At 44.7% G+C, this 230,686-nt stretch carries 181 protein-coding genes and 4 pseudogenes (1 of these 185 cut by a window edge); 56 read left to right on the forward strand and 129 right to left on the reverse strand.

The window, feature by feature from the left end:
* Positions 1-166: 166 nt before the first annotated feature.
* Genes fucU through ACRRU2_RS05330 form a run of 3 tightly spaced genes read right to left on the reverse strand, consistent with a single transcriptional unit; the run spans position 167 to position 3,087 of the window.
* Positions 167-598: an L-fucose mutarotase gene (gene fucU / locus ACRRU2_RS05320; protein ID WP_432500291.1), complete on the reverse strand. Its 432-nt coding sequence runs from the start codon at positions 596-598 to the stop codon at positions 167-169.
* A gap of 23 nt (positions 599-621) precedes the next feature.
* A complete protein-coding gene (locus ACRRU2_RS05325) occupies positions 622-1,281 on the reverse strand; it encodes a class II aldolase/adducin family protein (protein ID WP_432500292.1) in 660 nt (219 codons plus the stop codon).
* 15 nt (positions 1,282-1,296) lie between these two features.
* Positions 1,297-3,087, reverse strand: coding sequence for an L-fucose isomerase (locus ACRRU2_RS05330; protein ID WP_432500293.1), 1,791 nt, complete (start codon positions 3,085-3,087; stop codon positions 1,297-1,299).
* A gap of 124 nt (positions 3,088-3,211) precedes the next feature.
* Here ACRRU2_RS05330 and ACRRU2_RS05335 point away from each other — a divergent pair, with 124 nt between their 5' ends.
* A complete protein-coding gene (locus ACRRU2_RS05335) occupies positions 3,212-4,231 on the forward strand; it encodes a LacI family DNA-binding transcriptional regulator (RefSeq protein ID WP_331701516.1) in 1,020 nt (339 codons plus the stop codon).
* A gap of 151 nt (positions 4,232-4,382) precedes the next feature.
* Here ACRRU2_RS05335 and ACRRU2_RS05340 read toward each other — a convergent pair whose 3' ends face one another.
* Positions 4,383-5,315, reverse strand: a complete 933-nt coding sequence (locus ACRRU2_RS05340; protein ID WP_331701515.1) for an AraC family transcriptional regulator — start codon at positions 5,313-5,315, stop codon at positions 4,383-4,385.
* 184 nt (positions 5,316-5,499) lie between these two features.
* On the opposite strand from ACRRU2_RS05340, the gene ACRRU2_RS05345 reads away from it, so the two are divergent.
* The 4 genes from ACRRU2_RS05345 to ACRRU2_RS05360 all read left to right on the forward strand — a co-directional run bounded on the left by ACRRU2_RS05345 (position 5,500) and on the right by ACRRU2_RS05360 (position 9,710).
* Positions 5,500-6,798 (forward strand): alpha-glucosidase/alpha-galactosidase, encoded by a 1,299-nt coding sequence (locus tag ACRRU2_RS05345; RefSeq protein ID WP_331701514.1) that lies wholly within the window; start codon positions 5,500-5,502, stop codon positions 6,796-6,798.
* Between the two features lie 192 nt (positions 6,799-6,990).
* A complete protein-coding gene (locus tag ACRRU2_RS05350) occupies positions 6,991-7,200 on the forward strand; it encodes an alpha/beta-type small acid-soluble spore protein (RefSeq protein WP_331701513.1) in 210 nt (69 codons plus the stop codon).
* Positions 7,201-7,403: 203 nt separating this feature from the next.
* Positions 7,404-8,594, forward strand: a complete 1,191-nt coding sequence (fabV, locus tag ACRRU2_RS05355) for an enoyl-ACP reductase FabV (protein ID WP_432500296.1) — start codon at positions 7,404-7,406, stop codon at positions 8,592-8,594.
* Positions 8,595-8,777: 183 nt separating this feature from the next.
* Complete coding sequence (locus ACRRU2_RS05360) at positions 8,778-9,710, forward strand: ribose-phosphate diphosphokinase (protein ID WP_331701510.1); 933 nt, start codon at positions 8,778-8,780, stop codon at positions 9,708-9,710.
* Between the two features lie 91 nt (positions 9,711-9,801).
* On the opposite strand, the gene ACRRU2_RS05365 is transcribed toward ACRRU2_RS05360, so the two are convergent.
* Together ACRRU2_RS05365 and ACRRU2_RS05370 are read right to left on the reverse strand one after the other, a co-directional pair.
* Positions 9,802-10,752: an aldo/keto reductase gene (locus tag ACRRU2_RS05365; RefSeq protein ID WP_432500298.1), complete on the reverse strand. Its 951-nt coding sequence runs from the start codon at positions 10,750-10,752 to the stop codon at positions 9,802-9,804.
* A gap of 28 nt (positions 10,753-10,780) precedes the next feature.
* Positions 10,781-11,785, reverse strand: coding sequence for a Gfo/Idh/MocA family protein (locus tag ACRRU2_RS05370; RefSeq protein WP_432500300.1), 1,005 nt, complete (start codon positions 11,783-11,785; stop codon positions 10,781-10,783).
* A 179-nt stretch (positions 11,786-11,964) separates the two neighbouring features.
* On the opposite strand from ACRRU2_RS05370, the gene ACRRU2_RS05375 reads away from it, so the two are divergent.
* Together ACRRU2_RS05375 and nagZ are read left to right on the forward strand one after the other, a co-directional pair.
* Complete coding sequence (locus ACRRU2_RS05375) at positions 11,965-12,750, forward strand: AraC family transcriptional regulator (protein WP_432500463.1); 786 nt, start codon at positions 11,965-11,967, stop codon at positions 12,748-12,750.
* A gap of 117 nt (positions 12,751-12,867) precedes the next feature.
* Entirely contained in the window at positions 12,868-14,175 is a 1,308-nt protein-coding gene (nagZ, locus tag ACRRU2_RS05380; RefSeq protein ID WP_331701507.1) for a beta-N-acetylhexosaminidase, read from the forward strand.
* A gap of 35 nt (positions 14,176-14,210) precedes the next feature.
* On the opposite strand, the gene ACRRU2_RS05385 is transcribed toward nagZ, so the two are convergent.
* The 4 genes from ACRRU2_RS05385 to ACRRU2_RS05400 form a co-directional block, all read right to left on the reverse strand.
* Complete coding sequence (locus ACRRU2_RS05385) at positions 14,211-16,079, reverse strand: ABC transporter ATP-binding protein (protein ID WP_432500303.1); 1,869 nt, start codon at positions 16,077-16,079, stop codon at positions 14,211-14,213.
* The gene (locus ACRRU2_RS05390) at positions 16,076-17,806 is read right to left on the reverse strand and encodes an ABC transporter ATP-binding protein (RefSeq protein ID WP_432500464.1); all 1,731 of its coding nucleotides are present in this window, start codon (positions 17,804-17,806) and stop codon (positions 16,076-16,078) included. Before ACRRU2_RS05390 ends, ACRRU2_RS05385 begins: the two co-directional genes overlap by 4 nt.
* A gap of 149 nt (positions 17,807-17,955) precedes the next feature.
* Entirely contained in the window at positions 17,956-18,321 is a 366-nt protein-coding gene (locus ACRRU2_RS05395) for a hypothetical protein (RefSeq protein ID WP_432500305.1), read from the reverse strand.
* A 123-nt stretch (positions 18,322-18,444) separates the two neighbouring features.
* Positions 18,445-19,131 (reverse strand): PspA/IM30 family protein, encoded by a 687-nt coding sequence (locus ACRRU2_RS05400; protein WP_331701504.1) that lies wholly within the window; start codon positions 19,129-19,131, stop codon positions 18,445-18,447.
* 638 nt (positions 19,132-19,769) lie between these two features.
* Here ACRRU2_RS05400 and ant(6) point away from each other — a divergent pair.
* Complete coding sequence (gene ant(6) / locus ACRRU2_RS05405) at positions 19,770-20,624, forward strand: aminoglycoside 6-adenylyltransferase (RefSeq protein WP_331701503.1); 855 nt, start codon at positions 19,770-19,772, stop codon at positions 20,622-20,624.
* Positions 20,625-20,777: 153 nt separating this feature from the next.
* Here the strand turns inward: ant(6) and ACRRU2_RS05410 are convergent, their stop codons facing one another.
* From ACRRU2_RS05410 to ACRRU2_RS05420, 3 genes are all read right to left on the reverse strand, one after another.
* Complete coding sequence (locus tag ACRRU2_RS05410; RefSeq protein ID WP_331701521.1) at positions 20,778-21,557, reverse strand: squalene/phytoene synthase family protein; 780 nt, start codon at positions 21,555-21,557, stop codon at positions 20,778-20,780.
* A gap of 176 nt (positions 21,558-21,733) precedes the next feature.
* The gene (locus ACRRU2_RS05415; RefSeq protein ID WP_331701502.1) at positions 21,734-23,110 is read right to left on the reverse strand and encodes a (Fe-S)-binding protein; all 1,377 of its coding nucleotides are present in this window, start codon (positions 23,108-23,110) and stop codon (positions 21,734-21,736) included.
* Positions 23,103-24,518, reverse strand: a complete 1,416-nt coding sequence (locus ACRRU2_RS05420; RefSeq protein ID WP_331701501.1) for an FAD-binding oxidoreductase — start codon at positions 24,516-24,518, stop codon at positions 23,103-23,105. The genes ACRRU2_RS05415 and ACRRU2_RS05420 overlap by 8 nt, the downstream gene beginning before the upstream one ends.
* 108 nt (positions 24,519-24,626) lie before the next feature.
* Between ACRRU2_RS05420 and ACRRU2_RS05425 the strand changes: the two genes are divergently transcribed.
* The 4 genes from ACRRU2_RS05425 to ACRRU2_RS05440 all read left to right on the forward strand — a co-directional run bounded on the left by ACRRU2_RS05425 (position 24,627) and on the right by ACRRU2_RS05440 (position 28,159).
* Positions 24,627-25,349, forward strand: coding sequence for a FadR/GntR family transcriptional regulator (locus ACRRU2_RS05425; RefSeq protein ID WP_331701500.1), 723 nt, complete (start codon positions 24,627-24,629; stop codon positions 25,347-25,349).
* A 270-nt stretch (positions 25,350-25,619) separates the two neighbouring features.
* The gene (locus ACRRU2_RS05430; protein WP_432500308.1) at positions 25,620-26,675 is read left to right on the forward strand and encodes an LLM class flavin-dependent oxidoreductase; all 1,056 of its coding nucleotides are present in this window, start codon (positions 25,620-25,622) and stop codon (positions 26,673-26,675) included.
* A gap of 15 nt (positions 26,676-26,690) precedes the next feature.
* Positions 26,691-27,257, forward strand: a complete 567-nt coding sequence (locus ACRRU2_RS05435; protein ID WP_432500310.1) for an NADPH-dependent FMN reductase — start codon at positions 26,691-26,693, stop codon at positions 27,255-27,257.
* Positions 27,258-27,298: 41 nt separating this feature from the next.
* The gene (locus ACRRU2_RS05440; protein ID WP_331701498.1) at positions 27,299-28,159 is read left to right on the forward strand and encodes a pirin family protein; all 861 of its coding nucleotides are present in this window, start codon (positions 27,299-27,301) and stop codon (positions 28,157-28,159) included.
* Here ACRRU2_RS05440 and ACRRU2_RS05445 read toward each other — a convergent pair.
* From ACRRU2_RS05445 to ACRRU2_RS05455, 3 genes are all read right to left on the reverse strand, one after another.
* Positions 28,138-28,488: a winged helix-turn-helix transcriptional regulator gene (locus ACRRU2_RS05445; RefSeq protein WP_331701497.1), complete on the reverse strand. Its 351-nt coding sequence runs from the start codon at positions 28,486-28,488 to the stop codon at positions 28,138-28,140. The genes ACRRU2_RS05440 and ACRRU2_RS05445 overlap by 22 nt on opposite strands.
* Positions 28,489-28,565: 77 nt before the next feature.
* Entirely contained in the window at positions 28,566-28,703 is a 138-nt protein-coding gene (locus ACRRU2_RS05450; RefSeq protein WP_331701495.1) for a hypothetical protein, read from the reverse strand.
* A 121-nt stretch (positions 28,704-28,824) separates the two neighbouring features.
* Positions 28,825-29,988, reverse strand: coding sequence for a response regulator (locus ACRRU2_RS05455; protein ID WP_331701494.1), 1,164 nt, complete (start codon positions 29,986-29,988; stop codon positions 28,825-28,827).
* A 256-nt stretch (positions 29,989-30,244) separates the two neighbouring features.
* Between ACRRU2_RS05455 and ACRRU2_RS05460 the strand changes: the two genes are divergently transcribed.
* The 3 genes from ACRRU2_RS05460 to ACRRU2_RS05470 all read left to right on the forward strand — a co-directional run bounded on the left by ACRRU2_RS05460 (position 30,245) and on the right by ACRRU2_RS05470 (position 31,997).
* Positions 30,245-30,634 (forward strand): hypothetical protein, encoded by a 390-nt coding sequence (locus tag ACRRU2_RS05460; RefSeq protein WP_331701493.1) that lies wholly within the window; start codon positions 30,245-30,247, stop codon positions 30,632-30,634.
* A 31-nt stretch (positions 30,635-30,665) separates the two neighbouring features.
* A complete protein-coding gene (locus ACRRU2_RS05465) occupies positions 30,666-31,160 on the forward strand; it encodes a PCYCGC motif-containing (lipo)protein (protein WP_331701492.1) in 495 nt (164 codons plus the stop codon).
* Positions 31,161-31,244: 84 nt separating this feature from the next.
* The gene (locus tag ACRRU2_RS05470) at positions 31,245-31,997 is read left to right on the forward strand and encodes an HAD-IIB family hydrolase (RefSeq protein ID WP_432500312.1); all 753 of its coding nucleotides are present in this window, start codon (positions 31,245-31,247) and stop codon (positions 31,995-31,997) included.
* Position 31,998: 1 nt separating this feature from the next.
* On the opposite strand, the pseudogene ACRRU2_RS05475 reads toward ACRRU2_RS05470, so the two are convergent.
* A pseudogene (locus ACRRU2_RS05475) lies at positions 31,999-32,094 on the reverse strand (ABC transporter ATP-binding protein); the annotation flags it as partial.
* A 294-nt stretch (positions 32,095-32,388) separates the two neighbouring features.
* On the opposite strand from ACRRU2_RS05475, the gene ACRRU2_RS05480 reads away from it, so the two are divergent.
* Both ACRRU2_RS05480 and ACRRU2_RS05485 read left to right on the forward strand, forming a co-directional pair.
* Complete coding sequence (locus ACRRU2_RS05480; RefSeq protein WP_331701490.1) at positions 32,389-32,733, forward strand: PadR family transcriptional regulator; 345 nt, start codon at positions 32,389-32,391, stop codon at positions 32,731-32,733.
* Between the two features lie 5 nt (positions 32,734-32,738).
* The gene (locus ACRRU2_RS05485; RefSeq protein ID WP_432500313.1) at positions 32,739-33,758 is read left to right on the forward strand and encodes an HAAS signaling domain-containing protein; all 1,020 of its coding nucleotides are present in this window, start codon (positions 32,739-32,741) and stop codon (positions 33,756-33,758) included.
* Between the two features lie 219 nt (positions 33,759-33,977).
* Here ACRRU2_RS05485 and ald read toward each other — a convergent pair whose 3' ends face one another.
* The 15 genes from ald to ACRRU2_RS05560 all read right to left on the reverse strand — a co-directional run bounded on the left by ald (position 33,978) and on the right by ACRRU2_RS05560 (position 50,515).
* Positions 33,978-35,096: an alanine dehydrogenase gene (gene ald / locus ACRRU2_RS05490; RefSeq protein ID WP_432500314.1), complete on the reverse strand. Its 1,119-nt coding sequence runs from the start codon at positions 35,094-35,096 to the stop codon at positions 33,978-33,980.
* A 14-nt stretch (positions 35,097-35,110) separates the two neighbouring features.
* Positions 35,111-35,914, reverse strand: coding sequence for a DeoR/GlpR family DNA-binding transcription regulator (locus ACRRU2_RS05495; protein ID WP_432500316.1), 804 nt, complete (start codon positions 35,912-35,914; stop codon positions 35,111-35,113).
* Positions 35,915-35,931: 17 nt separating this feature from the next.
* On the reverse strand, positions 35,932-37,332 hold the full coding sequence (locus tag ACRRU2_RS05500) for an L-arabinose isomerase family protein (protein ID WP_432500318.1): 1,401 nt from the start codon (positions 37,330-37,332) through the stop codon (positions 35,932-35,934).
* Positions 37,329-38,387: an amidohydrolase family protein gene (locus tag ACRRU2_RS05505; RefSeq protein ID WP_331701485.1), complete on the reverse strand. Its 1,059-nt coding sequence runs from the start codon at positions 38,385-38,387 to the stop codon at positions 37,329-37,331. Before ACRRU2_RS05505 ends, ACRRU2_RS05500 begins: the two co-directional genes overlap by 4 nt.
* A 16-nt stretch (positions 38,388-38,403) precedes the next feature.
* Positions 38,404-39,828 carry a xylulokinase gene (locus tag ACRRU2_RS05510; protein WP_432500319.1) on the reverse strand — a complete coding sequence of 475 codons (1,425 nt, stop codon included), beginning with the start codon at positions 39,826-39,828 and terminating at the stop codon, positions 38,404-38,406.
* A complete protein-coding gene (locus ACRRU2_RS05515; protein ID WP_432500321.1) occupies positions 39,825-41,381 on the reverse strand; it encodes an aminotransferase class III-fold pyridoxal phosphate-dependent enzyme in 1,557 nt (518 codons plus the stop codon). The genes ACRRU2_RS05510 and ACRRU2_RS05515 overlap by 4 nt, the downstream gene beginning before the upstream one ends.
* A gap of 780 nt (positions 41,382-42,161) precedes the next feature.
* Complete coding sequence (locus tag ACRRU2_RS05520) at positions 42,162-42,620, reverse strand: DinB family protein (protein WP_432500322.1); 459 nt, start codon at positions 42,618-42,620, stop codon at positions 42,162-42,164.
* A gap of 12 nt (positions 42,621-42,632) precedes the next feature.
* Entirely contained in the window at positions 42,633-43,139 is a 507-nt protein-coding gene (locus ACRRU2_RS05525; RefSeq protein WP_432500324.1) for a HugZ family protein, read from the reverse strand.
* Positions 43,140-43,191: 52 nt separating this feature from the next.
* Positions 43,192-43,971, reverse strand: coding sequence for an ABC transporter ATP-binding protein (locus ACRRU2_RS05530; protein ID WP_331701480.1), 780 nt, complete (start codon positions 43,969-43,971; stop codon positions 43,192-43,194).
* A gap of 1 nt (position 43,972) precedes the next feature.
* Positions 43,973-44,968 carry a FecCD family ABC transporter permease gene (locus ACRRU2_RS05535; RefSeq protein WP_432500325.1) on the reverse strand — a complete coding sequence of 332 codons (996 nt, stop codon included), beginning with the start codon at positions 44,966-44,968 and terminating at the stop codon, positions 43,973-43,975.
* Between the two features lie 15 nt (positions 44,969-44,983).
* Positions 44,984-46,018 carry an ABC transporter substrate-binding protein gene (locus ACRRU2_RS05540; protein ID WP_432500326.1) on the reverse strand — a complete coding sequence of 345 codons (1,035 nt, stop codon included), beginning with the start codon at positions 46,016-46,018 and terminating at the stop codon, positions 44,984-44,986.
* Positions 46,019-46,739: 721 nt separating this feature from the next.
* Positions 46,740-47,531 (reverse strand): PepSY domain-containing protein, encoded by a 792-nt coding sequence (locus tag ACRRU2_RS05545; protein ID WP_432500327.1) that lies wholly within the window; start codon positions 47,529-47,531, stop codon positions 46,740-46,742.
* A 139-nt stretch (positions 47,532-47,670) separates the two neighbouring features.
* A complete protein-coding gene (locus ACRRU2_RS05550) occupies positions 47,671-48,351 on the reverse strand; it encodes a PepSY domain-containing protein (RefSeq protein WP_432500328.1) in 681 nt (226 codons plus the stop codon).
* 69 nt (positions 48,352-48,420) lie between these two features.
* Positions 48,421-49,815 carry a sensor histidine kinase gene (locus tag ACRRU2_RS05555; RefSeq protein ID WP_432500329.1) on the reverse strand — a complete coding sequence of 465 codons (1,395 nt, stop codon included), beginning with the start codon at positions 49,813-49,815 and terminating at the stop codon, positions 48,421-48,423.
* Between the two features lies 1 nt (position 49,816).
* The gene (locus ACRRU2_RS05560) at positions 49,817-50,515 is read right to left on the reverse strand and encodes a response regulator transcription factor (protein WP_432500330.1); all 699 of its coding nucleotides are present in this window, start codon (positions 50,513-50,515) and stop codon (positions 49,817-49,819) included.
* 178 nt (positions 50,516-50,693) lie between these two features.
* On the opposite strand from ACRRU2_RS05560, the gene ACRRU2_RS05565 reads away from it, so the two are divergent.
* Positions 50,694-51,350 carry an SGNH/GDSL hydrolase family protein gene (locus ACRRU2_RS05565; protein ID WP_331701473.1) on the forward strand — a complete coding sequence of 219 codons (657 nt, stop codon included), beginning with the start codon at positions 50,694-50,696 and terminating at the stop codon, positions 51,348-51,350.
* Positions 51,351-51,394: 44 nt separating this feature from the next.
* On the opposite strand, the gene ACRRU2_RS05570 is transcribed toward ACRRU2_RS05565, so the two are convergent.
* From ACRRU2_RS05570 to ACRRU2_RS05590, 5 genes are read right to left on the reverse strand one after another with little or no spacing between them, the layout of a single operon-like run.
* On the reverse strand, positions 51,395-52,285 hold the full coding sequence (locus ACRRU2_RS05570; RefSeq protein ID WP_331701472.1) for an ABC transporter ATP-binding protein: 891 nt from the start codon (positions 52,283-52,285) through the stop codon (positions 51,395-51,397).
* A 32-nt stretch (positions 52,286-52,317) separates the two neighbouring features.
* Positions 52,318-55,170, reverse strand: a complete 2,853-nt coding sequence (locus ACRRU2_RS05575; protein ID WP_432500331.1) for an ABC transporter permease — start codon at positions 55,168-55,170, stop codon at positions 52,318-52,320.
* Positions 55,171-55,192: 22 nt separating this feature from the next.
* Positions 55,193-56,206 (reverse strand): efflux RND transporter periplasmic adaptor subunit, encoded by a 1,014-nt coding sequence (locus ACRRU2_RS05580; RefSeq protein WP_432500332.1) that lies wholly within the window; start codon positions 56,204-56,206, stop codon positions 55,193-55,195.
* Positions 56,187-56,888: an ABC transporter ATP-binding protein gene (locus tag ACRRU2_RS05585; RefSeq protein ID WP_331701469.1), complete on the reverse strand. Its 702-nt coding sequence runs from the start codon at positions 56,886-56,888 to the stop codon at positions 56,187-56,189. The genes ACRRU2_RS05580 and ACRRU2_RS05585 overlap by 20 nt, the downstream gene beginning before the upstream one ends.
* A gap of 20 nt (positions 56,889-56,908) precedes the next feature.
* Complete coding sequence (locus ACRRU2_RS05590; protein WP_432500333.1) at positions 56,909-57,919, reverse strand: LacI family DNA-binding transcriptional regulator; 1,011 nt, start codon at positions 57,917-57,919, stop codon at positions 56,909-56,911.
* A gap of 180 nt (positions 57,920-58,099) precedes the next feature.
* Here ACRRU2_RS05590 and ACRRU2_RS05595 point away from each other — a divergent pair, with 180 nt between their 5' ends.
* The 5 genes from ACRRU2_RS05595 (at position 58,100) to ACRRU2_RS05615 (ending at position 61,939) form a co-directional block, all read left to right on the forward strand.
* Entirely contained in the window at positions 58,100-58,573 is a 474-nt protein-coding gene (locus ACRRU2_RS05595) for a GNAT family N-acetyltransferase (RefSeq protein ID WP_331701467.1), read from the forward strand.
* Positions 58,574-58,708: 135 nt separating this feature from the next.
* Positions 58,709-59,083 (forward strand): GntR family transcriptional regulator, encoded by a 375-nt coding sequence (locus ACRRU2_RS05600; protein WP_432500334.1) that lies wholly within the window; start codon positions 58,709-58,711, stop codon positions 59,081-59,083.
* Between the two features lie 51 nt (positions 59,084-59,134).
* On the forward strand, positions 59,135-59,893 hold the full coding sequence (locus ACRRU2_RS05605) for a hypothetical protein (protein WP_432500335.1): 759 nt from the start codon (positions 59,135-59,137) through the stop codon (positions 59,891-59,893).
* Complete coding sequence (locus ACRRU2_RS05610) at positions 59,893-61,206, forward strand: hypothetical protein (RefSeq protein ID WP_432500336.1); 1,314 nt, start codon at positions 59,893-59,895, stop codon at positions 61,204-61,206. The genes ACRRU2_RS05605 and ACRRU2_RS05610 overlap by 1 nt, the downstream gene beginning before the upstream one ends.
* Positions 61,207-61,216: 10 nt before the next feature.
* Positions 61,217-61,939, forward strand: a complete 723-nt coding sequence (locus ACRRU2_RS05615; RefSeq protein WP_432500337.1) for an ABC transporter ATP-binding protein — start codon at positions 61,217-61,219, stop codon at positions 61,937-61,939.
* 17 nt (positions 61,940-61,956) lie between these two features.
* On the opposite strand, the gene ACRRU2_RS05620 is transcribed toward ACRRU2_RS05615, so the two are convergent.
* From ACRRU2_RS05620 to ACRRU2_RS05680, 13 genes are all read right to left on the reverse strand, one after another.
* Positions 61,957-62,331: a VOC family protein gene (locus tag ACRRU2_RS05620; protein ID WP_432500338.1), complete on the reverse strand. Its 375-nt coding sequence runs from the start codon at positions 62,329-62,331 to the stop codon at positions 61,957-61,959.
* Between the two features lie 790 nt (positions 62,332-63,121).
* Positions 63,122-64,021: a LysR family transcriptional regulator gene (locus ACRRU2_RS05625; RefSeq protein ID WP_432500339.1), complete on the reverse strand. Its 900-nt coding sequence runs from the start codon at positions 64,019-64,021 to the stop codon at positions 63,122-63,124.
* Positions 64,022-64,194: 173 nt separating this feature from the next.
* The gene (locus ACRRU2_RS05630; RefSeq protein WP_432500340.1) at positions 64,195-65,589 is read right to left on the reverse strand and encodes an MATE family efflux transporter; all 1,395 of its coding nucleotides are present in this window, start codon (positions 65,587-65,589) and stop codon (positions 64,195-64,197) included.
* A 168-nt stretch (positions 65,590-65,757) separates the two neighbouring features.
* A complete protein-coding gene (locus ACRRU2_RS05635; RefSeq protein WP_432500341.1) occupies positions 65,758-66,426 on the reverse strand; it encodes a hypothetical protein in 669 nt (222 codons plus the stop codon).
* 32 nt (positions 66,427-66,458) lie between these two features.
* Entirely contained in the window at positions 66,459-67,175 is a 717-nt protein-coding gene (locus ACRRU2_RS05640; protein ID WP_432500342.1) for a cytochrome c biogenesis CcdA family protein, read from the reverse strand.
* Between the two features lies 1 nt (position 67,176).
* Positions 67,177-68,310, reverse strand: coding sequence for a sensor histidine kinase (locus ACRRU2_RS05645; protein ID WP_432500344.1), 1,134 nt, complete (start codon positions 68,308-68,310; stop codon positions 67,177-67,179).
* Positions 68,297-68,989 carry a response regulator transcription factor gene (locus ACRRU2_RS05650; protein WP_331698362.1) on the reverse strand — a complete coding sequence of 231 codons (693 nt, stop codon included), beginning with the start codon at positions 68,987-68,989 and terminating at the stop codon, positions 68,297-68,299. Before ACRRU2_RS05650 ends, ACRRU2_RS05645 begins: the two co-directional genes overlap by 14 nt.
* Positions 68,990-69,017: 28 nt before the next feature.
* On the reverse strand, positions 69,018-69,671 hold the full coding sequence (locus ACRRU2_RS05655; RefSeq protein ID WP_432500346.1) for a redoxin domain-containing protein: 654 nt from the start codon (positions 69,669-69,671) through the stop codon (positions 69,018-69,020).
* Between the two features lie 195 nt (positions 69,672-69,866).
* Entirely contained in the window at positions 69,867-70,703 is an 837-nt protein-coding gene (locus ACRRU2_RS05660) for an alpha/beta fold hydrolase (protein ID WP_432500347.1), read from the reverse strand.
* A gap of 89 nt (positions 70,704-70,792) precedes the next feature.
* On the reverse strand, positions 70,793-71,449 hold the full coding sequence (bshB2, locus tag ACRRU2_RS05665) for a bacillithiol biosynthesis deacetylase BshB2 (protein WP_432500348.1): 657 nt from the start codon (positions 71,447-71,449) through the stop codon (positions 70,793-70,795).
* A gap of 20 nt (positions 71,450-71,469) precedes the next feature.
* A complete protein-coding gene (locus tag ACRRU2_RS05670; protein WP_331698366.1) occupies positions 71,470-71,814 on the reverse strand; it encodes a YojF family protein in 345 nt (114 codons plus the stop codon).
* Between the two features lie 371 nt (positions 71,815-72,185).
* The gene (locus ACRRU2_RS05675; RefSeq protein ID WP_331698367.1) at positions 72,186-73,466 is read right to left on the reverse strand and encodes an MFS transporter; all 1,281 of its coding nucleotides are present in this window, start codon (positions 73,464-73,466) and stop codon (positions 72,186-72,188) included.
* 181 nt (positions 73,467-73,647) lie between these two features.
* Positions 73,648-77,313 (reverse strand): carbohydrate binding domain-containing protein, encoded by a 3,666-nt coding sequence (locus ACRRU2_RS05680; protein WP_432500350.1) that lies wholly within the window; start codon positions 77,311-77,313, stop codon positions 73,648-73,650.
* Between the two features lie 356 nt (positions 77,314-77,669).
* Between ACRRU2_RS05680 and ACRRU2_RS05685 the strand changes: the two genes are divergently transcribed.
* The 8 genes from ACRRU2_RS05685 (at position 77,670) to ACRRU2_RS05720 (ending at position 88,627) form a co-directional block, all read left to right on the forward strand.
* Positions 77,670-78,551 (forward strand): ABC transporter permease, encoded by an 882-nt coding sequence (locus ACRRU2_RS05685; protein WP_432500465.1) that lies wholly within the window; start codon positions 77,670-77,672, stop codon positions 78,549-78,551.
* Positions 78,552-78,600: 49 nt separating this feature from the next.
* Positions 78,601-79,479 (forward strand): carbohydrate ABC transporter permease, encoded by an 879-nt coding sequence (locus ACRRU2_RS05690; protein WP_331698369.1) that lies wholly within the window; start codon positions 78,601-78,603, stop codon positions 79,477-79,479.
* A 120-nt stretch (positions 79,480-79,599) separates the two neighbouring features.
* The gene (locus tag ACRRU2_RS05695) at positions 79,600-81,210 is read left to right on the forward strand and encodes an extracellular solute-binding protein (RefSeq protein WP_432500352.1); all 1,611 of its coding nucleotides are present in this window, start codon (positions 79,600-79,602) and stop codon (positions 81,208-81,210) included.
* Positions 81,211-81,290: 80 nt separating this feature from the next.
* On the forward strand, positions 81,291-82,985 hold the full coding sequence (locus tag ACRRU2_RS05700; RefSeq protein ID WP_432500354.1) for a hypothetical protein: 1,695 nt from the start codon (positions 81,291-81,293) through the stop codon (positions 82,983-82,985).
* A gap of 41 nt (positions 82,986-83,026) precedes the next feature.
* A complete protein-coding gene (locus tag ACRRU2_RS05705; RefSeq protein WP_432500356.1) occupies positions 83,027-84,268 on the forward strand; it encodes a DegT/DnrJ/EryC1/StrS family aminotransferase in 1,242 nt (413 codons plus the stop codon).
* Positions 84,269-84,288: 20 nt separating this feature from the next.
* Entirely contained in the window at positions 84,289-86,100 is a 1,812-nt protein-coding gene (locus ACRRU2_RS05710) for a hypothetical protein (RefSeq protein ID WP_432500358.1), read from the forward strand.
* A 16-nt stretch (positions 86,101-86,116) separates the two neighbouring features.
* Positions 86,117-87,157: a dienelactone hydrolase family protein gene (locus ACRRU2_RS05715; RefSeq protein WP_432500359.1), complete on the forward strand. Its 1,041-nt coding sequence runs from the start codon at positions 86,117-86,119 to the stop codon at positions 87,155-87,157.
* A gap of 39 nt (positions 87,158-87,196) precedes the next feature.
* Positions 87,197-88,627 carry an extracellular solute-binding protein gene (locus tag ACRRU2_RS05720; protein WP_432500361.1) on the forward strand — a complete coding sequence of 477 codons (1,431 nt, stop codon included), beginning with the start codon at positions 87,197-87,199 and terminating at the stop codon, positions 88,625-88,627.
* A 779-nt stretch (positions 88,628-89,406) separates the two neighbouring features.
* Here ACRRU2_RS05720 and ACRRU2_RS05725 read toward each other — a convergent pair.
* On the reverse strand, positions 89,407-90,660 hold the full coding sequence (locus ACRRU2_RS05725) for an ROK family transcriptional regulator (RefSeq protein ID WP_432500363.1): 1,254 nt from the start codon (positions 90,658-90,660) through the stop codon (positions 89,407-89,409).
* Between the two features lie 183 nt (positions 90,661-90,843).
* Here ACRRU2_RS05725 and ACRRU2_RS05730 point away from each other — a divergent pair, with 183 nt between their 5' ends.
* Together ACRRU2_RS05730 and ACRRU2_RS05735 are read left to right on the forward strand one after the other, a co-directional pair.
* Positions 90,844-91,824, forward strand: coding sequence for a Gfo/Idh/MocA family protein (locus ACRRU2_RS05730; protein WP_432500364.1), 981 nt, complete (start codon positions 90,844-90,846; stop codon positions 91,822-91,824).
* Between the two features lie 83 nt (positions 91,825-91,907).
* Positions 91,908-93,341, forward strand: coding sequence for a PLP-dependent aminotransferase family protein (locus ACRRU2_RS05735; protein WP_432500365.1), 1,434 nt, complete (start codon positions 91,908-91,910; stop codon positions 93,339-93,341).
* A 25-nt stretch (positions 93,342-93,366) separates the two neighbouring features.
* On the opposite strand, the gene pdxS is transcribed toward ACRRU2_RS05735, so the two are convergent.
* The 4 genes from pdxS to ACRRU2_RS05755 all read right to left on the reverse strand — a co-directional run bounded on the left by pdxS (position 93,367) and on the right by ACRRU2_RS05755 (position 97,423).
* Entirely contained in the window at positions 93,367-94,248 is an 882-nt protein-coding gene (gene pdxS, locus ACRRU2_RS05740) for a pyridoxal 5'-phosphate synthase lyase subunit PdxS (protein WP_331698379.1), read from the reverse strand.
* Between the two features lie 47 nt (positions 94,249-94,295).
* Positions 94,296-95,039, reverse strand: a complete 744-nt coding sequence (locus ACRRU2_RS05745) for a YggS family pyridoxal phosphate-dependent enzyme (RefSeq protein WP_331698380.1) — start codon at positions 95,037-95,039, stop codon at positions 94,296-94,298.
* A gap of 16 nt (positions 95,040-95,055) precedes the next feature.
* The gene (hisC, locus tag ACRRU2_RS05750; protein ID WP_432500366.1) at positions 95,056-96,201 is read right to left on the reverse strand and encodes a histidinol-phosphate transaminase; all 1,146 of its coding nucleotides are present in this window, start codon (positions 96,199-96,201) and stop codon (positions 95,056-95,058) included.
* A gap of 226 nt (positions 96,202-96,427) precedes the next feature.
* On the reverse strand, positions 96,428-97,423 hold the full coding sequence (locus tag ACRRU2_RS05755) for a hydroxyacid dehydrogenase (RefSeq protein WP_331698382.1): 996 nt from the start codon (positions 97,421-97,423) through the stop codon (positions 96,428-96,430).
* A 219-nt stretch (positions 97,424-97,642) separates the two neighbouring features.
* On the opposite strand from ACRRU2_RS05755, the gene ACRRU2_RS05760 reads away from it, so the two are divergent.
* Entirely contained in the window at positions 97,643-99,061 is a 1,419-nt protein-coding gene (locus ACRRU2_RS05760; protein ID WP_331698383.1) for an extracellular solute-binding protein, read from the forward strand.
* A 124-nt stretch (positions 99,062-99,185) separates the two neighbouring features.
* Here the strand turns inward: ACRRU2_RS05760 and ACRRU2_RS05765 are convergent, their stop codons facing one another.
* A complete protein-coding gene (locus ACRRU2_RS05765; RefSeq protein WP_331698384.1) occupies positions 99,186-100,184 on the reverse strand; it encodes an ABC transporter substrate-binding protein in 999 nt (332 codons plus the stop codon).
* A 223-nt stretch (positions 100,185-100,407) separates the two neighbouring features.
* Between ACRRU2_RS05765 and ACRRU2_RS05770 the strand changes: the two genes are divergently transcribed.
* The 3 genes from ACRRU2_RS05770 to ACRRU2_RS05780 are packed head-to-tail and all read left to right on the forward strand — an operon-like array spanning position 100,408 to position 103,257.
* Entirely contained in the window at positions 100,408-101,406 is a 999-nt protein-coding gene (locus ACRRU2_RS05770; protein ID WP_432500466.1) for a FecCD family ABC transporter permease, read from the forward strand.
* Positions 101,407-101,440: 34 nt separating this feature from the next.
* The gene (locus tag ACRRU2_RS05775; RefSeq protein WP_432500467.1) at positions 101,441-102,451 is read left to right on the forward strand and encodes a FecCD family ABC transporter permease; all 1,011 of its coding nucleotides are present in this window, start codon (positions 101,441-101,443) and stop codon (positions 102,449-102,451) included.
* 11 nt (positions 102,452-102,462) lie between these two features.
* Positions 102,463-103,257, forward strand: a complete 795-nt coding sequence (locus ACRRU2_RS05780; protein WP_331698385.1) for an ABC transporter ATP-binding protein — start codon at positions 102,463-102,465, stop codon at positions 103,255-103,257.
* A 373-nt stretch (positions 103,258-103,630) separates the two neighbouring features.
* Here ACRRU2_RS05780 and ACRRU2_RS05785 read toward each other — a convergent pair whose 3' ends face one another.
* From ACRRU2_RS05785 to ACRRU2_RS05880, 20 genes and pseudogenes are all read right to left on the reverse strand, one after another.
* Positions 103,631-105,154: a CehA/McbA family metallohydrolase gene (locus ACRRU2_RS05785; protein WP_432500367.1), complete on the reverse strand. Its 1,524-nt coding sequence runs from the start codon at positions 105,152-105,154 to the stop codon at positions 103,631-103,633.
* Positions 105,155-105,166: 12 nt separating this feature from the next.
* The gene (locus ACRRU2_RS05790) at positions 105,167-106,051 is read right to left on the reverse strand and encodes a carbohydrate ABC transporter permease (protein ID WP_331698387.1); all 885 of its coding nucleotides are present in this window, start codon (positions 106,049-106,051) and stop codon (positions 105,167-105,169) included.
* A gap of 32 nt (positions 106,052-106,083) precedes the next feature.
* On the reverse strand, positions 106,084-106,968 hold the full coding sequence (locus tag ACRRU2_RS05795) for an ABC transporter permease (RefSeq protein WP_432500368.1): 885 nt from the start codon (positions 106,966-106,968) through the stop codon (positions 106,084-106,086).
* 78 nt (positions 106,969-107,046) lie between these two features.
* Positions 107,047-108,714 carry an extracellular solute-binding protein gene (locus ACRRU2_RS05800; protein ID WP_432500369.1) on the reverse strand — a complete coding sequence of 556 codons (1,668 nt, stop codon included), beginning with the start codon at positions 108,712-108,714 and terminating at the stop codon, positions 107,047-107,049.
* A 154-nt stretch (positions 108,715-108,868) separates the two neighbouring features.
* Complete coding sequence (locus tag ACRRU2_RS05805) at positions 108,869-110,230, reverse strand: response regulator transcription factor (RefSeq protein WP_331698390.1); 1,362 nt, start codon at positions 110,228-110,230, stop codon at positions 108,869-108,871.
* Positions 110,223-111,959, reverse strand: a complete 1,737-nt coding sequence (locus ACRRU2_RS05810) for a sensor histidine kinase (RefSeq protein WP_432500370.1) — start codon at positions 111,957-111,959, stop codon at positions 110,223-110,225. Before ACRRU2_RS05810 ends, ACRRU2_RS05805 begins: the two co-directional genes overlap by 8 nt.
* A gap of 559 nt (positions 111,960-112,518) precedes the next feature.
* Positions 112,519-114,273: a M56 family metallopeptidase gene (locus tag ACRRU2_RS05815; RefSeq protein WP_432500371.1), complete on the reverse strand. Its 1,755-nt coding sequence runs from the start codon at positions 114,271-114,273 to the stop codon at positions 112,519-112,521.
* Positions 114,270-114,629, reverse strand: coding sequence for a BlaI/MecI/CopY family transcriptional regulator (locus tag ACRRU2_RS05820; protein WP_432500372.1), 360 nt, complete (start codon positions 114,627-114,629; stop codon positions 114,270-114,272). The genes ACRRU2_RS05815 and ACRRU2_RS05820 overlap by 4 nt, the downstream gene beginning before the upstream one ends.
* A gap of 255 nt (positions 114,630-114,884) precedes the next feature.
* Positions 114,885-115,352: an SRPBCC family protein gene (locus tag ACRRU2_RS05825; protein WP_432500373.1), complete on the reverse strand. Its 468-nt coding sequence runs from the start codon at positions 115,350-115,352 to the stop codon at positions 114,885-114,887.
* Positions 115,353-115,449: 97 nt separating this feature from the next.
* Positions 115,450-116,013 (reverse strand): DUF1697 domain-containing protein, encoded by a 564-nt coding sequence (locus ACRRU2_RS05830; RefSeq protein ID WP_432500375.1) that lies wholly within the window; start codon positions 116,011-116,013, stop codon positions 115,450-115,452.
* 192 nt (positions 116,014-116,205) lie between these two features.
* Complete coding sequence (locus tag ACRRU2_RS05835) at positions 116,206-116,886, reverse strand: queuosine precursor transporter (protein WP_331698396.1); 681 nt, start codon at positions 116,884-116,886, stop codon at positions 116,206-116,208.
* A gap of 311 nt (positions 116,887-117,197) precedes the next feature.
* On the reverse strand, positions 117,198-118,151 hold the full coding sequence (locus tag ACRRU2_RS05840) for a carbon-nitrogen hydrolase family protein (RefSeq protein ID WP_432500376.1): 954 nt from the start codon (positions 118,149-118,151) through the stop codon (positions 117,198-117,200).
* 50 nt (positions 118,152-118,201) lie between these two features.
* A pseudogene (locus ACRRU2_RS05845) lies at positions 118,202-118,571 on the reverse strand (NAD(P)-dependent oxidoreductase).
* Positions 118,572-118,708: 137 nt separating this feature from the next.
* The gene (locus tag ACRRU2_RS05850; protein ID WP_432500378.1) at positions 118,709-120,727 is read right to left on the reverse strand and encodes a YhgE/Pip family protein; all 2,019 of its coding nucleotides are present in this window, start codon (positions 120,725-120,727) and stop codon (positions 118,709-118,711) included.
* Between the two features lie 133 nt (positions 120,728-120,860).
* The gene (locus tag ACRRU2_RS05855) at positions 120,861-121,436 is read right to left on the reverse strand and encodes a TetR/AcrR family transcriptional regulator (RefSeq protein ID WP_432500379.1); all 576 of its coding nucleotides are present in this window, start codon (positions 121,434-121,436) and stop codon (positions 120,861-120,863) included.
* A gap of 939 nt (positions 121,437-122,375) precedes the next feature.
* Complete coding sequence (locus tag ACRRU2_RS05860) at positions 122,376-123,995, reverse strand: response regulator transcription factor (protein WP_432500381.1); 1,620 nt, start codon at positions 123,993-123,995, stop codon at positions 122,376-122,378.
* A 9-nt stretch (positions 123,996-124,004) separates the two neighbouring features.
* The gene (locus ACRRU2_RS05865; RefSeq protein WP_432500383.1) at positions 124,005-125,813 is read right to left on the reverse strand and encodes a cache domain-containing sensor histidine kinase; all 1,809 of its coding nucleotides are present in this window, start codon (positions 125,811-125,813) and stop codon (positions 124,005-124,007) included.
* Between the two features lie 33 nt (positions 125,814-125,846).
* A complete protein-coding gene (locus ACRRU2_RS05870; protein ID WP_432500384.1) occupies positions 125,847-126,674 on the reverse strand; it encodes a carbohydrate ABC transporter permease in 828 nt (275 codons plus the stop codon).
* Positions 126,674-127,558, reverse strand: coding sequence for a carbohydrate ABC transporter permease (locus tag ACRRU2_RS05875; RefSeq protein ID WP_432500385.1), 885 nt, complete (start codon positions 127,556-127,558; stop codon positions 126,674-126,676). Before ACRRU2_RS05875 ends, ACRRU2_RS05870 begins: the two co-directional genes overlap by 1 nt.
* 168 nt (positions 127,559-127,726) lie before the next feature.
* Positions 127,727-129,118: an ABC transporter substrate-binding protein gene (locus ACRRU2_RS05880; RefSeq protein WP_432500386.1), complete on the reverse strand. Its 1,392-nt coding sequence runs from the start codon at positions 129,116-129,118 to the stop codon at positions 127,727-127,729.
* A 220-nt stretch (positions 129,119-129,338) separates the two neighbouring features.
* Between ACRRU2_RS05880 and ACRRU2_RS05885 the strand changes: the two genes are divergently transcribed.
* A complete protein-coding gene (locus ACRRU2_RS05885; RefSeq protein WP_432500388.1) occupies positions 129,339-130,157 on the forward strand; it encodes an SPL family radical SAM protein in 819 nt (272 codons plus the stop codon).
* Here the strand turns inward: ACRRU2_RS05885 and ACRRU2_RS05890 are convergent.
* The 3 genes from ACRRU2_RS05890 to ACRRU2_RS05900 form a co-directional block, all read right to left on the reverse strand.
* Complete coding sequence (locus tag ACRRU2_RS05890) at positions 130,154-131,542, reverse strand: GMC family oxidoreductase (protein ID WP_432500390.1); 1,389 nt, start codon at positions 131,540-131,542, stop codon at positions 130,154-130,156. The two genes, ACRRU2_RS05885 and ACRRU2_RS05890, sit on opposite strands and share 4 nt — an antisense overlap.
* Positions 131,543-131,676: 134 nt before the next feature.
* Complete coding sequence (locus ACRRU2_RS05895; RefSeq protein WP_432500392.1) at positions 131,677-132,369, reverse strand: DNA alkylation repair protein; 693 nt, start codon at positions 132,367-132,369, stop codon at positions 131,677-131,679.
* 547 nt (positions 132,370-132,916) lie between these two features.
* Complete coding sequence (locus tag ACRRU2_RS05900) at positions 132,917-133,567, reverse strand: FusB/FusC family EF-G-binding protein (protein ID WP_432500394.1); 651 nt, start codon at positions 133,565-133,567, stop codon at positions 132,917-132,919.
* 399 nt (positions 133,568-133,966) lie between these two features.
* On the opposite strand from ACRRU2_RS05900, the gene ACRRU2_RS05905 reads away from it, so the two are divergent.
* Positions 133,967-135,511, forward strand: a complete 1,545-nt coding sequence (locus ACRRU2_RS05905) for a Ppx/GppA family phosphatase (protein WP_432500395.1) — start codon at positions 133,967-133,969, stop codon at positions 135,509-135,511.
* Here the strand turns inward: ACRRU2_RS05905 and ppk1 are convergent.
* Positions 135,503-137,587 carry a polyphosphate kinase 1 gene (gene ppk1, locus ACRRU2_RS05910; protein ID WP_432500397.1) on the reverse strand — a complete coding sequence of 695 codons (2,085 nt, stop codon included), beginning with the start codon at positions 137,585-137,587 and terminating at the stop codon, positions 135,503-135,505. The two genes, ACRRU2_RS05905 and ppk1, sit on opposite strands and share 9 nt — an antisense overlap.
* A gap of 161 nt (positions 137,588-137,748) precedes the next feature.
* Between ppk1 and ACRRU2_RS05915 the strand changes: the two genes are divergently transcribed.
* Complete coding sequence (locus ACRRU2_RS05915) at positions 137,749-138,198, forward strand: DUF4362 domain-containing protein (RefSeq protein ID WP_331698412.1); 450 nt, start codon at positions 137,749-137,751, stop codon at positions 138,196-138,198.
* Between the two features lie 118 nt (positions 138,199-138,316).
* Here the strand turns inward: ACRRU2_RS05915 and ACRRU2_RS05920 are convergent, their stop codons facing one another.
* The gene (locus tag ACRRU2_RS05920) at positions 138,317-141,115 is read right to left on the reverse strand and encodes a glycoside hydrolase family 10 protein (protein ID WP_432500398.1); all 2,799 of its coding nucleotides are present in this window, start codon (positions 141,113-141,115) and stop codon (positions 138,317-138,319) included.
* Between the two features lie 132 nt (positions 141,116-141,247).
* Between ACRRU2_RS05920 and ACRRU2_RS05925 the strand changes: the two genes are divergently transcribed.
* Positions 141,248-141,820 (forward strand): AraC family ligand binding domain-containing protein, encoded by a 573-nt coding sequence (locus ACRRU2_RS05925; protein ID WP_432500400.1) that lies wholly within the window; start codon positions 141,248-141,250, stop codon positions 141,818-141,820.
* Positions 141,821-141,952: 132 nt separating this feature from the next.
* Here ACRRU2_RS05925 and ACRRU2_RS05930 read toward each other — a convergent pair whose 3' ends face one another.
* From ACRRU2_RS05930 to ACRRU2_RS05950, 5 genes are all read right to left on the reverse strand, one after another.
* The gene (locus ACRRU2_RS05930; protein ID WP_432500401.1) at positions 141,953-142,207 is read right to left on the reverse strand and encodes a hypothetical protein; all 255 of its coding nucleotides are present in this window, start codon (positions 142,205-142,207) and stop codon (positions 141,953-141,955) included.
* Between the two features lie 210 nt (positions 142,208-142,417).
* Complete coding sequence (locus tag ACRRU2_RS05935) at positions 142,418-143,101, reverse strand: YjjG family noncanonical pyrimidine nucleotidase (RefSeq protein ID WP_432500402.1); 684 nt, start codon at positions 143,099-143,101, stop codon at positions 142,418-142,420.
* 560 nt (positions 143,102-143,661) lie between these two features.
* Positions 143,662-144,771 carry an SGNH/GDSL hydrolase family protein gene (locus tag ACRRU2_RS05940; RefSeq protein WP_432500403.1) on the reverse strand — a complete coding sequence of 370 codons (1,110 nt, stop codon included), beginning with the start codon at positions 144,769-144,771 and terminating at the stop codon, positions 143,662-143,664.
* 284 nt (positions 144,772-145,055) lie between these two features.
* Positions 145,056-145,871 carry an ABC transporter permease gene (locus ACRRU2_RS05945; RefSeq protein ID WP_432500404.1) on the reverse strand — a complete coding sequence of 272 codons (816 nt, stop codon included), beginning with the start codon at positions 145,869-145,871 and terminating at the stop codon, positions 145,056-145,058.
* Positions 145,868-146,893, reverse strand: coding sequence for an ATP-binding cassette domain-containing protein (locus ACRRU2_RS05950; protein ID WP_432500405.1), 1,026 nt, complete (start codon positions 146,891-146,893; stop codon positions 145,868-145,870). The genes ACRRU2_RS05945 and ACRRU2_RS05950 overlap by 4 nt, the downstream gene beginning before the upstream one ends.
* A gap of 249 nt (positions 146,894-147,142) precedes the next feature.
* Here ACRRU2_RS05950 and ACRRU2_RS05955 point away from each other — a divergent pair, with 249 nt between their 5' ends.
* On the forward strand, positions 147,143-148,174 hold the full coding sequence (locus tag ACRRU2_RS05955; RefSeq protein ID WP_432500406.1) for a serine hydrolase domain-containing protein: 1,032 nt from the start codon (positions 147,143-147,145) through the stop codon (positions 148,172-148,174).
* 25 nt (positions 148,175-148,199) lie between these two features.
* Here the strand turns inward: ACRRU2_RS05955 and ACRRU2_RS05960 are convergent, their stop codons facing one another.
* Positions 148,200-149,561 (reverse strand): extracellular solute-binding protein, encoded by a 1,362-nt coding sequence (locus ACRRU2_RS05960; protein WP_331698420.1) that lies wholly within the window; start codon positions 149,559-149,561, stop codon positions 148,200-148,202.
* 294 nt (positions 149,562-149,855) lie between these two features.
* Here ACRRU2_RS05960 and ACRRU2_RS05965 point away from each other — a divergent pair, with 294 nt between their 5' ends.
* A complete protein-coding gene (locus tag ACRRU2_RS05965) occupies positions 149,856-155,057 on the forward strand; it encodes an S-layer homology domain-containing protein (RefSeq protein ID WP_432500407.1) in 5,202 nt (1,733 codons plus the stop codon).
* Positions 155,058-155,153: 96 nt separating this feature from the next.
* Here the strand turns inward: ACRRU2_RS05965 and ACRRU2_RS05970 are convergent, their stop codons facing one another.
* From ACRRU2_RS05970 to ACRRU2_RS06070, 21 genes and pseudogenes are all read right to left on the reverse strand, one after another.
* The gene (locus tag ACRRU2_RS05970; protein WP_432500408.1) at positions 155,154-155,393 is read right to left on the reverse strand and encodes a DNA-binding protein; all 240 of its coding nucleotides are present in this window, start codon (positions 155,391-155,393) and stop codon (positions 155,154-155,156) included.
* Between the two features lie 682 nt (positions 155,394-156,075).
* Entirely contained in the window at positions 156,076-156,954 is an 879-nt protein-coding gene (locus ACRRU2_RS05975) for a DUF6612 family protein (protein WP_331698424.1), read from the reverse strand.
* 702 nt (positions 156,955-157,656) lie between these two features.
* A complete protein-coding gene (locus ACRRU2_RS05980) occupies positions 157,657-158,172 on the reverse strand; it encodes a DUF3189 family protein (protein ID WP_432500409.1) in 516 nt (171 codons plus the stop codon).
* A 361-nt stretch (positions 158,173-158,533) separates the two neighbouring features.
* Entirely contained in the window at positions 158,534-159,025 is a 492-nt protein-coding gene (locus ACRRU2_RS05985) for a hypothetical protein (RefSeq protein WP_432500410.1), read from the reverse strand.
* A gap of 190 nt (positions 159,026-159,215) precedes the next feature.
* Positions 159,216-163,055: a TIM-barrel domain-containing protein gene (locus ACRRU2_RS05990; protein ID WP_432500411.1), complete on the reverse strand. Its 3,840-nt coding sequence runs from the start codon at positions 163,053-163,055 to the stop codon at positions 159,216-159,218.
* A 54-nt stretch (positions 163,056-163,109) separates the two neighbouring features.
* Positions 163,110-166,391 carry a TIM-barrel domain-containing protein gene (locus tag ACRRU2_RS05995; protein ID WP_432500412.1) on the reverse strand — a complete coding sequence of 1,094 codons (3,282 nt, stop codon included), beginning with the start codon at positions 166,389-166,391 and terminating at the stop codon, positions 163,110-163,112.
* Between the two features lie 99 nt (positions 166,392-166,490).
* On the reverse strand, positions 166,491-169,898 hold the full coding sequence (locus tag ACRRU2_RS06000) for a TIM-barrel domain-containing protein (protein WP_432500413.1): 3,408 nt from the start codon (positions 169,896-169,898) through the stop codon (positions 166,491-166,493).
* Positions 169,898-170,719: a carbohydrate ABC transporter permease gene (locus ACRRU2_RS06005; RefSeq protein ID WP_331698430.1), complete on the reverse strand. Its 822-nt coding sequence runs from the start codon at positions 170,717-170,719 to the stop codon at positions 169,898-169,900. The genes ACRRU2_RS06000 and ACRRU2_RS06005 overlap by 1 nt, the downstream gene beginning before the upstream one ends.
* Positions 170,712-171,617, reverse strand: coding sequence for a carbohydrate ABC transporter permease (locus ACRRU2_RS06010; RefSeq protein WP_331698431.1), 906 nt, complete (start codon positions 171,615-171,617; stop codon positions 170,712-170,714). The genes ACRRU2_RS06005 and ACRRU2_RS06010 overlap by 8 nt, the downstream gene beginning before the upstream one ends.
* A gap of 66 nt (positions 171,618-171,683) precedes the next feature.
* Positions 171,684-173,012: an ABC transporter substrate-binding protein gene (locus tag ACRRU2_RS06015; RefSeq protein ID WP_432500414.1), complete on the reverse strand. Its 1,329-nt coding sequence runs from the start codon at positions 173,010-173,012 to the stop codon at positions 171,684-171,686.
* A 114-nt stretch (positions 173,013-173,126) separates the two neighbouring features.
* Positions 173,127-174,161, reverse strand: coding sequence for a LacI family DNA-binding transcriptional regulator (locus ACRRU2_RS06020; RefSeq protein ID WP_432500415.1), 1,035 nt, complete (start codon positions 174,159-174,161; stop codon positions 173,127-173,129).
* Between the two features lie 337 nt (positions 174,162-174,498).
* Entirely contained in the window at positions 174,499-175,515 is a 1,017-nt protein-coding gene (locus tag ACRRU2_RS06025) for a MerR family transcriptional regulator (protein ID WP_432500416.1), read from the reverse strand.
* A 75-nt stretch (positions 175,516-175,590) separates the two neighbouring features.
* Positions 175,591-177,981 (reverse strand): hypothetical protein, encoded by a 2,391-nt coding sequence (locus ACRRU2_RS06030; protein WP_432500417.1) that lies wholly within the window; start codon positions 177,979-177,981, stop codon positions 175,591-175,593.
* Positions 177,982-178,156: 175 nt separating this feature from the next.
* Positions 178,157-180,433, reverse strand: coding sequence for a hypothetical protein (locus ACRRU2_RS06035; protein ID WP_432500418.1), 2,277 nt, complete (start codon positions 180,431-180,433; stop codon positions 178,157-178,159).
* A complete protein-coding gene (locus tag ACRRU2_RS06040) occupies positions 180,411-180,758 on the reverse strand; it encodes a hypothetical protein (protein WP_432500419.1) in 348 nt (115 codons plus the stop codon). The genes ACRRU2_RS06035 and ACRRU2_RS06040 overlap by 23 nt, the downstream gene beginning before the upstream one ends.
* Positions 180,759-180,761: 3 nt before the next feature.
* On the reverse strand, positions 180,762-181,280 hold the full coding sequence (locus ACRRU2_RS06045) for a sigma-70 family RNA polymerase sigma factor (RefSeq protein ID WP_432500420.1): 519 nt from the start codon (positions 181,278-181,280) through the stop codon (positions 180,762-180,764).
* Positions 181,281-181,661: 381 nt separating this feature from the next.
* On the reverse strand, positions 181,662-183,470 hold the full coding sequence (locus ACRRU2_RS06050) for a hypothetical protein (protein ID WP_432500421.1): 1,809 nt from the start codon (positions 183,468-183,470) through the stop codon (positions 181,662-181,664).
* Positions 183,471-183,718: 248 nt separating this feature from the next.
* Positions 183,719-184,858: a toxic anion resistance protein gene (locus tag ACRRU2_RS06055; protein WP_432500422.1), complete on the reverse strand. Its 1,140-nt coding sequence runs from the start codon at positions 184,856-184,858 to the stop codon at positions 183,719-183,721.
* A 24-nt stretch (positions 184,859-184,882) separates the two neighbouring features.
* A complete protein-coding gene (locus ACRRU2_RS06060) occupies positions 184,883-186,571 on the reverse strand; it encodes a vWA domain-containing protein (RefSeq protein ID WP_432500423.1) in 1,689 nt (562 codons plus the stop codon).
* 10 nt (positions 186,572-186,581) lie between these two features.
* The gene (locus ACRRU2_RS06065) at positions 186,582-187,319 is read right to left on the reverse strand and encodes a hypothetical protein (protein ID WP_432500424.1); all 738 of its coding nucleotides are present in this window, start codon (positions 187,317-187,319) and stop codon (positions 186,582-186,584) included.
* A 314-nt stretch (positions 187,320-187,633) separates the two neighbouring features.
* Positions 187,634-187,732 (reverse strand): annotated as a pseudogene (locus ACRRU2_RS06070) (winged helix-turn-helix transcriptional regulator); the annotation flags it as partial.
* 84 nt (positions 187,733-187,816) lie between these two features.
* On the opposite strand from ACRRU2_RS06070, the gene solA reads away from it, so the two are divergent.
* Positions 187,817-188,986, forward strand: a complete 1,170-nt coding sequence (gene solA / locus ACRRU2_RS06075) for an N-methyl-L-tryptophan oxidase (protein ID WP_432500468.1) — start codon at positions 187,817-187,819, stop codon at positions 188,984-188,986.
* Positions 188,987-189,137: 151 nt separating this feature from the next.
* Positions 189,138-190,307: an acyl-CoA dehydrogenase family protein gene (locus ACRRU2_RS06080; RefSeq protein ID WP_432500425.1), complete on the forward strand. Its 1,170-nt coding sequence runs from the start codon at positions 189,138-189,140 to the stop codon at positions 190,305-190,307.
* A gap of 422 nt (positions 190,308-190,729) precedes the next feature.
* Here the strand turns inward: ACRRU2_RS06080 and ACRRU2_RS06085 are convergent, their stop codons facing one another.
* Positions 190,730-191,479, reverse strand: coding sequence for an MBL fold metallo-hydrolase (locus ACRRU2_RS06085; protein ID WP_432500426.1), 750 nt, complete (start codon positions 191,477-191,479; stop codon positions 190,730-190,732).
* Positions 191,480-191,864: 385 nt separating this feature from the next.
* Here ACRRU2_RS06085 and ACRRU2_RS06090 point away from each other — a divergent pair, with 385 nt between their 5' ends.
* The 9 genes from ACRRU2_RS06090 (at position 191,865) to ACRRU2_RS06130 (ending at position 199,079) form a co-directional block, all read left to right on the forward strand.
* Entirely contained in the window at positions 191,865-192,944 is a 1,080-nt protein-coding gene (locus ACRRU2_RS06090) for an S-layer homology domain-containing protein (protein WP_432500427.1), read from the forward strand.
* A gap of 388 nt (positions 192,945-193,332) precedes the next feature.
* Entirely contained in the window at positions 193,333-193,635 is a 303-nt protein-coding gene (locus tag ACRRU2_RS06095; RefSeq protein ID WP_432500428.1) for an urease subunit gamma, read from the forward strand.
* A gap of 17 nt (positions 193,636-193,652) precedes the next feature.
* Positions 193,653-193,970, forward strand: coding sequence for an urease subunit beta (locus ACRRU2_RS06100; protein ID WP_432500429.1), 318 nt, complete (start codon positions 193,653-193,655; stop codon positions 193,968-193,970).
* Between the two features lie 2 nt (positions 193,971-193,972).
* Positions 193,973-195,685, forward strand: coding sequence for an urease subunit alpha (ureC, locus tag ACRRU2_RS06105; RefSeq protein ID WP_432500430.1), 1,713 nt, complete (start codon positions 193,973-193,975; stop codon positions 195,683-195,685).
* Between the two features lie 264 nt (positions 195,686-195,949).
* Entirely contained in the window at positions 195,950-196,405 is a 456-nt protein-coding gene (gene ureE, locus ACRRU2_RS06110; protein ID WP_432500431.1) for an urease accessory protein UreE, read from the forward strand.
* A complete protein-coding gene (locus ACRRU2_RS06115; protein ID WP_432500432.1) occupies positions 196,398-197,084 on the forward strand; it encodes an urease accessory protein UreF in 687 nt (228 codons plus the stop codon). Before ureE ends, ACRRU2_RS06115 begins: the two co-directional genes overlap by 8 nt.
* A 34-nt stretch (positions 197,085-197,118) precedes the next feature.
* On the forward strand, positions 197,119-197,727 hold the full coding sequence (ureG, locus tag ACRRU2_RS06120) for an urease accessory protein UreG (RefSeq protein ID WP_432500433.1): 609 nt from the start codon (positions 197,119-197,121) through the stop codon (positions 197,725-197,727).
* A 1-nt stretch (position 197,728) separates the two neighbouring features.
* Positions 197,729-198,556 (forward strand): urease accessory protein UreD, encoded by an 828-nt coding sequence (locus ACRRU2_RS06125; protein ID WP_432500434.1) that lies wholly within the window; start codon positions 197,729-197,731, stop codon positions 198,554-198,556.
* Positions 198,557-198,617: 61 nt separating this feature from the next.
* Positions 198,618-199,079: a hypothetical protein gene (locus ACRRU2_RS06130; RefSeq protein ID WP_432500435.1), complete on the forward strand. Its 462-nt coding sequence runs from the start codon at positions 198,618-198,620 to the stop codon at positions 199,077-199,079.
* Between the two features lie 110 nt (positions 199,080-199,189).
* On the opposite strand, the gene ACRRU2_RS06135 is transcribed toward ACRRU2_RS06130, so the two are convergent.
* The 20 genes and pseudogenes from ACRRU2_RS06135 to ACRRU2_RS06230 all read right to left on the reverse strand — a co-directional run bounded on the left by ACRRU2_RS06135 (position 199,190) and on the right by ACRRU2_RS06230 (position 227,559).
* Positions 199,190-200,215 carry a zinc-dependent alcohol dehydrogenase gene (locus ACRRU2_RS06135; protein WP_432500436.1) on the reverse strand — a complete coding sequence of 342 codons (1,026 nt, stop codon included), beginning with the start codon at positions 200,213-200,215 and terminating at the stop codon, positions 199,190-199,192.
* Positions 200,212-202,896: a hypothetical protein gene (locus ACRRU2_RS06140; protein ID WP_432500437.1), complete on the reverse strand. Its 2,685-nt coding sequence runs from the start codon at positions 202,894-202,896 to the stop codon at positions 200,212-200,214. The genes ACRRU2_RS06135 and ACRRU2_RS06140 overlap by 4 nt, the downstream gene beginning before the upstream one ends.
* An 18-nt stretch (positions 202,897-202,914) precedes the next feature.
* Positions 202,915-203,910, reverse strand: coding sequence for a Gfo/Idh/MocA family protein (locus tag ACRRU2_RS06145; protein ID WP_432500438.1), 996 nt, complete (start codon positions 203,908-203,910; stop codon positions 202,915-202,917).
* A gap of 55 nt (positions 203,911-203,965) precedes the next feature.
* Positions 203,966-204,703, reverse strand: coding sequence for an MBL fold metallo-hydrolase (locus tag ACRRU2_RS06150; RefSeq protein ID WP_432500439.1), 738 nt, complete (start codon positions 204,701-204,703; stop codon positions 203,966-203,968).
* Between the two features lie 44 nt (positions 204,704-204,747).
* On the reverse strand, positions 204,748-205,137 hold the full coding sequence (locus ACRRU2_RS06155; RefSeq protein ID WP_331698478.1) for a RidA family protein: 390 nt from the start codon (positions 205,135-205,137) through the stop codon (positions 204,748-204,750).
* A gap of 249 nt (positions 205,138-205,386) precedes the next feature.
* Positions 205,387-206,553: a M20 family metallopeptidase gene (locus ACRRU2_RS06160; protein WP_432500440.1), complete on the reverse strand. Its 1,167-nt coding sequence runs from the start codon at positions 206,551-206,553 to the stop codon at positions 205,387-205,389.
* 25 nt (positions 206,554-206,578) lie between these two features.
* Positions 206,579-207,700 (reverse strand): aminotransferase class V-fold PLP-dependent enzyme, encoded by a 1,122-nt coding sequence (locus tag ACRRU2_RS06165; RefSeq protein WP_432500441.1) that lies wholly within the window; start codon positions 207,698-207,700, stop codon positions 206,579-206,581.
* A 64-nt stretch (positions 207,701-207,764) separates the two neighbouring features.
* Complete coding sequence (locus ACRRU2_RS06170) at positions 207,765-209,879, reverse strand: beta-galactosidase trimerization domain-containing protein (RefSeq protein ID WP_432500442.1); 2,115 nt, start codon at positions 209,877-209,879, stop codon at positions 207,765-207,767.
* 27 nt (positions 209,880-209,906) lie between these two features.
* Entirely contained in the window at positions 209,907-210,791 is an 885-nt protein-coding gene (locus ACRRU2_RS06175; protein WP_331698482.1) for a carbohydrate ABC transporter permease, read from the reverse strand.
* Positions 210,792-210,831: 40 nt separating this feature from the next.
* Positions 210,832-211,728, reverse strand: a complete 897-nt coding sequence (locus ACRRU2_RS06180) for an ABC transporter permease (RefSeq protein ID WP_432500443.1) — start codon at positions 211,726-211,728, stop codon at positions 210,832-210,834.
* A gap of 111 nt (positions 211,729-211,839) precedes the next feature.
* Positions 211,840-213,510, reverse strand: a complete 1,671-nt coding sequence (locus ACRRU2_RS06185) for an extracellular solute-binding protein (RefSeq protein WP_432500444.1) — start codon at positions 213,508-213,510, stop codon at positions 211,840-211,842.
* 366 nt (positions 213,511-213,876) lie between these two features.
* The gene (locus tag ACRRU2_RS06190) at positions 213,877-216,114 is read right to left on the reverse strand and encodes a hypothetical protein (RefSeq protein ID WP_432500445.1); all 2,238 of its coding nucleotides are present in this window, start codon (positions 216,112-216,114) and stop codon (positions 213,877-213,879) included.
* 72 nt (positions 216,115-216,186) lie between these two features.
* The gene (locus ACRRU2_RS06195; protein ID WP_432500446.1) at positions 216,187-216,882 is read right to left on the reverse strand and encodes a GntR family transcriptional regulator; all 696 of its coding nucleotides are present in this window, start codon (positions 216,880-216,882) and stop codon (positions 216,187-216,189) included.
* 281 nt (positions 216,883-217,163) lie between these two features.
* Positions 217,164-217,487 (reverse strand): annotated as a pseudogene (locus ACRRU2_RS06200) (carbohydrate ABC transporter permease); the annotation flags it as partial.
* 475 nt (positions 217,488-217,962) lie between these two features.
* Positions 217,963-223,269 (reverse strand): sugar-binding protein, encoded by a 5,307-nt coding sequence (locus ACRRU2_RS06205; protein ID WP_432500447.1) that lies wholly within the window; start codon positions 223,267-223,269, stop codon positions 217,963-217,965.
* On the reverse strand, positions 223,247-223,504 hold the full coding sequence (locus ACRRU2_RS06210; RefSeq protein WP_432500448.1) for a hypothetical protein: 258 nt from the start codon (positions 223,502-223,504) through the stop codon (positions 223,247-223,249). Before ACRRU2_RS06210 ends, ACRRU2_RS06205 begins: the two co-directional genes overlap by 23 nt.
* Positions 223,505-223,605: 101 nt before the next feature.
* Positions 223,606-224,481: a carbohydrate ABC transporter permease gene (locus tag ACRRU2_RS06215; RefSeq protein WP_432500449.1), complete on the reverse strand. Its 876-nt coding sequence runs from the start codon at positions 224,479-224,481 to the stop codon at positions 223,606-223,608.
* A gap of 24 nt (positions 224,482-224,505) precedes the next feature.
* Positions 224,506-225,363 carry an ABC transporter permease gene (locus ACRRU2_RS06220; RefSeq protein WP_432500469.1) on the reverse strand — a complete coding sequence of 286 codons (858 nt, stop codon included), beginning with the start codon at positions 225,361-225,363 and terminating at the stop codon, positions 224,506-224,508.
* A gap of 171 nt (positions 225,364-225,534) precedes the next feature.
* A complete protein-coding gene (locus ACRRU2_RS06225; RefSeq protein WP_432500450.1) occupies positions 225,535-227,202 on the reverse strand; it encodes a sugar ABC transporter in 1,668 nt (555 codons plus the stop codon).
* 210 nt (positions 227,203-227,412) lie between these two features.
* The gene (locus tag ACRRU2_RS06230; protein WP_432500470.1) at positions 227,413-227,559 is read right to left on the reverse strand and encodes an S-layer homology domain-containing protein; all 147 of its coding nucleotides are present in this window, start codon (positions 227,557-227,559) and stop codon (positions 227,413-227,415) included.
* A gap of 204 nt (positions 227,560-227,763) precedes the next feature.
* Between ACRRU2_RS06230 and ACRRU2_RS06235 the strand changes: the two genes are divergently transcribed.
* Positions 227,764-229,500: a sensor histidine kinase gene (locus ACRRU2_RS06235; protein WP_432500451.1), complete on the forward strand. Its 1,737-nt coding sequence runs from the start codon at positions 227,764-227,766 to the stop codon at positions 229,498-229,500.
* 6 nt (positions 229,501-229,506) lie between these two features.
* A protein-coding gene (locus ACRRU2_RS06240) for a response regulator transcription factor (RefSeq protein WP_432500452.1) crosses the window boundary here: on the forward strand, positions 229,507-230,686 show its 5' portion. Its footprint extends 506 nt past the window's final position; the window shows 1,180 of its 1,686 coding nt (coding positions 1-1,180); it begins with the start codon at positions 229,507-229,509; the stop codon falls past the right edge of the window.

The following is a 230,686-nucleotide window of genomic DNA, read 5'->3' on the forward strand; positions in this document are numbered from 1 at the left end:
TGTTCATTGTAACTTTTGCCTTCTTCTATTGTTCATTGTAACTTTTGCCTTCTTCTATTGTTCACTGCAACTTTTGCCTTCTTCTATTGTTCATTGTAACTTTTGCCTTCTTCTATTGTTCATTGTAACTTGTGCCTACTATAATATTATTCCCAGCAACTGTTCCTTACTCTACGACTACGCCTTTTTTAATAATCAAATTGGCATAAAGAGCTTTTTCACCCGTTGCAACAATTGCATAGGCGCGCTTAGCCCGCTCATAAAAGGCAAACCTCTCTATTTCCTCAAAGCAATCCGCATTGCCGGCATGCTTATTCACGATCTGCTTGTATTCGTCCCATATCGGCGTTTGCACTGTATCGCCCGGGGTAACTCCCATAAGCGCCGCTGGCTTATCTACGTATTGATCTAGCGGAAACAGCTGAAGCACAGCTTCTAGCAGCTCCGGTATGGAATGGCCATCGCAGCGAATTAATCGGACAGCATGGCTGGCAGCTGGAAAATTGCCGTCTGCAAACACGAGCTCATCGCTATGCCCCATCTCCATCAGCACTTTAAGCAGCTCGGGAGAAATAATACTCGGAATTCCTTTTAGCATATAGTCATCTCCTGCTCTAAAGGTTACTGCATTTTTTGCAGCAGCTGGACGCGGTAAGCCTCGCTTTCCAATGAAGCAATTTCTTCAAATTCAGCATCAGTCAACACTTTCGGCTCCTTGATCGCTTTGGCGATCAAATAAATCTTAGCACTTTCTTCAACAACCTCCGTACGGTAATATGCTTCACGCAAATTCCGCCCGGTCGTTACCAGCCCATGGTTGCCGAGCAAAACAGAGCTCGCTTTATTGACCACTGCCACATAAGCATCCGCAAGCTTATCTGTCGTAGGAAGGACATACGGTACATATAATGTTTTTCCGACGAGCGCCGCTTGGTCCGGGAACATAATCGGCAGCTCCTGCTCAACAAGCGTAAAGGCAATGCAATAAGGAGGATGAGTATGCACGATAGCGCCAATATCAGGATTTACACGATAAGCGTACAGATGCATTAAAACCTCTGAGGAAGGTCTAAAGCCTGTATCCGTAATTTTACCTGACTCAATATGCACCTCTACCCATTGATCAGGTTCAATTTCATCCAGCGCAAAGCCGCTTGGCGACAAGTACATATACCCGTCATGCTTGGCGCTAATATTGCCGCCTGGTCCTACAACTAATTTATTGGCTACTATTTTTTTCGCGTAACGGCACAGTTCTTCTCGAATCGCTTTACTGCCCATCCTAACACCTACATTCTATTTATATAGTGGTCCAAAATTTGTACACGCACGGTAATCAGCCGCTTCTGCATCCGCTGTTCCGAATAAGCCCCATGCTTTTGGACGGAATATTTTTTCCTCTGCAATATTGTGCATGTTCACAGGAATACGCAGCATTGAAGCTAATGTGATCAAATCTGCACCAATATGTCCAAAGCTGATGGAACCGTGGTTGGCGCCCCAATTGTTCATAACATCGTACACGGAACGGAATGCTCCCTCGCCTGTAATAATTGGTGCAAACCAAGTCGTCGGCCAGGTTGGATCCGTCCGGTTATCAAGCGCCTCATGCACATTCTCTGGCAATTCTACAGAATAGCCCTCTGCTATTTGCAGCACTGGCCCGATGCCCTTCACCATGTTGATGCGCGACATCGTCATCGGCATACCGCCTTTTGTCAAGAAATCGGAAGAATAGCCCCCGCCTCTGAAGTACTCTACATTAGCCGGTCTCCAGGAAGTAGCCGCCAGACAGCGCTTTGCTTCCTCCTCTGTAATTTCCCAGAACGGCTTCATCGCCGGCATGCCGTCCTTCGATTGCTCTCCAGTGCCGTCCAGCGTAGCTGAGCCTGAATTGATCAAATGAATAATTCCGTTTGCCGCTGCGCCGCTGAGCTGGTGACCTGTTACACGCTCAACCGATTCTGGGCTCCAATAAGTACGCACATCCGCAAAAATTTGCGCGGTATTCGTCAGCAGACTGCCAAACAACATGACGACCCCGTTAAGGCTGTCATTTTCCGTTGCTACTAAATAAGGCGCACGAACGCCGTTCCAGTCGAAGGACGAATTAAGCATCGATTCAAGAAAGTCGCCATTTGGAAAATGATCTGTCCATTGGCGCTGCCCCTGGAAGCCCGATACGATCGCTTGATGACCCAGCGCTTCTTCGCCAAAGCCAAGCTCGGCAAGACGCGGATTGCCAATCATAAGATCGCGGGTAATTTGCGTCATTTTCACAACCGTTTCCCAATCCTGATCCTTCTTCTCTCTGGACTGCTGAATATCAGCTGCATTGTTGTCAACGCCCTCAACACAATGCTCTTTTACCCATGCCATAGCCTTTTCGAATTCTTCCTGATCATAAATCCCTTCGTCCATACGACGGACAAACTCGGACATATCAATGTATTCATTACGCATTCCAAGATACTCCTGGAAAAAGTTGTCATTCACGATAGAACCGGCAATCCCCATTGAAACTGAACCCATTGACAAATAGGATTTGCCGCGCATGTAAGCAACCGCCAAACCAGCTTTAGCAAAGCCAATCAATTTATCCTTCACATCACCCGGGATGGACGTATCGGAGGAATCCTGAACCTGCTCGCCATAAATTCCGAATGCAGGCAAGCCTTTCTGAGCATAACCGGCCAATACGGCAGCCAAGTATACGGCGCCAGGTCTCTCGGTTCCGTTAAAGCCCCATACCGCCTTCGGGATCGACGGGTCCATATCCATCGTTTCGGTACCATAGCACCAGCAAGGAGTAACAGTAATGGAAACGCCTACACCTTCACGCGCAAATTTGCTCGCACAGGCTGCGGCTTCAGCTACTCCGCCAATTGTCGTGTCGGCAATGACACATTCCACCGGCTCGCCATTAGGATAGCGAAGATGCTCCGATAGTAACGCTGCAGTTGCTTTAGCCATATTCATCGTTTGCTCTTCCAGTGATTCACGTACACCTTTGCGACGGCCGTCAATGGTCGGTCTAATTCCTATTTTCGGAAAACCAGCTGCATATCTGTACTGCTCAAGCGACATTATAACCCCTCCTGCGTAATTAAAAATGTTATCGATAACATCAATCTAACAATTTATTTGCTTGCTGTCAACGTTAACTTTTAGGTATGATAGGATAAGTATTATCTTACAAGGAGCTACTTGCATGGTTACGATTTATGATATTGCTGCAAAAGCGAATGTATCCGCTATGACGGTTTCCAGAGTTATCAATAACACTGGCAAAATTAGCGACAAGACACGCGCCAAAGTAAAAAAAGTGATGGAGGAAATGAACTATGTCCCCAATCAGACAGCGCGAAATTTAGTGCTTCAGCAAACGAAGCTGCTCTTTTTGCTCATTACGGATATTAATAATCCTTTCTATACGACAATTGCCCGCGGCGCAGAGGATGCCGCCAAGAAGTATGGCTACCGCCTTCTATTTGGAAACAGCGACGAGAACCTAGATAAAGAAGCGGATTATATTACGACTATATTAACGACCCGGGTCGACGGCGTGCTGCTTGCGCCGACAGGCGATCCGTCGCTTCCGCATCTGGAATCGCTGCGCAAGCATAATGTTCCGTTCGTGCTGCTTGATCGCGAGGTGCCTGGCGTTGAGTATGATATTGTGCTTGGTGACAGCAAGGAAGGAGCTCGTCAGCTTGTGGAGCATCTGATTGCGAACGGCCACCGCCAGATCGCAATGATTAACGGCGCCGATACGATATCCAGCGCCCGCCTGCGCCTGCAAGGATATTGTGAAGGCCTGCTTCTGAACGGACTGGAGCCTCGAGAAGATTATATTTACCGGACCAGCTTTGGGGCTCAGCATGATCTCCAGGAGCTGGCCGATTGGCTGCTGTCCTTGCAGCCGGCGCCTACCGCTATTGTGGCTGGCAACAACGTGCTTGCAGTGGAAGCGCTGCGCGTCCTGCGCGAGCGTCATATTCAAGTGCCGGAGCAGCTGTCTATCGTTTGCTTTGACGACTTGGGCCCGTATTCTGAGGCAGAGCCATTTCTAACGGTTGCAGCCCAGCAGGCTTATCAATTTGGCTATATGGGCGTTCAAATGCTCGTAGAGCGGATCGCCGAACGTGAAGCTGTGCAGCCTTGGCGCAAGGTCGTACTGCCTGCCGAGCTTGTCGTAAGAAGATCGGTTCGCAATATATTGCCTCAATAAGTCAAAATTGCGCAATGACGTACAAAATAATGAGCCTGCCAATGCAGCTATTGCTGCTTGGGAGACTGTCGATTAATTGCGGATAGGGCAACAATCAATAGAAAGGGGGCCACTGCGATCAAGATTGGGATTCCGACCGCTGTGCCCACAATTAATCGACAGTCTGCTTGGCAGGCTCCTTGTATTGCTGGCGGTATTCGGTGGGCGAATGTCCGCTCCATTTGCGGAATTGTTTAGTGAAAAACAACGGATCATTATAACCTATCGATGCTGCAACCTGGGCGACTGTCAAATCCCCCTGCAGCAGCTCCTCAGCCTTTTTCATCCGTGTTTTGAATAGGAACTGCTGCGGCGACAAGCCGGTCGCTTCTTTGAACAGCTTCGTTAAATGGGCACGGTGGTAGCCCAGTGTTCGAGCGATAGACTCAATTGATAACTGCTGCGAATACTGCAAAGAAAACATGCGTATAGCCTGCTCCACCTGGCGGTAGGTATGTGCATTAGCCGTGTTTGCAATGTCTAGCTGAACGGCCGGATATTGTACCTGCTCTCCCTTGCTTTCAGCCAGCGCCTGCTCATTTTGCGCAGCCTGCAGCCCCAGCTCATAGAAGATCCTGCGCAGCAGGCTAGCAGCTTTCATATTGCCTAATGCCGGATAAAGCTCCTCCTCAAGGCTGGCTCTAATCCCCTGCAATAAACCGGTAATTTTGCTCTCGAAGCAATTTTTAATAATAGCCCGGTCCGGTGTAATCCCAATTGAACGCAGGGCAGTTTCTACTACCTCTCCGCTGAAAGCAACCCAAGCATAGGTCCAGGGATTATGCTCATCCGCTTCGTATTTCACTAGAATATCAGGAAATATGACAAACACATCTCCTCTTTCGCAAGAAACCGATGTTCCCAGTGTTTCAAATTTCCCTGTGCCCGAAAGGACGATATGAATTAAATAGTAATCATGTACCGCAGGACCGATATAATGACCAGCAATCGGACCGCCTTCCCCGCTAAATAATACAGACATTTCCTGCTTGAGCGGGGCTTCATTCAATGAAACCGAAAAATAATGATGCTGTGGTATTGTCATATGCCGCCGCCTCCCTATCAGCTTTACACAAAAATGATGCAACATTCCTCCATATTGCTATGCGATACTTCCATATTCAACAATTATAATCTCAACTATACTAAAAGTGAATTAAGCTTGTTATTCCAATGTTTATAGGATTGCACTCTTTTTATAACACTTATTCTAAAGGAGGAAGTTTATTTTGTCCAAGATTACATTTATCGGTGCTGGAAGCTCTGTATTTGCTAAAAATATTCTAGGTGATGTTATGCAGACGCCTGCCTTGCAGGGCTTTGAACTGGCCTTGTTTGATATTGATGCGGAAAGATTAAAGGATTCAGAGAAAATGCTGCTGAATTTGCAGAAAACAAGCGGCAGCAGCTGCGTCATTAAAGCCTATAGCAATCGCAAGGATGCGCTGCGCGGTGCAAAGTATATCGTGAACGCAATTCAAGTAGGCGGCTATGATCCGTGTACAATTACAGATTTTGAAATACCGAAGAAATACGGCCTGCGCCAAACAATTGCCGATACTGTAGGGATCGGCGGGCTCTTCCGCAATCTTAGAACGATTCCTGTCATGCTTGATATTGCGCAGGATATTAACGAAGTATGTCCAGACGCGTTGTTCCTCAACTATACGAATCCAATGGCAGTACTTACGAATGCGATGAACACTTATGGCGGCGTAAAAACTGTTGGACTTTGTCACAGCGTGCAGGTTTGCGTGCCGGAATTATTCAAGCTGCTTGGCATGGACGCCGAAGGTGTGAAATGGAATATTGCGGGCATTAACCATATGGCCTGGCTGCTCGAAGTTAGCAAGGATGGTGTAGATTTATATCCGGAGATTAAAAGAAGAGCTGCCGAGAAGCAGCTAGAGAAGCATCATGATATGGTTCGCCTTGAAATGATGCTGAAATTCGGATACTACATTACCGAATCTTCAGAGCATAATGCAGAATACCACCCGTATTTTATTAAGCGCAATTATCCTGAGCTTATCGAACGCTTCAATATTCCTTTGGATGAATATCCGCGCCGCTGCATCAATCAAATCGAAGGCTGGAAATCGATGCGCGAATCGCTCGTTAATAATGCTAATTTGGAGCATTGCCGCAGCCATGAATATGCGTCGTACATCTTTGAGGCAATTGAGACGAATAAGCCATTCAAAATCGGCGGTAATGTTATGAATACAGACCTCATTACGAATCTGCCGAAAGAAGCCTGTGTCGAGGTGCCTTGTCTCGTAGACCGCAACGGCATCCAGCCGATCCATATCGGCAATTTGCCGCCGCAGCTTGCAGCTCTTAACCGTACCAATATCAATACACAGCTGCTAACTCTTGAAGCCGCAGTTACACGCAAGCGTGAGCATATTTATCACGCTGCCATGCTTGATCCTCATACAGGTGCTGAGCTGTCCATGGACGATATCGTATCGTTATGCGATGATCTTATTGAAGCGCACGGCAATTGGCTGCCTGAATATAAATAATACATTCAGCAATTTGTACGTTTTCTCATCCCCTCGCTGCAAGAGCTTGCTCCTGCAGCGTTTTTTTCATGGATTAAGCGTGCTTTTTCTTATGCTTAAAAGTTTTTTCACATTTAGGAAAATTAAGGGCTAATTAGCGAATAATACTTTTGGACAAGTTGCATAATAACTTCAGAAGGAGGATGATAATCAATGGCTAGGAACACAAACCAGCTCGTAGTACCTCAAGCGCGAGCAGCACTTGAGCAAATGAAATACGAAGTAGCTCAAGAGCTTGGCATTCAGCTGCCGCAAGATGGTTATTATGGCAACATGACGACTCGCGACATGGGCTCCATCGGCGGTTCCATTACTCGTCGCCTTGTTCAAATGGCTCAGCAGCAGCTTTCTGGACGCCGCTAATCGTTACATCACAAGCAATAACTTGTATAGAACATTGGAAAAAAATGGCGATCAGAGCCTGGCTCTGCACGCCATTTTTCATTTCTGGCAACAACGATATTAATATAGCTTCCATTTGAACTGAAAAATCGGTAAAATGAATAATATGCCTCTTTACTGAACTACATAACTTCTGAATTTTATATGGAAAGGAATATATGTTTATGATTATTCAACCAAAAACCCGTGGCTTTATTTGTACTACAGCCCATCCTGAGGGCTGCGCTAAACAAGTCCAACGTCAAATAGATTATGTTCGATCCCAGCCCAAGCTTGAAGGTCCGCGCAATGTGCTTGTAATCGGCGCTTCGACCGGCTACGGCCTTGCTTCGAGAATTGTGTCTGCTTTTGGAGCTGGCGCAAATACGGTAGGCGTATATTTTGACAAAGAAGCGGAAGGCTCCCGCACTGCAACAGCAGGCTGGTACAATTCAGCTGCATTTGAACAGGTTGCGGCAGAAGCCGGTCTTAAATCCTACAGCATTGTAGGCGACGCATTCTCCGATGAAATTAAAGCAAAAACAATTGATCTTATTAAAACGGAGCTTGGCCAAATCGACTTGCTCGTATACAGTGTAGCTTCACCTCGCCGCACGCATCCAAAAACAGGCGAAACCTTCTCCTCCGTCATTAAGCCGCTTGGCGAAACTTACAGCAACAAAACCGTTAATTTCCATAGCGGCGAGGTTACGGTTGCTACAATCGAGCCTGCAACAGAGGATGAGCTGCGCCAAACGATCGCTGTAATGGGCGGCGAGGACTGGCAAATGTGGATCGACGAGCTCAAAAAGGCTGGCGTGCTCGCTGATCAGGCTACAACAGTTGCTTACTCTTATCTTGGCCCAGAAATTACACATGCTGTTTATTTGGACGGGACGATCGGCGCTGCCAAAATGGACCTTGAAAAAGCGGCCAAAAATATTAACGAGCAGCTAAGCGCTGCAGGCGGACGGGCTTTCGTATCCGTTAATAAAGCGCTTGTTACGCAATCCAGCTCGGCGATCCCTGTTGTTCCGCTTTATATTTCCGCATTGTACAAGGTGATGAAAGAAAAAGGGCTGCATGAAGGCTGTATTGAGCAAATGTACCGTCTTTTCTCGGAAAGACTATACTCTGGCAAAGAAGTGCCTGTAGACAGCAGAGGGCTTATTCGCATTGACGATTGGGAAATGAAAGAAGACATCCAAAGCGAGGTTGCTCAGCTATGGCAGGACCTTACTACTGAAAATGTATATGAGCTGTCCGATCTTGAAGGCTACCGCCGCGAGTTTTTCCAATTGTTCGGCTTTGAAACGGAAGGCATCGATTATGAGAAAGATACAGATCCAGCTGTAGCTGTCATAAATCTTCGCTAATTTATAAAGATAATACTAATAACGGGGTTGTCGGCCGATGTGCTGACAACCCTTTTTTTGACGTTGTCTTGTCAAAATTGATTTTGCAGCCATACCCAAAATTCCATTATTTGATATTAAAAACTCATATAGTATAATGAAATTGTGTAATCTATAGGAAGTCACGCTGGAAGGAGCTCGCTTATGCTCAAAATTTTCGCTGGTTCATCCAATCCGGAGCTGGCTGAGAAACTATGCGACCAATTAGGCGTTTCCCTTGGGGACGTCTCCTTGTCAAAAATGGAAAGCGGAGAGATTTATGTAGCCTATCAAGAAACAGTACGCGGCTATGATGTGTTCATCGTCCAATCTCTATCTCATCCTGTGAATGAGCATTTGGTCGAGCTGCTCATTATGATAGATGCTGCCAGGAGAGCATCAGCTCGAACGATCAATGTTATCATGCCATACTACGGTTATGCTCGTCAGGAACGAAAATCCGCCCCCCGCGAGCCAATATCGGCCAAAATGGTGGCTGACATTTTGACAACAGCAGGCGCGGATCGGATTATAACGATTGATTTGCATGCAGACCCCATTCAAGGATTTTTCAAAATACCGGTCGATCATCTCACAGCTCTGGATTTAATTATTGACTACCTAAGGCTCAAAAACATTCCAAATCCTGTCGTCGTTTCTCCTGATGCCGGGCGTGCCGCCACGGCTGAGAAGCTTGCTGATCTGCTCAACTGGCCTTTTGCGATAATGATCAAAAACAGGCCTGCCCACAATAAAACCGAAATAACACATATTATTGGAGAAGTCGACGGGATGACTCCGATTATTATTGAGGATTTAATCGATACAGGCGGTACGATTGTAAATGTAGTTGAGGCATTGAAAAAGCGGGGAGCAAAGGATGCCTATATTTGCGCTACGCATGGATTATTTTCAGAAAAAGCGATGAAAAAGCTGCAGCATCCAAGCATTGCCGAAGTTGTTATCACCGATACGATAGCAGCGGAGGAAGCGCCGCCGCCAAACTTTCATGTGCTGTCGATTGCCGACCTGCTGGCTACAGCCATCAACATTATTACTCGCGGCGGTTCGATTGCAACTCTATTCAAAACAGAATAACAGCTGTGCAGAATCAAGGATAATAAGGGCTGCCTCCTTTACGCCATTTTGCGATGGTGTAAAGAGAGGCAGCCCCTTGTTGTCATTTGGACTAACTACGAATCAGTTCGGCCCGATTCGTTAAATCCAGCCATTCCATTTCCTCTTTTGTCAATTTAATGGACGCACCCTCATGACAGGAATGAAGCTCCGCTTCCGACTGCGCTCCAATTAATGCACAGGTTGGAAATGGCTGATTCAGCACATATGCCAATGCAATTTGTATAGCAGACGCGCCTTTTTGTTCAGCCAGCAGTGTGGCGCGGCGCAGTCTCTCCCAATTGTCATCGCTATAAAAAACTCGAACCAGATCCGCATTAGTGCGATCCTCTGGCGAGAAACGGCCAGTAAAGAAGCCTCTAGCTTGCGATGACCAGGACAGCAGCGGCAGCTGCTCGCGCTCATGCCAAGCACAGGTCTCCTCATCAGCAGACACACAGCCTGCCCAGAACGGCTCATTCGCCTTAGCCAGGCTCAAATTTGGGCTGCTGAAGGTAAAACCCGTCAGTCCTCTGTCGGCTGCATATTCATTAGCCTCTTTAATACGCTGCCAGGTCCAATTAGAAACGCCAATCGCGCCTACAGTGCCTGCCTTAATATGGGCATTAAGGGCATCGATTATTTCTGCTACCGGCTTGGCAGGGTCATCGCGATGCAGCGCGTACATATCAATATAATCCGTTTGCAGCCGCTTGATGCTGTCTGCAATATCAGCATCAATGGCTTCTTTATTTACTCGAGGACCCGTTTGATCATGATGAGCCCCCTTCGTTAAAATAACCAGCTTGTCTCTGTTTCCCCGTTCTTTCATATATTTCCCAATGACCCCTTCGCTTTGACCGCCGCAATAAATATGTGCAGTATCCAGCGAATTGCCGCCAATAGCAAGAAAAGCATCCATATTCGCTGCAGCCTTCTCATAGCTGGCAGGATAAAAATAGTCCGTGCCCTTCATTAGTCGGCTGACCGGCTTAGCAATACCCGGTATTGTAATATAATCCATCCTTTTGGCCTCCTTTGCTTCTTTTATTTTATGAAATAACAATTCTTGCTCTTTCCTCGGCGGAACGCAAGCAGGCATCAACTACCTTCATATTTCGAATCGAATCAGACATGCCAAATGCCAGCTTTGCCTCTCCCTTAATTGCTTTTGCCAAATGATCGGCCTGCGCCGTGTAAGCGTTAATATGCTCCACAACTACTTCTCTGCGTCCATCACTGGTCTCCACAAAGAAATTGCCGCTGCCTGGCTTAGGAGTTACGTAAGCGGACGGTACCTGGATAATGCCAGTTGAACCGACAATTTCCAGCGGATTGCGAAAAGCCGTCCACATGCCGCAGTCGAAAGTTAATGCGATATCACCTGGAAATTCAATGATACCGGACATCATCATATCAACGCCGCCATGGGCATCTGAGAACATCGCTTGCGTCGTTGCCGCCTCCGGCTCGCGCTCCAGCAGCAGTCTGGCCGCGCTAATTGGATATACGCCTACATCATATAAGGAGCCGCCTCCCCACTCCTTTTTGTAGCGCACATTATTCGTATCAGCGGCATTATTAAAGGTAAAGGTGCTATGAATGCCTCGCAGCTCTCCGATTTCGCCGGAGTCTATTATTTGTTTAATCAGCTCATAACGCGGATGATAGCGATACATAAAAGCTTCCGCAAGCAGCTTGCCAGTCTTTTCGCTGACAGCAGCCATTTCCTCAGCTTCTTCTGCCGTCAATGCGATCGGCTTCTCGCACAGCACATGCTTGCCCGCCTCCAAAGCCTTGATTGCCCATTCTTTATGCAAATGATTAGGCAGCGGAATATATATTACGTCCAGTGATGAATCCTGCAGCAATTCCTCATAGCTGCCATAGGCAACAGGAATATTCAGTTCGGAAGCCGTCTGTTTGGCCTGCTCCATATTTCTGCTTGCTATAGCAGCCACTTCATTCCATTCAGATAAATGCACACCTGGTATGACTGCCCGTTTTGCTATTCCTGCACAGCCCATAATGCCCCATTTTAATTTTTGAGTGCTCATTTCACCATCACCTCAAACAGTTATTTAAGAATATATTGTTATTATAGATTGAGAGTATTAAAATTAAAATGATATTATTTTGAACCGTATTAGCACTAAATTGTCATAGGAGGATGCTTGTGCACACCAATCAGAGACAAAGCCATTTATTAACTCTATTGCAAAATCCTTATTTTTGCATGCCCGAATCAGTAGGATATTATGTCAATTGGCCTAGTCATCACGTATTTCGCAGCGCAGGAGCTTTAAATAATTTCAATATCCACTTTGTTATATCAGGTAAGGGCTATATAGAAATTGATGATCAGAAATACGAGCTTACAGCAGGTGATGCTGTTCTTTATTTTCCTTTGCAAAAACAACATTATTACAGCAGCAAGGACGATCCCTGGAACATTCGCTGGGTTCATTTTTACGGCGAAAGCTTGTCTGACTATTTCATAGCAAGAAATTTGCATCGCAGCCCTTTATGGAAAATACGCCAGCCCGAGCTTTGGTTTGCAGCTCACGAAGAGCTGCTTAAAGAAACAGAAAAAAACCGCATGCTGCATCCTGGCAAGCTGTCTACCCTTACTTATGCGCTCATTACATTGTTTGTAGAGAATGCTATCCCCTTGTCTGAGCATAAATCAAATAATGCCTCTCAGCGCATCCATGAGCTGCTGCCTATCATGCAGCATGAAGCCGCTGAGCCGTTTTCGCTGGAAAGATGGGCGGATGAGGCTGGCGTAAGTACTCATTATTTTTGCAAGCTATTCAAAAGCGTAATGGAAATGACGCCGATAGAATTTATTACACGCTGCCGCTTGCAAATGGCGAAGCAGTGGCTGCTGGAGCGCAAGGAGGTTTCGATCGGGCAGATTGCCAATGATTCAGGCTATCCGAGTGTAAGTTATTTTAACAAACGCTTCATAGAGCATGAAGGTGTTACGCCGAGCGCATATCGTCAATTATTTGATGTATAATAATTCGTGTATAATAGCAAGTATAGAATAATGTCGAATCATTGAGGCAACCATTTGTGAACCAATAACAGAATGAGCAGCTTGCAAGCAGCGGAAACACGGAGGTGTATACCAGAAATGAAACGATATAGACCCATTTCAATGACTAACAGCAAGGTTTTGAGCTGGATACTGCTAATGTTTTCTTGTCTATTTATACTATTTGGCTGCAGCAATTCCTCATCCCATCCGCCGGATGATCAGAAGCCTGGCAAGGAGCCAAGCAAAACGGCCGTGCCTCAGCAGCCGACAGACAAGCCTGTCCCGTCAGCAGCCAGCACAGCCGAGCCGGAGCAAGCTAATCAGCAAGTCAAGCAAACGCTGGAAAGCATGACCGTTTCACAAAAAATCGGCCAATTGATGCTGATAGGTTTGGAAGGCACTGCGGTTAACAGCGATACAGAAGCGATGCTTAATAACAAGATCGGCGGTTTTATTTTATATAAAAACAATATCAAATCCGCAGAGCAAGCCTGGACGCTACTTAACGATTTGAAACAACGCAATCAAGCGTACGAAATTCCGCTTTGGCTGGGCGTAGATCAGGAAGGCGGAAAAGTAAGCCGTATGCCGGAAGAATTCATCAAAATTCCTTCTCCAAATATTGTAGGCAGCAAGGAAAATCCAGATTATGCGTATCGCACCGGACAAGCAATCGGTTTAGAAGTTAGTTCTCTTGGCTTTAATTTTGACTTCGCTCCAGTGCTAGATATTAACAGCAACCCCAAAAATCCAGTTATCGGCAATCGCGCTTACGGTACGACGCCGGAGCAAGCTGCCCGTTACGCCCTTGAAGCGATGAAGGGAATACAGTCGGAGCAGGTTGCAACATCCGTCAAGCATTTTCCCGGCCATGGTGATACAACTGTTGATTCGCATCAGGATCTTCCTGTTATCCAAAAAAGTAAAAGTGAGCTGGAGAGCTTTGAAACCAAGCCTTTCGTTGAAGCTATTGCGGAGGATGCCGATTCCATTATGGTAGGGCATTTGCTCATACCGGCTATTGATGAGGAATTTCCCGCTTCATTATCTGAGAAAATAGTATCGGATTGGCTGCGCAGCGAGCTCGATTATGACGGAGTCATTATTACGGATGATATGACGATGGGAGGCATTACGAAGCATCGTGATATCGCAGAGGCTGCCTTGCAATCTATATTGGCAGGCACAGATATCGTCTTGATCGGCCACGATCCCAAGCTGCAGCTTAAGGTTTGGGATCGCCTGAATCAGGCTGCTGCTGACGGCATTCTGACGGAGGAAAGAATTAATGAGAGTGTAGAAAGAATTTTAACGCTAAAGCAAAAATACGAGCTGAGCGATGAAGCGACGCCAGTCTTGGATGTTGCTGAACTGAATAAAAAAGTAGACAGTCTGCTGAAGTAATCCAGCAGACTGTCTTTTTGCCATGCGAGCTGTCGCTATTGATTGCTGCTTGCCATGTCGAACTCAGCGCCTTCAAACTGGCTGTTGTGCAGCTCAGCATAAAAGCCGTGCTGCTCCATCAGCTGCTCATGCGTACCCTGCTCGATTATCTCGCCTTTATTCATAACAAGAATAAGATCGGCATCACGGATCGTGGAGAGACGGTGGGCAATGACAAAGCTTGTCCTGCCCTTCATAAGCACCTTCATCGCTCGTTGAATATTCATTTCGGTCCGGGTGTCCACGTTGCTCGTCGCCTCGTCCAAAATAAGCACAAGCGGATCAGCCAGCAAGGCGCGAGCAATCGTAATGAGCTGCTTCTGTCCTTGCGATATATTAGAGGCATCCTCACTCAGCTGTGTATTGTAGCCTTCAGGAAGTTTGCGTATAAAATCATCGGCATAAGCACTTCTTGCCGCCTGTATGATCTCTTCCTCCGCAGCATTCTCCTTGCCGTAGGCAATATTATCGTATATCGTGCCTTGAAACAGCCATGTATCCTGGATAACCATTGCAAATCTGCTTCTAACCTGTTCGCGGCTCATTCTGCTGAAATCAACGCCGTCCAGCATAATTTTACCAGCATCCGGTTCATAGAAGCGCATGAGCAGATTAATCATCGTAGTTTTGCCAGCCCCAGTAGGCCCTACAATCGCAATCGTTTGCCCCTGCTCTACCTCAATATTTAAATCTTTGATAATCTGCTTATCTTTCTCATAGCCAAAGCCAATATGGTCAAAAGCGATGCGACCGGCCAATTGGTTTATTCCGTCATAATGCGGCTGCTGCTGAGGCTCCTCCTCCTCATCCAGCAATTCAAATATACGTTCAGCAGCGGCAAGCGCCGTCTGAATCATACCTGACAAGCCTGCAGCCTGCGCCATGGGCTGATTAAGCTGCTGGGTATATTGAATGAAAGCCTGTACGTCACCGATCCGTATATTGCCGTTAATAACTAATAAGCCGCCTATTAAACTGACGAGAACATAGCTTATATTTCCGATAAACATCATAATCGGCATCATAATTCCGGACATAAATTGCGCTTTTCTGCCCGCCTCATACAATTTTTCATTCATCTCATTGAATGTGCCTACCGCCTGCTTCTCATAGCCATAAGCTTTTACAACCTGATGGCCGCTGTACATTTCTTCAATATGACCATTGACCGCCCCCAGCTCGGCTTGCTGTCCGACAAAAAACTTTTGCGAGCGTTTCGCAATAAAAGAAATCGCAAAAGCGCTGAGCGGCAATGTAAGCAAGACAACCAAAGACAGCCAAGGACTAATATAAAGCATCATAATGATAATGCCCAAAATAGTTATAACCGAAGAAACAAGCTGAGTAATCGCTTGCTGCAGCGAGCTGTTAATACTATCTACATCATTTACAGCCCGGCTAAGCACATCGCCATGCGGATGCTTGTCGAAGTAGCGCAGCGGAAGCCGCATCAGCTTGTCAAATACTTCTCTGCGAATTTTGGCAGCTGTTTTTTGTGCAATAGTTGCCATTAAGTATTGCTGGAGAAACGTAAATAAAGCCGAAAATAAATAAAGCGCGCTTAGCCATAGCAATATTTTCGCTAAAAAATTGAAATCTACTGCAATTCCTTTTGTAAAGCTCTCGAACAACGACGAGGTTGCATCACCGAGCAGCTTAGGGCTGATTACGCTAAATACGGTTCCTAGAATGGAAGCCAGTACGATTAACGCTATATTGAACCGCTGCGGCTTTAAGTATCCGGCTAACCGCCTCAACGATTGCTTGAAGTTTTTAGGCTTTTCCACCTTGCGGAAACCGCCGTGACCGCCTCCTGGACCAGGTCCGCGCCGATGGCCTGCAGCTTGTCCTCTGTTCGCACTCATACGCTTTCCTCCTCCAATTGCTGGGACTGCACGATTTCCTGATAAATCAAATTGCTTTCCATCAGCTGCTTGTGCGTGCCGCTTCCAACAATTTCTCCTTCATGCAGTACGATAATCTGGTCGGCATCCATAACGGTGCTTACTCTTTGCGCCACGATAATAACAGTAGCTTTTCCTGTTACTTGCTTAAGCGCTTTTCGCAGCCTGGCATCCGTTTTATAATCAAGCGCCGAGAAGCTGTCGTCAAATAAATAAATGCTCGGCTTTCTTGCTAAAGCTCTCGCTATCGATACCCTCTGCTTCTGCCCACCGGACAGATTTCCGCCGCCCTGGCTTACTTCGTCGAGCACACCATTTTCCTTTGCTTTGACGAAATCCGCTGCCTGGGCAATTTCCAGCACATCCTGCTCCTGCTGGTCCGATACATCGCCATTGCCGAAGCGGATATTATCTCTGATCGTTCCGCGAAATAATGCTGCTTTTTGCGGGACATAACCGAGCTGCGCCCTCAGCTGGTCAAGCTTAATGCGCCTGATATCGATTCCGTTAAACATAATTTTTCCGGACTCCACATCATAAAAACGAGGAATCATACGCAAAAGCGTCGATTTACCGGAACCTGTGCTTCCGATAATTGCGGTTGTCTGGCCAGCTCTCGCAGTAAAGGAGACATTATGGAGCGCGCTTTTCTCAGCGCCTGCGTAGTGAAACGTAACCTTGTCAAAGGCTACATCCACGCCGTCAGCAGCGGGCATATCGATCGCCTGCTCGTTATCTTGAATGGATGAGTTTATGTTCAATACTTCGTTAATTCTTTTCGCTGATGCTTGTGCGCGCGGTATCGATACGAATGCCATGGACAGCATCACTAGCGAAATTAAGATCATCATGGCGTATTGTAAAAATGCCATCAGATTGCCGACCTGCATCTCTCCCTGGTCGATACGAATCCCGCCAAACCATATGATTGCAATACTCGTAAAGTTCATAACCAGCATCATGACCGGAAACAAAAGCGCAAGAATGCGGTTAACGCGAATACCTGTATCGCGATAATCCTCATTCGCCTCATTAAATCTCGTTTGCTCATAGCCGACGCGATTAAACGCTCTTACTACCCGCGTTCCTATTAAAGTCTCGCGCAGCAGCAAATTCAATTTATCCGTCTTTTTTTGAAGCAAGCCAAACAGTGGAATCGCCCTGCGGGATATTAAAAAGATAAGCAGTGATAATACTGGCAACGAGGCAAGAAAGATGTAGGAAAGCTTGGCGTCTCTGGATATGGCCAGTATTATGCCGCCAACGAGCATAATCGGCGCTCTAGTCATCATGCCCAGAATCATGGTAGTAACGTCCTGCACCTGTTTAATATCGTTCGTAGTTCTTGTAATTAAAGAAGCTGTGCCAAAACGGTCAAATTCCTGCAAGGATAAACCTTCTACTTGTACAAATAAAGCTTTTCGCACATCCCGGCTGAAGCCCAGCGTAATTCTGGAGGATAAATAGGATACCAGAATGGTAAGCGCTACAGAAATTACCGCACATAGCAGCATAAGCCCGCCAGTTCGCCATACATAGCCGATATTATTGTCCGCAATACCTTTATCGACCAGATCCGCCATTAACGTGGGCAAATAGAGCTCGAGCATAATGCCGCAAAACATTAGGGTAAGTACGGTAACAATGAATAATCGGTAGGGCTTTAGATACTTGAATAAAGCAATCAATTCCATTCCCTCTCTCTAGTTAAAATAACATTGCTCTAACTGTGAACTCATTATAAGTATTGTTCATCCTTGAAGTCAAACCGATAGAAAACAGCGTAAGAGACAGGCCTCTTACGCTGTTTTGCATGAGCGTTATTATTATAGAATGCTTATTTGAATTTTCCGCCGCCGCCGCGAGAGCTGCCCGAACCAAAGGAACCCCCGCCTCCTCCGGAACTGCCGCTTCTGCTGCCGCCAGAGCCGTCTTTGAATGAGCCGCCGCCGCCGCGAGAAGAGCTTGAGGAGCTGCTGCTGCTTGATGACGAACTGTTAGACCAGCTGCTGCTTGACGAACTGCTGCTTGATGAACCGCTAAACCAGGAGTTGCCGTTATTGCGCGACTTATGCCTATCATTAATAGTAATATTAGTATGAGTATGTATTATGGATGCTTCAGTCATCTTAAGCTTCTGCTCATACTCTCTTCTTGCCCGCTCTTGCTCTTCAAAGTCATTTTTCATTGCAGCAATAAGCATTCGGCCATTCTGGATATAATCTTCCGCATCAGCATAATAGCCTTGGCTAAGTCTCTCTCCTCAAGCGACTTTCTTATGTTTTAAAAAAGCTTGGAATGGGATATTCCAAGCTTCGTGAATCTATTAGCCGTTCTTTTTCTCGTTTAGCTCCGCCTTCAAAGCAGCAAGCTCATCATCGATTTCCGTATCTCTGGTTGTGCGCATCATTTGCTCTAATTTATTGTCCAAATCTCGATTACCCTCTGCAAGAGATTGCGCAGCTTCTGCCTGATCTCGCATTTTCAAAATTTTCTCTTCCATCTTGGCGAAGGATGCAGCTGCATCATCTGTTCCGACGCCTGACATCGTTTGATTGATTCTTTCCTGAGCCTTGGCAGCTTCCGCCTGGGCAATAAGCGTGCCGCGCTGAGATTTCATCTCTTGCACGCGGTCTTTCATTTCTTGAAGCTGTGTGCGAAGTCTATCCGAGCTTTGCTTGGCGCCGTCATAGCTGACCTGGAGCTTAGCAACCTTCTCCTCATGGCGTTTTTTATCACCCAACGCTTCGCGAGCCAAATCTTCATTGCCCATAGAGAGCGCTTGACGCGCTTGGGAATCGCGCTTGGCTACTGCTTCTTTCGCTTCATTAAGCTCGCGCTCAAATCTTTTCTCCACAGCAATTTGCGAAGTGACAGCGGTTGTCACCTTTGCCACGTCTTCATCCAGCTCTCTTAAAATCTGATCAATCATTTTAACCGGGTCTTCCATCTTATCCAATGCCGAATTGACATTTGCTTTTCCTATTCTAAAAATACGATCAAAAATCCCCATTACAATTCCTCCCTTTATTCATAAACTATTATCTATTCAAATACTACGTGAATAAAAGTGTATGGTTTCATCATAAACAACATTACAAAAGTTGACAATATTTGTTGATGTTTTCATTATGAAAAATTTATGGATCATTGCTAATGTGCTGTATTTGCTGGCCACACGTTCCGCTATTCACCTTAAAATTCTCTTTTTTTAAGTTTCGCGGCCACACATTCCGCTATTCGGCCCTAATGCCTGATTTTTCACCACTTTTTTAACGAATAACGGAACGTGTGTCACTTTGATACCTCAAAACTGCGCTTTTTCGCATAATAACGGAACGTCTGACCTACCTGGCGAATCTACCGATTCGGTGAACGACGAATTTCAACACACCAGAAGACCTCGCCTTTGAATTTATACATCGACTCAACATTAACTTGGATAAGTTACTTAGTCAGCAAGGATTACGAGAACACAATGTCGAACAAGGATAAACGGCTATGTCGTCCTTTGGACAGGCGCGTTTACCGATGAAATATAATATAAGAACGGATACAAGGTTACAAAAACTTATACTTTCTTATATTTTAAGAAAAACGAAGGTCATTTTCGCCTGAGTCAAAGGAAAAAGTGGAACGGAGGATACTGTATTGAGAAGTGAACAAGAAATGATGAATATCCTTATCGACTTTGCTAAAAATGATGATAGAATTCGATTGGTAACTTTAGAAGGGTCACGTACAAACAAAAATATCCTTCCTGATTCATTTCAAGATTATGACATATCTTATTTTGTAAAGGATATTAATTCTTTCAAGGAGAATGATCAGTGGATTCAAGTATTTGGAAAATCTGTAATGATACAAAAACCCGAAGATATGGAGCTTTTTCCATCAGAATTAGGTAATTGGTTTTCATATTTAATCCTTTTTGAGGATGGGAATAAATTAGACCTAACACTCATCCCAATTAACGAGGTGGAAGTTTATTTTACCAATAGCGACGGTTTAGTTGGTGTGTTGCTTGATAAGGATAATCTGATCAAACACGAGTTGACCGCAAATGATCGTCAATATTGGATTAAAAAGCCAACTGCAAAAGAATTTGATGATTGCTGTAATGAGTTCTGGATGGTTTCAACTTATGTAGTAAAAGGATTGGCCAGAAAAGAAATACTTTTTGCTATTGATCATTTAAACAACGTATCAAGGCCTAATTTATTGAGAATGATGGCTTGGAGAATCGGATCAAAGCAAGGATACGACTTTAGTGTAGGGAAGAACTATAAGTTTATAAATCGTTACCTATCAGAAGAAGATTGGGGAAAGCTTCTGTCAACCTATTCTGAGAATGGGTACCAGGAAATGTGGCAGTCTTTATTCATTTGTTATGAGTTATTTAGAACCTACTCAAAAGCTGTGTCAGAAAGTCTCGGATATAAGTATCCAGATTATGATAAAGCTATTACTAAGTATACGGAAAGTATCTATGCTTCATTGTCATGAACAATGCAAATGACCGCTCTCTTCGAAAATTAAAGTAGCCAAACAAGAAAAGCGTTCGGGCAGCTATTTCTACAACTGCTCAAACGCCTTTCTTTACGGTATCATTCTCCAGCATATTGCCGCCGAACGAGATCAGCTCCGCCATCGCACACGCTATGTTATGCTGTTGACAAGACGCAGCACGGTATCTCGCGTCAGCTTATTGCCGCCTGCCGAGATCAGCTTCACCGTCGCATGCGCCAAGGTTAGCGGGATTTTGCAAAAGGTGCGCGCTTGCCCATCCTTCAAGTCTTTAACATACTCATCAGCTACGCCAAGATTGCGGCGCGTATATTGCAGCATTTCCTTCATATCCCAGCCTTTCGGAAAGAAATCGACGCCGCGCTCCAAATCCTCTTTACGATTGCGCAAAATATTGACGGCCTGCAGGCCTCTGCCGAAAGCAACCGCTTTCTGCGGATCTGTTACAGTGCCGTCATGCCAGTACCAAATCTCGGACAGCAATTCGCCAACCATCCCGGCGACACTATAAGTATAGTTGTCCAGATCCTGCTCCGTCTCGATGTTCCAGTCCACATGCACCCACTGTGCCATCTGCTTGGACATGCTGGCAGTGTGACGGAATACGATTTCTCTTGCTGATTCAGGACATAGCTCCGCCCATTCATCCATTCGATAAGTAACTTCAGGCAATTGTGCTTTTTGATCAGCAAACAGATGGCGGACGCTTGCAAGCGGTTCGCCAGTCTGCAAAGCATCATGCACCTTGTTGAGCATATCTACTTTATACTCATCGCTAAGCTCATGATGATCTTCAATTTCGTCAATTGCGCGCATACATAAATATGCAGAGGCAACAGCATCCTGCAAGCTGCCTTTCAGCTTGGAGATGGGGATAAAAAAGGTGCGGCTCGTGTTTTTCAACATTTTCATTGCGTCATTCAAAGTAATAGCTCCTTTGTTTCACTAGCTTTCGCAGCAGCTAATTTGAAATGTTATCAAGGATAAACAACTCTGCTGTCCTCGGGACAGATGTGTGTTTACCGTATACCATCTTAAATTCACAAAAGAAGAGGGCCTCTCAGGTCCTCCTCTAAGCTTGGATACTATTATTTTACACTTTCCTCACGCTGCAAGCAATCGTATAAGAAGTCAACAATGTGAACGGCCTCCATTGCTTTGCCTTCCGCATGCTTGTGGATGCCCAGTTTCATTTGCAATAGACAGCCGGGATTGCTCGTTACGATATACTGCGCAGCTGTAGCGCGCGCATCCACCATCTTATTCTGCAATATTTTATTGGACATTTCAGGCTGAGTCAAATTATAGGTGCCTGCCGAGCCGCAGCATGATTCAGCAGCCTTCATTTCGACATACTGCACGCCTTTTATTTGCTTAAGCAGCTTTCTAGGATTGGCTCCACCCTTCATAACATTTCGCAAATGGCAGGAATCCTGGTACGTAATAACTGCACCGGCTTCGTTTTGCTTAAAAGCATACTTAAGCGGCCTTCCATAATCTGCAAGCAGTGTGCTCACATCCTTCACCCGGCCAGCAAACCACTTGGCATCCTCGCGCATATCGTTATTATTTCGCAGCAAATGATCATATTCCACTAATAAAGCGCCGCAGCCGCCAGCATTAGAAACGATGTAATCCGCACCGCTATCCTTGAACACCTTTACATTATTAATCGCTTGAAGCTCCGCCTGCGCTACCTCGCCGCTATGTGCCTGTATCGCACCGCAGCATTGCTGATCGTCTGGAATGACAATCTCAAAGCCTGCCTCAGACAAAAGCGCTATCGTATTTTTGTTGGTTTCAATAAACATGGAGTCCATCATGCAGCCGCGGAACATGGCTACCGTTGCTACTTTTTCGCCCTTTGCCTTTATGCGTGTCCCCATTAGCTCGACAACGCCTTTGCTTGAGCCCTGCGGCATAATGGCCTCCATATTTTTCATGTGCTCACCCAAAATACCAGCCGAACCTGTTTTTCGTACAAATTTTTGCAAGCCAGATTTTTCGTAAATTTCAAGCCCTTTGCCAAGCAGCTTCATGCGCTTTTGATTTGGGAATACTTTCTTAAGCAATACATGACGCACGCCGTTCACCCAAGCGCGATGTGTTGTATGCTTTTCGATTGCATCTCTAGCCTGCTCGATGAGATGGCCGTATTTCACGTCAGCCGGACAAGCAGGCTCGCAGGCGCGGCAGCCAAGACAGTGATTCATTTGGTCTTCAAAAGCGATTCCCGGCTCCATTATGCCGTCCACAGCAGCTTTCATAAGCGATATCCGGCCGCGCGGCGATTCCGCCTCAATGCCTGTTATTTTGAACGTCGGGCACACCGGCAAACAAAAGCCGCAGCGCATGCAGTTAGTTAGCTGATCATAATCTAGCTGCAGCTTCAAGGTTTGGCGCAGTGCCTCTACATTGCCCTTTTGTTTTTTAGGCGCTTCATTGCGCTCTGCAACATTAGCCACGTTCAATCACCACCCTGCGGCGAGATTCCTTGGCGAATATTTTTCCAGGATTAAGCAAGTGCTGAGGATCAAAGGCAGCTTTAATATTTTTCATAACCATAATGCCGCTCTCCCCCATTTTCCACTCCAAAAACGGCGCCTTGACCATGCCTACGCCATGCTCGCCTGTAATTGTACCGCCTAACGAAATAGCGGCCTCAAAAATTTCCGCAAAGGCTTGCTCAACGCGATGCACCTCATCCTTATCTCTTGCATCTGTCGTTGCCGTTGGATGCAAATTGCCGTCGCCAGCATGGCCAAAGGTGCATATTTGCACATTATATTTTTTAGCGATCCGATTAATTTCCATCACCATATCCGCGATTTTGGAGCGAGGCACTGTTGCATCCTCCAAAATAGTCGTAGGGCGAAGGCGGGCAAGCGCCGTGAACGCACTTCTTCTTGCCGTAAGCAGCTTGGTCGCTTCCTCCTCGGTTTCGGCAATCGTAGCTGCATCCGCATTGTGCTTGCGGCAAATCTCCGCAATAAGCGCGATATCGCGCTCAACCATTTGCTCGTCTCCATCCTGCTCAATAATAAGCATCGCTTCTGTATCATGCGGCAGTCCAAGCTTGGCAAAATCATCAACAACGCGGATAGTCGGGTTATCTAAAAATTCAAGTGTCGCTGGAATAATACGATTTTCGATAATGGCAGAAACGGTGCGCGCCGCATCATATAAATCATGGAACATGGCAAGCATCGTCTTTTTATATTTAGGCTTGGGAATAAGCTTGAGCGTCGCTTCCGTAATAATAGCAAGCGTACCTTCCGAACCGACCAGCAGCTTGGTCAAATCGTAGCCTGCAACATCCTTCATCAGCTTGCCGCCTGTACGGAGCACCTCGCCGGAAGCAAGCACACATTCAAGTCCCAGCACATAATCTTTCGTCGTGCCATACTTCAATCCGCGGAGGCCGCCCGAGCATTCTGCGATATTGCCGCCAATTGTCGAGATGGACATGCTGCTCGGATCTGGCGGATAGAACAAGCCCTCTGCTTCAACATGAGCAATAAACTGGCTTGTAATAACGCCCGGCTGAACTGTAGCCGTCAAGTTATTCAGATCCACTTCCAATATGCGATTCATACGGTGCATCACCATTACAATGCCGCCTTGAACAGGGACAGTGCCGCCGCATAGATTGGTGCCTGAGCCGCGCCCTATCAAAGGAATATGATGCTTGCTTAATACGCGCATAATGTTGGAAACTTCCTCAGTCGAAGCTGGATATATGACGCCGTCCGGCAAATGCTGCAGCATTGGGGTTCCGTCAAAGGAATGAGTAACTAATGATTCCATATCATCCTTAAAATAATCTTTACCTACGATTGAGCGCAATTCTTGCTTTACCTGCTCGTTTATCATACTGTCCCTCCGTTGGCAAATATAATTGATCATGTCATCTGATGACTTTTTCTTTAGTATAGCTTATGATTGAATAGATGTATATACTTTTCATCGTGGAGGTTTACTATGACATTGCCTTTTATCAAGCCGCAAAAAGGTTCAGATATCGTTATGGAGCATATACAAAAACAAATTGAGTCAGGTGAGTACGCGCCTGGACAAAGACTGCCGACTGTTGTGCAATATGCCGAGATATTTCAGGTAGGGCGTTCAACGATTAGAGAGGCGCTAAGCGGACTGAAGGCCAAGGGGCTGCTGTCGATCCGCCATGGCGGAGGAACCTTCGTCGTCGATGTGCTTCCAGCGCTGGATAAGCAGGAATCTGCCGCCGTGCAGCTGTTCAATAATGCGGCGGAGCTTAAAGAAGTGATTGAGGTGCGGCAATATATCGAGGCTGGCTGCGCGGCGCTTGCAGCTGCGCGAAGAACAGAGCAAGATCTGGAGAAGCTTGCCCAAGCGCTTCAGCTGATGAGCGAAAGTATAGGCGACGAACAAAAAAGCGAGGAAGCCGATATGTTGTTCCATTTGCGGCTTGCCCATGCATCGCATAATTCGTTATTCATTTCCTTGATGGAATCCATGGCCGAGCGGCTGCAAGCGAGCATGAAGGATTCCCGCAGGTTATGGTATTTCGCCGACCGTACAACGGCCGAAGCGCTGCTCGCAGAGCATCAGCGCATCTATGAGGCTGTACGCGAGCAGCAGACCGAGCTGGCCGCCGACCTGCTCAAGCAGCATGTTCAAAAAGTAAATGAAGTTGCCTTGAAGCTAGCTTCGACAGAACTATGATTGTCAAGTTATACAAATATAGTTAGGACCTCGTCAAAGACGCCGTTATCTTGTCTCACATGATAACGGCGTCTTTTTAATTACAAAAATACAAACTTTTTTATCTCTGCAGTCTTTAAAGTCCAGTAAAATCAAAAGGTTTCTTTTTGGATACTATAGCACTTTTAAGTGCGTACTTACATAAATGAAATCCATATATGATAATAGCAATATAAAGACAATCAATAATTAAAGTTACTAACAAAAATATAGATAGGAGCTGTGCTTCACATGAATAAATATAGAATCGATCAAAGCAAAGGCCTGGAATTTGGCCTCTACTCATTAGGCGATCATACGCCCGATCCGCTGACAGGAAAGCGTATCTCTGCAGAACAGCGTATTTATGAAATTATTGAAGCCGCAAAGCTTGCCGATCAAGCCGGCATTGATGTTTTTGGCGTAGGAGAAAGCCATCAGCCATTTTTTGCTTCACAAGCGCATGCTGTCATTCTTGCTGCAATTGCTCAAGCAACTGAAAAAATCAAAGTGATCAGCTCTTCCACTATTGTCAGCACATCTGATCCTGTGCGCGTCTTTGAAAACTTTGCAACCATCGATCTAATATCTGGCGGAAGGGCTGAGATTGTTGCTGGACGAGCTTCCCGAGTTGGTCTTTTTGAATTGCTAGGATATGATCTGCGCGATTATGAGGAGCTGTACGAAGAAAAATTCGAGCTGCTTAATTTAATAAATGAGCAACAAAAAATAACATGGAGCGGCCAATTCCGCTCTCCCCTTAAAAATGCTGAAGTATTGCCTAGACCAGTGAACGGCTCGCTTCCGATTTGGCGAGCGGTAGGCGGACCGCCTGCCAGCGCCATTAAAGCAGGGCGCGCAGGCGTACCGATGATACTGGCAACGCTTGGAGGCCCCGCAACGACCTTCAAGCAATCGATTGATGCTTATCGCCAGGCTGCGGAGCAGAGCGGCTTCGATCCAAGCATCTTGCCTGTAGGAACTACCGGGCTGTTCTATGCAGCTGAAACCTCGCAGCAGGCGATGAGTGAATATTATCCTTATGTAAACTCTGGCATTACGCTGGTCAACGGGCGGGGATTTCCGAAGCAATTGTTTGCTCAAGCTTCGGACAAACGCGAAGCTCTTGTAGTAGGCAGCCCGCAGGAAATTATCGAAAAAATACTTTATCAGCATGAGCTGTTCGGACATCAGCGTTATTTGGCACAGCTTGATTTCGGAGGAGTCCCATTTAATAAAGTATTAAAAAATATAGAACTTATAGGCACAAAAATATTACCTGAAATCAAAAAATATACGGCGAAATAACAGGGGGCAGCTATAATGAAAATTGTTGGCTTATCAGGCTCAATTGTCGGGTCAAAAACACGTACAGCTATGAACTATACGCTCAAAGCATTAACAGAAAAATATGCTGAGGCGGAAGCAACGCTTATCGATCTTGCAGACTATACGCTGCCTTTTAGCGATGGCCGCAATTACTTGGAATACGAAGGAGATGCGTCCTTTGTCACAAGAACGATCATGGAGGCGGATGCCATCATCATCGGCACTCCAATCTTTCAAGCTTCCATTCCTGCAACATTAAAAAATATTTTTGATTTATTGCCTGTGCATGCGTTCCGCGATAAAGTGGTCAGCTTTCTCGTAACTGCAGGAACAGCCAAGCATTTTCTGGTAGCTGAGCAGCAGTTGAAGCCAATCCTGGCCTATATGAAGGCACAAATTGTACAATCTTATGTATTTATTGAAGAACAGGATTTTCAGCGTAAGGAAATAATAAATGACGATGTAATATTCCGCATTAATCGGCTTGTAGAGGATACATTCGTTTTGACGCAAACCTATGCTTCAATTCGCAAGGCCGCTGATGATAAATATGACTTTTAAATCCGCTAATCATACATTCAAACAAAAGGAGCTGTATCCATATGAAAATAACCAATAGCTTCCAGCGCGGCATTAAAAAAGTATGGACCGTGCAGGGCCGTCAGGTCAGTCCTATTCATTATGCTGCCCCTATACTGCAGCCCGGTTATTGGGACGATTTTGACCCTTTTTTGCTTATGATGGAAGATACGTTTAAAAGAGGAGCTTTCGATATACACCCTCACCGCGGGATCGAAACCGTCACCTACGTAATAGACGGATCAATAACGCATTATGATAATGCGACAGGTGAAGGAGGAACGCTGCAACAAGGAGATTTGCAGTTTATGACAGCTGGCAGAGGTGTCGTCCACAATGAAACGCCAAATGAGGGGGATACGGTTCATCTGCTGCAGCTTTGGGTTAATTTGCCCCGCAAGCATAAAATGACAGCCCCTCGCTACCAAAACCTGAAGGCTAAGGATATGCCTGTCATAAAGGAAGACGGCGCTATTGTACGCGTGTATTCCGGTTCATCTGGTGACTTTGTTTCAAGCACCTTAAACTACGTGCCAGTAACGTTCGTAGAAATTACAGTAGACAGCGGAAAAACGATTAGCCAAGAGCTTCCCGGCAGTTACAACGGCTTTATTTATATTTTGAAGGGCAGCGGTGTGTTCGGATTCAATAAAACAGAAGCTGAGAAAGGACAGGCACTGTGGATAGATACGGCACCAGCTAATAGCCCAAGCAGCATTGTCATATCCGCCAAGGAAAAATTACAGCTGATTTTATTTGCTGGAGAGCCTTTGCGTGAACCTGTTGTTGCTCGCGGTCCGTTCGTAATGAATACGGAAGAAGAAATAGTGCAAGCCTATGATGACTATAGAAACGGTTTTTTTCACAATGGCAAGCTACCCTGATTGTTTTTTTTCAACTTATGCAGTGTATGCCTCGTTCCCCATTCATGCATCGCCTCGAGTATTGGCTTTAAGCTTTTGCCATACTCCGTGATAGAATATTCTACTTTTGGGGGGACTTGAGGATAGACCTTACGGGCAATTATATCTTCCTCCTCGAGCTCCCTAAGCTGCTGCGTCAGCATCTTCTGGGTGATCCCGGGCATATTGCGCTTTAATTCGTTAAATCTCATCTTGTCCGATTGCAGCAAAAACAATAAAATAATCGGTTTCCATTTGCCTACAAGTATTCCTAACGCGTCGTCCACCCGGCATAAATCTGGATGATCCATTATAGCCTCCCGTTTTGAAAAAAACCTATTCTGCACATCGTCAGAATAGGTTTTCTTTTATTTATATTTCAATCGCTTTAAACACCATCAATACGATCATCATGATCTTCCCAGCGCTTAGAATAAGCTTTATTGGTTATCCAAAAGGTCATCCAGGATACAACTATTACTACAATGATTGAAGAAACCCAAACACTTGTTGGTACCCCAAGCATGTTCTCCCTCCTTAATCTTGCGCATACTCCTTTGTATTATACTACTGAATTGTATGTGGTTACACCGCTTGTTTCGTTTTGTCGATGCATTGTCACAATTGCAGCTGTGTCAACCCATCCACTAATCAAATTTCATGACTTGATTTTCCTTCCGGCCCGCTTTCCAGGCTTCATACCATTCCTGCAGCTCTTCCGTAACATCCTCATCCAATTCCTCTTGCAATGTTCTTCTTAGCTGCCTGTAGCATACTTCAATCGCTTCCGACTCGCCAAGCTTGTCATAAAACTTCATAAGCTGCCAATAATTTGTTTCATTTAATGGCTGAATATCGATTATTTTTTGATACACAGCAATCGCTTCTGTAAGCATCGATTGCTTAGAATAATATTCTGCCAATTGTCCCGCATGATTTCGCCATAACCAGCTTAACCGCTGTCGTTCATTCTCGGCCCATACATAATAGTGCTCGCCAAAATAATCGCCGTTATAGTAATCAAGCCATTTTTGATGTTCAAGCACGTTGTCCGCATCGATCGGCTCTAATTTTTGCAGCGCCTCTTCCCAAATATCCACATCGATCTTATAATGGTCAAGCTCCAAGGCATAACCGCTATGTCCGCCTACATTGGATATTGTTACTGGGATCGCTGCTTCGCTTAATGTTTTTCGAATTAAATAAATAGTTGTATACAGTGAAGTCATCGCTTTCTTTGAATCTACATCCGGCCATAAAATATCGCTTAACGCTTCTTTGCTGACAAAGCCTTTGCGATGATGAAGCAAATAAGAAAAAAGCTCCTCCGACTTTGAGGTGCGCCAGCGCAAGCTTTGCGCTTTTTCTCCTGTCTTTTCAAATTGCAGCATATGCAGGCAGCGGATAACAGATTCACTTGATTGCTCATCCTGCGGCGGCAATGTCTGCGTTCGCCTGCGCTGCAAGCGGTCAATCGTTTTTTTTAGGCGGTTTTTTTGAATAGGCTTCAAAACATAATCAAGCGCGCTGATTTCAAAAGCTTCAAGAGCATATTGATTATAAGCCGTTACAAAAACGATCTCGCAATCAGGCAGCTGCTGCTGAATTTGATCTGCAGCCTGCATCCCGTGCATGCCCGGCATATCAATATCTAAAAATATCAGCTCCGGATTCAGCTCTGATACGGACTGTACAGCTTCAATAGGATCAGTAAATGCTGCAACTATTTGTATATTTGCAAATTCCTTCAGTAATTGCTCCAAATATATAAGTGCCAAAGACTCATCATCAACCAGTATCGTTCGTATCATAAATCTCTCACCATCCAAGCTACTCGATTTATTAATATTATTAAAACCGTCCATTCCTTATACATGAGTACATTAAAATTGAAAATTTTTCTATTTATCATAGTATTTTTTCTGATATTCTACAACTATTTCTTTTTCCTGCAGACGTATTTATATATTCATTTTAAACGATTTCACGATTCGTTCAATATCTGTTCATATGATGTTCATATAACTTGTGTATGATTAACAATCATAAATATAGAGGTGAAACAAATTGACCAATTATACAAAATGGCTGATTCGAATAGCTGCGCTCTACTCTTTGATTGGTGCATTTATGGGCTCTGATATTGCAGGAAGAAAAGACTATACTATGGTTCCTGCTCATGCCCATATTCTGGTTGTAGGCTGGCTGACATTGTTTGCATATGGGATATTCTATCAGGTTTTCAAAAAAATCAGCATGGTTAAAACAGCCAAGTGGCAAGTTATTACGAGTTTGATCGGCGGCGGCTTGATGCCGCTGGGAATGTTGTTGTACTATAAAATGGACAATACATTTACTTTACTGGCATTTATTATTCCGGCATCGATTTTGCTGCTTGCCATTTTATTATTTTTAGTAATTGTATTTTTCGACAAAAACATATTTTCCCGCGACTAATCTTATGTGCGGGACAGAATGGGGACCGCATATGAAAAAATGGTTTACGCTTGTGATTCTTGTGCTGCTTGTTGCTGGCTGCGGACAAAAGGCAGCACCGCAAGAAGAAAATCCGGACACGCATGCCGAGCACGGCGATCACGCTGTATCCGATATTCAAGAGACAACAGCCTCGGCTTCTGTTTTGCCTAAATTTTTAGACAGCCAGCCGGAGCAGGTTCGAGCAATTTACGGTATTGCCGGCGCGAACGCTGAGCTTCTTGAGTATATGCCTTGCTTCTGCGGCTGTGGTGAAACAGCCGGTCATAAAAATAACAAAAACTGCTTTATCCATTCCATTAATAGCGATGGTTCTGTCGTTTGGGATGACCATGGCACAAGATGCGGCTTATGTATGGAAATAACAGTAGTGGCAGCTGGTATGAAGCATGAAGGCAAATCAGATTTAGAAATTCGCAATTTTATCGATGAGACTTACGGCAGCGACTACGGCCCATCGACCGATACGCCAATGCCTGCGATGTAACATCTGGACTAAAAAATAACAACAAGCCTTTAGCCCCACAACTATAGTGGAGCTGAAGGCTTGTTCGGCTAACAGGTGATTTATATGAAAACGATTGTTTTCGATATTGACGGTACAATTTGCTTCAATGGCCAGACCATTCCCGAGCCAATTATTCAAGCGCTCGATCATGTCATTTCCAAAGGGGCTGATGTGATCTTCGCTTCTGCAAGACCTATTCGCGATTTATTGCCCGTTCTTCCACAGCACCTTCATCATCATAGCTTGATCGGCGGCAACGGTTCGCTCATTCAACAGGAAGGCAAAATAACGCATGCCGTTTCGTTTGACCCAGCTGCTGCAAATCAGCTTAGTGAGCTGCTTGATCAATATCAGGCACATTATTTAGCCGACAGCCCTTGGGATTACGCTTATCGCGGACCAGATAATCATCCCATACTCGAACGTGTAGATCCTAATAAGCTGGCAAAGCGCGTAATGCGCGAGCAGCTTTCCTCACTTGTCAAGCTGTTAATATTGCATGCCGACGATATGGACGGCTTGGAGCAAGAGCTAAGCGGCCTGCCGATCGTTATTCATCGCCATCGCCATGAGCAGGCGCTTGATATAAGCCCGCCGGGCATTCATAAATGGAGTGCCCTGCAGAAACTCGGAGTTTCGCCCGGCCAATTTATTGCATTTGGCAATGATGCGAACGATGTTACGATGTTCCAGCATGCAGGCGAAGCGGTAATGATCGGCGAGCATGAAATGCTGATCGATCTGGCAACCTCAGCTATTCCTATTGATGACGACTATATAGAACGAATAAGCGAAAAAATTACTATGCTTGGCTAAGAGCCCGCTTTTTAAACAAATCGATGATACCGGCAGCTATCTGCTTGTCCAGATTGCCTGTCGGTTCATCCGCCAAAACTAAGTCAACCTCACACGACATCCCTGCGCAAGCAGCTGCAGCGCAGCTTCTTACTTATTACTGCAATTCAAAGTAATTGACCCCAACACAAGCTGATGCTTCTCCTTTTCTTTGCCGTCAGCCCTTCTCGGCACTGCTTCCATACGTTTTATCGATCATCTTCTACAACTAGAAGATGGACAAGCCGCCAGGAAACAATTCATATTGTTATGCAAATAATATGTTGATAAAAACTATATTATAAAATTTCACATATTGGTCTATTTACAATAGTGTGCACCACACAGTATAATGACAACAGGAGATGATGATATGGAAAATATTTCAACCATCATAAACGGCTTTATGCTGGAGCTGCGCCGCGGCACCATCATTATCGGCGTGCTAAGTCAGCTGCAGCAGCCGCAATATGGATATTCACTCGTTGCTGTACTTGAAGAAAAAGGGATGTCTGTTGATGCTGGCACCTTATATCCACTCCTGCGCAGATTAGAGAAGCAAGGGATACTCGCCAGCGAGTGGGATACAACAGAAGCAAGACCCCGCAAATATTACTTGCTCAGCCCGCTCGGCAAGGAGGTTTATGAGCAGCTCTGTGTAGAGTGGAGAGGCATGATTTCAAGTGTAGAGCAAATTATTACTTCCAAGGAGGATTAGGTGAAATGGAAATGATTTCACGTTATACTAGTGCCGTTACTGACCTGCTGCCACCCAAGCAGCGTGACGAAATTAGAGCAGAACTGCACAGCTTAATTATGGATATGCTGGAGGAACGTACAGCTATGGGAGAGCCTGAAGAGCAGGCAATCTTTCGTATTTTGCAGGAGCTTGGCCCTCCCCACGCGATGGCCGATAAATATAGGGATAAACCGCGCTATTTGATCGGACCGGGATTAATCGATTTATACAAGGTTATTTTGCGGATTGTCATTATAGTTACGGTTATTGGAATTTCAGTAGCCTTCGCCCTGCAATTCATTATTGACTTTGAAGCGGGCCCAATGGATGTAGCTGAGTATTTCGCCTCCATATTTGAAGGGGCTCTGCAGGCTTTCGCTTGGGTAACTATCGTATTTGCTATTATAGAATTTGCCCAGGTCAATCCAGCTTCCTGGCATTCAAGCAAGAAGCCTTGGGATCCGGGCAAGCTCCCTGCTCCGCTTCATAAAAATTTGCTTATTAAACAAAGCAGCTCTTTAATTGAAATCATAATGATTGTATTAGTGCTTGGTTTATTTACGTACTCTATACAATATGTCGGCATAATGTCCAAGTCGGACACAGAATGGAACTGGAATGTAATCTCCTTCTTGAATATAGACTATTTTTCAAAGTATTTGCCTTATATATGGGGACTTGCACTTTTCGGCATCGTAATCGCATGCATCAAGCTTATTCAGCGCAAGTGGAGCTATGGCACGATCGCCTTGCAAGCTCTGCACGCCATTGCGATACTTGTCTTTATATGTATCGCTTTCTCCAATGACGCTATATGGAATGCCAATTTTGTCGAGCAGCTTGCCCAGTTCAATATGATTGACAGCGATCCCGCCTCCTTCGCAAAGGCGCTGGACATTTGGGAGAGCGCGAAAAGCAAGCTAATCCCTCTATCGATTTTAATTACTTTTATCGAGCTCGCTGTTCTTTCCTACAGAGCCTATAGGGTGTATAAGTATCAGTGAGGATAAAAGTTTCAACAACCAATAAAAAAGGTAAGCACTGCAATCAAGTTTGGGCTTCCGGCCGCTGTTGTACGCCAATTTTTTGGAATATATAAAACCTGTAAAGGTTAAAATTGGCCTACAAAGGCGGACGCTCCCGCTTCTCCAGTCCCAATCTTGCTCTCCGTGCCCTCTCTTATTACTTACGAATAGTTGCCCGCAACGAATCGACTGCGTCTTCTACTCTGCTAGCAATGTTTTCGGATCAACAAATGCTGCGTTCATCGCCTCGGCAACCGGCTTATAAGTAATGCTGCCGGCATAGGTGTTCAAGCCTGCTAATAGGCTTGCATCCTCCAATAGAGCACGATTGACACCTTTATTGGCCAGCTGCACCAAATATGGCAATGTTGCCGATTCCAGCGCTAACGTAGAGGTACGCGGAACAGCGCCAGGCATATTAGCAACAGAATAATGCAGCACACCATGCTTCACGTAATAAGGATTATCGTGCGTAGTAACACGGTCTACCGTCTCGATCGAGCCGCCTTGATCAATTGCCACATCGACTATAACGGAGCCCTTCGCCATCGAACGCACCATTTCTTCTGAAACAATTTTCGGAGCTTTTGCTCCAGCTACAAGCACCGCGCCAATTAGCAAATCAGCGCGCTTGACAGCTTGCGCAACGTTGAAGTCGTTATAAATAAGCGTCGTTACGCTTCCTTTAAATAAATCATCCAAATAAGCGAGCCGCTGCTTGCTTACATCAAGTATCGTTACAATTGCACCGAGGCCAACTGCCATTTTAGCCGCGTTGGTGCCGACCATGCCGCCTCCAACAATAACGACCTCGCCTCGGTTTACGCCGGGAATACCGCCTAGCAGCACGCCTCTTCCGCCGTTGTTCTTTTGCAGCAGCGCAGCTCCAATTTGCACGGACATGCGCCCTGCCACCTCGCTCATTGGAGCGAGCAGCGGCAGCTGTCCATTAGGCAACTGCACCGTTTCATAGGCGATTGCCGTTACTTTCTTCTGCAATAGCAGCTCGGTTAAGGGACGATTCGGCGCAAGATGCAAATAGGTATAGAGAGCTTGCCCAGGCCGGAAAAGCTCATATTCCGATTCGATCGGCTCCTTCACCTTCACGATAATATCCGCCTGCTCGAACAGCTCCTTTCGGCCGATAGTAGAAGCACCTGCTAACATATAATCGCTATCCTCAAACCCGCTGCCGGCACCTGCTTCTTTTTCTACGAGCACAGTATGCCCATGTTTTATAAGCTCTCCAGCTCCGCCAGGCGTGAGCGCTACTCGATTTTCGTTATTTTTTATTTCTTTTGCCAAGCCGATAATCATATTATCCCCCCAATCTAAACAAGACGCACTTCAATTCCACGATCCATAAAAGCTGCAAGCTCATCCTTATTAGCGTTTTGATTCGTAATTAGACAATCCACTTTGTCTGTCCCTATAATATGAGCAAAGCTGGCTCTTCCAATTTTGGTATAATCCGCAACAACAATCGTTTTGCTCACTCTGGCAATCATCTGTCTATTTAATTCTGCCTCAAGATGATGATAAGTAGTCACTCCGTACTCCGCGCTGACACCATCCGAGGACAAAATCAATTTATCCGCTTTGTAAATCCCCAATTGACTGATCGCATCGTCGCCGGACGTAAATTGATATTCCGTATTAAAATTGCCGCCAAGCAGCAAAATAAATTTAATATTTTTATTATGTCCCGCTTCCTGCGCGACAGACAGCGAGTTCGTTATTATAATAATATTTTTTTTATCTTTCAATTCTCTAACCACATATAACGGCGTTGTACCAGAACCCAGTATAATCGTATCGCCATCATTAATCATAGAAGCAGCTTCTACCGCTACCCTTCTTTTTTCCTCTTCATTCGTTTCCATACGGTCATGAAAGTTCATATTATAATACGTTCTGTATTGACTCGTTGCTCCACCGTGTACACGCTCAAGCAGCCCTTCCTTCTCAAGCGCATCAAGGTCGCCGCGAATCGTTACTTCCGAAATAGCGAACAGCTTGCTAAGCTCAACTACCTTGACCTTGCCTTCCTGATGAAGCAGCTCAAGTATTTTCTTTCTTCTTTCCTCAATATTAAGCTCCTCCAGCCGCCTGCTGTCCGTCTTTATATCTTCCATATTATTTGCCACCTTATTTAATTAATGACTACTATGTCCCACTTCATCAGATTTCCTAGCTCCTCCATAACACGGATTAGACGCTGGGCTTCACCATATACTATGGCGCCATGATGGGTGCCTCCATGCCTGCTGTATGCCGCCAAAAAATCCGCGACAGATTGCTGAGGCTTAAACCAGCCGCGAATACTGCCAGCCATATTGTCTGTTCCTTCGATATCGAGCATCTCTATTGGAGATACAATAAACGTATATTTTTTATCTCTTCCAGGTGCTAAATTAACGTACACTGCTTCTCCGCCGCGGAATCTTCCATAAGCGACGACAGGATTTTGTGCATCGGTAAATGCAAAATTCATCTCTTTTATAACGGGCTTCTCCGAGCATAATTGAATGTTCATTTCTCCCATATGGCTTAGAAAAATGCTGTTATGCTGCCAGTCGGGACAAAACATTTCAGTAAAAGACGTATCCGGATATACAGACAGCAAAGCGCCTACAAAAGCTGCTGTCAGCACATCCCCTTCCCCAGCGTAGCCTATTCCCCTTGCCATCGATTTGCTTGCCTCCAAAAAAGGCATGCTGGTTAGCGCTGACTCTGCGGTAACATTCATAAAATTAACGGTAAACGCCGTTAATTGATGTTCATCGATTAATTTCCTGATGGATAGATTAGCTAGTGTGGATTGGCGGTGCACCGTTGCTTCCAAATCTGGTGCATAGAAGCTGGCGATATCTTGGGACATCTCTGCCTCTATTTGCCCTTCTGCAATAGGCTGGCCGAACAAAGCTTGATCTCGTATATCGTATTCTACCGTTTCAATACCAATCGTTTCTCGCAACGTCTGTGCTGGCACATCGAAATCTCCCATCCCGTTAAAAGTGCCGCCGAATCTGCCTACTTTGGCATTTTGCAGGCTTTTAGCAATGCGAGCCGCCTGTACAGCTTGTGCAGCTCTATCTAACACATCAGATTCTGACCAGTGCCCCGCTTCAATAATGTAGGGCTTGCCGCTGCGCAGCAGCAAATTGCACATATCCTGCACGCCGTGAATGCCATGATTAAACATAAGCTCATCAGGATGCTGCGACGGACTATAGTCAAATGTCGGTGTAGTATCCAGCACGATGATAGGCAGCTTAGTTGCAGCAAGCACACTTGCAGATTCCAACGAAGGCGAATAAGCCAAATGAAGTGTAACAATCGCATCGGCATCTTCGGCTTCAAATCGCTTGACCGCAGCAGCAAATTCCGGCTCTATTCTGCAAATCGATGATGGTACGACCTCAATATCTTTCTTTTCCAGTTCTTTAGCTATCGTATCATAAAATGAATAATTTCTTTCTTCCATTTCGGGAAAAAAATCATCATATAGCTTAATATATAACGGCAAAAGACCGATCTTCAGCTTTTTCATACGAGCGCCTCCTTTACCTGTTGAATCATAGCGGCTGCGTTGTTGTAAAATACGTCCTCAATATCCTGCTTTGTGAGCCCTTCAGCTTCAGCAGCCACTCTAAATGCTTCCAGCTGCTCGTACAAGAAGAAGGATAGCGCATCAGCCTCAGCCCCCTCGACCTCACGCATGTTCTTGTCGCCAGATACATCGCCGTACAACCCTTTTGGAACAAGATTAATATATTTTCCTTGCTCATATATTCGCCGCATCCTCATTCGGACGATCGGAAGATCGCTTCCGAACAAGATTCGTTTTGGACCGACTGCTTTAATTAGCTGTTGGAAAACGTAAGCATTCGTATTAGCGCTGAAGTCAAACAACATATTGCGTGTTTCTGCTAAAATTTCGAGAGCGTTGCCTAAATCCTCGTTACAGTATGCTCTTCCGACATGTGCAATAATAAGCTTTACATTCGGATACTGATGCTCGATTTCCAGCATTTGCGCAAGGTTGACCGGATCCTTAAGCCGTCCATCTCGAGGGATGTGAAGCATGGCAATCCAGCCTCTTCTATTCAACACCTCCAGCTGATGTGGCGGTAAAAAGTCATAGATTCTAATTTCCTTCTCAGGGATATAGGAAGCGGCATAATTCAAGTACACTTTACAGCCTAAAAAGCCGCCTTTTTCGATGCTTTCTTCAAATTCGGAGGCGCTTTGGTCTGGCTTGGCAACCAAAAGAGACGGGAAATTATTTTTAGCAGCATATTCACTTACATAGTCATTGCCCAAGGTAAGATTCGTGTTCGTGGAAACCTGTGAAAAAAGAAGCGGTGTTACTTGTTTGCCTGGCAGCATCAGCTCATAGGTTTCCATCAGGTCTTCTACGGAATTCGTTGCCGCCACAAGCCAAGGCCAAGTAACTGCTCTAACGGGCTCACCAGCCGCTTCATTAATAAATTCACCAAGCCATACATGAGTATGAATATCAATAATCCGATTAGGCAAAAAATCCTTAAGCTTTTGTTCGTAAAACAATTTATCTACTTCTTTCACTTCAAACAAGCTTCCCATACTAAGCACCCCCATTTTAATTGTACTTCGCTAAAAACTTTCGATACAGCTCCTCATATTTCTGAGTTACTTCTTTATTAGGTGTTCTTGTCGTTCTATCAAATGCCGCTCGCTGCCAAGCGTCTCTCTCATCTTTGTATAGCCCTATACCAATCCCAGCCAATATAGCGCTTCCAACCGCGCCTGCACAGGAACCATTAACAATATGCAGCTCGTTACTTATCACATCTGCCACAATTTGCGGCCAAGGGAACGTCTCCGATGGTCCGCCTACCATCGTTATGGTATGTGCCGGCAATCCTGCATGCTGCAATTGCTCCAGCTTCATTCGAAGCAAATAGGCTGTTCCTTCCATGAGTGCCCGCGCAATATGTGCTGGGTCTCGTCCTTCCAACGCGGAGTTGTCACACTCCAGCAACGGATGAATCATCAGTCCGCCTGCTCCTGCATCTGCCGCAGCAGCCAGTTTGCTGAACTGCTCATTGCGATCTGATGCATCAGATATATATTGGCATACAAATTTGTCTACAGAGGCCGCAATAGCCGGCAGGGAAAACATGCCGCCCCACGCTCCTTCCGGCTGAAGAAAGGGGTCAGTCAACAGCTTCTGTCCGATTGCCGTCTCTCTTTCCAGTAATGGGTAGAAGCCTACCCAAGATGTTCCGCAGGAGAGAAGCAGTTGACCTGCATCCAGTACTCCTGCTCCTCTAGCCGCACTCGGGTGGTCAAATGACCCTAGTATTACGGCAGCTTTGGTAGAAAGACCTGTTTCCTTTGCAGCCTCAGGCAATATTTGCCCTAGTTTCTTGCCCGGCTTATGAATGACTGGCAGCTTTTCTATGTCTATCCCGAGCTGCTGCAAATAAGGAAGATGCCAGCTTGAAGAGCTTTGATCTTGCAAGTAGAACGTAGTCGCTGTCGAGCTATCAATGCCCCATTTTCCAGTAAGCCGGTACAGGATATAGTCTGTGCTCATGCAAACCCGCGCCGCTTGCTGCAATAGCTGAGGCTGGTGGCATTTGAGCCAGGATAGATGAGCGAGCGGAAACGTATTGAGAAGCGGCCAGCCTATGAGCCGATGTACTTCCTCTTCATCGAGCTTGCCGAATACAGTCGCAATCTCATCCTTCACACGTGTATCCATCCAGCTAAACACTGGAGTCATCGGCTTCCCTTCTTGATCAACGAGCAGCGTGTTGCCGCTTGCTGATGATATACTGATACCCGCAACAGAAGCTCCTGCTGGAAGTAGTTGTATTAATCCTCTTATTACTGTTGTTACCAATCTATATAAGTCATCTGCATCGAACTGCATCTGTCCATCTTTCAGGATTTCAATCTGTGTTTTGCTCTGCTCTCTTGATACAATCTTCCCCTCAGAGCTGATAAGCACTCCTTTGATTGCTGATGTACCGATATCAAGTCCAATTAAATACGTCATAATGAGGCTTCTCCATTTATTTTCATTAGTGCTGCCTCCATTTTATCTATTAAATAATCAATCATAACTGGAGTTGCAATAATAGGCGGCTTCGTCAGCGCTGTTGGCGGACATTTAGCTTTATAGGTCTGAGCGCTGACATCGATGCACTGATTGTTTAGATCATTTGTGAAAGCGACAGTCTTCGCTGCTTCATAGAAGAAGATCGTAGATAGCAGCCCTTTGCCTTCAACGCATTCTATGAGCGATGGATAACGTGCGCCTAGTTCCCTCAGCTTCATCTCATACTCATCTCCGATTTGCTGCGTGTAAGCCGCGTTCTCTTCTGCAAAGCACATCGTAATCAGATATGCCAGCGCTGCCAGCTCCTCCTGCCCGTTCGTGACTAGCGCGCCAAATTGGCTGAGTGTGTCCATTTCGTAGGTGGTAATAATACGAGAGGCGCAATATTCGCCACCCGGGAAGCCTTTGCCAATAATAACAAAATCGGGATTGAGCGTATATTCTTTAAATAAAAACATGCCTGGATACCACATGCAGGATTGAATTTCATCGCACATTACAGGTGTATCGTTTGCATGGCACAGCTCATAAATTTCTTTCAAATAATTCTGATCAAGTTTAATTCCGCCATAGTTCATCAAAATAATTTCATGTATGAATCCGGCAACCTTGAAAGGCGGTTTATTATACTGTTCGAATTTAGCTTTAAAATCCTCGATATCATTTATATTTACGGGACAAACCTGCATAATTCCTGCCGATTCCAGCTTGTCGTACATGTCCGGCCATAGATTGCGCATCGTCTGGGCTATGACAGTCGTGCCATGATAATTGGCTCTCCCTTTGCCTTCCTTATCTCCCATTACAAAAAATACCGGTGTGCGCCCGTTATATTTCGGCTCTTCGCTTTGTTCCTCAAGCTTATAAAATCTCGACAGCATCATCTTTATGCCTGCTTCGCAGGCAAGTGACCCCGTATCCAAATTAATAACCCGGTTCAGCACATGCGGCTCTTGCCTTTCAATCAGCTCGTCGAGCGATTCTGTACTTTCCTTCGATAAACCGTTCGCTGTTCGAATCAGCTCTCTTTCAAGCAGTCGCGTTATATGACCTCTAGTATTGTTATGTGTTGCATTCGTAATGCCCAGCTTTCTTGCGATATCGATAAGCTTATACCCTGGAAACTGATGCCCGAGCGGTGTATGATAATGCTCGCTCTTGGCGGCAAGATACAACCTGCCGTCCTCACCGAGTCGAAGATAGCCCAATCCGCCCAGCGGGCTCGCCTTTCGATTAGCAGCCTTGCCGAAGGAAATCGTAGGTGCGCCAGGGCTGGATGTTTGCAGCTCGGGAATAACCTGAGTGCCTACCTTAGTTAATAATCGATCCATCTTCTCTTGAAATGCCTGAGGCATAAACTCTACTTCTTCATGCGCAAGCCTCTCGGCTTCTGCTTGATTCATATCTTTAAGCAGCACTGCTCCGCCAACTACCGCATCCATATATTCCTTTCCAAGCAGCTGCGCCAACGTTTTTTTAACCGTTTTCATTTTGTTCTCCCCACTCCTTTAATTTCCGTTTGTATTATGATTAAAATATTATTATGTTTCGTTTATGTTGTCAATTAGTTTCTCTTTTGTTTCTATTTTATTTATAGGACGCAATGTGATCGAAACTTCATGCCAAGTTCGAGTTTGCGAAATAATACCCAATCAGTTTAAGATGACTAACACGCCGAATTAGGAGTTTGGCGAACTTTTGTTCAGCTATACACCAGAAAACACTGATTTTTGCGATTCGGCGGTCACCCATTACACATTGGCCTCAAAGCACCGATTTTGAGTTTTCGTGGTCACATGTTCCGCTATTCGCCTCATAGCACCGCTTTGGGATTTTCGTGGTCACACGTTCCGCTATTCCTATCAAAACAGCACTTTTTAAGTTTTCGTGGTCACACGTTCCGCTATTCGCTTTAATTATCGGTTTTTTCACCGCTTTTCGGGTCAATAGCGGAACGTCTGTCACTTTCACCTGGCTAAACTAGCCTTTTCATCAAAATAACGGAACGACTGACCATATACTTAGGTAGTCTTGCTTTTCACATCATATACATTGGTAGCGTTACCCTTCACACTATCCGCCATTTGCAGCTTTGCTTGTCCTAATCAACCAAGGATAAACGGCTCCGCCGTCCTTTGGACAGGCGCGTTTACCGATGAAATATAAGAACAGATATAAGGTTACAAAAACTTATACTTCCTTATATTTCAAAAAAGCCCCTTAACTGCATCTAAGCAGTAAAGGAGCTAGGCATCAAACAAGTATTAATTTTACTGTTTCGCGCTTTTCGCATTTTTTTGAATGAGTGATATTTGACCGGCATGAATGCCTGTATGATACATAAGGCGTCCGATCGCTTCAAGAGGCGTGGATGTGCCCATTGGCGATTCGACCGGCTTATGCCATGCTTCCTGCGGTAAGCTGCGCATCGCTTCGATGACATTGCGATTTGAGGCGCTAAGCAGCTCCAATAATTCTTCCAAACATTCCTTGCCGGTATTCGCGGGATCTGGTTTACCGCTCATTCGCTCTTTCATACCTTCCGGAATACTTTTGCCAAAAAACCACTCCATAAAAATAAATTCCGCCTCAGCCGTATGCCGGACAAGTGAAATAATAGAAACTGAATCAAGCCTAAGCGTTAAGTCATTTTCTGGAATCGCTTTTACCAGCTTGTAAAATCGTTGTTGAATTGACTCCCAAATGGGCAGCACCGTTTCAAAACTCAAGCTAATCGCTCCTTACTGATTATCATTTTTTTTATCAATGACAACATGATGGAAGCCGCCTGACTCCACATCCAAATCAAACGCCAGCCCAAAGCCGACTACATAACGTCCTTTAATCGGTGTCAGCTCAAACAAGGAGAAATCCAGCCCGCGCAATACATCCATCATCTTTTCTCCAAATGATTCATTAAATAAATCGAAAATATCATCATGTCCTTCATTGCCAATATTAGCAGAGGTACAGCGCCAGCGAGCCCGTTCAGCTGCGAATTTGTTAGGCGTCTCAGCTTCATCCGCAATAAAAAATGCATCTGTAATTTCATTCGTTTCCATAAGGCGATAATGATCAGCAATTTGACTTATGTAAATATAGAACTTGCCGTCCTTCATTACGAATGGCGCGTAACTAGTAAATGGCCTGCCCTCCTCGTCTATCAATGATAGTATAACCTGTTTGCGTGATTTCAAAAATTGCTCATAATTGCTGCGCTGTTTCTCAATATCAACCGGTTTTTTCAATGTTTCTTCCCCCTTCATTCTTTGCCGAACTAATTTAATCTCCATTCATCAGCTACTTCGCTGTGCTTAACAAATGAATCCGCGGCGATGCTTCCTTCCCCAAATATTGAATGTCGGCATCCATACGGTATACATCACGAATCATCGCGGAGGTCATGACCTGCTTCGGCGTTCCGCACATGCAGTTGCGTCCGCCCTGCACAACGATAATCCGGTCGCTATAATAAGATGCTTGATTCAAATCATGCAGCACCATGACAACCGTCATCCCCATATCGCGGTTGAGCTCACGGACGAGCTCTAATACTTCATGCTGATGCGAAATATCCAAATAGGTTGTCGGTTCATCCAAAAGCAAGATTTTTGGACGCTGAGCAAGCGCCATGGCAATCCATGCCCGCTGTGATTCCCCGCCTGACAATGCGCCGACTGGCCTGTCTCGGTATTCCGTCAACGAGGTTTTTTCAAGCGCCCAATCTACAATGTCCATATCCTCTTTATTAAGCTTCTCATACCATTTTTTATGAGGGAATCTCCCATATGACACTAAATCTGCAACAGACATATCGCCGGGTGCCTGGTTTTTCTGGCTTAGCATGCACATGACGCGCGCAACTTCCTTGGCGTTCATTTCCTTCATATTTTTACCTTCCAAAACTACTCTTCCCGCATCGCAAGGCAGCATGCGATTCATTGCCTTCAGCAGAGTGGACTTGCCAGAGCCGTTTGGTCCAATAATCGATACAATCTCGCCCTTTTTCACAGAAAACGAAAAATTGTTGATGACACATTTTTTTTCATATCGTATCGAAATGGAATCAACAGTAAACATGTTAGAATGACCTCCTGCGCATTAAATATAAAAAGTAAGGCGCCCCAATTGCCGCCATTAATATCCCCGAAGGAATATCAAGCGGAGCAAATATCGTTCTTCCTCCTGTGTCGGCAATCAGCAGTACAAGCGCGCCAAGCACCATGCTCATCGGCAGCATAAATTTGTAGTTGGAGCCGACTAATATTCTGGCCATATGCGGCACGATTAAACCTACAAAGCCAATCATGCCAATAGCTGCTACAGAAATAGCTGCCAGAAAAACGGCGAGCAGCGATAACAGAATGCGAATGCGATTAACGTTCTCCCCCAGATTGGATGCTACTTGATCACCAAGCTTTATAATATTTGCTTTGCGTATTGCAAAAATCGATAGAATCCAGCCTGCAACAGCATAAGGTAAAACCATATAAAGCGTGTGGTTGCCTTTAGCAGCAAGACTCCCATTCATCCATTGCACGGCAGAGGGCAATCTGTCACTGTACATAATGGAGAGAAATCCAATTAGACCGCCGCACATCGCATTAACTGCAACACCGGACAAAATAATCGTTATAGGAGATATGCTCGTCTTGCGCCAAGCCAGTGCATATACAATTCCCGCGGCTATAATGCCGCCTACAAACGCTGCGATAGGAATAAGATCTACAAATTGCGGAGCTGCCAGCATAATCAGCAGAACCATCGAGGCGGCTCCGCTCGTTACCCCTGTAAGACCCGGGTCTGCCAGCGGGTTGCCCATAACAGCTTGCAGCAACGCACCTGAAATCGCGATATTAGCACCAATAATAATTGCAAGCAGTACACGCGGCAAACGAATATCCAAAATAATAGTACGATGAACCGACTCTGTCGAAATACCAAATATTGTTTTAATAATTTCAGGAACTGGAACAGACACACTGCCTAATCCAATCGCAATAACTGCTGCGATGAATACAAGCAAAGCCGTTACAAGTATAATGCTCCAGCCTTTCGATTTCGTAACTACTTGCACTGCACTCACCTTCAATTATTGATAGAAATACTCCGATATTTTGGTTAGGGCCTTCTCAACATTGCTGATCGATGTTACCCCAAACATGCTGTAATCTAAAATATGGACTTTTTTATTTTGATACGCGGACAGCTTCGTCCAGATTTCGTTCTTCTCAACTTCCTTCTGGAACTTATCTTCCGTAGCGCCATGGTCGCCGGATGCCAGCACTAGAATAATATCCGGGTCAGCCTCAACGACATTTTCCATATTGATTGGAGAATAAGTATCTGACACTTTAAGAATTGAAGTCGCAATATTATCTGCGCCAAGCTTATTCACAAGGCTGCCAAGATAAGATTTCTCACTCATCACCATAAAGGAATCCGAAGTGCCGATAATAAGCATAACTGTTGGCAGCTGCTTGCCTTCAGCTTTTTTCTCAAGCTCTGCTTCCTTATCGGAGATGGATTTTAGAACTGCGTTCATTTCTTCTTGTTTGTTGAAATAAGTGCCGAGCGCTTTAAAGCTTAGCTTTAGATCATCAAAAGATTCTGTGCGCATATATGCTCTTTCGAGCTTAATGCCTTCCAAGTTTTTCTCAAGCGTGCTGCGCAGCGATTCTGCACCGATAAGCAGCTGAGGCTGCAGTGCTGTAACAACCTCTAGGTCAGGCTGCATAGGGGAGCCGATACGCTCCACTTGATCGAATGCCGCTGGGATCGGATTCGTTGAAGTAGGTACGCCAACTGGCGTTACGCCTAGTACATGCAGCATTTCAGTAATAGGTACAGATGTTGTGACTACTCGCTCCACTGCAGCTGCCGGGAATTGGTCCAGCGTCTCCTTCAGCTTGGCTTCATCGACGCCATCATCGAATGTCTGACCAGTGTCAGTTCCTTGATTTTCTTTGTCTTTTTCTTTATCTTTATCCGCTTCTCCATTGTTTTGCTCTTGTTGTGCATTGGGAGATTCCGTCGGCTTATTAGCTCCCCCTTCCTTGCTATTAGAGGAGCATGCTGACAGCACCAATGTAAATATAATAAATAATGCCAATAGACCCTTTCTCAAAACCAATCCCTCCAAATATGTATATGTTTCTTTGATAATGATTATCAAAAACAGTATAATGATAATCATTATCGTTTGTCAATCCATATTTTTCGTCTGTTGATTTGGTCTTGAACTATTTCCCGATTCGTGCTCTCCCTATTTTATGATCATTTTTAAGTCATATTCGCTTATTTTTTCCTGTACTTAGTTTTTAGAAATTTCATGTCGATTAATTGTGGATAGGGCAACAAGCAATAAAAAGGGGTGCCACTGCGATCAAGATTGGGATTCCGACCGCTGTTGTAGTCCAATTTTTCTTAATAAATAAACCCTGTTAAGGATAAAATTGGCCTACAAAGGCGGACGCTGACGCTTCTCCATTCCCATTCTTGCTCTCCGTTTCCCCTTTCTTATTGCTTTTTAATAGTTGCCCACAATTAATCGACACCCTCCTAGGATTCGTTAGAGTTTCCAAACTACTTTTTCAACAGCCTGAAAAACTAAAAACTACATTTAGTTTGGAGCATTTGCAAAATTCGAGTTTTCAATGAAACTAGATGTATAAAATGTATTTAGCTTTGTTACTTTGTTGAACCCAATGCTCCGACAGTGGACATCCTGCCCATGAGGGATTGTCCATTCTTCTTCGTGTGTTCAAAACTTATAAACGCTTATATTTAAAAAAAGCTGCGCCACACTATGTGCGGCACAGCTTTCTCATTAAGCATGACGTTGCATATTAGTCACGATCATCGTCGTCGTCATCGTCATCATCATCGTCGTCCTTGTCTTTCTTGTTATTGAAATCTCTTTTTGGATTTTTATTTTTATATTTATTTTGTTCTTTATAATATTCTTTATAATTATCGTAATCAACTTCTAGTATTTCGCCTGTATAAGCATCGATTTCCACTTCAACCTTGCCGTGGCTGGACTTCAGCTTAACCTCATAGATCCGCTTGCCATCCTCTTTTTCCAGCTTAATTTTTTTAACGGTTCCTTCTACATGCTTTGCTGCCAATTCTGCTGCTTTTTCAACTGTAATCATTTGCTTTTGAGCTGGCTGGCTTGTTGGAGCAGTTGTTGCTGCTGGTGTGCTTGATGGTTTGCTGGTTGGCGCCGGCGTGACCGCAGGTGTGCTCGACGGCTTGCTTGATGGGCTCGTTACTGGCTTGTTGCCGTTTGCTTCTGTCCCCTGCTGCTTTTGCTCCGTAGCATCGTCATCAATTTTCACCTTTAGCGTTTGTCCGCTGTACGCATCGATATGCACATCGTATTCTTTATTATCTTTAATGATTTCATAATCATAGTACGTTTTTCCATTTTCTTTCTCCAGCTCTACGCTTTTAATTTTGCCTGGCACAGCCTCAAGCGCAATCTGGTTGGCACGTTCAATACCAATTTTTTGCGTATTAGTCTTACTCGTGCTATTTTCTGCTGCATTTGAAGAGGATACTCCTATTCCTATTGCGCCAGCTGCTATAATGGCTGCAGATAATGCTAATACTTTTGCTCGAATGTTCATCTTCATATTAAAGTCGCTCTCCTTTTTCCTTTTGTCGGTATAGCTTTACTTTAAACTGCAGAAATGAGAGGAGTGCGTGAAAAACATTAAAAAATGATTAGAAGTACGTTAAATAAGACAATGCCTTATATTTAGATAAAAACGATTAATCATCATCGTCCTCATCCTCCCAAACGACCGACATGATCGCTCCTGAAATGGCATTTACTTGCACAACTGCATCACCGCGTTTTTTCACATCTACTTCGACAAGATAATACGAGCTGCCATTCTTCGACCTTTTAAAATCGACATCCTTTACTTTGCCCTTGACATGTGCGGCTGCCAGCTTGCCAGCCTTTTTCTCGCCCAGCAGCTTTCCGTTATTAGAAGGCTTGCTGCTAGGTTTGACAGAAGGAGAAGGTGTTGGTTTATTGGGACTGGCGGTAGGCTTTGCAGTAGGCGAAGGAGTTGCAGTTGCTCCTGTATCAGTTGGGCTCGTTGTAACAGCCTCAGTCGGTTTCGGAGTGGCTGTTGGCACCGCTGTAGGTTGTGTTGGCTGCGGTGTGTAAGCTTTTAGTTGATGCAGTGCTACTATTTCTCCATCGTAGGCGTTTAACTCTACCTCATAGATTCCGTGATTTGTTTCCAGCTCCATTCTATACAAGCTGCCCTTCTTTAGGGATTCATTTATTTTCCCTGGATATTGCGCAAGCAAATTTCTCTTTACTGCATCCTCCGTTAACACCCTGGCATGTCCTTCCCAAGGCTTGAAGGCTAGCAGGAATATAAAAATGGCCGCGGCAAATATGCCGGTAATGGCAATCCATCTCCATCGTTTATTCAAATTCGTCACCTCTTAGCTCACCATTATAACGGATCAACATGAGAATTTGATGAGAAAACAGCGCGAATGCTATTCTTGATTCAACATAATTGTTACTGTTGTGCCAACGTTCTCCAGGCTGTCCATTTCAATCCTTGCTCCTATTGCTTCACTAATTTCTCTGGCTAGCGACAATCCTAGTCCCAAGCCTCCGTTTTGCCTGCTTCTTGCTTTATCGACTCGGTAAAATCGTTCAAACACTTTGGATAATTCTGTCTTCGGTATGCCTACGCCGCGGTCTGTTATTCGAATCCATGCCTTTTTAGCTGATGGGCTTGTTTTTGCAGTCTTATCTGATTTCATTGCATGATTGGCAATGCCCAAGGTGATTGTAATAGGTTCCTTACTGTATTTATAAGCATTATCAAGAAAAATAAACAATAACTGCTTCAGAAGCTGTCTGTCTGAATGTACAAAAAGCGGCGCTTCGCCCTCCACATGGACATCGCGATGATAAGCGCTTTGAAAAGCGCTGGCGCTGGCAGATGCAAGCTCAGCTGCGTCAAGCTGCTCCTTATTAATTAGCCATTGCTCTTTATTTCTCGCCAGCAGCAGCAGCTGCTCGGTCATTTCCCTCATTCTTATCGCCTCTGAATGAATCGCCTCGATCGATTCCTGAAACAGATCCTGGCGTTCCAGCCCTTTGCGCTTCAGTAAGCTTGCATAACTTTCGATGACAGTCAAAGGCGTACGCAGCTCATGAGAAGCATTGGCAACAAAGCTTTCCTGATTGGCAAAGTTGCTTTGCAAAAGCTCAATCATCCTGTTAAAAGTCTCCCCCATCTCGACTAGCTCATCCTTGGAGCTTCGATCGAGAGGCAGCTGCTTGAATTCACCGCTTTTCTGAATATCGCGCATCGTAGTTGTTAACGTGCGTATGGGCTGCATAATCAGCTTGCCCAGCAACCGTCCGGACATAACCACAGGTATTAAAGCAATTAGAGTAACAGCTACTAACACAAAGCGCAAAGACTGCAAATTGCTCATCGTTTCACGCAAGCTTTCCGTAATTTGAATGTTGACAACCTCGCCATTTCTCCAAATAACCGGAATCGATGCGAGAACATAGCTTTCATGTTCGAATTTAACAATTTGCGTTTTTTTCTGGGAATAATAGACAGCCTCCCTTTTGCTTAGCTTAGATTGAGAAGGCGATGTAATCGGCGGATAGCGAGTATTGCTTTGCGATACGATTTGCAGCTTACCATCAACAGGGACATATGCGCGCAGCAAATCAGTCAACGGGATTGAAGAAGAGCTTGATTGAATGCCTTGAGCAATGGAGGCAGCATTCGTCTCCACTTGACCTATTTCACTTTTCAAAGAGAAATGATTAAAGAGCAAATAAATCGAAATATTCATCAATATGATCAGCACAGCAAACAAAATGGACGTATACAAATGAATTTTGCTTTTTAGTCTCATTCTAGCTCGTTTCCTTTATCACATATCCGACTCCGCGAACCGTCTGGATAAGCTCAGGCTGCTTGCCACTGTCAATTTTTTTACGAATATAGCGAATATATACATCAACTACATTCGTTTCTCCATAATAATCATAACCCCATACGGCTTCCAATATTTGCTCGCGCCCAAGCACCTGACGTTTATTTTTCAGCAAATATACGAGCAAATCGAATTCTCTAGGCGTAAGCTCGATCGCTTCGCCCCCGCGAATGACCTCGCGCGTTTTTTCATTTACTTTTAGGTCGGCAGCCTGAAGCCACTCTTCCATATCGCTGTCTGCTGGCACCGCAGCAGCTCTGAGCCTTAATGCAGCACGTATTCGCGCCAGCAGCTCTTCAATCTGAAACGGCTTTGTAATATAATCATTCGCGCCATAATCCAGGCCCGACACTTTATCCTCTACTGAATCTTTTGCTGTAAGCAAAATAACCGGTGTTGCAGAATCATTAGCCCGAATACGCCTTAACAGCTCAATTCCGCTCATCTCTGGAAGCATTATATCAAGCAGCACTAAATCCCACTTGGCAGCTCGAAATTCTTCAAGTGCCTGCAGACCGTTAGAGCAGCATTTGACCTTATAACCTTCTATTTCAAGTTCAATCTCCAACAGTCTTGCAATTTTCTCCTCGTCTTCCACTACTAATAATGAATAGTCCACAAAACTGCTCCTTTCGCTTTAAGCATTCCTTTAATATTAGCACAATTCAAACTTTAGCATGAAAAAAACTTAATAGGTTTATTGACTGTGACCGCACGTTATTTCATTGATTTTATACTAATTTGCTGTAAAATATTGAAGTGACATTTGCTTTTAATAGAGAGGGGATATAATAAACATGCTATTTTCTCAGAATCAAAAGCTATTATTTATTGGGGACTCCATAACAGATTGCGGCCGCAGCCAGCCGATTGGCGAAGGCCGTGGCGGAGCGCTTGGCAATGGTTATGTTGCGCTTGTCGATGCACTTATACAAGCAACCTATCCAGAGCTCAATATTCGTATTGTTAACAAAGGCATCAGCGGAAATACAGTGCGTGATTTGAATAGCCGCTGGCAGCAGGACGTTATTGAACAAAAGCCGGACTGGCTCGCCATCAAGATTGGCATTAATGATGTATGGCGGCAATTCGACACTCCATTAATTCCTGAGTGTCATGTTTACGAAGAGGAATACGCGGCTACGCTGCGCAAGCTTGTACAGGAAACCAAGCCGCTTGTCACAGGGCTAGTCTTAATGTCTCCTTTCTATTTAGAAGAAAACCGTCAGGATAAAATGCGCAGCAAAATGGATACATACAGTGCGATCGTCAAGTCTGTCGCGGAGGAGCATGGCGCTATTTTTGTCGACACACAGGCTGCCTTCGACAAGGTGCTTGAACACCGTTACGCTGCTGCGCTGGCCTGGGATCGCGTTCATCCTTCCTACACTGGACATATGGTGCTTGCCAAAGCGTTTTTGAATCATGTCGGCTTTGAGTGGAATAAGCAATAGATTACGCAAATAGACCGAAAACAAGTTTGTTTTCGGTCTATTTTTTATTGATCAGGCGACTGTACAATAATTTTGCCCTGATCTAATATAAGCTTTGCTTTTTTCTTCCCCTTAAGCTGAGCAGCTTCCATATAATGATCAGGCAGCTGCAACCGTCCAGCTTGATCCATAATCGCATATTCCTCATGAGAGTCAACTTCAAGCGTGTGCTGCTTATCTTGCTCCTTCTCCAGTTCTAATAGCTCCTCAGCATACGATTTGCGCCTAATCAGCTCTGAAGATACACGGCCATCGCGAATGGCGACAACTCGGTTCACCTGCTTGGCAAGCTGTTGATCATGTGTGACGATCACGATCGTTAATCCAAGCTCTGAGTTTAGTTTTTCGAACAGCTCCATAATTTGCTTGGCTGTTTTTGTATCTACAGCACCTGTAGGCTCATCTGCCAGCAAAAGCTTGGGTTCATTGGCAAGGGCAATCGCTATAGCAACCCGCTGCTGCTCGCCTCCTGACAATTGATTCAAGCGGTTATTGCTGCGATGCTGCAAACCTACAGCCGCAAGCAGCTCAAGGGCACGTTCTTTTTTACGTTTGCCTGTCAGCAGCATTGGAATTTCTACATTTTCACGAGCGCTTAAGTAAGGTATTAAATTTCTTGCTTTATTTTGCCATACGAATCCGACCGTTTCTTTTTTATAGCGTGTCATTTCCTTTTCCGTAAACTTGGACATGTCCTTGCCATCTACAAACAGCTTGCCTGCAGATGGCTGCGTCAAACCGCCGAGCATATTGAGCAGTGTCGATTTTCCACTGCCGGAATTACCAATAATGGCCACCAGTTCGCCCTGCTCAATCTGGAGATCAAGCCCCTGTAAAGCAACGACTTCAAGAGAAGCGGTTTTATATATTTTCACTAAATTTTCGCACAGAATCATAGGCTCCCCCCTTTCAACATAGCATAAGCACCTTAATCTTCCCCTAGCTTGACGGCTTGATGAACCTTGATGCGGCGCAGCATTCCAATTAAAATAAGCAGCACGATAATAAGCATTCCGAACGTCGCCAATAATAAATGCCAAGTATCCCCGGACTCCGTCACCACTTTAAAAGGAGGGACGATCTGCGAAGGATCGAAGGATAGTTGAAACAAGGGAACAAAGAGAAGACTGGCAAGCATCCCGCTTAATAGTGCAAGAAGTAGAGCGGAGCCTGTTGTTAGAAGCTGCTCAACGCCAAGCATCGACACAAGTGAACGGAAGGAAATACCCATCGCCCGAAATACACCGATTTGCAGTACTCTTGCTTTTAGCGAAAACATCCAGAACAATAAAAATCCGATCGCAGTAACCATTAAAGACAAAATAAAACTTAAGCTTAGCACGCCATTCATAGCCATTCGGAATGGGTCATTGCGACTGCTGTAAATAGCCTCATAGGTATCCGTTAATGATTCCAGCGGTATCCTTCTTGCTTCAAGCTCCTCATAGAAAGCGATTCTTGCTTCACTCGACTCCATGCTGAGCCATACATCATATGGCTGAAGGCCCGCTTCGTCTTGGAGCATTTCCAGATGACCTACTATTAAATTAGGAACGAAAGTCTGCTTGCCTCCTTCTACGGGAGCCGGGTTCGGATTAAAGCTTGGAAAATAAGGAATAACGCCGTATACGGTTACTGGTATTGATCTGCTTCCAGAGTAGGAAATAGATAGCGTATCACCTGGTTTTAATTCGAATTGCTCGGCCATGGAGCTCGACACTAAAACAGCGCTGCGATTGCCTGCAATCAGATTTAAGTATTCATTGAAGTGATAAGGCAGCAGTCCTTCCTTCATCCATGCCGCATACCCAAACTCATATGTGTCGATGCCGATCAGCTGTGTCATTCCGTTGCCATTTGCGCCCGAAAAAGAAACGTTATCCTGCTTAAAAACACGGGCCGCTTGCTCTACGCCAGGCATAAAGTTAAATACGTCATAATCCGGCTCTTTATAATTCACCTTTTGATTTGCATTCTCGGCTCCAGGCTTGCTATCCTGCCCGCCTGCTCCGGCATCATTGATCCAGTATTGACGAAGCACGATATCGCTTCCGCTGCGATACCATATTTGATCCTCGGTATTTTGATTCAACGTTCTTGCGGCACTCGCATTATAGATTCCCGTACCAATCGTCAGAATTAAAAAAATCATCAGCATATGATAATGCTTGCTGCGTCGTCCTACTAATAAAAATGATGCATATAGTGCGGGAGACCAAATGCTCTTTCCGAGCAAATACAGCCCTTTAATCAGAAGCGGATACAGCCTGAGAAATAAAAGTCCGGCTCCAAGAATAAATAACGAAGGCACTACAAATAACAGCGGATCGGAAGATAGCGCCTGGCTGTCCAGACCAAGCTCCGCAAGCTCTCTCAGTTTGTTGCGATAACTATACAAGCCATATAATGAAACAGCTATAATAAGGAAATCCAGTCCGAATCTTTCCCAAAACGGCTTTCTTTCCTGACGAGCATTGTTTCTTTTTTCCTCTACGATCGAAAACCTTGTGGCGAAAATAACCGGCAGCAGATGAATAATAACCGCGCCTAATGCTGCAATTAATGCGTATATATAACTCTCTAGACTAATTTTTGTATTTAAAGCAGTCCGCTGTACAAAGCCAAGAAAACTATCGCTGGAGCCTAAAACAGCAGTAAACATTTTGCCGAGCATCGGCCCTGCAATAAAGGCAACCGAAGCAAGCAGCAGAAATTCGACAGCATAAAGCATCGTTATGGCCAGACGGCTAGCACCGCGGCTGCGCAGCAATGCAATTTCGCTTTTTTGCATATCAATAAGCAGTGTCGATACCATATACATATAAAATATAATAAGGACATATAAAGGAATGTTCAGCATCCATAGTAACGCATTCAGCCGGGTTTCATAGCTGCTATATTGCTTGAGAATATCTTGCGCCGGCTGCTGTACATACGCTGAAGCGTATTTGCTCTTATAGTAGGATTCCATATCTTGCTTCATAGAAGTAAAATCCGCTGTTTTCTTGCTGCTTAATGCATAATAATCGACCGCGCCAAACCACGCCAAGGAATGGACAGGCACCATTCCCTTTTCAATGATTTGCTGCTGAAATACCTGTTCATTCAAGAAAAAGGCTCCATTGTATCGTGTCAGGTTCGAGTGATTCCAATAAATGTCATTCAAATCTTGCTCGGCAATAACGCCAACTATTTTCATTCGCAGCGGCTCGGCTGCAGGCGGAGTATCCACTATTATTTCTTGCCCAAGTACAGTTTTAAGCTGGACCAGCGTACTATCCGTTACAAGCGCTTCGTATACGCCATTTACAACTTCAGAAGCAGGCAGTCTGCCATCCAGCAGCCGAACATGCTCCTCAATATTCGAGCGCATATTTAAAGTTATTTTGTGCTTAGTATTAGGTGCTGCTGCAGTATCCGCAAATCGGAATGCCACGGGCGCTGTATCTCGGATTTTTATATATTCAATAAAAGAAAACTGATTGTACTTAACCATCATATCATTCCAATAATGGTCAAACTGTGCTATAAAAGCTGTCTGCTTTTCTACATTGCCAGGATGAAAAGCTGGATTAGCGACCGCAACCAGGCTGCTTGGGTATATGCCTGAATGCTTATATTGCTGCTCCATTTCCTTTACAAGCATACGTTCAAGTATGGCATCCTTATATATTGGAATACAGCTGGCTAATGAGGTGCATAAAATCATGCCGACAAGCATGCTAATGGCAAGCCATCGATTTTTCACCATTTTTCTAAACAGCATCGTTATAATGGCCATCTATATTGTGCCTCCCAAAACCTTATCGGATGATAATTTCTTGCCCTTCCTCCAGCCCTTCCAATATTTCAGCAGAGGAAGCCGTCTCCAGGCCAACTTGCACATCAACCTCTCTGCGTCTCTCGCCGTCAAGCACCTGCACATAGGTGCGCCCAAAATTGCGATGCAGGGCAGCGGCAGGGATAATAATTGTATTTTCACGCTGTGCGGTAATAATTTCTACATTAGCAAGACTGCCAAGCTTGGCTTGTTCTGGAAGCTTATCCATAGCGATATAAACATTTCTTGTATATTTTTCCTTGAGCATAACGTCATCCGTATATGGTGCTGAAGAAGGTGTTTGCACAACCTTTCCCTCCAATTGCTGCGACTCAAAGGTAACGCTTACTTTCATTCCTTCCTTCACATCCTTGACAGCTTCAGTGCTTAATGAGCTTAGCGTCAAATTCATATGAGCAGGATCAGCTATTGTAACTGCATGGGAATATGGCTCTGTCGCTTCACCGACAGCCAAATCGGTAACATAAGTAACAATGCCGTCTTTTTCCGCCAACAGCTGCTTGCCGCTCATTTGCTCTTCTATCTTTTCCAATTCCTTCGTTGCTATTTTCAGATCCAACTCAGCTATCTTAATTAGCCTTGCTTGCGATGTGCTCTTCGCCTCATCAAGCGCCAGCTTCTTTCTCTCTACATTCACTTGTTTTTGCAGCAGTTCAATATCCAAACCCTCCGTCTTTAATTGCAGCAAAATATCACCTTTTTTCACAGCATCGCCAGCTTTTACATAGAGCTCATCCAATCTTCCTCCATACTCCGGAAAATATTGATGAACGACCAGATTAGACTCAAACACTGCGCTTCCGGTCACTGCCTTAACCAATTTATCTTTTTTAGCTGGTACTGTCGTGGAGCTGACAGCTGCCGGCTTCACCAGCGGGGGAATCAGTGCCTCTTCTTCCTTGGGCAATAATGAACAGGCGGACAGCAGCAGGCTTAAACCAAGTATCGCCAATCCTTTATGAAGCGTGGTTAACAATAGAACCATCCTCCAATTCGTATACAACATCGACAATATCCATCATATTAGGGTCATGCGTCGTTAAAATAATGCCTAAACCTTCCTTATGTGCGAGCTGCTTGAACACATTCATCACCTGAATGCCCATCCGCGTATCAAGCTCTGCAGTAGGTTCATCTGCGAGCAAGAGCTTTGGCTTATGCGCAATAGCACGTGCGATAGCTACCCGCTGCTGCTCCCCGCCCGACAGTTCCTGCGGATAATGATGCATGCGCTGCTTAAGCCCAACAAATTCAAGCGATTGACGGGCTTCTATTTTCCGTTCCGCTGCCGGTACGCCTGCCACCCGCAAACCAAAATCGACATTCTCATATGCTGTCATATAAGGAACAAGCGCAAAGGACTGAAAAACAAGTCCGATTTCCTTGCTTCTGAGAACATCTCGCTGAGTGCTTGTAAGCTTCTTTATACTTTGCTGCCTATAGTACACCTCTCCGCTTGTGGGATCATCCAAAGCTGCAAGAATGTTTAGCAATGTTGTCTTGCCTGATCCGGAGCGTCCTTTTAAAGCTACAAGCTGTCCGGGTCTTACAGAAAGATTTGCGTTTTTCAGCGCCTCTACTTCAATAGCCCCGCTTCTGTAGGTTCGTGAAACAGCTACTGCCTGCAGCAGCACTTCCTCACTTGAAATAGAAATCATGTTGCAACCCCCTTGCATTATTAATGAAGTGTGCGAACTGTTGACCGAATAGTTAACTCGCATGGAATTAAAATCCTTGCACCTGCATCACCGGCAATCAGCTCTATAAGCATCTCAGGGATCTGCATGCTTAATTGATGTGCTTTTGTTTGGACAGTCGTAAGCGGAGGATTATAAAACTCTCCAATAAACAGCCCGTCAAAACCTATAATGGACAGCGTTTCAGGTACATAAATCCCGTTCCTATGAAAGCTCGATATTGCTCCCATCGCCATAATATCATTGGCAAACATGATCGCTGTTATCGACTTGTCTCTTTCATAAAGCGCTGCTGCCGCCTTTGCTCCGCCTTTTCCAGAAAAATCACTGTCAATCACGTACTGCTCCTCGTACGCCAAGCCTGCTTGCGCCAAAGCTCGTTTATAGCCTGCAAGTCTTTGCTCGCATATGTATACACCTGGAAAACCATTTACAAAGCCTATGCGGCGATGCCCCTGCCGGATAAGATACGTTACCGCTTCATAGACACCCTGCTCATTATTTATTCCGATGGAGGAGCAATGCTCTCCGACAATTGGCTCATTAAGGATGACGGAAGGCACCGCCGATTGTTGAGCCTCCAGTATTAACGGGTGCTTATGGCCGAAGGGCCCCAAAATAATCGTTCCCTCCAACCTGCGCAAACGGCACATTTCCTCGTATTGGCCTGCTTTGTAATCGAATAGGCCCGCTGACAAAATAATGGTTTCCTTGCCGCTTAAACTTAGCTGCCTCTTCATAACCGAAAAGGTTTCAAAAAGCGGCGGGCGGGCTTCTTGTTCGTAATCACAAATGATGATGCCAATTAAATTTGTTTTTTTCTGCACAAGCTCACGAGCGCCAATATTGACGACATAGCCCATTTCATCTGCTTTTTGTTGTATTTTGAGTCTTGTCTCTTCCTTGACTCCATATGCTCCCTGCAAAGCACGCGATACCGTGCTTGGTGCAATTCCGAGTGCTTTGGCAATATCTTTTATACTGACTTGCATAGCTACGGCCCACCTTTTTCTCGCTTTCGCAAACGTTTGCAAAGTTATCATACACAAAATATGCAACGACTGTAAACCACTTTTTCGGCAACGTTTGCAATAATTTTTATACTGGAGCAAACTAATATATAGTACTCTAATAAGAATACAAACCATCCATCGTTTGAAAGGCGTGTACCTATGCTCATTCGTCCTTATCAAGAATCAGATCTTGAAGAAATTATCAATTTATTCTACAAAACCGTTCACACCATTAATAAGGCTGATTATACAGAAGAACAGCTAAATGCTTGGGCAAATTGGGACGAGCAGAAGGAAAAGCTGGCAGGCTGGAAGCAATCCTTAGAGCAAAATATTACTTATGTTGCGGTTGCAGACGGCCGGATCATAGGTTTTGGAGATATGGCGGAAACAGGCTATTTAGATCGACTGTACGTTCATGCAGCCTACCAGCGTCGCGGCGCAGCTTCCGCTATTTTCCGTACTCTTGAAAATAGAGCCCGTCAGCTACATATTACAACGATTACGACAGACGCGAGCATAACAGCCAAACCATTTTTTGAACGGCATGGCTTCCAAACCATCGCTGCTCAAACCGTTTACAGGCATGGAATCGAGTTAAACAATTATAAGATGGAGAAACAGTTAAGTTAAGAGAAAGGAATTTGCCTCTCTTCAAAGTGTTAAATCTTCTGCCGGAGGAGCTAATTCTAATCCGCGTTTTACTCTTGACACAACAACTGTACTACTCGCATAATACAGTTAATACGTAAGGCAGGTGAAAGCCGCATGTTGAATTTTTATGAGCTATCTTTAAATAACAAAGATCCTGTATACATACAGCTGGCGCTATATGTTAAGCGGCAAATTTTACTTCGAAGAGCTGTTTCTGGCGATAAGCTGGCTTCGCGACGGGAAATTGCCACCCAGCTCAATATTAATCCGAATACGGTTCAGAAAGCATTTAAGCTGATGGAAGAGGAAGGATTTGTCCATACGACGAGCACGCAGGGCAGTGTTATTTATACCGATGCTTCCATCATCGCTCGCATTGAAGATGAATTGATGAAAGAGATGGTACTTAGCTTTATCGGTTCTGCAAAAGAAGTGAATCTATCCTTCAAAAAGGTCGTTGATTTGATCAGCGAGCTATGGGAGGAATAATTTTTTTGCTTATACTGTACTACTCGAATAATACAATGATGAGGTGATTTTATGAAGCATTTTTATCGGCTGTTAAATTATGAATGTAGCCGGCTGCTTTCCCAGGTACTGATTATAGGGCTTGGCATGCTCGTTTTAACGGTTTTATTTATAAAAATAGAGTTGACAAAATACACTCCCTACAGCCCCCATGAACGATTTGAGCAGCTTTTCATTTCTAGCGGCGGGCCTATTATATTTCTATTTTGCTTTATTCTGCTTCTGATCGTATTTTCACAATCTTTGCGCGCTCCCTTTATCGGAGGTAAAAGCATTTACACCTTTCTTACGCTGCCGGTTAAACGCGAGTATTTATATTTTAGCAAGCTGGCTGCATTTGCTATTTGTACAATACTGCTGCTAGCTGTTCAATTTATTACGTATATGCTTGGCTACAGCCTTATGGAAAGCCATATTAGCAGCTATAGCAACGGTTCATTTGTAATGAACAACGGTTTATTTCTTTCTATTATTCGATCGAACTTTATGCGGATCATATGGCCCTTCAGCTTTATAAGCTTTATTAACCTGTTCAGTGTTTTAAGCGCTTGTCTCACAGGATTATTCTATGCTTCTTTAGTTTTTAAAAATAAAAAGCGCTGGGGGCGCATCCCTGTTGCCGTATTGCCTCCCTTTCTAATTAGAATGGTTGCAGAGCAATGGTTTATCGCTGAAAGTACGCTGCTGCTGCCTAGCCTCATCCTGCTCGTTTTTTCATTATTTTTCATTACCCATAGCCTATGGCTGTTCAAGAAAGGAGCTATAGCCTGATGCAAAATACGAATTTTCTGCTAAAAGTAAAAGTTTTAATCCGGAAGCATGCTGCAGTGCCGCTGCTGCTTATGGTCTTTGCTATTTTTTTAAGTACTGGCATTTATATATATACTGCCAAAGACGATGCTGCTTTCCAGGTAAATCATATCGAAGGCGATCCATCGGTACTTAATCACATTCAAATAAGCGGACAGCTTATTGACGGCTATCATAAAACCAGCTTTCAGTGGCAAGGGTCGGCGACAGCAGCCCAAACTGCCATTAATGAAAAAGTAGAAACGCCCGGCTTATACCGTTACTTTATGGGTGGAATGAAAAAAATCGATGATCTGGATTTTTCTGTAAGCGGTACGCCATTTAATCGAGATTATATAATTACACTGCGTGAAATGAAAAATAATAGGACAATTCGCTATGAAGTGGCTGAAGCAACTGTCCCTACTCGCGTCTACTCTATGAATACCGTTTATACAAACCCGCTTGAGTACGGGATAGCTCTAATTGGCGATGATGTTTACTGGACGCTTGTCGCAACTAAACAATACGGCGGCAGCAATGGCATTTATAAGCTTGCCTTTAAATCAACATCATCTTATTCAGAGAAATCCCCTGAATCAAGTGTGATTATGACCTTTCCACTTAAGGATGAAGGTGCCGATGATTCTACCGGTATAGATGTGCTGGGGCTGGAGGCTGTTGGCGATAAGCTGGTGCTTTTGCTCGTACAAAACAATGAGCTTCATATCCAAGCTTACAACACCTACGGGAAGCGCCTTGGTGAAGCAGTCATGCCGGATTTTCAGCTAGTCGGACAAAATACAGAAGAAAATAAGCCGCGGTATTTTGAAGGCTATGAGGCTTTCGTGCATGCCGAGGAAAATCAAATCATATTAAGCTTCAACAATAGTCCCTCTACAGACAAAACTTTCATTACCATTGATCTAACTCAAGCAGCAGATATTGTTGATATAACGAGATTAACAGCCGAATCAAAAGGCATACGGGAAGATACAAATTATGGATATGGCGTGCGCGATGCCTTTTATAACGAAGGAACACTTTATTACTTGACTTCCGTAAGAGAGGTAGAGGATGACTCTGTCAATTACATCGATGCGCGTCTGCCAAAGCGGCTAGTCATTCATGCGTATCAACAGAAAAAACTCGTTTATAAGGGTGAATTGCTTACCGATATTAACGATGACCGCATTAAATGGAAAAACTTTAATCAATCGAACTACAGTATTGATGAACGGGAATACCGTAATTTTGATAAGCTGTTGATTCGTAAAGCACAGCCGAAAGCTTAGGGGTGATTTTATGATAGAAATGAAGCATGTTGAGAAAAGCTATCCAGACTCCAGAATGCGCCTTGTCATTAATGAGCTGCAATTTCGCAAGGGTGAAATTACAGCGATTGTCGGAGCGAATGGCAGCGGTAAAACAACCTTGCTTAAGGCGATTATGGGAATCGGGAACGCTCAATATCCGTTTGGGCATATTCTGGTCGATGGCAAACCGAATGTGCAGCAATATGAGAAATTATCCTTTATCACAGAGGAAGGAAGCTATTTGCCACATATGACCCCAGCCGAGTATGCAGCCTTTCTCGCTGATTTCTTTCCAAAGTTTGATCATAATAGATATAACAGGCTGTTGGAATACTTTGAGCTCGATGCAGATCAGCGGATTAAAACGATGTCTACAGGGCAGAAATCGAAGCTGGAAATATGTGCAGGCTTCTCCAAGCAAGCCGACTATATTATTATGGATGAGCCCTTTAACGGCAAGGATATGTTTACAAGAAGAGATTTTCTAAAGCTGTTGATTGCCAATATGAAAGAGGAAGAATCCATTATTATGACTACTCATATCGTTGATGAGATCGAAAATGTTATCGATCGCGCTATAATTTTACACAAAGGATCCGTTCAAGCGGATGTTACCATCGATGAGCTGCGAGAGCAAGGAATGACGCTTGCCGAAAAAATGTCGATAGTTACAGGCTATAAGCCTAATCGGATTAATAAGTTTATGGAATAAAAAACTACACACATGTATTAAAAGCATTCTAAAAATTCCAGACGATTCCCAAAAGGATCATTTAAATAGAAGCGTTTTACACCTTCTTCCGCCCTTGCATCATCATCGACGACTTGAAGATTATTGCGAATTAAATGACTGCGAAGCTCATCCAAATTTTGCACTTGAAATGCCGGATGAGCTTTCTCAGCAGGCACAAATTGTTTCTGAATACCAATATGAACTTGATGCGTACCGCATTGAAACCAGACTCCGCCGCGTTTTCGTAAAGCTTCAGGCTTGGGAATTTCAGCCCAGCCCAATAAGCCATTGTAAAAATGGCGGGCCGCTGTTTCGCATCCCTCCGGTGCTGCCAATTGAACATGATCAATACCTAAGAAGTGATAAGTCATGAGCACGCCTCCTCCCTGTTCTACTTAATGAAACTAAGTTTCATATTTATAGTTTTATTGTACAATAAAAACCAAATAAAACCAATGCCAGTACCCGTACCAACACCAATACCAACACCAATTTCAGTACCAATACCAATGCCGCAAAACTGTTGAAACAGTTTATGCTAACAAACCAGCAAAGCACTACGGTCGGCGACTCCTCTAAGCGGTTAATTGTATATGAAATTTCATACACAAATGGTCGACGCCACTCCAAACGGCTCAACGTATTCGAAATTCTATACAGTACTGCTCGGCGCCTCCTCTTATCAAGAAGTTTGCAATGGAAGGGAGACAGTTACCTGGACAGACGTTCCGCTAAAGCACGAAAACAAGTCAAAATGCCAATTAAAAGGACAGACGTTCCGCTATTGCTCAAAAAACAGCCGATAAACGGCGGAAATTGGGCTGATAGCGGAACGTCTGTCCGCGAAACTTCGAAAATCGTATTTTTGGGGCCAATAACGGAACGAGTGTCCTCCAACACCGCAAACGAAGCTTGTTGCTTAGCACGAATCTTCCAGCACAGGCTCAGCTGCACGTTTGATTTGCTTCTTAGCACGGCATCCTCCAGCACAGGCTCAGCTGCACGTTTGATTTGCTTCTTAGCACGGCATCTTCCGGCACAAGACCGGTCGCACGTTTGATTTGCTTCTTAGCACGGCATCCTCCAGCACAGGCTCAGCTGCACGTTTGATTTGCTTCTTAGCACGGCATCTTCCGGCACAAGCCCGGTCGCACGTTTGATTTACTTTATGCTCTCATACAACGCTTCGACATAAGCATCGGCGAGACGAGATAAGGTTACGTTTTTATGCGAAATCCAGCCTACATCGATCTGATCGTCAAGCTCGAGCGGAATGGGGATAATATCATTGCCATTCAAATCCTTGCTCAGCACACCTGTTGAAATTGTATATCCGTTAAGGCCGATCAACAGATTAAACAAGGTTGCCCTATCCGTTACACGAATGCTTTTCGGTCTGGATAAGGTGCTCAGAATCTCCTCCGAGAAGTAGAAGGAATTATACTCGCCCTGATCGAACGACAAATAAGGGTATTGCTCCAGCTGCTCGATCGTTACGCTCTTCTGCCTCGCAAGCGGATTATAAACGCTAATAAAAATATGCGGGTCCGCTACAAACAAGCGCGTGAAGTTCAGATTAGCTTCCTTCAACAGCTTTGTAATTACTTTTCGGTTGAATTCATTCATAAACAAAATGCCGATTTCGCTCCGCATCGTCCTGACATCTTCAATAATGTCGTACGTTTTCGTTTCTCTTAAAGACAGCTCATATTCTTCTTGACCATGCTCGCGTACTAGCTTTACGAATGCGTTAACTGCGAATGCATAGTGCTGTGTCGACACAGAAAAATGCTGGCGCGACGGCTTCACGTTCAAATAACGACTCTCAAGCAGCTCTGCCTGCTCTACAACCTGCCTCGCGTAGCTTAAAAATTCAACGCCTTCCTTCGTTAGCGATATCCCTTTATTCGTCCGCTCAAAGATCGTCAAGTTAAGCTCAACCTCAAGCTCTTTGACAGCGTTGGACAAGCTCGGCTGTGAAATGAACAGATGCTTGGCCGCTTCATTCATTGAGCCGCGCTTATTAATTTCCAGCACATATTTCAGCTGCTGCAGCGTCATTGCTTTCTATTCCTCCCAAGAACAAACGGCTTCGCCGTCCTTCGCTTGAACGAAGGAGGCGCGTTTATCGATGAAATATAGGAACAGGTATAAGAGTGAAAACTTATACTTTCCTATATCTCAAGCAAATTACCTATATTTCAAGCAAACTACTTATATTTCAAGAAAGTTACTTAAATTAATTTATGCTTATACCATTTTTCGCCTCTCAAGCGCCATAAGAAAAATACGCCTCGAGCTGCCCATTCTCCTGTCATCGCTAGCCATATCCCCATTAAACCATATCCGAGCACGATTCCCAAATAATAGCCAAGCCCGATGCGAAGCAGCCACATCGTCAGCAAGGATACTAAAGATGTATACTTTGAATCGCCCGCCGAACGGAGCGCAGAAGGCAATATAAAGCTGCATGCCCACAGCAGCGGCTGAGATATCGAAATCAACACGATCAGTTCAAAAATCATTGGCACAATATCGGACGGCGGCGAGTAGAGCTTAACAAGCCATGGGAATAAAGGCAAAATGATAGCCGTTGCAATGACAAAAATAATGCTGGCAAGCCATAGAAATGATTTAATGAATTTTCGGGCATCCCCAATATTTTTACTGCCGATGCTTTGCCCCACTACTGTTACGATGCCTATGCTAAGCGCCATTCCGCCTATTTGGTACAGCATAGCAATCGAGTTGCCGATCGCATTAGCGGTAATAGAGTACGTGCCCAGCTGTACAATAAAGGTTTGCGTAAGCAGCTTTCCTCCATTGAAAAACAGCTGCTCGGCGGCAAACGGCAAGCCGATATACATAATCTTTTTTAACAAATCTATATTTGTTCTAAATGCATGCTTGATTCGAAAGCGAAGGGTCTGATTATAACGCAATAGGTAGAATAACGAAATGAGCATTCCGAATATTCTTGCTGTAATCATGGAGATAGCAAGGCCAAGCACCCCCAAATCGCAAGCAATGATTAGAATATAATTCAATACGACAGCTGTTAAATTCATGATGACAGACAGCATCAAGCTTGCCTTCGTCTCGGCTACGCCGCGCAACGCGCCTAGTACAGCTTGATAGACAGCAAAGAACGGATAAGAAATACATATGCCTACCAGGTAAACTCTTGCATTTTGAAAAACGTCCGCCTCCGCATTGCCGAACAGCATCTGCAGCGTCCAGTTATGAAATATAATAACAAGCAGACTAATCACTAACGATACAGCCGCAACTGCCGAGATGGATTGCGCCGCTGCTTTGGAAACCATATCCGCGTTGCCGCTGCCCTTATACTGGGCTACTATTACGGTACCGCCCGTTGCAATCGCAACAAACAGGCTTATAATGAACATATTAAGAGAATCGACCATGCTCACGGCACTAATTGCCGCTATGCCTGAGGAACTGACCATCGCTGTGTTGAGCAGCGCCATTAGGACGATAAAAGCCTGATCCACAAAAATCGGAATTAATATTGCGAAAATTTGCTTGTAATCCATCGATTGCCCAGATAAATATTTGTTAAGGATTGTACTTTTCTTCTGCTTCAATGCTGAGCCTATTCCAGACATCGACTATTCACTTCTTTATCTTTTTAGTTTAGCTATGTTCAGCTGTATTATTTACATTATAGCACCGTCTCTATGAAACTGCTGATTAAAACCAAAAAAAGCTCATACTCAGCCCAATTCGACTGAACACAAGCTTACTATTAATTACAATTGAAGAAGACGGCATCGTTACCCCAATGAATCAACTGTCTCATACGATTCCACTAATTCGACTTCCGTTACATGAAAAGGATGTAGCGTTTTTAGCAGCGCCATGCGGCGCAGTTCATAGAACGAGCTTTCAGCAGCAGACTTGTTTGCATAGCGAATTTCGATTCTGCCTTTTCCGTCTGAAAATTGCACACTGACAAGCTCAGAATGTGCTGGAAATACATTAGTCATATTATCCCGTCGTGCTTGCAATAAAGCAAAAATTGCATGTATACGAGGCGCAGCAATCGACGTTTCATTCGTATACGTTTGCTCGATAGCTGCAAGCTCATTATTCTCGAGCATATATACGGTATAGGTCTCTACAGTCTGCTCATTTTTCATCAGCTTTTCTGATTTCATAAATACACCTTCATTAAGCTGGTCTATATGTTGAATAATGACCTCGGTCTCTGCGAATCCTTCAACCCGATACAGCTCCTCGCCGCCATCATTGAGAAATAAAGTAGTCGGATTTTTTTTAATTCTAAAGTCATTTGCTTCCTGAGCGCTTAATTCCACATAAATCGTATCGATTTGCAGAGATGCATAGCGTCCCTGCACTTCATTCATTACCATGCCCATCGATTTTCCAAGAGGACATGCGCTGAGCGTAAACAGCTTTAAGGCCGTCACATTATTTTCCATATCTTTTTCACTCCTTCTTCTATATCTATTAGCTAAATATTGATAAAAGTATATTTTGCAAAAAAAGCGCTTATTTTTTGCAGTTGACCCGTAAATACGAGCAGTCCCATGCCAATAAGAATCCAGCCATTAATTTTGGACAGCAAGGGCAGCCAGCGGTTTATTTTTTTCAAAATAGACAGTGAATAAGTTAGTGCTAATGATATTAACAAAAAAGGAATGCCAAGTCCAATCGAATATATAAACAGCAGCCACATTCCGCTGTACAATGTTTCTGAGGAGCTAGCAAGCAACAAAATCGAGGATAAAGCGAGCCCGACACATGGCGTCCAGCCTGATCCGAACGCAAGCCCAAGAATAAAGGAGCTAATATTGCCTTTCCCCGAGCCCTTAGCCTGAAACAGCTTTTTATCGAACATTAGAAATCGCAGCGACAGCATGCCTGCCATTTGTAAGCCAAATATAACGATAAGCAAACCGCTTATTTTTTCGATCCAAATACGATTTCCTGTAAAAAATTGGCCCAGCAAGCTTGCTGACGCTCCCATAACGACAAAAATAATACTAAAACCCGCTATAAAAAAGACCGAGCGCATCATAAGCAGCTTTTTCTCTGCCTTTATTTTATTGTCCTGCACCAGCGCGCCTGTCAAATGTGAAACATATGCAGGCAGAAGCGGAAATACGCATGGCGATAAAAAAGATAAAACTCCTGCTAACAGCGCTACGAATATAGTTGCATTTTCCATCTTATATTTCACTTCCTCCTTGTTTAGAGCTATGTTGCTGAAGGGGAATGCTGAACCAGAACGAATGCCGGTTTCTATCCGTTTGAAGTCCCGCCTTACCGCTATGCAGCTTAACAATTTCATTCACAATAGCTAGCCCAAGGCCCGATCCGCCAGCTTCCCTGCGGCGTGAAGCGTCCAGCCGAATCAACCGGTTAAAAATAAGCTCCGCCTTGGAAGGCGGAATAGACTCCCCTTCATTGGTTATGGTTACCTTATAATCATGACCTGTTTTCTCGCCAGAAATATGAATCCAATCGCTCATATTGTACTGAATCGCATTATCTATTAGATTAATGAGCACCTGTCTGATTCCCGTCTCATTGCCTTCCACTTCTGCCGTTTCAATCGTGAGCTGACAGCTTATATGCTTGCTCGCAAGCTCCAGCTCAAAACTGCTCAACGCCTGATGGATCAGCTTGTGCATGTCTACGATGTGCCAAATGGGCGTGGAAGCCTGCTTCATTTCCCACACAGCCAGCTGATGCATTTGATCAACCAGCTTAGTCAAATGCAGAGATTCCTCGTGCAGTGATTTGTACAGCTCCACATCTCCCTTAACTACCCCGGAGCTTAGTGCCTCCAAGTAACCGTTCAAATTGCTGAGCGGAGTTCGCAGCTCATGCGACAGATCGCCCAGCAGCTGCTTCCTGCTTTGCTCCGCATGACGCAATGAATCTACCATTTGATTGAAATGATGACTAAGCTGTCCTACTTCATCATCTGATTTTACTTCAATTGGCTGCGGGTACTGCCCGGCCATCATCAGCTTGGTAGAGCCGTTCAGCTTGCGCAGCGGTACAAATATTTTTTTCATCAGCATGTAATAGATAATAATGCCCACAAAAACAGCAATTACGCTCGCTCGCACCAAATAAAAATGCATAGTACTATTAAAAAAGCTCTGCTTTTCAGCATCCATATACTCATATTGTCCGACGAGCAAACAGGCAAAATCTTTTACAGATACACCTACAAGCCATATGACTACACCAATAACAAGCCCATTAACAAGCATCAGCTTCCATAAAATACTTTTTCGCCAGAAAAACAGCCTGTAATGCGCAATACCATCCAACGATTTAAAATGCAACAAAACGATACCCCATTCCTCTGATTGTTTCGATGAACTCTGGAGTGTCTTCTGTCAATTTCAATTTTTCTCTGAGCTTGCTCACATGCACGTCTACTGTTCGTTCTATGACGATTTTCTCGTCATTTGGATAAAGCTGCTCCAATATTTGTTCGCGAGTTACGATTTGGTTAGGGTGCTGCATGACATAATGCAAAAGACGGAATTCATGCTGCGTCAGCGGAATAAGTACGCCATTATATTTCGCTTCTCCGCGAATTGGCTTTACCGTTAAGCCTCTATAGCTGATTTTGCTGCAGCGATGCGCCGTTCTCCGCAATACCGTCTCCACCCTTGCGACGAGTTCCTTGGGACTGAAGGGTTTCGTTACATAGTCATCTGCCCCGATTTGCAGCCCATTGATTTTTTCCTGTTCATCCACCTTGGCCGTAAGCATAATAATCGGCACATCACTTCGCTGCTCACCGCGAATCCAAGTGCAAAGCTGCTCGCCGCTTTGTCCCGGTAGCATTAAATCCATAATGATAAAGCAGGGATCATAGGCATCAAATAACTGCTGTGCCTCCAGCCCGTCTCCTGTCTCCCAAATTTCAAAGCCTGCTTGCTCCAAATAGATTTTAATAAGCTGCCTAATCTTTTTATCATCCTCGACAACCAGGATCGTTTTCCCTCGTAATGACATTCCGATAATCCCCCGCTTTCCCTAAAACCTACTGCATCAACTGCTCCATGATCTCCAAATTCATTGGACCAATGATTTCTTGCTCAATTTCGCCTTCTGCATTCAATATATACGTTGTTGGAATTTGAAACACCTCATATCGGCTAGACACCTGATCGTCAGAATCAAGCAAAATAGGAAAGGACAGACCATTTCTTTGCACGAAGTTTTCTATATTTTCCAACGATTTCTCAGACGAAGTTAAATTAACGGCCAATATTTCCATATCATCGGATTGATACTGCTCATAATAGGCCTGCATATCCGGCATTTCCTCTCTGCATGGCGGACACCAAGTGGCCCATAGATTCACCATAACCTTTTTGCCTCTGTAGTCCGACAGCTTGCGTTTCTCTCCATCAAGCGACTCGAGTATGAAATCAGGGGCTACATTGCCCTTTTTCAGTCCAATTACAGGCACCTTCTTCTCTTTCCCTGCACCTGATCCGTCCTCAATAAGCTCATTTTCTGCGAGACTTGTCAAGCCCTGCTGCTTGTTTTGCTTCATCAATCTCTTCTCTTGCTCCTGCTGCAGCGAAGCCGATTCCTTATCGCGCGCCTGCTTGGCTTGTATATCCAAATAGCCCCATACAGCAAGTGCAACTATTGCGGCCGATACAACAGCTGTTCTTATTTTTTTCAAAACGGCACCTCCTTTATATGTAAGCCACATTATAGCAGCGCTTTGTTAAGATTCGTTAAAGCAGCCTGTCATCTACATCATTCCCATGATCCGCCCCCTGTAAAAGCGCCTTTATGCAGACAACGTAAGAAGCTGCCTCCAAGGACGAATTACACCCTTTGAGACAGCTTCCGACTGTTTACTGTTATTTTATTTTTACGAAATAAGTCGATCGACTTTCAAAAATTGATCTAAAGTTTGATTAAACTTTTCTGCATGCTCCCAGAACATCAAATGACCGCCAAAAATTACCACTTCTGTGTTTGGAGCAATACGGTTCATAAACGCCTTTGCTGTATCGCCCCAATGCTCTGCTGCAATAGCAAGCGTCGGAACAGCTTCACTGGCAAGCTTGGCTTCTTCCCGATAATCAGAAAACATGCCTGAGGCAAATAAATTAGCTGCTATGTAGTGCGGCGTATTCATCGATTGGCTCACAAGCCAGTTCAATTCCTGCGGCTCAACCTCACGCTGAATCATTACGCCGGTTACATAGGCTTCGACAAATTCTCGCTGCCTGGCAGCATCTTGAGTGTATAAGCTATAAGCCCCTGCAATATCATCGAGCGGTCCTTCCACCCAATCCTCTTCATGATTTGTAGAAAGCGGCTTTGGTGACAAATCGATTTGCACAACAGCCTTCACTTTGTCCAGCCCGTATTGTCTAATATATTCCCAAACAGCCAGACAGCCAAAGGACCAGCCGACCATAGTCACCTTATCCAGCTGCAATGCCTTGATTAGCTTGCCGATATCTGATCCATGCGTAACATAATTATTGCCATGCAGCGCGATGGATGATTTGCCCTGGCTTCTCGGATCTACAGCAATAACACGGTTCGTTTTGCTGTAATGCGCAAGCTGATGCTCAAAAACCTCGCCTGTAAAAGTCCAGCCGGGAATAAACAAAATCGGCTCCCCGCTCCCAATATCTTGAATAAACAGCTCGACTCCTGAATCCATTTGAATATATTGGCCTGCACGCTCCGTCATAGCAATTCCTCCCATAAATGTATTACAGGTATAATTCTATGACTATTCCGATAAACCTGCTGGCATTGTCGATTTTTCAATCTTTTGTATTAAAATTTGTAGGTCCAAAAACGCTCCTGACCAAATCTCTCCACGATTTGCTCATCATTTAATTGCTTGTTGCCCAGCAATTCAGCAGCTTGAAATTGAGAGCGATGAGCGGTAATGGAAGCAACCTTTTGCGGCAAATATTCACGAACATCATGGATAACGTCCGCCTTGCCGATTGCCTGCTCATGATTATTGGCAAAAGCTATACAGTGTACAGTTGGCCGCAAATGCGCAGGCAGCTTGGCGATTGTTCGAATAACAGCCGCACCGCATGCATCATGATCGGGATGAACCGCATACCCCGGATAAAAGGTAACGACCAGATCGGGAGAAAGCTCCTCAAGCAAATCTTCAATGCAGCCATCCAGTACCGTTGGGTCTTCAAATTCAATTGTTTTATCGTGGAATCCCATCAAACGAAGGTCCTGTATCCCTATTGCCCGGCAGGATTGCTCCAGCTCCAGCTTGCGGATGCCTGGCAACGTTACTCTTGTAGCGAACGGCGGCACGCCCATATTGCGCCCCATTTCTCCAAGCGTAAGGCAAGCGTATGTTACATGAGCGCCATGATCGATATACATGGCGAGCGTTCCCGCAAGGCCGAAAGCCTCGTCATCGGGATGCGGCAATATTACTAATACCTGTTTATATGACATATTGTCCTCTCTCCCAACTATTAGAATGGCTCTTTACTAAGCTGCAGGGCTACGACAAGCTTCCCTTGACTATCGTGACCGGCCAAAATTAATCTCTCGGTCTCACTTTCATCATAATGCGTCAAGCCTTCTGAATAAATCCAGCCATATGCCATTTTGAGCCCTACTCGATAAGGCCCATTGCCGGAAATCGATCCATGCGAATAGCATATTTTTGTATTCGTTATAAAAGTGGCAGCGGGATGCTTGGTGCTGTCAAAGTGCGCGGCATATGCCCCTGTCGTCATTTCCAAATGAATATATAAATCCTGGTTTTTCAACTCTTCAATTCTGCGCTGTATTTCGTTAAGCTCAATAAGCTGCATCTGGATCCCTCCCTGTTCGGTTCCACTTCTCTCAATAGGTTGCTTACTTTACTTATTATAGTGTTTCTCGAAAAGTCCTTCAACACTTGCTTGTTCAAAAAAAAAACGACTCCTGATGAACTCAGAAGCCGCATGCAGCCTTCCCCAACTATCGTCAACACCAGTTCAAGCAATGAAAAAGGGGCACTACGATCAAGTTTGGGCTTCCGACCGCTGTGGTACGCCAATTTTTTCAGATTGCATAAAACCTATAAAGGTTAAGATTGGCCTACAAAGGCGGACGCTGCCATTTCTCCAGTCCCAATCTTGCTCTCCGTTCCCCTTCTTATTGCTTGCCTACGTTAGCTCAAAGAGCCGTTTTATTAGTATATTTATTCTGCTGTAGTACGTTTAATTTTAACGAATAAAGAGATAACGTAAGATATTAACAGCAGCCCCAAAGGAACGATACAGATCAAATAACGGAATGTCGCCTCTGGATCAGGTCCCGGATTATCGCCGCTTTCGTAGCCGAAAATAATGCCAACAATAAAGAAAGCGAGTGCGGCAATCAATCCGCTGGAACGCGTAATAAAGCCGGCCACTGCCGTATAGATGCCTTCACGCTTGCTGCCGGTTTTCTTGAAATCTTCATCAATAATAATACCTGTTACGACTGGAGGGGTTACTAAAAATCCTGCCAGTCCGAAGCCGACAAGCACCCCTGCCGCCACGCCCGTCAGCAAACTGTTCCCAAACCATAATGGAATGACAGACAGAGCATAAGCAATAAGCGATATGCGCCAGCCCTTCAGCGGATCCATTCGGCGAATCAGCCAATACCATACGAAAACTAGCGGAATAACGGAAACAAATATGGAAGCAAGCAATATAGATACTTGGGCATCCGGAATACGCAGCACATATTTTGCATAGAAAGGAATCGTCGAGCTTAGCAAACCGTTTACTGTCTGTGCAAAAGAATTCGCTATATTAAATATCCAGAATGGGCGATTTTTTAATGTCTCTGCGAAAGCTTTCTTGAATTTTAGCTGTGGGAGCTTTATCGCTTCCTTGTCTTCCTGCACATTTCGCAAAAACAGCAGCATGAACAAGGCGAAGACGACGGCATAAATAACTGACATATAACCGAAGCCCAGCGCATTAAAAATAACTGGCGTCAAGGCTGTGCCGATGAGCAGCGCAACGATTTGATAGCCTTGCTGAATAGCTGACGCTTTCGTACGCAGCTGATCCCCGCGGAATAACTCCGGGAATAATGCTCCGTAGTTGACCCAAATGACGGTCGCTACTGCTTCGTATAAAATTAACGCAACCAGAAACCAAGTAAACAATCCATATTCGCTCATGCCGTTGGGCGGAGAGAATACCATAATAAAAGTGAGCATAAACAGCGGAACCGCGCCGTACAGCCAAGGCTTTCTGCGCCCGTATTTCGTATTTGTACGATCCGAATAATAGCCAAAGAGCGGCTGATTTACAGCATCCCATATTAAAAATACGGTTCTGGCAATCGTAATTAATGCTAACGACATGCCAAGCTTATCCGAATAAAAGAAAATATAAAACGAGCTGAACGCTTGGCTTGGAATCATCATCGCCAGCATTCCGAACGCGTACATCATCGGAGTATTAACATATTTACCTCGCATCCTTTGACCCCCCCATATAATATATTGCTAGTCAATTCGACATATGCCGCCTTTGCTCCTGCCAATACATGCCAATACGCATAAAAAAATACACAGCATACGCATGTTGGCGGTACGCTGTGTATAAACAGTGGACTTATTTGAAGATCTGTATGAAACTGTTGATCAATTGCAGACGCAGCTACATAGCTGCTATAGCCGCTGTCAAACCTCCCGGCTTCTGTCTCATACTGAACTTATCTACTTCAAATTGAAGAGCATTTTTTCCATTCAGCTCAAAAGATTTAGCACGAATCAGTTCTTTCTTTCCATCCGTATATTCGATATATACGCTAAGCTGTTTCGAATCAGCAGCTCTCAAATTTGATTCTGCCGGTATGGTTATTGTGATCGGCCGGTTATGCAAATTCGAATATATCGTCAAAGGCTGAGCAACAATCGTTATTTTCGCATTATTAGCTGCTTTTTTAATCGCTTTATCCTTGTTTGCTCTAGTCTCAAGATCCGATTTTACATTAGCATCACTTACAGGCATGATCCGAATGTATATATCTTCTTTTGGACCTTGCAAGGATAAGCCAGGAATTGCGACCTGCCCTTCGCTGCCAGCTGCAACCAGCTCGACCTTCGCTTTGGATAGCAATTTTGCCGCTTCTGAAGTAATAACGATGTTGCGTTCGTGAACACCTGCCGGGTGATCTGGCAAAGTAATGACAATGGAAGATTGTTTGTTCGCCAGTTGTCCAAGCAATTCGTTTACTTTACTTTCATCAAGCGTCAATTCATCCTTGGCCTTTCCTGCAGCATCAACATTTCGAGTCAGCTGCACGTTTATGCCATTTACGTTGGTGGCTGCTTCAAGCGTTATCGGATAAACAGGCGGAATTGGCTTAACAAGTGCAGGATCGCTGTATTTCATTAATAAGCTGCCATATTTGAAGTAGAAATTGCCGTAATCATCCTGCATTAATTTATCGACATTACTTTCAAATATAATCGTCATCTTTTTGGTCACTCTATCAATTTTAAACATCTTGCTCGTATAAGTGTTGTCAGCGACATAACCTGTATACATAGAACCGTATACATTGTTATCCTTGCCTACTTGCAGCCGTGCGTTGCTATGAGAGTAATCTGCAGTTGGGAATATATCATCCTGATAAATAACTGTTTTAGTGACAGGATCAAAAATGAATAGAGTCCCTAAAGCCATCCCCCAAATGTTGCCGTCAGGCCCCCACATTAATGAGGAAATCGCTTTTTTGCCTGCAACTGGTACATGAGAGCTTACAATCTGGTTCTTCGCAATGTCATAAACTGCTAACTGGGCAGATCCGCCGTTCATAGCGCCAGTACCCATATACAGCAGTCCATCCTTATATACCATCGTATTAATGGAATGGTCTTGAACAATATTGCGTTTTACATCAAAAGTACGCGTAACCGGATCAAATATCGACAATGCTCCGCCGATTTGACCTGCCTTAGGATAGGTACCAATAAACAGCTTGTTTACAGACTCTACGCCTACCATAGCAATTGGACGATCCTGCTCGAGGCCAAGCGGCCCAATGCGAAGCGGATTCATCGGTTTGCTCGAATCCGTGCGATTCCATTCTTGCGCTGAATCGTATTCAAACAAGACAGCATTTGGATATATGCCAAAATAAGTTTTTCCATTCAAGTTCGCATAGCCTTCTACTTGCCCAAGCAACGGCTTTAATTCTGTTGTATCCGTAACAGGAGAATAAATACCTAGACCTCCGCCGGAAATAAACCCAGAAGTTAATATATTGCCATCCAATCCTTTTCCGATATTATGAATTTCAGCAAATTGTGAAGGCAATGGCAGCTCCAATGTTTTCACATTGCCATTTTGCAAATTGTACCAGAAAGACATGCCATTATTGCCTGCCATTCCGACTAATGAAACGCCAGGGAAATCAGGGTCCTCCAGCTCTACATAGCCATAAGCAACTGCTACCCCTTTTACATTTACATCAATTGGTCCATATGCATTTGTATTTACATTATATTGGTAAAGCTTGAACTGCGTTGTTCCGTCCTGATTGGCAACTGGGAAAGTATAAAACACTCTATTATCAGGAGATACAGGCGAGAAGCCGCGAGCGTTATACTGATTATTTCCTTGCATATCCCACTGATCAGCAGCCGGATCGTATACATACATTAGCGGTCCTGCATCCACACGTACAAATAACTTACCGCCGGCAAACTCAAGATCATAGACGGAGGTTTTGCCGCTGCTGTTAGGAATCGGGATCAATGTAGAATTACCTGTTACCGTATCAATACGGTATAGCTTTGCTACATCGGCAGCGCCTGCATATAGAACCTTATTAACTGGATCGTAGGCTAAGCTGCGAATATGCTGGTCAGGCTTTACCCCTCCGAATGATTTTAAAATTTTTATACCATTGCCTGACGTTGCATTCGGATCGTATTCAAAAATGGACTGGGAATAACCTGTTCCGCCATAAATTTTGCCATTGTCACCTGGCTCAAGCACCCAAATAACAGTGTCAGTAGGCACTGGTTTTCCTAATGTTTTCAATTCATCTGTCACGGGATCAAATTGAAACAGCGTTCCATTTGGCGTACTGCCCATATAGGCTTTACCGTCTGTCGCAACTGTTACTCCCCAAGCAGCTGTAACGTCGCTGCCATCAAGCGCTCTAAGCTGATGTCTTCCCATCAAAGTATTATTATTTACATCAATAATGGCAAGCTCAGCAGGCGAGCCTTGAACGACTGTATACAACACATCGCGCCCTTTATACTTGCCGTAAGCACCGTACATCGCTGTTGTTGTCATAGATTGCGGCCCTAAATTTTTAATATAGGACGCTTCCGTCGTCTGCTTCACTTGTAAGTTTAGCTCATCTGCATAAAACACACCTTGCTCCGTTCCAGGGAAATGCATCGCTGTTTGCACCTTTGCCGCATTGAGGGGAGCTGACGCAGCAACCCGAGCAGAGTCCCATTCTCTCACTGGACCATTAATTTTAGTGCTTACAATAGACAATATTTTATTGTCAGCATCATAGAAGCGCAGATCAATTTTACCGCCAGAACCAGCATACACCATCGTCTCGGCAGTGAACTCTACATTTTGGAATGGCACAACCGACTGCAAACCACCCAAAATTTCTTTCTGAGCAGCATTCGAGCTGTCAACCTTAACCGCAGTTTGCGGAATTTCAACCGGATCCGGATCATTTGCCTGGACTAGTGATATATTGTCCAAATTATATTTGTAATTAGTGGTCGCACTGCGCGATGTGATCAATTTAATATCTAGCGTGCTGCCGCCTGCAGGAACGAGGAAACGTTCTTCAACGCTGGTCCACTCGTTTTTTGGAACTTTTACAACACCGCTGACATCATTCAAGGTTCTTCTTACGAATAGTGTAAAATCTCCGCCCGTAGGGTTTTTAATAATATTCCCTTGGCTATCATAAACGTACACATAAAATCCCGCCAAATCTCCTCTTTCTAAATATAAATCCATTGACAATACATACTCTTTTGCACCTGTCACATTAACTCTATCGCTGCTCATCGTCACGCCGACAGTATTCGTATCTTCCTTAATAATTCTGAGGCTTTGCTGCCCCTCGGTTTTAAGTGCGGTGTTTAAGCTTACTCTCTCTGCTCCTTGGGTAATTGTCCAGCCCGGTAAGTTGCCGTTAATTAGTTGTCCTTCAAACCCGCCATTGGAGATAATAGTCCCATTCGAAGCTAGTGCGCCCATCGTGTTTAATAGTGAGAACATTAATAGCATTGTTAATGCGATAATTAAATTTCGTTTGATTTTTCGGTACATAAAAAAACCTCCTCTTTCCTAAATGAATTTCCAATAGATAGTCTAAAGACGTTAATAGATTCTGGTCCTCCCCTCCTCACTTGTATCCGCTTTCATAACAAAACTCATTTAGGACTATAGCATAGAAATTTTAAATGTACAAGAGAAAAATATACAGGTAATATACAGGTATCTTTTTGTGTACATATATAAATATAGCGCCGTTCCAAGCGCAGTGCGGCATTATCCAGTATGTATGAAAACATTTTCAATTTTCATATTGACAGCCCATAATGTAATCGGTTAAAGTTGAATTGCATACAGGTAAAATACAGGTATTAAGAGGTGGGTCTATTGTGACAAAATTAGTAAACAGAATGAAGCGGGAAAAATTTATTTATCTCTTGCTGCTGCCCGGAATTTTATACTTTATTGTATATCGCTACATTCCAATGGCCGGGCTAGTTATAGCCTTTCAGGATTACAATCCGTTTGTCGGCTTTACCGGCAGTGATTGGGTAGGATTGAAGCACTTCAAACATCTATTTGACAGTCCCGAAGTAATCCGAGTGCTTAACAATACGATTCAAATATCGTTATTGCAAATCTTTGTTGCATTTCCAGTTTCCATCATTCTCGCACTTATGCTTAACGAACTTCGCAACGAAACCTATAAACGTTTTATTCAATCGATGGTTTACTTGCCTCACTTCTTATCATGGGTAGTTGTTGTTGGAATATTTGTGGTGTTCCTGCGTGGAGAAGGTTTGATTAACTCAGTACTTACCAGCATGGGATTGGAAACGATTCCATTCCTGACGGATCCGGCTTTCTTCAAGCCAATCGTCATTCTTCAAGTTATTTGGAAAGAAGCCGGCTGGGGAACGATTATTTTCCTTGCTGCACTAGCAGGCGTCAATCCGCAATTGTACGAAGCAGCCGTCATTGATGGCGCATCGCGCTGGAGACAGCTATGGCATATTACTTTGCCTGCCATTCGCAGCGTTATTATCATTCTCTTTATTCTAAGACTAGGCAACGTAATGGAAACAGGCTTCGAGCAAATCTTCCTAATGCTAAATCCATTTAATATGGACTCCGGAAACGTGCTTGACACTTATGTTTACTTTAAAGGTATTCAGCAAGGCAATATCAGTTTTGCAACTGCTGTAGGCATGTTCAAGGGATTAGTAGGACTTATTCTTGTAGTCGGCGCAAATCGACTGGCCAAGAAATTTGGAGAAGACGGTTTATATTAATAACTGCTCCTGAATTTGGAGTAGAAGTAGGAAGAAGGCGAATACATTCATGAATAAAAAATCAGGGCTGGATCGAGTCGTTGATTTTATCAATATTATCGTCCTGGCAATTATAGCAGCCTTAATGCTGATTCCATTTGTACACATATTCTCTGTGTCATTCTCATCTTTGCAGGACGTCCTTCAAAAAAAGTTTATATTATGGCCGACGCATTGGGCCAGCGAAGCTTATCAAACTATATTTGCATCCGGTCACTTTATCCGTTCCCTATGGGTGACGGTATACATTACTGCTATCGGTACTGCAATCAGCTTGACGCTTACCGCTACAATGGCATACGGTCTTACACGCAACGTGCTTGGTCAACGCGTCATGCTATTGCTTGTAGTATTTACAATCCTGTTTAATGCAGGAATGATTCCCATGTATCTAATCGTTAAAGAAACGATGCTTATGAACAGCATCTTTGCCCTTATTATTCCAACGGCAATAAGCTCATTTAATCTTATCGTTATTCGTCAGTTTTTCCTAAGCATTCCAAATGAGCTTAATGAAGCTGCCTTAATTGATGGCGCTAACGAGCTAAGATCGTTCTGGTCCGTTATTTTGCCGCTATCCAAACCATCATTGGCTGCATTCGGTCTTTTCTACGCCGTTAACTATTGGAATAAATATTTTGAAGGTATTTTGTACCTTGATGATGCTGCCAAGTGGCCGATTCAAGTTGTACTGCGGCAAATCGTTATTTTGAACGAAACAACGTCCGCGATAGGCTCTGATGTCATGCTAATGCTAGAAAATCCGCCGCCTCCTGTAACGATACAAATGGCTGCCATTCTAGTTGCAACATTGCCAATATTATTAGTTTACCCGTTTGTACAAAAACACTTTGCCAAGGGGGTGATGATCGGCTCGGTAAAAGGTTAACACCAACAACGGCAATGCCGTTCAGCCTTGCAAGAGCAAATCACCGTATCCCTATACTTTGAAACATGTTTTATCAGGTTTAAACATTATGCTTACAAATTAATGGAGGGGATCTAGACAATGAAGTTTAAAAAATCTCTTATGCTTGCAGCAGCAGCAACGCTGGTATTTACAGCAGCTTGTTCATCCAAGCCGGCACCAGCGCCTTCAAGCTCGCCAAATGCCAGCGAAGGAAGCAGCTCGGCAGCACCTGAAGAAACCAAAAAACCTGAAGAAAAATACAAAATTACCGGTGCAACATACATCTTCGGCAATCCGCCGCCAAAAGACGGCCGCGGCCAGCAAATGCTGAATGAAAAATTCAACGTTGATTATTTTGCAGAAAAAATACCTAACGAAAACTTTGTAGAAAAAATTACAGCCATGGTTGCTGGCGGCAACATGCCGGACCAAATCGCTTTCCGTAATACGAATATGGATCTATTCAACCGTTGGGCGAACCAAAAAGCATTTTTACCGCTTAACGATTTCATCGAAGAGTTTGACTACTTGAAGGAAATTCCGGATGAGCTGTGGCTTCCATTCACAATTGACGGCAAAATCTACGGTATCCCTACTTGGGCGCCGGTAGAATCGCAATCCTTCTTCGTACGTAAAGACTGGCTCGATAACCTGAGCCTACCAGTTCCAACTAGCTACGAAGAGCTGAAAGAAGTAGCGATCGCGTTTACTAAAAACGACCCGGATAAAAACAATAAAAACGACACTTACGGTCTGGCAATGGGTCAAGACATTAACCCTACCTTCTCTATGGGACCTTACTGGCAGCATGATACTTGGTATCACCAGGATGCTGAAGGCAACTATATCCCTGGTTTAATTTCCGAAGGCAGAAAAGATCTGATTCAATTTTTTAACGATCTGTACAAAGAAAAAGCGATTACAAATGATTTCGCAGTTGTGAACTGGGCTGACACGAACAATGAGTTCTACTCCGGCAAAGCTGGCGTATTCCTAATTGCGCCGCGCGGTATGTCCCAAGACTACATGAAAGCACTACTAGAAATTAACACAGGCGCTGAATTTGTTGTTCTTGAGCCGTTCAAAGCACCAGACGGTTCTCAAGGCTTTACAGCAGGCACCGGCTTCGCCAAAATGCTTGCAATTAACGCCAAGCTTGCTGACAACCCGGACAAAGTTCGCAAAATGCTAGAAATTCACGGTTTCTCTCGTCAATACTACCAGCCGTCCAAAAACTCTTCGGACAATAAAGACTTTGACTGGTTCTACGGTAATGAAGGTGTAGGCTACAAGCTTGATGAGAACAAAGTGCGTGTTGCTCTAAATGATCCTGCAGCAGGTACGGAGCCATTCTTGTACTTCCTTGACAACACGAACTGGATCACAGCTAATGATGACCCTGAATATCCGAATGCTTATGCCGTTCCACAATTGAAGGAAGCTACACAGCAGCTAGTTGATATTAACAAAAAATTCAAGCTTTACTATCCACCTCATGTAGGCATTATTTCACCTGCTGAAAGAGAAGTTGGCGCTGAACTGCAACAGTTCCTTATGAACGAGCAAACCAAAATGATTACCGGCAACCGCCCTATCTCTGATTGGGATACTGTAGTGAAAGAATATATGGATCGCGGCGGCTCCAAAATTATTGCTGAATACAACGCTGAAATCAAAGCTCGCGGCTACACAGAGCGTATCTGGAAGTAAGCCTGCATTATTCAAAAAATATGTTGGGCTTTGTAAGCCCAACATATTTTTTATCATCAAATCCAAAGGTTGTGACAACGATGCCTATGGCTCGAATAGGAGTATGGATAGACAAAGAAGCTGAGGAACATAGACACCGCTATGGCGTCAACGTCTTTCAACATTATATTCAAGAAGTGCTGAATCATAGAGGCATTGCATTTGCTGTTATTGATTCCGCATCGCAAATTAAGCTTGAAGAGCTTGATATCGTCATTGCTGCACTTCCAAGCGAAAGCAAGGATGATGCAGAATTCGTATGGGATTACATGCAGCAAGGCGGTATCGTCATCTCGCTTGCCAATCTTTCTGCATTTGCTAATCGGCTGGGCTTTCGCCCTGCAAGGGCAATTACAACAGGATATGCCAACCTAAAAGCTGCATGGCTAGCTGAATCCACTCCCCTGCTTCGCGGATTCGATTACAAGCCTTGGGCTTCTTTGGAGCTTCAAGGGCAAGGAGAGGCTATCGGAAGTATTCATGAGCATGAGCCCGATGGCAAGCATGCAGGTTCTGTATTAAACAGCTTTCCGGTTGGCAATGGCCGATTTGAACGCTGGGCAATCGATATTCCGGCGGCTGTAGTCAGATTGCAGCAAGGAGCTGTGCCGATCGTAACGGATGGCATCCCTGCTCCAGACGGAACAGGTGCGGTAGATGACTGGATTTTGAAAGCTGACGATGATTTGCAGCAGGACTGGGAATACGATCGCCTTGCAACTGCGTCAGGCATGTCCTATTTTGCCTATCCTTACGCTGATTTTTGGAGAGACGCATGGATTGGGCATCTGCTTCATACCGCTGCCAAGCAAGGCCTGACAATCCCGTTTATCGGCTATTGGCCGGATGGAATCGAGCAGGTTGCTATGATCTCGCATGACAGCGATCATAATATCGATGAATCGGCTGAAATTACGATGAAGGTTTTAAAAGAAGAAAATGTGCAGTCGACCTGGTGCATGATCGAACCGGGCTATTCCCCACATATATACGATAAAATGAGAGAAGACGGTCACGAGGTAGCATTCCATTATAATGCACTTCCTCTGGACAAAGGGTTTTGGGACGAACAGGAGTTTGAAAGACAGCTGAACTGGCTGAAATCAGCAGCTCATATGTCTGAAGTAACCTCAAATAAAAATCACTATACGCGCTTTGAAGGCTGGGGCGAGCTGTTCGACTGGTGCGAACGCTATAATATCGCTTCTGACCAATCACGCGGGCCAAGTAAAAAAGGCAATATCGGTTTTACATTCGGCACCTGCCACCCCTATTATCCGATTGCATGGTCCGATCAAAAAAACCGGATGTATAACGTTTTGGAAATTGGCTTCCTCACTCAGGATTTGGATCATAGCACGCTGGCAGACAGCAGTGTCATTGCGCCATTTCTCGAAGGAGTGAAGCAAGTGAACGGGGTTGCCCACTTCCTGTTTCATCAGGTTCATATTTTGCAGCAGCCTAAAGTAAGAGAAGCCATTATTTCTGTTATTAAACAATCAAAAGCCGCAGGCTTTGTATTCTGGACCGGAAAACAAATTACGGATTGGACGCAGGCCAAGCGCCAGCTGAAAATCAACAGCGTGAGCGATAATGGTGAAATTAAAGTGCTTAACCCGGCACAAGCGAGCAATGCGGTCGTGTGGACGCCAGTAATTTCCGGTCTCGATAATAGCGCTCAGAGCGAGCTGACGTTGATTTACGGCTTGCCTTGCAGAAAAACAATCATTAACTAAAATTCAACCATACTGTTATTAAATAGGATGAGGTGACTTACGTGGAGAAGGATAATACTCTAGCTATTTTAGGCGGACAAAAAACGAAAACTACGCCATTTGGCACAGGCAAGCGTTTTGGAGAAGAAGAGCTAAAGCAATTAGCTGAAGCTTTGGAGCAAAATACGCTCTTCTATCATTTCGGCCACAAGGTTCAGCAATTTTTGTCTGATTTCAACGCTATGTACCAAGTGCCTTATAGTGTAGCCGCCTCCTCAGGCACAGCAGCTATTCATGTAGCGCTAGGCGCGGCCGGTGTTACTGTTGGCGACGAGGTTATTACCAGCCCAATTACAGATCAAGGTACTGTGATCGGCATTTTATATCAAAATGCGATACCTGTTTTTGCAGATTTAGAGCCGAATTCGTACAATTTGGATCCCAAATCTGTTGAAGCGCGAATTACTCCTCGTACAAAAGCAATCGTTGTTGTTCATCTTGCTGGCAATCCATGCGATATGGATCCTATAATGGCAATAGCGAAGAAATATAATCTGAAAGTTATAGAAGATTGCGCACAAGCTTATTTAACGACTTATAAAGGAAAGCTTGTCGGCACAATCGGTGACTACGGCTGCTTCAGCACAAATGATTTCAAGCATATTTCCACAGGCGATGGCGGTATTGTCACGGTAAACTCCGGCCTTGAAGATGATTATCATCGCACCCATGCTTTCGCAGATAAAAACTATCGCCGCATGGGCAACGATCTGAACCGGACTCCAAGCAGCCTGGCGCCCAATTACCGCATGACAGAGTTGCAGGGCGCTGTCGGCATAGCACAGCTGAAAAAGCTGCCTTGGATTTGCGAAAGAAGAAACGTGCTGGGTGAAGCTCTAAATGAAGGCTTGCGCGATTTGGATGAGCTGACTGTAATGAAAATTCCTGCAGACAGCACTTGCACCTACTGGTTCTATATGTTCAGAATGAAAGACGGCGCTTTGAACTGCTCACGCGAGCAGTTTTGTGAAGCTCTTTCTGCAGAAGGCATTGCAAATCGCATGGGTTATATTCCTGACGTTGTGTACATGCAGCCTATGTTCCAAAATAAACAAGCCTACTTGGGCAGTCATTTCCCATTTGACCAATCTGATATTCAGTATAACCGCGGAGATTGCCCGGAGGCCGAAAATATTTTGCGCACTGCAGTACAAGTGCCTATTAGCGAGTTTTATAGCGACGAAGATATTCAAGAGACGATTGCGGCGATCCGCAAGGTCGTCCGCTATTATAAGAAACATTAATGAAGAAAGAGGTTGCCAGCATGGAATTTGTTGATTTAGGCATTCCAGTCGATGCTGTTGAATCCAGGACAGCAGCGGTATGCACCAATTTACAAGGAGAAAGCCGTATCGTTATTGCTGCCAAGGGCTTCCTGGTCGTCGTCCAGCCTGAATCAGGCGAGTGCCGGCAACTTCCCTTTCCTAACGAGCATGATGATTATCCCTATGATACGTTCAGCTGCAGCAAAGGTATGCTGTATATTGGCGCAGGCGTTATGTTCTATGCTTTCGATCCATTCAAGCTGGAATATGTGGCCGCTATGCAAACCGATGCTGCAGATGAGCTTTGCGGCTTCAGCTATGCCGAAAGCGCAGATGGGCTGATCTATGTGACGACCTATCCGCGCAGCCAGCTTTATCAATATAATCCTTCAACACAAGCATTCAAATCATTAGGCAGCGTTGACAGTGAACAAAAGTATCCGTCCCATATGGCAGTCGATAAGGATGGCTGGGTATACGTAGGAACTGGGACGGTACAGAAAAATATAATGGCTTTGCCCCCCGAAAGAAGCGGTCAAATTACGCAGCTTCTGCCTGAGCAATATCAAGACAATGGAATCGGACTTGTCCGGCAAGGCCCAAACAACCAGGTCTTCGCTCAAATGGGCGATGAATGGTTTCGGCTTCAGGGAGGGATTATTGGCGAAAAAATAGAAGAGCTTAATCTTCCTCCCTCTCTCTATTATGGCAGCAGCTTTGGTAAATTTCACAGACAGCTGCCTGGCAATTGGAAGCTCATATCGCATAGCTTGTCCGACTATGAGCTCATTTTGAAAAACGATCAAACACAGGATGTAAAAGTAATAAAGCTTCAATACCAATCCAATGGCGCTATGCTATCGCCTCTCGTGCTTGGACCCGATCAAATTATTTACGGCACCTCCAATCATCCGCTGCATTTCTTTTCCGTTGATCCAAAGGAAAAGAAGCCAGCGGCAACAAATTGGGGCGCTAAAGCTATCGAACACGGCGCAGGCGGCAATATAGCAGCTTACGCTGTGCAAGGAAATATAATCGCTGGAGCCGCCTATACTCATGGAAGGCTTCACTTGATAGACACTTCAAAACCGCTTCAAATTGAAAATAACAATGCTGCTGGGCGCAATCCAAAATGCGTAACAGAGCATATAGAGATACATCGTCCGCGCAGCGCTGTCGCGCTCAGTGACGGAGAGCATATTGCTTATGGCGGTTTTCCAGGCTATGGCATGGTCGGCGGCGGTCTGGCAATCTATCATTTGCCAACTGGCAAGGAAGTCGTATTGCAGCATGATCAATTGGTAGCTAAGCAAAGTACAGTAGCGCTTTCCGAGATGCCGCAAGGCTTTATTATCGGTGGAACAAGTGTAGAAACACCCGGCGGCGCTGAGCCGGCTTCCGATACAGCTTTTATTTATCAGCTGAATTGGCGTACTCTGGAAGTCCATAAGCGCTGGGCGCTGCGCAGCGGTATTCGCGAATACTCTATGCTGCTGGTTGACGGACTTGGCAGAATTCATACGTTAACATCATGCTCTAGATATATGGTATGGGATCCCGCGAATGAGCAGCTTCTTTATGAACAGGATTTATCCGCATGGGGCAGCATCGTCAGACAAAGCTGGCAGCTGGATAAAGAGGAAAATAAAATTTACGGCGTGCTGAGCAAAGGTATTTTCACTATTTCTTTAGCTACGCTGGAGCCAGAGCTGCTGGCCGTGCCGCCAGGCATTATTACGGCAGGTTTCGTCAAATATAAGCAACGATTATTTTTTGCAATTTCCACGCATTTGTGGAGCTATACGATTTGAATGAGGTGAAATTACGATGGGCTATACCCTGTCTGAGCTGACGGAGCATACCTTCCCCCGCTTGATTGATAATTGTCCTGACGCGGAGGCTTGGCATGAAAAGCGCAGCCGGATTGCACATATTTGGAACAAATATATTGGCTATATGCCTGAATTGATTGCTCCCGTCTATACGATTCATTCCGAGCATCAAGAAAAGGACCATATTAGGCTGCATTTATCTTATGATACTGGCTTTGGCGACCGGGTGACCGCCTTTTTGCTTGTCCCAGGCACTAGCGTCAAGCTTCATGGCGCACAGAAGAAATATCCGACGATCCTTGCCCTTCACCCTACCGATGCGCTTGGCAAGGCGGATATTGCTACTGAGCAAGGCAGAGACAATCGCCGTTATGCGCTGGAACTGGTAGCCCGGGGCTACGTCGTGCTGGCGCCAGATACGATAACAGCCGGCGAAAGGATTTATGAAGGAGCAGAAGCATTTCAAACAGCTCCCTTCTATAAAGCCTTTCCTCAATCCACAGCTGTAGGCAAAATGATTCACGATCACCAGCAAGGCCTCGAGCTGCTGCAAACCTTCCCTTTTGTCGACAGCAGCCGGATCGGCGCTATCGGGCATTCGTTAGGCGCATATAATGCCTACTTCCTGGCGGCGGTTGATAATCGCATCAAAGCAGTCGTATCCAGCTGCGGATTTTGCCCCTTTATGCAGGACCCTGAACCGAACCGCTGGGGCCAGCGGGATTGGTTTTCACATATACCGGCTTTGACCGATGATATTAATAAGAATCAGATTCCATTCGAATATCACGAAATTATGGCACTAGCTGCTCCCAAGCCGATCTTCAACTGGTTTACACAAAATGATCGTATTTTTCCAAATTGGCAAGCAGCTGCCTTCGCTTCTCTGGACGTTCACAGATTATATGAATGGCTAGGCAAAGCGGAATGCTATACTTCCTTGCTAGGCAATGAGGGGCATGATTTCCCGGCCTCTATCCGTGAGCAAAGCTACCGCTTTTTAGACCATTGGTTGCAGGAAGATTTTAGTATATAATAGAAGGAAGCTGATTCAAAGTATAGGAGCGGGTTAATTGTGCTACGTAGAAAAGATGATTTCACCGTACGATATCAAAGATTTAAAGATGATCTCCGCGGCGAAATATTAAGCGGAACGATTAAACCAGATGAATTTATTTTACCTGAGAACACTCTTAGTGAGAAATATGAGCTTAGTCGTGTTTCCGTTCGCAAAGTGCTGGCCGAATTAGTTGAAGAAGGCCTTATTGAAAAAATTTCCGGCAAAGGAAATCGAGTCATCGCTCCGCAAAATGGCCTGGCTGTTAAAGAAACAATCAAGCTGGCCTGGTTCTCTTCTTCATACGAGATTGATATTGTTCGTGAAATCATTAAAAAGTATGAAGCGTCGCAGCCATTTGCCAATGTCGAGCTGACTATCATTTCTGAAGCCGGTTATATAGACACCCTTGTTCATATGATTGAAAGCGGCGAAGGCCCGGACGTCTTCATGGTATCGGACAGCCAATATCGGCAGCTGCTGGATATAAACAAGACGGAGCTGCTGCACCCTTATCTTTCGGATCATCTGAATCCGGAGACTGACAGCTATCCACAAATATTCGATTTGTTCAAGTATGATGGCGAAACGATTATGACGCCTTTCTTGTTTTCGCCAGTCGTCATTTGCTATAACGAAGCTTTATTCGAGAAAGCAGGCATTAAGGAGCCATTCTCTATCGCCAACTGGCAAGAGCTGCTGGAAACTGCCAAGCAATGCACGATGGATCAGGATGGCGACAATCGAATCGATCATTTCGGATTTTGCTTCTCCTCCTCCCAGCATCGCTGGCCTGTATTTATGCTGCAGAACGAAGGCAGCATGGCCGCCGAGGATGGCAGCTGCACGATTAACAATCCCGGCACGATTGAAGCTCTGCAGTTCTGTCTCGATCTGATGTATAAGGATCAAGTTTCGCCCATCTATTCCCATGGCAGCGAATTTCTTGCCGAGACGATCTTCGTTAAAGAAAGAGTTGCAATGATACTCACTACTTACTACTTTATGAACGAATTCAGAGGCAGCTCAATCAGATGGAATGTAAGTGCTGTTCCAAAGCAGCGTACGGAAGGCACATTGCTGCTTGGCGGCGGACTTGGCATTAATAAGCATAGCAATCGCATCAAGCTCGTCCAAAGCTTCGTCGATTATATGGTTCGCGAAGAAGCGCAGACGCTGATTAAGCAGATGGGCTGTACGATCCCGGCCCGCAAGCAGGTTGCCGAAAACGATGAGCTGCTTAATCCGCAAATACATCCTAAGGACTACAATATTTTTAAGGAAATCCTTCCTTACGCCAAGCCGCTTGTCGACCTCCATCTGTCCATTAGCCAAATGGAGCGCATACGAGATGAAATGCAGCTGATGTGGATGAATATTGAAAGCCCTGAGGATGCGTGCGAGCGTATCGCAGAGCTTATTAATGAAAAACCTGCCATCCATTCCTAACAAGATAAGCCCTCCTTAGACGTCAGTGTGAGCTGCAGTTTAAGGAGGGCTTTTTTAGTTTATCATTGACTAACCACTTAACGGCACCTGGTATATTCGTATTCAAGTTCATATTCAAGTTCATATTCATGTTAATGTTCTAGCTCATGTTCATGTAGAATACATCAAGTAAGCTACGCCCCTATGCCTTCTATACTGATTTCATGTAGTTAGTTTTGATAAAATTGGCTTTTTTGGAATTCTAAAAGGAAAAGATGCATGAAATGCATTTAGCGTCTTTTTTCGATAAGCCTACCAAAGGAAAAAGGAGATTTCGTATGTAGAACCTGAACTTTTCAACTTTGGGTTCCAATAATGAAGCGAAAATACATTATATTTCTCCATTTTGTTGCTATCAGCCCAAAATTCTGCGATTATGCAGGATTTATAGGGGTGTAAATCCCTTTTTAGATAAAAAAGAAAAAAATTATGTATATTTGCAGGGTCCCCTCTTCAAACTGAGTCAATTCTAAAAAAATGATGCACTTTTACAGGCTTACCCCTACCAGGTTACACCAGGTCGTACGAAGATACACTTGTTTCTATTCCAGCATTCGTCAGAGCGCCCAAACGTACTCACTTGTGCTTATCTAATGAAAATACGGATATTAAAATTAAATCTACTAACATTTAAATGTGTTCTGCTCTCTATGTATTCTATGAATCTGTGTTCTGCTTTCTATGATCTGTGTAATATATTCTATGTCTAGGTTCTATGGTCTGCGATCTGTGCCCTGTCTTCAGCCTTCTAGTATCCACTGCGGATGATCAAGCAGATTGCCCAGCACTAACGCTGCTGCGCCAACCAATGTTTGCTCGTTGCCATACGAAGACGGTTCGATTCGAATACGATCGACCATAAATTCATGCACGCGCGCCTTCACACTTGCTGTTACAGCATCTATATAGGGAGCTATGTATGGGTAAAGCTTGCCGCCAAGCACAATAACATCAGGATCATACACATTATACAAAGTAACTAGTGCTGCCTCCAGCATACGCAGTGTATCCTCCCACACCTTTACCGCCGCTGGCTTCTTCTCTCCAACCTCTTCCATAAAAACTGTAATGTCTCCCTCGTTACCCCACCGTCTCAAAATCCCGGGAATAGAAGCCAAGTCCTCCCAGCAGCCATGATTGGGACTAATGCCAGCTGCAGGCGCATCCAGCATCAGGCTCATCTGTCCAATCTGACCGTACAAACCGTTTGTTCCCCGCAATACATGACCGTTATGGATAATACCCCCACCTATTCCCATACCCATCGATACGAATACAATGTTTTTGCCTTTTTTTCCGTCTTTGCTAATGCCGAGCCATCGTTCAGCCAGCGCTGACGTTCTCGAATCGTCCTCAATGATGACTCTCCTGCCAAATTTCTTCTCCAATACTGAACGAATGGGATAATGAGCCCAATTTCCAAAATTAGGAGGGCTTTGCAGCTTGCCTGCAGCCAGATCCATCGGTCCCGGTATACTTACGCCAATACCAATAATACTGTGATTATCCAATACAACCTGCTTCAATAACTTATGAACAAATGGCTCTACCAAAGACAGCACTTCCTCTGGATCGCCCATCCCCTCCGTGCTGTATTCTACTTTTTCTATAATATGCCCGCTAAGATCACTCAAAGCTGCGCCGATCGATGTGCGGCTAATATCAAGAGCAATAATAAAATACCGGCTATTATCAAAGCGCAAATTAACACGTTTACGCCCAACTGATTCCGAAACAGCCTCCGACTCTTTAATCAACCCGTATGTGATAAGCTCATGCGTTAAATTTGTAATCGTGCCTGAAGTGAGACCCGTCAGCTGCACCAGCTCAATTCTCGACACGGCCTCATTTTCCCATATTTTGTACAATACATTAGATATATTATTGAACTTCACCTTTTGCAAATAGATTGCCTTCGATTCAGACATAGTTGTTTTCACCCTTATATACAAAATAAACCATTGTCGTTGCAAAGTACTTGTCGCAGTTTTCAACCGTGTGTACCTCCTTACAGTTTAACACAAGCATATCTTATCCGTATTCATACTGCCTTTAAGACTACTTAAAGACATACGCTTTTATTGTCGAGCTGTGTACGGGCAGTTACAATAGAGTCAGAAAGTAGAGACTTGCAGCCAGAAACTCAGCAAACTTCGTTAGAAAGTGGGGAGTAAAAATTGGGTTATACAGTAGCAGTCGTTGGTGCAGGAGGTATTTCAGCGCAGCATTTCGAGGCATGTCAAATGATGGATCAGCTGCAGGCGGTTGCCGTTGCTGATCTGTCTCAGGAGAGAGCAAATGATGTCGCACAGCGATATGGAATCAAGCCGTATACAGACTACAAACAGATGCTGGAGGTAGAAAAGCCGGATATCGCAGTCATTACGCTCCCTCATTTCCTTCATAAGGAGGCTGCCTTATTCGCTGCTTCGCAAGGCTGTCATATCCTATTGGAAAAGCCTATGGCAATGAACGCGGCAGAATGTGACGATATTATTGAGGCAGTAAAAGCTGCAGGTGTCAAATTGATGATCGGACATACGCAGCATTATATCCCGGAAAATCTGGCAGCCAAAGCTATTATTGATTCCGGAGAGCTGGGCCAGCTCGTTATGATCCAAGATACGCGACATGTTAATTATTACGCGGATAAAAGGCCTGCATGGTTTTTCGAAAAAAACAAAGCCGGCGGAGGCATCTTCATGAATCTCGGCTCGCACTCCATTGATAAAATTCAACTGCTCACTGGAAGCCGAATTGTAGAAGCAAAAGCATCCGTAAGCTATTACGGAAGCAAAGGCGATATCGAAGGAAGCGGTATTGCATGGGTGAGAACAAAAAGCGGCATTCCAGCAACGATATGCCAATCCGGCTATAAAGGCGCATCAAAAAATGAGACAGAAATTATATTTACCGACGGAAAGCTAAAGCTGCTCACAAGTGAAAGCTTATGGATCAGCAAAGATCAAAAATATGAAGAAGTCACTGTCGACCACTCCACTCCACCCTTCGTCCTGCAATTTAATGATTTAATTCGATACATAGAGGAAGGTATCGCGCCAAGCGCTTCGATGGAGTATTCACGCAGCATCATTGCCGTTGTGGAAGCGATGTACCGTTCTGAGGAAACGAGTCGCGATCAAGCGATTGCCGATTAAGGATTGCCTTAGCAGCAGCCGCATGATAGTATCAAGCCAAGTATGATTAATGTATCCATTAGTTCTGCTTGGGGGCGAGCTTTATGCTTATAGTGAATCGAAGCGACAAACGACCGATTTGGCAGCAGTTGCTGGACCAAGCCATTCATAATATAACAACCGGCAAATGGCCGCCTGGAGAATTGCTGCTTCCTACTCGTGAGCTCGCTGAGCAAGTTGGCGTATCCCGCTCCACTATCCAGATTGTGTACGAAGAGCTGTTTAGCCGGGGTTATACCGTTACTTCAAGGCGGGGCGGAACAAGAATAAGCGATTGGACATATTTGAGCAGCTTCAGGGACGCCAATTCCGAGCAAGAGCCGGCATCGCCCGAGCTGCCTGATCTGAAGGATGCCTTGGGACAATTTCAAAATTGGTTTCGAGGAAAGCCTGAGCACCCTGTTCATATCGACTTTACTCCGCATGAGCCTTATTTGGACGAGCAATTTCAAAAAAACTGGCGGCATGCCTTTAATAAAGCAGCTGCTGCAAATGATGTCTCCGTCTGGTCCTATGGCAACACGTTCGGATATTTGCCGCTGCGCGAGCAAATTCAGCGCTATTTGTCGCTAGAACGCGGCATTCATGTTCATACCGATCAAATCATGATTACATCGGGTGCACAGCATAGCATGGATTTGATCGCACAGGCGCTCTTACATGAAGGCGATGTCGTATCTGTTGAGGATCCGGGCTTTCCAGCTGCCTGGATTACGATGAATAACAGGCGGATGAATGTCGTATCTGTGCCTGTAGATGAATATGGATTGCAAGTGGATCGAATTGACCCGCGAACGAAGCTTGCCTTTGTTACGCCTTCCCATCAATGTGCCGCAGGCGTCATTATGACGGAGCCGCGCAGGCAGCAGCTGCTTCATATGGCAGCGTCGAAGCAATTCTGGATCGTTGAGGATGATTATGACAGTGAATTCCGATATCGAGGAGATCCGCTGCCCACCTTGTTCAGCCAGCAGCCGCACAATACTTTGTATATGATGAGCTTCTCCAAAATGGTTGCACCAGGTATTCGCATGTCGGCGATTGTTGGACCAAAGGCTGCCATCCGCCAATTAGGACATATTCACGAACTGACCTATCGTCATCTTCCTATTATGGAGCAAATAACACTGGCTCATTTCATTGACCGCGGTCATTTCATGCGCCATATGCGGCGGGTTCGCAACATCTATCGCCGCAGGCATGAAGCGATGTCACGAGCGATTATCGCAACTGGCCTGGCTGATCGTTTTCGATTAAGCGGCGTAGAAGCTGGTTTGCATATGCTGCTGGAGGCAGAGGAGTCATTTGATGAGGAATCGGTTACGAACGAGGCGCTCAAGCAGGGCATACGCGTGTATCCGCTCAGCACATACTGCCTTGAGAGTAATCGTAAAGGCTGGGTGCTTGGCTTTGCCAAGGTTGATGAATCACAAATCGAAGAAGGTATTTATAAATTCGCAGAGCTGCTTCTACAATAGAAGCAGCTCTTTATGTTACAACTATTTACTGGCCGCGATCCTGCATTCGCTCATGCTCTCTCAAGCTTGATATTTCAATTCCTTTCATCGGTGTTCCCAAGTTTTTCGATACTTTTGCAATTAATGCAAAGTCATCATAATGTGTTGTAGCTTCTACGATCGCGCGTGCGAACTTTTCTGGACTATCAGACTTGAATATGCCTGAGCCTACAAATACGCCGTCAGCGCCCAGATGCATCATCAAGGCAGCATCGGATGGCGTCGCTACGCCGCCCGCAGCAAAGTTGACGACTGGCAGCTTGCCAGTTTCATGTACCTTGAGCAGCAGCTCATACGGAACGCCAAGCTGTTTGGCTTCATGATAAAGCTCATCCCTGGAAAGCGACTGCACCTTGCGAATTTGTCCATTCACCAGGCGCAAATGCCGCACAGCCTCGACAATGTTGCCTGTCCCCGGCTCCCCTTTCGTGCGCAGCATAGCCGCTCCCTCCTGTACGCGGCGCAGCGCTTCGCCAAGATCTTTGGCCCCGCACACAAAAGGAACGGTAAATTCTTTTTTGCTAATATGAAAAATATCATCCGCTGGCGTCAGCACTTCACTCTCGTCGATATAGTCTGCTCCTAAGGCTTCAAGCACTTTTGCCTCTACATAGTGGCCAATCCGCGCCTTGGCCATAACTGGAATAGAAACAACCTTCATAACCTCTTCCAAAATCGTCGGATCAGCCATACGGGCAACTCCCCCGGCCGCACGAATATCGGAAGGCACCCGCTCCAGCGCCATAACTGCTGTAGCGCCGGCTGCTTCTGCAATTTTAGCTTGCTCCGCATTCATAACGTCCATAATGACGCCGCCTTTTTGCATTTCTGCCATGCCTCTTTTTACTGTATCTGTACCTGTATTCATTTGTATTTCCCCCTGTTTTTTAGGATAAATGCTTTATGTTATTTCATTTAATCGTCAATTCGAGCATGCTCATTCCAATAATAGCTGTCAGGCAAATAGCGCTGCCCGAATACGCTTGTCCCGACTCTAATAATCGTAGCCCCCTCTTCGATAGCTACCTTGAAGTCGCCTGACATTCCCATAGACAGAACGTCCATTTCAACACGAGGGAAATTTCTGCCTATAATTTGCTCTTGAATGGACCTCAGCAAGCGAAAGCAATGCCTCGTCTCATCGTTTGTGGCGTTGAGTTTTCCAATCGTCATCAAGCCTTTAATGTTCAATGTATCAAACTGTGCTAATTGCTCCACCAGCTCGAGAGCCATCTCTGGCGGTGCGCCGAATTTGCTCTCCTCATAGGACGTATTGATTTGTACTAAAATATCCATCGTCCTGTTTTCTTTTTGCAACTGCTGATGCAAGGCCAGACCTAATTTCAACCGATCAACGGAATGGATCATCGTCACATACTTAACAACATCCTTAACCTTATTCGTCTGCAGATGGCCGATAAAATGCCACTCCACTTTATTGTATTGCTCCATAAGCGGGAATTTGCCGCGCAGCTCCTGGGCTTTATTTTCGCCAAATAGCACTTCACCCGCTTGCATCGCAATTTTCAGCTTTTCCAATGTAACGGTTTTTGTCGCCAGCAAAAGCTTAACTTCCTCAATGTTCCGGCCTGCAGCATGGCACGCCGCTTCCATCTCGCGCTTTACTGTTCTAAGATTTTCGACTACGAGATGCTCCATATTCTCTCCACCCTTCCTATCTATCTGCATACAAAGGAGTATGCTGCCGCTTTTCCTGTTCCAACTGTTCTACAGGCTGCAGTACACGCTCCAAAGCAGCTAAAAACGTATCATTTTGCTCGGTACTGCCAACCGAAACCCGTATACAGGATGGGAAGCCAAGTGCATGACCTCCGCGCACAATAATTCCTTTTGCCAGCAGTTCCTGGAACACTTCCTCAGCCGGACGCTTAACATCTACCAATACAAAATTGGCATGCGATTCATAATAGGACAAACCTAAACGGTCAAACCCGGAGTAAAGCTGAATGAGACCTTGCAAATTACGCTTTCGGCACTCGGTAATAAAAGACTGATCCTCAAGTGCAGCCAGTGCTGCCGCCTGCGCGAATCTGCTCGTATTAAAGGGCTCTCTTACCTGCTGAATCGTTTGAATAACATCCGGCCGACCAATTGCATAGCCAATACGCATAGAAGCAAGCCCGTATATTTTAGAAAAGGTTCTTAAAATAACGAGATTCGGATATTCATTTAGCAAGCTTAGCCCTTCGGGGTAATCTGCGCTATTGCAATATTCATTATAAGCTTCATCCATAACGACGAGCACATTTGAGGGTGCTCGCTTTAGAAAGCTTTCCACCTCAGTCTGTGTCACAATCTTGCCGGTCGGATTATTCGGATTACAAATCCATACGATCTTGGTTCGGTTTGTAATTCGTGCCAGCATCCCCTCCAGATTTTGCCGGCCGTCTGGCGTAAGCGGAACTTCGATACAAACCGCGTTTTCTATCTCTGAATTATGCTTGTACTGAGGGAAGGTAGGCACCGACATAATCGTTTCATCCCCTGCCGCCAAATAAGTGCGAACCAGCATCAATATAATTTCATCGGAGCCTGCGCCGCAAATAATTTGCTCAGGCTTTACGTGTAATTTTTCAGCAAGCTTATGCGTTAGGTTATAGGCTCTACCGTCCGGATACAGGTGAGTATGCTCCAGTTCCTTTTGGATTGCTTCCATAGCTTTGGGCGAGCTGCCAAACGGATTTTCATTGGATGCCAGCTTGACGATATCCGTTAAGCCGTACTGTCGCTTAACCTCATCTATCTGCATGCCAGGCTGGTAAATAGGCAGTTGAGCAATATTGGGTTTGGGCTTTAGCATGGTTATTATACCTCCTGTCATTTCGCGCTGATGCCGATTCTTGGAAAGTCTCGATGCGTTGACACGAGTATATCAGTTAATGGATATAATAAAACGGTCCAAAATGAAGTTGCTGAGCAATCCATAACTTGAATAAGCTATCAAAAAAACGCCTGATCGGCGTCTTTTAGAATGGCGCATTTGTCGCCATTATTTATGATTTCAGGCTTCTAAATGTAATATCTTATTAAGCCAGTGTTTTTAGCTGCTCCTGTCTAACCTCGCCATCCAATGGTTCGCCGTTCAAGTATCTTTCCAGCTCGCGAACCGCATATTCTCCAATTCTATACAAGCCATTATTGACCGCTCCTGCAATATGAGAGGTTAAAATAACATTCGGAAGGGTACGGAACGGCGAACCGACCGTTGGCGGTTCTGGATTGGTAACGTCCAGGCAAGCGAAAAATCTTCCTTTTTGAAGCTCTTCAATCAGGTCCTCCTCATCTATTAAAGCACCTCTAGCTGTGTTGACGATTACGCAATCGTCCTTCATCAATGAAAACGCCCGCTTATTAAACATTTTCTCCGTCTCAGGCAACGTCGGAGCATGAATAGAAATTAAATCCGAAGCAGCAAGCAGTTCATCCAGTTCAACCTTTACTCCGCCAAGCTCTGCGATTTGCTCTGCTGAACGAACGGGATCATAGACCATAATATCGACATCGAAATGGCGTAAAAGATTAATATAATAGATGCCTGCGCGACCTGCGCCAACTACGCCTATTTTCAGCCCATACAGTTCACGGACTCGATTCAACTCGCCCCAGCCGCCGGCTTTCGTATGATCAACAATTCTCCACATATCCTTAAGCGCGCTTATCGTAAGCCCAAGCGCCGTCTCGGCAACGCCTTTTGCCAATGGATCATTGCAGGAGATAACACGGATGCCTTTGTCATACATCTCATCGGATACGAGCCCCTTCACGGTTCCTGCGGCATGCAGCACTAGTTTCAAATTAGGTGCTTGGCCGAGAATCTCTGCATCCAGCTTGTCTACTCCCCAGGAAGTAATCGCTATATCAGCATCCTTTATTTGTGCAATTAATTGCTCTCTTGTTAAGAAATCTTCCCATTGATGCAGTACAACATCCCCAAGCTGACGAAGCTTGTTCATATGCGACTCGTTAAACACGCGGTCAATTAACGTCTTTCTTTGTAAAAAAACAATTTTCAGTCTGCTCAAATCGCTTCACCCGTCCTTTATTGATCTTATATGAATAGCAAATGAAATCTTTTTGACAATGGGTCACTTAGGGTCATTATATTTATTATCTTACCAAAATGTCAACCGTAATTTTTTATAAAAATATGATCCAGTAGATCAAAATCTGATATAATAAACATGTATGAAAACCATTTGAACCTATAACAGCAATTTATGAATAGAGCTAGGAGAAAGATCATGGATAACAATAAACAGACAAAGCAAGCTCCCGTCAGACCTACTTCAAGATTCAGACTGGAGGCTATGCTCACCACGCTTCGAGAAGAGATCGTAAGCGGAACTAGACAAATCGGCAGCTTCCTGCCATCCTTGCCGGAGCTCGGAGCCGAATACAGCTTAAGTAAAAATACGCTTCGTAAAGGGCTCGAAGTGCTTGTTCAAGAAGGGCTGATCGAGAATATCCCGCGGATTGGCGCAAAGGTGATCGCAAACAGCAGCACAAGTGTAACAACAATTAAATTCGGTTACTATCAATCGCTGCTTAATGAAGCCAAAATTTTACACTTGATTGATCAATTCCATCAGCAGCAGCCTAATATTCGAGTAGTGCCAATTCGTATTAATGATCCCGCCAAGTTACAGAAATCTGCGCTTGAGGATTTATTGCCAAATCTTGATTTGCTTACGATTAATTTGACTGACTATGACCACCTGCCAACTAAAGAGCAGCTACTAGAGCCATTAAATCTGTCGGATGATGTTTACTCCTTTTTGCAGGAGCCATTTTTAAAGGATGACTGTTTATATGTACAGCCTTTTATTTTTAGCCCACTAGTCCTTTGCTACAACAAAGAGCATCTGCGGGAAAAGCATGTTCCCGAGCCGAATAGCAGCTGGACCTGGGAGGATGTTCAGCGCTGGGGCCGTGCCTTGTCCGAGCCGCCCGGACGCTACGGCTTGTTTTTTCATGTACCATCAGAAAATCGCTGGCCGATCTTTTTAATGCAAAACAATTTCAGCTTCAGACCAAATGATGCTTATACAAGCCTCGATGATCCTTTATTTCGGCAAAGCTTTGAGCAATACAACAGGCTGATTCAAGACGATCAGCTATTTCCGAATTACTTTTCAGAAAATGATGCCGATGTGGAAACGTTGTTTTTAAATGAAAAAGTTTCGATGATTATTGCAAGCTATTTGCGATTAAATGCTATTTCAGAAGCTGCCTTTGAATATGACATTTCACCGCTGCCCTACTTGAATGATCCGAAAACGTTGCTAATTATTATCGGGCTTGCTGTTAGCAAAGCTTCAGACCAAAAACCGGCCGTCAAAATGTTTTATGACTTTTTAATGTCTTATGATTCACAGCTGTATATCAGACAGCAAACATTAAGTATTCCTGCGCTCGCTTCAGCCGCAGAATGGTCGGGCAAAGAAAAGCTGAAAAACAGGCCTTCGCGGTTTTCGATGTATCGCGAGATTATTCCGACGTTTTCAACCTACAAGGAGTTGAATATAGCGTCTGAGCTGCTTATGCTCATTCGTGAAGAGCTTAAATTGTATTGGGCTAAAATGGTTAGCTGGGAGGCTGTTGTTGAACGAATTAAGCTGAAGATAAAGGCACAGCTTGAAGCGCATGACAGTAAATCGTAGAGTAAAGCCGAGGGCCGCGACAAAAAATAACAATCGTTTAAAAAAGGGGCCATCCCCGTCATGTTCATGACTTATAGGACAGCCCCTATTTATTTTATAAGCAACAATTATTACTGCCTTTCATTTAAGGCTGAATTTCGTAAATTTGGTAAATCTCATCCAACATCAGATTTGCAGCAAGCACGCCGCCAGCCGTGTTCCAAATCGCATCGCTCACGCGAATCGCTTTGTTATTTTTCACTGCATCAAGGCTTTGCCATAGCGGATCCTTCAGCATTTCCTGCTCCATCTCCGTGCCTTTGCCGTCTCCTGTTTCATAAGTAAAGTAGAAGATAAGGTCTGCATCTGCTTCAGGCAAACGCTCTTTCGTAATTTCTTCAACAAAAGTGTCTGTATATTTGTCCTGGTGCTCTGGACGGGTAATACCCAGCTTAGAAAATGCCACACCAGTAAATGTATCTTTTAAGTAAATACGTGTTTTGCCTGCCATGAAACGAACAACTGATACTTTTTGATTCAGCTTGTCGCCAGCTTTTGCTTTAAAGTCAGCTGTTCGCTTATCATAATCAGCAATTATTCGTTCACCTTCTGCTTTTTTGCCAAGCGCATCTGCATATAGAATAAAGTTTGATTGCCATTCACCGCGCAATGTTTCAGAGAACACGGTTGGTGCAATTCCGTTTAATTGATCATAAACTTTTTCTTGACGCAATTTATTGCCAATAATCAAATCAGGCTCAAGACTAGCAATCAGCTCAAGGTTCGGCTGGCTTTCATCCCCAACGACGGTTACGCCTTCCATCTCTGCGCTAATATGATCATACCAAGGGTCTCCTGTCCATGACTTTACTGCTCCGACAGGCTTGACACCAAGTGCCAGCAAAGCTTCTGTTCCTTCATTAGTAAGGATTACGACACGGCTAGGTGTTCCTGTAATAGGTGTAGTGCCCATCGCGTGTGTAATTTGACGCGCTTCTCCTGCATTTGGACTGCTGCTCGGTTCAGATGAAGCTCCTTTATTATTGGATGTGCCTGATTGACCGCAGCCTGATGCGATAATTGCTATTGCCAGCATTGTTGCAACGGCCGTCCAGTTCATTCTTTTTTTAAGTACGGACAACATGATATTGCCAACTCCCTCTCCCTTATGAAAATCATTCTCAATAGTAACAAGCTAAATAATAATAACAAGCAACTTTTCTATTGTCAATATTAATTTGATAATGATTCTCATAATTATTGACACTGAGCCCATCTTAGCCTAGAATGACTAAAGTATTATTGCTTCTATTAATAACATCAAAGTAACTTTAACAGGATAAGAGGGAATATTTGTGACGAATTCACTGCTTCATACGCGCAGTCTTAAAATAGTGGGGCTGCTGCTCGGAATCGTCTTATTTATCTGTGGGATGGTCTGCAGTGTGGCATTCGGAGTAACGAATATAAGCTGGAATACGATTGTTCAATCCTATACACAATTCAATGGTTCACAAGAGCATTTGATAGTACAGACAGCAAGAGTGCCGCGTGCTTTAATTGCTGCTTTTGCAGGAGGCGGCCTTGCCGTCGCCGGAGCGCTTATGCAGGGCATTACTAGAAATCCTATTGCATCTCCCAGCATATTTGGAATAAATGCAGGTGCTGCCTTTTTTATCGTTACAGGCTCGGCCTTCTTCGGCGCAAGCAGCATGTCCACCTTTGCCGGACTGGCATTTGCCGGTGCTGCGTTTACTGCGCTCATCGTCTATATACTCGGCTCGATCGGCAGCGATGGCCTGACGCCAATCAAAATAACACTGGCAGGAGCAGCCATGACGGCATTTTTCTCCTCCTTGTCATTAGGTATTTTGCTGACTGGCGGACAAACCTTTGACCAGGTTCTGTTTTGGTTTGTCGGCTCGGTTGCCGGCCGTGATTTGAGTATTTTTACAACAGCTGCTCCATACATGGGCATCGCATTTGTTGGCGCATATATTATTGCACGTCACATGAACCTGCTTGCGCTAGGCGAAGACGTTGCAACAGGCCTCGGCCAAAAAACAATTTTTATCAAGCTTGCTGCTGGTGTCATCATTGTTCTGCTTGCTGGGGGTTCGGTATCCATCGCAGGCCCCATCGCTTTTGTCGGCATAATTATTCCTCATATTACACGTTATTTGGTTGGCATTGATTACCGTTGGGTCATTCCGTATTGTGCTGTGCTAGGCGGCGTTCTGCTGCTTGCTGCTGATATTGGCTCAAGATATATTTCTTTTCCAAAGGAAGTTCCTGTTGGCGTCATGACAGCAATTATTGGTGTTCCTTTCTTTGTTTATATCGCTAGAAGAGGGGAGCGCGGTTAATTTGCAAGGTAAACTTATCATTCGTATTGCTGGCATGTCCTTTGCCATGGAACGCCGCACCTTAGTGATCATGGCTTCTCTTCTTATACTTAATATAGCCGCTATAATTGTATGTGTCGGGTTAGGGAGCAAAGTAATTCATCCCTTTGATGTTATCCGTACCCTGTTCGACGGGGGCGATTCAGCCGATAGCAGAATTATCAAAACGCTGCGCATGCCGCGTGTGCTTATTGCAGTTATGGTTGGCGCCGCGCTTGCAGTATCCGGGGCCTTGCTGCAAGGCATAGTACGTAATCCGCTGACCTCGCCGGACATTATTGGCATTACAGGCGGCGCTTCACTCGGTACCGTAATTTTCATACTATATTTTTCACATGTCAGCATTCGTTTTATGCCGATCAGTTCCATTGCCGGTGCTTTTTTTGCCGCATTTCTCATTTATTTATTTGCTTATCGGCGCGGCATAACGCCGCTTCGCCTCGTCCTGATCGGGATCGGCATGGCAACGGCTTTAACGGCTTTCACCTATATGCTCATTTTAACGGCTTCCTTTACGCCAACAGCAGTAGCGGTTAAAGCCTTCACATTTATGACAGGCAGCATATATGGCGTATCCTGGGAACGCGATGTGTACACATTGCTGCCCTGGATTGCCGTGCTTCTGCCTATCGCATTTATCTTCGCGCGGCATTTGAATGTGCAGGAGCTGGGCGATGATGTCGCGTCCAGCGTAGGCAGCTCTGTTCATGCCAAAAGAACAATTTTGCTCATCATAAGCGTTGCGCTTGCAGGAGTTGCAGTCGCTATCGGCGGTGCAATCAATTTTATTGGCCTGATGGCCCCTCATATTGCAAGAAAGCTTGTCGGTCCAGCCTATGGAGGCGTCATTCCGGTATCAGCGCTGATTGGTTCTTTAGTTTTGTTATTATCTGATCTTGTGGCAAGAGTGGCCTTTATTCCGCTGGATATTCCCGCGGGTGTGTTTACAGCAGCTATCGGAGCGCCATTCTTTATTTACCTGCTGTATCGCCACCGCAGATCGTGAGGAGTAGTACGATGTCTATTATACAAGCCAACGGTCTTACATTATCTTATGGCAAAAAGCCGATTTTCTCTAATTTGGATTTACTTATTCCTAAAGGCAAAACAACCGTTTTTATCGGCAGCAACGGCTGCGGCAAATCGACACTGCTCCGTTCGCTTGCGCGGCTGCTTAAGCCTCAGGAGGGCGCAATCATTTTGGACGGTCAGCAAATCGCCAAGCTTTCAAGCAAAGAAATTGCCCGCCGACTTGCTATTTTGCCGCAAGGACCGATAGCGCCGGAGGGGCTTACTGTACAGCAGCTTGTCAAACAAGGCCGATATCCTTACCAAAGCTTCCTGCAGCAATGGTCGCATGAAGATGAGAAGATGGTAAAAAAAGCGCTGCAGGTTACACATATGGATGAATTTGCTGATCGCTCGGTAGATTCTTTATCTGGCGGTCAGCGGCAGCGGGCATGGATCGCAATGACACTTGCGCAAAATACGGCAACTATTTTGCTGGACGAGCCTACAACCTACCTTGATATGACCCACCAAATCGAAATTCTCGATTTACTGTATGACTTGAATCAAGATGAGCATAGAACGATCGTTATGGTGCTGCACGATATTAACCTGGCCTGCCGCTATGCGCATCATATTGTCGCCGTTAAGGACGGGCAAATTTATGCTCAAGGCGCGCCAGAGCTAATCGTCAATGAGAAATTGATCGACGACGTATTTGATATGAAATGCCAGATTACACAAGATCCGATATTCGGCACGCCATTATGCATCCCTTACGGCAAAGGCCGCAAAATTAATTAGATGCTTAACGGGCGGGGCGGCTAGTGATGGGGTGCAGACTTGAGGTTATTTGCACGGCTTTGCGTACGAGTGCAGCAATGCAGTGCGTGAATCTGTAACGAATCTGAGGAAGGTGCCGATTCATTGCGGACATACAATGATAGGCACGGCAGCCTTGAACAAAGCCTACCTCGCGAATCTGCTCTAACGGTTGTCAGCGAGGCTATTTCGATTATTTTAGCTCGTCTGAACATCTAACGGTTGCTATGAGCGTTATTGCACCATATTTCGAAGAAATCAGCGATTTTTTGGGGAATAGGCTCAATGGCAACCGTTAGAAAATTTAATCCGTGATTTTAGCTCGATTAGCGTTTGTGGCAACCGTTAGAAGTCATCAATGTTCCATATTACGCAAATAAATAGGATTGCTCATAGCAGCCAGCAGCGTTAGTTTAACCTCATCAAAATAACGCCAAACTTCTATACGATAAAACTTTCTATTCTTTAGCTCCCAACTATAATGCAGTTCACCGCTTACAACAACTTCGACAACTTCCTCTACGCCAACGTCAGATATAATTTTAATTTGATCGCCCGCCATCACATTACTTAGCGTTAGGTTGGAAACTACCGCACTGGGATTACGACAAGTATCGTTAACTGGCACATCTAGTTGTGAAGCTAGTTGTTTTTCAGACTGCTCATTTACTTGCTCTCGAGTTTGTTCATTTAATTGTTCAGTTAGTTGTTCTTTAGATTGTTCATTTACTTTCTCTTGAGCTTGCTCCTTTACTTGCCCTTTAGCCGGCTCTTTACGTTGTTCCCCCTCCTCCCCCTCAATGCAATCTCCTATCATAAAACTTCCAATCGTATGCTCAATGATCGGCCCGTCTGGCGAATAGCTCAAAAAAACATGCCCCTGCCCAATTCCTTGCAGGATGCCATGAACGGTGCGGGACTCGCTGTACACCCATGTCGTAGGCATGGCATGCTTAATGTAAATATGCGGTCGATGCACATCGCTTCCTCCTACTGCAACAAGCCGCCTCCCGCTTGCCAGCTGCTCCTGCCACCAGTCGAGCGCCCGTTGATTGCGATCTGTCCATGGCCCGTTCCATACTTCTACCCAATCATAGTCATGCTCAAAGCCCCACTCCCACGGACAAAACTCGCAATGCGGATGGTTAAGCACAACTTTAGCATCTTGCTCCTTAGCCGCTTGAATATGCTCTGCCATATCCTCAGACTGCCTTACGCGAAAATCTTTCACCGGATCGGCCACGCCAAGAAAGTTAATATGTCCGCGATTAGTTGTCAGCTCTATACCAGGAATGAATACAAGTCTGCTCTCTTTGGGGTGCGCAAAGTTTTGGCTGACGGTATTGTGATCGGTCGTCGCAATAAAATCACAGCCTAGCTGCTCCATTATCTCTCCAGCTTCCTGAAGCGTATAGGTGCCATCGCTATGCTGAGTGTGGCTGTGCAAATCGCCTTTCAGCCATCTCTTGACCATATGCTCACAGCGAATATGCACCTTCACCTCACAGCCAGCGCTCGGAATGCGATAGGCGCCAAGAAGGATATGCCATATCCCCTTGTTAAGCGGTCCTGGCAAATAACCAGGAGTTGCCTTTTCAAGACCAACATAAAATTCCTTCCTGGCGCCGCCGCTCCAGCCGCGCACACGCTCAGGACTGCAAATGCCAAGATCAATCGTAACCGCTCCTTCCCCAAGCGGTGTATATTCCATACTGACATGAATCATTTCTGTTTGCTCCGGCACCTCAAAAGGCAGCTCTATATAGTAGGCCCGCTGCTCTTCTTGCTTAATTACTCTATTGATCTCTATCCTACTCCAATTACTGTTGGAGCTTTCATTATAACGTTTGGTTGCCTCCATGCCTTCGTGCCCGCTCATTGCGCTTCCTCCTTACTCCTTCACAGATCCAAGCATAATCCCGTGGATAAAATAACGCTGCAAAAATGGATATACCAGCAAAATCGGAAGCATCGACACCATTATTTTCGCTGCATTTAATGTTTTATCAGACATTTTGGCAAGCAGCTCGGCGTTAGAGGAATCGATCAGCTCTGGCGAAAGTTGAACGACCAGCTGCTGAATATACGTTTGCAGCGGATAATTTTCGACACTGCGCATAAAAATCATGCCGTCAAAGAAGGAATTCCAATGGTTGACGACACTGAACAGTGTGACCGTCGCCATTGCAGGCAGCGATAGCGGCAAAAACACCTTGAACAGCATATACCACGGTCCTGCCCCGTCGATCAGTCCTGCCTCGCTTAATTCCTTTGGTAAATTTCTAAAAAAATTCATGAGCAAAATAACATTGAACACCGGCACAGCGCCAGGCAGCACAAGCGCCCAAAGCGTATTAAACATGCCGAGCGATTTGACAACCAAATACAATGGGATAATCCCGCCCGTAAACAGCATATTGAATAAAATAAACCACATATAGTAATGTCTCATCTTAAATTCCTTCCCGCTTCGCGAGAGCGGATAAGCAATTAGTACCGTCAATATAAAGTTAATCGAACCGCCGAGCAGCACTCTTTTGAGCGATACTAGAAAGGCATTAAGGAAATGCGGATCATCAATAATTTTACGATAGGACTCAATATTGAACCCAACCGGCCAAAAGGTGACGAAGCCTCCCGCCGCTGCCGACATATCACTGAAGGAAACGGCTATCGTATGAATGACAGGCGCAAGCGAACTAAACGATATAGCAGCCATCATTGCGATCAAAATCCAGTTCCAGGCGCGCGCGGAAATTGTTTTATCTTGTACCAATTACAGAACACCTCCCGTCAGTCATGCACAATTTAAAAAATGCGATAATTAGCAAATTGATAAGCCAGCCGATACGATACAATAATGAGCACAAATCCAATGACGGACTTAAGCAGCCCAACAGCAGTGGCGAAACCGTACTGTGCTTGAACGAGCCCCACCCGGTAAACATACGTATCGATTACGTCACCCGAAGGATATACAAGCGGATTATACAAATTAAAAATTTGATCAAAGCCTGCGTTCAAAATATTGCCGATGCTAAGTGTTGCCAGCAAAATAATTGTTGGCAACAAGCTTGGCATCGTAATGTAACGGATTTTTTGGAAGCGGCTTGCGCCATCTATTTCAGCAGCCTCATACAGGGTTGGATCTATGCCGGCAAGCGCTGCCAAATAAATAATAGCTCCGAAGCCGAAATCCTTCCAAGTGTCTGAGCCGATAATAATCCAAGGAAACCAGTCATTGCTCGCGAGAAACATAATTTTCTTTCCGCCCATTGCTTCAATGGCGCCGTTTATGATGCCGTCCATAGACAGCATTTCAATCAGCACGCCTGCGAGAATAACCCAGGATATAAAGTGCGGCAAATAAACGATCGTCTGCACCCATCTTTTGAAAATAGCATTTCTTAACTCATTAAGCAGCACAGCGAAAATAACGGGCACGACCAGCCCCGCAACGATTTTACCCGTAGCGATGAATACTGTATTAAAAAAGATGACTCTGCTGTCTTTGATTTGAAACAGATAGGTGAAGTTTTCAAGCCCAATCCAAGGTGAGTTTTTTATTCCCTGTCCTATATTAAAATCTTGAAAGGCGATCATAACGCCAAAGAGCGGTATCGTGGAAAAGATGATCAGTAGAACGATACCTGGAAACAGCATCATATGATAATGCTTCTGAAAGCTTTTCATCGTATCCTCCCCGCCTCGCTGTAGAAGTAGAAAAGCATCACCAGATCTGCTCGTGATGATGCTTTTCTGATATCACTCTTATTTCATTTCGTCATTGATTTCCTTCGTAATTTCGTCGCCGCCCTGAGATTTCCAATCTGCAACAAACTTATCGAAATCATCCAGCGGCTTATTGCCCATAACGATTGCAAAGAACATTTCATCCTCTAATTTTTTCAGATTTGCCCATTTGCGGTCCATCGTCTTGGTCGTAATCGTAAATTCATTAAACAGCGAGTTCATCGGCAGCTTTAGCATTTCCGCAGGCTCTGTATAGCCCCAGAACTTGCCCCAGCCTGCCAGGTCGGCTCTAGGCGCTGCTTCATCTGCTTTGGCAAAATCATAAAGAATTTTCATCTCTGGCGCCAAAGTACCCGCATCAACGCGTCCGGCAAGTGCATCTGCCAATATATTTGACTTTCTTTCTACAGCATCCGCATAGTCGAATGTCCCGTTGCCAATTGGCCAAAACTCTGTGCTGATCGTCGTATCCAGCTTCGTTGCATCCGGATCAGCTTTTCGTTCTGCCCGAATATAATTGTTAGCGTATACGACTGCCGCCTCAGGATGCTTGAAGCCCTTCTTCACTACGATAAATTTCTGGCTGACCGGCACCTGTAAATTGTTAATTTGTCCTTTTTCATCCTCCAGCATATACACTTTAAATACAGCATTCGGATCATTGGCATACGTGTCGCGAACGACGCCGCCCGACCACCATGGGCCAAAGAACATGCCTGCTTTGCCGGAAATAACCGTCTGATCCGTATCCTTGCGCAGCGCGAATTCCTTATCAATTAAGCCGGTCTCATACATTTCGCGGATTTTGCCAAGCGCTTGCTTCGTTTCCGGCTGAATTGAGCCATACACGATATTGCCGCCGGCATCCTTAATCCAGTTGCCAGGATAAGCGCGGAAAGTAGCATACAGCCCTTTCAAATTATGACGGCCCGCTTTTTGCAGAACATCCAGTCCGTCCGCAGTAAGCCCGATTGTATTGTCACCGCCCATTTTGTTATCCACAAATGCCTTCGCTATTTTCTCTACATCAGCGAGTGTTTTAGGCCCTTCAAGCTGCAGTTTGTCTAGCCAGTCCTGGCGTACAAACAGCATGCTTACGGAGTCTGCCTGCACAGATATGTTCGGAATGGCAAGCAGCTTGCCGTCAATCGTTGCTTTTTCAATCGCCTTATTGTTAGTGGAAGCGTACAGCTCCTTTGTAAGCGGAGCCTGGTACTTCTCAAATACTTCTGTCAAGTCCTCTAATTGGCCGGCGCGGGCGAGCGTGCGGAACGTTTGCTCGTCTACGATCATTACATCGGGGATATCGCCGCTGCCAATCGACAGCTTGGATTTTTGCTCAAAATCATTGCCTGAGGCGTACCATAATATTTTGACGGAAATATTGGACTTTTCTTTTAAATACCTCGAGTATTGATTGTCCTCTACTGTATCGCCTGACGGCAGCTTAGCATCCGCCCCGACATGCTTGAACGTTGTGAACTCAACAGGCTCAGGCAGACGGTAAGGATCGATCTGCACCTCGGCATCAGGCTTTTTGGTCTCTGCTGCTTGCGTGGAAGCAGGGGCCGGGCTTTTTTCACCGCTACTCGTACTGGTTGGTGTCTTTTCACCAGAACAAGCTGCCAACAATAAAAATAAAACGAGCATTACACAAATGAATCCGAGCATTTTAGATTTTATCAACTTAAACCCTCCTCACTTGTAATCGCTTTCAAATGTATTATATAAAACAAAAATGCCCGCAGGTGCTATTATACGTCCTGAGTTGCGGCTCAAAACGTCTCATTACTGCCTGCAGGCGAACCTTTTAAAAGATCATATTGCACTTTATTGAAGATTATTTGTGACTTTTCTGCCCAGCTTTCCGGTAATCTCTTGGCAACAGCCCTGTAGTCTGCCGGAATACTTTTCCAAAATACCGTTCATTTGGATAGCCGGATTGCGAAGCGATCCAGCTTATGGAACGATTGGTCTGGCTAAGCAAGGTTTTGGCATGCTCAACTCTTATATCTCTTACAAAATCCTGAAAAGTCGTGCCGACAATATCACGAAAGCAGCGGCTGAAGTAGCTGCGGCTCATACAAACCCTTCTGGCAATGTCGGGAAGCTGAATGTCATGCTTGAGTTCCTGCTTCACATAGTCGACAGCCTTCATAATACTGGCTACTACCTCCTCCGAATAAGGCAGCCCGCCGCCTTCCTGCTGCATGCGCTGTCGCATCATCTCAAGCCAGTCCACCCATTCCTGCCATATTTGCGGCTTGCGCTGCTCATCAAAACCGATAATCGACCGGTCGAAGTATTTGCTCCATTCCTCCATCGCAATATACAGCATTTGCTCCAACTGGCCTAATGGCAGCCGAATAGCTGCGGTTTGCTCCAGCAATCGTTCAAACAATTCCTTATCCGTTATCCAGGAAAGCTGCGACCAGGAAACGCCTAACTGTGTAACGTCCTCCTTGCTCACTTGCTGTACGTCCTGCAAACAGTCGACAGGCAGCTCATAGTAGTGCTTGCCCGCTTGAAACTCATAAAACATTAATCGCTCTCCGTCCATGCGCAGCCTTCCCAGCAGCTGTTCCTTCTGCAGCCCTTTTACGCCTTGCCACATCACGTACACTTGATCCAGAGCATGTTTATCTTTTTGCCCCGTCGCTCCCTGCCATGCCTCTTTTTGCAATTCATTCACATCTTTACCCTCAATGATCGTCCATACTAGCTCTTTCTCCTGAGGCAGCAGCCTGGATACCGTACATATCGCATCTTGCTCCATCACAGAGTCCATATGAGCCTGAGATTGGGTATGGACAGGCAATTGCTGGTCATCGATGCGGCTCACAATCCGCTGCAAAATAGACTCCATCTGATCGCCTTCAAGCTCCAGCTTTGTAATATAATCCAATGCCCCAAGTCGAAGCGCATCCCGGATCAGCTCAAATTCATGATGAAAGGTCAACACAACCATATGAATACGCGGATACCGTACTTTAACCTGCTTCATCAGCTCCAGTCCCGTCATAACAGGCATCGCCAAATCGGTTATAAGCAAATCTACCGTATGCTTTTCAAGCAGCTCCAAAGCTTCCAGCCCATTGCTTGCCTCGCAGGTCACGGCCATGCCGAATCGCTCCCAAGGCATAATTCGAATAAACCCCTGTCTTACCAAATAATCATCATCAACGACCATCACGTTACGCACCTTGCTCTTCCCCCTTTACAACGATCGGCAAACATAAAGTAATAATCGTTCCCTTGCCCAAGCTGCTTTGTATATCCATACTGGCTGTACCGGGAAAATTCAGCTCAAGCATGCGTCTTACATATTGCCAGCCGATTCCCATGCCCGTTCTGCTCGCGATACCGTCCTCTCCTGCCAGCATGCGCTCAACCTCATCTTCCGTCATGCCATAGCCATTATCGCGTACGGCAATTGTAATATGCGTGGCGTTTTCCTCTCGAACGATAACTTCAATAACCCCCTGATCTCCGCCCTTATTTTTCAACCCATGAGAAATAGAGTTCTCAACAAGCGGCTGTAAAATAAATCTTGGGACTGGCAGCTTCAGCAGGTCAGGATCTGCTTGTATCTGCACATCAAACTGGAAGTTATAGCGTACCCCCTGCAGCATGACATAATTTTTGAGCGCTGCTATTTCCTCCTCGATCGGTGCCATTTGCCCTTTTCCAAGATTATAATGAAGCAATCTATTCAATGTAGAAACGAGCTTGTCTGTCTCATGCTGCCCGTTGACTCTCGCCTGCCAGCGAATTGTATCTAGCGTATTATGTATAAAATGAGGGTTGATTTTATACAAAAGATTTTCGATTTCCAGCAGCCTGCGGCTCTCTGCATTGTGATCAATATCTGTAATCAGCTCATCGATACGCAGCCGCATCGTTGAAAACTCATGATGAATTTCTGCAAATTCCAAAGCAACATTTTCCTTCAGGCTCGGGAGCTCTGACATTCGGCCGTTTTTTAACCGCCGTATATTTTTTTGCAAATGCAGAAGCGGCGAATAAATCATCCGCCAAATAATAAACGCAAGCAAACAGCCGACAATAAGTGACAATGCTGCAAAAAATACAAACTGGCTGATCCAGCGATTAATTTCGCGCTCATAGGTTGATTTGGATATCGCCGCTACAATCCTCCACGATTGATTGCTCAGCTCTTCAAAAACATAATAATCCTTTTGCATACTCGCTTCCTGGTAAGACATATCGATCAGGCTGCCTGCTGGGAAATCTTCCTCATTCTCGCTATAGGCGATGCGACCGTTCGTATCCACAAAAAAATAAAACGTATCCTTGACCATATCGTCTGTATTCAATATGCGATCCGTCAATTTAAAATCAGTTTCCATATACAAATAAACATCATCACGATTGGGAAATTCCACCTTGCGCACAACAGAAAGCACCTTGTAGCCATCCAGCGGATTAAGGGACAGATGCGGCCCGTAATAAGTAAATTTCAATTGCTCCGCCAGCAGCGGCAGCTCAAAAATATTAAAATCTTCTCGGACATGTGAGTTTTGAAATATCGTTTCATTCGTTTCGGCGATATAATAAAAAATTAAGCCAAGGGAAGGATTTGTGAAGTGGATTAAGCTAATCTCGCTCTCGATTTCTTCGTATAGCTGTTTCTTCTCAAACAAGTTGCTAGTCGTAAGATAGGCATTGATTTTATTGCCTATGCGGCCTTCAAACACAAGCTGCTGAGATGCATGGTTCAATTGACTGAGCGTATTTTCAAAGGAAAGACGGACATTATGAAGATTGCTCGTAATACCTTTCTCGGATCTGTTTTTCAAAATAGCATACATGGAGGAATAGGTAATGGAACCGATAAAAACTAGCGGAAACAAGGAGCAAAGCAGGAGAAGCACGATAAGTCTATTTTTCAACGTTTTAGGAAAAAGCATCTGGCGACCTACTTTCCTTAATAGAAGTCGAAGAATAATGCGAAAAGGCGCTGAATAGAATTATTTGCATAATACACCAAGGAATACAATCTTTCAACAATAATAACTAGATACTAGGTTAAACGGCTCTACCGTCCTTCGCTTTAACGAAGGCGAGTTTACCGATGAGATATAGGACAAGTATAAGGTGAAAACTTGCAGTTGTTTCAATATTTTAGAAAGCACCGATTCGTATGGCAAAACACACCCTTTCATCAACTGCCATAATTGCCCAACGGTTGCCAGAGAGGCTATTTCGATTATTTTAGCTTATTTGAGAATGTAATGGTTGTCACGAGCGCTATTATACCCTTTCTCAAGCAAAATCAGTGCTTTTTGGGAAATTAAGCGAAATTGCAACCGTTAGAAAATTTAAACCATCAAATTTGCACGAATAGCGTTTGTGGCAACCCTTAGAAGTTCATCAATTGCGAAAGTTGAGTTAAAATTATTAGAATTTAATAAAAAAATATCCTCTGCCCAGGGAGCAAAAGGATATTTTTTACTGTTATTGCTTCTACTATTTTTCTTCAAAGCTATTGATTTTCCACTGGCCGTTCTCGCGCACAACCGTCAATTCTACTTCTATTTTGCCCGCTTCGCCTGTGCTCGCCATCCCTATTATATTCCCTTTTACAAGGCAAGAGTCTTCGCCCTCTATAGCAATAGAATCGATATCAATTCTTTCCGGCCAAGGACTGGATAGCTCCCTGCCTGGGACAAGCTCCATATTTTGCTTCCACTTCGCCATCTGCTCAGCTGTGACATAAGGCGCATAAAATTGATCCATCAACGCTTCGGTCTGTTCTGCAGGCACGGTTGCAATTCTGACTTGCTTTAAGCTTTGGCCAAAGCCTTCAACAACCGCCGTTACTTGATCCTGAACAACCCTTTCATCCGCTTTTTTAGCAAAATCCTCGAAATCCTTTCTTTTCTCAGTTTCTGCGAAAAGCGGCTGCTCTGCTCTCGCTTGCGCCCACTCCCTTGTGTAGAACAAGCTGCTCTCTTCCGGTTCATCTTTGATTTGAAACACAATCTCCCCTGCATTGCCAATCAAACCGAACATCAGCAGCGCATTTCGATGAAATTCAGGCGCAGCGAGCGCTAGCTGCTGAGCAGGAGTTAACCCGTTAGCAGCGGCTGCAGCTTCTTCGTTTATTGCAATATATACGGTCAAGCCGAATGGCTCTTTTTCGGTTTGAAGCTGAATATGGTCATATTTAAAAGGCGCTGGATATGGCAGTCCGCCGCTAATGCTGCTGACCTTGCCTGCATCGCCGATATACGGCGTCCGATTCTTCCAGGCCTGTTCATACTGTCCTGCCGGCTCCATTGCTCGCAAAGGATTCGATAACAGACTGACGGCAAAAATAATAAGTAGCGCGGCAGCCAGACTGCCCAGCCAAATAACAGGTTTTTTATAGCTCATAATATTTCTGATCCTTCCTTTTACATCGCTTTCGCCAAAAGAGATCGGGCTTGGAAAACCGCTTTGCTTGGCTGCCATAGACAGCAAGGCGTAAGAATATGCGGCGCGTGCATCTCCCTTGGACTTTTTCATTACACTCTCGTCACAAGACATCTCCATATCCTTGATCATCCAATTATAGGATAGCCAGGCTAGTGGATTAAACCAATGAATAATAGTGATTAAAAAAGCAATCGGTTTCGTCAAGTAATCGAACCTGCGAATATGGGTCTGCTCATGCTGCACAATGTATGACAGCTGTTCTCCTGATAATCCAAGCGGTAAATAAATTTTCGGCTTAATCAGACCCAGCACGAAAGGCGCACTAATCCGATCCGACTCAAACACATTGCCCTGCACCTTTGTCGCTGTCGAAAGCTTCCTATACAGTCTTACATACGAAATGAAAGCATACGTCGCCAAAACAGCTATTCCAGTCAGCCATACGAAAGCTGCCGCATACAAAATAATATCGATTGGGTCTATAGAATTGGCTGGTTGCGCAGCAGGCAGTGAGGATTCGATCACCTTGTTCACGGATTGATCGATTACGGCGATGCCAGAATCGATACTTGGTGCAGTTGAATATTGATAAGGAATCGTATTGGTGTTGATCGGCATCATACTGACATTACTTTCGAACGACAGTGGAATAATTAAACGAATGAACACAATAGCCCACAGCGCATAAGCAAACACAGTCGGCAGTTTCAGCTTCTTTAATACAAAGCCGGCAATCATGACAAGTATAGCGGTATAGCTTGCCACAATACTCAAATTCAGCACCGCAATGAACAGTTCTGTCATTTGATTGCACCCTCGATCATTTTCTTAATTTCCTCCGCCTCTGCCTTAGAGAGCTTCTTATCCTTCAAAAATGCAGCAATAAAAGTAGGCAAGGAATTGTCAAAAGCTTTTTCCAGCAAAGCCTCGCTTTCGTACTTCTGGATCTGCTCGCGCTTTACGAGTGATGTGACAGTCGCTTGCTCATTTTGCAAAAGGCCTCTCTCGACAAGCTTGCGGATCATATTATAAGTCGTTGATTTCTTCCAGCCCAGCTCCTGCAAGCAAAGCTTGGACAGCTCAGTTGAATTGAGCGGCTCATGCTCCCACACTAAACTAATAAACTTATACTCCGCATCGAATAATTTGTGCTCCTCCATATTTCCCCCCCCAATCTCAATCAAGGATAAACGGCTCCGCCGTCCTTCGCTTGAACGAAGGAGGCGCGTTTACCGATGAAGTATAGGAACAGGTATAAGGTGAAAACTTATACTTTCCTATACTTCAAAAAAGGTTTATTACAACAAACCATCTATAGATAGTTTGTCACAACAAACCTCTTGCGTCAAGCACATTTTTTCAAAAAGAAAACCGCCCACTTTAAAGTCGGCGGTGTCATGGCGTAAAGTTCATTATTAATAATTTACGTTTGCGTCAGGAGCTTTGTCCGCTACGAGATTCAATATGATATTATGTTCCAGCAGCGCCTTCAGTCCGCAGAGCACAATCATGTATCCGCCCATATCATCAACAGCTCGATTTACGATTTCGTTTCCATTTCCTGTATATCCTGAGCTAGTAATCGCAACTAAGGTTTCGTTTTCAGCTCTAGAGGTAAATATCCACTCGGTCTCTGTGCTATCCGACCATTGGATTCGAATTCGCTTATTATTCTCGATTTCTTTTACAAATATATCATCGGAAACACCGTACATTTCCCAGTCCCATCTTACTCGGCTTCCCGCTTCTAATCTTCCGCTGCTTTTTGTAAACCAAAATTTTGTAGTCATAGACGGGTCGGTAAAAGCCTCAAAAACCTGTTCAACAGACTTTCTAATCATCATTTGTGCAGTAACAACTGGTATATGATTCAAGGTTGCCATTACGGTTGCCCCTTTCGTTATTCTAAAGATTGTTCTACTATAGCATTTCCTTCCGTTTGCTGTCTAAACCAGCAAGCAAACGTAAGGCTCGGAACGATTAACCACTTGTCATTTCATCAGCCATTGCAACCAGCTTATTCATTGTTTTCCAATTGCGCGTCGTAGCAGTTGTTCCCAGCTTATCCATTTGTATCGAAAGCTTGGAATTGCGAACGCTTTGGTCAAACAACAAATACACATCCCTGCCCCCAATAACGAATTGCTCGCCTGGTGCCTCCACAAGCTTAAGCTTGTCCACTTTTTCTTGCACAGGCATGCCAAGCAGCATCGTCACATACAAGCTTTGAAACTCTGAAGCACCATCGGCTTGGACAATTTGTTCATCCGCAAACGGGCAATCTGCAACAATTTTTTTTAATTCATCTGCATTTCTAATGACAACCTTTATCGACAGCTTGAACGCCTCTGCGATCATCGCTTCAAGACGATCTCTCAGCTCATTCTCGCTTTCATTAGAGGTAAGAACGATATTGCCGCTTTGGATATACGTTTGGGCATTGGCATACCCCAGCTTCACCAGCTCTTGCTTTAAATCGGCCATCTTAATTTTATTGTTTCCTCCAACATTAATGCCCCGCAAAAGAGCTATGTAAGTCGTCATTTAGCGATCACTCCCAAAATGGAATTATTTTCATCATACCTAAAGATGAGTGAGCTCGCAATAAGTCAAGGAATCTAACCTTCTGCCACATAATAAAAGCTATCCGGCCAGTTTGAGGGAAACTGATCAGATAGCTCAATAGCCAGAAGTTTGAGTTTGATTGTTGCATACAGCTTATTTACTTGTGCATTGCTACTCGTCCTTGAATTTAAAACTGCGAGCGATATAAATAATAGGCGTTGATGCTACAGAAATAACAAATTTAATTAAGAAAGTCGTTATAAATATTTGCCACCATATATCGAAGCTGTAATCCCATGCAAAAGCTATTGTGCAAAAGACGAGGGAATCTACCAATTGACTTACGCTCGTGCTTCCATTGTTGCGTATCCAAAGCTGGTGCGGCTTTGGAAACATCCGTTTGAGCATGGAGAACAGTCGAACATCGAGAAACTGGCTTGTAAAATAAGCAGCTAAGCTTGCTATCATCAGCTTTGGCAGCATGCCGAAAATCACTTCCAAATGCTCTTGGGCAAAATCTTCCGCCTGCGGCTGAAACACAAGCGCCATCTGCATCACAATCGTTGTCATAATTAAGGTGAAAAAGCCGAACCAAACCGCCTTGCGCGCCTCTTTTTCCCCATACTTCTCATTCAGTAAATCCGTCGTTAAATAAATTGTGCCGTACATCGTGTTACCAAGCGTCATTACTAAGGTGAACATTTCAATCGTCTTTGTCACTTGAATATTCGCCAGCACAGTGGCAATTCCTACCCAAGCATACAAGCCATTGCGCCCAAACATGCGATAGCAAATAAGAAACAGCGCAAAATTGACGAGGACAAAAAACACACCCCATCCAAAATTAAACATTTATACCTTTCCTCCTAGTTTTGGTTACGCGGGAGTTTTCGAACCGCGCTTGGCGATGCCAAGTCATATTAAGACTTCATGTATAACGGGCCGGTTTATCCGAGTCGATCTGGCAGTTCGATGCCCAAGTAATAGAATAACTGTGCACAGGCCCAAAAAGCAAGCCTTGTTTCCAATAAACCGCCTCCAAGTAATCCCAAACTGGCTGAGCTTAATATTGTTTATTATCATTCCTTTTCACTTCTTTGCCATTCAAACTGTTGTAAATATGAAAAAAAGAGGGCTTCCTGTAAGCCCTCCCCGGTTTCTAGCTACTTTAGTTTATTGCTTAACGTTTCAAGATGATTGGCTTCTGAAAGCCGCAAGTAATCATCAATCCGTATAAAATCAAATTCCTTCATTAAATCCTGAACAGTGAACTCATTGCTTTCACTGGATATCAGCACTGCGCCTAAATTGCCTGGATCAACAACCTTTACCTTGCGGCCGTACTTTTCTCGCATCTGATGCAATTTATCATAATGGTTATCAAGATGTATAACGGCACAATCCAAATTGACAGCTTGCGTTACGTAATCATAATAATTAGTCGATGCAGCAAGCTGTTCGCCAAGCGGTGATAAAACGGTACTGAGAGGCTCGAATGCAATGGCGCCTACAAAGTGCGCACGGCAAGAATAAGCCCAGTATACCTGCATCAAGCCGCCATGGTACATAGAACTGAATACGATCAAATCCGGACGCAGCATCTCGTATTTGCGGCGCAGCGCATCATAGTTAAGATCGAAGCAAATGGCAAAGCCGACTGTGCCAAAATCACATTGCAGTACTACAGCATCTGTTCCCGCGACTATCCCATCAGATTCGGTTTCACTTGGGACAACTGGGTAATTTTTATCGTAATAGCCTACTGTCCGGCCATTTCTATCAATTAATGCTGCAGAATTGCGATAAGTGCCGTCATCAAGCTCTCTGCAATGAGGATACACGATATAACACTCATTATTTCTGGCAAGCTCAGATAGAGCATTCAGCACGCGATTGCCTCTCGCTTTATAAAATGCCTTTTTTTGCTCGCTTGTAAATCGGTCTGGCTTATCGCATAATTCAGGCAAAACAATAAGATCCGGCTGGTCTGGCAGCACCTGCTGTATTTTTGAGGATAAGTGCTCAATCACGATAGGAACAGCCTCTTCCATCGACAGCTCTGGTGCAACTATCGCACTGTAAGGGCCTATCGTACTAATCGTTACATATCTGGACATGTGTTCCCTCCTGCCATGCATATATTATTAACTCAGCATGTTGTTGCGAATCAGGCAATCGATGATAAGTGCTCACGCTTCACTTCCCCGTGCAGCGGTTTGTTTTCCATAAAGCTGGCCAGTTCGTGCATCAAATATCTTCCAATACGGTAGAGGCCATTATTTACAGCTCCTGCTATATGCGAAGTCAAGATGACATTTGGCAAGCTGCGAAAAGGATGGTCCAACGCCGGCGGCTCAGGTTCAGTCACATCCAAGCACGCTGCCTTTCTCAAGCTCCTTAACGAGAGCTTCCTCATCAATGACTGCACCTCTGGATGTATTAATAATAATACAATTATCCTTCATCAGTGAAAAGGCTTGTTCATTTAACTCTCTGAGCTTATTCAAAGCATCCTCCTTACTTTTGGATACGGTCATTGAACGGCTCGAACAAAAGCTGACAAATCAGGAATAAGCTTTAGAATACGCACAAAAAGAAGATCGCCTCCCGCCTTAATAAACAGGCAGTGGAGGCGATCTTCTTTTTTTGTATCAGAGCTTACATATACAAGCCGTTAAACTGCGGCAATTTCATTGCTTTCGCCACGTTCGTTGCGATGGCTGATAATAAAGTACGTCAGCGTCAGCGCTGCGAACACAACCGCGTAAATGCCAAGCATTCCTGCATCGCCCCACATGCGGGTAATATCACCGCTGGAGATCACGTCCTTGAGGCCGGCTACGGAATACGTCATCGGCAGCCAAGGCGTTACATACTGCAGCCAGCCAGGGATCAGCTCAAGCGGGAATGTGCCGGCGGAGCTGGTAAGCTGGAGAATCAGCAGCACGATCGCTACGAAACGTCCAGGGTTGCCCATCGATGCGACAAAGAACTGGATCAGCATCATGAATGTGATGCTTGTTACAATTGAGAACAGAATGAACATGCCCATGTTCTGTACTTCCAGGTTCAAGAGGAAGATCAGCGCGGCATCCGCAATCAGCGCCTGAATCGCACCGACCAGCATCAGCATCAGCGCCTTGCTCCAGAACCAGCTCCAGCCGTTGGCCGGCTTGATAGCCGGTTCGCGTACTGAATAAACAATCGTGATCAGCAAAGCCCCGACATACAAGCCCAGAGACAAGAAGTAAGGCGCAAAGCCCGTACCGTAGTTTGGAACCTCTGTGACACGGTCTACGTCAAGCTGGATGGGTTCGGCGAACATGCCGACCATATCGTCCGTCAGCGACAATTCCGAAGTTTGCGTAGTAGCGTCGCTCAATTTTGAGGACAGCTCATGCGTGCCATCTTCCAGTTCAACCAAGCCGGATGTCATTTGAGTTGCGCCTTCTTCAAGCTGCTTCGCTCCAGAAGTCATGGATCCGACGGATTCGGCAAGCTTGCCCAGGCCTGCGGACATTTCGGCAGTGCCTTCTTGCAGTTTCCCAAGTCCGCCGCTCAATGTGGTTGCTCCAGTCTTGGCTTCACCAAGTTTGGTCTGCAGGGTGCCCGCTCCGGTAGTCAATTGCTTTAAGCCGGCTTCCAGATTGTTTGCGCCCGCCAGCAGCTCTTGCTGGCCCGCCGCCGATTTCTCCAAACCGCCCGACAGCCCTTTGCTTGCAACAAGCAGTGCCTGGAAGTTCGGGTCGCTGGCCAATGCTTCGTTGTTAGCGGCCATTCCTTCAAGTCCTGCCGCCAGGTTTGCTGCGCCCTGCTTCAATTCATCAGTGCCGTTAGAGGAAGCCGTCAAGCCGTCCGCCAATTTCGATGCGCCGTCCTGCGCGTTTGCAGCGCCGCCAACAAGCTGTCCGCTGGCATCCGTCAACTGCCCAAGGCCGCCTTCCAGCGCCGCAGCCCCGTCCTTCAAATCGGAGGCTCCGCTTTGAAGCTGCTTGCCCGCTTCATTCAGCTTGGCTGCCCCCTCCTGCATCGATACTGTACCGCTAGTCAGCTTACCGAGATTCGCCTTCAACAACTCTGCGCCGTCTTTCGCTTTTGTTGTGCCATCGGCGATTTTGCCTGCGCCGTCGCTGGCTTGGACAATGCCGTCCGCCGCCGATTCCAGCTTCTCGAATACGGTCCGAGTGTAAACTTCCGTTACTTCCTTGTTCAGCATCGCTTTCATTTGCTCTACAGCCGTGTTGCCGATTTGGGCGGCCAGGAAGTTATAGCTTTCATTCGGAAGAAATAAAAGCTTTGCCGCCTCCGGCTTGTCTGATGTCAGCGACGTTGTTTTTTCTGAAAAATCCTCCGGAATTTCAATCGCCATATAATATTTATTGTCTTTCATGCCTTGAACCGCTTCTTCCTTGCTTACAAAGGACCATTGAAACTTCGGATTTTCCTTTAATTTTTCCTCGAAGTCGTCTCCGATATGCATGACTTTGCCTTGAAACTCAGTGCCCTGATCCGAATTTATAACCGCAACTGGCAGCTCTTCCATTTTTGCATATGGATCCCAGAACGCTCCCAAAAACATCGCGGTATACATAACCGGCACGGTCAAAACAGCGATAACCGGAATTAGCACCTTTTTATTGCGTGCAATTGCCGACAATTCTTTGCCAAATTGCCGCAAGCCTTTCATTTTCATAGTTATCCACTCCTTAATATTGTTTGTTTCTTCATCAGCTTGCTTATTCAGTCCGCTCCTCAAAAACGACAATAAAACCGATTGACCAGAACGGACAACTGGTCATTTTAAGCCGTAAAAAAAGGCATCCCGCTTACGCTGGCGCCAATCCCTGTTCCAGATAAAACCTCAGTTTTTCCGCAACCTGGTCTTTTTCCAAAGGCTTATGAATCTTTTGCCACTCGACGGTGAGCGCCATGTACAGCTTTAACATAACAAAAGCCGTCAATTCCGGTTCGCATGGCTTGATTTCGCCTTTATCCACCGAGATTTTCACCAGATTCGCAATATAGCCAACTACGGCCCGCTCCAACTGCTGCAAACCTTCAACCGCCATCGGAGTTCCGATTTCCCGCACTTCCTGGGATAGCTTGAGCGCCAGCTCATGCTCCTCGCGGAAATCAAGCAGCAGTTCCAAGGCCGCGTTCAGATTATCGAAAAACGTTCTGTCCGGATCGATTACTTTCTCCGCCAGCCGCTTCACATCACCGATCATCCGATTCATAATTTCCTGGAACAGCTCTTCCTTGTTCGTAAAAAACGTATATATCGTGCCCTTGCCGACATTCGCGATCTTGGCTACTCCATCCATGGTTGTCGCCTTGTAACCGAACAACGAAAAAGACTTTGCCGCCGCCTCAACGATAAGCTGCCGCCGATCAATGGCCATTTCTAACGCCTCCTTCTTGTGAAAAGTTTGACTTTTTGACCAATTGACCAATATAAGAAAACGGTCAATTCGTTAATGGAAAAATAATATCATGCTGAAATGAAAAGTTCAACCCTATTTTGCTAAATTTTTTTTTGACAGTGAAAAATATCATTGCTGCCTATCTGACTAACTCTAAAAAGTCTCTACTTTACACTCTTGCTGCAAAACTCAGGTTGTCGAAAAACTTGTTTGGAAACTTTAACGAATGCTGGTAGCGCTATTATGCCGAAAAAGCTTGTTTAATATTTGTAACGAATCGTAGTAGGCTTATTAGCTGTATAACACTGCCAAATAAGCATTTTGTTCACTAATAGCGTCTCTACGATGCGTTAGATTTTCGAAAAGGGCTTTTTCTGCGAAATAGCGCCTTCAGAGAGACTGTCGATTCATTGTGGATAGTTGCAACAAGCAATAGAAAGGGGTATCACTGCAATCAAGATTGGGTTTCCGACCGCTGTTGTAGTCTAATTTTTATGAATAAATAAACCCCTGTAAAGGAAAAAATTAGCCTAGAAAGGCGGACGCTGCCGCTTCTCCATTCCCATTCTTGCTCTCCGTTTCCCCTTTCTCATTGCTTATCAATAGTTGCCCACAAGTAATCGACAGTCTCTCAGAATTCGTTACAAAATCGACATGGTCACACGTTCCGTTATTTGCTTTAAAACCGCCATTTACTTCATTTCGCGGTCACACGTTCCGCTATTCGGCACCAAAAGGGACTTTTCCTCGATTTGTTGGTCAATAGCGGAACGTGTGTCACTTTGCAACCTCAAAACTGCCATTTCGGGTGTAATAACGGAACCACTGACCGGCTAGAGGCGGTTGGGGCATGGAACAAACGAAACGGTTGCCAAAGGCAACCGCTGCACTGTTTATCCAACTATAATGTTTATCCAACTACAATTTAATATCAGCCTCAGCATGCTTGATCCGGTATTCTGATGGCGTCATGCCCGTATATTTCTGGAACACTTTCGTAAAATATCTGCGCTCGATATATCCCACCTGTGTGCCGATTTGCGTAATCGTTTTGTCGCTGTTCATTAACAGCGATTTGGCGATTTCCATACGCTGCCTAGTCAAATATTCAACAAAGGTTTCTCCGAAATGCTGCTTGAACAAAAAGCAAAAATAGCTGCAGCTGATGCCCAAGTGCTGAGCGATATCGTCAATGCCGAAATCTTTGTCCAGCTGCTGCTGGATATAGTTTTCAGCGGAAAACATCAGTACCTCCGAGCTTTTTTTCGTCGACAGCGAGCTGCGCGCCTGTGAAATAAGCGAAAGGACAAGCGCCTGCAGCTCCTTTACATTCATGCTCTCCTGCAGCTGGTTCCATATTTGCTCTTCCTGCTCCTGCCCCAGCATTTGCTGCTCCCGCATTTCACGAAGCAAATAGATAAGCAAATAATGAAGCAGCTTCTCTGTTCTTGCAACACTCAGCAGGCATAGCTGCGGCAGCCGCTCCTTCATACTGTTGATCACTTGGCCGAGCAGCTCAGCGCTGCCGTTGCGCAAGCCCTTGCTAAGCTCCTCAATCCATTGCCACTTTACATCGACATCAGCATGAACCGTTCGCGCCAGATCAATAGCAGCCTGATCGGCAATGACGATTGCTTCGTCTGAATTATGATAAGTCAGCTGCTGCTGCATTTGTTTGTATACAACCGCCAGTTCCGCCACCGAGCAAGGAATTTGCTTGACGCACATCCGAAAATGCACATGCTCATTCGCACGTTCTTCATCCTGCAGCTGGAACAGCATACGATTCAGCTGTTTGGACTCCATGACGCTTTCATTCGTCGTATTTGGAATGATAATGCACCATTCTCCTTCGCGAATTTGCAGCACAGCTGCCTCTTTTGCCTGCCGCTCTTCAAGCATCGTTTTAAGCTTTTTTCTAATTTTTTTATTCCAATCCTTGCGATCAGCAACAGTCCACTGGACCGAGGCATAGGCGTATTCATTAACATCTACCAAATACATAAAATAGCTGAGCTCATCCACCCATTCTTCATCCTCGCTCCAAAGCGGATGCTCTTCCTTGTAGCTTTGACCCAGCAATGATTGCAATAAGTAATTTTTATTGGCCAAGTAAGCAATGCGGTCAAATTTCTGCTCCTTCGATTGCAGCAGCTGCTTCTCACGAATATTTTTCGCAACTTCCTTAACGGATTGCTCAAGCTCCTCGTAATTAATCGGCTTGCAGATATACTCCTGCACACCATAATGAATAGCAGCCTGCGCATATTCAAACTGCTGATAGCCGGTAAGCAGCAATACCTCGCTTTCCATGCCAAGCTGACGAATTTCTTTCAGCAAAGCCATGCCATCCATGACCGGCATGCGAATATCGGTCAATATCAAGTCAGGCCGATGCTTCTTAGCTGCAGCCAGCGCTTCAACGCCATTGCGGGCCAGGCTAACAATTTCAATATCCATATCATTCCAAGGCAGCACCTTAGATAAATTGTTCAAAATATGAATTTCATCATCAACAAGCATCGCCTTTATTTTCATGCCGTCACCTCAATCCTTGTACGGAATCATACATTGGACAATCGTCCCTTTACCTGGCTCTGAGCAAATAAACAACGCTCCATTGCTGCCATATTGATAGCGCAAACGATGAACGACACTGCGCAGCCCCAAGCCGCGCTGCTCCTGATTGTCATTTTGCTGCTCAATGATATGCTCGGAATAGTCTGCCTCGGTCTGCTGAATACGCAGCAGCTGCTCAGTCGTAAGGCCAATCCCATTATCCTCTACCGTAAGCACCATATGATCGTTGCTCATGCGGCCCGACACTTTAATTTTTCCTATATAGCTTATCCCTTCAAAGCCATGCTGTATGCTATTTTCAACAAGCGGCTGCAGCGTTAGCTTCAATAAAATACCATTCATCATTTCTTCAGGAATATCGATTTCATATTCAAATAAATCCTCAAATCGGAATTTCTGAATTTCCAAATAGCTGCGCAAATGCTCTACTTCCAGCTTCAATCTAATTTCTTCACTGCCTTGAATGCTGATTCGCAAAATTCTTGCAAGCAGCAGCACCATTTTGCTCACTTTTTTACCTTCATTTTGCACGGCCAAAACGTTAATGGATTCCAATGTATTGAATAAAAAATGCGGCTTAATTTGAGCTTGCAGCACTCTTAGCTCTGCACTTGATTTATTGCGCTGCTCGTGTTTGACTTCCTCGAAAAGTTCATTGATTTTGTTCATCTGATTATTAAAGCCCTGCTGCAGCAATAGGAGCTCATCATCACCTTTTTCCTCCACACGAACAGAGAAGTCGCCATCCTCAACCTTGCGCATAAACCTTACAATAATGCCGATCGTTCCCGTAATCCGATTCATAAAGAGCAAGCTAAACATCATTGCAGTTATTAAACATAAGCCAATAATAAGCACAAACCATTTGCCAAAGGTTAACAGCTCTTTAGACAGATAGCTCCATGATGTAACAGAAACAAGACTCCAGGAATAATCCTCAATCCGGTGAATCGAAATAATACTTTCTTCCCCGTTGAATTTTCCTTTAAAGCTAGTGGACGCATCAGCCGGCCTCAAATTGTTGGACATAAACTTTTGAAGCCTTTCACCATCCAGCTCCGATTTGTAATCGTATACAATAAGCCCGTCATCATTTACAAGCAAAAACCGCGTATCTCTTGAGCTGCTTCCAAGCTCCAAGCTGTGGAAGATGCTTTCAAACTCCCAGTCTTTAATTTGAACGACAAGAACACCGACCTTATCAAGCTTGGTTAGCTCTTTAATTAATCGGATTTGAGTAAATACCCGGTTCTTGCCGGTCAATTCAGGGTATTCATACGGAGCTATCCACTTGGGCAATCCATTTCTGGCCATAACCTCGCCATATAACTCATGCTCCTTGAACCGCTCATATGGCATCGCTATAAAATCCTCTTTATTAAATATAGATATAATCCGAGACCGCTCAACATCCTGCAAATTATACAAGAAAGCATATTCGATTGCAGGATGATTGTACAACAACGAACGGAAATGCTTCTGTGTCGCATTCAAAACAAGCTGCGTAGAGCCTGATAAATTTTGCGAATTAGGGTCCTTGGCTTTAAGCGCTTCCTGAAAAACGCCCGTAGCAATCCCGTTATCCGTAACATTATCAATTTCCTTGAACACATTTTTTATGCTATAGCTGATCGCCTTCAGAGAGTATTGCGCCTCCTGGCTATGCTTTTCTTCGATCGATTTGAAGGTTACGGAAAAAGTAATCACTCCAAGAATGATTAACGGCATAATAACAAGCCCTATAAAAGCCAGAAACAGCTTATTTCGCAAATTCATAGTAATGGCAGCTCCTAATAAGCAACTTTCTGCCTAGCCCTTCACACTGCCTGCTGTTACGCCTTCAATAATTTTTTCTTGCAAAATTCCGTATATGATCATAACAGGCAGTATGCTGAATACGATTCCGGCAGACATTTGCGCATAGTTAGTATTATAAGCATCTCTAAAGCCGACCATGCCTACTGGCAATGTTCTCAGCTCTTCGCTGGACAAGAAATAATTCGCAAGCAGGAACTCATTCCAGTTGCCTAAGAAATTGACGATAAAGACCGTTACAATCGCTGGGACAGTAAGAGGGAGTATCATTTTGAAAAATAGCCCCGTCGGTCCTAAGCCGTCCATTACTGCAGCTTCTTCAATCTCTCCAGGCAAAGAACGCATAAAAGCAGCCAATATAATAACCGAAAACGGGATGGCATTGGCAACATACGGAAGAATAAGCGACATATGCGTATCAAGAATGTCCAGTCTTCTCATTATGCCATAAATCGGAAGCAACAAGGAATTATTTGGGATGAGCATGCCAATTAAAATTAATTGGAATACAATCAAGCTGATTTTGTTAAACCGCAATCGAGTAACGGCAAAGGCTAACATGGCAGCAAATAATATAGATAGACAGGCAGCAAGCACGCCAATATATAAGCTGTTCAAAAAATAAGTGCTGATTTTCGCATTTACCCATGCATTCACATAGTTGTCCAGCTGAAAGGAGCTAGGCAAGCCAAACGGATTTGCTGCAATCGCTTGATTATCCGTTTTTACTGAAGAAAATAGCACGAACAGAAATGGATACAAAATGATTAGCAAATAGCCCATTAGAAAAACATGCGGTATCGACTTTTTTAGCGATCTCATCAGTATTCAATCCTTTCGTTGCTTCTTGCAAACAATAGCTGATAGACAAGTGTAATGATCATAGTGAATACAAATATTAATACGGCAATCGTATTGCCGAAGCCATGCTTGAAGCTGGTAATTGCGTAACGGATCATATAGGTCGCCATAACATCAGTTGATCCGGCTGGACCGCCTTTCGTCATAACAAGCACGATATCCGCCGCTTTCATCGCACCTGCAATGGAAAGCATTATAACTACAGAAACGATTGGCTTAATAAGCGGCAGCGTAATACGCATCGCTCTTTGTACGCCTGTTGCCCCATCAATGGCAGCTGCTTCGTCAAGCTCCTTCGGGATGGAGATGATCGCCGCCAGCACCATAATAATGTAGAATCCTGTCCACTGCCAAGCATTCGTGATCAGAATGGAGATCATCGCCCATTTTTTCTCGGACAGCCAATAGATCGCATCGATGCCGAACAAGCCCAGCACTTTGTTGAGCAAGCCATAGTCAGGGTTATAAATAAATTGCCACAGAATCCCAATAACAGCTGTGGACATAATTGACGGCATAAAAACCGCTGTTTTGTAAAGCCCTTTAAGCTTTCTCACATTTGCAATCAGCAAAGAAAAAATTACAATTAACGGTACCTGAATCAAACAAGAAAAAAGAATAAAATAAACATTATTTAAAACTGCTTTACCAAAAGCAGGGTCCTTCAATGCAAATTTGTAATTATCCATGCCAATATAATTCATATTCTGTGAAATGCCATTCCAGCTTGTAAAGCTGTTGTTAATTGCCGTAAATATCGGATAAATAAAAAAGGCAAGAAATAATATAAAAGCCGGCAGCACGAATATTAAATAAGTGAGCGGTTTTTTTAGCGCTTTATCCATAGTGACCTCCATTGTTATGCCTTGGTTGCAGGCTCTATCTGCTATGTTACCTGCTCTTTATATATAGAAAGGGCGCTCCTACACCTTATAGCGAAAGAGGCACCCTTTCTTGGAAGGCTGCAATCTATTCATAAATGATTGCAGCCTCATCATTGGATTACTGTTGAATTACTGTTCCATTGCGTTTGCTGCATCTTGCGCTGCTTGAACGCTTTCCAGCATTTTCGCCGGATCAAGGCCTTCGCCGATTACCTGTTGAATACCAATGCTCAGCGCTGTATTTACATCAGCTTGCACTAGCGCATCAAAAGCCGGATATGAAGTTCCGATTTCACTTACCGCTCTGAAAATATCCTGCATTAGCGGATCGTCAGATGTTGTTTTCATTTGCTCCAAATCCATTTTCATTGCTGGCAGCAAACCGTCTTCCTTCAAACCGCGCAGCTGCATTTCGTCTGTCCACATATTTTTGATGAACTCTTTAACAGCCGCATGCTTACGGGGGTACTTCGCAACCGCACTGGAGAAGCCGTAACCGTTGTTAGCATCCTGCATCACTATAATTGGATCACCTGCATTTACAGGAGGCATATTGAAATACCCGATTTTCCCTACCAGGTCACCTGCTTGAGCAGGATCTCTAAATACGGAGTTAGCCCATGAACCGTCCATCATCATAATCGCTTCGCCAGTAATAACCTGGTTTCTCATGTCTGCATAGTCAAAACCAAGCTCACCTTTTTTGAAATAGCCTTTGTTTACCCAATCTTGATGCTTCGCAACAGCGCTGACCATTTTTTCGTCCGTCCACTTTGTAGCACCCGTTTTGAAACCGTACGTAATATCTACACCTGCATAGTAGGACCATAGATTGTTAGTCGTCATCAAAGGTATCCAAGCATCTTTGGAGGATTGCGCAAATGGAATTTTACCATCCGCTTTAATAGCAGCTGCGAGTTCCTCCAGTTCGGCAATCGTCGCAGGAATCTTCAGGTTTTTCTGTTCAAAATACTCTTTATTGTAAAAATATCCTTCGATTGAACCGCCAATTGGCAATCCGTATATGCCGCCTTCGTACGTGAATGGCGCCAAAATATTAAATTTCTCTTTAATGCCAAGTTCATTTAGAATATCCGTAAGATCAAGCATTAAGCCTTCTTTGGCATAAAGCGCTGCGTCCGGGCTGCCGAATACGTCAAAAATTTCTGGCGGCTTGCCCGCAGCCATCTCGCCTCTAAGCTTTTCTTTACGATTCACTTCGGAATCAACAGGGTCAAGCTTGATTTTTAGTCCAGGTACTGCTGCTTCTGTTTTCTTCACTACTTCTTCCAATAGTGCCAAACGGAATTTTTTTGATTCGCCGACTTGAGTATGTCTGATTGTAATTTCGAAAGGATCATTATTAGGTGTCGGTTCCTGTGATGGCTGAGAAGTGGTTTGAGCTGGCTTTTCAGATTCTTTCCCAGATGCCGGAGGATTGTTGGTTGTCTTGCCGCAGCCTGCTGCAAAAACGGATACGGCCGTGAGTACAGATAAAAATAATGTTAATCTTTTTTTCATCTTTGTTTCCCCTTTCAAAATTTTTATTAACGTTTACATCTTTATTATAAAAGCGCATTCATTTCCTGTAAGGAGCACAAATTTCTAGAAAGGGGATAATATTGTCTAGCTGTAAAAATAAAATATCCCTCTGACAAGCCTTATCCAGTCATAAGCCTGTATAGCATAGTATAATATGTTTTAGAAATATTATGGAGGAATTAGGAGGCGTTGCAAACAGATGAAAACAGAGCTGCGCTATACTGCGCCCAAAACACTGCTTAACAAAGGCACTGGCTTTTTGTCTGGCTACAGCCACTCCCTTAACCCCTATACGGGCTGCACGTTTGGCTGCTCATACTGTTATGTTCGGCAAATGCCGGTTTCACTTTTTCGCGATGCTGATTGGGGGCAATGGGTTGATATTAAAAGGGATGCAGCAGCCATTGTGTCAAAGCAATTAGAACGCGCAAAAAAGAAAGGGCCTGTTACCATATTTATGTCCTCCAGCACAGACCCTTATCAGCCAATTGAATATAAAGAGCGGATTACCCGATCAATATTGGAGGCAATGGTCGATCAACCGCCTGACTTCCTGCTGCTGCAGACGAGAAGTCCGCTAGTTGTTAGAGATATCGACCTGCTGTCACAGCTTGGCAAGAGCGTGCGCGTCAGCATGACGGTGGAGACGGATCGCGAGGATATAAGAAAGCATTTCACGCCTTCAGCCCCTCCTATTCCAGCCAGATTAAAGGCGCTTAAACAATTAAACGAAGCTAATATACCCGCTCAAGCTGCTATTGCCCCGATGCTTCCGAGCAGTGAGCAATTTGCGGCTCTATTGCGCCCGCTAGTTCGAAGAGTATGTATTGATGATTATTTTATGGGCGACGGAAGCGGCGGCAAACGAACGAAAAACTTAAAAATCCAAGCCCTTTATGAAGAGCTTGGATTGGAAGAGTGGTATCAGCCTGGCGCCTACAAAATGGTTTATGAGCGAATGAAAGCTATATTTGCTGAAAATGAACTGTTCATTAGTCAAAAAGGGTTTGAGCCTTAAGAAACAAGCAGCCCCTCTTTGCCCATATAGAAACCGAGACCATTGCTCACAAGGATAAACGGCTCCGCCGTCCTTTGGACAGGCGCGTGGTACGAGGAATCGATTTTGGCAAGCTCGGCAGCAATATCCTTAATATATATTGTGAAAATATTTTTTACAGCTTCCATATCCTCCGGGTTTTGCAGAAATCCTTCATCAGCTAATACAATATTAAGCGGATCTTTACTCTGGATTACAATATTACCTGCACTTTTCGGCCTTAAGTAAATGACAGCTATGTTCAACTGATCATCAGAACCGATACCAATTAGCTGTACTGCGCGTCTATGCGGGTCTTTACCGGTGGGGTCGGGCAAAAAAGCCCCGCCTGTGTATAAAGCATTTGGATCATCAGCCGGTAACGCACGGTCTTTTTTGCTAATAGAAAATGAAGCGGAATTTAATGTGTGATTTTTCAATCTTTTCCCGACGTTTGGATTATTAAATATAAGGGGAATACCGGCTTTTCTTATCGTAAAAGCAGGTCCGATTCCAGAGAGCATCAAAAGTTGAGCGCTGTTTATTCCTGCTGATACAATAACCTTCTTGCGCGCTAATGCTTTAACGCACTTCCCTTCCTCCAAAAATTGTACTCCTATAGCGGATCGATTATCAAAAAGAATTCGGACAACAGTCGTGTTATATAAGACGGTCAGCTTGCGCCCAAAAAGACCATGTCCTTTAGGCGTCACGATATCCGAAGAGAGAAATGCTGTTGAGGCACTAACCCTTTGACCGTTTCTTTTTTGATATAACTGCCAACGTGTGAACGGCCCCAGTGGAGTGTCAGGATCATTATAGTCATCAATTTTTGGAAATCCAGTAGCCCGTTCCATAGCAGTGGTTAGCTTTTCAGCCGTTGTGGTCGGATTTTTCGGAGCCTGCCTAATATCTATTCTGCCATGATAACCGCGCGCGCTTTTATTCGTTGTCTCGCCATTATATCTTTCCAATCGTTTGAACCGCTTTGTTTCATTCTCAGGCGACCACAATATACCAAGCAATGTTTCCCAATTTCGCATTACTTCCTGTGTTGGACGTACATTTTGTTCCCCATTAATGGAAGAGCCTCCGCCTGCTAGGCGGCCAGTCGTCCATTCAAATGATCGATCATCAAGCCCAGTTTGCGGTATCCCTTTCCCTTGCCAAAAATATTGGGGAGAAAAGTTTTCCTCGAGTTCAGGAGCAAAGGTCGAATTACTAATCGGTATATCTTTATCATGATTATTACCCGCCTCCAAAACAAGTACAGACGTTCTTTTATTATCAGAAAGCTCCTTAGCAAGAACAGCCCCTGCTGGACCTGTACCGACAATAATGTAGTCAAAAGTCATGTTCGTTTTCATTTAATATCTCCTTTATGATTAACTAATTCAGGGTATTACCTTGCGCGGTCAGTTGTTCCAATTACTTTAGCGACCCAACAGATATTCTGAATTAGACTCATTAAAGGAGCATTTACTTGCGTACATGCTATTATTTAGCTGCTTTGTTTACGCTTCATGCTTCTAATCAGCTGCTTCGTTTCCTTATCAATTTGCAGCGATTCTATAATTTTTTGCAGCGCCTTGTTGTAAGTGAAATCATCGAGCTTGCTGGACTGCAAATAATGCATTGTCGGCTCAGGAAGCTTTATATAGCAAATAGAAAGCGCCCATGCTGCTGCCATTTTCACATAGTACCCTTTGTGGTCCACCTCATCGATCAGCCGCAGTACACGTTCGATATAGTCAGCTTCAATATAATAGTTGAGCAGCATCACTATTCCAAAGCGTAAATCATATTCTTGATCCGATGCAAAATAGGGAAGCAAAAATTCCCATACATGTTCCTTATTTGCTTTCGTCATTTTTAATCCTGCACAAAAGCTGTCGCACACGGACCAGTTATTTATTTTCGGCACAAAATCAGCTGCTGCTTCCAGCACCTCTTCAATATCAGCTTTCAGATAACCGATAACCATACCCTGCAGCATCACTTCTTCAAAATATTCATTGTCCGCTTTAGCCAAGTACGAACGCCAATCCTGCTTGGCTAGCTGTTGGGCAAGCTTGCGCAGCTTCGGCAGGCGAACACCCAGCATATTATCGATATTGGGAATTAAAGCTGACGCGAATTTCTTGTAATCCTGGTCTGCCATCTGTATAAGCTGTTCTTTAATTGAGTTGTTCACATCATCACCGCTTTTAATTTGTTTGAATAGAGTCGACTACATGATTTTATTATCAAGAAAGATGCTCTGTTTGTAAACGGACAGCGAAATAAGACAGCAAGATAAAGAATTAGCAGCTATTAGCATCAAAAAGTTCAATTTACGTACAACAGCTGCCCTCCTCCCAAACTTGATCGCAGTAACATCTCTTTCGGTTTGCTTGTAGCCCAATCCATGGCCCAACAGCTTCTAGCCGGTCAGTCGTTCCGTTATTACTCCCAAAATCGCAGTTTTGAGGCAGCAAAGTGGCAGACGTTCCGCTATTGATCAATAAATCTCAGAAAAAGCCTCATTTAGAGCCTCATAGCGGAATGTATGTCCGCGAAATTAAAAAAATGGCGGTTTTAGAGCAAATAACGGAACGTGTGACCATGTCGATTCATTTAGGCATCCTTCGGCAAAGACAGACACTCCGCTATTCATCAAGAAATTACAGAAGCTCCTTCGTCCCCTGCCAGCAGGAAACGAAGGAGCTTCATTTTGAAATCTAGAAGCATCTCTTCTTCTTTTACTTTATGACATTGCGGATGAACTGCTCCAAAGGCTCTACATTTGTAATATTGCTGTTGCAAGCGCTGCTGTCCATACACATGTAATTGCCGATCGCTTTGTAGTAATCCGGTGACGCATTGGCAGGACGCGACTTCGTAATCGCCGTGAATAGCGCTACTTCCTCGTGCCGATTACACAAGAAGCAGACACCTTTCTTAGCAGGCGTAAATCTGCCTTCAATGCCAACCGTCTCACCCTGCATAGAATAAACGATAAACAGCTTATTTTGCGCAATATCCGTCCAGCCAAGATAGGTTATGCTGTCAAGATCAACAGCAGCTGTGTCAGGCGCCTTCAGCTTCTTCACCTTTGGAAAGAGCTTCACAAGCTGCTTGCCCGTAAGTGCTGGAAACGCAAGCAGATAAGGCTTGAATGAAAGCAAATACTGCTCCAGATCCTCTACTGTATCCAGCTCAACGATTCGTACGAGCATTTGCTTTTGCTCTTCAGCAAGCTCTCCAAACGCATCCGTAATTTTAATCAGCGCGCTATGCTTGACAGCCTCGATGATTTTGAGATCAGATACTGTTTTATAGGTGTTCTGCAAATGCTTGACTTGTTTTTTAATTACATTATATTGATGGTTTCTAATAAATGGCGTTGTCATTATTACCCGCTCCTTATTTCATTTAATTAAACATAAGGTGCGAAGCCTCTTATTAGAAACGATATTCTTATTAATTGGGCGAATGTGCTACCTGCTTCATCGGCCCATGCAAAGAATCGCCCTAATCGTGGCTTCGCATGAGCAGGTTCGAGCCTCGGCAAAGTGATTTGCCATTTTTACCAACCCCCATTCATTATGTTTATTATAAAATAATTGATCGCAATATGACAAATGATTATATCTAATTGAAACAGCGGTTTGCAAAATCGTTTACATAATCTTTAAATAAACGGGCTCTTAAACGCTGTCGTTTCGTTTGCAATCTCATATAGCATCCTCCATAATGTTCCTTAAACCGCCTGGCGATCGTTACAAAAAACAAGAATAAGGAGCTTGGATATGGGAAACAATCATACATTCGGAATTGTGGACATTGGCTCCAATTCGATTCGGGTAGCTGTCTATGAAATGACCTCGGCCGGAGAATATCGGCTAATTCATGAAAATAAAGAATCTGCACGGCTTAGTCTAAAAATAAACGCTGATGGCAAGCTGTATCGTGAAGATCTAATAGGCATCATGCCCATCCTGCAGCAATTCCATCATATTTGCCTGCAATATAAATGCCGTGACATACGAGTTGCTGCCACAGCAGCAATACGGAATGCTTCAAATTCGCAAGAAATTGCGGATAGCATCCTTGAGCATACTGGACTGCAAGTACAAATATTATCAGGCGAGCAAGAAGCCTATTACGGATTTCTTGGAGTTGTCAGCAATATAGAGTACGACGACGGATTTATTATTGATATTGGCGGAGGCAGCACAGAAGTTACTTTATTCCGAGGCAGAAGGCTGCTGCATAGCATTTCCTTGCCGATAGGAGCCGTGAATGGACATACCAGCTGCGGCAAATCGCCTGAAGCGTGGACAGAACACGATATTTCAAGCTTAACGAAGAAGTTGGAGCAATTATTGGCTCAGCACAGCTGGATTATGAGCTCGCCCGGCTTGCCCTTAGTTGGTTTGGGCGGCACGATCCGCGCGCTAAGCAAATTAGATCAGCACAGAGCAAACTATCCATTAAAAGTTGCCCACCATTACAAGCTCGATCCGAATGCGATTCATTATTTTGCGCAGCTTCTGCCTTCCCTGCCTTTGGCAAAACGCAAGCAATTGGATGGGCTGTCAAAATCACGCTCTGATATTATCGCACCAGGAGTCATTATTTTAAATACAATAATGGCATACATACAAGCTTCATCGGTTGTCGTCAGCGGCACTGGTTTACGAGAAGGAATGCTGATTGAGGCTGCCGGACTAGGCGTTCCGGCTGCAGCAGAAGTTATCCCAAGGCAAACGCGCTCTCTTCTTGCCTTTCATTCTACGGCAAGGCTTGATCATCTGCTTCATGTCTACAAGCACTCGAATCGCTTACTGGACACATTCGCTCAATATACAGCGTATCCCCGGGAGTATAAGCAGCAGGCTGAGAAGCTGCTTTATGTATCAGCCATGCTATATAAAATTGGCGGAAGCATTCACTATCACCAATACGACAAGCATACTTTATATTGGTTGACGAATGCCCCTATTGCTGGTTTAACGCACCGCGAAGCTTTGCTATGCGCTAATATTGCAGCTGCTGGTTTAGGAAAAGCAAAAGCGTCTTCCTTGGCTCCTTACCGCAACTTGCTCGAGCCTGCAGATGCTGAGCTGATTGCCCAAATAGGGTCGCTGCTGCAAATTGCCATTGCGCTTAACATTAGCGAAACGGAGGCTGTGGAAGATATTGTTGCAGAAATAAAAGCAGATGCCTTGCAGCTTGAGCTGTTTTGCAGCAAACAAGCCCTGCTGGAAACTAGAGGGCTTGAAGCTGCGGTAAAGCCATTCAAAAAAGCATGGAAACTTGGCTTAAAATGGAATCTGCACCATTCAAGATAATACTAGCTGCCGATCCTTCGTTTTCTTTTTCCAGGAATGAATGTGCAGCGCTTCGAACTGGCTTCTGCAAGGCGGAAGATCGTTTGTGATCGGCTCGTACTTGCCATTTTGAATAAGCCGCTGCGCCTTTACATTATCCTTAAGCGACAGCATCAAAATTTGAATGAGCGTATCGCGTGTGTCTTGTTTGTAGATGGGACACATAAGCTCCAAGCGGCGTGTTAAATTTCTGGTCATCCAGTCCGCACTCGAGATCCAAACTTCCGGATTGCCGCCATTTTCGAAATAATAAATTCGCGAGTGCTCGAGAAAGCGATCGACGATGCTTCTGACCGTAATTCGCTCGCTAAGTCCTTTAATGCCCGGGCGCAGACAACATATGCCGCGTACAATGAGCTCAATATGCACGCCTGCCTGCGAGGCTGCGTATAGTTCATCGATCATTTCCTGATGCGATAAAGAATTCATCTTGGCGATGATTTTGGAAGGTCGTCCTGCTGCGGCATGCTCCGCCTCCCGGCGGATCAAGGAAAATAATTTATCCTTCATATCAGCTGGAGCAAGTGTAAAGGCACGCCACTTTTCCAGCGAAGAATAGCCGGTTATTAAATTAAACAAATCAGAGGCATCCTCGCCGATTGCGGCATCTGTTGTGAAAAAGCCGATATCCGTATAGAGCCTTGCCGTAATGTCGTTGTAATTCCCCGTCCCGACATGAACGTATCTTTTCAAGTCCGCCCCTTCTTGCCGTACAACAAGCAAAATTTTGGCATGAGTTTTAAGGCCGACGAGCCCATATACAACATGGCAGCCTGCTTTTTCCAGTGTTCTCGCCCATGCAATATTGCGCTCCTCATCAAATCTCGCCTTTAATTCTACTACGACGGTTACCTGTTTGCCTGATTCGGCTGCGTGCGCAAGGGCTTTAATGAGCGGAGAATTGCCGCTCACCCGATACAAAGTCATTTTAATAGCCATAACAGCATGGTCTTGAGAAGCTTGAATAATAAAATCCGTCACGGCTTCAAAGCTTTCGTAAGGGTGATAGACGAGCACATCACGCTGGCTTAAAACATGGAAGAAATCATCGTGCTTTTCGAATTCCATCGGATAGACCGGTTCTATATGAGGATAGCGCAGTTTTGCATTTCCTTTAATGGCCGAGGAAAGCTTCCCTAAAAAGCTAAGATCAATAGGACCATCAATTTCGAAAATGGTCTCTTTAATCTCAAATTCATCCTCTAAAATCTCTAGAGCAAAAGGGTGGAAGCCCTTTTGTATTTCGAGCCTGACCGGAGAGCCCCAGCGGCGCTTGCGCAGCTCCTTCTCAATCTCCTCCAGCAGATCCTCAGCTCCGTCTTCATCAATCATTAAATCTGCATTGCGTGTCAGCCGAAATTCGTCTACAGCAACCGGGGTATATCCGCTAAACAATGTATGGACATGATGCCTGATGACATCTTCAATAAGAATAAAGGATTGCTTCTTGCTATTAGAATGTTGAGGCAAAGCAATAAATCTGGATAAATTAGACGGTATTTGGACAATCGCAAACCGCAGCTCCTCCGAGATGCTTGCCTCACGCTGTAATACGACTGACAAATAGACAAACCCTGTATGAACGAGCGGAAACGGCCTGCTCTGATCAACTGCCATCGGCGTTAAAACAGGAAAAATAATATCGTGATAATAATCCTCCATCGCTTTGCGTTGTTTTAAAGAGAGCTCCTCGTATTTAAGAAACATAATATGCTCCTTGCCCAGCTGCCTGACAAGATCGCGGTACGTGCGATATTGCTCTGATACCATGCCTGATATGCGCGAATGGAGCCTTTTATAAATCCCAGAGGGTGTATAGCCGGTAAAATCCTTCTTGGCATAGCCTGCACGAATCTGGTCTTGAATGCCGGCAAGGCGAACACTAATAAACTCATCCAAATTACTGGATACGATCGATAAAAATTTCACGCGCTCAAGCAGCGGCGTGTTTGGGTCCTTAGCTTCCTGAAGCACCCGCTTGTTAAATTCGACCCAGCTTAAATCCCGATTTAAATATCGCAAACCAATTGTCTCCATATCATGTCATCCTTTAGCCATATTTACCCTTATAGTACCTCTTTCTGCTGCTTCATCATGTTGCTTCATGTAAAAATAACGTAAATTGTATGTAAAATAATTTTGAATACAAAACTTCATTCTGTATGTTTCTTGGTATCATTGTATTAGGGAGTGAGACGATGAAAAGTAGATGGTTCTTTGTAATTAGTGTTTGTTTAATTGTATCGTTTGTTCTAATTGCACTTTTCTCTAACTATAACTATCCTTCAAAAAAAGCAATAAAAAATGGAGATATTGTAGTTACTCATAGTGGTAAATATCATTTAAACAATTTTTTTGAATTTCTTGAAAAGAAGAGAAATGAGATTAGAATAGTCGTTTACACTGACGAGGGCGATCCAATTATCAAAGATCTCACACGTGGTCAAAATGATGAAATCTTTTATAAAATAGATAACTCCAGGGATAAATTTTCTGCTAGGGATATCAAAAAAGGGGTTTGCAGCAATATAAGACAAGAGCCTTTCTCTAATGAAAACATGAATGGAGTATTTTATAAATTAGATGGTTGTGAAGGCAGCCGTTCAAATCATATTCCTCTGATCTTTTTAGAAAATAGTGAAAAATAATAAACAGCTATTAACTCTTATTACCCTTTCTTTTCGCCGATTGCAGCTGGATCCATAAACATAACAACACCGTACGCTAGGAAAGCGTACGGTGCTGTTGTCACATAAAAATCCTAAATTAGCTTTTCTTAGACATCGCGAGCGTAATAATATCATGCGCCTGGATCAAGTCAGTGCTGATGCGAGCCTTTACCTGCTCATGAAGATGCTTATCCTTGCTCAAATCCTTCTTAAATTTATCAATCTCTTTCAACAATTTATCGAGCTTCGATTTCTTTTTGCCTTTATTCCAGTTTTTGTCTACATTTTGAATCATCTTATTCAGCTCTTTTTTATATTTTTCAGCATCCTTTACCCTCATGCCTTGACCTGGAACATACAGACTATCTATTTTGCGAATAATTTCGCTGTAGATTAATTTCACTGCCTTATCCGGTTCACGCCCTATCGTAACAGCGGCGTCTTTAAATACGCCTTCGCGAAGCGCTTCGTCGTAGCCGATTTTAAACAAGGTTTCGTATTCAAAAATAGCTACTCCATTAGCCGGATGTACAAAGCCGTCAGCATCCGCAGCTACTCGTACCGCATCGATCTGCTCTACCAGCATCTCCTTGGATGAACCGATATAGGCAGCAAGGCCGGTCATAACAGCTGCTTTGCCCTTGGCGAATTTGAGCGCATCAATCGTATCCTTGACCGGCAGCTCCGTGCCCGGATTGTAGGTCATAATGCCAATATTATCAAGGCAACCCCGCTCTACCCAGTTAATGGCATCCTGATAAAGCTCGGACTTGGCACGCGGATAATTCGGCCATACAGCAGCCGAGAACTCTAGATCAGCGTTCCCTTCTTTAACAGCATCTGCGATATTGTACAGCACCTGATTAATTAAATTCACACGGAATTCATTCCATTTTTTATATAAGGGATCATCAGCCGCCAGAACCAGCGGATCTTTTCCAGTTTGCTGCTTGAATAAGTCGCGGCTGATTTGCTCATACCCCGGATCCTGCCCTGGATAATACGGATCTTCAGATGGATAACGTACATAGTCTACTTGAATGCCGTCCACATCATACTTTTCAGCGATTTCACGATATACTCCGGCTAACCAGCTCATCGCATCTGGATGGGACGGACTTAAAAAATAAAAATGCACGTATGCACTGTCGCGGAACAAATGCTTGCCTTGCTTATTGGCCATTAGCCAGCCGTTCTTATACATATCCCATGTCTCCGCGTAAGATGAATCATCTGTCGCTTCTTGCTCGCGCGGCAGAGCCATATGCTGCGGAGGACGGACAAACAACGTTTTGCCCCAAGCATGAATCTCAATATTCCGCTTCTTCCCTTCCTCAACATACGTTCCCAGCACGTCCAGTCCATTGAAAGCCGGATTTAACGTAACGAGTCCATTGCTGCTTGGAAAAATAAAATGACCATCATAGTCGATTTCAACATATAGCTTATTGATGTTTACGGATAGCAAATCATCCAGAACCTTCTCAATCTCGGCACGCGACTTCTCCACTGGGCGAATCCAAGCAGCCCGATCCTCCACCCGCCGCGATTCGAATGTTCGATAATAAGCAATCTGGCTTGCTGCTTCTGCCTCTCGCAATAGCACCATGCCGGCCCGGAATTGCTTTGCATCCATCAAACTTGCCGCTGCAGTAATTTTCTGCTCAGCTTCCAAAATTTTCTCTCGCACAGCAGCTTTATCAATATCTCTGAACTGCTGATTGGCTGTCTCCAAAGCCTGCTCAGCAGCATGAACGCTGTGCTGTTCCCGTGCTACGAAAGCATCCGGCTTATACCGCACCGTCACGCTGCCGCTCTCGCTATCCCAGTGAGCATAGCCTCCGATTTTCCCTAGACGCTGCAGAAAGTCTGCCTTCACGCCATGTCCCGACAGCACAAAGCCATTAACCGGTATGACCGAATTGTTGCCGCCGGCAGACATAATACGTCCGGTATGATCAACGGCAACCTCATAGCCGTATGGGTTCGTGCCAGTAGCAGGCTGGCCATAGGCTGAAGTATATACAATGAGCTGATCAGCACCGCGAAAACCAGGATAGGGGGCATTATTCGCATAATCCCACCCGGAAGGATTGTCTTCGCGCTTCGTTGGATTGGCCGCATCCGTAGCGATGTGGCCTGCACCATACATAGGCACATTATCTAGCACGATATCCACGACGCTTTGACTCTCCATCGCTTCCCTGGCAGCCGTACGAACAGCTTGCAAATAAGGGCTGTCAATGTGAATCGAGATCACGACTCCATTGCTTGGAATTGGCGAATTATTGCCTTGCGGCTGACTTGGATTATAGTCATCAAAACGAGTAATCAGCCCGTCAATGACAGTCAGCTCGATTCCATACGGATTCGTGCCAGTCTCCTTCCACGGAAATTGATTGTTGAACAACGCAACAGCTGCTGCTGTCCGGACAGCAGGATTTACAGCAGTTATAGGAACGGTCACATTTTGAATCGTAAAATATTGCTCTGGATAATAGACAGGCTCATAGCCCGTCAATACTAAAGACTGACCAATCGTGAATGCTTCGAGCTCGGAACGCGCTGAGCCCATAGCAGAAATAACATAGCCATTAGGCGGAATATAGCTGCCGTTAGCATCCTCCTCGACTATATCCACAATCGTTCCATTTGCGACAATCAATTCGAGCAGCTGATCCTCCAAGCCAAAAGGAGCGGTGCTTTCGCCAAAATCTCTGCTGAACAAGCCGATACTTCCATCGGCCCTTGCTTCATTTATATAATCGATGACGATTGATGCTCCGTCCGGCGCGCTTATAACAACTTTATTTTGCTGCGCGTAGCCCTCCATTGACCCTATTAGTGAAAATAGCAATACAAATATCATAGTGAGCGCAATGCTTTTCTTCATCATAAATAAAGCCCCTTTCTAATCTTATAATAACCAATCTTCCAATAAAGTTAATCCTGCTATTTTATTGCTAATACTGGAAATATACAATAGAATGGTAGAAACTACAGATCATAGCTAAAGGTGAGCAGATATATGGAACAAGTGAAATGGAAGGAAACCGATGTTATCTATTATTCTTCTCGCAAATATCTGGATCAAAATGAACACTGTAAACTGTACAAAATCGATCATACCTGGGGCAGCATACAAAATCATATCCATGACTATTTTCAAATTTGGTTTGTTAAAAAAGGCGAATTTATGCATGCGATTGAAAACCAGCCATTATATAAAATGGTAAAAGGAAATATCTTTCTTATTCCTCCCTATACGATGCACCGCGTGGAGATTGAAGCTGGAGGCATATTTGAAATTATCGGCTGTGAATTTATGCCTGAAGCGATTACTGAGCATCAACCAGGTATTGAAAGCAGTTACAATATTTCTATGCTTTCCTATTTAAAACCTTTCTGGATGGAGGTTAAGCAGCTAAAGCCTAAAATTCCTCTTATTGGAAAATCAGATAAATGGGCTGAAACGATGCTGGAAGAAATGTTCGCAGAATTTGCGGCCAAGCCCCCATTTTACAATGTGTATTTAAAGGGCTGTCTGCTGCAGCTGTTCCCGTGCTGGGTGAAAGAAAGGTTAGCACCATGCCGCAAATGACTACGGTTGAAATAAAATAAGGCAAATAGCTGATGGTTTGCGTGACCTTTTTAAAGGTTAATTGTTTGATCTCATTAAACAGCAAGGCAAGAATGATAGGCACCGGAAAGCCAAAAATAAGACTGTAGATGTTTAGCAGCAGCGTATTTCGCAGAATGCGAGGAAAATAAGGATCATTAAACAGCAGCATGAAGTTTTTAACGCCGACCCAGTCGCTTCCTGCCATTCCTTTGACGATACAATTAAAATACCGTACATGGGCCAGCAAGCAAAAATGGCATACCAAATCAGCACTGGAAGAAACATAAGATAAATCCACTTGTTTTTGGAAAGCTCAGCTGCCCTTTCTTTCCATTTGCTCGTCCTGCGCAGCAGATTATTGTTCAAACCAATCCCCCCAAATTGTTATCAGCTAAAGTGAAAGCGGATACATCAATTATAGTAATTGGCTATCTTGAAAAATATTAATTTAGTCCATTCCTATTGGATAATTGTTCAATCGTTCATACCATTAAGTTGTAAGCTGCACAAAAATAAAAAAAGGTGACTTTTCATTCTATTCAGAATGAAAAATCTCCTTTTTGCGTCCATTTCCAGTCACTCAATAATATTCAAAATATCATTTAACTTATAGATTTCATAGGTCGGCTTTATACCAGTATCGTTTTCCTTACGCAGTGGATTGTACCAGCAGGTATCGATCCCATAATTTATACCTCCCTGAATATCAGAAGTTAAAGAATCACCTACAATTAAAACCTTCTCTTTATCTGTTATCTTGAGTTTGGAAAATGCGTAATCAAAAATTCTAGTATCAGGCTTTTGAAAGCCTGCTTCTTCCGATATAATCAACTGCTCAAAAGTGTTATGAAGAGGAGAACTGCCGATTCTCGATCTCTGAACATTCGCATATCCATTTGTGATTACAGCAAGCCGGCACCCGGCAAGATTTCCGCATATTTCAACAGCTCCTTGCATCAGATACGCTTGCCTGCCCAAATTTTCAAGGTATGCGCTGCTGAACTTATCAGCATCGATCTCAAGCTTAGACTCAAGAAACAGTCTTCGGAATCTCTCTACGCCCAGTGCAGACAGAGTCGTAAGCCCCTGCTCCAAATCACCCCAAAGCACTTTGCTGATCTCTTTGTATTTGGCTTCATAATCCGCCAATCCCGTAGGTATTCCGAACGCTACAAAGGTGTTATGCAAGGCATTTTTTTGTGACATGCTAAAATCGAACAATGTATCATCAACGTCAAACAATATAATTTCGTATTTCATGATTGCCTCCAATTTTTCAAGTTCCACACAATACTATTTTAGCTTTACCGATGAAATATAAGAACACTGCTCAAAATGCTGAATGACGAGCCTGTTGACAAAGAGCGAATATATGTCACGCTTGTGAAAGGGGAATCCGTGGGAAGAAAAGCTTGATCAGCAGGAGGAGTAGGCAATCTTCTCTTGTACTGTTATGCTGCGGCAACTCTAAGGTTGCCCAAATGAATCGACATGGTCACACATTCCGCTATTCGGCTCCAAGTAGGGCTTTTTCTGCGATTTATGGATCAATAACGGAACGTCTGTCACTTTACCTCCTCAAAACTGCGATTTTGGACGTATTAGCGGAACGTCTGACCAGCTAGAGAAACAGGCGGCAATCCGAGGCAAGCGTTTAGAACCTTATAGGTCAGCTTTAGCCTAAAACATAAGTTTCACTACATCCAAACAATCAATGGCCAATATTACTCTACAAATTGTAGGTTTCTCTACAAACATTACTCTAAATACACAGGTTTCACTAGAAGAGCCAGCAGCATAGCACCGCCGGCTTCTTAAATTTATAATACCAATGTCTTAAGCACCGGCTCGAGTGCATTAGCCATTCTAAGAAAGCCCAGATCTGTTGGATGCGAGCCGTCTACCGTGCTTTCGAAGAAATCGTCATCACCCAGCGATTTGGAGCCCTCGAAAAAGTAAATATTCAAATCGCCCTGCTCACGCCGTTCCTTGACGAGCTCCTTCTCGAACTGCATGCGCTCCATTCTCATTTCATTTAAATGAGGGGTGAGCTGTTCGCGCGCGTAAGGTATCCGAGAAACGATCAAAATCGGTGTCAACGGATGAGCCTCTCTATAAATTTTTATAAATTCAGGAAGCGTTTGACGAAATAGCTCCGTGCTTACACAGTTCCCCTCGTAGTCAACGACCAAACATGCCGGATTATCAATTTGGGCAATGATTTCTGCTACCTCCGGCTCCCCCTTGCCATTGCCTGAAAAGCCAAGATTGAGAAACTCGAGCGGAATTCTGCGGCTTAATATGTTGGTGTACATCATTCCAGGCCGCGATGCGCAGCCCCCTTGCGTAATGGATGTGCCATAGACGATTACTTTTTTATCGGAAACATAGCTTGGAGCAGCAAGCAAAGTCGCATTTTCATCCAAACCTATTGATATTTCCTCGACTCCTTGATAGAGCGGCAAGCTTAGGCATACGTTACGCATCGTTGCGGTCCAGTTGGAAAAAAAGGCGCACTCATACTCAGTCTGCGTGTGATCATATACGGTTGTATTGCCATATTTTCGTGGAATGATCGTATCCGGGGAATCGACATAGCAATCAACGCCGCATTGTCCTGTGGCTGGCATATGGGCCATATCTGCTTTCCCTGTCAATTTCACTCTTATCGAAATGGACGTCGAATCCGTCTGAAAACGAATTTGTCCCCCTGCAGTATGATTAGCCAGATGCTCTACAGCTTCTGGAACTGCGCCAGGCGGCAGCGTCGGCAGTCTGCGATACTTTCTTTCCTGAGCAAACCAGGCAAAGCCTGCAATTTGAAACGGCTCATCCATAGGCGAATACCAGCGAATATTACCTTCCAGCTTTGCTTTCGGACGCATTTTTCTATCATATTGCTGGAGCAATTTCTCTTTCCTTGTTTCCACGTCTCTCACCCTTCCAAAAAATAATAAACCCCACAAATTAATCAATTTAATTGATTAATTGAACGATAATATATCTATAATAGCACAAATATTTGAAATAGTGTTTATTAGACTATATAAAGACATAGAAATTATCGTCAAATTAAATAGTCAATTCATTTTACAATTCAAATATGAAGTATTTAATATAGGCTGGATCGCTTTGAACAACAAAAAGAAGCCTTTCCTTGGCCGAATAAAACTGCGGACATTCATTCAAGGAAGGCTTCTTCTGTTCTTTTATCCTAAGTTCTGCGCATATATGCCCGCACCGTCAGCGGAGCGAATACAGCAACGATAACAGCAGCGCCGATTAATGAAATAACAAGATCGCTGCCGACTGTTCCATTGTTGGCCAGCTCCCTTACTGCAGTGACCAAATGCGAAATTGGGTTAATGTTTACAAACCACTGCAACCATTTCGGCATTGTTTCTACAGGGACGTAAGCATTCGATAAAAAGGTCAGCGGGAATAATATGATCATGGATATCCCTTGAACGCTTGATGCTGTTCGCGCAATCACGCCAAAAAAGGCAAAAATCCAGCTGACAGCCCAGGAACAAATGATGACAAGCAGCCCCGCTATTGCAACAAAACCAATTCCGCTCTCCGGACGATAGCCCATTACATAGCCCATAACAAGCGTAAGCACTGTTGCAATCGCATAACGGACTGTATCGGCCAGCAATGCTCCGGCTAATGGAGAGATCCGGGCGATCGGCAATGACTTGAATCGGTCAAATACCCCTTTGTCCATATCCTCGCGCAGCTGTACGCCAGTAACGATTGATGTTGTAATAACGGTTTGCACCAAAATGCCGGGAATAATAATCGGCAAGTACGCTTGCACATTTCCGGATATCGCACCGCCAAAAATATACGTAAACATAAGCGTAAAAATGATCGGCTGAAATGTAACGTCAAACAATTGCTCGGGCGTGCGCTTAATTTTGAGCAATCCACGGTAAGCCATCGTAAACGAATTGCGTACTGACTGACTAAAACTTGTTCTTTTTCGTAATGAATATAAGGCTTCTTGCTTCACTGATGAGCTGCTCATACCCGCACCTCCTCTAGGACTGAATGTCCGGACACAGCCGGCTCCTCCTCTTTTACACCCTGGCCTGTAATGGTTAAAAACACTTCATCCAGTGTCGGCTTTTGCACACTGATCTCCGCAAGCTGAATGCCCTTCGCACGAAGCGCCACTAGCAGATCAGTAACAAGGTCAGCATCAGCCATTGGCGCAGTAATCCTGCCTGCTTCCGAAGAAACATTTGCACGAACGTTAAGCACCTTCTCTACCAGCTGCCTGGCACCTGCAATATCTAGCGGATTTAATGTTCTTAGATGCAGCGACGAGCTGCCGACCGAGGCTTTCAACTCATCTACCGTGCCTTCAGCCACAACCTTACCGCGATCAATAACGGCTATTCGGTCTGCCAGTTGGTCAGCCTCATCCAAATATTGCGTTGTCAAAAGCACCGTTGATCCTGACTTTACCAGCTTGCGGATTGTTTCCCACATCTGAGCCCGCGTGCGCGGATCAAGCCCTGTCGTCGGTTCGTCCAGAAAAATTAACGGCGGCTGAGCGATTAGACTTGCAGCCAAATCCAACCTGCGGCGCATACCCCCGGAAAAGTTTTTCAATGGACGCTTGGCTGCCTCAGATAAGCCGAATTCCTCCAGCAGATCAGCTGCTTTTCGCTTTGCATCGGTACGGCTAAGTCCAAGTAAACGGGAAAAAATAATTAAATTTTCCGTTGCACTAAGCGACTCGTCAACAGACGCATATTGCCCAGTTACTCCAATTAACTGGCGCACGATCTGCGCTTCTTTTACAGCATCATATCCAAATATACGGGCTGAGCCGGCATCTGCTCGCAATAAGGTCGCCAGCATGCGAATAGTCGTCGTCTTGCCTGCTCCATTCGGACCAAGCACGCCATAAATCGATCCCGTCCGAACCTGTAAGTCTACACCGTCTACCGCACGGTTATCATCAAAATGTTTAACAAGTCCACGGGCATCAACTGCCCATTCACATCGATCAGCAACTGATTTTCTAAATTTACTGTCCACTTCCATTCCTCCTTACATAGAGATGAACCATACTACATTCATTTGTATTGTAAATAAATTCAAAATGCGATTAAACCTTCTGAGGAACGGAATCTGTTCCGTCTTGAGACTGAGTAAGCTCCATTTTTAGTGCTAATCTAAAACTTCCTCAATATAATATATCGATCGATATGTATCTAACGTTATATTTTGGTGCGGATTGTAAAAGGTCAGTCAGTGCAGCCACTATTTTGAGAGGAGACGTTTATCTTGGATAAAATAAATCAATATTTTTTAGATGAGCTAGTAAAAAAGGCAGTTAAAAAGGAAAACATTTGGGGGTTTGTCATTCGCGTTGAAAATACTGATCTTTCATTATCGCTAATGAGCAGCGGCGGAAATATCCAATCGGAGGATTATTACTTTATAGCTAGCGTTACGAAATTGTATGTGACAACTATTATATTGCAGCTGCGTGCTGCTGGCCGGCTCCAGCTTGACGATCCCATTAAGCAGTATCTTTCCTCAGATATTATGAGCGGGCTTCATATTAGAAAAGGCATTGACTATTCCAGCGATATTACGATCAGGCATCTCATGTCGAACACGACAGGCATTCGAAGCTATTTTACATCTGACATTATTGATCAGCTGGCAAGCGGCCATGATCAAATCTGGCCTCTCGAAAAAACACTGGATGCTATTAAACAAACAAAGCCCAGGTTCAAGCCTGGGCAAAAAGGTAGAGCGCTATATTCTGATACGAACTATCAATTGCTCGGAAAAATTATTGAAAATATTACAGATAAGCCTATTGGGGAAATGTTTAAACATAATATATTTGATCCCCTGCAATTGGAGAAAACTTATGTATACGAAAACATGCAAGACACGCGTCCCGTACCTTTATATTTTCAAAACCTGAAGGTCCACATTCCAAAGTATATGACCTCCGTAACCTCGGAAGGCGGCATTGTGTCCACTGCTCGTGATACGATGATATTTCTGAAAGCTTTTTTTAATGGACAGCTATTTTCTAAAAATGATCTTTCAGAATTGACCGCTCGCTGGAATTTGCTATTTGGGCCAGGTCTATTCTTCTATGGAACGGGCATTTCCAAGCAGCCTATTACTGCTTTCGATTTGAAGGACGGTCTGCTTGGCCATTGGGGCCAATCAGGCGCCTTTGCATTTTATCATCCTAAATCGGACTTATATTTTACAGGCACCGTCAATCAATTTTCTGGACATTCAACAGCAGCCCGTATGATGATTAAATTAATTAAGCAACAGCTAACATAACATCGGCGTAGTTGCAAGCTTTTATCTATCGAACAAGACGGTTTTTAACCGCATCCGGCTCCTCCATTTTGGACCAAAACAATTTCAGTTCACTATGCAAATGCTCCAATTCATGGATCGAAATATTCAAATCTTTATAATTCCGAAGCACAGGCAGTATGTCCAAATAACCGTTAAAGCCGGCAGGACGGTGTGCATGCTCCTCTCCTGCCCGCTCTGCCGCCTGCTGATGTGCCGGGATGCTAAGCGTCTGGTTGCTAATAAGCAATTGGCTTTTTTCCGATGCTAGAAAATCTACCAGCAGCTTGGCAGCATCCTTTTGCTTGGAATGCCGGCTGACAGCTAGCCCGGTAGCCAGCACAAAGGTGCTCGGCTCCGATTCATGCGGGATTGGAGCAATGCCATAAGCAAATGCAGCTTCCTTAAGCGCATGAAGAGCATAATAAGACGTAATGATCATCGCTGTTTTTTCATTTAGAAACATTTTCTCCGTATCCAGGTCTGCTTCGCTTAAAAACGCGGGAGACTCCCCCTGATTGTAAAATAAATCGCGAAAAGCCAACAAATGCTCCCACAGTAATTCACCGTTATAGCTATCTTTCGGATCATCCTCAAACGTAAAGCCGTTTTGCAGCAAATATATCGGAAAACGGTTGAGTGATGCAATATCGAGATAAAAACCGAGTGTATCAAGCTTTTTTTTAGTCATTCGTGCCGCATTGGACAAGTCTATCCATGTCCAGCTGCTATCGGGCTCAGCGATGCCGCTTCTAGCAAACATACCCTTGTTATAGCACAAAATGATAGGAGAAAAAATAAACGGCTTTACGTATAATTGCTCTTTTTCGGTAAACAGCGATGTTAAAAAAGAATAATGCTCCAATTGAGAAAACTGCGGTTCAAACAGCTCCAGTTCCCCGCTTTCCGCCGCATGCAAAAAATCTTTATTGTTAATTGAAACGGCATCAACCCATCCGTTATGAATAAAATCACGTACTGTTTCCACATAATTGCGGTAAGGAAGCGATAACATTTCCACCTTGATGTGCGGATAGTGGCGGCGAAACAAATCGATTAAATCCAGCAGCGCGGCCTCATTTTCAAGCGAGGGATAATAGCCAAGCCTTATCGTAATGGTTTGAAATTCCTCAACAGCATTGACCATATTGCCAACTCTGGGAACCTTGGTCAGCAGCCCGTCTGCCACTAAAATATCAAGCGCCTTGCGCACTGACTTTCTGCTTATTTGATACTGCTCTGACAACGCTAGCTCTGACGGTATATATTCTCCGGCGGGCCGGATAGAAGTTAGTATCTCATGACGCAATGTGTCCAGCATATCATTATATCGCGTTTGGAAGGTAATGCGATCCGACTTATTACTCATGATTTTACTCCTTATCTAAATTATGTAATGTCCTTAAGAAGTGATTATATCATGATTAGCAAGCCGAAACGACTAGCTTATCACAGCACCTGTTACAGCATCAATATGTCGTTATTTCTGCTATCCCCCAAATGACATGATGTGGAAAATGATAAATTGACACTTCGTAAGAAAGCGGTTACGCTATGTTTGGATACCACAAGGATACCACATCATAAAAGTGTCTGGCTACAACAAAATGAAAGGAGAAGTCATTAGCTCTCTAATAACCTGAATCGAAAGGGGTATATTGCTATGAAATGGATGAAAAAAACAGCTTTTTTTATGTTATGTCTAAGTCTAATCCTGTCTACCAGCATATTATCAAGCACTGTTCATGCGACAGATGACGCCGTACAGGAAATTGTAGAAGTAGAAACTGGAGAGACACCTGAAACTGAAGCTACAGAATCTGAAGTTATAGAAACTGAACTTATAGAAGCTGAAGTTACAGAAACAGAAACTACAGAAACAAACACTGCGGAATTCTTTTCTGCTGCCATGGAAACCGTCTTTCCTGTACCTAATAGCAGTTTTGAGGATAACGGACCAGGGACTGCTGTGCCAAGCAGCTGGACTCTGGTTACGTCGAGTACTGGAGAAGGGTTTTCATTCGAGGTTAGCGATAAGCAAAAATATGAAGGCAGTCATAGCTTGAAAATTATTGATCATTTTAACAATAAAACAATTGCTCTGCGCAGCAGCCCGGTTCCGATAACACCAGGACAATCATATAACGCTTCTGCGTTCATGTACTTTGAAAATGCTGACTTTACAAACAACGTAGCCAGCATCAGAATTCTTTTTAGTGATGAGAATAAAGTATTAATCAATATGCCTGAACAAGTCACTCACAATGAATCAAAACATGGAATACCAATCGGCGAATGGGTAAAAGTCGCATCGCCATCCATAGCTGCTCCTGCTAATGCAAGATATGCCCATGTGCAGCTAAGCACAACAAACAACGCAACTGCTGTTGTCTATTTTGATAACACTTCCATCGAGCTTGCTGAGCCTATAGGAACGAGCTTAAGAAACCCTGGCTTTGATCAAGGCATGGTCAATAATAAAATTCCTAATTGGTCCGATATTTCCCTGCCATCCGGAGATGAGCATTACGCTGCTCTTTCCGATAACATTTACTATTCGGCTCCATACAGCTTGAAGATTTACGACCAGCTAAGAGATAAATCAGTCATTATGATAAGTGATCCTGTCACCGTTACGCCCGGCGATTTCTATACTGGCGCCAGCAAGCTCTATCTCAAAAACGATAGTACGGCAAGCATTACGTTGCGCTTCTATGATCAAAGCAATACACAACTCGATGTAGGTTCTCCTGAAATTCATTATGAAACCGGCAAAGGCTTTCCTTTAGAGAAATGGACAGATATTACGACTCATCAGGTTACTGCGCCGGACAATGCAGCTTATGCAAGGCTGATTGTGTATACGACTTCTTATGCAATTGCTGAAGCGTACTACGACGATTTGCAAATCTTGCACGCGCCCAACCCTTCACCCGCAAAGCTTATGCTTGCCGCTCCGAGTCAGTTAAATGCTGGAGATAGCTTTACGGTCACTCTCTCAGCCTCAAGAATTAAATCGCTGCAAAAGCTGGATGCGAGCTTGCACTATGACAGCCAGCTTCTGCAATTTGAAGGCTTTACGCCGGAGCCTTACTTTGAGACAGAAGGCGCTTCTTTAGAGGCCGCTAACTCTCATGGCAAAGTAAACATATTAGCTTCTGCCAATGCAAGCCAGCCGCTGCCTGCCAGCTCGGATATTGTACAGCTTCAATTCAAGGTCGTTGGCGACACTGGGCAGGCCTGGATGGTGCTGGGTACGGATACGATGATGAATGACGTGCATCCGCTTCTGCAAAGCCAAACAATTCTCATAAACATCGGCGATATCAGCTCAGGAAAGCTGGACAATAAACGATTCGGCAGCTATGAAGATCTGGGAGCTCCAATTGCAGATACAGTTGGTTTGTTTGACGGACGTACAGGTGTTGAGGATGGCATTAATGTCATGTATACAACGGTAAAAGGCATTCCGCCTATATTCCATGTTATTAATTTGGACAATAACACGCTTATTCGAAGTCTTCCGCTTGAAGGCGGCGGAGATGTTTGGAGTCATACTGTTGCGCCTAACGGTACAGTTTACATTGCTGCTGGCGACCAGCTTTGGGCATACTCTCCGAGCACGAAGCAAGTCGAAAAAGTATTTACTTTTAGCGGAGAAACAGTGTTCTGGGCGCTTGATCACGACGAGCACGGCAATATTTATATTGCTACCGGCCCTGGCGGAAAAATCATTAAATATGACCCTGCTTCAAAAACAAGCCGAGATTATGGCCGATTGATGGGGCACATCAGCCAAGAATATGTCCGTTCTATCGCTTATAGCAAAGGCTATATATATGGCGGAACCTCTATTAACGAAATTCATAAAATTAATGTCGACACAGGCGAAAAGCAAGAGATTGCAGCTCCGCTTAGCGAAAAAGCCTATGTGTACGATTTGGATATCGTCGATGATAAATATTTGATTGCCCGCTTCGATACTTCACAAACGAGATATATTTACGATTTGGATAAGAATAAATGGCTGGATGTAAAAATTGAAAACAGCTCCTCCGGCTTGCATTTAACTAAAACATCTTTAAACGGTAAGGTTTATATGCCGGTAAATGGGCAAATTCAAGCCTTCAACCTCAATACGCTTCAATTAGAGGAGCTGGGAACGCCATACGGAACAGGCTTCCGAGGCGCAGATTGGGTAGAAATTGATGACCCGGACCTGCCTGGAGTCAGCCTTGTTACGATGAATTTCAACGGCGGCTACACGTACTATAACGTTCAAACGAATAAAATAAAGCAAATTGCCAATTTTCTGCCACCAGCACCATCTATTACGCATGTATTTGCGAAAGGAAACAACGGGAAAATTTATATTACAGGCATGCAGGCTTCAAAAGCAGCAGAATATGATGTTTTCAATCATGCCTTTAAATTAATTCCCATGGGTCAGGCAGGAAGCGTTACGCCATTTGAGGATAAAGTTTATTTTGGCGTTTACCCCCATGCGGAATTCGAAGTGTATGAGCCGGCAAACGGAAATAATCCAAAAAAGCTGTTTAACATCGGCGATGAACAGGATCGTCCGTTAAACGGCATCATTGGCGACGGAAAAATATTCGTTGCGAATATACCGGATTACTTGAAGCTGGGCGGAGCGATGATGGTATACGATCCAAAAGGGGCAGACCCTGCTCAATCCTTCAAGGTTTATCGTAATATTGTCCAGGATCAGAGTATTATTTCACTCGCTTATAAAAACGGAATTATTTATGGATCCACGAACATTAATGGCGGGCTGAGCTCGCAAACTGTAGCTAAAGAAGCTAAAATTTTCGCTTGGGACGTAGAGAAAGAGCAAAAAATTGCAGAAATCTCCATTAACATTCCAGGGCTGAACAATCCCCCGTCTATTGGCGGGCTTAGTATTGGACCTGACGGCTTGCTTTGGGGCGGCGTGAATGGCTATGTATTTGCGATTGATCCTGCTTCAATGGCAATGGTTAAGCACAAAAATCTATACCCGAGCGATAGCTCATGGGGACAATGGGGCTCCTTCCATGCAGAATGGTCGGATGGCGTTTTGTATATGCATTTGGGACGGAGACTGACAGCAATTGATCCAGTAACATTAAATCATGTGAAGCTTGCTGATTCAGAAGCCTTTACGATTGGAGAGGACGGTCATATTTACTTCTCGCCGCATGCCGGTGTAACCCCAACTTCTAATCGTACACTTATGTATCGTATGAAAATTACCGATTTGACTCACCCGGGCAAGCTTAATATAAGCGCGCCGCTAAGCGTGAAGTCAGGCGAAACATTCGAGCTGTCTTTGTATGCCAATCAAGTAGTAAACTTGAATAGCGTAAAAGCTGATTTGAGCTATGATCCTGCCAAACTGCAATTACTGTCTGTAACAGCAGATGCTCCGTTTTCTGATGAAGCTGCTCATTTTAATGCAGTCAATAATAACGGCTCTATCGCTATCACGGCTTCACTAGCTGAAGGCAATGTCATTACTACAGATACTATAGTAGCGAAGCTGTCTTTTAAAGCGATTGCTGCCGCGCCTGCGACGAGCATTGTGCTGAAGGAAAGTTCTGCAAGTGCATTTGCCGGCGGTTCGGACATTGCACTTGGTGAAAATAAAGAAATAACAGTAGCCATTCAAGCTTCAACTGGGCCTGTTGATCCCGACCCTGGCAATCCTGATCCTGAAAATCCTAGTACGGCAGCTCCAAACATACCTGTAACTAAAGGGTATATTCAAATCGTTAGCAGCAACGATCTAAAAGCTTCCGGCGGCAAAGCTTCTATAGCGGTCGACGACGATAAAAATGAAGTTTGGCTGCCAGCTAATGCCTATGATCTGATTGGAGATGCCTTTGTCGAGTTAATCAGCAGCGCTATAACGGCCCGCATCGCGCCTGATACACTCAAACAGCTGCAAGGCAAAATTGCAAATGAGCAGCTTGCTCAAGCACAAATTGCTTTTGCATTTCATCCTTTAGACAAGAAAAGCCAACAGCAAGCTGCAGCCAAAGCAGCAGCTGCCAATCAGAAGCTTAAAGTAAAGGAAGCAGGTCATGCCTACAAAATCAACTTATCTATTGCTTCGGGAGATGGAAAATATACGGTAGCAGCCGCATTTCATACACCACTGCAGCTTAGCTTCCCGGTAAAAGAACAAAATAACCGCAAGCTGCTTGGCGTATATGCCATTGCGGAAGATGGCGCGCTAACATATATTGGCGGTAAATTAGAAGGCGATATGATTACTGTTAATATCAGCGAGCCAGGAACCTACGGCGTATTTGAATGGGATAAATCATTCTCAGACATTGCAGCAGGCAGCTGGGCAGAAGCAGCAATTAAGCAAATGGCCGCCAGACATGTCGTTCAAGGCGTGAGCGAAACAAGCTTCGCACCGAACCAGTCGATTACGAGAGCAGAATTTGCTGCATGGATCGTACGCGCCTTCCAGCTGCAGGCAACAACCGGCAATCCATTTACAGACGTCGCTCCCGGCGTATGGTATGAATCAGCCGTAACGGCTGCATACGAAGCCGGTATTATTAACGGCAAGGGCAATGGCAAATTTGCTCCAACACAATCAATCTCGAGAGAAGAAATGGCTGTTATGATTATAAGAGCCTACGAGCTGCAGTCTGGACAAAAAGCTGGTTCCAGCGATCATGCCGGCTTCTCGGATCAAGCTTCTATAAGTTCATGGGCAAGAAATTCCGCACGGGCTGCTCATGAGCTTGGATTGCTGCAGGGCCGCGGCAACAATACGTTTGTGCCAAAAGGATTGCTCACTAGAGCAGAGGGCATTCAAGTCATTGCTAATCTTATCAACCATTAAATAATCGATAATGCGAGAAAGGGATTGAACCTATGCTCAACCCCTTAGCAAGCAAGCTATTCCGGAAATTAAATCTGGAATAGCTTGTTTTTTCAATTAACTTTGTTGTTCTTTTTTTCTAATAATGTCATCTATCTCTGATTTTAACAAAAGGTATCTATGGGTATTTCTATTGATCCGCACCTTCGTTAAATTATTTTTCTCCACAAAAACTTTCATTGAATCTTTGGATAATCCTAATTTTTCTCCAGATTCCTTAACGGTCAATACAACCAATGGGTTTGTGGCGTTAAAGGTTTCCTTTAACTTCAAATTCCAATCAGCAAAATTTTGCATGTATAACAGCCTCTTTTCTTCCATTCAAACGAACTAATTGAATCGGATATAACCATTATACCACAACAAAGCACTTCTCCGGCGTCCTTCATGAGGAATGCGCATAGCCGGATAACAAACCTGGACGGTGCTCGAGAAGTCATTCATTTTTTAACGAATCCTGAAGGCGCTATTTTGCATAAAATGCCCCTTTTGAAATCTAACGCATCACATTAGGATGTCGATTAATTGTGAATAGGGCAATAAGCAATCGCAAGGGATATTACTACAATCAAGTTTGGGATTCCGACCACTGTTGTAGTCCCATTTTTTGATGAAATAACCCCTGTAAAGGATAAAATTGGCCTACAAAGGCGGTCGCTGCCGCTTCTCCATTCCCAATCTTGCTCTTCGTTCCCCTTTCTTTTTGCATGCCAATCTCACAATTAATCGACGCACTTCGTAGAGTCGCTATTTGTGAACAAATGCTCATTTGGGCAGCGTTTTACTACCATTAAGCATGCTACGATTCGTTACAAATTTAAAACAAGCTTTTTTGGCACAATAGCACTACCCGTATTCGTTAGATTTTCCAGACGAGTTTTGCAACCACCTGTTAAAAACATATAGTTTCATCAATAAAAAAAGACGCCAGTGCTCTGCAGAAATGCAAAGCCTGACGTCTTTTATTTTATTTCATCAATTACATGCTAGGCGCGTTCAACGCTTCTTCTGGTACAACGATTTCTTCGATTTCATTGTACTTGCTGATTACACTCTTCATATCCATGTCGATTGTAATTTTTTGTCCTTCTTGCTCCATTTCAGCTGACATCACAACATCAGATCTGGTCGGATAGTAAGTTTCTTTGTTCATCGCCGTTACAACCTTGATGCTGGTAATGTTCATTGCATCCAGCATAGCTGCCATCTCTTCATTTTGGCCGCCTTGATTCATGAACGATTTAGCAAGCTCCTTCACATTGTCGCCAGACAAGCTTGCAGTCAATACATAGTCATTGCCTTCTTCAGTAACAACAGTATCCTTAGCAATTGCTTTGAAGTTTTCAAGTTGTTTTTCTGGCTTGGATGACTCTTCTAGAGTAGCCATCAATTCTTTAGTAGTCTCTTCAGGCATTTTCACCCAGTTGCCTTCAATCTGTGCAAACATGCCATCTTTCGTAATATATTGCACCATTTTTTGGCTGCCTAGCTCTCCCATGTTCATATCTAGATCTTGAAACATTGTCAATGGCTCTTTAACAAAATCAGATGTTGATTTCATTTCTACCTTTTGTTCTTGCTTTTGCTCTCCAGCAGTAATGTTGATATTTTGCTTCATATCTAAAGTCATGGAGAAGCTTTTAAGATCAGCACTTGCTGCAGTAGACTTCTCGATTAGCTCTTCGACGGTAGGTAAAGCATTATTTTGATTATTGCCAGAACCTTGATTTTGTTCAGTTTGGTTTGTTGGCGGCGTGCTGCTGTTTCCACCGTTTGAAGGACCGTTATCCTTCCCTCCACATGCTGTCAAACCTAATGCCAACGCTGCTGATACTACAAAAATTGCCAGTTTTTTCATTTCCTGTTCCCCCTAAAATTTTCAGTCCCTAGTAGGATAACCAAGAACTGTATAGCAACGACAGAGTACATAGTCCTAAATAGTCATACAAAAAATTCCATACGCATCCTAATTCGTTAGGGAAATATACCCAGTTCCAAGCGAATGCGTTTCCAATGTTACAAATATTTGAACAATATTGTCAAAAAAGCAGCATGTTTTCACTATTAACTTCATGCAATTTGCATATCTGATTCATTGTTTCTCTACGATTTTAAGTCTCCCTTGCCAATCTATTTTCCGCAAAACTAGTCGGGTTAGTACTGTAACGAATCGAGCGGGTAACGAACAATTAAATGGAGCGGCACTGGGCACGCTCGATTGCCTCACAACTGTAACGGTTATGAGGAGCGTTATTTAGTGGAAAAAGAGGTTTTGAAACTGTAACGGTTGTGAGAAGCGTTAAGTGTTAACTTTCATCGCATTTTTGCTGATTTTAAGCAAATAAGGCTTCCTACATCCGTTAGATTTAAAATTGAGCTGATTTCCTTACAATAGCACTTCCTACAACCGTTAAATTCGGAATGAACTGATATGCCGCGACATCCACTACAAAAAAGAGAAGATGCCCAGCCCTCGGAATACTCCTAATTCGAAAGGTTTGTCCACCACTATCTCACCCCATCCCAAATAAAAAGCATCCTTTCCCGGATGCGCAATGTTTTATCCTTTATATATTTTGTTTTCTAGAATAATAATTTGTTCCTCATTAGCGGATATCCCTACTTGTTTAGTATTCTCAACCAACCTATAAATAGTATCGCAGCATTGTTTAGCACCTAAAACCAATAAGGGGACACCTATGAAATCAATTTTTAATCCCCTTGAAAAAAAACCACCAATTGACATAACGAACGGTACAGTTGGCGAGGTATTTGAAAATACTATTTTTTCTTGAAAATGGTGTTTACTCTGCAGTAATAGGCTTAAATTTTTTAATGCTGGAACAACAAGTTTTGAGGATTTCCTGCCTATTGTAAATACTGAATCTCCATTTTCATCTACCCCGTGAAAAATAAGTTTTCCAAAATCATCTTTATTCAATTTATTGAAGTAATTTACATTCAATATTTCTTCTTTAGTTAGCTTTCGTTCTGGATGTGGAATTTGTTTCAAGTGATAAGCAGCTGCAAGAGACGTTGTATGCGTCCCCCCATAGTCATTATAGATATAGATCATAAAATCATCCTTTATTATTTTCTATTTCTATTATGGTCATTTCTGCATGTCTTCAATCTATGTTATAGAAAATTGCAATATACAAGCTGATATTCAATAGGCAAAGAACAAACGATGCGATGTTATTTGCGGTGCGGTCATTAATGACCGTTAGACCCAAAAAACAGTCTTTTTGTTGCATATGCGGACACTTATGACCATTAGAAGAACATTCCGTCGAATTTTCTAGTTTTTTTCCCGCTAACGGATATTTCTGTCCGCTAGAAAGTGGAAGTTCGCGAAAAATGAGCGCTAACGGTCATCAGTGTCCGCATCATCAGGATCAATTCGAGCTCAACATGCTTAGCTAGATTTAGCTTGCTTAGGGCTTAGCGGTTGTCTCATCCACATATAAAAAATTATGAATCCATTTTGAAGCGATAACTTCTTCTGTCTTCGGATTGACCATCTGCAATTCAATGAGTTGATGCTCGGGATTAAGGCTCCTATAGAGCTCGCCAATCCCCTTCGTCGCGTGCAAGTTTTCCCCACTTTGAAATACATCGCCTGCTCCAATCTCCATTCCATCATGACCCATCTTTTCATACGAAGTATATTGTTCTAATCCTAAGTAGTCCTGCAAAATTTTATCATGAATCACAACGTTAACATGGAAGGGACCAGTGCTTTCTTTCGTTTGATTAATAATTCGATATTCTATGCTGAGCAAATCCTCATCAAAATACTCATCGTTTAATGATACAAAATTAACACTTGCATCGCCGAATAAAATACGCTCTCTATCATTTCTATCCTTAGAACAACCGATTAGCACTAGCAGAGAAATCAACACGATAATGATTTTATTTAACATATTGTTCAACTTCCTCCTTTACCCGCCTCGTAAAATCGGATATTACCGGACCCCACTCTTTGCCAAAAGCTTGCCTTACATCTATTATAACAAAAAACCACTTATTACTTGTACCACCACCAAATGTAAGACAAATTGGTTGCAGTTCAAAAATAAGTGGTTTTTTGAGAGCTTCTTTTTCTATTACTAATTACTGTTTGATTACACGCACATTATCGATTTGCAGCACTGTACCGCCTGGCGAGTCCACATAGAAGCCGACATCTATTACTCCAGAGGTAACATAAATGTTGTCAATACTAATAAACCTCCACTTAGCGTGGTGAGGGATATTGTAATCAAGCCGGCTCCCGCCATACTGATCCACTTCAGCCCTCGCAGTCGTTGCTCCATTGCCGCTTAGTCTAACCCATGCTTCAAACTTGTAGTGACTATTATTAACCGGAACATCAACTAATTGATGAATGCTCTGCTTATAAGCACCCGGTGCATGGAAGTATGCTCGTTTAGAGCCTGTACGCGCAGACTCCGGCGGATTCATACCATTGCCGCTGTCAATTCCATAAGCAGTCGCATTGCCTGCCGGATGCCACTCTGTCCAGTTGCTGCTTGACGATTGCGATCTTTCAAAATCACCATTATCGAGCAAATTAAGTTCGGATTGAGGCTGCGCAATCGCAGACTTAGACAGTACAAATCGATCAAGATTTACATTGCCGCTATCCGAGCTGTCATAAGCAAACGCAATCGTATTCAAGCCTGCTTGCAGCGTTAAGCTCTGCGCTGCTTCCATCCAGACATTCCAGTTATTTCCGCTCGAAGACAATATGTTTTGCCTGATTTTAATACCATTTACATAGGTGCTGATCGACTTATTCGACCCGCTTCCGTTCGCATAGCGCAGCGAAGTGCTATATACGCCTGCTTCCCCGACATCTACCGTAAATTCTACCTTGGCTCCTGCAGTCAGCATATTATCTACAAAAGCTGTACCGGAATAGAACCAGTGATTATCGTTTAGCGCAGCGCCGCCAGCCAGCTTCCCTCGCTCCAGCTCTACTTTATACTGCACCGGAGTAAAAGGCACTTCTATATAGTCAATATTTACATTGCCGCTGTCATTCGCTTCATCAAAGTAGCGGTACGTAATTATATTGCGGCCCGCCTCTAGCGGTAATCGCTCCTGCTTGTTCCCCCAAGTGCTCCAGCTCGCCATATTTGGAAGATCGGTCGACTTGATTCTCTCGCCATTTACAAAAATACTTAAGCTTTTGCTTGAACCTGTAGCATTGGCATAACGAAGATCGATATCGTAGTCGCCTGCTGACGCTACATCCGCATAGAAAGTAACTGCTGCATTGTTATGGTGCAGCCCTTCAACGAAACCTGTGCCAGAGTAACCGCTATGACCGCTGCTTACGGTTGCCATTGCTGCTAAAGAAGCGCCCGTTAAAGAGCCCTGCTCTCCTTCATATCTGATGCTATGCTGTACAACCGTACTGGAGCCAATCGCCTGAATATCAGAAAGCGCTGCTAGACCCGCAGCAATCTTAACATAAGTAACCGGGCCATAAATATCCCTTCCTTTGCTCCAGCCGTTGCTGCTGCTTGCTTCCAGCTGTGTCAAAGAAGCATACTCCGTTAGATTAGCGCCATTATGTTTAACCGTCTCTGCGCTCTTATTATGAAGCTTCAATATATACTGGCTGACATCAGCGTTAAAGCTTCCATCCTTGCCATGCACCTGTAAATTATAGCCAGCGCTGCCTTGGTCCTGAGCTGTAATTAGCTGTTTAAAGAAGCTGCCGCTCTCATATTGATAGGATTGGCCGTCATCATCATAGTAAGTAAAGGAAGTCCGCTCTGCTGCTGGAAATATGTCAACTTGAACGGTATCCACTGCCTTTTGATCGACATAATTGAGCACCTCCTGCGAAGGAATAATAGCTCCTTGCTTAATAAAAATAGGCATATCCGTCCACGTGCGATCGTTGAGACTATACGTAATCACTTGACCGCCAGTATACGTATTTCCGCGGAAATAATCTGTCCATAAGCCCGGCGGCAAATAAATGGACTTCGACTTTTGGCCCTTGTCCAAAACGGGAGACACTAATAAATAATCGCCGAACATCCATGAATCCGTAATATTGGCGGCATTAGGATCGCCAGGATAGTCAAAAATCAGCGGTCTTACCAAACCTGCGCCTTGCTCATAAGCTTGCCGCTCATAGCTGTACATATACGGCAGCAAGGAATATCTTAATTGAATGGCGCTTTTGGACACTTCCTCTGCTGTCTGGCCATAATACCAAGGCTGACGCTGCTGATTGTAATTGCCGTGCAGTCTCGCAACCGGTGTCATTGCCGCGAATTGCATCCATCTTGCATACAGCTCAGGCATTGGATTGCTGATCGTTCCATCAGGCTGATTAAAGCCTCCTGCATCCATTCCCCACTTCGCCTGACCCATATTTATAGCCGATAACATAATTGGAGCTTGCTCCTTCATTCCTGTTGCCCAAGAAAATAGCTCTCCCTTATAAAACTGCGAGCCGATATCGCCTGACCATAAAGATGTCGCATAGCGCTGTGTGCCGGGATAATACGTTCGGCCTGTTTGCCATACACGTTCATCACCATTTGTATATTGCCGCTGCCCCTCATACATAGCCTGTGACCAATGCAAAGTCGAATAGTTGCCGAACCAGTATTGAGCCGCTCCAGATGAAACTTTATCCGTTTCGTCATTCCACCAGCCGACAATACCTTTGTTGTATGCATCTATGCTGCTGTTCCATAACCAGCTGCGTACAGCCGCCTGATAAGGATCAACGCTTCGCACGGTTACTGGAATAAAATAATCGGTATATTCCCCATGTCCCGGATACCAATAGCCGCCTGCTTCCGCATCATAATATTGCAAGGTGCGGGCGCCGCCAAAATCTTTTGTTACAATACGCGGCTTTGTGATGCCTATAAGCTTCATCCCTTTGCTGTCCATTTCATTTTTTAATGCAGTCGTAGCGGCACTCGGAAAGTTGGTCGTGTTCCATTGAAATTCACCGTAATTGCTTTCACCGTATTTCTTCCAGTCATAGTCAAGCGCATAAGCGTCGAGCGGAATATTCGATGCGCGATAGCGGTCAACCGATTGCTTTAGCTCACTTTCATTAATGCCCCACTCAAAGTTGCTGAGGCCAAGCGACCATTTTGGCATCATTGGTGCTGCACCTGTTATTTTGGAATAAGCCTGCATAATATTGTAGGGATCTCCTACCATAAGATAAAACTCCACATTGGACTTGGCATAACGGCGCCCCTCTACAGGCGTTCCGCCATAATAAAACTCCAGCTTGCCTGTCGCAGATTCGGTATAAGGATAACCGCCATCACTGTCTACCAATAATCCATAGCCTGCCGTTGACCATATAAACGGACCGCCTGCATCCCCCTGCTGTCCCGCATGAGCCGGATGCTGATTATCACTGCGCAATATGCCCCCAACATCCTCCATCGCATCGAAGCTGCGGATCCCGTACATATTATGATTCTGATCATGCTGGAAACGAACGCCGTCATGGAACATACCGCCGCTTGACGGCTCCCAGAGCAGTGTCGTCCCGTCACTCTTCTTCAACGTCAATCGGGCTGGTGTTCGAGTAATTTCCAATCTCAAATCGCTTGTAGTGACCACAATAGGATCACCGGTACTATCGATTGCAGCCCCCACGGAGCTCCACGTCACATCTGGATCAATGATAGGCGTGCTGGCGCTTGATGCAACACCGTTTGGACGATAATTAAACTTCAAAATATTTTGCTCAGCGGCTTTAATTTCCAAAATATCGTCGCCGGGCTCCGGACCATTATCAATCGTTAAAGTAAGTGTATCCGGGGCTGTATCGACATTAATAATATTGCCTAGCGCTGCAGCAAATGCCTTGACAGGGGATGCAGGCAGCATCCCCATTTGAACCATCATGGCAAGCAGCACGAAGCAGCTGACTACTCGCATCCTCACTCGCACAGCTTTACACCTCTTTTTCTAGTAAATGATTAACAGCTCATACCTCTATCTTCTTTAGCGAAGACGAATATAGTCCACATTAATCCCTAGCGTATTGCCGCTATCATACTGCAGCCGGATGATATTATGTCCTGCAGATAGATTTACTGGCAGTGTCACAGTTTGCCAGCTGCTCCAGCTGCTTGTGTCTGGCAATGCCGCAGTGGCGGAATAGACGCCATTCACATACACATTGCGGGAAGCTGCGCCCCCGGCAGAAGTATACGCGATATCCAGTTGATGAGCGCCGCTGTTCGCAGCAAACACATCAAATTCCACGTAATCGCCCACCGTTTCAAAACCGTCAACGAATCCTGAGCCTAAGAAGCCTGCATGGTTCGTATTCGTGCTCACTTGATGGTGAGCTGCATATTCTGCTTCATATTCAGCCTTGGCTGTACCGGACAGCATTACCGTACGCGTACTCGTACCAGCTGCTGCTTTTACATAGACGAACTTATCGGCGGCATCATAATACCAGCCTTGCGCAGCAGCATGTAAAGCAGCCTTGCTGCTATACTCTGTCACGCCTGCATTGTTAATTGTCACACCAGACGGCTTGGATGCAAACACCTGAAGGGTGCTGTGCATATCCATTGACGGCAGTGTTGCGGTCACTTCTCCCGTTGCATAGCTTTCATTCACTTGAATTTGCTTCACGGATTTGCCTACCGGGCCACCACCAATATCATCCTGCCAATCATATGCGCTACTGCCTGAAGGATAGATTCTGAAAACGAGATTCGTATACTGATCCAAGCTATTGCCTATTGCTCCTGTTAATTGATAGTCAGCATTCAGATTAAGCGGAATAATAGCTCCGGCTTTTACAAACACAGGAATAGAATCAGCATCAGCATAATACGCTATCGTCTGATTGCCCGGCCGCTGCGCGCCATAGAAGAAGTCAATCCATTCTCCTTCAGGCAAATAAACATTTTTAATGTTTGTACCGCCTTCCACAATAGGCGCAACAAGCAGATTGCTGCCAAACATATATTGATATTGCAAGGAATGCGTCTGATTGTCCTGAGGATATTCCAGGCTCATGGCACGCATAAACGGTACCCCTGTCGCACTTGTAGCAGCTGCTTCACTGTAAATATAAGGCAATAAATTCATGCGCAAATTCGTAAACTTTCTAAAGGTATCAATAATAGAAGTGTCATTACCGTTGCGGGCAGCAGCGTTCCAAGGTGTCCGTTCCTCGCTTATTGCAGGGTTGGCTTTTTCAGAGTGAATTTGCATAATAGGCGTAAATGCCCCCAGCGCCACAGAGCGTTTATACAGTTCTGCGGACGGATAATCGCCTGTAAAGCCGCCGACATCCCAGCTCCAGAACGGAACGCCTGACAGATTAGCCGATAACCCCGCCTTCAACGCCTGCTGCATCGTATTAAAGGAGGAATCCTGATCGCCAGCCCATAGAGCCGGATACTGCTGAATGCCGGTCGTCCCTGCTCGGCTAAAGGACATGGCATCAGGCTTATAAGATTTGGCAAAATCATAAAATGCTCTTATATATTCATTAGGGAATTGATTTCTCATTTCATCGCCTTTTTTACCGTTATAAAACGTAGTGTCTCTGCCCCAAATAATTTCTCCGCCATCGGTTTTAAAGCCGTCTATATTCATATCCTCCAGCAAATATTTCCGCTTGGAGAGCCACCACTCTTCAGCAGCCGGGTTAGTGAAGTCGGGCACCAGACTGTTGCCAAACCAGCCATTGGCAGGAATACGGTAATCTCCGCCCTGGCCATCCTTCACATTATAATTTTGCGATAGCATATAAGCTGTATCATTATCCTTTTGCTCGTATGCATACGGCGTATATTTCTGCGAAGGATTTTGCCATAATAGCACCTTTAATCCAGCGTCATGAAGACTGTCAATCATGGCCTTTGGATCTGTCCATTTGCCGCTAAAATTAAAATCGGCAGCTGTAAACACCTGATTGCCTGGCTTTGCTGTATAGGTCGCATCATTCCAAATGTAGAAGGTTTCCTCATCGCTCCATTGTTCTAACACGATTGCAGTCGATGGTATCTGATACGTATCCAGCTTTGTTAGCAAATCCATTACTTCGGTTTGGCGGTCCCACTCATTAGCCGACAGCCATAGTCCAAATCCCCATTTGGGCGGAAGCTGAGGCAGCGCCACATTTTGAGCATAATTGGACATCACATCCTTCATATCGCTTCCAGTATAAATCGTATAGTCTAATAAGGATTGGGGACTGCCGCCCGTATGAACCGAAAAACGGTATTGATCGCTTGGCACTCCGCTTGATGCCATTTCAAATTTTGAATAATACGTGCTATTAACGAGCAAGCCATAGTTTTTTGTGCTCACAAAATATGGAATAGCCATGTAGGTTTTTTCATTCTGATTCAAATATTGATTGAATACATAGTTTTCAATTTCCTGGCCGCGCTTGCCAAGCTCGCTGTAACGCTCTCCAAAGCCATAAAATTGCTCATTGGCAGGGGTGCTGAAATGATCTTGAACCTGATCAATAATGGTGGTGCCATTGGTCAGCCAAGACATGGTGCGGCTTGTAGCCGGAGAGGAATGCTCTGTTAATAAGGTGGTGCCATCTGCGTCGTAAATGCTCATGCGAAATGGATTTTTTTGAATGCGTACAGTCATGCTGGATGTTTTTATATCGTAGTGCGAAGCTGATTCATGGATCGTGTAAACGGCTTGGCCACTTGCAAAATTTCCCGAGCCATTAGGCGATAGCTGAACTCTAACTGTTTCGCTATTTTCAAATAAGAGGTTTAATTGTGGGGTGAAAATTCCGGTATTTGCTTCTCCTTGAAACTGGATACGATTGCTGAGATTCATATAACTATTAATTTTTGTCAGGCTTTCCCAGTCGGTTACCGTAAATTGATACGGCCCAGCCGATTTCGTATTTGCTCCATTTTGGTTGGCATAGACGGTGTATTCGATACGATCTCCTTTATTAAAGCTGCCAAGCGCAGCTTCCCAGTACGTATCGCTGGAGGAATTATATTTCCATGCAGCTCCGATAGGCGTTTGCGGTGTGCCATTACGGCTCCATTCCACCCAAACGGCTTGGCCCGGTTCAATCGGCCATGTATTCATTTTAATAAATACTTGCTCGCCAGCCTTCGGATCACGAGGATACCGTTCTGATTCCTGCACTGTGTACAAATCGTCATCACCATACGGATCATGCCATATACCACCCAATGCCATTGCCGGTACGCTCATGGATGTGAGCAGAAGGATGGTTAAAAAGCTGATCAAACCAGTACGAAAAACTTGCACAGATCATCACTCTCCCAAATTTAAAATGGAATAAAGACACCTGATGCAATTCATGATGTATAGCGGGGAAGAGAGCAGCGCCTCTCCCCCGCCAAGCAGCTAGCAGCATTGTATCGTTTGCCGGCCTAGCTTTAAACGCAGCAGTAAATCATTGCCTCTGCGCATAAAACATCCTTCATCTAATTGATCCTCTCTCGTAACTTCAAGAAGATTAGTTCCATCTATTGATAAATAACTGCTTGCAGCCGCCTGCTTTAGCCATAATACAGGGCTGCGCGGTCCTGATATATTGGCTTGTATGTGCATCACTGCTCCATCTGTCTGTACGGAAAGCTCGGCATGATAAGTTCCTTCTTCGGAAAAAGTATAATTAATTGCTGACATCACGTATGCGATCAGCATAAGCTCATGATCAATTTCTATGCTGTTCCCAACATAACTGGCAAGCTCCAGATCCCCGGATACATGCGCCGGAATAACAGAATCAGCACGAATATAGACCGGAATTTCCTCTAGCGCTGCGGTTACTTCCAGGTATTTCCCGCCGGCTATTGGAGCAGCATCATGATCCATCAAGCTAACCCAATGGCCTGCCGGGAAATATATATTCAGTTCCCTCGCTCCTTCTTCCAGTACAGGGGCTACAAGCAGCGCTTGGCCAAACATATATTGCGTCTCTATGCGGTTTGCGATTGGATCCTGCGGAAAATCAAAACATAGCGCCCGCATTAAAGGCTCGCCTGTAGCAGCGCTTCGCTGCGCTTGCTCATAAATATAAGGCAATAAATTCATGCGAAGATCAGCATATTGCTTATAGATATGAAGTGCCTCAGGAGCATTTCTTCGCTCGGCTATATTCCATGGCGTACGGTCCATATTGTACTGGCCTTTGCTTTCGGCATGGTACTGCATAACCGGACAAAAGGCTGCCATTTGCGCAGATCGTATAAACAGCTCAGCAGATGGGATTTCGCCAGAAAATCCTCCTAAATCCCAGCCCCAAAACGGAAGGCCCGACAAACCGCTGCTCAGCCCGGCAACTAGGCTTGCCTTAAACGCGGCAAAGGTCGATTTCTCATCCCCCGCCCAATGCATTGGCGTTGCCTGTGCACCCGAGTATCCTGCCCGGCTGAACGTGATTGCTCCTCCTGGGACGAACTGATTCGCAAATTGATGGAAAGCATTAACGTAGGTGTTAGGATATTCATTACGCATTTCTGCACCGCTGCGTCCATCGTGAAATTGCAGGCTGGTGCCGTATATACATTCGCCGCCATCGGTTTTAAAGCCGTCAATACCGAGCTCATCAAGCAAATACAGGCGTTTTCCAAGCCACCAGCCGGCTCCTGCTTCATTGGTAAAGTCCGGCACCAGACTGCCTCTAAACCACTCAAAGCTTGGAATACGATAAGGCGAACCGTCTGCTTCCTGCACCATATAACCCCGCTCAAGCATAACTGCTTCATCCCTGTCATGCTGCTGATGCACCAGTCCTTCCATATACTTCATAACCGGCGCTTGCCAGAGCAGCAATCTCAGCCCGTCTTCATGAATCCGGTCGACAAGCCCCTTCGGATCAGGCCACCTTCCCCACGCGGGGAAAGTAAAATCATTGTATGTGAAGCGTTCTTCCCCGCCCTTCCCCTCATACTGTGCATCGTTGAAAATATAAAAGGTTGCTTCGTCGCTCCATTGCTCAAGCACGATTACTGTTGCGGCAATTTGGTGTTTTTTATTTTGCTCCAGCTGATATCTCGTTTCCTTATCGCTATCCCAGTTATTGCTGCTCATCCAAGGGCCAAAAGCCCATTTGGGCGGCAATTTAGGCAGGGTCGTAATATGGCAATACTGCTTGATCTGCTGAGCAGGCTCGCCAATTAGCCAATGCCAAACCAGTTCTTGCTGCTTGGGGGATATATCCGCTTCTATTTCCAGCTCCGCTGCCTTTTTCGTGCCAAAACGGTAAATCGAATATAAAGAGCTTTGCAGAAAAATGCCGAAGCCATCCCCGCCTATTGCAAGCGGTATTGGAATATAGGTTCGATGCCCTTGATCCTTATACTGATTATAAACATAGTTATCCAGCTCGCCTTGCTCGTAGGAAAGCTGTGAGAACCGTTCCCCCATCCCGTACCAGCGAGAGTCTTCGTTTATTTCATAGATCAGCCTAGCTTTCACTGCTTTTCGCTCTCTATTTTGCAAAATAGTTAATTTGGGGAGAGGAGATTGCTGATTGCTGCTAAGCATTAGCAGATCTGAACGCTCTTTTTCTGCCAAACTGTTGGCGCTGCTATGAAAAGTAAGCTCATATTGCACTCCCTTAGCGGGATTGGCAGTAACGCTCAGCCTGGCATAGGTTGCCCCATTTGCCGGTGCATAAGAATATACCGTGCTGGCTCCTTGCAGTTGTACATGAAATGGCTGAAAACTTTCCCAGCGATATACCTCGTAGCTATAGATTTTGGATTCATAAATACCCGATTCATGAGCCGCATCAAAGTAATAGCTGACCTGGCTATATGCGGGCGCGCTCGGAATAACCGCCTGCCAGAATCCCTCCTGCTCCGCTGATGCCGCCGCCACAAAGGACATTTCAACACTCTCATAGGAAGCTCCGTCCAGTGTATAATGAAGGTCAGCTCTGTCCATTTCATAAGGACCGCGAACGATCATTTTTATCGTGACATCATCCTGCTCCAGCACGGTTCGGGGATAGCGTTCATTTTCCTCTGCAAAATAAGGGCATTCGCTGCCTAAAGGCCTATGGTCAAAGCCGATTTCATCACTTTCCCGATAAAGCGTCAGCAAGCTCTGAACCGCTTCTACAAATGGGCTGTCCTTGCCAGATTGCGCGGCTTGGCTGTACAGCTGCCCGGCCTTGGCTAGCTTGCCGCATTCCGCGTAATACCAGCTGAATATTGCCGCTTCAACGCCAGACAGCTTCGCATCGTCAATTGCCTCCAGACCCTTTAATAAAGCCAGGTCGCCAGGCGTAAAAAAGCCAAATGGCACGGTTGCAAGCACAATATCCGCTCTAACCTCCGTCGTTCCCTGCTCGCTGACCATAGCGATGCCATTCATGAATGTAGCAAATAGCTGATCTCTCATCTCCTTGCTTGTGCGAAGCGCTGTATCTGATACAAGCATAAAGCCGGCGGATCGCAGCGCGGCGTAGTGAAGCGCCACCTGGCTTAAATATACGCCCTGACGGTCTCCATACATCCAGTGAACAGCAGGCTTGAACCATCCGGCACTTATCGCATCGATACAAGCCATAATCTTATCCTTATAGCGTTCTGCAAGTCTATCATCCTTGGACTGCTGTGTATATTCGCCCAGCAGCCAAAGCCAGCCGGATAAATCCGTCAGCAAGCTTTCTTCAGGCTGCAACGACCGCTCCGCTTCCTGCAGCAGGGCGGACGCTTCGCTCCAACGCTCGCATTTGACATCCATATATCCCATTAGCATCTGCTGCCCAATATATGTAGTCGATTGTTCGTAGCTCATTATTTAACGCCTCCTAGCTGTAATCCCTCTTTAAAAAATTTCTGCGCAAACAGATAAACTAGCAAGATCGGAACCATTGATATTAAGCTGCCTGCCATTAAAATATTGTACTTGCTGGAGAACTGCCCATTTAATTGCGCAAGGGCAAGCGTGAGCGTCATCTTCTCCTTTTCCGACAATACAATTAAAGGCCAGAAATAATCGCCCCAAGTTTCCATAACAATTAGTACAGCAAGTGTCATCACGATCGGCACGCTTAATGGAATAATAATCTTGCGGAACATTTGAAAATGGGACGCTCCGTCCATATAAGCGGCATCTAGAAAATCGTCATGAATCGTTTTGATGTGCTGGCGCAGCATAAATATTGCAAACGCATTGAAAATAGAAGGCAAAATCAAGCCTGAATAGGAATTAATTAGCGACAGCTCCTTTAAAACTAGAAAAACAGGAATTGTCGTCACCTGAGCAGGCACCATCATCGTAGCCAGAAATAAAGCAAAAACGATCTCTCGCCCCTTGAACGACACCTTCGCGAAAATATAAGCGGCCATTAAGGAAGATATTAATCGAACTGCTGTAGTCGCCGCTGTAATAAAGGCGCTGTTCAGCACCGCTTTGCCGAATGGAAATAATTCAAACAGCTTCGTATAGGCTGAGAAATTAATCGGATCTGGAATCCACTGAATCGGAATGCTCATTAATGCGCCTTCTGTTTTGAGCGAGGTGCTTAACATCCATAGAAATGGCAATAACGCAAATACAGCTAATATAATGGCAATCACATAGTAAAGGAGTGAGTTGATCGGTTTTCTAACCATCGTAATGCACCCACTTTTTCTGAAGTCTCAATTGAACGAGCGTAAATACAAAAATGATAATGAATAAAATCCAGGAGAAGGAGGATGCATAGCCCATCTTATGATAGTTGAATGAATAGCGGTAAATCCGCTCCACCATAACCTGCGTTGAGCCGTATGGTCCTGCATCAGTCATAATCATGACCTGCGGGAACAATTGAAAGGAACTGATGATGCTGATGATCATGACGAAAAAAAGAATAGGTGTCAGCAATGGAATCGTTATATGCATCAGCTTGCGAAAGGCATTAGCGCCATCGATTTGCGCCGCTTCATAATAGGTTGGATTGATGCCTTGCAAACCGCCTAGCAGAATGAGCGAGAAATAGCCCAAATCCTTCCACACGCTGGCAATGACTATGCCCGGCATCGCCCAGAACGGATCCTGCAGCCACGCAGGGCCGTCAATTCCAACAAAGGAAAGCAGCTGATTGACGGGGCCATAATCTTTGCTAAGCAGCCATTTCCAAATCAATGATGCCGCTACCCATGAGGTAAGCACCGGTATAAAGTAAACGACACGGAAGATGCCAACTCCGCGCTTTTTCTGATTCAAAAGCACAGCCGCGAGGATCGACATGACGATAATAAGCGGAATGTACAGGATGATAAACGTGAATGTGTTGCCTAAAACCTTCCAAAACTCTTCGCTTTTTAATATTTCTACATAATTTTGAATACCTATTAAATTCGGAACCCCTTCATTAAGATTCCATCTATTCAGCCCGTTCCAGTCTGTAAAGCTTATTAGAAAGGAATAAATAATCGGTATAATACTGAATACGATAAGACCTGCCAGCGAAGGGAGCAGAAAGGCGAATATAATTAACCGTTTTTTTAGCTTCGAGTTACTTTTCATTATGCACCTCTTTATATGCATACGAGCAGCAGGATCCTCTCCTTACTGCCCGTATGAATGCATGAATTATTGAAGCTTGATTTTGCTTTCCAATTCCTTTTGCGCATCAGACAACGCTTGCTCCGGCGATACTACGCCTTGGGCAGCCTTGGATAAATGCTGGGAAAGAATATCGTTCATTTCGTTAAACTGTTCAATGACTGGAGGTGTCATTAAGTAATTCAGCGACTCAAATACCGCTTCGCGATTTTCTGGCGGCGTTATTTTCAAATAGTTTTCTTGTACAGAAGCAAATGTAACTGCCGGCAGCTCCCAGTTTGCATCTACACGGATTTTTGCCGCTTCTTCGCTTGACGACATAAAACTAATCCACTTGAATGCCGCATCTGCAACCTTCGACTCCTTGTTAATAACGTAACCGTTGGAGAAGAAATGCGTAGCTTTTTGTACATTGCCTGGTTCTACTGCGATATCCCAGTTGAAGGATACATTCTCAACAAAGTCCGGAAATGCCCAGATTCCAGTAATAATCATGCCCAAACGGCCGCTTTTAAACAGATCCCAGTCTCCCATTCCACTTAATTGCGCATCTGAAGCCATAATATTGGATTTATTGATGCGATCAGCCAAATGCTGCAATGCTCCGATATTTTCTGGTGAATTGACTGTAAAAGCTGTACCGTCTGCGTTCAGCAAGCCCCCGCCATTTTGCTTTGCGGCTTTAAAAAACTCGAAAAATTGTACGCTTTGGTGTACGCCAAAAATATCATTGCCCAGCGCTCGGATTTTCGCGCCAGCCTCGTCCATATCCTTCCAAGTCCAATCATTTGTTGGATAGCTTACACTCGCTTTATCAAAAAGATCCTTGTTATAAATAAGCACAACATTAGAGAAGCTCGCTGGCAAGCCATACTGGACGCCGTCCGATTGGAACGCATTCAATGCTGTTTCATACAATGCCGATTTGTCGATAGAAAATTCATCTAATGATTTCAAAACACCTTTCTTGGCATAAGAGAAAAAGTTTTCGAAGTTAAGCTCATAAGCGTCCGGCGCTGTGCCGCCGGCAACCCTTGTTTGCATTTGTGTAAAATACTCATCGTATCCGATTGTTTCGATATCTACTTTAATATCCGGATTCAAGTCTTCAAACTTTACCCTCATAGCCTCCAAAGCAGGTGCCGCATCACCTGCAGCAGAGAAATTTGTAAACTTAACGGTTACCTGCTGTTTCTCTTTGTTTTGATCAGTCGCTTTGTTTTGGTCAGTCGCTTTGTTTGGCTCACTCGCCACCGGTTTGCTGCCGTTATTATTGCTGCAGCCTACCACCATCGCAAGCACTACTATTACGGATAAAATAAAAACGGACTTCCTGCCTCTGAACATTCTCATCATCGTTAACCCCCTAATAATAATGAAATCGTTATTTCAGCCTTTATCATCAAACAGCATGCCTTGACCCTAGCCCCATCAAGGTTAACCGTTTAACTTCACAATGAAATTATGAACTTATATTTTCCGAACGGTGTTGCGAGAAACAACTTCCAGCGGGACTATGACCTGCTTTTCTTCCGCAGTCAGAACTTTTTTACGCTTGATTTGATCCAATAGCAGTTGTGCAGCTTGTTGCCCTTTGCTTGCGATATGCTGTCTTACTGTTGTAAGCGGAGGGAAAAACATATGCGCCCATGAAATGTCATCAAATCCAATGACCGAAATATCGTCAGGTACGATCAATCCATTCTCCATCAGGCCGCGCATGACACCAAACGCCATTACATCAGCAGTTGCAAAAACGGCTGTAATTTCGGGATAGTCTTTGGCGATCAAGCAGCCCGTATCATGACCATGCTCAAAGGAAACCGATTCACCGAAAACATAATCCGAGCGATAAGGAAGACCCGCTTCCTCTATTGCGCGCTTATAGCCAAGAAACCGCTTTTCTACAACACCATCTCGCCGGATACTGCCTGTCGTAATGGCAATATGCTTATGCCCATTCTCGATTAAATGCTTCGTAGCTATATAGCCGCCATGTTCATCATCGATGCCTACATTTGCAAAATATTGATCGTGAATATAACTGTCAACCAGCACGATTGGAATATTGGCCTGCTTGCATTCTTCATATAGCTCTTCAGGATAAATGCCGATAAGAATAGCGCCATCCAAATTTCGCGAGATCGATATATCCAGATATGATTTGCCTTTTTCAACTCCGGCAAGAAGGACATGATATCCGTCACTGCGAACTGCCGCTTCAATATTGCTGATCATTTCACTGTAAAAAGGATTTTGAAAAACTAGCTGCTTATGCTCTTCCGTCTGAGGAATGATGACAGCTATTAGCTGCGAAGTATTATTTACGAGCCCTCTTGCCGAAATGCTTGGAATATAATTTAGCTCCTTAATGGACTTATGTATGAGGGCGACAGTATCGTCGGATACTTTATGCGCTTTGTTGTTAAGCACGTAGGAGACAGCGGCAATGGACACATCTGCATGCTTAGCTACATCTCTGATCGTTATTTTTTTCTTTGACATCTTTCTGCTCCCTTTAGTTAACCGTTTAACTACAATATAAAGGGATTGCATTTTATTGTCAACAACTTTTTTGTAGCGCTTTCATTGGAAGCACGAAAGAATGGCTCCGCCGTCCTTAAATGTAGAAAAGCCAACCGGAGCTGATTGGAGCACTTACATCACAATTTGTAACGGACACAACTGACCGTAACAGCCTTGTCTCCGCCTTTTTTGAATTGTAACGGCCACAAATGTCCCTTACATAGCTTTTTGCTCTTTAAGTAGATGATTTGGTCATCTAAAGGTCACCAGTGACCGTTACAATTAGTTTCTCGCCATTTTCGCCAGCTAAAGGTCATTAATGTCCGTTCGATTTCAATTGCTCGTAAATGCGTACTGCCTCTTCCCGTGTTTGTGCTGGAGCAGCAATCAGCAAATCTGTTGTAGATTTATGGTCGCCCAGCTTCGGCTCATACGCCCAGATGGCTAATTGTTCGAAATCTTTAGTTATTCGAATCAAGCCAAGCGACTCAAGCTCCGGCCTGCCATCAATAACCGTAGAATAAGTTAACACGCCCCAGCCTTGCTGTATCGAATCAAAAAAAGTTATGCCTAGCAACTCATACGTTTTCGTATATTCATAGTTATCTATAACAAGCGATCCTGCAAATCTGGGGCTCGTAAACCATCTTTTATACAGCTTTCCTTGAATACTGATCGAAGTAACTTCTGAGTACGTCTCGTCGTTAATCCGAAATTGAACCGCCGGGAGCTCCTTGTCTATCTTTTTAGGAATGCCGGACAGCAGCACAACTGCACCGAATAATACCGCTATACAGCCTAGTATAAGGATAGCCTTTACAACCGGCCTCGTTATATTTTGAACCTTATCTCTTATTTTTTGTGCAGCCAAAAAATCAATATACGCCTGTTCTTTTTCTTCCTTCGTTTCACTGTCAAATCTCGCAAAATTAGGATACACATCAAGCTGAGGCAGGCTATAATGACGCGACACATCGGATAAACGCTCCACAAGCTCTGATACGCTGTCAACCTGCTCCTCTATTGCCTGATCAATTGCCTGCACAATATCCGTTTTTTGTTGCAGCTCCTGCTTAAGCGCATCACGATGGTGAACAAGTATACTGCTCAACTGCTGCGGAAAATCCATCATCTGAATAATATCCTCAATGCTGAAATGCAGCTTTCTCAGCTCAGCGATCCATAACAATTGGCTGACATCCTCTTCCGAGTAGTCCAAATAATTTCTTCCATTTATTATTTCAGCTTTAGGATGAATCAGTTGTCTTTCAACATAATAGCGAATTGTTCTTTCGGTCAAACTCGTTCGTTTGCATACTTCCTTGATTTTCAAGTTGATCAGCTCCTTTATGGCGTGATCGTAGCATCTTACGTAACGGAAGTGTCAAGCGAGTTCCATTATTTTTATTTACTTTCTCATTTTCAGCTTCAAATGAACATTAGACACCTTCGGCGAGTAGCTGCCATTATCCGTATACAAGCCAAGACTGTACTGAACGCGGTCAAAATTTCCTTTCAGCTTTTGTCCGTTAACAACTTCAACCCAATCATTCCAAGCGTCATTGCCTGCTGTCCTCGTCCTAATCCAACCTTTTACCGAACCTGCCCCTATAGAAGCTGTACTTTCCTCGACTGACTGCAGGGTGGCTTCGTCCCATGACAACACAGCTGACTTCCCGCCCTTGGCTTCGATTTCCTGTGATTGGATATAACCATGAGGAACGTAAGGGTTGAACACCTTCTGTGTATAGGTCATCTCGCCAGTAAAGGTTTTGCCGTCCCAGCCCTCCGGCTTCATAAAGCTTGCTTCATGCGTCTTTGCATTTTCCGCTATTACGTACAGCTTAAGCTGCTTAGCTGGCAAATTCCCAAGCGTGCTTTTTTTAATTTGAACCTCTATTTCATCGCCAGCCTCGTTAAGCTGGTAGATTACTTTATCGGTGCCCAGCCATTCCCATCCATCATTGCTGCGAGGATCCTTAACAAAACTATTCCATTGGTACAATCCGTTGTTCGTCATTCTGAATTTTGCCCAAACATCAGGCGTTTCCCACCAGGAGCCCTTATAGCCTTCTTTGTCATCATTATCCGTATCCAAATAAATATGGTAATAATATTCCGGTTCTGAAAGCTCATCCGCACTTAAATGAATACCGCCTGCCATCTTTATTTTAATATACAAATTGCTTTTGTCGTCCGTCACCCATAGCCCGTTCATATTCTGCTCGCCATACAGCATATCGCTCTGCTGCCAATCGGTCATGCTGCCATCTATCGTTATAGCTTGCTTATAGTAATAGGGCGGTTCCTCCCTATCCCATTCGTAAGTGTGCTTGGCCGTATTAATCGACGCGATACCGCCTGTAAAATAACCCGTTACCGCATCCCCGTCTTGCTCGCGCCTTAGCAGCATACCCAGCGGTTCTTCCAAAATGGCCGGATAATGGACAGTCTGCATTAATGGATGAACATAGTTCCAGCTGTACAAGCCGTGAATAGCTGAGCCGAGAAAGGTATAGTTGATACGATCCGCATCCGAACTCTCTCCATAGCTGTGCGTCAGCACTTTAATAGGTGAACCGTCACTGCGCACTTGCTCGCGAAGATATTTCAGCTGACTATTATTATAATTCCAATCGTATGGGTTCGTGTCCGCTTCATCATTCGACTCTTCCATATTCCAATATGGATAGTTATAGTTGAACGTCAGCCTTACCTGCTCCATCATCAAATCGCTAGCGCCATCAAATTCAAATCTCAGCTTCACATATTTTGCCGTCTGATCTATGCCGTTCCAGCTTCTGGCCTCTCCCTTCCAAAGCTTTGGCAGCTTCGTCCAAACAGCCTCATCGAAAGGCAAGGAATTGCCTGTCCACGCCCATATAGAAACCGTCTCATCACTGCCGCCCTCGCCAAGCCACTCCAAATAGCCCCATTCATTCATCGTCTTGTGATCTTCCCGATCTGCAATTTTCTCCAAATCGACTATGATCTCCATGGCGCCTTTTTCGCCGCCTATCACCTTTCCATTATCCACATGCGCCGTGCCTTCGAAGGACCAATCTGCAAACCGTCTTCCGTACGCGGCTGCTCCATTGGAAGCCAGCTGCCTGGCGAGCGGGGTTGCGCTGTCCCATTTCACTTGATTCGTAGTCCAATAGCTCAAATAGCTTTCCCATAAAAAGTAATCACCAAGCTCCGCAAAGGAACGTGTCCCGTTAATGATGCTTTCCATGCCAAGCGAACGAATATACTCTGTAATTTCTTTTAGGTCATTATAAAATACCTGCTGCTTCTCCGAATCTTGCAAATCCGTATGAACCCAATAAGCAATATCGCTTTCGTCCAGAAATATCCCGTCAGCCAGTCCTTCATCCTTGAACGATTTAATCGTATTTTTTGTCATTTCAAGAAATTCAGCTGTATTTTCATAACGTGAGCCGAAATAAACGTATTGGAACACTTTTGTCCCTTGCGCTCTCACCTTCGCAACGGTTTCTTTATCTTTATCCAGCACGACCATAAGATCATATACCGAATAATCGGAAATCCCGCTATACTTCAGCTCCCCGTAATAAACGATAAACTGATGCGGCTGCCTGTACTTTTGACCCAGCTCATAGAACACGGGAGATACATGATCAAGCGTTTCGGAAGAGGCTGTCATTTTAATGCCAGGGGCAACTAAATAATCACTGTTAAGCGCTACCTCTACTTCCTCCAGCTTCAGCTGGTTATATATAAGAACTGCAATTAGCAGTACGATGATTGCAAAGAATGAATAGATCAATTTTTTCATACGATCCTCCTTACTAAATATTTCCACCAAAATCTATCATACTACCATCACGATAGCCCATCAATAAAAAGATCATAGATAAACGGCTCGCCGTTCTAAAATTTTTATAATTCGAAAAAGCCTCAATCGGAATTTCATCCCCGATTAAGGCTTTTATTGTTGAAATCCTTAGCAGTTAGCTTACCTCTTGCACAGCTTCAATAAATGAACGCAAAGCTGGATATGGCTTTATAGTATTGAGCCATTTCTTCAAATCTCCACCTTTAAAATAGAGCTCTAATCCTTGTCGCATTTCCTCCAGATAGGCTTGCTTCAAAGGCTCTGTTGCTTGCTTCGCCGCTTCTGCCTGCAGCCGCTCTATGCTCGCTGTCCAATTTTGATCGTTCCAAGTCGATCGTTCAGGATACTGCTCTGCTGCCTGAATAGCCGATTCGAAGGACGAATCCATATATAGCAGCACAGCCAAATAGTTCCCAACAAAACGATGTGTTTTATCCAGTTCCATGGCAAGCTCAAACTGCTGCTGTGCCTCTTCAAGCTTTCCTTGCTTCATTAGTGCCGTAGCATAAATGGATTGCTGGTAGTCGTTTAGTTTCCCCGCGTCAGATAATATTAAATACTCTTTTATCGCATTATGATAGGCAGGCCAATCCGCTGCATTATAATAATAGTCTATAAGCTTGCTTAATACATGCTTTGTTGGCGCAAGCTTATACAGCTGCTGCAAATATTCCATCACTTCCTGCTTTACCTGGCCTTCTTCCGATAGCGAATGCTTCGATTCCAGAATTTTAATAAGCATGCGCAAGCTATTCACATCATGTTTATTATTTTCAAATGCAAGCCGATACGCATCTATTGCCTCATCCTGTTTTCCACTTAGCAGCAGTCGATCTGCTTCTGTTAACGTTCTTTCTTTCAAATAGAAAAACGGCAAATTACCCATCGTATTTTCCTGCAATCGATAACCGCTGCTGGTGGACAGCATATTGCCATGAACATCAAATGCCTGCACCTCCCAGAAAAAAAGTGCATCTGCATTCAAAAAACCAAGCAGGGATTCGGGTTCAGCCTGCCCGCTATCTTGATAAGAGATTCCTGAAACACTATCATATAGCTCATCTGCTGATATTTGTTTGAAGTTAGTCGTTATATTCGAAGCTATTATTGTTCCAATTGATCCATGTTGGATAGGTACATGCCCCAGTATATTATAATACGCTGCACCAGCCACTGGCTCCCAGCTGAATTGAATGATTGAATCTGTAATGATTTGCTTGTTAACAGGTTCATTCAGCTCAATTAAAGGCGTCAAGACAAGCGGCTGCTCAAATATTTGTCCTTTTGGATCATTATCGTCCACATCAAACCAAACCTCGCGTCCCGTTGACCAAGTATAGCCGTCGGCCTGCTCATATTCTAAACCGAGAAAAAGCTGATAGCTGCCAGCCAGAACCCCATAAAACGAGTAATTGCCATCAGCATCACTGATTGTTTGATAGGGCTCATCTGTCATCAGACTATGGTTCAAATTTTCTTTAAGCCTTAAAAACACGCCCACACCTGCAACTGGCGTTCCGTCGCTGCGCGTTACTTTTCCTGATATTACTGCAGGCTTGCCGCCTTGCTCCAGCATGCGGTCCATTAAATCACGCATTTTTAACAGTGTGCCGTGAATGTTAATAGCGTAATTATTTGTTTCCCATAATTGAGCTTTCTCCTTACGGCCTACCTGCTGCTCTACTACATGCAAAGCTTCCTCAAGCTTCCCGCTGCGCAATAAATTTTTCATTTGCAAAAAGGTCATTTGTTCATTTATGCGCACATCTGTCGGCTTCCATCTATTTTTTAAGTCGTTCAATATTTGATCTGAACTTTCTATATCACCTAGGTCTGCTAACATTTTTGCCCGCTGCAAGGTCAGCTCATTCAAGCCAAATTGATCCCTATTCACATTGTCTAAAAGCTTCATTAGCCGTTTCTCCGTTGTCTCCAGTGCAGCGACAGCCTTTTCTTGCTCGCCAATTTTACTGTAGTTATAGGCCAGCTGTCTTGCTGCTCGTTTTAAATATCCGTCTGCTGGTGCCGATGAGATATACTGCTCCAAAAAGTATATTTTCTCATCCATACTTAAATTTATTTCTGCAGTACCATCAGGGATTCTAAAGCTCGAACCAGCTCCTACAAAAATAGACGAATGTTCAATATTCTCTGAGCCATATTCAATAATATGCTCACGTATAAGCCCCCACTTTTTCGAACCTGAAGCTTTATCTATTTGATTTACTATTTTAATCGTTCTGGATTCCCAATCTACGAGCTCGGGCCGCCATTTGGCCAGCAGCGTTTCCGCTTGGGGCTGAACTACATTTATGAAAAAAGGGATACCAATCATAAGGACAATCGTCATTATAACAAGATGCTTTACTTTAATCGTTATTTTCCTTCGCATACTGCTGCAGCCTCCCTTCATATTGCTCCTTGAAGTAAATATTGCCCCCTGCCTCGACCAGTTCTGTGGCTTGAGTGTATGGAGCGCTCTTGCTTAATTGCAAGCTCGTATCGTATGCCCCTATGCTCCAAACAATTAACAAGCATGAAACCGCTGCTGAAATAAGAGGAATCGGTGATAGTTCAAGCTCTTTATTCCATAATGCTATTAATTTATCTTTGCGCGATTTGGGATGAGTGCGTTTCCGTACTTCCATTTTCCCTGAAAAAGTTAACTTCTCCAGCTCCTCGTCCAGCTCGGCGCGTAATGTCTTATGTTCAGCCATCGATTATAGCCCCTCCTTTTCCCATTGCTTGCGCAGCAGCTCACGCCCTCTGGCCAGTCTTGACTTTATCGTGTTTTCATTCAAGCTCGTATATTGTACGATCTCTTGAATGCTCATCTCGGCATAGTAATATAATGTTATCGCTTCTCTATATTTGTAATCTAACCGCTGTACAGATTCACCAAGCCGATGATTGCGCGCTTGCTCCAAAAACTGTTCTTCCAGATCAGGCACCACCCGCTCCATATAAATGTCTTCCATACGCGCGAAAGGAATCAGCTTGCGCCATGACCAGCTGCGCTGTTTCATCCGGCAATGATTAATCGCGATACGAGTCAGCCAGCTTTTAAGCTGATTCGCATCACGAAGCTGTTCAATCTTGGTGAAGGCCGCGATGAAAGTATCCTGAACAGCCTCCTCAGCCAAGTGCGCATCCTTCAGCAGCAAATAGGCCATACGCAGCAAGTAATCGCCATACTGGTCCATCAGCGCTTGCAGTGCTGTTTCATCCTTCGACCTCAATCGCTCTACTACATCCAGTCCGCTCTCCTCCTATCTATCACTAAGATGCAGCAACTTGCTGTCAGGTTGCATCTATTAAAAAATAATTTAAAAGAACCAAAGATAAACGGCTCCGCCGTCCTTTGGACAGGCGCGTTTACCGATGAAATATAAGAACAGATATGAATCAATTACTTAATTGGAATATCAATTAAGAAATTGATTAAGGTTACAAAAACTTATACTTTCTTATATTTCAATAAATGAACCTCCAACTCACTCATCAAGTGGAATTGGAGGTTCTTTCTCTGCGATATTCATTTATTGTAACTTCATTTCCAAATTTCATTTCCAAATCTATTATTTTTGTCGACTGATGGGATTGCGTATAAACAATTTTTATTATTTGTTTCGGGAAAGTAACAAGCATCTCATATTGATTTTATCAGCATCAACTGTGTTTTCGTCATTGCCTGATTCCTTTGGAATAGGAGCTCCATAATATTCAAATTGCTTGGCTGCTTTAGAAATATATTCAATTAACTCATTTCTATCTGAGTCAGCATATAATTGTCGCAAATAATCCGTCCATTGCTGCTCGTTCCATTCTGGCGCTGTCACAGCAACATCCTGGTTACGCAACAGCTCAAGCAGCCTCGATACTTGCCAGCCGTCTGCTTCCTGCATAGCTACGGCAAGCGCCATACTCCAATCTGACACATTCAACAAACCCAAGCGGTCATTTTTAGCTGCAAGCAGATCGAATACCCCTTCCTTCTCCGCTTGCTCATTAAACCAATACATGCGAATTTTGTTCGGATTTATGGGGCTTGTGCGCAAAATCATGTGCTTGCCGTCTTTCGATGCATCAAGCAGATTGTTCACATCCAGCCGCTTCTCGTACTGTAAAACATATACCTGGCTTCCGTCTCCGCTAAGCATCACTTCCACATCAAGCGGAATATGCGAAGATTCGCCGCCGCCAATAATAACAGCCGCTCCACGTTTGCTTGAGTAATAGACACCTTCATTTGTACGCTCGAGTACTAGCCTGTACATTAATTTTGCTTTGCGCAAATGCGGTTCAATATCGTAAAAGGTGGATGAAAAGCTTCGGGTTACTCTTTGTTCATCCACAATCCACTCGATGTCGGCAACACCACGCAGCTCCATCGGTTGTTTGCCTGCTGCAAGGCTTGCCAGCGCTCCTTCGGGAAAGGACAATTTAAAACCATTATCAGACCACGAATAATTAGTGCTTGTTAATGGAGGGTGCGAGTACATATTCGAGTATACTGCTTGATAAGACAAACCTTCTAATGTTTTTTTAGTTCCGATATCAAAAACAAGTAAATGCTTGCCCGTCGCAGCAGCACCTCCACAAACAATAAGCAAACAGCCTGCTAATAGATAAGCAAGGGTTCTCCCCCCTGATGAGCGATCTTCATCATTTTCTCTTATTCTATCTGCTATGCTTTCCTTGGATCTAGGCAGCTTCACCATCAGCTTGCTCATCAGCAGACTGATTAGCCAGGTTCCGACTACAGCATGACCGATGAGTGGAAGCATAAAACCAAAAGGCATCGGTATAAATTTCGAAATCCCTACTATCATCGTTACAATCATGGCAAACAGCGCGAGCAGCAGCAAGCTCCAAAAGTTACGGCGTAAAATACCCGGGGCGCTTAACAATGCGCTACCAAGCGACTGATCACGTATCACTATGATATAAGGGGTTAATGCAAAAAACAAAGAGACGATAATAAGAATAAATCCTAACGGAAAAAAGCTAATTGCCAGATAACTTAAGGCTGATTGACAAATAGACCATGCAAGCATTCTGCCAAAATAATGCCTTCCGTTTTCAAAAAAAGACCTCCTACTACGCATCAGAAGCTCCTGCTTCAGCCCGCTAAGATACATGCCGCGCACAAAGCTTTGGATCGCAAGTACAAGCAAAGTGATGACCACTGACATAAAACCTAAATCCAGCGGGCCCGCTTCAAATGACGTATAAGGCACTTTCATATCCATTAATGTAGGCATATACAACGGAAGCGACGCGTGAATTTGTTCAGCTTCTCCTGCTGTCCCCAATGAACCTAAAGAATAAGGATAGACAGAAAAGCCAAAATAAGCACCCAAGCCGAGCAAGACAGTAAGCATGACCTCAAACGCTATAACAAGAACAACTAAACGAATTTTATTCATTGTCCCTCCTGTGCACACCGGAATAATTCTTAGGTATACGACTGCGCCGTCTCCAACATTTTTCTATTAAACTTTTGAAGCTGCCTTCTTGGAGGTTCGTCTCTTAATTTTAAATTACGAAGCTGGCAAGATTGTTAATTCATGGTGTTTAGTTTGCACGTTTTCAATTCTCAATTAAAAAGCCACACCACAAGGTGCGGCTTTCCATCCTATTCGCCATATGGCATGCATCATGATAGATTTGAAATCTACAGACCGAGCTTTTGCCCTTTTTCCAATCGGACGATTTGTTTCTCGCCATTATCGGCAAGCTCTCTGAACTGTTCAATCGTTTGACGCATTCTAGGCAGTGCTTCCTGCTTGTAGCTGCTGATGGAATCGAGCGCTGACAGCACATCGGAGAAGGCTTGCTTTAAAGTATCCGGTGAAATATTCGCCTCGAGCGATTGTTTATGAATCGCAGCTCCTTGGTTTTTCAGCATTCTAGAGGTGGCGGAAATAATATCATTCGTCGTCTGATTAAGCATCTCGATTTTTTTCAACACAATTTTTTGATTATAAAGAGCGCTCGCTACAGTAACGGAAGTTTTCAGCGCGGATATGGTGACGTTCTTGGCACGTTCTACACCACGGATTAGCTCCTTGTTGTTTCTCATTACAACCTCAATCGCCATAATGCCCTGCTGATTGACGACGAGCATCTGCTGCAAATCCATGACGCGCTGACGGAGCGGAAACAGCACCTCTTCTGTAATAAATCGGATTTTGTCCGGATCCTCGTTGCGCAGCTTGGCTGCTTCAATTTGCTTCTCAATCGATTCGTCCATTAGTGCGCCAAGCTGTAATTCCTTCTGCAGCTTTTTGGTCAGATCGCGAAGCACCTGCTGCTCGATCTCAAGCGTCGTATTATCATTTTTCAAAGTAACCTTGCCTTTATCAAGAGAAACTACGATATCTGCAATCACGGCATCTGCCTTTTGATACTTCATGAAGTAAGCACGCAATGGATTAAAAAGTTTTCCCAGCAATCCAGTTTTTGCAAAATCGATCATGCTCGGGTCCAAATCCTTGAGCTGTGTATGCAGCTCTACCAATCCTTTGGCTACCTGGCCGCCCTCATCGCCCGTTTTGGACAAATTGCTGACTGCAACCTGCAGCAGCGTATTTTTATCCGAGGACGAACGCATTGTATTTATGCCGAAGGATTCAATGGATTGCACAATTTCCCTTCGCTTGTCTAGCGATTCCACATCAAGATTCAAAATAGCGGCAACATTGGATTCTGCCAGCTCCTGCAGCTTTGCCAGCTCTTCTGGCACCGGCTTTACTTCCTCTTCGATCGCTGCCTGAATTTCTTTAGGGTCTATAACTTCCATTGAAAATGACATCGTATTCCTCCTCAGATTCTTATTTTACATTTGCGCATTAAACAGATTCCCAATCTTATATACGACATCATCTGTATCCGCGTTGATGCTTGCCGCTTCATTGATGCTGGAAATGCTTTGCAGTGCCTTAATATTGGCATTGTAGCCAATCGTATAAATCGGAATTTGATACGCTTCTATTAATCCGCGCACTTCTTTGAGAGAATGCCCTTCATTCGTTTCACCATCGCTTAGAACAAAAATGATCGGCTTTTGATTCGGATTAGCGGCCAATTCATCCTGAAGCATCTTAAGTGCTACCACAATTCCATCAAAGGTGGCAGTGCCGCCGCTAGCCTGCAGGCTGTTAACAGCGCCAACAAACAAAGAGCGATGATTTGTATCATATTTGCCGATCGGCATATTAATCGATACGTTGCTTGAATAAGAAACGAGGCCGATACTATTGTCATTTCCTAAATACTTTTGCCCCTGCAGCAGCGACTCCTTCAAGCGATTAAGCGGCTCCCCCGCCATACTGCCGGAAACATCGGCTACAAATACGGCAACAATCGGCTTGCTGACATTTTTCTTTTCCTTCCACAATTTTTGGGCGGCCAATAGAAGGCCTCCATCTGTCTCTGCAAGCTCAGATTTATAATCTTCCAAATTGTTGAAGCCTTTGTCCTTGCCCATTTTCTGATATTTATCCTGATTCACAAATTCTGCAAACTTTACGATAATGTCGCGTTTTTCCTTTGATACATCTCCCAGCGCATACAGCGGGCTGTCATGCCTTACTCCAAATGGCGTAAAGACGTAGGCGCCCTTCAGATCAGCTGCATTGAGATAGGTTTGATATTCCAGCACAAAGCCGTCCAGCATGCCCGACTTGGCTGCATCGCGCATTTGTATCGTTGTAGATGCGATGAATGGTACGTTAGCTTGAAACTTTTCAAAGCCTTGTACCGCTTTTTCCCCTAAAATATTAGAGCTGTCAAATGTATTCAGCGCCGTTAATAGAAAGTTCAATCCCGTAGAGCTTGCAAATGGATCGGTATAGCCCATTGAAAACTCATTGTTGGCTATTGCCTCAGTAATATTTTTGACATTGATGGCGCCATATGTGTTTACCAGCTCATCATGCTTAGCTCTGGCAATGACAATGCCCGTTACATTGCCTACAAGCCGTTGGCTGACCATCTCTGTTTTAATTCCGCTTTCCTTCACCATTTCTCCCCATAGCTCGTTTGAAGGAGTAAAGGCATCCGGAATATATTTGCCGGACCTGATATAGTCTGCTGCCGTACCAGAAGCAATATTACGGATTTTAACCGACACCTTCTTGCCGTTTATCGTAATGCCAGCTTTATTAAACTCTGCAGCTACATCCGTCAGCCAGCCATCTACCCCCGTTCCGCCTTTCTCTGGGGATGAGAAAATCTCAACAAAATAATCAGAGCTGTTCTTTACTGTAACTGGAAACTTGGAGATATCCGGCAGCGAAGCTGCCAAATCGACTGGATTAAGATCAATCTGCCCTTTGATCGGCTGCTCGGTAGTGACTGAAATATTGTTAAACAGCTTGCTCAGCCGTTTGTTGGCATCATCAATCGTAACCTGCGCCTTCGATTTCCCCATATTGGAAGTCATATTAACACCCAAATAAACCAGCACGAAAACAACAACTAATATAATACCGGATATAATAAAAAAGTTATTCTTTTTGGCCATGTTCAGCACCTCACTGTTTATAATATTTAGTTTGTTTAATTAAAGAGTCAATTTCCCGCATACACGGCATATTCTCGATCTCAGCAGGATCAAAGCTGTCTAATCGCGAAATTTCAAGCAGCAGCTTATCCAGCTTCAGCAATATTTCTTCATTCGTATCTAATGAATGCTTCATGAACGACAAAAATTCATGATACAGATTGGCCTTCTGCTGCATAATCCCGGAAGAAAATCTGGATGACTTTTGGCTCATCACACTTTTATATTCAGCTTCATCGAATACGCGAAGCCGATTGATCATGCTTCTAACATTCAAATAAAGCAGCTTCTCCACCTCTCGGATAACAGAAGCAAACTTTTTATAGCTTAGCTCCTCCACTTCAAATCTTTGGCCCAGTACATTCATTAATGTATCTTTTTTTCTTATTAAACGTTCCATTTGATCAAGGGTGACCGTAATATCCCCCTCCAAAGAGCCAACGCGCATAAAAGGCATTAAAGCCTCTACATAATCGTCATGCGTAACCATTTCTTTGACAGGCAATGGAGCCGGCTGTTTAAAAAATGCATGATAGCTTCCATAAAGCAGAGCAAGTATACTGGCCAGTACCAAGGTGATGCCAAATGCTGAAGCAAACGCGTTTTCTCCTATAGCGACCCCAATGATTCCTGGCGAGAATACAATAACGTTAATCATAACTGTCGCAATAATTATGCCAAGCAGTTTTATGTATTTATTACCAGCCAAATTTCACACCCCCTCTACCTCATATAAGCAAATACGTTTCATGTGTAAAGAAGTAGCAATTTTTTTATAGGAAAACTGCTCATATTTTCTTATATTAAAATACATCACATAACAATCTATACGTTTACAAATGTTGAGGAAGTACAAATTGCTATTGATTTTTAGCCCTGCATACATTTTTCTTTTTCTTGAAAATCTAACCAACTACAGGTTATTCGACATATTCTCTCAATTTCCTTTTAATTCTTCGCGCCTCCAGCCCTAAAAAATAAAAAAATTCACATTCTCATTGAATGCGAATTTTATAAACTTGGCTATGCTCCTTTGCACTTCAGCAGCTCCTTGTAGCTTTTATTCCATTCGATCATCTTTTTGATAATAGGGATAAGCTGCTCGCCGTGCGGGGTTAAAGAACATTCTACCTTTCCAAGTTATCTTATAGGAATTATAATAGTATTAGGAATTGTAAAAATCAAACAAAAAATTGAGGTGGTATTATTTTCAACAACCATTTTGATGTCATTATTATCGGCGCAGGCTCCTTTGGATTAAGCACTGGTTATCAATTAGCCAAACAGGGCGTGTCCGTCTTGCTTATAGATGCCCATAACCCGCCGCATAAGTCAGGCAGCCATCATGGCGCCACTCGCATCGTCAGAAGCGCTTATACGATGGGCCCCAGCTACGTGAAGCTTGCACTACGCTCAATTGAATTATGGAAGTCGCTTGCTGAGGAAGCTCTGCAGATCGCAGAGCACTTCGAGCCCAAACCAATCTATGATCCGATTGGCGTTATTAGCATCGGTCCAAGCGGCTCAAGGTTTATTGAAAGCAAAACGGACAGCTGCAGGGCTTTTAATATTCCGTTCGAGTCTTTATCAGCGCAGCAAGTTGAAGCACGTTGGCCCGGCTTTGCCGTCCAGCAGCATATGGAAGGGCTTTTCGAACCGGAGGGCGGCATTCTGTACAGTGAAAATATTATTAGCCTCTACAAAACCCTTTCGATTCAACATGGAGCTGTACTGCTGACAAACACAAAAGTTGAACGGATTGAGTTCCATGAGGCAAACCTTCATGCAGTTATAACGGACAAAGGCCGTTTCTTCGCTACAAAAGTGCTCGTAAGCGCAGGCGCCTGGTCCGCTGAAGTATTGCCTGAGCTGAAAGGCATCATTCAGCCTTATCGCAAGCCGATCGCCTGGTTTGAAGCGCCTGCCGATACGTATGGAGCGCCTCACTTTCCAGCCTTTATTATTAACAACGGTGTTGAAAATGAATATTTCGGTTTTCCAGCAATCGATGCTGCCGGCTTGAAAATTGGCCGCCACAATGGCGGTTACCCGGCTATTGCTGATCAGCCTGTTCCGCCATTCGGAGCCTATCCTGAGGATGAGCAGGAGCTTACGGCTGCACTAGCCGAGTTCCTCCCAAAGGTTGGAAGGCTGCTGAATGGACAAATCTGCTTATATGAGAATACGCCTGGTGAAGAATTTGTACTCGATGAGGTTCCTGGAAGAAGAAATGTATGGTTTGCCGGAGGCGGTTCCGGTCACGGCTTTAAATTTGCAAGCGGCATTGGCGAAGCATTGAGTATCGCACTTACGAATGGAAAAAACAATTATCCGTTGGATTGGGACGCTTTTACATTTAAAGGAGTAAAGGAATAATGTCATTATTCAAAAGATAATGATGTTGCTTTAACCCGCCCACGGCTTCACACCGACTCTCAGTTTGGTATACTGGAATCAAAAGCGCTCCGTCGGATCATGCAGCATACTGAGTCTGAATAAACGAAGCAAAGTTGAGGAATAAATCGTCATGAATCGATTAGACAAAATGTTTATTTTAACAAAAGAGCAGGAGCAGCGTTTGAACGCTATTGGCGCACTGGCTGATTCTTTTCAGCAAGAGGCGCACCGCGTCGATGCCGAGCATGAATTTGCTTACGAGCATATTCAGGCATTGAGGGGGCTCGGCTATTTCTCCTATACCGTTCCCGCTGCCTATGGAGGCGAAGGCATCTCCCTATACGAATTTGTCATGTATCAGGAGAGGCTTGCGCAGGGGGACGCTGCGATAGCGCTCGGCGTAGGCTGGCATTTGGGCGTCGTTTTCGACCTGAACCATAGCAAGCAGTGGTCCGATGCTCATCTGGCGCAGCTCAATGGAGTGGTTGTGAAGGAACAGCAGCTGGTCAATCGCGCAGCGTCCGAGAAAGCTTCCGGCAGTCCTACAAGGGGCGGCAAGCCGCTTACGACTGCCGAGCAGCTGGCGGACGGCTCCTATGTGCTGAACGGGCGCAAAACGTTTACGACCCTCTCCCCTGTTTTGGATCAATTTATTGTAACAGCAGGCTATGAGGATGGAGTCGCTGAATTTATTGTGCCGCGCGATACACCGGGATTAAGCATTGAACATACTTGGCATACAGTAGGCATGCGCGGTACGGCAAGCCATGACCTCGTTCTGGAAAACGCGAATGTTTCCAAGGACGCGCTAGTCTATCGCTTGCCGCAGGAGAAAAAGACTAAAGCTTCGCCGTATCTGCTTCATATTCCGGCATGCTATCTTGGAATAGCGCTTGCCGCCCGCAAGGAAGCGATAGTCTTTGCAAGCAGCTACCAGCCTAATTCCTTGCCTGCGCCAATTATTCATGCGCCCAATGTTATTACGCAACTCGGACAGATCGAGCTGGAGCTGCAGGCTGCGCGCCATTTTGTCTACAGCGTGGCGCAGCGGTGGGACAATGAGGTGAATCGCGACAATATCGGCGCTGAGCTGAATGCAGCAAAAGTGTTTGCTGTTCAAGCCGCCTTATCCGTCGTAGATAAGGCGATGCGAATAGTCGGCGCACACAGTCTCGCGCTCGACCATCCGCTGCAGCGGCTGTACCGCGACGTGCGCTTCGGCCTGCATAACCCTCCGATGGAGGATATGGCCATTGCGATGCTCGGGCGGCTTGCAGTACAGGATGCTGAAGCGGAGTAATATTAGAGCATTAGTAATATTAGAGCATTAGAAGAATTAGAGCATTAGTAGAATTAGAGCGGTGAGATTAGAGCTCCCTTTAGCGCACAAAGAGCTGTTCGATGAGCAACGAAAAAAGAACAACGGTGTATTGGAGCTACGTGTCGCTTCTAACGGTTGCCACAAACGCTAATCGTGCTAAAATCGAGCTTTAATTTTTCTAACGGTTGCTATCGCGCTTATTTCACAATAAACCGCTAATTTCCTCTGAAAATGGCGCAATAACGCTCATGGCAACCGTTACATTTTTAAATGAGCTAAAATACTCGAAATAGCATCGCCGGCAACCGTTAGGAGAGTCTTAACGCCTGTAGATCATGAAAAAGCATTTCGATCGTTTCAATAAATTGTTCGGTATCCGCTCTGCTCCTCCCGTTCTTAAATCATCTCAATCTCTCCGCCAGCTCTCGCAATCTCTCATTAGGCTGATTGGTATAAACACCCCCATGGTAGCAGACGACAGAATCAATATCGTAGGCTAAAAAATTCTCGATCGAACGTTTAGCCAGCCCGGGGTCAATACATAACATAGGGTCTGGCGGCAAAAGCATTCCTTCCTGCACAATGAGCGCATCGCCAGCAATTAAAGTCCGGCTAGGGTTATGATACAAACTAATATGTCCTGGCGTATGTCCAGCGGAATCGATAACGACAAGCCCTCCCCCTATCGCCAAATGTTCATCTGGCGCAATTATTGTATTTACAGCACCACGAGGCGGATTTTCTAACGTTTTTCTAAACGCCTCCCGCATTTGCTCCGGCACCTGTGGAGGCAATGAAGCTACAGCTTGTTGTATCGCATCCGCGTTCAGCTTCAACAATTGCTGCTTTCCTTCTATGAATGGTTTCTCGATAACTGATGCCATAACCTCAACTTGACTGCCGAATTGTTTATGAATATCAGGCAAGCTTCCGATATGATCCAAATCCTGATGAGTAAGTATTAGCTTGTTTAAGCAATTAAAAGCCGTTCCTGTTTCTTCTACTGCTGCTTGCAGCAAAGCATACTGCCCTGGATACCCCGTATCCACCAATATTACATTTTCTTCATCCACAATAAGCGTCGGATAAACCGTCTCTGTCCTTCCGAGAACAGTGGCTGACAACGATAATACAAATAATTCATTCGTCATATTCATCGAACTCCTTTTCTGTACTAGTTTTATCAATAAGCAATACATATAGTAACAGAAGAGGAAACTAAAATAAACATCAAAATATTCTATCATATCATAAAAATTTTTATTTGTCAATAGATAAAAGCCGCTTATTAAACTAAGCAAACTAGCAGAACTGTTGAGGTACCGATTAGTTGTAGGCAACTTTTATCCTCTACAGGGGTTATTTCATCAAAAAATCGGACTGCAACATCGGTCGGAATCCCAAACTTGATCGTAGTAACATCCCTTTCGATTGCTTATTGCCCTATCCACAATGAATCGACACCCTACTGTTGCTGTTTACGATGCGGCAGGGTAACATAGGTTTATATGGAAATATTCGGAGAAGGAGGCTTTTATGAAAAACTATATTAGGGATAATAACGAGAATGATATTCAAAATGGCGTATTAATTGAGGGAAATAAACATAATAAGAAAACCATCAAGCAATGCATAAAGCTCAGTATTATTTCGCTTGTCTTGATTTCCTTACTTACATTTTCCTCTCCCCTATATGCGGCAGTAAGTAATCCATTTACGGATGTAGCTCCAGACCAATGGTACAGCGATTCGATCCGCTGGGCAGTTAGTCAAAATATTGTGAAAGGCTATCCCGACGGTTCCTTCAAGCCTGACGCTCCTGTAACAGAGGAGCATTTTCTGACCATGCTTGCCCGTGCCAGCGGTATCCAAGAAGAGCCTTACGCCAATGCACAATCTAGAAACATGCCCATTTACTATAAGTTGAACTTACCCTTGACCCGCGCTGAGGCAGCAGTATACCTTGCTGCTAATATGGGATATGTTTCTCAAACAAACACGAAAGAAGCTGCCATTCTATATTTATATGATCTCCAAATTACCAAGGGCATCTCGTCCACGCCTATGTATACAGTCGAACAATACGGCAGCGACAAAATATTAACGCGAGCCCAAGCTGTAACCTTCATACAAAGAGCTGTACAGTCTCGCCTTCCATTAGGCCAAACGCTCGATGAGCAAATAAAGCTTACCTATCCCAAAGAGGTTATATTCGAATTTGATCATGCCAGACAATTTACCGAAGCTATTTCTAACTTGCCCGCTATAAACGAAGGGCCATTTTTAAAGGTCGAACAACGTTTTCATATTGACTACAATATACACGCCGTAGAATTGTATGAAAGTTTTTCAAAAGGCGAGGATTCAGCCTCCATTCTGCTTATGCGTACAGCAGATAAATATAATGTTGTACTGTTTGCGAGATATTTGAATGAGCATACGAAAGCAGCATTAGAAGCCGTTCTTCAACTCTATATATCTGATGATGAGGCAAAGCAGTTATTGAATCATTATGTCGAACAAAGATCAGCCGAGGATACTGCTGCGGTAGCCTTTCATTCTAAATCTAACTATAATATCACCTATTCAAAAACAGAAATACGAATCAGCAACTGATTCGTATTTAACTTCATCAAAAAAAGCGATTATTTCTGTCAGGTCAGCCTAACAGTTTGGTCGCTTTTTTACGTGCGCCGTCCGGCGCAATTCACTGCCATCTTCTCCGCTAAAATATTATCTTCCAGCTCGTTGTTCAAGACCCATTTTCATACATATAAAAATGCCGAAAAACGTGATAATACCAATGTTTTCATCCACTTTCACAGAGTTGATAAAAATAAAGAAAGAAGATGCTATACCCCGCATTTTTTATATGCTAAAATCGTCTAGTGGTCAGCCACGCTACCTGCAAAAACAGAATAATAAAGGGAGTATATTTCGGCTTCTTTTTATCTGAATAGGTAGACATCGAATCTTAGATAATAACTACAGGAGGTTGATCGTATTGCATCTATTGCCGAGAGAAATAGATAAACTCATGATCGTAGTAGCTGCAGATCTTGCAAAGCGCCGAAAAGACAGGGGCCTTAAGCTTAATCACCCTGAAGCGGTCGCTATTATTACCTACGAGCTGTTGGAAGGAGCAAGAGATGGTAAAACAGTTGCCGAACTGATGGAATATGGAGCTTCCATTCTTACAAGAGAAGACGTCATGGAAGGCATACCAGAAATGATTACTGATATTCAGGTGGAAGCGACTTTTCCAGATGGCACCAAGCTCGTCACCGTCCACAGCCCAATCAGATAATCAGGAGGAATGCACACATGATACCAGGAGAATACATTCTCAAGGAAGATAAAATTATTTGTAACGAAGGCAAGGAGATAAATGTTATTTCGGTAACAAACACTGGCGACCGCCCGGTTCAGGTTGGTTCGCATTTTCATTTCTACGAGGTTAACGAAGCGCTGCAATTCGACAGAGAGCAATCTTACGGAAAAAGATTGAATATTCCCGCTGGTGCCGCTGTACGCTTCGAACCCGGAGATGCAAAGGAAATCCAGCTTATTCCCTTTGCTGGCGAACGCCGAATATACGGCTTCAATAATAAAGTAGACGGCAGCTTAGAAGGAGAGAGATAATCATGAGCTTTAAGATGTCGAGAAGACAATATGCGGAAATGTTCGGGCCGACCACAGGCGATTCAATCCGTCTTGCGGATACGGATTTGTTCATCCAAATAGAGAAAGATTATACATCTTACGGGGAAGAAGTTGTGTTTGGCGGGGGCAAGGTCATCCGCGACGGAATGGGACAGCATCCTCTTGCTACGCGAGGAGAAGGCGTTGCCGATATCGTCATTACAAACATCGTTATTTTTGATTACACCGGGATTTACAAGGCAGATCTCGCGATTACTGACGGAAAAATTTCCGGAATAGGTAAAAGCGGCAACCCGCTTATTATGGACAATGTTGATATTATTATCGGCGCTTCAACTGAGATCATCGCAGGTGAAGGCTTGATCGTGACCGCGGGAGCTATTGATACGCATGTACACTTTATTAATCCGGAGCAAGTACAGGTTGCGCTCACATCAGGCACGACAACGTTAATTGGCGGCGGCACCGGGCCGGCAGCCGGCTCAAGAGCAACGACTATAACCCCTGGCGAATGGAATATCCATCGCATGCTTGCTGCTGCGGAAGGTCTTCCAATCAATGTAGGCTTTACTGGGAAAGGACATGCTGCATCAAAAGAGCCGCTCGCCGAGCAGGTTCGGGCAGGCGTGATCGGCCTGAAGGTCCATGAAGACTGGGGAGCAACAGCTTCTTCTCTAGACTATGCCTTGCAGGTGGCTGACGAATACGACGTGCAAGTTGCGCTTCATGCGGATACCTTGAACGAAGGCGGCTTTATGGAAAACACAATGGCTGCTGTAAAAGATCGCGTTCTGCATATGTATCATACAGAAGGCGCTGGCGGCGGACATGCTCCCGATTTGATTAAATCAGCAGGCTACGCCAATATTTTGCCATCCTCAACTAATCCAACTTTACCTTATACGGTAAATACGATCGACGAGCATCTTGATATGGTTATGGTATGCCACCATTTAAATCCGTCTGTACCTGAAGATATTGCATTTGCAGACTCTAGAATTCGCAGGGAAACGATTGCCGCTGAAGACATTCTGCATGACATGGGCGTATTCAGTATGGTCAGCTCCGATGCACAGGCTATGGGCCGTGTAGGTGAAGTTGTTCTGCGAACTTGGCAAACAGCGGATAAAATGAAAAAGCAACGCGGCACAATGAGCGGCGACAGCACTTACGCCGATAATAACCGTGCCAAGCGTTATATTGCCAAATATACAATTAACCCGGCGATAACACACGGCATCTCCCAGCATGTAGGGTCAATTGAAATTGGCAAAATGGCTGACCTTGTACTGTGGTCCCCTAAGTTTTTTGGCGTAAAGCCAGAAATGGTGCTTAAAAATGGATTTGCTGTCGTGAGCTTGATGGGCGACGCCAACGCTTCCATTCCAACCCCTCAGCCATACATTTACAGACCGATGTATGCGCAAACAGGAGCAGCGCTATCCAAAAGCTCTGTTACCTTTATTTCACAAGCGGCATTTGATAATGGCGTTCACGAGCAGCTAGGGCTGAAAAAGATTATTCTCCCCGTCGGCGGCATTCGCACCCTATCCAAAAAAGATATGAAGCTTAACTTTGAAACGCCGCATATTACAGTTGATCCGCAAACCTATGAGGTGCGGGTTGACGGCGAACTGCTTACTTGTGAGCCTGTTGATCGTGTGCCGATGGGACAACGTTATTTCTTATTTTAAGAGGTAGTTCAAAAAGTCCAATTTTGATAACGAAGTAGCTAAGGAAGCGTCTCGACATCGAATATTTAATATACCCACAAAAGTGAAGATAAGCTTCGATGTAAATTCCGATTACTTTTGCGGGGCCCGGTATTTGCCGAAACCTCCAGTAATAGGTGCTCACGTACCTTTATGTACGCTCCGCGCCTCCGATTTCTAGTTTCATACAATTTTCTCGGTTCTGAAAACCGGACTTTTTGAACACTCATTTTAAGGAGAATAAATATGATAATCGAAAAAATAGTAGCCAACATACAGGATTTAAGTCCGGAAGAATTGAATAAGCGCCATAAGGAAAAGGTTTATATGGAGAGCGCTCATTTGGTCAAACGAATTAACCGTATAACGACCGATCATGGCAAAGAAATCGGCATTCGCCTAACTGACCAGCGTGATCTGCTTGCAGGCGATATTTTATATATGGATGATAAAAATATGATTTATATCGAAGTGTTATCCGATGATTTGCTTGTTATTAGCCCGCGCAGCCTAATGGAGATGGGAAACATTGCCCATCAGCTTGGAAATCGCCATTTGCCTGCTCAATTCGAAGACAATGATATGCTCGTACAATATGATTATTTGGTAGAGGAGCTGCTGCAGCAGCTGGAAATCCCTTATAAACGTGAGGATCGCAAAGTGAAGCAAGCATTCCGCCATATCGGGCATAGTCATGGATAATAAGCTGCTTTCCTTGCTCCAGCTATGCGATTCCAATTTTCCGACTGGCGCATTCAGCCATTCCTTCGGATTGGAAAGCTATATTCAAGAAGATAAGGTGCATGATGCAGCGTCATTCTCACATTGGCTGCGTGTATATTTGCATGAACAGCTAACCTACACAGATGGGCTTGCCTGTCGCCAAGTATACGAAGCGCTCCAAAGCGAGAATATTTCTCGCATTTGGGAAATCGATCGTCGAATAACGGTACAGAACTTGCCCAGAGAAACTAGGCAAGGCACGCAAATGATCGGCAGTCGCATGCTAAAGCTTACAGAACAATTGTACAGCATACCCATCCTCTCTCAGTACAGAGCTAATATTACAAAAAAACAATCATTCGGCCACCCTGCCATCGTATTCGCGATGGTTGCTCACGGACTTGGAGTATCTCAATCAACCTCCATCCTCTATTATTTATATTCGGCTATTTCCAGCCAGGTTCAAAATGCAGTACGCGCCATTCCATTAGGACAAACAGCAGGACAAATCATTTTACAGCAATTTCAATCCGAGCTCTCACAAGCGGTTGAAAACATTATGCAGCTGACGGAGGACGATTTTGGAATCGTATCTCCGGGCATTGAGCTGTCGCAAATGAAGCATGAGCGTGTCCATATCCGGATATTCATGTCTTAACATTTTAATGAAAAAAGTAAAGGACGTGTTATATATGCAACCCGTAAAAATTGGAATCGGAGGACCTGTAGGAGCAGGTAAAACGATGCTTGTAGAAAAACTGACGCGCCATATGACAGGTATAAGCATGGCGGTCGTTACGAATGATATTTATACCAAAGAGGATGCCAAGTTTTTGATGCAAAATGGCGTTCTTCCAGAAGACCGCATTATCGGCGTAGAAACTGGCGGCTGTCCACACACTGCAATTCGTGAGGATGCATCGATGAACTTTGCTGCAATCGATGATTTAATAGAGCGCCATCCTGACGTTGAGCTGATCTTTATCGAATCAGGCGGAGACAACCTCGCCGCAACGTTCAGCCCCGAGCTGGCTGATTTCTCTATCTACATTATTGACGTTGCACAAGGCGAGAAAATCCCTCGCAAAGGCGGTCAAGGAATGATCAAATCCGACTTGTTCATTATTAATAAAACGGACCTTGCTCCTTATGTCGGCGCAAGTCTTGACGTAATGGCAAAGGATACAAAGGTGTTCCGCGGAAACAAGCCTTTTGTATTTTCGAATTTAAAAGAAAATGAAGGCCTCGACGAAATCATAGACTGGATTAACAAGCATGTATTGCTAAAAGGATTGGAATAAGATGTCGCAATGGACAGGCATATTAAATCTTGATCTTGAGCAGCGCCACGGAAAAACAGTCGCCAAAAACGTATATTTTCAAGGCGCCTTTAAAGTAATGCGGCCCGTTTACCATGACGACAGCGGGCAGGTATGCTACTACCTGCTCAATCCGGGTGGCGGTTATTTGGACGGAGACAGATACCGAATGCGCATCTCGGCAGATGAAGGTGCAAAAGTAACCTTAACAACACAGTCTGCCACTAAAGTGTACAAGTCGCCCAAGGATTACGCCTATCAAGAAACCGAAATTCATCTAAAGCAAAACAGTTATTTGGAGTTTGTTCCAGATCCATTAATTGCCTACGAAAATGCTCACTACAAACAAAAAAATATCGTGCATATGGAAAAAGGCTCCACCTTCCTCTACACCGATATCGTAACGCCGGGCTGGTCGCCGAGCGGAGATAGGTATACTTACAAGACGATTCAGCTCTTGACCGAAATTTATTATGACGGACTGCTTGGTGTACTGGATCATATTAAACTCACACCCAGCAAGCAGAACGTAACGGAGCTGGGCTTTTTAGAGGGGTTCTCTCATCTAGGGTCGATGATCGTGGTCAGTGAATTTATGAGCTCTGCCCTGCTCGATGAGCTGTATGATACCATTCAAGCAGAAAAAAATGCAGCTTTTATGTTTGGCCTGTCGAACCTTGAGGTGCCTGGGTTTAGCCTCCGATTACTGGCAAATTCCACCCAACAAATTGAACACATTTTTTCTATTTGCCACCGCATCGTCACAGAAACATGGTATAATCGAACACCAAGACCTTTAAGAAAGTACTAGCAGCATAATAAGATGATCTAGGAGGAACAATTTCCTAGAGACTTTACGAGGAGGGCTAGGTATGCTCGAAGATAAGAATGCACGACCCGAACTGGAAGGTTTTGATGTTGAGACACTGTTTGAGGATCGCGTTCATCAGAGGCACGCATTCACTTTTAAAGTCCAGGGAGATGAGTTCAAGGGACATTATTATCAGGACCAGATTCAGTGGCTCCACCCTCATCCCAGTCAAATGATCGGCGATGAGCAGGTAGAATTCATTGAAGAAGCTATTCACTCCTTAATGCGTCAATATGGCATAGCGAGCGGGATCAAAGACTTTCAGCTAGAGGAAGCCTTTGAAAATCGCAGGCACGCGCGGCAAAAATTTTCTTTGCAAATTAACGGTGAGGATTATAAAGGATATGTCCACGAAGGAGATATTCAATGGTTTCATCCGCAGCCGCAGCAGAAGCTTGACGATGAGCAGGTTCAAGCGATTGAAAGCGAAATTCATGAGAAAATCGCAAATCAATCCAAATAAGGCGTGTTAATATAGGTCTTAAAAAAGTGGCTGCCCAGAACGCCAACGGAAATTGACTTGGGCAGCCACTTTTATTTTCTCCTATCAGGTTAGACTGTTTTCGAACCGTTCTATCTCCCTGGATCCAGAAATATTTTCCCATTGATAACTTTGCCTGATACTAGATCCTGAAAGGCCCTATTGGCTTCGGTCAAGCCTCTCACTTCCGTCCAGCCCTCTTCCGTAATAACGCCTTGCTCCAGCAATTGCACCGCATCGTAAAAATCCTGTCTGGTATAGCAGAAGGAGCCTAGAATCTCGATTTCGCTGCGGATTAGACGATTGATATACAGCTTCGTCTCGTCGACACCAAGTCCAATGTTCATGAAGGTGCCCCCGGGACTCAGCAGCTCCATTCCCGATTCTCGCGTTGGCTGAAATCCTGCTGCATCGATAACGACGTCTACACCCTTACTCCCGAATAAGGCCGCTGTATGCTCCTTCAAATTCCCCTTTGTCGGATTAAAAATATGCTCGAATTGAATATTGCGGGCCATGTGCAGACGATCATCATTAGTATCGACTATAAGCACCTCTGATGCTCCTAGCAAACGTGCAACTTTGGCGCTCAACAAACCGATGCCTCCCGCACCGAATACAACGACATTAGGGAAGGAATGACGGTCCATTGCTCTGCGCGCCGCACGCAAAGAGCAGGCCAGAGGCTCTGCCAGACTTGCCCGGTAAGGATTCATAGACTCCGATACTAGAACAAGCGTGCTTTGAGGAACGACTACATACTGTGCAAATCCGCCTGGTCGATGAATGCCTACTATTTGCCGGTTGGCACAAAGCTGAGTCAAGCCTTTCAAACAGCTTGGGCATTCACCGCAAAATAATAAAGGATTAACAACGACCTTTTGTCCCACACTATATTGGTTTGCGCCAGCGCCGTTTTGTTCAACACGTCCACAAATCTCATGCCCCATAATTAGCGGGGGCACTCTTAAGCTGTTATGTCCAAGATACCCTTCGATTTCCGAGCCGCAAATACCTACGCCCAATACACGAACCAACACCTCATCAGCTTGCGGCTTCGGTACTTCAAGCTGCTCTGCATTCATTGTTTCCGGGGCATTCCATACAATCACGTTCATACTAACGTCCTCCCCAATCCTTCTACTTCATATCTCTTAAGATGATCAAGCACATACTGACAGTTTACTGCCTTCTCCTGCAAATCCTGGGATGTATAATAATAATGATTGGACGCCTCGAAGCCAATGCGCGAATCTTGCTTAACAAGGGTATACAGCGCCGTCGCATTTTCCAATTCTTTTTGGACAATATCGGCGAGGATGCTGCCAAGCTTATTTTTCTGTTCCCCATCTTTGGCGACAAGATAACGATTCCTATTTTTCACGAATAAAATTTGCATATAAGTGCTGTAGAAATGCAGGTAAGCGGTGCTTGCAATCCGATACAGATCGCCAAATTCCGCCTCGGCATTGACTGAAATATGTTTTCGCGCCTTCTCAAGCAGCTTCAGTCCTTTTTTCCAGCCGCTTGCCAGCTTTTTAAACTGGTTGGCAAATACCGTTTCCGAATATTTTGCGCGCCACCTCTCAAGATCATCGTAAGGAATCCCTACCATCGTAGCTTTATAATGAGTAGGCTCCATATAAAGCAAATTTGCCGGTCCCATATTTTGAGGTGCGAGATAAAGCACAGCGATATCAAACGGAAATTGCTGAAACGCTTCGCTGAAAGCAAGCGATGCCTGCGTGATCGTTTTTCCCGCAGCAGCTCCAAATTGATCCTCGAGCAATTCATGGATGCCTCTCGGCTTGCCTCCGTCCGTTGACCAATAATGCTCCGCAGCTAGCCTTAATGTCAGGGAAGGATAGCCGCCCAGCGTCCAGCTCAGCATTAGTCCGCTTACCCCCGATGCATTCAACCGCTGCAGATGCTCCTCAATCAATTGAAATACGGGCAAGTAAGGAACCGCTGACAGCTCCCATGAATTATTGAATTGCACCTTTGCCGCGGTTTTTAATCCGTTATCCTTTGCCATTTGCCAAATGCGGGCTGTTTTTTCGCTCGGACCAACTACGGAAATAGAATAATCAATTACTTTGCCTTGAATATCGGCAATATTCGTTTCTTTCTCATCTTCACTTACGGAAAGAATCGTAACATTGCTCGGGAGCTGCTTAATTGCCGACAAGATCTCCTTATCATCCCAGCCCAATGATTCGGTCCAGGCCCATGTGTAGCAAAGCACTCGGGCAGCAGGAGCTTCCTTCTCAACGGCATCCGCCACCAAATGGATGACTTCTGAAATAACGGCGCTCGGACTGCGCTTGCTGCAGCGCGGACAATTCGTCTTGCCGCCAGGAGCCCTTGAGTAGCAGTTCGTCAAGTTCTCAGACATTGTAATGGCGAATATACCGCCAAGTCCGGGCACCTCTCTGAACAAGGCGGACACGGATTCGCTCAGAATAGCTTGAACCTCCGGCACGGATGTGCAAAGCGCGGCATAGCCTTGCTCCTCCTGCCCTTTCCAATCTGGCTTATCCTTAAAATAGGAAAGCGGCATGGAACGCGGTTCATTGAAGTACAAATAAACACGAATGCCGTATTTCGACGCTTTTTTGACCAGCCTTCTTAATCCTTCTATCCTTTGTTCCCAATTGACCGACAGCTCAGGTGCCGCGCGCCAAGGAACGAGCTGATATAGAACGCTTTGCATCCAAATGCCATTAACGCCTACTTCCGATAATCGCTCCAGCTGCTCCTCCGGATAAGGATCCAGCTCCGTCTCGAGCAGCGGATCACCATATACCGCACTATAGGAATAAATATAGCGGAGGTCGAAGTTCGTGGTCTGCTCATATTTCCCTTTCTCCAGATATGGCAGCTCTGACTTTTTCATCGTTTGCTCGATCCACTGCAGCCCGCGCAAAATCCCTTCCTCATCGGATGACTGGATAACAATTTCATCGTCCGAAACGAATATCGTATGACTTTCTTTCACTCCACTAGCGGCAGGATCCACCTTGAATCGAAGAATCGGCCTCTCTCTGTGCGATGATGCTGCAACAGACCACTCTACTCCCCAAAGTAGAGCATGCTTATCGGAAAATCGCTGAGCGTAGGCGTACAAATTGCCTTCTCCCATGCTTTCGTCCTTGCCGTCGTTCGTGTCCTCACCCTCACCCTTGTACTCGTTTTGAAAAATTTGAATCGTCCATGGTTTATCCAGTCTAGTTTCGCTTGCCAGCGGTAGCCTTCTTGCTGATATCTTTGGCAGATCGGAAAGCTTGAATCGTTCCAAAAAATCGAACGGCTTCTCCTGAAAGGTAGTATCAAGCTCTTTCTGAATGGGATCGAAAGCTTCCGACACGCGCTGTTTCCACTCGAGAGTCAGCTTCTCCTCCTTTGCGCTTAAAGGCTTATAGCGTACAGGCTTTACGAACGGCTTTAAATTGCCCAGCTTTACCCACAGAAAATCATCCTCTTTAAGCGTGAATTCCAGCTTTTCCTCCGTCCAATCAAGCAGTGTTAAGAGCTGCTCGTAAGTAAGCAAATGCCAATTAGCCCTTATGATCGTAATGTAGCCTCTGGCAAGCCATTGCAAGTCCGCCTCCAGAGGCACCTCCAGTCCCATAAGGACTGCAACCTCTTCGATTTGTTTAACCGTAGCTTCCAATACAGCGGCAATGCGTTCCGTAGGCACTAGGCCGTAATTTCTCCAGATGATGGCTTGCATACGAGTTGGAAAATGAGGCAGCACGATCGGAATCATTTGCGGATTTGCTTCAAATTCTTGTATCATGGCTTCAGCCTGCTCCTCTCACAAAAAAATATCTTGACCGCACTCAGTGGATTTTATAATAGCATCAGCAATCTCAATAACGTGAACAGCGTCTGCGAATGAAACGTATTCAAAACCCGTTCCGTTTAATATGCAATTCGAGATATAGTCCAGCTGATCACGCAATGCCCCATAAGTATGCCCGTTCCGCTGATGATGAATAAAAAACTCCTTCGACACACTTCCCTCTTGATTCCATAGATGCAGTCCGGCATTGCTTGTTTCAAAATGGGCCTTGCCATCACTGCCGCTGACCTCCACGCTATCGAAAATTTCAACTCCCGCCTTGTCCGGGGTTAGCCAGTTGCTGTGCAGTACAGCGAACATCCCATTCTCAAAGGTTAGGTTCGCCCATAATGATTCTGGAGCGGCGCTGTCAGAAAGATGCTGCGCATAGGCACGAACGGATTTGACCCTGCTGCCTGCATACCATACTGCCAGATCAAGATCATGCACGGTCAATTCATATACGGTATGTGTTCTAGAGTAAGTAGAAAACAAGGACTGCTGCCTGGACCGTTTAAAAAATAAACTTGCAATTTGTCCAAGCCGTCCATTATAAATAGCGCTTTTCAATTCAGCATAACGGGGGTCAAATCGCAGCAAATGTCCGGGAATAACCTGCTTGCCGCATTGCTGCGCCACGCGATACATCTCTTGCGCCTCTGCTACATCCGTCGTTATCGGTTTTTCAACCAGCACATGCTTGCCTGATTGAAGCGCTAGCAGCGTCGGCCTTAAATGCCCTTTCTCGAAGGTTGCAACATTAACAAGCTCTATGTCCGTTTGCTCGATTAACTGTTCATAATTGGTGTAACGCCGCTCAACTCCATATTTTTCGCCTATTTCATCCAAACGATCTGCACGATTATCGCAAATCGCGGCTATTTCAACCTGGGGCAATGAACGAAAAGCTTCAAGGTGGCACTCTCCCCAGCTTCCTAATCCGATGACCGCTGCTTTCATTTTTCTCATAGTCAATCCTCCTGTTAAACCGGTCTATTCATTAAATTCATTTCGGCTGCTAGATTTAAAGATTAGGCGGGATATCCAGCCGGCCGAATTGAGCCTGCGCTTTTTGAATATGCTTGCTGGCAGAGCTTAAGAGAAAAGGGCCGTGGCCAGGAAACATCGCATCAATCGATAGTGAAGCCAACTTGTTAATAGCGGATGCATATAGTTGAATATTGCAATCCCAGCTGTTTTGTATAAATATTTTGCCTCCTGCAAACATAGTGTCTCCGACAAAAATAATTTTTTGGCCGCTTATTTCCAACAAAAAGCTGATATGCCCATTAGCATGGCCAGGTGTTTCCACGATGCTCACATTCAGCTGTCCTACCTGCTGCGTATCTCCTTCTCGAACGGCTGCGTCTATCGGGCATGGTGCATAGACATAATCTTGCGGATAAACTCCGCTGGCTATTGCCGCTCCTATGCTCGTTTTCTCAGAATCAGCGGCAGCGATCCAAGGTGCTGCTTCCGCAGAAGCTACGACCTTCAGCCCGTAGTTTTCACGAAAATAATTCGCGCCGGCCGCATGGTCGCCATGCGCGTGAGTAAGCAAAAGCTGCGTAACCTGCGCCATCGCAATTCCCGAAGCCTCGATCCGTTCTACGATCCGGTGGGGCTCGATCCCCGCTCCAGCATCGATCATGGCAAATGACTTACCGTCTCCAACTAAATAAACATTGCAGTCCAACGCATGCGTCATTTCAAAGCCGTGCTGCCCGCTGCCTACAAGCCAAATGTTGTTATGAATTTTCACAAGCATTCTCCCCCGCTATCTATTTACTCTCTTAGCCAACTGCGTTAAGACGGGATATAGGCTATGCACTCAATCTCAACGCGCATGCCTGGCGGAAACTTCACAATTTCTACCGTGCTTCTAGCAGGAGGCTCGCTATTAAAAAAAGTGCCATACTCTTCGTTATAAACATTAAAATCACCTAGCTCATCTATAAAAGATGTAACCTTTACGACATGATCAAGAGTAGTGCCCGCTTCCTTCAAAATCTCACTAATATATTGCAAGACCAAGCCTGTTTGCTTAGCCATGTCACCAGGATAAAGCACCTCACCTGTCACCAAGTCAAAGGGGCAAGTTCCTGATACATAGACCATATCTCCAAGCTTGACCGCTTGCGAATATTTGCCGCCCGGCTTTGGGGCCGAAGCCGTATCAATAATTTCTTTTTTCAACCAAAAGCACTCCTTTTCATCGGTATCTGTAACTCTATCTGTGACGGACATAAATGTCCGTTAGAGCCGTTTTTTCGAGTTTTTTAAATTTTTACGGACATCCATGACCATTAGAGCCCATTTTGCATGTTATATCGATAAATATTAGCTTCTTATAGTCACAAACGTCCATTACAGAAGATTCAGCGGCTTAGAACATTCCTTACGGACATAAATGTCCGTTAGCAAGCTTGCCATCATTACATACTACTACTGCAAATGGCCAAATCGCCCGGCTAACGATTTGTAAAATTGTGCAGCAAGCTCCACCTGCTCCACGGAAACCCATTCTTCCTTGGCATGAGCCTGCCTGATAGAGCCTGGGCCGAAAACGATAGTCGGAACGCCGGCCAGCTGCTGCAGCTTGCTTGCATCCGTTCCATACGGCACGCCGATTGTTTCATCGTCCAAGCCTATTGAACGCATAGCCTCCTGAGCCTTCCAAACAATGGACGATTGCTCAGAAGTATTCAGGGCCCAGTCGGACAAAAGCTCGCTTACTTCAACCTTTTCCGCTTTATCTCCTAAATACTCCAATAAGTTTGTCGTGAATTTCTCCCGCACCCCATCAGGTGTCTCGCCTGGAATAATTCTGCGATCCACTTGAATGACGCAGCTTTCGGGTACGATATTAATTTGGGTACCCCCATTAATAGTTCCTACAACTACTGTCGCCTGACCGCACTTGGGATGGCTTATTCGCTCAAGCTGAGGCTCGGCTTCTTCCCTAATAAACCGCAAAACATCCATCATCGTATAGATGGCATTGTCGCCTTCTTCCGGAACTGCACTATGCGCCGCCTTTCCCTTCGTCCAAACGGCCATTCTGGAACAGCCTTTAGTTGCCGTTACGATCGACAGCTCCGTAGGTTCGCCAACTACTGCGCCTGCAATCGGCGCCTGCCATTCCAGGAACTTTAAAACTCCCCGATAGTTAGCCTCCTCATCGACAGCTGCGCAAAGCACGAGATCAGCTTGCAGCTGCTCCCTGTTGCCCGACCAATATTCCATGGCATACACCATGCCGGCGAGCGAGCTTTTCGTATCGCATGCCCCTCTGCCGTAAAGCCGTCCGTCGCGATAAATCGGATTGAGCGGATCCTCCATACTGCCAAGCGAGACTGTGTCCATATGGGCTTCGAACAGCAGCGTCAATTCCGGCTTGCCGATGCGCAGCTCGGCAATGATATTGTCTCTTCCAGCGAGCACAGGCTGCCTGGTTACTGACAGCCCTGCTTTCTTGAGCCTTTGCTCCAAGTAGACAGCAACACCTTCTTCCCCTTGGGCCCCTTCGCCAAAATGAGGGTTAACGCTTTGTATACGAATGAGATCCTCCAAAATCTGCAATGCAGGATGACGCGCATCTTCGTTGCTCATTTTCTCCCCTCCTCTGTCTGTCAATTTAAATATTCAGCTGTTTCAGTTGTGAGACAAGGCGATCCACGTCCTCTTTATCATTAAACAAATGAATAGAAGCGCGGAATCTTCCATCACCGCCCCATATATATATTGATTTTTCCTTCAATGCCTCGGCAATTTCTTCTCCGGCTGCACATTCAAAGCAAATATTGCCCGCTCTGCGTTCGGCAGCTTCCGGAGTCATTAAAGGGTATGGCAGCCCAGCCATCTGCTCTATTAAATATTGCCCAAGCTCCAGTACATGTCTCTCAATCCGTTCGATTCCTGTTTCCAGCAAAAGCTTGGCAGAGCTGGATAAAGCATATATCGTCGCGTAGCTTGGATATCCCTGCTCAAATCTGCTCGCATCGTTCCAGAATGTAAAGGACTGGCTCTCCGCTACACCGAACATATTCGTTACGCTTCTCCAGCCTACAGCCTTTGGAGTCAGACCCGTTACCCGCTTCGGGTTAATCCCCAAAATACCCAAACCATGAATGGACATCAACCACTTATAGGAGCTGCAAACCAGCAGGTCCGTATGGTTAATATCTACCTTCACTACGCCTAGCGCTTGCGTTACATCTAGAAATAACAACGCATTCGTTTGCTTCAACTGCTCATATAAGCGGATATAATCCAATCTTGCGCCTGTCAGGTAGCTTACATGACTGGTCATTACAACTCTCGTTTTTTCATCTACCTGCGCCAAAATATCCTCTACAGAAATTTCCCAATTCGCATGGTCTATAACACGTATTTCAATTCCTTTTTGCTTAAGGGCAATCCACGGTAAAATGCCTGAAGGAAATTCAATCGTATTAATGACGACGTTATCACCCGGCCTTAGCTCCAGAGAATTAGAGATTAATGAAATAATTTCTGAAGAATTGGACAACAAAGCAATATTGTCAGCAGAACCATTAACAAGCTGCGCTACCCGTTGTTTACAGTTCGCTTCCTCCTGAGCATTAAGCAGCCTGCCATCCGGACCTAATTCACGATTAGCCAGGTAGGCATCAACTGCCCCTTTAGCCTCTATTAAAGGAGGACTTTCAGCGCCTGTGAAAAACCACGTTTTGTTTTGTAAGCCTGCAAGTAACCGTTTATCAATAACAGCGTCCATAGTTTTACCTCTCCTGTATTTAGTTATGGATTTGATTTCCTTAACCGAATGAAAGATTCACAATCTAGTACTCCAGTATAATCATGGCAAATGTCTCGAGCATTGGAAGCTGGAAGGAAACCGTACCTTCGCGGATCAAATAAGGAATTGGCGTTTTTTGCGGCACCTGATAAACAGCTTTAGGCACATCTTGCATATGAATATGAAAGTTTATATCCCTGACCGGAATATTAGGCAATTGATCTTGAAAATTCAGCACGCGCAAAGAATAGCATCGGGCAGCCTCGTGGTGGAACCATACCGCTTCCACGCATTTGGGTGAATCGCTCCCTGTTTGCAGCTTGTTCCCCGCCAAAGCACGAATAATATGAATAAAAAGATCACGATGATCGTCAGAGGTCATATTTTCCAATGGTCCTGCGCTGTAGATGCTCGTTCCGCTTCCGAACTTATGCATCACTATTGCGGGCGTAGTTCCTGAATCATCGTCTTCACTTGCTGCATAGCGAGGCGGATTGCTGATAGCGGATGCGAACAACGCTTTATTTCCTGGATCCACAATAGGAAGAACCTGTGACGCTATCCATTCCAACGTCTTCTCCCCACGGGCTTCAACAATCGCTTGATCGCTTGACAGCATAACAGGATGAGCCATCGAATGATGCTTGAACCAGCTGTCAAATTGCTTTGCAGGCGCTGCATAAGTGACTGATTCCTTCGTCATGCCTTTATAGGAAACGCCAAATACATCAGCGAGCCCAAAGTCTGCGCGAACGCCGCCGAGCTTGTCATACAATGTGCTTCTTTTACTGGCGTACAGCCCGCCGCCTGCTTTTACATAAGCGCGAAAAGCTTCGATTTCTTCTTCGTCGACTGCAAGCAGATCCGGTAAAATAATGACGGCATATTGAGATAATTGCTTAATATTTTTTTTAGAAATGACCCCGTAGCATATATTGGCGTTCATAAGCGACTTGGCTGCATTCATCGCAGCTTGAGCAATAGGACTGCTGTAGGTTTCAACCATAGCCGATTGGCCGTTTTGGGCAAAATCAATTTGCGACTCAAAATTCATGTAGATAACGACATCCTGCAGCATGCGGGCGTCGGCATCGAGATAAAACTCGTATTGTTCAAGCTCGCCGTAAATTTCGCCCATCCGCTCGTAAACTTGCTCATTCAAGGTGCCGATCGGATCGATGGCGTCTATGAAAAGAAACGCACCGCCATTAGTAATGGCCGAGAATGCCTGTGCGCGAAGCAGCTCCTGCGATTTGGTTGTCGTATGATCAGTCAAATCCGGACAGCGTGACGTCATGAATTCGAAAGGCGGATTTTCGGATAATGCATACAGAGCCTTGCATATAAACGATTGCTGCAGAGCATCTCCATAAAAATCGCCGCTTGCGTAATCCGTTTGTTTAAAAAACTCATTCGTAAAACCGTTAATCCAGCCTGTGGACCAGGAGGCGCACTGCAGGCCAACTGTCACTTCCGGCTTCAGCTCTCTCATTAAACTGCGAACTTCTCCAGCAAATTCAGCCAGCCAACGCTCTCTAGTTCGTTGGAATCGTACCCAATCAGGATCTGTCCAATCAATCGTACGCGGAATTTCCGCTCCCGTCTCAAGCTTGTATCTCGCCTTGCAGCCTCCGCAATAGCATGGTGAATACGGCCAATGAATCATATCGATCCATAATCCGTCGAAGGTATAGCTTTCACTTAGCTCGGCAATCTGTGAAAGCATAAAAGAACGGTAAGAAGTATTGAAGCAGCAAACCCCGTATCGGCCTTCCGTCCATAAATATTCCGATGTATTCCGCCCACTCTCCGATACGAACCGCCAATCCGGATGCTCGTCATAGGCCCATTTGCTCCAAAAATTCGAATATACGATCACATTCATGCCTGCGTCCTTGCATTTCGCAATGACTTCGCCTATCAAGTCTTTCCCGTTCAGTCCATTGTGCATATGTCCGTCTGAAACAGGCCAATAGCTGATACCCAGACATGAGCTGGCCGGAATCATCACCGTATCTGCACGTGCTAATTTAAGAAGCGCTGCATAGCGATCAGCATCATACCTGCTCATAAATTGCTCATTCCAATCTGGAATGTGCATATCGACTAAATTTCTGCGGTAGCTGTTCTTATACCAGGGAGTTCCATTTCGATTCATAAATCGCAATCCTCCATCCACTCGCCGTTATTCCTTTACGCTTCCCAATGTAATTCCGGAAACAAAGTATTTTTGAAGAAACGGATACAAGCAAAGCACTGGCAGTGCGCCTAAAAATATTTGTGCCGATTTTATCGTGCGGTCCGATATTAAGCGCATGTTTTTCAGCTCTTGCTCGGTCATTTGCGAAAAATCCTGCTGGATGACGATCGTTTGAAGATAGCTTTGTAATGGGTAGCTGTCAGGTGAATTCATAAAGATCAGGCCATCAAACCAGGAATTCCAGTGCGCTACTATAGTAAGCAGGCTGATCGTAGCAATCGCGGGTAAGGACAGCGGCACAAAAACGCGAAACAGCGTCGATAAATGTCCAGCGCCATCGATAAATGCAGCTTCCTCCAGCTCACGGGGAAGCGTCCTGAAAAAATTAAGCATTAAAATAATATTAAATACCGGAACAGCCCCGGGTAAGATGAGCGCCCATATCGAGCCCATAATGCCCGTCTCGCGTACGACCATGAAAAGAGGAATCAAACCGCCGCTAAACAAAATAGTGACAAAGAAAAACCAGGCATAAAATGATCGCGGCTTAAACCTATCACTTTCCTTCGATAACGGATACGCCGTAATCAAAGTCAGAACCATATTGACAATTCCACCCAGCACTACGCGCTGCATCGTAATGCCCAAAGAATTAAAAAACCGGTCTGAGCTCATTACATATACATAAGAACGCAAATTGAATCCAACAGGCCAAAATTTAACCAGTCCGCCTGTTGCTGCAGCATTAGAGCTGAATGAAACCGCCAGTATGTGTATGATAGGAAGCACGCATATAATGCCTAGGCCGCCAAGAACTACAATGTTGACGATATAGAACGCTTGTCTAGATAATGTTGGTTTATAGCGCATGCCTGAGCCTCCCCGTGAATAACATTTGAATGCTTATCATTTAAAAAATTCTATACTTGGCAAAGCGGTAGGCTAAATAATAAGTGGTAGAAATCAAAATAAGCGAAATAACGGACTTGAAAAGACCTACGGCAGTTGCCGGACCGAATTGAGCGGAAATTAAGCCCATTCGGTAAACGTAAGTATCTATAATATCGCCGCTTTCGTACACCTGCGGGCTGTACAGATTGAATATTTGATCAAAGCCCGCATTCAATACGTTTCCAAGGCTTAACGTTAGCAGAAGAACGATCATGTACCGGATGCCGGGTAACGTAATATGCCAAGTTTGACGAATTCTGCTTGCTCCATCCATTATGGCTGCTTCATACAGGGCAGGATTGATTCCCGTCAGCGCAGCCAAATAAACAATCGTGCTGAATCCGAATTCCTTCCATACATCGGAAAATACCATGACGAACGGAAACCAGCTGTTATCGCCTAAAAAGTATATAGGCTCGATGCCAAATAAACTTATAAATGAATTGACGATTCCAGTTGAAGGAGACAAAATGTCTATCAATACGCCGCCCAAAATAACCCATGATAAAAAGTGTGGCAAATAAATAAGAGTCTGGACACTTCTTTTGAAAAAGTATTGCCTTACCTCATTAAGCATCAGCGACACCGTAAGCGGTACAAACAGCCCGGCGATGATCTTCATGACGGAAATTACAAGGGTATTTCTCATCACTTTCGGAAAATCGGATAAACTGAACACATACTCGAAATTTTTCCAGCCAATAAACTGAGATTCAAAGAAGCCTTTTGCTGGAATAAACTTTTGAAAAGCAATGACGATTCCAAGCATTGGTCCGTATGAATAAATAAGTACTAGAATGACCGCCGGCAGCAGCAATAGATGCAAAGGCAGGTTAGAGAAAGAAGATCTTTTCAACGCAATTGCTCCTCTCTGGTGGACGAATCAGCGATTGCGGAAAAAAGCAGTGTTTTTTCCGCAATGCTGACTATGATGCGCTAATAGCTAATACTGACCCTAGTCGAAGCTTTACTTATTGGCATACCACTCATTTACTTCCGCCGTTATGGCATCGCCGCCCTCTTTTTTCCACTCAGCTACAAATTTGTCGAACTCGTCAATGGATGCTGAACCGATAATAATTTTGGTAAACACCTCCAGTTCTTTCTTGTCTAGATCCGCCTTGCGCTCGCTCATTACCGGAAGCGGAGCCGTAATAAATTCATCGTTGACATAAGCATTGGCTTGCCGGTATTGATTCGTAACGCCCATCGAGCCTCCCTCGCCAAAAATAACATTCCAGCCCCACTTGGTCCGATCCCCTTCCAAAAATCCTTTAATATTGGTAAAGGCGCTTTGGTCGTCACCTGTTAATTCAGATGTATCTCCTGTCTCGAGCGCTTTTATAATTTTCAAATGCTGATCCGCATTTTTATAGGCGCGATATGCGGCAAGTTTATTCATCTGCCAAACTTCATTCGTTCCGCTGCTGCCGCCATTGACAAATTGCTTGTTAATATCCAAATCTTTGTTTTCGTAAAATAGCTCTACCCACATATCAAGCATATTGAACAGCACCTCGGGATGCTTGACGCCTTTCTTGACTACCCAATATCCCGAAACGCCTAGCGAAGCTTGTTTTTTCGGCTCTTGACCATCCGCGGAAACGAGGGGGAATGCTTTCCATTCTGCATTCGGATCCTGATCAACACTGGATTGGAAAGGGTACAACCCCGCATATGGATTCATAATAACAACGCCAACCTTACCGCTAACGACCGTTTCAGCCACCTTCGAAAAATCTTTGGAGCCAAATTCCGGATCAATTTGCTTCTTTTTAAACAATTCCTGTAGAACGGACAGGGCCTGCTTCATCTCCGGCTGAATGCTGCTGTATTGCAGCTTGCCTTCAGCATCTTTAATCCAAATTTTATGGTAGGCGTGATAGCTGTTGAAAAAGCCGATCAGCGTGCTGAAATCCTTGTCTATCGCAAGTCCGAACGTGTCGGCGGCATTGTTTCCGTCAGGATCCTTCGTTGTGAAGGCGTCCATAATGGCAAACAAATCGTCCATCGTTTTTGGCGGCTCCAGGCTTAACTTTTCCATCCAATCGGTCCGAAGCCAAATCATTGGAGCCCCTTCCTTAGGAGCGCCGGTAAATGGGATAGCCATCAGCTTTCCGTCTACCGTAGCTGACATAAGCGCTTCTGGTCCGCCTTCGTTTAATATGTTTTTCGCCCGCTCAGGTGCAGCTTCATAGGCAGCTGTCAAATCCTCTATCAAATCCGATTCCAGCAGCTGCTTGAATTGGGTAGGCGATGCCTGAAAAAAGTCCGGAATATCGCCTGTTGCAATCATTAAGTTTGTTTTCGTTTCCCATTGCGAGGCATCTACGGTCCAAAGCGTGTTGAATTTAACACCAAAACGTTTTTCGTATTCTCTAGTCCATGGGTTATTGTCTACGGAATCGCCATTCTCGTAAGTCACGGTCGGCTTAACGGTTCCTACTGTTGTCAACGTGATAGGCGGATCGAATTTCCCTCCTTCAGCTGCCTCAGATCCGTTGCCGGACGAAGAAGCGGTCGGAGCAGCAGTCGGCTCTTTTTTATTATTACCGTTGTTATTGTTGCTGCACGCAGCAGCGAAAACGGTTACAATTAGCATGATAACGATGAATAAAGAATAAGCTCTTTTAGTCATATCAATTCCTCCTAAAAAGTAATAACGTCATTCTTGTTAACATTCAGGGGTTGATTTCTAACTTGACTCGTAAGACAATAGAAGTTAAGAGTTTTTAGCTACTTTCCGCTACTTGCTCTTGCATTTCCCGGTCGCCAGAAAACTGATTCTTCAATACCGAAGAATTACAAGTGAATTCAAGAAGTGACGGCTTCTTTTTCACCTCAATCTTCTGACACGGCCGGGATTGTTATATTGCATTCCTTGACGCCCCTCTACCTCCTTCTATAACATCTTTATTTAAATTCCTCCGCAGCTTACTTTCGGCACGACGCTCACCATACAAGCCATGCATCCATTTAGCAATCGAAGGTATTCAAACCCTAATTAGCGAGCGGCAAGCTCTTTGTTCAAACTATTAATTTTGACTTGCATCATGACCTTAGAGGAAGGGAAGTCCCCGTCTGTACGGCGATTCAAGTCTAGCCAAGGAGCTTCAGCAATTAAAGCTAAAGCCCGCTCAGTATTTGCTAACTCAAGCCTAGCAATTTCCATCATCAGTTCTCGATCACTCTGCTCCTTCGCCAGCAAAAATTTATAAGTATGCAATGTAGTTAGCAGTGAACGATACACAAACTCGATTATGACATGTTCCTCTCTTGCAAAGTTTCGACTGCGAAGTTCCATCGGATAAGTAAGCGTCTGAATTTCTTTAAACGCTGCTTTGGCATAATCGCAAGCCAGCTCATATTCTGAAATAACTAGTTGTACTAAATCTTTCCCCTTATCCGCGATCATCGAACTGTTCATATGCGAATAAGGAAGCTTTGTCAGCGCTAATGAATGCTTGACTTCGTTAACTGCTGTCGAAAACGTTTCTTCATTTTCCTGCAAATAATACAGCCTGGCTTCAAAATACGGTTTTTGCTCGAATTCCTCATCAAAAACGAGAGGATGTGCAGGTCCGATAAACTCCGGTCCCGTGAAATAAATCGGTATATACGGAAAATGCGAGGCAGCCTCGCTCATATAGCTCCATGCGCGTATATATGACAGGGCATCCTCTCCGAAATCCCGATTGGCCATTATGTTCAAAATTTCATCAATAGCCAGATCCGGCTTCCAATTTTTCCACCAGCCTAGCTCTTCAGCCCTCGACCCCCACATGCCAAAAAACATCCAGGATTGCACTACTCCATCTGCTTTCATTAACGAAACCTGTTCCCACTTGTACCCGAGCTTGTGCAATGCAGGCATGTAAGGAATATGAATACACTCGAGACCGATTGCCGTCTCGGTTTTTATATAAAGCGGTATCCCCCTCTTTTGCACTACTTCAGCCTGCTTCAGTAAATTACCAGCAGGTCCGACAAAGTCAATCGAGTAATCCCAGATCCGCTTCTTATAGCCGTTCTTCCAATAAAGCTCATCCTTCTCGATCGTGCTGAGCAGAGCGACATCCTTCGGCAACGACTCCAGAAGCTCGACTTGCGCCGGATCACTCGACCAAATAAATGCACTGTATGGCCATGCCATAACGCTTGCTTCTGGCTTCTCTTTATGCACCGCTGTTGCGGTTGCAGCAAGTAAAGCGTTCACTGCTTCCTCTGGCGTTTTAGTTTGACAGCGCATACAATTTGTCTTTAAATTTGCGTCAATATGCATCATATCCGGACGCATAAAGCAGTGGTAGTATGATTCGCCGCCGATAATTAGGATCAGTCCTCCAAGATCCGGCACCTCGCGAAATAGCCCAGCCATCGTTTCTCCATGGAAATTGAGACTGTCGTGATCCGATGAGCATAAATTATAAATTTCTTTCGTCGTTTCTTTTAATCCGGGACTGATTTTTGCGCCCTTCATGGAAGGTATGCGGGAGAAAATAGGATGATTGCCAGCCAGCTTTGGGCTTACAGCGACAAAATATAATGAAATTCCAAACTTTTTGGCGCGTTTGGCTGCTGTTTTCAAAATTGCAATATTGCGGTCATAGTGTGGGTGATTCAATTCGAAGTAACGGGCATTATTTACATACAGTAACCAATCTCCGTAAATAATCATGCCGTTAATGCCATAATGAACGAGTAACCGAAAGGCATCATCCGACAGATAGGTATCGTCAAGATTAGGTACCAAGTAATTTGCTCCATAGGGGGCTTGACTGATTTGCTTCTTCCAAGATGGAGTGCGCTCAATCCTTCCTATAGGAAGGGCGAGCGAACCTAATGAAGAAATTTCCTTTTCCAAATAAACGATACTTGCCCAAAGACCGGAAATATCCGATGCGGACAAAATAATAGCATTCTCCTTCACATCGCGACAAAATGAGCCTGCCGCAACAGCAGAGTCCTCACGAAGAATAAAGAAATTGGAAGCATTTGAAGCTATATCGACGCCGATTCGCTGCATGTAATCCTTTAGGTCAATAGCGGTTTCCTCCATGCCTTCAAGCTTTCCATCCAGCACTACGGACCATTGCCCTTCCAAATAGTTGACATCCAACAGCTTAGTTACGCTCCGCTCCAACTTTATTGCATGTCTGTGAGGATCTCTGCGAAGCCGGTTGTAAGGTTCGTTATTTGCCGCTTCAAGCCTATCCAAAATGAGTAAAGAGTTATGCATCATATCGATCATTACCCTCCTGCTATTCAACTCATATCATAAGACTGGATCAGTTATTCAAAGCTTAACTAACGATCAAAACCATTCTTTTTGTTTAAAAGCAGCATCCGATTCTCCGTTAATAGCAGCAAATTCGAAATAGGACCGTTTAATATGAGATTTCATGACCGACTCGGCATGATCCGGATCACGGCGTATAAGAGCGTCAAGCAATTCCCAATGCTGGTCTACTTCCTTTTGCTTGGTCGACTGGCTCCCGAGTATTCGATTTACCAATGAAATTTGAAAGGAAATCGTCTTGTACATATGAATCAATTTTTTGTGTTTGGACAAGTAAATAATGGATTGATGAAGAAAATGGGAATCCTGCAGCAATGAGCTTACAGAATTGTCATTTAGCTTAACTTTCATGTTTTCGTAGAAGCGGCTAAGATTCTCGACGTCCTCATCGCTCGCATTTTTGACCGCAAGCCTAATAGCAAGACTCTCATAAACGGCTCTTAACGAATAAATCTCGAATACATCCTCCATCTCCAGCAAGCGAACAGATGGTCCGCGATTAGGAATAATGGTGACTATGTCTTCTCCGGCAAGCTTGCGAATCGCTTCCCGAACTGGCGTCTGGCTAACGTTAAGCTCCTTCGCAATTTTTGTTTCAATAATCCGATCTCCCGGATTAAGCTCGCCCTCCAATATTTGCTGCTTTATAATTTCACTAATTTCATCACTAATATTTTGCTTCTCTATAATAAATTTCTTTGTTTCCCTCATCTCGTATAACCTCCTCGGAGATTTGGCTAGTTCTTTTTATTTTCAATTATGGACTTCATCGATTATGGATTATATATAATATATACAATATAATACATCATATAGTATTCTGACAATAGAAATTTTAGAACCTTTTGGCAATATTGAAATTAGTGAAGCGTGGTTTATCCGCAAAATACAAAATCCGTATAAGATAACCAAACAAAGCAGATCCCACTGGGAGCTGCTTTGTTTGGTTTATAGAGCATATTACAGGTAATATGATGACTAGTCCATTCCCCTTTCACGCTACCGAGTACAATCCCTTTCATAAAGTACCGCTGTAGAAATGGATATACAATCATGACAGGCAGTGCAGCCACAAAGATTTGTGCTGCTCTTCCAGTGCGATCATTTATCCGCAAAAATAGCTCTGCTTCCTGTGCTGTCATCTGCGTTAGCTGCTTAGTTATTACATTTGTCTGTAAAAAAGTTTGCAAAGGGTAATGCTTCGGCTGATCCATATAGATCAACACGTCAAACCAACTATTCCAATGTCCAACAATAGTGAACAATAATATAGTTGCTATCGCCGGCAAGGAAATAGGAGTGAAAATACGCCATAAATCAATCTATTATATTACCTATTCCAAAACAGAAATTTGAATCAGCAACTGATTCGTAATTAACTTCATCAAAAAAAGCGACCAAACTGTCAGGTCAGCCTAACAGTTTGGTCGCTTTTTTACGTTTGCCATCCCGCGCAATTTGCTGCCATCTTCTCCGTTAAAACTTAATCTTCCAGCTCGGTGTCCAAGACCCATTTTCATACATATAAAAATGCCAAAAAACGTGATAATACCAATGTTTTCATCCACTTTCACAGAGTTGATAAAAATAAAGAAAGAAGATGCTATACCCTGCATTTTACGATCGACGAGCATCTTGATATGGTTATGGTATGCCACCATTTAAGTCCGTCTGTACCTGAAGATATTGCCTTTGCAGACTCGTGTGTCGGCTTGCCTGTCAAGACGTGAACGAAGCGGACCGGAAAGGACCGTGCTCTCCCACATGAATTCGGCAGCCAGCTTTGGACGATTACGATATAAGCCCCAAAACCTTCATCAGATTATAAATTGCCTGTGCACTTTCCGCCCGGCTCACTACACCTTTAGGCGCGAATGAATTTGCAGAGCGTCCCTTCATCAGCTCAAGCCCATCTGCAGCCTGTACGCTGGCCTTCGCCCACGAAGTAATCTGCCCTTCGTCGGCATATCTAGACGGCCCCTCTGCCAATGCCGCGTTCTCCCCATTTTTCCACGCATAAGCACGAACAAGCAACACAGCCATCTGCTCACGCGACATCATCTCCCTAGGCGAGAAGCTGCCGGAGGCATTGCCCTGGATCAAGCCAGCTTTGGCCGCTGCCGCCACCGCACTGGCGAACCAGTCTGTTGATTTGACATCAGGGAAGGTAATATTATCATCCGCTTCCTTCTCATCGAGCCCAAGCGCTCTGACGATTAAGGCCGTAAATTCGGCACGGGTTACTTGGCGTTCAGGGGTAAAGGCAGATTGCGATGTGCCATTAACAACCTGCTGTGCGGCAAGCTTCTGAATAGCTTTCGCCCCCCAATGAGCGGCAGCTACATCATCGAACTTCTTATTATAGGATAAAACGGCATAAACGCCAGTTTGCTTCAATGCCGCTTCAAGCCGATCTGCCACTGGCTCGCCGCCTGCATAAGCGACTTGTCCACCTTCCTGCAACCGATAGATTCCATCCGGAGCCTGCTCGCCATGCGGCAGCGATAGAATCCATGGGGCCGGCAGCTGATCAATCGCTTGCTTTTCTCCGCTGCTGATCCACCATGCATGAAGCTCCCATGCTGCACCATTTAAAAAAATGTCGGCATATTGCGTCTTAGCGGCCAGCTCCGCCCACTGCTTTCCGGTTCCTTCATCCAGCTTGTTGATCTGAATTTGCAATTCTGCATTGTCTGCTTGCTGCCCTTTCAACAGTGCTTCCGCCCATTCTTTGGTTAGCGTCAGCTGCGTTTCTCCCTTTACAAGCAGAAGATTTGCCTGGCTGTCCTTTATTTTGCGAAGCGTCGCCAGCGGCAAAGCTACCTCTGTCTGCTCCGGCTTCAGCTCAATCTTCGACTGTGTTGAGCTAATGTCACCCGGCAACACGGTAAGCACGCCGGAATTCCCAACCGGTACGCTCGGCCAGACAATGCCGGAGCCGCTTCCATTGTCAGGATTGCCGGGGGTGCCAGGGTCGACCGGATCATTATTTCCTATCAGCTGGAAGGGCAGGTAATCCGCCGTCGTCGTTACATCGGCGGTTCCGTTCTCCGTCAAGCCAAATACAGCGCCCCCGGAGTCTTGCACAAAGTTTACATGAGAAGTAATTCCGATCCACTTTCCTTTTTCGGCAGTAACGCCGATCGTTTCCCACGGAATGGCCATTTCGATCTGATAGCCGTCCGCAGTCTTCACCGATTGGTGAACGATTCCGTCCGTTGGGCCGCCCGCTGAGCCATTATAATAGACGCTATCGTCGTCAAAGCGAATGGTGTATTGATGGGCGGAGGAATCGCGTATCCCGCGCGTGAAGTTGCCGTCTACAAACAGTTCGACACTTGTTTCTTCCCAGACGGGCTTTGTTTGCGGCGCGTGCACATTACTGTCTTTTACATCGAACGCGGCGTACAAATAAGTTGGGCTCCAACGCAGCCCTAGGCTGGCGGCATTATGGGCATCATTCATGAAACCGAAGGTCCGCTGACCTATATTATGTTTCGGCTTCCACGCCGATTCATCCAGCTTCCCGTCAATAACGAGCGCTTGGTCTGAAATCTTCTCCAGCGCGAACGTCATCGCCGATTTCGTCAGCACCTTGTCAGCCCAGTGCAGCGAGGATACAGCATCATTCGCCGCATCCGCCGTCAAGCTCAGCTTCCCTTGCGTCGCAGCAGACGCGTCATTGCTGTCTTTGTCATTGACATGGATCGTAAGTCCTATCACATTCCCTTCCGCTGACTGAATGCCGATCGTATGCCATGGAATGGCAATTTCCATTGCATAGCCGTCAGCTGTCCGTAGAGATTGATGCAGGATGTCCTCCGTTTGCTTGTTCCCCGCTCCATAAGCATGTACGGTGCTGTCATTATAGCGAAAAACATAATGAACGGTCTGATCGTCATAGTCGCCCTTTTTGCCGCTTCCGGAAACGAAAATTTCCACCGAGTCATCGTCCCAAGGATTCGCCGCCTGCGAGTTGATCACTTGACTATCGGCAACATCTACAGCGATAAACAAATATTCCTTATTGTAGCGTAAGTCATAAGACGCTGTATTGTTTGTCGTACCCGTTTTGTGAAACAGCTTCCGATCAAGCTGCCACACCGGATCGCTCAATGCCCCGTCAATCGCAGGAACAATTGGAGAATAAGGGAGCTCCATTCCCTTCATCGCCTCTTCATCAACTGCCAGGAAATGAAGATCGCTGAAATATAGCGGCACCGGTGTTGTACTGGAGAAGGTCCAGAACAAAATGGAAGAAAGATTTTCCCGATCCAAATTGAAGACCTGCACAACCGGAAAGGAAAGGTGATTCGCTCCCGGCACTAACGTTCCAAGCCGATGATCCGACGCTTTCCCGTGCGAATCAAAAAACTTAATTGAAAGATGCATCGTTTGACTGGAGTCATTGAATACATCCAGCTCCACCGATTCATACTCAGTAATATTTCGAATCTCCGGACGGACAGGAAAATGCACACCCGGATAAGCTTCGCCTGTCAGCACAGGAACAGTCGCCTTCAATGCCTTGCCCTCGCCCGTAGCATGATCGGTCACCGCCCCTTCAAGCTGAACTTGATAATCCGCTGTAACGCCCGTTAGAGATTGCGCATCGGCAAAATTGTTAATAATGATCTTTTTAATGATCGGCTCAATCTCACGCGGCTTTACATAAATATACTTCACTGCCGTCAGCTCTTGACCGGCCTGGCGAAGCGTAATGGTCACCTGGTTCATACCGGGAGCGACAGTCACCGTTTTTTTGTACAGATCAGCGTTCGTATTATTAGCAATAGGCTCAGCTGTCGCCACTTCACCATCAACGGCAACCTCGGTTCCTTTGGCTGCATACACAACGATTTCCTTCTTGGAACTCAGCGCCTGATGGTCATTCACCAGGATGAGCGCTTTCGGATCCCGCTCCAGCTGTTCGATCAGGTCGGCCACTTCGCTGCGTACCGCCTGAAGCTCGCCTACATCTTTAGTAAACGTTTTCACATTCGTAAATAAACGATCGTAGTATGGCTGCATAATTTGCTCTGGCTTCACATCAACACCAAGCAGTTGGGCAGCCTCTTTAATACGCTGCTCAAGCAGCCACAAATATTCAAAATCCTGATTGCCGTCGCGAATCGTTTGCAATCTTAATGTAGCAATTGGGCCGTTAATGCCGTATTTTGTGCCCGGATATAGCAGATAACCGTCTCCATTCGCTCCGGGGTAAGCAAGCGGGTCATTCCAAATATCGCGGGCCACATATTGCGTTCCCGTGAATTTTTTATAAACGTTGACTGACCAGTATAGATTGCCTTCAATGCCATAAGACCGCTGCATCCAGGAAACGAGCCGCGCACTGATCAGATCGTCGTCGATATGATAGGTCGGATACGGATATTTCGGCGTAACGCACCCGTACCACCACATTTGACCGCCTTCAGCCTGCAGCCGCTTCGCTTCATCAATATAGGTCTGTGAGAGAAATTCGCTGAACAGCGGCGTAAAAGTGTTCACATCATTTTCCAATTCGTCGTGCAGCCCTGTCGTCACCACATGCCGCAGGTCCGGATCGATCGCAGCAATTTGCTTGCTTCGCTGAACGACTTTGGGAAACATCGATGGTGTCGGCTCATCGATTTCGCCTCCCAAATAATAATAAGCTTTATCCAGCAGACCTTTTTGTTTCAAACCGTTGACCAATGCGGCGGCCTTGCCATTCTCAAAATCTCCGATTGTATATGGCAGATTGTAGGCCGACACACGAGGATCACGAATGTATGGCTCGGCATCCAAAATATATTGACTGTAACTATTAGCCGGTATCGGAAGATCTGAAGGCGTGACATGATAATCCAGCATGAAATGATAATAATTGCGCATTAACTCCCAGTATTCCGGCGATTTATCGGCAATTCCCGGATGACCGGCCAGCAGCATATCGTCTCCCGTAATATTAAAAGCGGTCCGGGCATGATTTTCCTCCGGCAATGAGAAGCTGCGGACGCGAACCTGGATAGGCACATTGTTCACTTCGCCATTCACAGCAAGAGCAATCGTCCCTTGGTAGACGCCCGCAGGGGTTTCCGGCTCTGTCCACACAGTAAACCACAGCGCCTGGTTGTCGCCTGGATTGACCGTAATTTTGCCATGCTTATTCATATAGGCATCCAGCGGAACCAGCGCATCCGGATACGCCCCCGGGCTATGGGCGGCATTAGAGGTTTGCGTCACCTGTATATACTGCTGCACAAGGATTTGAATTTGGCTGGCCGGAATGACCGATGTTCCATAAGTTAAATCTGTAACGGTTGCATTCGTAATATCCGCTTTGCCATCCTGGGCGGTCACCAGCACCTGCCCGCTCTGATACTCGCGCCCGGCCATTTCAAGCGTCACACTGGCAGCATCCAGCGGCTTCGCCTTGCGCGTCAGGTTCATCGTGTTGGTCGCTGTCCATATTTTGTAGTCTCCTAGCCCAGGCTCAGGATCGGCTGCCACCAGTCTAAACTCGACATCATCGAAGTAGACGCGGCCAATACCGCCGGTGACCATCAAATAGACGTTCGCTTCTTTTGCGCCCGCCAGCGGCTGAAAGCGATAAGTAAGCTTTTGCCAGTCCCCGGTCATCTCGGACTTCTCCAGCTTTTGATTCGTCGCGCTAATCCACGTATCATTCGTTACCGGATTGATTTCTGTTCCGTAGAAGTCCAGATTAAGCATAGGATTTCCCGACATATTACTGTCCGCCACTTTCAGCCAAACTGAAAACTCATACTCCTTTGTCTCATCAAGCGCGACTCTGGCAGCGGGCGCCCAGAACGGAAAACCTTCGCTTGTTGAATGATCGATAAAGACGCTATAATTGCCGGTGTGCTTCTCCGTATTGCTTATTCCGAATTCGGTTCCCCACACTCCTGCTGAATGCACCCAGCTGTCAGGCTTGCCATTCGTTACACTTTCAAAGCCGCTGTTGACAATTACATTGTCGCCGGCTGCTTCCGCCTTTACCCTCGATCCTCCGCCAACAACAAAAGGAATCGTTAAGCTCGCTATTAACATCCATACCATCAGTCGTTTGCTAGCTGCATACAACCTGGCCATCTGCAGATCCACTCCCTTGTATTAGTTCCCTTGCATGCTGTAGCTCTACCCTTTCATCGCGCCAATCGTCGCCCCCCTCCATGATCCATCGCTGGAACAAAATATAGATTATGATCGATGGCACCATGACAATCATGACGCCAGCAAACATCGTCACCCAATCGGCGCTGTAGTTCATCCTCATATTCGCTTGATACATATTAACGCCGATCGTGTATTTGGCCGGATCACTCAAATAGATAAACGGCCCAAGAAAATTGTTGTACAGCCCTAGAAGTTACCCAAATCACTTTATTTTTCAATCGGTATTCAGGCATGACTTTCTCCTTCCACGACCTATTCCTTCATAGATCCCATCACAAGCCCTTTCACAAAATACTTCTGCAAAAACGGATAGACGAGTATAATCGGCAATATCGAAATAAAAATTTGCGCGCCTTTCACCGAACGTTCAGACAAAAGCCGCATTTCTGCAGGATCCATTGTAATTTTAGTAAAATCAAGCTCGACAACAATTGTGCGCATTAAAGTGCTAAGCGGCCATTGCTTCATATCCGTCATATAGAGCATACCGTCAAACCAGGAATTCCAATGCCCTACCATGAAAAAGAGAGACAGTGTCGTTAAAGCGGGAAGTGATAAAGGCACATAGACATTCACCAGGCTGCGAAAGTAGCCAGCTCCATCAATAAATGCCGCCTCTTCCAGCTCCTTCGGAATGCCGCGAAAAAAATTGAGCAGCAGCAATATGTTGAAAATATTAATAGGCGGCAGGACAAGTGCCCATATGCTATTCATAAGCCCCAGTTCTTGAATCAAAATGTAAGACGGGATCAACCCGCCGCTGAACAGCATTGTAAATAAAAATACCCAAGCATATATTGTGCGGCCTTTGAACACCATATCAGGTTTCGACAGTGGAAAAGCAGTAATAATCGTAAATAGCATGCTCAGCGCCGTGCCAAGCAAAGTCCGTTCAAGCGTAATTCCCATCGCTCTTGCAAAATGATCATTTTGCAGCGTTTTTAAGTAGGCTTCCCATGTAAACTCCACCGGCCATAGCGTAACCAGATTGGAATCAATCGCATATCTGGAGCTGAATGAAATCGCCAGCACGTTAATAAGCGGCAAAATACACAGAATAGCCAGTACCGACAACAGCGCAATATTGAACGCATAAAAAACTTTATAGGATGGCGTTTTATGATACATTGGTCATTCTCCTCAGCCAAGCTTTTAAAAAATACGATAATCTGCAATCTTGTAAGCTAAACGATAAGACAACAAAATTAAGATTAAACCGACTACGGACTTGAACATGCCCACCGCAGTAGCAAAGCCCATTCCGCCGCCCAAAATACCTGTGCGGTAAACAAATGTATCGATAATATCGGCCTTATCATAAACGAGCGAATTGTACATATTAAAAATTTGATCAAAACCGGCGTTCAGAACATTGCCCAGCGACAATGTAAACATAAGAACAATGATTGGCATGATGCCTGGAAGCGTAATCACCAGCGTCTGGCGCCATCTGCTTGCCCCATCGATTTCAGCAGCTTCGTACAAGGAAGGATTAATGCTCGTCAAAGCAGCCAAAAATACAATAGCGCCAAAGCCAAACTCCTTCCATACATCCGAGACGACCACCGTAAAGCGAAACCAATTGCCATTCATCAAAAAAGGAATATTGTCTACGCCGAATATCCACTGCAGCGCCCGATTGACAAGGCCCGCATTAGACAGCACCTCTATTAAAATACCGCCCAAAATAACCCATGACAGAAAATGCGGCAAATATACTAATGTTTGCACGGCTCTCTTAAAAAACATCATTCTTACTTCGTTTAAGAGCAGCGCAAAACCGATCGAGGACAAAGGCGCTGCAATAATCTTCGCGCTGGAAATAATCAGCGTATTCCAAATGACTTGAATGCTGTCCGGCCTTTCAAACATCATGCGAAAATTATCGAGCCCAACCCACTGAGAACCTGCAACTCCTAGCCAAGGCTTGAAATCCTGGAAAGCGATCACGAGCCCTGCCATTGGAAGATAAGAAAAAATAAGAAGAGCAAGGAGCCCCGGGAGGATCATCAAATGGAGCGTCCACGCTTTATTCCAAGTGAATGGTCTCCCTGCGGATAGTTTCGCTGCTTCTGCAGCTGTTGATGTTTGTTTCCGTTTCACTACGATACCTCTTTCTACTGCCGCATCTCCCCGGCATATGCCGGGGCAGACGGGGCATCATCATACTCTCCCAATAACCTAGGAGTTTTTATTCGCTTCGTAGCGCTCTGTTACTTCTTTAATGACATCGGCGCCGCCAGAGGACAGCCACTTCTCAACAAATTGATCAAATTGATCAATAGGCGTTTCGCCCATCACGACCTTGCTATAAAACTCTTTCTCCAGCTTTTGCAAATAATCCCATTTGGCAGCCATCGTTTTGGTAGGCATACCGCGGTGAAGGTTATATACCGATGCATCCTTCATATCCATCGAAATTACTGCAGCTTCCAAAATAGCCGGATTGCGTTTTGAGAGAGCTTCTTGGAAAGCTGTTTCCGGTTTTTTGCCTTGTACGAGATCTCTAAATATACTGACTTCAAGATACGGATCGCGCGGCGGAACCGTTATAAAGTTGCGGGCAAGATCAATGCGGTTCTCATCCTCATAGAATGGCTTGCCGTCTTTCATTACATAGTCATAGCCTTCGAAAAAGCCATTTTCAAACTCGGAGCCAGGAACTTTATTCTGTCCTTCAAACAACTTGTTCAAATAGCGGAATAAATCTTCCGAATGTTTAAAGTCTTTATTTACAATTAGAAAAGCATTGTCTATGTCTGCGCCGCGACGGCCTACTTTTCCGTCCGGACCTGCTGGAAGCGGATAAGCTTTCACAATTGCTCCCGGGCTGTTAACCGCAACGTCTTGAATTGGCCAGTCCGGCTGCCAGTAAGGACCTGCCAGTATACCGGAGTTGCCAGTGTTCATCATTTCCGCTGCTTGAACCTTTCCATGCGTCAAAGCTTCTTTATGAATATAGCCTTTTTCCATCCAGCTTCTTAGACGTGCCAGAGCATCCTTGGCGCCCGGCGCGATTGATCCGTAAGTTAATTTTCCATCTTCGCCTTCAATGAAATAGCCTGGCATTGCGCCATATGCACCAAACACCCAGCTTGCATCACTCATGTTTTCGTTATATGACTCAGCAAGCCCCATCGATATGCCTACTGTATCCTTCTTGTTGTTGTCATCCGGGTCCCCATTCACAAATTTGTCCATGATGATTTCCAAATCATCAAGCGTCTTAGGAGCCTGAAAATTAAACTTTGTCATCCAATCTTCTCTCAGCCACAGCACCGGCTCGTTCTGGTATTTACCCTCTACCATCGGAATCGCGTACCGTCCGCCATCCTTGACAACCTTCGCCCACATGCTTGGGTCTTCTAATGATTTCTTGAAATCTTCTGAAGCGTATTGATTGAATACATCCTTCAAATCCATTAATTTACCTGCTTCGATCAGATCAGCTACCAAGTCATACTCGTAGGTGAACAGCACATCCGGCAGCGGTTCATTAGAGGATAAAGATAGTCGCAGCTTGGTGGCACATTGCTCAGCCGAAGTCGTCCACAAGTATTTGATTTCGATGCCAAGCTCTTCCTTAGCCCAACGAGTGGTAACGTTATCTTCCAGCGTTTCTCCTTCTTTGAACTGCTCCGTTCCTATAATACAGCCTGCAGTTGTAATTGTAACAGGCTCGTTAGCAGCATCTGGCGACGATTCCGGAGCAGCAGACTCTGTATTGGCGCCTGGCGATGATGAAGAAACTGAATTACCATTTCCGCTCTTGCCGCATGCTGCCAATAAACTAAACAGCATAATGACGGCTAATACAACCGTTAGTGACTTGCGTTTCATTCGATGCATGTATATCCCCCTTAATAAATTTGATTACACTTTAAAGTATAGAGGCGGCGCTCCTGCTTAGATATATAAACAATCCAGTGAAAATGTAACTTTGAAAGCCATCTTGTCGCACTTGAGGATTCTGCTGTAAAAAGCAGCCTCAAAAACAAAAGGACGCTTTCTTCTTTCCGCCGATATACTGCTTTTTTGGATCAACCAAATCAATAATGCTTAAATCTTTGGGGTTCCAAACGCCACCGCCTGTCCAAGAATGGTGGTATCCGGCTTGTACTTGCCCGCATACCCTTTAAGCAGCTCAAGGCCAATCCAATTCTGCATGCCCCCCTCCGCCCAGTGGCCCGCAATATCCGACTTTATCGCTGTCGTCCTCCTTTTTTAATGAGAGCTGCGATTAATCACTTATTCGTTCACAGTATAACAGGCACAGTTTTTTTGAAATATAAACAATCAAGCCAATATATAAATTTAAGAGCCATCTTTCACAGAATCGCATCTGCTATCATTTTTTGCGGTATGATATACTCATCTGCACACCTACATCCTGACAATGGAGCTGACTACATGCCTATCCGTTTAAAAACTTTAAGCAGACTGTTTCTCCTTATTTTTGTTTTATTAGTTCCAGTCTTCTTTTTATATGGCTACGCCAATTGGGAAAGCGTTCGGGCTGTCAAAGAACAGGTACTCAGCTCCAACTCTAACCGGCTGCAGTTTTTCCGCAGTCAAATCGACGGCAACATTAATCAAATTGTCAACAATGTTTTTTCGCTTATGCTTGATCCTGACGTCAAACAGTTTTCCAACTCTTATTCTTTGGATGATCTGAAATATGAAAACGTAGCAGCGCTAAACCGCATCCGTTCCAAGCTGACACATCTAAATACCGCATCAGGCTGGATTACTTATGTTTCTATTTATTCTCCAACTGTCAAGCGTCTGATTAATTCCTCAGATTTAAGCCTAAGCAATATTGAGTTACTTCCTCCGCCTGAGGATCAGGGAATTAAATGGGCGTACAAGCCGGACAAAAGCATCAGCAAGTCCGTATTTACGACTACTTTGGTGGATCCTTTCAGCAGAATTAAAAGAGGGGACGAAGCTGATTTATTCGAAATTCAGTTTCAAGCGCATAATTTTACTAAAATGCTAGATTCTTTCAAAAATGAAGGTCGCAATGACCCTTTCTTGTATCATCCTTCCGGACAGCACATATTGAACAGCACTGCAGAAGAAAAGCTGGTAGCAACGGTCACCGCACATTTGGATTCGCAAACGCTGCTGAATAGCCAGTACAAAACAATTACTATTAATCATGAAGAATATTTACTCTCCTATATTAAATCTGACTTGCTAGACTGGTATTTAGTTGACTACGAACCGCTTGGGCCATTAGTTAAACCAATCATGATGAGCCGTACAATTTTCTTTATCACAGCAAGCTGCTTGGGGGCTGTCCTGCTCTTTCTGGCGATTACGTTGTACAGGCAAGTACGTCTGCCGATCAAGAAACTGATAATCAGCTCTACTCAGCTGCGCAATGGCGATTACTCTTCCCGCATTGAAGGCAAGCATAATAACGAATTTGATTTTCTTAATTATCGTTTTAATGAAATGGCATCTGAAATTCAACATTTGATAGAAAATGTTTACAAAGAAAAACTGCGCTCTCAAACCGCATCCTTAAAGCAGCTGCAATCGCAAATCAACCCGCACTTTTTATATAATTGTCTTCACTTTATAAGCATTATGAATTACCGCGGCAACCGTGAAGCCATTGATGCCATGGTAACCAATTTAGGAGAATATTACCGTTATACGACAAGGCTGGAGCATACAGCTTCAACGCTTCGCGAAGAAATACAAGTCTTGCAAAATTACTTGGAAATTCATCGAATACGCATGCCGAGTCTAACCTATACATTGGATATTTCGGATGATGTGAATAATGTGCCAGTTCCACGACTGATCCTTCAGCCTATTATTGAAAATTCCATCGTTCATGGCTTTGCTCAAAAGTCAGGGCCTTTATGGATTCGTATTGCCAGCTACGTGAATGGCAACCGTCTTCAATTAGTGATTGAAGATAATGGGTCGGGGCTGACGGAACAAGAGCTTGACAAGCTGCGCTTAAGTCTTTCGCAGCCTCCGGAAGTGCATGAGGGAGGAATCGGCATCTGGAATGTTCATCAGCGGCTGTTGCTTCAATACGGGAGCAGTGCGGGCCTGGAATTATTCCATTCCCCTTCCGGCGGCTTAAAAACACAAATAAACATTATATTTTCTGAACATAAGGAGTAGATGGCTATGGCGAGATTGCTAATTGTTGATGATGAACAGCCCATCGCCGATGGACTTGCAGAAATTGTCGCTTCCTGGAATATTCCTCATCTTGAGAGTGTCAGCAAAGTTTATAACGCTGATGAAGCAATTAAGCTGATGAGAAATACTTCGATTAACATATTACTGACGGATATCCAAATGCCTGGAATGAATGGGCTTGAGCTGATCAGGCATGTTGCTGATACTCAAGAAGGTGTCAAATGCATTTTATTATCCGGCTACTCCGAGTTTGAATACGCCCGGCAGGCTATACAATTGCATGCTATCGAATATTTACTTAAACCAGTAAAGATGAATGCATTAAAAGAAGTGTTGCAAAGAACAGCCGCGCAATGGCATGAAGAGCAGGCTGACTCCCTTTCCCGGCAAAAGACCGTCAGTACGCTAAAAGAGCATCTGCCTACAATCCGTGAACGGTTCTTATTTGATATTTTGTATGGAATTCGATTTTCTAAGGAACAATACGAAACCAAGCTCGAGGAGCTTGAGCTTCCTTTCGGCTTCGGCTCATCTGCCCGCTTGATGCTGATCCGTATGGAGGAGCAATTCTCGCGTTATAATCCCCATGATCTGGGGCTTATGGAATATGCCCTATACAATATTGTGAGCGAGGTGCTGGAGTGGAGATTTCATCTTTGGCATACGAAGGACGATTACGGCTATCATGTGTACGTGCTTTCTCCGTATCAAAAGCGAGTGCTTGAAGCTTACGGGCAGCGTTCCACACTGGCAGCTGAGCAATCCGGTAAATCCTGCAAACAAACCTTGGAGGAATTGGGCGAGACGATTAGGCAGCATGTACAACAGTTTTTAAAAGGGGACGTGTCGATCTTATGCAGCCAGAGCGCCTTGTTTCCGCAAGAGCTCTCGTCTATGTACGAGACTACTTCCGCTGCTTTATTGCAAACCGTGGGCAGTGAGAAAAGAGCGGGCTATGTACAAGCGGGGAATAACAACGGCAGCGGCGGCATTCAAACGCTATCTATGCTGCACGAGCCTCCATCTCTCATTCATTTGATGCAGCATGGCAATTGGAGCGGCGCCAAAGAAAAGCTTCTGCACATTTTTGATGAATTAGATAGCAAATGGGGCGATTCGCAGGAGCATCTTCTTGAAGCCTACCATTCTATTTATCAGGCATATC

The organism is Paenibacillus sp. GXUN7292 (genome assembly GCF_050864975.1).
Lineage (GTDB): Bacteria > Bacillota > Bacilli > Paenibacillales > Paenibacillaceae > Pristimantibacillus.

Coding starts and splice junctions, on each gene's coding strand:
- fucU (WP_432500291.1), bottom strand. CDS start 598: ATGCTAAAAGGAATTCCGAGTATTATTTCTCCCGAGCTGCTTAAAGTG.
- ACRRU2_RS05325 (WP_432500292.1), bottom strand. CDS start 1,281: ATGGGCAGTAAAGCGATTCGAGAAGAACTGTGCCGTTACGCGAAAAAA.
- ACRRU2_RS05330 (WP_432500293.1), bottom strand. CDS start 3,087: ATGTCGCTTGAGCAGTACAGATATGCAGCTGGTTTTCCGAAAATAGGA.
- ACRRU2_RS05335 (WP_331701516.1), top strand. CDS start 3,212: ATGGTTACGATTTATGATATTGCTGCAAAAGCGAATGTATCCGCTATG.
- ACRRU2_RS05340 (WP_331701515.1), bottom strand. CDS start 5,315: ATGACAATACCACAGCATCATTATTTTTCGGTTTCATTGAATGAAGCC.
- ACRRU2_RS05350 (WP_331701513.1), top strand. CDS start 6,991: ATGGCTAGGAACACAAACCAGCTCGTAGTACCTCAAGCGCGAGCAGCA.
- fabV (WP_432500296.1), top strand. CDS start 7,404: ATGATTATTCAACCAAAAACCCGTGGCTTTATTTGTACTACAGCCCAT.
- ACRRU2_RS05360 (WP_331701510.1), top strand. CDS start 8,778: ATGCTCAAAATTTTCGCTGGTTCATCCAATCCGGAGCTGGCTGAGAAA.
- ACRRU2_RS05365 (WP_432500298.1), bottom strand. CDS start 10,752: ATGGATTATATTACAATACCGGGTATTGCTAAGCCGGTCAGCCGACTA.
- ACRRU2_RS05370 (WP_432500300.1), bottom strand. CDS start 11,785: ATGAGCACTCAAAAATTAAAATGGGGCATTATGGGCTGTGCAGGAATA.
- ACRRU2_RS05375 (WP_432500463.1), top strand. CDS start 11,965: ATGCCCGAATCAGTAGGATATTATGTCAATTGGCCTAGTCATCACGTA.
- nagZ (WP_331701507.1), top strand. CDS start 12,868: ATGAAACGATATAGACCCATTTCAATGACTAACAGCAAGGTTTTGAGC.
- ACRRU2_RS05385 (WP_432500303.1), bottom strand. CDS start 16,079: ATGAGTGCGAACAGAGGACAAGCTGCAGGCCATCGGCGCGGACCTGGT.
- ACRRU2_RS05395 (WP_432500305.1), bottom strand. CDS start 18,321: ATGCTTATTGCTGCAATGAAAAATGACTTTGAAGAGCAAGAGCGGGCA.
- ACRRU2_RS05400 (WP_331701504.1), bottom strand. CDS start 19,131: ATGGGGATTTTTGATCGTATTTTTAGAATAGGAAAAGCAAATGTCAAT.
- ACRRU2_RS05410 (WP_331701521.1), bottom strand. CDS start 21,557: ATGAAAATGTTGAAAAACACGAGCCGCACCTTTTTTATCCCCATCTCC.
- ACRRU2_RS05420 (WP_331701501.1), bottom strand. CDS start 24,518: ATGATAAACGAGCAGGTAAAGCAAGAATTGCGCTCAATCGTAGGTAAA.
- ACRRU2_RS05425 (WP_331701500.1), top strand. CDS start 24,627: ATGACATTGCCTTTTATCAAGCCGCAAAAAGGTTCAGATATCGTTATG.
- ACRRU2_RS05430 (WP_432500308.1), top strand. CDS start 25,620: ATGAATAAATATAGAATCGATCAAAGCAAAGGCCTGGAATTTGGCCTC.
- ACRRU2_RS05435 (WP_432500310.1), top strand. CDS start 26,691: ATGAAAATTGTTGGCTTATCAGGCTCAATTGTCGGGTCAAAAACACGT.
- ACRRU2_RS05440 (WP_331701498.1), top strand. CDS start 27,299: ATGAAAATAACCAATAGCTTCCAGCGCGGCATTAAAAAAGTATGGACC.
- ACRRU2_RS05445 (WP_331701497.1), bottom strand. CDS start 28,488: ATGGATCATCCAGATTTATGCCGGGTGGACGACGCGTTAGGAATACTT.
- ACRRU2_RS05450 (WP_331701495.1), bottom strand. CDS start 28,703: ATGCTTGGGGTACCAACAAGTGTTTGGGTTTCTTCAATCATTGTAGTA.
- ACRRU2_RS05455 (WP_331701494.1), bottom strand. CDS start 29,988: ATGATACGAACGATACTGGTTGATGATGAGTCTTTGGCACTTATATAT.
- ACRRU2_RS05465 (WP_331701492.1), top strand. CDS start 30,666: ATGAAAAAATGGTTTACGCTTGTGATTCTTGTGCTGCTTGTTGCTGGC.
- ACRRU2_RS05470 (WP_432500312.1), top strand. CDS start 31,245: ATGAAAACGATTGTTTTCGATATTGACGGTACAATTTGCTTCAATGGC.
- ACRRU2_RS05480 (WP_331701490.1), top strand. CDS start 32,389: ATGGAAAATATTTCAACCATCATAAACGGCTTTATGCTGGAGCTGCGC.
- ACRRU2_RS05485 (WP_432500313.1), top strand. CDS start 32,739: ATGGAAATGATTTCACGTTATACTAGTGCCGTTACTGACCTGCTGCCA.
- ald (WP_432500314.1), bottom strand. CDS start 35,096: ATGATTATCGGCTTGGCAAAAGAAATAAAAAATAACGAAAATCGAGTA.
- ACRRU2_RS05495 (WP_432500316.1), bottom strand. CDS start 35,914: ATGGAAGATATAAAGACGGACAGCAGGCGGCTGGAGGAGCTTAATATT.
- ACRRU2_RS05500 (WP_432500318.1), bottom strand. CDS start 37,332: ATGAAAAAGCTGAAGATCGGTCTTTTGCCGTTATATATTAAGCTATAT.
- ACRRU2_RS05505 (WP_331701485.1), bottom strand. CDS start 38,387: ATGGGAAGCTTGTTTGAAGTGAAAGAAGTAGATAAATTGTTTTACGAA.
- ACRRU2_RS05510 (WP_432500319.1), bottom strand. CDS start 39,828: ATGACGTATTTAATTGGACTTGATATCGGTACATCAGCAATCAAAGGA.
- ACRRU2_RS05515 (WP_432500321.1), bottom strand. CDS start 41,381: ATGAAAACGGTTAAAAAAACGTTGGCGCAGCTGCTTGGAAAGGAATAT.
- ACRRU2_RS05530 (WP_331701480.1), bottom strand. CDS start 43,971: ATGTTTACTGTTGATTCCATTTCGATACGATATGAAAAAAAATGTGTC.
- ACRRU2_RS05545 (WP_432500327.1), bottom strand. CDS start 47,531: ATGAAGATGAACATTCGAGCAAAAGTATTAGCATTATCTGCAGCCATT.
- ACRRU2_RS05555 (WP_432500329.1), bottom strand. CDS start 49,815: ATGAGACTAAAAAGCAAAATTCATTTGTATACGTCCATTTTGTTTGCT.
- ACRRU2_RS05565 (WP_331701473.1), top strand. CDS start 50,694: ATGCTATTTTCTCAGAATCAAAAGCTATTATTTATTGGGGACTCCATA.
- ACRRU2_RS05570 (WP_331701472.1), bottom strand. CDS start 52,285: ATGATTCTGTGCGAAAATTTAGTGAAAATATATAAAACCGCTTCTCTT.
- ACRRU2_RS05575 (WP_432500331.1), bottom strand. CDS start 55,170: ATGGCCATTATAACGATGCTGTTTAGAAAAATGGTGAAAAATCGATGG.
- ACRRU2_RS05585 (WP_331701469.1), bottom strand. CDS start 56,888: ATGATTTCTATTTCAAGTGAGGAAGTGCTGCTGCAGGCAGTAGCTGTT.
- ACRRU2_RS05590 (WP_432500333.1), bottom strand. CDS start 57,919: ATGCAAGTCAGTATAAAAGATATTGCCAAAGCACTCGGAATTGCACCA.
- ACRRU2_RS05595 (WP_331701467.1), top strand. CDS start 58,100: ATGCTCATTCGTCCTTATCAAGAATCAGATCTTGAAGAAATTATCAAT.
- ACRRU2_RS05600 (WP_432500334.1), top strand. CDS start 58,709: ATGTTGAATTTTTATGAGCTATCTTTAAATAACAAAGATCCTGTATAC.
- ACRRU2_RS05605 (WP_432500335.1), top strand. CDS start 59,135: ATGAAGCATTTTTATCGGCTGTTAAATTATGAATGTAGCCGGCTGCTT.
- ACRRU2_RS05610 (WP_432500336.1), top strand. CDS start 59,893: ATGCAAAATACGAATTTTCTGCTAAAAGTAAAAGTTTTAATCCGGAAG.
- ACRRU2_RS05615 (WP_432500337.1), top strand. CDS start 61,217: ATGATAGAAATGAAGCATGTTGAGAAAAGCTATCCAGACTCCAGAATG.
- ACRRU2_RS05620 (WP_432500338.1), bottom strand. CDS start 62,331: ATGACTTATCACTTCTTAGGTATTGATCATGTTCAATTGGCAGCACCG.
- ACRRU2_RS05625 (WP_432500339.1), bottom strand. CDS start 64,021: ATGACGCTGCAGCAGCTGAAATATGTGCTGGAAATTAATAAGCGCGGC.
- ACRRU2_RS05630 (WP_432500340.1), bottom strand. CDS start 65,589: ATGTCTGGAATAGGCTCAGCATTGAAGCAGAAGAAAAGTACAATCCTT.
- ACRRU2_RS05635 (WP_432500341.1), bottom strand. CDS start 66,426: ATGGAAAATAATGTGACGGCCTTAAAGCTGTTTACGCTCAGCGCATGT.
- ACRRU2_RS05640 (WP_432500342.1), bottom strand. CDS start 67,175: ATGGAAAATGCAACTATATTCGTAGCGCTGTTAGCAGGAGTTTTATCT.
- ACRRU2_RS05650 (WP_331698362.1), bottom strand. CDS start 68,989: ATGTCATTACGAGGGAAAACGATCCTGGTTGTCGAGGATGATAAAAAG.
- ACRRU2_RS05660 (WP_432500347.1), bottom strand. CDS start 70,703: ATGACGGAGCGTGCAGGCCAATATATTCAAATGGATTCAGGAGTCGAG.
- bshB2 (WP_432500348.1), bottom strand. CDS start 71,449: ATGTCATATAAACAGGTATTAGTAATATTGCCGCATCCCGATGACGAG.
- ACRRU2_RS05670 (WP_331698366.1), bottom strand. CDS start 71,814: ATGCAGCTTATTGAGCTTAACGAAATACAGCGCAGAATTGAAGAGTTG.
- ACRRU2_RS05675 (WP_331698367.1), bottom strand. CDS start 73,466: ATGCGAGGTAAATATGTTAATACTCCGATGATGTACGCGTTCGGAATG.
- ACRRU2_RS05680 (WP_432500350.1), bottom strand. CDS start 77,313: ATGTACCGAAAAATCAAACGAAATTTAATTATCGCATTAACAATGCTA.
- ACRRU2_RS05685 (WP_432500465.1), top strand. CDS start 77,670: ATGAAGCGGGAAAAATTTATTTATCTCTTGCTGCTGCCCGGAATTTTA.
- ACRRU2_RS05690 (WP_331698369.1), top strand. CDS start 78,601: ATGAATAAAAAATCAGGGCTGGATCGAGTCGTTGATTTTATCAATATT.
- ACRRU2_RS05695 (WP_432500352.1), top strand. CDS start 79,600: ATGAAGTTTAAAAAATCTCTTATGCTTGCAGCAGCAGCAACGCTGGTA.
- ACRRU2_RS05700 (WP_432500354.1), top strand. CDS start 81,291: ATGCCTATGGCTCGAATAGGAGTATGGATAGACAAAGAAGCTGAGGAA.
- ACRRU2_RS05710 (WP_432500358.1), top strand. CDS start 84,289: ATGGAATTTGTTGATTTAGGCATTCCAGTCGATGCTGTTGAATCCAGG.
- ACRRU2_RS05715 (WP_432500359.1), top strand. CDS start 86,117: ATGGGCTATACCCTGTCTGAGCTGACGGAGCATACCTTCCCCCGCTTG.
- ACRRU2_RS05735 (WP_432500365.1), top strand. CDS start 91,908: ATGCTTATAGTGAATCGAAGCGACAAACGACCGATTTGGCAGCAGTTG.
- pdxS (WP_331698379.1), bottom strand. CDS start 94,248: ATGAATACAGGTACAGATACAGTAAAAAGAGGCATGGCAGAAATGCAA.
- ACRRU2_RS05745 (WP_331698380.1), bottom strand. CDS start 95,039: ATGGAGCATCTCGTAGTCGAAAATCTTAGAACAGTAAAGCGCGAGATG.
- hisC (WP_432500366.1), bottom strand. CDS start 96,201: ATGCTAAAGCCCAAACCCAATATTGCTCAACTGCCTATTTACCAGCCT.
- ACRRU2_RS05760 (WP_331698383.1), top strand. CDS start 97,643: ATGGATAACAATAAACAGACAAAGCAAGCTCCCGTCAGACCTACTTCA.
- ACRRU2_RS05765 (WP_331698384.1), bottom strand. CDS start 100,184: ATGTTGTCCGTACTTAAAAAAAGAATGAACTGGACGGCCGTTGCAACA.
- ACRRU2_RS05775 (WP_432500467.1), top strand. CDS start 101,441: ATGTCCTTTGCCATGGAACGCCGCACCTTAGTGATCATGGCTTCTCTT.
- ACRRU2_RS05780 (WP_331698385.1), top strand. CDS start 102,463: ATGTCTATTATACAAGCCAACGGTCTTACATTATCTTATGGCAAAAAG.
- ACRRU2_RS05785 (WP_432500367.1), bottom strand. CDS start 105,154: ATGAGCGGGCACGAAGGCATGGAGGCAACCAAACGTTATAATGAAAGC.
- ACRRU2_RS05795 (WP_432500368.1), bottom strand. CDS start 106,968: ATGAAAAGCTTTCAGAAGCATTATCATATGATGCTGTTTCCAGGTATC.
- ACRRU2_RS05810 (WP_432500370.1), bottom strand. CDS start 111,959: ATGCTTTTTCCTAAAACGTTGAAAAATAGACTTATCGTGCTTCTCCTG.
- ACRRU2_RS05815 (WP_432500371.1), bottom strand. CDS start 114,273: ATGACAGAACTGTTCATTGCGGTGCTGAATTTGAGTATTGTGGCAAGC.
- ACRRU2_RS05820 (WP_432500372.1), bottom strand. CDS start 114,629: ATGGAGGAGCACAAATTATTCGATGCGGAGTATAAGTTTATTAGTTTA.
- ACRRU2_RS05825 (WP_432500373.1), bottom strand. CDS start 115,352: ATGGCAACCTTGAATCATATACCAGTTGTTACTGCACAAATGATGATT.
- ACRRU2_RS05830 (WP_432500375.1), bottom strand. CDS start 116,013: ATGACGACTTACATAGCTCTTTTGCGGGGCATTAATGTTGGAGGAAAC.
- ACRRU2_RS05835 (WP_331698396.1), bottom strand. CDS start 116,886: ATGTTTAATTTTGGATGGGGTGTGTTTTTTGTCCTCGTCAATTTTGCG.
- ACRRU2_RS05840 (WP_432500376.1), bottom strand. CDS start 118,151: ATGTCCAGATATGTAACGATTAGTACGATAGGCCCTTACAGTGCGATA.
- ACRRU2_RS05850 (WP_432500378.1), bottom strand. CDS start 120,727: ATGAAAATGAAAGGCTTGCGGCAATTTGGCAAAGAATTGTCGGCAATT.
- ACRRU2_RS05855 (WP_432500379.1), bottom strand. CDS start 121,436: ATGGCCATTGATCGGCGGCAGCTTATCGTTGAGGCGGCGGCAAAGTCT.
- ACRRU2_RS05860 (WP_432500381.1), bottom strand. CDS start 123,995: ATGAAAATAAAGGCGATGCTTGTTGATGATGAAATTCATATTTTGAAC.
- ACRRU2_RS05865 (WP_432500383.1), bottom strand. CDS start 125,813: ATGAATTTGCGAAATAAGCTGTTTCTGGCTTTTATAGGGCTTGTTATT.
- ACRRU2_RS05870 (WP_432500384.1), bottom strand. CDS start 126,674: ATGAGATCGCTAAAAAAGTCGATACCGCATGTTTTTCTAATGGGCTAT.
- ACRRU2_RS05875 (WP_432500385.1), bottom strand. CDS start 127,558: ATGGATAAAGCGCTAAAAAAACCGCTCACTTATTTAATATTCGTGCTG.
- ACRRU2_RS05880 (WP_432500386.1), bottom strand. CDS start 129,118: ATGAAAAAAAGATTAACATTATTTTTATCTGTACTCACGGCCGTATCC.
- ACRRU2_RS05885 (WP_432500388.1), top strand. CDS start 129,339: ATGAAAACAGAGCTGCGCTATACTGCGCCCAAAACACTGCTTAACAAA.
- ACRRU2_RS05890 (WP_432500390.1), bottom strand. CDS start 131,542: ATGAAAACGAACATGACTTTTGACTACATTATTGTCGGTACAGGTCCA.
- ACRRU2_RS05900 (WP_432500394.1), bottom strand. CDS start 133,567: ATGACAACGCCATTTATTAGAAACCATCAATATAATGTAATTAAAAAA.
- ACRRU2_RS05905 (WP_432500395.1), top strand. CDS start 133,967: ATGGGAAACAATCATACATTCGGAATTGTGGACATTGGCTCCAATTCG.
- ppk1 (WP_432500397.1), bottom strand. CDS start 137,587: ATGGAGACAATTGGTTTGCGATATTTAAATCGGGATTTAAGCTGGGTC.
- ACRRU2_RS05915 (WP_331698412.1), top strand. CDS start 137,749: ATGAAAAGTAGATGGTTCTTTGTAATTAGTGTTTGTTTAATTGTATCG.
- ACRRU2_RS05920 (WP_432500398.1), bottom strand. CDS start 141,115: ATGATGAAGAAAAGCATTGCGCTCACTATGATATTTGTATTGCTATTT.
- ACRRU2_RS05925 (WP_432500400.1), top strand. CDS start 141,248: ATGGAACAAGTGAAATGGAAGGAAACCGATGTTATCTATTATTCTTCT.
- ACRRU2_RS05935 (WP_432500402.1), bottom strand. CDS start 143,101: ATGAAATACGAAATTATATTGTTTGACGTTGATGATACATTGTTCGAT.
- ACRRU2_RS05945 (WP_432500404.1), bottom strand. CDS start 145,871: ATGAGCAGCTCATCAGTGAAGCAAGAAGCCTTATATTCATTACGAAAA.
- ACRRU2_RS05960 (WP_331698420.1), bottom strand. CDS start 149,561: ATGAGTAATAAGTCGGATCGCATTACCTTCCAAACGCGATATAATGAT.
- ACRRU2_RS05965 (WP_432500407.1), top strand. CDS start 149,856: ATGAAATGGATGAAAAAAACAGCTTTTTTTATGTTATGTCTAAGTCTA.
- ACRRU2_RS05970 (WP_432500408.1), bottom strand. CDS start 155,393: ATGCAAAATTTTGCTGATTGGAATTTGAAGTTAAAGGAAACCTTTAAC.
- ACRRU2_RS05975 (WP_331698424.1), bottom strand. CDS start 156,954: ATGAAAAAACTGGCAATTTTTGTAGTATCAGCAGCGTTGGCATTAGGT.
- ACRRU2_RS05980 (WP_432500409.1), bottom strand. CDS start 158,172: ATGATCTATATCTATAATGACTATGGGGGGACGCATACAACGTCTCTT.
- ACRRU2_RS05985 (WP_432500410.1), bottom strand. CDS start 159,025: ATGTTAAATAAAATCATTATCGTGTTGATTTCTCTGCTAGTGCTAATC.
- ACRRU2_RS06000 (WP_432500413.1), bottom strand. CDS start 169,898: ATGAGCTACGAACAATCGACTACATATATTGGGCAGCAGATGCTAATG.
- ACRRU2_RS06005 (WP_331698430.1), bottom strand. CDS start 170,719: ATGGTTAGAAAACCGATCAACTCACTCCTTTACTATGTGATTGCCATT.
- ACRRU2_RS06010 (WP_331698431.1), bottom strand. CDS start 171,617: ATGAAAAGTAACTCGAAGCTAAAAAAACGGTTAATTATATTCGCCTTT.
- ACRRU2_RS06015 (WP_432500414.1), bottom strand. CDS start 173,012: ATGATGAGAATGTTCAGAGGCAGGAAGTCCGTTTTTATTTTATCCGTA.
- ACRRU2_RS06020 (WP_432500415.1), bottom strand. CDS start 174,161: ATGTCAAAGAAAAAAATAACGATCAGAGATGTAGCTAAGCATGCAGAT.
- ACRRU2_RS06030 (WP_432500417.1), bottom strand. CDS start 177,981: ATGAAAAAATTGATCTATTCATTCTTTGCAATCATCGTACTGCTAATT.
- ACRRU2_RS06035 (WP_432500418.1), bottom strand. CDS start 180,433: ATGCGAAGGAAAATAACGATTAAAGTAAAGCATCTTGTTATAATGACG.
- ACRRU2_RS06040 (WP_432500419.1), bottom strand. CDS start 180,758: ATGGCTGAACATAAGACATTACGCGCCGAGCTGGACGAGGAGCTGGAG.
- ACRRU2_RS06050 (WP_432500421.1), bottom strand. CDS start 183,470: ATGAATAAAATTCGTTTAGTTGTTCTTGTTATAGCGTTTGAGGTCATG.
- ACRRU2_RS06055 (WP_432500422.1), bottom strand. CDS start 184,858: ATGTCATTTTCAATGGAAGTTATAGACCCTAAAGAAATTCAGGCAGCG.
- ACRRU2_RS06060 (WP_432500423.1), bottom strand. CDS start 186,571: ATGGCCAAAAAGAATAACTTTTTTATTATATCCGGTATTATATTAGTT.
- ACRRU2_RS06080 (WP_432500425.1), top strand. CDS start 189,138: ATGAATCGATTAGACAAAATGTTTATTTTAACAAAAGAGCAGGAGCAG.
- ACRRU2_RS06085 (WP_432500426.1), bottom strand. CDS start 191,479: ATGACGAATGAATTATTTGTATTATCGTTGTCAGCCACTGTTCTCGGA.
- ACRRU2_RS06090 (WP_432500427.1), top strand. CDS start 191,865: ATGAAAAACTATATTAGGGATAATAACGAGAATGATATTCAAAATGGC.
- ACRRU2_RS06100 (WP_432500429.1), top strand. CDS start 193,653: ATGATACCAGGAGAATACATTCTCAAGGAAGATAAAATTATTTGTAAC.
- ureC (WP_432500430.1), top strand. CDS start 193,973: ATGAGCTTTAAGATGTCGAGAAGACAATATGCGGAAATGTTCGGGCCG.
- ureE (WP_432500431.1), top strand. CDS start 195,950: ATGATAATCGAAAAAATAGTAGCCAACATACAGGATTTAAGTCCGGAA.
- ACRRU2_RS06115 (WP_432500432.1), top strand. CDS start 196,398: ATGGATAATAAGCTGCTTTCCTTGCTCCAGCTATGCGATTCCAATTTT.
- ureG (WP_432500433.1), top strand. CDS start 197,119: ATGCAACCCGTAAAAATTGGAATCGGAGGACCTGTAGGAGCAGGTAAA.
- ACRRU2_RS06125 (WP_432500434.1), top strand. CDS start 197,729: ATGTCGCAATGGACAGGCATATTAAATCTTGATCTTGAGCAGCGCCAC.
- ACRRU2_RS06130 (WP_432500435.1), top strand. CDS start 198,618: ATGCTCGAAGATAAGAATGCACGACCCGAACTGGAAGGTTTTGATGTT.
- ACRRU2_RS06135 (WP_432500436.1), bottom strand. CDS start 200,215: ATGAACGTGATTGTATGGAATGCCCCGGAAACAATGAATGCAGAGCAG.
- ACRRU2_RS06140 (WP_432500437.1), bottom strand. CDS start 202,896: ATGATACAAGAATTTGAAGCAAATCCGCAAATGATTCCGATCGTGCTG.
- ACRRU2_RS06145 (WP_432500438.1), bottom strand. CDS start 203,910: ATGAGAAAAATGAAAGCAGCGGTCATCGGATTAGGAAGCTGGGGAGAG.
- ACRRU2_RS06160 (WP_432500440.1), bottom strand. CDS start 206,553: ATGAGCAACGAAGATGCGCGTCATCCTGCATTGCAGATTTTGGAGGAT.
- ACRRU2_RS06165 (WP_432500441.1), bottom strand. CDS start 207,700: ATGGACGCTGTTATTGATAAACGGTTACTTGCAGGCTTACAAAACAAA.
- ACRRU2_RS06170 (WP_432500442.1), bottom strand. CDS start 209,879: ATGAATCGAAATGGAACTCCCTGGTATAAGAACAGCTACCGCAGAAAT.
- ACRRU2_RS06175 (WP_331698482.1), bottom strand. CDS start 210,791: ATGCGCTATAAACCAACATTATCTAGACAAGCGTTCTATATCGTCAAC.
- ACRRU2_RS06185 (WP_432500444.1), bottom strand. CDS start 213,510: ATGACTAAAAGAGCTTATTCTTTATTCATCGTTATCATGCTAATTGTA.
- ACRRU2_RS06190 (WP_432500445.1), bottom strand. CDS start 216,114: ATGATGCATAACTCTTTACTCATTTTGGATAGGCTTGAAGCGGCAAAT.
- ACRRU2_RS06195 (WP_432500446.1), bottom strand. CDS start 216,882: ATGAGGGAAACAAAGAAATTTATTATAGAGAAGCAAAATATTAGTGAT.
- ACRRU2_RS06205 (WP_432500447.1), bottom strand. CDS start 223,269: ATGGCCAGGTTGTATGCAGCTAGCAAACGACTGATGGTATGGATGTTA.
- ACRRU2_RS06215 (WP_432500449.1), bottom strand. CDS start 224,481: ATGTATCATAAAACGCCATCCTATAAAGTTTTTTATGCGTTCAATATT.
- ACRRU2_RS06220 (WP_432500469.1), bottom strand. CDS start 225,363: ATGATCCTCCCGGGGCTCCTTGCTCTTCTTATTTTTTCTTATCTTCCA.
- ACRRU2_RS06225 (WP_432500450.1), bottom strand. CDS start 227,202: ATGCATCGAATGAAACGCAAGTCACTAACGGTTGTATTAGCCGTCATT.
- ACRRU2_RS06235 (WP_432500451.1), top strand. CDS start 227,764: ATGCCTATCCGTTTAAAAACTTTAAGCAGACTGTTTCTCCTTATTTTT.